The following is a 215,249-nucleotide window of genomic DNA, read 5'->3' on the forward strand; positions in this document are numbered from 1 at the left end:
CACCGGAGTCACGCCGTAGCGCTCGGTTTCCACGTGATCACGAAAGGTGTCGCCGCCCTCGCCCACCACATTCAGGCGATAAGCCAGGCGACCGTCTGCATCCAACGGGCCGGACGCGTCGAGGGTGGCGCGCTGCATGCCCTGGTCATCCAGTTGGCTGCCGAGGGTCACCGTCGGCTCGGCCAGCGGTTGCTTGGAGACCACGTTGAAGGTGCCGCCGGGATCGCCACGGCCGTAGAGCATGGTCGCCGGGCCGCGCAGCACCTCCAGGCGCTCGATGGTGTTGGCGTCGGGCATGTTCGGGTAGCCGCGATTGATCGGGAAACCATTGCGGTAGAACTCGCCGGTGGTAAAGCCGCGCACGGTGAAGGTGGTGAGCCCCTGCCCGCCGAAGTTGTTGGCACGGCCGACGCCGCCGGCGTAGTCCAGCGCGTCCTGCAAGCGGGTGGCGCCGATGTCCTCGACCACCGCCTTGGACACCACGCTGATGGACTGCGGGGTTTCGTGAATCGAGGTATCAGTGCGCGTCGCACTTGCCGAGCGGGTGGCATGGTAGCCCTGCACCGGACCCTGGGCGGTTTCGTAGTCGGCCGCGCCCGTAATGCTGGTGGTTTGCAGCTCGATCGCGGCTTTTTCAAGCGGTTCGACCTCGGCCCAGCTCAACGGGGAAAACGCCTGGAGCACACACACGGAAAGCAGGGTACGACGCATGAAGGATAAACCTAGTGAAAGAGCCAGATGGGACGGCATATCTGCCAATTATTATGCGTCGCATGATATGTCAAATCATTAACGTTTGGCATCTATTCTCATTAACGACTTATCGAGTAACCGCTTCGTATCAACGCACGGCAAAACCCGCGCAAAAAAAAGCCACTCTCACGAGTGGCTTCTGTCACGCCCTTACCGCCTCAGCGATAACGTTCCAACCAATGCGCATACGGTGCAGGCAAGGTCCACGACGACTTCTCGACGCCCAGTTCCTTGGCGGCAAAGTACGCCCAATGCGGATCCGCCAGATGCGCACGCCCCACCGAGACCAGGTCCAGATGTCCGGCCTGCAACGCACCTTCCGCCAGTTGCGGCGTGCCGAAACCCCAGGCCGATGTCACCGGAATGCCGGCTTCACGACGCACGCGCTCAGCGATCGGGCCCATGAACGCCGGACCCCATGGGATGTTGGTGTCTGGGATGGTGAAGCCGACGCTGACACTCAGCAGGTCCAGGCCACCGGCCTTGAAACGACGAGCCAGTTCGATGGATTCGGTGAGGGTCTGCTCGTCGCGACCGTCATATTCGATCACACCGAAACGCGCGGTGAGCGGCAGGTTTTCCGGCCACACTTCGCGCACGGCAGCCAGGGTTTCCAGGAGGAAACGGCTGCGGTTGTCGAAGCTGCCGCCATAGGCGTCGGTGCGTTGGTTGGAGTGTTCGGAGAAGAAGCTCTGGCCCAGGTAGCCGTGGGCAAAGTGCAGTTCGATCCACTCGAAACCGGCGTCACGCGCACGGCGCGCGGCGTCGACGAAGTCCTGGCGCACTCGGGCGATGTCGTCCAGGGTCATGGCGCGTGGCACTTGCGGCAGGTTGGCGCCGAAGGCGATGGCCGACGGTGCGATGGTCTCCCAGCGGCGCGCATCGGACGCGGCCATATGGTCGTCACCTTCCCACGGGCGGTTGGCGCTGGCCTTGCGGCCGGCGTGGCCAATCTGGATGCCCGGCACCGAACCGGCCGCCTTGATGGCCTGCACCATCGGCACGAAGGCCTCGGTATGAGCATCGCTCCAGAGCCCGGCACAGCCAGGCGTGATACGCCCTTCCGGCGAGACGGCGGTGGCTTCGACCACCACCAGGCCAGCCCCGCCACGAGCCATGCTGGCCAAGTGCACCAGGTGCCAATCGTTGACGATGCCGTCATCGGCCATGTACTGACACATCGGCGGAATGGCAATGCGATTGCGCAGGGTGACGTCTTTGAGTGTGAACGGTTCGAACAATGCGGACATGTTGACTCCAGCCAGTGGTTGGTTGATTCGATAGTTCGATGGTAATCGAACTATGGTATTCAACGATAGCCCCCTGTTATGATTCGTTTCATGCGAGCCTTCAAACACCCTCCCCTTCAAGACCTGACCCTCGAACGCGTGCTGTACGCCCTGAGCGATCCGGTGCGTCTGGAAATCGTGCGCTGCCTGGCCGGCGTGCCAGAAGCCACCTGCGGCGAGTTGGACGGCGGGCGGCCCAAGTCGAGTATGTCGCATCACTTTCGCGTGTTGCGCGATGCCGGGTTGGTGCAGACCCGCAGCGTGGGCACCACTCATCTGAATGCGTTGCGTGCGGAGGATCTGGAGGGCCGCTTTCCCGGTTTACTCCAGTGTGTCCTCGCCCAGCATTGAACCAGGATTCAGACTGGCACGGTCATCCTCGCCCGGCACAGCCTCCCGGCTCGGCGCTCTGCCAAATTTCATTGCGCCAATGCGCCCTTGCAATTGATCGACAAATCGCTGTGCCTCCTGGCGTGTATTGAACCGCATGCTCAGGTCACCCAGGCGTAGCAGGCAACCCTTGGGTGAGTCCACATCTTCCAACTCAATCTTCATACGCCCCCTCGCTTATTCAGTTGCCACAATCAAACGCGGCCACACAGGCTCACCCTCCAGATACACGCAGTCCTTGCCATTTCGCTTGGCTGCGTACAGGTTCCGGTCAGCAACCTTGAGCACCGCAGACATATCGGCGCCCGCCACAAAACGCGCCATGCCCGCGCTGCAGGTGTAGTGATGGGGCGGTGCAACGCTGCCCCGGATCCCCTGTAGCAGACGCAGCGCAAAATCGGTTGCGACGTGAAGATCATCTCCCACCACTAGGACGCCAAATTCTTCCCCACCTATGCGGCCGAAGCTGTGGCTGCCCGGGGTGGATTTAAGGCAATCGGCCATGGCACAGAGAATCCTGTCGCCCACGTCGTGGCCAAACTGATCATTTTTCAACTTGAAACTGTCGATATCCAACATTATGAAATAGCCGCTTTCTTCGGCAGCGATCAACTGGGTGAAGGCTTCCATAAAAGCACGTCGATTCAAGATCGACGTCAAGTAATCAGTCTGCGCCAATTGCCGAAACTCACTCTCGACTAACAGCACCGAACGCAAGTTCTTTAAATAAGAAAAATTCAAGACAAAGCCAATCGACAATGACGACGCGCAAAATATCAACAAATAAACGTCCAGCCCATCCACTAAGCTTGCTTGTATGGATGCCCACATCACTAACCAGACCAACGTCGCACTTAGCAAATAGTCTTGGACGCTGACAAATAGAATCGAACTACTGACGACCAATGTCACCGTCAATGGCAACGCCAACATCTGCAACTGCGCATTTGAGCGAATCACATAAGCAAATCCCGCTGATAATAGAACAAGGTAGACGACACCCAACGCACGCCACAGATAAAAATTCATCACCCCACGATGAAACCGATACACCACCCACAGACCGAGGGTGATTAATACACTGCAAAGACCAACCGACATGGCCGGATCAACCAGCAATGTCGCCAGCCAGGCAACGATACCGATAGATTGCGCCTGCCTCACTGAAGGTGACAATAACCTTTGCATCCTTGGTCTGAGCTTTAAAATGGCCGGCATCCTGACACTCCCTGTGCAAATGTTGCCTATCTTTCATCGGCCAGGCTCAGTTCCACACTGTGCAGGCCGGACGCAAAAGTAAATGCCATAAAGCGCCGTACAAGGCTGATAAACGGAGGCAGCACTTCCAGTTGGGTTTTGGAGTGAATTCTGAAATAGCCTCTGTCGGCGCCCTCCTGTACCAGGCGGATAACATGAGTCTTGGATACCGACAGCTGTTGAGCCAGTGCCAAGTAAGAAGATGACCTGAAGCTCGCACCATTGCCCTCCAGGCCGCAGGCATCGTTGTAAATCGCCAGCATCAGCATGTGGCCGGCGTCTCGCTTCACCAGCCAATAACACTCCGGCAGCAACCCATCGATGGCCAGCTTGTTATTCAGCAGCGTTGCGTAGCCCTTGAAGTAAAGCGCCAGGAAGGCCCGGTCATCCAGTTCGCGCAACTGGCGGAACACTTCATGGGCAGGGCACAGCACCGCCAAAGGGTCGGTGATAGAGGTCATCATCACACGCACCTCCCGGCAGGCTTGGTTCGATGGCTGGAAAGTCCTGAAGCGACTGTCTTCCGGGTGCGCGCTGACATTCATGAAACCCAGGGCCCGAAACAGCAGGAAGATGGACTCGAGGCTGTTTCTCGAACAGAACCCCTGAGCCAGGCAAAACGCCTTTACCGCCGACAGCAGAGGCACCGGCTCGGAGGCGTATTCGCTCAATAACGCGAAAGACACCATCAAACGGCTGTATTTAAGTGCACTTTTATAAAAAAACGGCCTTTTCGAATAGGTATCCAACAACACCGCGTAGTGTGCTCGAATACACCCTTCAAATGCCGAATCACGTTCAAACGACTGCGCAGACACAGTAATAGCCAACTTTAACGACTTGACGCACATGAGATAGAGCCCTGATCAACCGACTTCAATTCACTGATCTTGGTCGCAGCCTCTGTGCGACCAGGTCTCACAACAACTCACGTCGTAAACGCTGCCAGTGCTGGCGTTTTGCCCACGCGCAATGTATCGCGATTGACGAAGAGGACATCATCGCTACCAAAATTGTTCCATTTGGATGTGAAACTGTGACAGTTAAGTGTCCATTTTGACTTTGTGACATTTACTTACATCTATATTTGATCTTCCCAAAGATGGCCCAAGGGATTGTTCTTAAAACGCGCTAGGGTTTCGCCGAATTGAACGACAAGACAATTCAGAGTCAATGTGCATTGCCGTGACACATAACTAACTCCGCTGCTGAACGAGAACCCGTCATGCATCAATCCATCCGCCTGTTTGCCGACACTATCGAAGCCAAGATCGAGGAAATCATTGATAACGCCCGATTCCTGCAGCAGCACGGCCATGAGGTGATGGCCGGCAATGTCATCGAGCAAGCACAGGTCGTCCTGGAGGCACTCGAGGTACTGCGCCAGGAGATCACCGATGCTCACAGTGCTTAAACGTTTAAGGCACTCACCGAACCTTTCCCCCGAACCCACGTCCGAGCTTATGCACTGTTGCTTACCGCTCACCGCGAGGTCTTCGTTTGAAAGCTGCCATCCTCAAAAAGTACCGCCTGATCATCAAGACCATGGGCTACGTGGGCTGGGCGCTGTTCTGGCTGTTGCTGTGGGACGTCGCCGTCACCGTGGACTTCATGCTGTTTCTCACCGCCAAGATCAATTTGCCGCTGATGCCCCTGACCCTGCTGGGTTCGGCGCTGGTGGTGCTGATCAGCTTCCGTAACAGCAGCGCCTACAACCGGTGGTGGGAAGCCCGCACGCTGTGGGGCGCGATGGTCAATAACTCGCGCAGCTTTGCGCGCCAGGTGTTGACCCTGCTGGACGACCCCGACGGCGAAGTGAACCCGGTCAAGGCCACTTTGCTGCGCCGCCATGTGGCATACGTGAACTGCCTGGCCGCCCACCTTAAGGGCCATCCGTGCCCTGAAGAAGTCCGCGCGTTCATTCCCAGCGAAGAGTTCACGCGCAATGGCGCCACCAACAACTTCGCCAATGACATCCTCACCGGCTCGGCCGCACTGCTCGCCAAAGAATATAAAGCCGGTCATCTGGACAGCATCCGCCTGGCGCGACTGGAGTCGACCCTGGTGGACTTGTCCAACGCCCAGGGCGGCATGGAACGGATTGCCAATACCCCGCTGCCCTACCCCTACGTGTATTTCCCGCGCTTGTTTATCTCGTTGTTCTGCCTGATCGTACCGGTGGGCCTGGTGGAATCCCTGGGTTGGTTCACCCCACTGGCCTCGACGGTGGTGGGTTTCATGCTGCTGGCCATCGAGCGCATCGGCACCGACCTGCAAAGCCCGTTCAACTCCAGCGAACACCAGATCCAGATGGAAACCATCTGCGAAACCATCGAGAAAAATCTGCAGTCGATGCAGCGTGATGCGCTGGGTGGCGAGCGCATCGGTTAAACCCTCCTTTGGCCCTCAAGTGCGTGCTCCCGCAGTCGATACACAGGGAGTACGCATGGGCCACACCTCCCTCAAAACAACACATGCGACGCTCGACGCCACTGTTTTCTCCTTGCCAAAAATTATAAATACCCGCGGGTGAAGTCATGAATATCAAGCAAAAGCTGACCTGGGCGTTTGCCGCCATCGCGTGCGTCCCGGTTATTTTGGTCGCGGTACTGGTTGTGCTGAATCTGCGCGAGGGGGCCCAGGCCAATTTCCTCGACAGCAGCGGCCGTGAAATCCGCCAGATCGACAATGGCATGAAGCAGTTCTTCGACGGCATCAGCCAGAACGTCGACTATGTGGCCAAGGACCCGCGCGTTGTCGCGGCCAAGGACCTCAAGAGCTACGCCGGCGCCGACGCCGCACAAATCCCCCTCACCCCCACCAATAAAGAACTGCTGGAGATTTTCGACCAGTTCGCCAAGAGCCATCCGAGCACCGCCTACCTGTCCCTGGGCTTGAAAGACGGCGGCTACGCCAGTTGGCCCGACGACACCAAACTCAACAACTACGACCCGCGCGTACGCCCCTGGTATCAGGCGGCCATCGCCGCACCGGGCAAAACCGTGCGCACTGGCGCCTATTATTGGGCGCCGGACGATGTGACGCTGATCGGCACCGTGCACACCGTCGCCGATGCCAGCGGCAATATCCTTGGCGTGGTCGGCCTGGACGTGTCGCTCAAGCAGCTCACCGAACTGGTGCGCAACATCAAGCTCGGCGACAGCGGCTACTTGATGTTGGTGGAAGGCAACGGCAACGTGCTGGTGGACCCCAGCGATGCCAAGCACAACTTCAAGCCCCTGGCTGACCTGGGCCCGAACTACGCCGAACTGGCCAAGCGCGGCGACGGCGTGACCCAGATCGAGATCGATGGCGTGGCCTACATGGCCAACATGGTCAGTTCCAAAGACCTGGGCTGGCGTTTTATCGGCCTGATCAAGCGCGACGAAGTTATGGCCGGCGCCACCCGCCTGACTTGGCTGATCGCGGCCATCGCTGCGGTATTGGCGTTGGTGTTCGCGGTGGTCGGCGCCAGCTTTGCCAGCGTGATCGTGCGGCCGATTCGCGGCGTGGCCGACGGCCTGCAAGAGATCGCCGAAGGTGAAGGCGACCTGACCCGTCAGCTCAAGGTGCAAGGCAAGGACGAAACCGCCAGCCTGGCCGGCTGGTTCAACCAGTTCCTGGGCATGATAGCCCAGTTGGTGCAGCGTATCGGCAACGCCTCGTCGGACCTGCAGACCGCCGCCGCCGACACCAGCCAAGTCGCCAACAACATGAACCAGGCCGCCGGCCGCCAGCGCGAAGCCGTGGAACTGGTAAGCACGGCGTTCAACGAAATGGTCGCCACCGCCAACGAAGTCGCGCGCTCCTGCAGCGCCGCCGCCACCAGTGCCGACGAGGGCTACCGTGATGTGCACGACGGCCAGCACCATATCGGCGAGGCCACCGGCAGCGTGCTCAAGCTCAGCGAAGACCTGCAGAAGTCGACCCAGACCATGCAGTTGCTGGAGCAGGACAGCAAGAACATCAACACCATCCTCGACACCATCCGTTCGATTGCCGAACAGACCAACCTGCTGGCGCTGAACGCGGCCATCGAGGCTGCCCGTGCCGGGGATCAAGGCCGAGGTTTCGCGGTGGTCGCCGACGAGGTCCGCGCCCTCGCCCGTCGCACCGCCGACTCAACCGGCGAGATCGACAGCCTGCTCGGCAACCTCGCCCGCCGCACCCAAGAAGTGACGCAACAGATGCAAGGTAGCCTGCTGGTGTCCCACACCAGCGTGGAACGTATCCAACAGGCCCGCGACAGCTTCGACAAGATCCGCGGCTCGGTGGACTCGATCCGCGACCAGAACACCCAGATCGCCACCGCCGCCGAAGAGCAGCACCAAGTGGCCGAAGAGATCAACCGGCACATCGCGCAGATCCATGCCGACGCGCAGTTGGTCGAAGGCTTCGCCCACTCGGCGCAGACCGGGTCAGGTCGGTTGACGGATATTTCGGGTCAGCTCAAGGGGTTGGTGGGTCGGTTCAAGTTCTAACCCTTCCTCTGTAGGAGCCGGCTTGCCGGCTCCTACAGGTAATGGCTCAACCCACCTGAAGTTCCGTCGAACGCCCGGTGGCCTTGAAAAACACCAGCACGGCAATCCCCAGCGCAATCCAGCACGTGCCGCCGACCTTGGCATAGCTGTCGGAATTGACCAGCACGTAGCTGATGATCACAAAGCCGATCAGTGGCACCAGCCCGTGCACCAGCCGGCGACCGGCGCTGCGGTAGTGCCAGGCCACGGCCACATGGAGCAGCAAAAACGCGGTCAGCGCACCAAAGTTGCACATCGACGCCAGCAGGTTGATCTGCCCCACGAAGAACAGACCCAGCACCAGGCTCAAGCCCGCAACCAGCAATGTCGCGCGCTGCGGCACGCCGGTGACCGGGTGCACCTGGCTGAGAAACTGCGGTAGTTGGCGGTCCCGCGCCATGGCGAATAACAGGCGCGAGGTGGCGGCCTGGGCCACCAAAGAGTTGGCGATGGCTGCGCCGATGGCCACGGCCAGGGCGATCACCACTTGCAACCAGGGCCCGGCCACCAGGCGGCCGATTTCATAGAAAGCGTTGTTCGACGCATCGGCATCCGGGTACTGCACCAGATTGGGCTGCAGCAGCGCCGCCAGCCAGGTCTGCACCATGAACAACGCCGCCACCAGCGCCAATGCCCATAAGGTCGCACGCCCCACCGCGCGGCTACCGCCACGGGTTTCTTCCGACAAGGTTGAGATCGCATCGAAGCCCAGGAACGACAGTACCGCCACCGACAACGCGCTGAAGATCAGCGGCAGGGAAAACTCGTCCGGGTTGTACAGCGGCTTCATGGTCCAGCTGGCGCCATTCACGCCGTTGCTGATCGCGATACTCGCCAGCACCACGAACACCACCAGCACCACCAACTGCCCGTAGAGGAACAAGCGGTTGGCGCGGGCGGTGGTCTGGATACCGCGCAGGTTGACCAGGGTGTTGAGCACCACGAAAAACACGATCCACAGCGGCTGAGGCACGGCCGGGATCACGTTGGCCATGGCATTGGCGCCGATCACGTAGAGCAAGGTGGGCACCAGCAGGTAGTCGAGCAGGATCGCCCAGCCCGCCAGGAACCCCAACTGGCTGTTCAGCCCACGCCCGACGTAGGCATACACCGAACCCGCCACCGGGAACGCATGGGACATCTGCTGGTAACTGATGGCGGTGAACAGCATGGCGACAAAGCCGATCAGGTAGGTCAGCGGGACCATGCCGTGGCTGGCGTCGAACACCCCGCCAAAGATCGAGAACGGCGCCAGCGGCACCATGAACACCATGCCGTAGATCAGCAGGTCACCCAGGCTGAGCTGGCGCTTGAGTTGTTGGGTATATCCGAAACGCGCCAGCTGCGCGCTGTCACCGGGGGTGGAAGGATCGATCATGATGACGCTCCGCAAGGGTTGAACAGAAGCCTCACTCTAGGGCGGTACAGGCTGGCAGCTCTATCCTGAAAAATACTAGGTTTTGGCCTTGGCAGACTGTTTGCTTGAAAAACCGCGCAACCCCACGCCCGGAGGCGCCATGCACACCGACCTGATGCGATTCAGCGAGCAACTCGCCCACACCACGACGCTGGATGCGTGCCTGGCCGAGGTTCAGGCCGCCACTAACTCACTGGGTTTCAAGACGCTGATCTACGACTATGCCCCCGTTCCGGTCAGCCATGAAGGCGCGCTGATCACGCCGTCAGTGTTCAAGACGCTGAATGCCCCGACGGACATGCACGCCCTGTGGTGCGAGCGCGGCTATTACCAGATCGATCCGGTGCAGCAATGCGCGGCACGCCGCACCACGCCATTTGTCTGGTCATTTGGCACGGACACGCACTGGAACGGCGCCCTCACCGAGGCCCATCGCCCGGTGGCCCACTACATTCGCGACTATGGCCTGAGCACTGGCTTGACCGTGCCGCTGCACTTGCCCGATGGCGGTTTCGCCACGCTGACGGCGATTGTCGACGGCACGCCGGACGGCGCCGAGCAGCAAGCCCAGCACAACCTTGGCGAGATGCTGGTGCTGGCCCACGCCTTCCAGACCAGGGCCAGCGAGTTGCTGGCGCCGGCCGAGCGCTGCTGCACGCACATCCACCTCACCCGCCGCGAACGCGAGTGCCTGCAACATTCGGCCAAGGGGCTGACAGCCAAAGGCATTGCCGCCACCCTCAACCGCTCCCAGGCGACGGTCAACCTGCACCTGGTCGGCGCTGCACGCAAACTGGGCGCGCGCAACCGTGTGGAAGCGGTCGTGCGCGGCCTGCATTACCGGCTGGTGGAAGTCTGAGAACCTAGCATTTTTGCCAGTGCCGCTGACGGCACGCTTTGGCTAGCCTGTACCTCATTGATCCCCAAGGAGGTACACAGCATGCAGGTTCGCGAAGGTTATGCCGATTACCGTGGCCACCGGACATGGTTCCGAGTCACCGGCGATCTGGACTCGGGGCGCCTGCCCCTGATCGTCGCCCATGGCGGCCCCGGCTGCACCCACGACTACGTCGACAGTTTCAAGGATTTGGCCGCCACCGGCCGGGCGGTGGTCCACTACGACCAGATCGGCAATGGCCGCTCGACTCACCTGCCGGATGCCCCCAGCGAATACTGGGTGGTCGATCTGTTCCTCGCTGAACTGAACAACCTGATCGCCCACTTGGGCATCCGCGATTACGCCCTGCTCGGCCAATCCTGGGGCGGCATCCTCGGCGCCGAGCATGCGGTGCGCCAGCCGGCCGGCCTCAAGGCGCTGATCATCGCCAACTCGCCGGCGTCCATGGCGTTGTGGTCCGAGGCGGCGAATGAATTGCGCCAGGCGTTGCCCGCCGAGGTGCAGGCCACGTTGCTGCAGCATGAGAGAGCAGGCACTACCGACAGCGCCGAATACCGCGCAGCCTCGGACGTGTTCTACGCGCGCCATGTATGCCGCGTCCAACCGATGCCCGCCGAAGTCGCGCGCACCTTCGCCGCCATCGACGCCGACCCCACGGTGTATCACGCCATGAACGGCCCCACCGAATTCCATGTGATCGGCAGCATGCGTGACTGGACGATCATCGATCGCCTGTCACGCATCCAAGTGCCGACGCTGTTGATTTCCGGCCGCTACGATGAGGCCACGCCCGCGACGGTGCAGCCGTTCGCCGACGGTATTGCGGATGTGCAATGGCAGATTTTCGAGCAATCCAGCCACATGCCCCACGTGGAAGAACGTGACGCGTGCATGGCGTGTGTGGAGCGGTTTCTGGAACAGCGACTGAGCTAGCAGGCCGGGTCAAGCCGTGGGCCGTCGGTGCTTTCAACCGCGCCGGCGGCTGACCTGCCAACTCGCCAACTGATAAAGCCCGAGCAAACCGCCGGCCAGCAGCAGGGTCCATTGCACGCTCAGCGCCGCCGCCAACAGACCGGCGAGTAACCCGCCGATGGCTTCAAAGCCGAAACGCATGGCGATGTAGAACGCGATCACCCTACCCCGCAAGGCTTCGGGCGCGGCGCTTTGCAGCGTCATGTTGCTGCTGACATTGCTCACCGTGATACCAAAACCCAACCCGGCCAGCGCAACCAAGGTAAACCACAGCGGTGGGTTGGCCGCCACCGCACACAACGACACCGCACACACCACCGCGCCCATGGCGATGATGCGGCTCAACCGCGAGGTGCTACCCGCGAACGCAAGAAAGATCGTGGCCACAAAAGCCCCCGCGCCCGCAGCGCCCCAGAGCCAGCCCAGGGTCTGTGCATCGCCACTGAACGTGTGCTTGGCCAGGATCGGCAGCAGCACCGTGTAGCAGGAGGCAAGCAGGTTCACCATCACCACGCTGATCAGCAAGCGCCGGATGGACAATGTGCCCCACAAGTAGCGCAGGCCTTCGCGGAAGATCTCCCCGGTAGAGCCCTTGGCGCGCACTTGTGCGCGACTCTTCACCTGGCCCAGCCCGATCAGCAACATGCCGAAGGCGATGGCGGTGAGCAGAAAGCAACCGGCCTCGCCGCTCCAGTTGATCAGCAAGCCGGCCAGCGGCGGGCCGATAAAGCGCGCGGCGTTGATCAGCATCGCATTCAGTACGAGGGCATTGGGCAGGTCGTTGGGGTCATCGACGAAACTGGCGATCAAGGCTTGGCGCAGCGGCGTTTCCAGGGCATTGAGCAAGCCCAGCAGCAGCGCCATGACGATGATGACCTCGCGGCCCATCCACTGCTGCGAGGTGAGCACGGCGAGCGCCACCGATTGCACTGCCAGTATGGCCTGCACCGCCATCAGCAGGCGGCGCTTGTCGTGGCGGTCGGACCAGGCGCCCGCCAGCGGCCCGACCAACAGCTGCGGCAACAGCGTCAGAAACGCAATCGCGCCCAGCAGTACGGCCGAGCCGGTCAGGTGGTAGGCCAGCCACGACAGCGCGACCTGTTGCACCCATTTGCCCAGAGTGGAGAGGCCCTGGCCAACAAAGTAGATCTGGAAATTACGATGGCGCAACGCGCGGATGGGCGCGGGCCATCGGGGGGTAGACGCAGGATTCAAATAAACTCGCAGCCCTTTTGTGTCAGGGATTTAAGGACCCAGGAACGGTCGTTTTCGCCCAGTGCAATCTGTTCCAGCTGCTTCTGTTCGGCGGCATGTTTGGCATAGGCGCGATCATACACCTCGCCGACCTGCTCGAACGGCACGCAGAGCAGACCGTCCTCATCCCCGATCACCAGATCGCCCGGTTCGATCACCATGCCGGCCAGGGCAATCGGCACATTCACCTCGCCAGGGCCGTCCTTGTAAGGGCCGCGATGGGTAATACCGGCGGCGAACACCGGGAACTCCCCGGCGCCGATGCTGGCCGCGTCGCGAATCGCGCCATTGATCACAATGCCCGCCACGCCCTTCTTGATCGCGTAGGCCACCATCATCTCGCCAATCAGCGCGTTGCTCAGGTCACCGCCGGCATCCACCACGATCACGTCGCCAGGCTCGGCGATGTCCAGCGCGTGATGCAGCATCAGGTTGTCCCCCGGCCGTGCCTTCACGGTCAGCGCCGGCCCGACCAGTACGCCCGTGCGGTGCATCGGTTGCAGGCTGGCACCGCCGGCGGTCATGCGGTGCATGGAGTCGCTGATGTTGGCGACGGGCACCGTGCGGTAACGCTCGACCCACTCGGCAGCGACCTTGCGTTGCTGCTTGAGCACTCTGAATCCGATGGACATGGGGTATTCCTCTGATGATTTTTGTTTGTTTTGAAACGATGTTTCGAAATTAACATCACAAATTCAAATCAACAAGACTCAAACCCGAGTCATCCGCCAAATGACGAGCGGCAAAGCCCCGTATAAACAAACTAAACCTCTGATACAACAAGGCCAAACCACGAATACAGCTCGATCTTAAGTGACCACTGGAAAATTTATTTATTGCAACGCCGTTTCATTATGCTAATTTCCAGCCACCACCGCACACCGACAAAAACACCAAGGTGCACAGAAATGACCCGAACCCTCCTGCTGACCGGCCCGGAATTGACCGCCGACGCCATGGCCCATGCCGCCTCCCACGGCGTGCGCATCATCCCCACCACGCCCTACGCACCGGCCGATGAACTCATCGCGATCATTGCCCGCGAACAACCGGACGCGATCATCGTGCGCCAGGGCCAACTGACCCGCGAGATGATCAACGCCTCCGCCGCACTCAAAATCATCGCCAAGCACGGCGTGGGCTACGACACCATCGACATCGCCGCCGCCGCCGAGCGCCAGATCCCGGTGACCATCGCCCTGGGCGCCAACGCGCAATCGGTGGCCGAACACGCCTTGGCATTGATGTTCAGCGTGGCGCGCCAGACCGCCCTGCTCGACGCGCGGATGCGTGACGGGCACTGGGACAAAGCCACTTCGGTGGGCATCGAACTGTCCGGCAAGACCCTGGGCCTGGTGGGCCTGGGCGCCATCGGACGGATCCTGATGGAATTGGTGGCGCCACTGCGCATGACCATCAAAGTGTTTGACCCGTACCTGGCGGACCTGCCGAACGTGGAGCGCGTCGACACCATTGATGACCTGCTGGCGAGCTGCGATATCATCAGCCTGCATTGCCCGCTGACCGAGCAAAACCGCAACCTGTTTGGCGCCGCGCAGTTCAAGCGCATGCGCCCAGGCAGCATTCTGATCAACACGGCACGCGGTGAACTGATCGATACCGAAGCCTTGGTCCACGCCTTGAGCACCGGGCAGATTGCCGGCGCCGGGCTCGACACCTTCAACCCCGAACCGCCGCCTGCCGACTCGGCGCTGTGGGGCCTGCCGACCCTGGTGGCCACACCCCATGTGGGCGCCAACACCGCCGAAGCACGGGACCGCGTGGGCCTGCTGGCCCTGCAACACATCATCGATTTCTGGGACGGCATCGCGCCGCCACCGCGTGCGGTGGTCAACCGCCATCTCTACGCACACTGACATCGTCCGCCGATTACGCGCGGGCTCATCACGCTTCTCCAAAAAAAACAACACGGGAGAGAGTCATGCCTATCAGTTCTACCGACATCAGCGCCCTTGAGCGCTCAACCATGCGCAAGGTGGCCTGGCGACTGCTGCCATTCCTGATCCTGTGCTACCTGCTGGCGATCATCGACCGTGGCAACATCGGCATGGCCTCGCTGCAAATGAACCAGGACCTGGGGCTGACCCCGGCAATCTTCGGCTTTGCCAGCAGCCTGTTCTTTGTCTCTTACTTTCTTGTGGAAGTGCCGAGCAACCTGGCCCTGCAGCGCTTCGGCGCACGGGTGTGGATTGCGCGGATCATGATCACCTGGGGCCTGATTTCCGCCGGCACCGCGTTTGTCACCGGTGCCAACTCGCTGTATGTGATGCGTTTTCTGTTGGGTGCGGCCGAGGCCGGCTTCTTCCCGGGCGTACTGTTGTACCTCACCTACTGGCTGCCAGCGGCGTACCGTGGGCGCATGGTCGCTATCTTCATGGTGGCGATTCCCGGTGCCAACTTCATCGGCTCACCGCTGTCCGGCTTATTGTTGAGCCTGGACGGCTGGTTCGGCATGCGCGGTTGGCACTGGCTGTTCATCATCGAAGGCATTCCGGCGGTACTGCTGGGCATTGCCTGCCTGTTTGTGCTGACCGATCGCCCGGAGCAAGCCAAATGGCTGAGCCACGAGCAACGCCATTGGCTCACCAGTCGACTCGACGAAGAACGCAGCCGCAAGACCGCTATCGGGCATATCTCATTGTGGAAACTGCTGCGCCACAAACACATCTGGGTGCTGGCACTGATCTACTCCGGCGCCTCGGCGGCCGGCAGCACCATGAGCGTGTGGGCGCCGCAATTGCTCAAGACCTTTGGCTTGAACAACCTGGAAATCGGCCTGGTCAATGCGATCCCCTACGGGCTGGCATCGATCCTGATGATCATGTGGGGCCGCAGCTCGGATAAAACCGGCGAACGCCGCTGGCACACCGCGACCACCTTGTTGCTGATCACGGGCGGCCTGCTCTTGGCACTGGTCACCTCATCCCTGGTGGCGACGGTGATCATGCTGTCAATGGTGCTGATTGGTGCTTACTCCATGAAAGGACCGTTCTGGGCATTGGTCTCCACCTGGCTCTCCTCCTCCACCGCTGCTGCTGGCTTGGCGGCTGTGGGCGCGATGGCCAACCTGATTGGCGGCGGGATCATGGTCAATGTGTACGGCACGATTCATCATGCTACGGGCAGTTACGCGATTGCGCTGCTGCCATTGGCGGCGCTGTGTGCGGCAGGTGCGGTGATGGTGTTGTTGATGGGGCGCAAGCAGATGAAGGAAACCGTGGAGTTCAATAAAGCCGCCAACGCCAACTGAAATCCTAATGCCACAGGTACAGTGCTCAGCCTTAACGGATGGGCACTGGGGCTTGCCCACTCCCACCTTTAGCTCCGGTGGACAGTCAAGATTGCCCCCATCCGCCAATACCAGTATTTTGCAGCTTCCCCCCAACAAGGAGCACCCCATGGTAAAAACCCGCCCACGCCCCGCAGTCACCGGGGTGGCCTCGGCCGATCGGGTGCTCACCGTGCTCACTGCCTTCCGCATGGGGGATACTGCCCTGGAACTGGCCGAACTCGCCGCCCGCACCGGGCTGATCAAAAGCACCATCATGCGCTTGATGGTCTCGCTCGAAGACCACGGCCTGATCACCCGCCTGGCCGACGGTCGCTATCAGTTGGCCACCGAGATCATGCGCTTGAACACCGTGTATCAGGACGGCCTCGACCTTGAACGCCACATCACCCCACTGCTGCACCGCCTGACTCAAGAAACCGGCGAAACCGCGTCCTTCTATGTACGTCACGGCGCTTATCGGATGTGCCTGTACCGCGTGAACTCCCCCCATCACCTGCGCCTGCACCTGCAACCCGGTGACACCCGCCCCATGGACGGGGCCGCCGGGGCCGAGGCGTTGCGCACGCCCTATTCGCTGGCCGCGAAGATGATCAAGCCGATTTTCTCCCACGGCGCCACCGACCCCCACGCCTCGTCCATGGCCCTGCCGATCTTCGGCCCAGGAGAAAACCTGATCGGTGCGCTGGTACTGTCCGGCCCCGCCAGCCGCCTGACCGCCGAACAAGCGCAGACGCTGCACCCGCTGTTCCAGCAAGCCGCCGTCGAACTGACCCGTAGCCTGGGTGGCGACGCACTGGCCGACACCGACGCCCCGCAGAAAAAGCTGCGCGGCAAAAAAGCCGACTAAACTCATCACGGATGCGCAGAACAGTAGGGTGCGAGGTCATTCGCACCCTGAGCGACATTCCACCACATCCCATCATCGCAGCGCCTGTAATAGTCTATTGCAGGACTCTAATGTACTAACCAGTTACTTATCTTGCTAAAATCGCGTCTTTGCCCTCTCACATTCGAGTCCTGTCGACATGAAACGAGCATCGCGCGCCGCTGGCGCCTCTAGATTCTTACTGCTGGGCCTGGGCGTGATCATCGCCCTGCTCGGCCTCGCGCTGGCCATTGGCGGCGTCAAACTGGTCAGCCTGGGAGGTTCCTGGTACTTCCTGATCGGCGGCGCAGTCATGACGATTGCCGGCCTGTTGATCGCCGGCCGCAAGCCAGCCGGTGCCTGGTTGTTCGCCGCCTTTTTGATTGGCACGGCCATTTGGGCGGTGGCGGACGTGGGCCTGGTGTTCTGGCCGTTGTTCTCCCGCGTGTTCATGTTCGCGGCCATCGGCATGGTGGTGGCGCTGGTGTACCCGTTGCTGGTCAACCGGCCTGCACGCGGCGCCTATGCGGTGGCTGCCGTACTGGCGGCGGGCGTGGCGGTCGCGGCGGGCAACATGTTCGTCGCCCACCCGAGCGTGGCGCCGACCGGTGCCGGCCCTGGCATCACCCCGGTGACTGCGGCCGACGCACAGAAAGACTGGGCGCATTACGGCAACACCGAAGGCGGCAGCCGCTTCGCCGCGCTGGACCAGATCAACCGTGACACGGTCAATAAGCTCAAAGTGGCCTGGACCTATCACACCGGCGACGTCGCGATCAGCGACGGCAACGGTGCCGAAGACCAGCTGACGCCCCTGCAGATCGGCAACAAGGTCTTCATCTGCACACCCCACAACAACCTGATCGCCCTGGACGCCGACACCGGCAAAGAACTGTGGAAGAACGAGGTCAACGCCAAATCGGCGGTGTGGCAGCGTTGCCGTGGCATGGCGTATTTCGACGCCACCGCGCCGATTGCCCAGCCGACCCAGCCGAACAGTTCACCGATCATTGCCGCCAGTGTGCCGGCCGGCGCGCAGTGCCAGCGTCGCCTGCTGACCAACACCATCGATGCGCGCCTGATCGCCGTAGATGCCGACACCGGCAAATTCTGCGAAGACTTTGGCACCCACGGCCAGGTGGATTTGAAAGCCGGCCTGGGTAACGTGCCGGACAGCTACTACCAACTGTCTTCCGCACCCCTGATCGCCGGCACCACCGTAGTCGTCGGCGGCCGCGTGGCCGACAACGTGCAGACCGACATGCCAGGCGGCGTGATCCGTGGCTTCGACGTGATCAGTGGCCAGATGCGCTGGGCCTTCGACCCCGGCAACCCGGAAGACAAAACAGCCCCGGCCGACGGCAGCACTTACGTGCGCAGCACGCCGAACAGCTGGGCGCCGATGTCCTACGACCCGCTGATGAACACGGTCTTCCTGCCGATGGGCAGCTCGTCCACCGACATCTACGGCGTGGAACGCACCCAGCTCAACCACAAATACGGCGCTTCGGTGCTGGCGCTGGATGCCTCCACCGGCGCGGAAAAGTGGGTGTACCAGACCGTCCACAATGACCTGTGGGACTTCGACCTGCCGATGCAGCCAAGCCTGATCGACTTCACGCCACCGGGCGGCGACAAAGCCGTGCCTGCAGTCGTGATCGGCACCAAGGCCGGGCAGATCTACGTGCTCGACCGCGCCACCGGCAAGCCGCTGACCGACGTTAAAGAAGTCCCGGTCAAGGCCGCCAACATCCCCAACGAACCCTACTCCCCGACCCAGCCGAAATCCGTCGGCATGCCGCAGATCGGCGCGCAAACCCTGACCGAATCGGACATGTGGGGCGCCACTCCCTACGATCAGCTGCTGTGCCGTATCGACTTCAAGGGCATGCGCTACGACGGCCTGTACACCGCGCCGGGCACCGATAAATCCCTGAGTTTTCCAGGCTCCCTGGGCGGCATGAACTGGGGCAGTATTTCCACCGACCCGGTACACGGCTTTATCTTCGTCAATGACATGCGCCTGGGCCTGTGGATCCAGATGGTGCCGTCGCAGAACAAGGCCCAAGCCGCGTCCGGTGGCGAAGCGCTGAACACTGGCATGGGCGCCGTGCCGCTCAAGGGCACGCCGTATGCGGTGAACAAAAACCGCTTCCTGTCGGTGGCCGGCATTCCGTGCCAGGCGCCGCCGTTCGGCACCCTGACCGCGATCGACATGAAGACGCAAAAGGTCGCCTGGCAAGTGCCGGTCGGCACCGTGGAAGACACCGGCCCGCTGGGCATTCGCATGCACCTGCCGATCAAGATCGGCCTGCCAACCCTCGGCGGCACCCTGTCGACCCAGGGCGGCCTGATCTTTATCGCCGGCACCCAGGATTTCTACCTGCGCGCCTTCAACAGCGGCAACGGTGATGAAGTCTGGAAAGTCCGCCTGCCCGTGGGCAGCCAAGGTGGCCCGATGACTTACGTGTCGCCGAAAACCGGTAAGCAATACATCGTGATCACCGCCGGTGGCGCACGCCAGTCCACCGATCGTGGCGACTACGTGATCGCCTACGCCCTGCCATAACCCCCTGTTCGCGCGGCGCCTCCCCCGGCGCCGCGCCTTCTGCCTGGAAAAACCCGCATGACCCCCACTTCTCATATTCCCCTTGGGCGCCTGTTGCTGGGCCTCGCCCTGGGTGCCGCCCTGCCCGTGCAAGCCGATGACACCACCCTGACCGGCGACTGGGGCGGCCTGCGCCGTGAACTCGACGCGCAAGGCATCCGCTTTACCGGCGACTACAGCGGCGAAACCGCCTACAACGCCCACGGTGGCCAGCATCGCTCGGCGCGCTACTCGCAGAACCTCAAGCTGGGCGTGCAGTTCGACCTGGGTAAGCTCTACGGTTTCAATAATGGCGATCGCATCCAAGTCACTATTAACGACCGTCGCGGCAACAGCGCTTCCGAGGATTTGGTGGGCAACCGCCTGCCGATCCAGGAAAACTACGGTGGCCTCTACACGCGCCTGACCGAATTGAGCTACGAGCGCACGCTGTTCACGCAGGCCCTCAACGTCAAGTTCGGCTACATGGCCATGGGCAATGACCTCGGCGGCCTGGACAGCGGCATCCTGTGCAACTTCATGAACGCCGGTTTCTGCGGGCACCCGCTGAACATGTCCGGCGGCAGCGGCTGGACCAACTACCCCAATGCACGCCTGGGTGCGCGGGTGAAATACGACTTCGCACCCAACTGGCAACTGCGCGTCGCCGCGTTCAACGTTGACCCGGAAAGCAATGGTAACTCCAGCCGCGCCTGGAAACTGGGACCCAAACACACCACCGGCACCGTGGTGCCGATCGAGCTGGTGTACAAACACGCGGGCAACCTGCCGGGTGAATACAAGCTGGGCTATTACTACGACAGCTCCGACGTGAAACGCATCGGCAGCAGCAAGGAAGTCAGCGGTCGCGGCGGTCACTACCTGCTGATCGACCAGGCCGTTTGGGCTTCCGACTCCTCCGCCGGCCGCGTGCTGCACGCCTTCGGTCAATACTCTGCCGCCAGTGAAGCGGCTTCGCCATTCACCAAGTGGTATGGCGCGGGCGTGGTGCTGTACAAGCCGTTCGAAGGCCGACCGCGTGACACGCTGGCCTTGGGCTATGGTCGCGCCGTGCCCAACCCACGCAGCCGCGAGGCTCAGGAGCTGGCCGCGCTCAACGCAGGCAACGACTACCCCAACCTGAGCAATGCCGAACAGCTGATCGAACTCAGCTACGGCTACCAGGCCACGCCCTGGCTGACCCTGCGCCCGGATGTGCAATACATCATCGAGCCGGGTGCGTTTTCCGGTGACAACATCGACAACGCCCTGGTGCTGGGCCTGCAGGTCAAGGCGGTGTTCTGAAACGGCTCAGTCGTCTGACGGCAACGCCCTGTTCGCCTGTTCGAGCGCAGTGATGCGCTCGACTTTCTTGCCGGAGCGCTCCGCTTCGAATTCCGATTCCAGAAACACTTTGACGATGCTCTTGGCCAGCTCGGGCCCGATCACCCGCGCACCAATGGACAGGATCTGCGCATCGTTGCTCTTGCGCGCACGCTCGGCCGAATACGTGTCGTGGGCCTGTGCAGCCCGCACGCCTTTGATCTTATTGGCAGAGATCGCCATGCCAATGCCCGTGCCGCAAATCAACACGCCCAGGCGCTGCTCACCCGCCCCCACCGCCATGGCCACCGCCGCCGCGATATCGGGATACAGCACGGGGCTGGACGAATGACAGCCAAAATCCTCGACCCCATACCCCAGGCCTTCGATAAAGCGCTTGAGCAGCTCCTTAAGTTCGAAGCCCGCCTCGTCGCATCCGATGGCCACCGAAAACGTCGTTTGTGCACCCATTACTGTTTCTCCATCAGACCGATCATATGATCACTCACTGAAATTATGCACAATCATTAGCGGGCGATGAGTAGGTCGCTGTCAAGGCTTATTTAAAGACCCAAACACTAAATAACGCTAAAACCTCGGCGAGAGCCGTGGGCAAAGCATTGACAAAACCGACCCAAGCAGTTTAAACATATGATCACTATCCGATCATATGATCAGGCTGTTGGCTAAGCCTACCTAATAAGAAAATCAGCAAGAGGACACACCGATGGCCACGCCATTACTGCTCCAGGCTGAACAAGTTTCCAAGGCCTATGCCGGGGTCCCCGCCCTGCGCGACGGGCGTCTCTCCCTGCGGGCCGGCAGCGTGCACGCACTGTGCGGCGGCAATGGCGCCGGCAAATCGACCTTCCTCAGTATCCTCATGGGCATCACCCAACGCGACGCCGGCACCATCCTGCTCAACGGCCAACCGGTGCAGTTCGACCGCCCCAGTGCGGCACTCGCCGCAGGCGTGGCGATGATCACCCAGGAACTGGAACCCATCCCCTACATGACCGTGGCCGAGAACATCTGGCTGGGTCGCGAGCCGCGCCGCGCTGGCTGCATCGTCGACAGCAAGGAACTGAACCGGCGCACCCGCGAATTGCTGCACAGCCTGGAATTCGACGTCGACGCCACCAGCCCCATGCATCGCCTGAGCGTGGCGCAGATTCAGCTGGTGGAGATCGCCAAGGCGTTCAGCCATGACTGCCAGGTGATGATCATGGACGAGCCCACTTCGGCCATCGGCGAGCGCGAAGCCGAAACCCTGTTCAAGGCGATCCGCCGCCTGACGGCGCGGGGTGCCGGCATCATCTACGTGTCCCACCGCCTCAGCGAATTGGCGCAGATCGCCGACGACTACAGCATCTTTCGCGACGGCGCCTTTGTGGAGAGCGGGCGCATGGCGGATATCGACCGCGCCCACCTGGTGCGCGGCATCGTCGGCCAGGAGCTGCAACGCATCGACCACAAGGTCGGCCGCGAATGCGCCGCCACCACCTGCCTGGACGTCAGTGGCCTGAGCCGCGACGGCGAGTTCCAGGACATCAGCCTGCAACTGCGCCAGGGTGAAATCCTCGGCATCTACGGCCTGATGGGCTCGGGGCGCAGCGAATTCCTCAACTGCCTGTACGGCCTGACCCTGCCGGACGCCGGCAGCGCTACCCTGCAAGGCCAGCCGTTGCCGACCGGCACGCCGGCGGCGACGATTCGTGCCGGTATGTCCCTGGTCACCGAAGACCGCAAAGACAGCGGCCTGGTGCTCAGTGGCAGCATCCTCGCCAACATTGCGTTGTCGGCCTATAAGCAGCTGTCGAGTTGGTCGGTGATCAATGCGCGCAAGGAGAACGCCCTGGCCCAGAGCATGGTCAAGCGCTTGCAGATCAAGGTCTCGTCCCTGGACCTGCCGGTGGAGTCCATGAGCGGCGGCAACCAACAGAAAGTGGTGCTCGCCAAATGCCTGTCGACGCAGCCGATCTGCCTGCTCTGCGACGAACCCACACGCGGCATCGACGAAGGCGCCAAGCAGGAGATCTATCACCTGCTGGACGAATTCGTGCGCGCCGGTGGCGCGGCCATCGTGGTTTCGTCCGAAGCCCCGGAACTGCTGCACCTGAGTGATCGCATCGCCGTGTTCAAGGGCGGCCGGCTGGTGACCGTCAGCACCGACACCGCCCTTTCCCAGGAAGCCTTGTTGAGTCTCGCCTCATGAATAGCAAAGTCCTCGCCGCCCCCGTTACCGCCGCGCCGCGCAATCGCCTGCGCCTGTCCCTCGACCGTTTTGGCCTGCCGCTGGTGTTTATCCTGCTGTGCCTGGTAATGGCGTTTTCCAGCGAATACTTCATGACCTGGCGCAATTGGATGGACATCCTGCGCCAGACTTCCATCAACGGCATTCTCGCCGTGGGCATGACCTACGTGATCCTGACCAAGGGCATCGACCTGTCGGTGGGGTCGATCCTGGCGTTTGCCGGTTTGTGCAGCGCCTTGGTCGCCACCCAAGGCTACGGCCTGCTGGCGGCGGTGAGTGCCGGGATGTTTGCCGGGGCCATGCTGGGCGTGGTCAACGGGTTCATGGTTGCCAACCTGAGCATTCCGCCGTTTGTCGCCACCCTCGGCATGCTCAGCGTGGCGCGGGGCATGACTTTTATCCTCAACGATGGCAGCCCGGTCACCGACCTGCCGGACAGTTTCCTCGCCCTGGGCATCGGCAAGCTCGGCCCCATCGGCGTGCCGATCATTATCTTTGCGGTGGTCGCGCTGATCTTCTGGATGGTGCTGCGCTACACCACTTACGGGCGCTATGTGTACGCCGTGGGCGGCAATGAAAAAAGCGCGCGTACGTCCGGCATTGGCGTGCGCAAGGTGACGTTCTCGGTGTATGTGATTTCGGGCCTGCTGGCGGGACTCGCGGGCGTGGTGCTGGCGGCGCGGACCACCTCGGCCCTGCCCCAGGCCGGCGTGTCGTATGAGCTGGACGCGATTGCCGCCGTGGTAATCGGCGGCACCAGCCTGTCAGGTGGCACCGGCAGCATCGTCGGCACCTTGTTTGGCGCGCTGCTGATCGGTGTGATCAACAACGGCTTGAACCTGCTCGGGGTGTCGTCGTATTACCAACAAGTGGCCAAGGGGTTGATCATCGTACTTGCGGTGCTGATCGATGTCTGGCGCAAGAAAAAACGCTAAGTGGAGTGTGTGCAATGTCCAATTTCTGGAACCAGGCGTTCGACCTCACCGGCCGTTGCGCCGTGATCACCGGGGGCGCCGCCGGGATCGGCCTGGCCTGCGCGAGTTTGTTGGTGGAGCGCGGTGCCAGGGTGGCCTTGCTGGATCGTGACCCCGCGGTGGTCGAAGTGGCCGCCAGCCTCGGCACGGGGCATTTGGGTTTGGTGGCTGATTTGCGCCAGCTCGATTCGGTACAGGCTGCGATTGATGAGGCCCACACCGGCCTCGGGCGCATTGATTACCTGGTCAACAGCGCGGGTGTCGCACTGCTGGACAAGGCCCTGGACGTCAGCGAAAACGCCTGGGACACCACCCTGGACATCAACCTCAAGGCCAGCTTCTTCGTGGCCCAGGCCTGTGCCCGGCATATGATCGAACAAGGCAGCGGGCGCATCGTCAACCTGGCCTCCCAAGCGGCGGTGATTGGGCTTGATCGCCATGTGGCCTACTGCGCCAGCAAGGCGGCAGTGGTCGGCATGACCAAAGTGCTGGCCATGGAATGGGCAGCCCACGGCATCAACGTCAACGCCGTGTCGCCGACCATCGTCGAGACCGCCCTGGGCAAGAAGGCGTGGGCCGGCGAACTGGGTGAGAAGGCCAAATTGCAGATCCCGGTGGGGCGCTTCGCCCAGCCGGAAGAGATCGCCGGGCTGGTGCTTTACCTGGTCAGCGATGCGGCCAAGATGATCACCGGGGAAAACGTGGTGATCGACGGCGGCTACAGCATTCAGTAATCCGATTCCAGACAGATAAGAACAAGGAAACACCCTATGAATCGAGTCATCAACGATCCGGACCTGGTGGTCGAGGACATGCTCGCCGGCATCCTCCTGGCGCACCCGGAACTGGTGCAGTACGAAAGCAACCCACGGGTCATCGGTAAGCGTAAGACCTCACCGGCCGGCCAGGTGGGCATTGTCACGGGTGGCGGTTCGGGGCATGAGCCGGCGTTTCTGGGTTATGTGGGGCCAGGGCTGGTGGATGCGGTCGCCGTCGGCGAGATTTTCTCCTCGCCCACTGCCAAGAGCTTCTTCGATGCGTTCCGCGCCGCCGACCAGGGCGCGGGCGTGGCGTGCCTGTACGGCAACTATGCCGGCGACAACATGAACGTAAAGCTGGCGATGAAAATGGCCGCCAGCAAAGACATGAACATTCGCACCGTGGTCGCCAATGACGACGTGGCCTCTGCCCCACCTGCCGACATCGCCAAGCGTCGCGGCGTGGCCGGTGAGATTTTCATGTGGAAAATCGGCGGTGCCGCCGCCGCCCAGGGCTACGACCTCGACGGCGTGATCCGTGTGGCGCAGAAAGCCGTGGATCATTGCCGCTCCATCGGCGTGGGCCTGACGCCCTGCACCATCCCCGCAGTGGGCAAGCCGAACTTCCACATTGCCGATGGCCTGATGGAACTGGGCATCGGCCATCACGGCGAGCCCGGCATTGAAGTGGTGCCGGTGGAATACGCCGCCGCCATGGCCGAACGCATGCTCGCGCCGATCCTGGCTGACCGCGACTTCACCCAAGATGAGAGCGTGGTGGTGCTGGTCTCCGGCCTGGGCGCTACGCCGGTGATGGAACTGTATATTTTTTACGCCGAGGTCGAGCGCCAATTGCGCGCCAAGGGCCTGCGCATTCACCGTTGCTATGTAGGCAACTACTTCACGTCGCTGGAAATGATGGGCGTGACCCTGACCCTGCTCGGCCTCGACGCTGAACTGAGCAGCCTGATCGACCAACCCTGCCGCTCCATCGGCATGACCCAGTCGGAGTAGAGCATGAGCGAGCATTTCCCCAGCAACACCGGTAGCGCCATCGTCACCAACCTGGTGTCGATCATCGTCGCCAACCGCGAATACCTCAGCGAAGTGGACGGCGCCATCGGCGACGGCGACCACGGCATCAACATGGCCAAGGGGTTCTCACGTTGTGGCAAGACCCTCGAAGGCCGCGAGCTGTCTTTGGCCGAGGCACTGGACGAACTTACCCTGGCGCTGATGGAAGGCATCGGCGGCTCCATGGGCCCGCTCTACGGCAGCCTGTTCATCGGCATGGCCGACGAAGTGCGCGACCGCGACAGCATCGACGCGGCGACCTTCGCCAAGCTGCTGCGCGGTGGTCTCACGTCCTTGCAGGATATCAGCGACGCGGGTGTGGGCGACAAATGCCTGATGGACACGCTGATCCCGGCGGTCGAAGCCTTTGAACAGGCCCAGGCCAGCGGCGCGTCGTTCAGCGAGGCCTTGCGCCAGATGAAAAGCGCGGCCTCCCAGGGCCGTGATTCCACCCGCGACCTGGTGGCAAAAATCGGCCGCGCCAGCCGCCTTGGGGAACGTTCCCTCGGCGTACTGGATGCCGGCGCGGTGTCGTGCTGCCTGATCCTCACCGACCTCGCCGAATCGGTGGAGGCGCGGTTAGTTGCTTAGTTGGCAGCAGACTTCCTGTGGCGAGCGGGCTTGCCCCGCGTTGGGTGGCGAAGCCGCCCCAAAATTTGCCAATGAGTGCTAACTGGATAAATGCGGCGCCTGGATTGGGGCCGCTTCGCAGCCCAACGCGGGGCAAGCCCGCTCGCCACAGGAAGTGGGCTTGCCACTATAGCCCTGCCCACCACAAGGATGTGGTCGTCTTTAGCGACGCGTCGCATCATCCAGGGCAAGGATCGTGTAGGCGTTCGACACAGTCGTCGCCAGGGTGTTGATCACCCCGGAGCGCAACGCGCCGAGGGTGGCTGCCGCCTTGGTGTTCTCGCTGGCAATCGCCACCACATCGGGAATACGCACCAGCTCCTGCACCGTCAAGCCGATCACCCTGCCCTGCATGGCGTTGACCGCCGGCTGGCCGTGGATGTCGATGAAGTCGTAGCCCATCATGTCGCCCACCGTACCGGACACACGGGCCTGGGCGATTTCCTGGGGTGAAAACCAGCCCATGCGCACCATGTTGCTGTTCTCGCTCATGTCGCCGATGCCGATCAAGGCGATATCGGCGCGGCGCGCGCGGTCGAGGGTGGAGCGCACGGTGTCGTTGTTGATCAACACGCTGCGCAGTTCCGGATTGGCCACCAGGGCCGGGGCGTACAGGGTTTCGCTCTCGGCGCCAAAACGCAGGGCCAGGCGCCGGCAGATATGGTCGGGGTTCATGTATTCACCCGCCTTGAGCGAGCCGCCAATCGCACACACAAACGTGCAGTTGCGCGTCACCGGCAGGAACACATTCTCGGCCACCGCGCCGACGTTGCGGCCCATGCCGACGGCAATGATCATGCCGTCGCTGAGGGTCTTGTTCAGGTAGTTGGCGACCAGGCTGGCCACGGCCGAGCGCTGGGTGTCAGGGTCGCCATGGTCCACCGCGATCAACGCGCGGTCCAGCTGGAAACGCTCGACCAGCGCCTGCTCCAGCTCCGTGTTCAACGCCGGATGCTGCAACACCCGCACCTCTACCACCCCTTCATCCCGGGCGCGCTTGAGCAGCCGGCTGACCTTGACCCGCGACAGGTCGAAGCGCTTGGCGATGGCTTCCTGGGTGATGTTGTCGAGGTAATAAAGCATGGCCACTTCGGTCATCAGGTCGATGTCGCTGGCGGCACGCTGGGCACTGTCGGTCATGGGAGCTTCCATTTACGCCACAAAAAACCATTCTCCCTAGTCTGTACGGTGCAAGTCCAGCGGCGAATGGGCCAAGCCTGCAAAGTTTCTAATGGCTCTGCTGGTATTCCCGTGGCGTGCAGCCGAACTCGCGACGGAACACCGTGTGCAGGTACTGCGCGGACTTGAAGCCGCATTGCTGGGCGATATCGGCAATCGCCAGGTGATCGTCCTCCAGCCCCTTGGCGGCACTGGCGAGTTTGAAGCGCAGGATCTCGTCATGCACGCTGCACCCGCGCACCTTGCGAAAATGCGCCTCCAGGGACGAACGGGACACGCCAACATAGGCCGCCACCTGGGCAGTCTTGATGCCCTGGCAAGCGTATTGACGGATAAACAGCAGCGCCTGCATCACATAAGGATGACCCAAGGGTTGATGCAAGCTGGACGCCTGCACGTTGATCGCATCCGGCGGCACCAGCACCTGCGTACCCGCGCAGGGCTTGCCGTGCAACATCTGATGCAACAGCGCAGCGGCGGTGCGGCCCATGGTTTCGGTGCCCTGGATCACCGAACTCAATGGCACCCGCGTGAGGGTACGGGTCAGCGGGTCGTTGTCGATGCCGATCAGCGCGACTTCTTCCGGCACGGCGATGCCGGCAGTAAGACAGGCTTGCAGCAATTGCCGGGCGCGAGCGTCGGTGACGGCGATAATGCCGATGGGTTTGGGCAGGCTTTGCAACCAGGCAATCTGCTGCTCGACGGCGCTGTCCCACAGCGGGGCGCTGGTGCCGAGGCCGCGATAGATCTGCACGGGCAAGCCATCGCGTTGCAGTAAGCGCTTGAAGGCTTTTTCGCGCTCTTGGGCCCAGCGATTGGCCTGGGCTTCGGGCAGGCTGAAACAGGCAAACCGCGTCAGGCCGGCTTCGATCAAGTGTTCATAGGCCAGCTTGATCAAGGCGTAGTTGTCCGTGGCCACGTAGGGAATGCCTTTGGGATAGGCCCGCCCATCCTCGTAGGAACCGCCCACCGCCACCACCGGCACCTTGCTCCCGGCCAGCGCCTCGCCAATCAGCGGGTCGTCGAAGTCGGCAATGATGCCGTCGCCCTGCCAACGCTCGATGCCTTTGAGGCGGCACAGGAAGTCTTCTTCGAGGAACAAGTCCCAGGACGCGCGTGTGCTGCTCAGGTAATTGCCGATGCCGGCGATGATGCCGCGGTCGTAGATTTTGCTGCCGTTGAACAGCAAGGCAATGCGGTGCACGGGCGGTAGGGTTTTCATTGTTTTTATCCTGGGGCCGGTCGAAACAGACTAGCCCCTGCTACGCAAAATCGCACTCTCCCTTGATGATTTTCATAATCGGCAGGCCCAACGCCGTTGCTAGTATCGAGCCACCGCCCAGAACAATAAGGAAAACGCCATGCCGTACTTCCCCGGTGTCGAGAAGGTTCGCTTCGAAGGCCCCCACAGCGATGCTCCCCTCGCCTTTCGCCACTACGACGCCAACAAGCTCATCCTCGGCAAACCCATGCGCGAGCACCTGCGCATGGCCGCCTGTTATTGGCACACCTTCGTCTGGCCGGGGGCGGATATGTTTGGGGTGGGCACCTTCAAGCGGCCTTGGCAGCGCAGTGGCGACCCGATGGAACTGGCCATCGGCAAAGCGGATGCGGCCTTCGAGTTTTTCTCCAAGCTGGGCATCGACTACTACAGCTTTCACGACACGGACGTCGCCCCCGAAGGCAGCTCGCTCAAGGAGTACCGCCACCACTTCGCGCAGATGGTCGATCACCTGGAACGCCATCAGGAACAGACCGGAATCAAGCTGCTGTGGGGCACCGCCAACTGCTTCAGCAACCCACGCTTTGCCGCCGGCGCCGCCAGCAACCCGGACCCGGAGGTGTTTGCCTACGCTGCCGCCCAGGTGTTCAGCGCGATGAACGCCACCCTGCGGCTCAAGGGTTCCAACTATGTACTGTGGGGCGGCCGCGAAGGTTATGAGACCTTGCTCAACACCGACCTCAAGCGCGAGCGCGAACAGCTCGGGCGTTTCATGCGCATGGTGGTGGAGCACAAGCACAAGATCGGCTTCAAGGGCGACCTGCTGATCGAGCCCAAGCCCCAGGAACCAACCAAGCACCAATACGACTACGACAGCGCCACGGTGTTCGGTTTCCTGCATGAGTACGGCCTGGAACAGGAAATCAAGGTGAACATCGAGGCCAACCACGCGACCCTCGCCGGGCACAGCTTTCATCATGAGATTGCCACCGCCGTGTCCCTGGGGATCTTCGGCAGTATCGACGCCAACCGCGGCGACCCGCAGAACGGCTGGGACACCGACCAATTCCCTAACAGCGTCGAGGAAATGACGCTCGCCACTTATGAAATCCTCAAAGCTGGCGGGTTCAAGAATGGCGGCTATAACTTCGACTCCAAGGTGCGTCGCCAGAGCCTGGATGATGTGGACCTGTTCCACGGTCATGTGGCCGCCATGGATGTACTGGCCCTGGCACTGGAACGCGCGGCGGCGATGGTCGAGAACGACCGGCTGCAGCAATTCAAGGACCAGCGTTATGCCGGCTGGCAGCTGCCGTTGGGGCAGGCCGTGCTGGCGGGTGAGTTCAGCCTGGAATCACTGGCCGAGCACGCGTTTGTCCATGAGCTGAACCCGCAGGCGGTGAGTGGTCGGCAGGAGATGCTTGAGGGTGTTGTGAATCGCTTTATCTACCGGTGACCGTGTGGTCAGCGGACTGTTTTTCTGTGGCGAGCGGGCTTGCCCCGCGTTGGGCTGCGAAGCAGCCCCAAAACCAGGCACCTCAGAGTGTCAGGTAAAAACGCATCGCCTGCAGTGGGGCCGCTACGCGCCCCAGCGCGGGGCAAGCCCGCTCACCACAAACAAGCCTGCTCACCACATACAAACCCAAGCCGGGTTCACCACAAGTACAGTGTTTGTCTAGAGTCTTCCAACAACAATAAAAGGACGCACAACCATGAAACGTACACTCATTGCCACTGCCCTGGCCCTGCTCGCCCTGCCCGTCATGGCCGACTCAGCCCACCCGAAAATCGGCTTCTCCATCGACGACCTGCGCCTGGAACGCTGGTCCCGCGACCGCGACTACTTCGTTGCCGCCGCAGAAAAACTCGACGCCAAGGTCTTCGTGCAATCGGCCGATGCCAACGAGCAGAAGCAGATCTCGCAGATCGAAAACCTGATCTCCCGTGGCGTCGACGTGATCGTCATCGTGCCGTTCAATGCCACCGTATTGACCAACGCCGTCGCCGAAGCCAAGAAAGCCGGGATCAAGGTGGTGTCCTATGACCGGCTGATTCTGAACGCGGATATCGACGCCTACATCTCCTTCGATAACGAAAAAGTCGGTGAGATGCAGGCCAGCGGCGTGTTGCAAGCGGCGCCCAAGGGCAACTATTTCCTGCTCGGCGGCGCGCCCACCGACAACAATGCCAAGGTGCTTCGCGAAGGCCAGATGAAGGTGTTGCAACCGTCCATCGACAAAGGCGACATCAAGATCGTCGGTCAGCAGTGGGTCAAGGAATGGAACCCCACTGAAGCCCTGAGCATCGTCGAAAACGCCCTGACCCGGAACAACAACAAGATCGACGCCATCGTCGCCTCCAACGACGCCACTGCCGGCGGCGCGATCCAGGCCCTGGCCGCGCAGAAACTGGCGGGCAAGGTGCCGATTTCCGGGCAAGACGCCGACCTCGCCGCAATCAAACGTGTGATCGACGGCACGCAGACCATGACCGTGTACAAGCCGCTCAAGCTGATCGCCACCGAAGCCGCCAAGCTCTCGGTACAACTGGCGCGCAATGAGAAACCGACCTACAGCTCGCAATACGACAACGGCAGCAAAAAGGTCGACACCATCCTGCTCACCCCAACCCCATTGACCAAGGCCAACATCGACCTGTTGGAGAAGGACGGGTTCTATACCAAAGAGCAGATTGCCGGGCAGTGACCGCCATGGCCGACTACCTGCTGCAAATGAACGGCATCGTCAAACGCTTTGGCGGTGTCAACGCGCTGAACGGCATCGATATCCAGGTGCGGCCGGGGGAATGCGTGGGCCTGTGCGGCGAGAACGGCGCGGGCAAGTCCACCTTGATGAAGGTGCTGTCGGCGGTCTATCCGTACGGCACCTGGGAGGGCGAAATCCTCTGGGACGGGCAGCCACTCAAGGCCCATTCCATCAGCGAAACCGAGGCCGCCGGTATCGTGATCATCCACCAGGAACTGACCCTGGTGCCCGACCTGTCGGTGGCTGAAAACATCTTCATGGGCCACGAACTGACCTTGCCCGGCGGGCGCATGAACTACCCGGCCATGTTCCACCGCGCCGAAGCGCTGATGCGTGAACTCAAGGTGCCGGACATGAACGTGGCGCTGCCGGTATCGCAGTATGGCGGCGGCTACCAACAACTGGTGGAAATCGCCAAGGCCCTGAACAAGCAGGCACGGCTGTTGATTCTCGACGAGCCCTCCTCGGCCCTGACCCGCTCGGAAATCGAGGTGCTGCTGGACATCATCCGTGGCCTCAAGGCCAAGGGCGTGGCCTGCGTGTACATCTCCCACAAGCTCGATGAAGTGGCGGCAGTGTGCGACACCATCGCTGTGATCCGCGATGGCAAGCACATCGCGACCACCGCCATGGCCGACATGGACATTGCGAAGATCATCACCCAGATGGTCGGCCGCGAGATGAGCAACCTCTACCCCACCGAGCCCCATGCAGTGGGCGAGGTGATGTTCGAGGCGCGCAACGTCACCTGTTATGACGTCGACAACCCCAAGCGCAAGCGCGTGGACGATGTGTCGTTTGTGCTCAAGCGCGGGGAAATCCTCGGCATTGCCGGGCTGGTCGGCGCCGGGCGAACGGAACTGGTGTCGGCACTGTTTGGCGCCTACCCCGGTCGCTACAGCTGCGAAGTGTGGCTGGACGGCCAGGTGATCGACACGCGCACGCCGCTCAAGTCGATCCGCGCCGGGCTGTGCATGGTGCCCGAGGACCGCAAGCGCCAGGGCATCATCCCGGACCTCGGCGTGGGCCAGAACATCACCCTGGCGGTGCTCGACACCTATGCGCACCTGACCCGCATCGATGCCGAAGCCGAACTGGGCAGCATCGACCAGCAGATCGCGCGCATGCACCTCAAGACCGCCAGCCCGTTCCTGCCAATCACTAGCCTGTCCGGCGGCAACCAGCAAAAGGCAGTGCTGGCGAAAATGCTGATGGCCAAGCCCAAGGTGCTGATCCTCGACGAACCCACACGCGGCGTCGACGTGGGCGCCAAGTATGAGATCTACAAGCTGATGGGCGCGCTGGCGGCCGAAGGCGTGGCGATCATCATGGTCTCCTCGGAGCTGGCCGAAGTGCTCGGCGTGTCCGACCGCGTGCTGGTGATCGGCGACGGCCAGTTGCGCGGTGACTTTATCAACGAGGGGCTCACCCAGGAACAGGTGCTCGCCGCCGCGCTCAGCCAACACAACAATAATGATCGGAAGACCGCGTAGATGAATCAGGTCAAACACCTTTTCACCCGCTACAAAATGCTCGCCCTGGTCATCGCCGTGGCGGTGATCTGGGTGTTTTTCAGTTGGCAGACCGAGGGTGGGTTTCTCACGCCGCGCAACCTGTCCAACCTGCTGCGGCAGATGTCGATCACCGGGATCCTGGCGTGCGGCATGGTGCTGGTGATCATCAGCGGCGAGATCGACTTGTCGGTGGGGTCATTGCTCGGTTTGCTCGGCGGGTTGGCGGCGATCCTGGATGTGATTTATCACATACCATTGCTGGCCAACTTGAGTCTGGTGGCGCTGTGCGGGTTGATGATCGGGCTGGCCAACGGCTACATGACGGCCTATCTGCGCATCCCGTCATTCATTGTCGGCTTGGGTGGGATGCTGGCGTTTCGCGGGATTCTGCTGGGGATTACCGGCGGCACCACCATTGCGCCGGTGTCGCCATCGTTGGTGTATGTGGGCCAGGGGTATTTGCCGCATTCGGTGGGTATCGGGCTGGGCGTGCTGCTGTTTGCGCTGACGGTTTTTTTGACCTGGAAACAGCGGCGCAACCGCGCGTTGCATGGTTTGGCGGCGCATTCGTTGGTGCGTGATCTGGTGCGCGTGGCGGTCATCGGCGCCGTACTGGCCGGGTTCGTCACGACCCTCAACAGCTACGATGGAATTCCCGTCCCCGTCTTGCTGCTGCTGGTGTTATTGGGCGTGTTCAGCTACGTCACCAGCCAGACCGTATTTGGCCGTCGCGTGTACGCAGTGGGCAGCAATATGGAAGCCACGCGTCTGTCGGGCATCAATGTGCAGGCGGTGAAGTTGTGGATCTTCGGCATCATGGGCGTGATGTGTGCACTCGCCGGTTTGGTCAACACGGCTCGTCTGGCGGCCGGATCGCCGTCGGCGGGGAGCATGGGTGAGCTGGACGCCATCGCTGCGTGTTTTATTGGCGGCACATCAATGCGTGGTGGCTCGGGCACGGTGTATGGCGCGTTGCTCGGGGCGTTGGTGATCACCAGTCTGGACAATGGGATGTCGATGCTGGATGTGGACAGTTACTGGCAGATGATTGTGAAGGGCAGCATCCTGGTGCTGGCGGTGTGGGTGGATGTGAGTACGCGCACGGGCAGACGCTGACTGCCTCACTTGCCCAGCAACACCGCCCCGTCCCCGACCTGCCCCAACCGATCTCCCGGATTGCGTAGCGGGCAGTCATTCAGGGACAGGCACCCGCAGCCAATGCACCCGTCGAGTTGGTCGCGCAGTTGCGTGAGTCTGTTGATTCGCTCATTCAACATGTCTCGCCAACGCGTGGAAAGCCGCGTCCAGTCCTTGGCCGTCAGCGGTCGCCCCGACGGCAGTTCCTCCAGTGCAGCCTTGATGGTTGCCAATGGAATCCCCGCGCGCTGCGCCACCTTGATCACCGCAATGCGGCGCAGCACGTCACGGTGGTAGCGCCGCTGATTACCTGGGCTGCGTTGACCCTGAATCAAACCCTTGGCTTCGTAAAAATGCACAGTCGCCACGGTCACCCCGCTACGCCGCGCCAACTCGCCTACCCCGAGGGGGATGTGCACATCGATTTTCGGTTCCATCGGCGGCTTGACCTCATCTATACATGAGGTCTTATAAAGAGTGTCGGCCTGCCCTGGCAAGCCTTCATTCCTTTGACATGGAGTCTCCATGAACACAACGCAAACCTCTCCCTCCAACTGGGCCGCCTTGCTGTCCGGTGCAAATGGCGTACGGTCACTGGCCCTGGCAGGCGGCGTGGTGCTGCATGCGATCAACGTCTACATCGCCACCACGATTCTGCCGTCAGTGGTCAAGGATATCGGCGGCATCGACTACTACGCATGGAATACCACGCTGTTTGTCGCCGCCTCGATCCTCGGTTCAGCGTTGTCCGCGCGTTTGCTTGGCCGCCTGGGGCCGCGTGGTGCTTATCTGGTTGCCAGCCTGGTGTTCGCCGGCGGAGCCTTAGCGTGCGCGTTTGCGCCTTCCATGCCGGTGATGCTGGTCGGACGGCTGGTACAGGGCCTGGGCGGAGGGTTCCTGTTTGCGCTGTCCTACGCGATGATTCGTCTGGTATTCGACGAACCCTTGTGGCCACGCGCAATGGCGTTGGTCTCGGGGATGTGGGGCGTTGCGACGCTGGTCGGGCCAGCGGTGGGCGGCGTGTTTGCCGAACTGGGCATCTGGCGGGCGGCATTCTGGTCGTTGATTCCGGTGGCCGGGTTGTTCGCCGTGCTGGCCGCAACCGTACTGCCCAGGCGCAGCACAGAGAGCGTTGAACCCACACCGTTGCCGCTCACTCAGTTGTGGCTGCTGACGGCAGCGGTACTGGCGGTGTCGGCCGGAAGTGTCTCTTCCACCCTGCCCCTGAACCTGTTGGGGCTCGCAGCGGCAGCAATGTTCACGGCGCTGCTGATCTTCACAGAAAGCCGATCCCGCCATCGACTGCTGCCCGCTGGAGCCTTTCGACTCACCACCGCGCTTGGCGCGCTGTACGCCACGATGTCGTTGTTGGCGGTCGCTGTGACCAGTGGCGAAATCTTTGTACCGCTGTTTCTTCAAGTCCTGCACCACCAGTCACCGCTGGTGGCCGGTTATCTGGCAGCACTGATGGCGGCCGGCTGGACGCTGGGGTCAATCGCCAGCGCGGGAATGACAGGCGCGAATGTTCGTCGCGCGATCCTGGCCGGGCCGATCCTGGGTGTTGTCGGCATGCTGGCGCTGGCTCTTTTAATGCCTCGCGAAAGCAATGGCGGTGCGCAGACGCTTACGCCGATTTGCCTGGCCCTTACCCTGATCGGCCTGGGGGTGGGCCTGGCCTGGCCGCACTTGCTGACCCGGGTATTCCAGGTGGCCCCCGACGGTGAACAGGACCTGGCCTCTGCGTCGATTACCACGGTGCAACTGTTCGCCACCGCGTTTGGCGCAGCACTGGCGGGCATGGTAGCGAACATCGCGGGTCTGACTGAACCCGGCGGCATTGAAGGCACAGCAAGCGCTGCGGTGTGGTTGTTCGGGGTGTTTGCGCTGGCGCCGGTGATGGGTATTCTGATTGCCAGGCGGGTCGTTCAACCGATCGGTTAGCGGCCGCTGATTCTTGACAGCCGACTAAAAAATGTAACAGCTGCTACGGTCTTCATTCTCATAGCGCCACGACTGGATAATGCCTTCACCCGAGACGAGCACGGAGTATCGACAGTCGCGGATCCAGGTCACGAAGTAGCGCTGGCTGTCGCCCTCCTTCACAACCTGGTCATAGACCTTTTTCTTATTGACCGGGGACCAATAGGAATCGCCACAGCCGCGGCTGCAATCGTCATAGAGGTGGGCATCAAAGCGCGTGCCGACAAACGCATTCCTGACGCCCGTCCATGCCGAGTGAGACGGCGCACAGCCCGCCAGCAACGTGGCCAACAAGGCGATACCCATGATTGTTTTCAAAGCGTTCTCAACCGAGCATTTCCCTATTGATTGACTTGACTGTGTTCGCTCGCTGGGTGAGCGTGCCAAGTTCCTCTGAGTAGAGCAAGCGAAGTCAAGACGTGTGCCCGTTCCTGACGCCAATGTGGGAGCTGGCTTGCCTGCGATTTCGGTGTATCAGAACCCAAAAGGTTGACTGACACTCCGCTATCGCGGGCAAGCCCGCTCCCACAGTTGACCGCGTACTGGCTTGAGTTATTTGGAGACGGGCATGGCGAATTCGGCGCCTTGCTCGATGCTCTCCGACCAGCGCTGCATGATCGACTTCTGCTTGGTGTAGAAGCGCACGCCCTCGGTGCCATACGCGTGCATGTCGCCAAACAGGCTCTTCTTCCAGCCACCGAAGCCATGCCAGGCCATCGGCACCGGGATTGGCACGTTGATGCCGACCATGCCCACCTCAATCCGCCGCGCAAATTCACGGGCGATGTTGCCGTCACGGGTGAAGCAGCTGACGCCGTTGCCGAACTCGTGATCGTTGACCAACTTGATCGCCTCGGCAAAGTCATTCACACGCACGCAGGCCAGCACCGGACCGAAGATTTCTTCGCGGTAGATGCTCATTTCTTGGGTCACATGGTCGAACAGCGTCGCGCCCAGCCAGAAGCCATTTTCCAGGCCTGCTTCAGTAGGCACGTAGTCACGCCCATCCAGCAGCAATTGGGCACCGGCCTGTACGCCTTGCTCGATGTAGCCGCTGATACGCTCCAACGCTGCGCGAGACACAATCGGGCCCATCTCGGCTTTCAAATCACGGCCGTCGGTGATGCGCAGTTGCTTGGCGCGTTCAGTCAGGGCGGCGATGACTTTATCGCCCACATCGCCTACCAGCACGGCGACGGAAATCGCCATGCAGCGCTCGCCAGCACTGCCGTAGGCGGCGCCCATCAGGGCGTCGACGGTTTTTTCGATATCGGCGTCGGGCATCACCACCATGTGGTTTTTTGCGCCACCCAGGCCTTGCACGCGTTTACCGTTGCGGGCGCCGGTTTCGTAGATGTATTGGGCAATCGGCGTGGAGCCGACAAAGCTCACGGCCTTGACGTCCGGGTGTTCGATCAGCGCATCCACCGACTCCTTGTCGCCCTGCACCACGTTGAACACGCCTTTGGGCAGGCCGGCTTCACGCAGCAGTTCGGCCATGAACAGCGAGGCGCTTGGGTCGGTCGGGCTTGGCTTGAGGATGAAGGTGTTGCCCGCCGCGATGGCGATCGGGTACATCCACATCGGCACCATCACCGGGAAGTTGAACGGCGTGACACCGGCCACAACCCCCAATGGCTGGCGCATCGTCCAGTTGTCCATGCCACGGGAAACCTGGTCGGAATGCTCACCCTTGAGCAGGTTGGGAATGCCACAGGCGAACTCGAGAATGTCGATGCCCCGGTCGACTTCGCCCTGGGCGTCGGTGAAGACCTTGCCGTGCTCAGCGACAATGATGCGCGCCAGGTCGTCCTTGCGTTCACGCAGCAGGTGCAGGTATTCGAACAGCACGCGGGCGCGGCGGATCGGCGGGGTATCGGCCCAACCGGCAAACGCGGCTTGGGCGGCGGCAACGGCTTCGGACACGGTCTGGCGGCTGGCCAGGGCGACGCGGCCGGTCTTTTCGCCGGTGGCGGGGTTGAAGACGTCCTGATAGCGATCATCGCGGGACACGCGTTGGTCGTTGATGTAATGCTCGATTGTCGTTGTCATGGCAGTAGATCCCAGGTGGGTAGCGTTGGGGATCACGATAGGCTTTCGCTTTGTTCCAAACCAGAGCAGAATCCAGAACTTATTGTCCACATACGCGAACAATCTACTCATGGAAAAGGCTGAAATCGAAGGGCTTTGGACTCACATCCACTGGCTGTCAGTGCTGGAAGAACAAGGCACCTACACCGCCGCCGCCGCACGCCTGGGCGTGAGCAAGTCCGCCGTGAGCCAGCGTATTTCCGACCTGGAAAAGGCCACCGGCACGCGGCTGGTAACGCGCACCACGCGCAGTGTGCGGCTGACCGATGCGGGGCTGTCGTTGACCCGCGAAGTGCGCAGTGCTTATGAACAGATAGCCCGCAGCTTTTCGTCGGTGCGCGACTCGGTCGGGGAGATTCGCGGGCTGGTGCGGCTGACGGCACCTGTGGCGTTTGCCCGTCAGCAACTGGTGCCGCATCTGTCTGAGTTCTTGCAGCAGTACCCGCAGGTGCGTATCCAACTGGACGTATCGGACGCCCTGAGTTCACTGGCCGCCGAAGGCTACGACCTGGCCGTGCGCCACGGTTTCCAAGTGCCGGAAACCCATGTGGCCTGGAAGCTGTGTGACACCGGCTCGGTACTGGTCGCCACCCAGGATTACCTGCAACGCCACGGCGAGCCGAGCGAACCTGGCGACTTGTCCGCGCACAACTGCCTGTTCTACCCGCGCGGCACCGACCAGCCCGCCTGGACATTCGAGCGCGGCACAAAAAACGTCGAACGCCTCACCGTGCCCATTGCCGGCAGCTTCGCCACTAACAACAGCGAAGCCCTGCGCGATTCGGCGCTCAATCATCTGGGCATCGCTCTGCTTCCGGACTTCAGCGCCCACGCCGCGCTATCCAATGGCACGTTGGTGCAGGTGCTTAAGGGCTGGACGCTCAAAGGCGCGTTTGCCGATGAGATCTACCTGATCCGGCCGTATTCGCCGCATGTGCCGAAGGCGGTGAGTGCGTTGGTCAGTTATTTGAAGGGCAAACTGTCCGGTGGGTTTCGATACACGGCCCATTAATGGCCCGACCAAATTAGCACTAAGTGGATCTTTTTGAGGAACCAATTGGGCCGTAGCATTCTCTTGCGGCCACAACACTCCAGGCCGTGGCAGCGTCATCTCAAGGGCTCCCCTTAGGGAGTGTTGATCATCATGAACTGGAACATCGTCCCCTCCACCGCCTTTCAAACCACCGCTGCGGTGATGTCCGCCATTGCCTTGCTCGGCTGCCAACCGCCCACGCGGGCTGACTTCATCAAATACCCTTCGTTGCAGCAACGCTGGTCGATGATCTGCGATCCGCGCAGCAACATTGCCGAGGCAAACGTGGAAGGCTGCGAGAATTTCCATGCGTGGCAAACAGCAAGCCAAGGGCCGGTACTGGGTAATCTGATGAATCAGAACCTGGGCAAGTGAGACGCCAGCTTTTTTCTCGCGGGATATTGCTCAGCAGAACTAAAAGTCCATAATGGACAAATTAGTTTATATGCGGAGACACCGATGTCCAGCACACCTCATGTGATCCATCAGGCCCAAGCCCGCGAGCTGCTCGGTCAAATTGATGTACCGCTGATCCTGCGCAAACTGTTTCGTGACCTGGCGACCGGGCAAGCGGTGCAGCCGGCGCAGCAGTTGGTGGAGTTCCCGCAGGCGGCGGGTGACTTTATCAACTATCTGGGCGTGCTGGCCGAGGATGGGGTGTACGGGGTCAAGACTTCGCCCTACATCGTGCGTGAACAAGGCCCGCTGGTGACGGCCTGGACCTTGCTGATGTCGATGCAGACCGGCCAACCATTGCTGTTGTGCGATGCAGGTGAACTGACTACGGCGCGTACTGCGGCAACGACTGCACTGGCGGTGGATGCATTGGCGCCTTTGGCAGCGCGACGATTGGCGATCATCGGCAGTGGCAAGGTGGCCCAGGCGCACCTGCAGTATGTGAAAGGTTTCAGGGATTGGCAGAGCATCAACGTGTATTCGCCCAGCCTGGCCAATGCATCCGCCGAGGTCATCGCGCAGCTCAAGGACCTGGACCCACGTGTGGTCATCGCCAACAGTTGCGAGGCGGCAGTGGAAGGCGCCGACGTGATCCTACTGTGCACGTCGTCGGCCGGGCCGGTGCTCGACCCGACGCACTTGAGCAAACCGGCGCTGATCACCTCGATCAGCACCAACGCCCCGCGCGCCCATGAAGTGCCGCCACACAGCCTCAACACGATGCAGGTATTCTGCGACTATCGCCGCACCACCCCTGGCGCGGCCGGCGAAATGCTGATCGCCGCCGAACAACACGCTTGGGACCCACGCACCGTAGTCGGTGACCTACCCGAATTGCTCAGCGAACAGGTACAGCGCCCGACCTACGACCGCCACGTGTTCTTCCGCTCCATCGGCCTGGGCCTGGAAGACATCGCCCTGGCCAATGCCCTCTGGAGACAGTTATGAGCCACGCAGACTTCATCATCATCGGCGGCGGCATTGCCGGCGCGTCCACGGGTTTCTGGTTATCGCAGCACGGCAGGGTGTTGGTGCTGGAGCGCGAAAGCCACCCGGCCTATCACTCCACCGGGCGTTCAGCGGCGCTGTATACCGCCGCCTATGGCACCCCGCAGGTGCGGGCGCTGACCCTGGCCAGCCGTGAGTTTTTCGACCATCCGCCCAGCGGTTTCTGCGAACACCCACTGCTGACGCCACGTGGCGAACTGACGGTGGATTTCATCGGCGATGCGGCCGAGTTGAACGCTCAATACCTGAGCGCCAAGGCCACTGTGGCGCAGGTGCAATTGCTCAGCGCCGACCAAGCCTGTGGGAAGTTGCCGATCTTGCGCCGCGAAAAAGTCCACGGTGCGCTGTATGACCCCACCGCCAGCGACATCGACACCGACGCCCTGCATCAGGGCTACCTGCGTGGCATCCGTCGCAACGGCGGCGAAGTGCGCACCGACAGTCATGTGCTCGGCTTGAGCCGCGATGCTGACGGTATCTGGCACGTGCAAACCCAGGATTCAACCTGCACCGCGCCCGTCATCATCAACGCCGCCGGCGCCTGGGCCGACCACATCGGCGGGCTCGCCGGCGCCGCGTCCATCGGCTTGCAGCCCAAGCGGCGCTCGGCGTTCATCTTCGCCGGCCCCGAAAGCGTCGACAGCCACCACTGGCCAATGCTGGTGGCGCTGGACGAATCTTTCTACATGAAACCCGACGCCGGCATGTTCCTCGGCTCACCGGCCAACGCCGACCCGGTCGAGCCCCAGGATATCCAGCCCGAAGAACTGGACATCGCCATGGGCATCTACCAGATCGAAGAAGCCACCACCCTGACCATCCGCCGCCCGACCCGCACCTGGGCCGGCCTGCGCAGTTTTGTGCACGACGGTGATTTGCTCTCGGGGTTTGACCCGATGATACCGGGCCTGTTTTGGGTCGCGGCACAAGGCGGCTATGGCATCCAGACCTCACCGGCCATGGGCCAGGCCAGCGCAGCCCTGGTACGCGGTGCGCCGCTGCCGGAGGCACTGACGCGGTTCGGCCTCGACGCTGGTATGCTCTCCCCTGCCCGCCTGGAGCCCCATTGATGAACACCGCTGAACAAGACAAGGTCATGCAGAACTTCCGCGCGATGGCCGACGCCATCGCCACGCTGTTCTTCCCCCACGCCGAAGCGGTGCTGCACGACCTGCGCTCGCAAAAAGTCGATTACATCGCCAACAACCTGTCCAAGCGCAGCATCGGCGATGACTCGGCGCTGGAGGACATGCTCGACGCTGACGTCAGCGAAGTGAACATCGGCCCGTACGAAAAGCTCAACTGGGACGGCCAGAAAATCCGCAGCCTGAGCACCGTGCTGCACGACCACAAAGGTCGTCGCCTGGCGGTGCTGTGCATCAACCTGAATATTTCATTGTTCGAAAACGCCAAGGCGGCGCTGGACCTGTTCCTGTCTCCGAGCAAACTGATCCCGCAACCGGACTCGCTGTTTCGCGATGACTGGCAGGAGCGCATCAATACCTTCCTGCATGCGTGGATGCGCGAGCGCCAGTTGAGCCTGAACCTGCTGACCCGTGACCACAAGCGCGAGCTGGTGCTGGCGCTGCACGCCGAAGGGGCGTTCAAGGGCAAGAGCGCGTCGAACTATGTGGCCAATGTGCTGGGCATGGGGCGGGCGACGGTCTACAAGCATTTGAAAGAACTGAAGGGCTGAGCAACCCCATGTGGGACCTGGCTTGTGTGGGAGCTGGCTTGCCTGCGATGCAGGCACCTCGGTGTATCAGGCCGACCCCGTCGATGCCATCGCAGGCAAGCCAGCTCCCACAATTGATTTACAGTGCCTAGGCTTGCCTGCTCACCCGAATCAATCGCCGTAGATGTCGGACTTGAAGTACTGCTGCGAAATCTTCTGATACTCACCACTGGCACGAATGCCATCGATGGCCGCATTCAACTCGCCCACCAACGCCGTATTGCCCTTGCGCACCGCAATCCCGGCGCCCTCACCCACGTATTTCGGGTCCTTGAGTTCCGGGCCGACAAACGCGTAACCCTTGCCGCGCGGCATCTGCAAGAAGTCGTTCAGGGGAATGGTGTCGGCAAAGATCGCATCCAGGCGGCCGGCCGCCAGGTCCATGTAGATCTCTTCGTTATTGCTGTAGCGCTTGACGTTGATGCCCTTGGGCTCGAACACCTCGGTGGCATACCGGTCGGTGGTGGTGGCGCGCTGCACGCCGATGGTCTTGCCCTTGAGGCTGGCGTATTGGTCATCCACCACGGCGCCGTCCTTCATCACCAAACGCGATGAGGTGAAGTAGTACTTGTGGGTGAAATCCACCGACTTCTTGCGGTCTTCGTTGATGGTCATGGACGACAGGGCCATGTCGATTTTCTTCACCTTGAGTGAAGGAATCAGACCGTCGAACTCACCTTCTACCCACACACACTTGACCTTCATCTGCGCGCACAGCGCATTGCCGATGTCGTAGTCGAAACCGACGATCTTGCCTTCCTGCGTCTTGGACGCGAACGGTGGGTAAGCAGCCTCGATGCCAATGCGCAGGGTTTTCTCGGCAGCCATCACATGGCTGGAGGCAAGCAGGCCCAAGGTCAGGGCGGTGATGAGGGAGCGCTTCTTCATGGGGGTGTTCTCGCAAGTTGTTGTTGGTTTGGCAAGCCTGAAGAAAGAGATGAAGCTATTTTTTGTACTTATAATTCCATACTGGACTTTTACGTCTTGATCGTCAATCACGCTGCATGAAGGTGCAATACCCATGACTTTTTTGCACAACGCACTGGTGTTTTTGAGCGTTCTGCTCTGATTTCTGCGTGCCTATACTCGGTCCAGCCTCTCGATCCAACCTCTCGGTTCAGCCGAGGGAACGTCCCACAACAATAATTAAGGACAGCCACCATGACCCAGCCCTTCCTGGCCGCTCGGGATTTTCTGCTCGCTCACCGCACCGACTACGCCACCGCCGTACGGGATTTCCGCTGGCCGCAACTGGGCGAATTCAACTGGGCCCTGGACTATTTCGACGCGATGGCCGAGGGCAATGCGGCGGATGCGCTGTGGATCGTCGAGGAAGACGGCAGCGAGCAACGCTACAGCTTCCAGCAACTGGCGACGCGCTCCAACCAGGTGGCCAACCACCTGCGCGCCCTCGGCGTGCGCCGGGGTGATCGCGTGCTGCTGATGCTCGGCAATGACGTGGCGTTGTGGGACACCATGCTCGCCGCGTTCAAGCTCGGCGCCGTGGTTATCCCCGCCACAGCGTTGCTGAACCCCGATGACCTGTGCGACCGCATCGAGCGCGGGCAGGTTCGTCACCTGGTGGTGGGTGAAGCGCACGTGCACAAGTTCGCGGGGCTGGCGGACGGTTGCAGCCGCGTCTGCGTGGGGGCTGCGCCTGCCGGCTGGGTCGCGCACAACGCGGCCTTTGAACACCCCGAACAGTTCGAGGCCGAAGGCCGCACCCTGGCCACCGACCCGATGTTGCTGTACTTCACGTCCGGCACCACGTCCAAGCCGAAGATGGTGCTGCACAGCCACCAGAGCTATCCGGTGGGCCACCTGTCGACCATGTACTGGATCGGCCTGCAACCGGGCGACCTGCACCTGAATATCTCGTCACCGGGCTGGGCCAAACATGCCTGGAGTTGCCTGTTCGCCCCGTGGAACGCCGGCGCGTGCATCTTTATCCATAACGTCGCACGGTTCAGCGCGCCGGCCCTGCTCAGTGCCTTGGAACGCTACGGTGTGACCAGCCTGTGCGCGCCGCCCACGGTATGGCGCATGCTGATCCAGGAGGACCTCGCCAGCTACAAATCACGCTTGAGCCTGCGCGAACTGGTCGGCGCCGGCGAGCCGCTGAACCCGGAAATCATCGAACAGATCCAGCATGCCTGGGGCCTGCCGTTGCGTGATGGCTTCGGCCAATCGGAAACCACCGCGCTGGTCGGCAACACGCCCGGCCAGTTGCTCAAGCCCGGTTCCATGGGTCGCCCGTTGCCGGGTTATCAGGTTGCGCTGCTCGACCCGGACGGCATTCCCGGCAACGAAGGCGAAGTCGCCCTGCCCCTCGACGTGCGCCCGCTCGGCCTGATGCTCTGCTATGAAGACAGCCCGGAGAAAACCGCCGAGGTCATGCGTGACGGCTACTACCGCACCGGCGACACCGCGCAGATCGACGCCGACGGCTACATCACCTTCGTCGGTCGCGCCGACGATGTGTTCAAGGCCTCCGACTACCGTATCAGCCCGTTCGAACTGGAAAGCGCCTTGATCGAACACCCGGCGGTCATGGAAGTGGCCGTGGTGCCGAGTCCCGACCCGTTACGCTTGGCGGTGCCCAAGGCGTTTCTGATCCTGGCCCACGACGAACCGGGCAGCCATGAACTGGCCCGGCACATCCTCGCCTTCGCCCGCGAAAACCTCGCCCCTTACAAGCGAGTGCGACGTATCGAATTCGTCACCGAACTGCCCAAGACCATCTCCGGAAAAATCCGCCGCGTGGAACTGCGGCAGATGGAGGTAGTGCGGCGCCAAAGCGACACGCGGGGTGAACAGGAGTATTTCGAAGAGGACTTTGCCTGACCGGTCAGAAGTCCACCGTGGCCGACAGCTGCAAGGTGCGCGGATAGCCCGGCGAAAACGCGCCATACGACGCAACACCCGACCAGTACTCACGGTCAAACACGTTCTGCACGGTCGCGCGGAAGGTGGTTGGCCGGCCTTCGATCTTGGTCGCATAGCGCGCGCCGGCATCGATGCGCGTCCACGAATCGAGTTCCTGTGTATTGGCCTGGTTGACGTACTGGCTGTCGGTGTAGATCGCACCGCCGGTGAGGGTAAAGCCTTCCAGCCACGGTGTGTCCCACTCGGCCCAGAGGTTGGCCTGGATATCCGGCACGCCCACCGGTTTGTTGCCACGGTTGGCGGCGGTCGCGGACTGGGTCAGCTCACCGTCGAGGAAGGTCACGCCGCCCATCAAACGGGTGCCGGGCGCCACTTCGCCGAACATGCTCAGTTCGAGGCCACGGTTACGCTGTTCGGCCTGCACTGAATACACACCATTGGCGCCCAGTTCGCCGCTGGGCTTCTCGATCTGGAACAGCGCCACAGTGGTCATGAAGGTGCCGTGTTCGTACTTCACGCCCACTTCATGTTGCTTGGATTCATAGGGTGCAAACGTCTCGCCGGCATTGGCCGCGGTACCGGGGGCGATATCACCTTTGCTTAGGCCTTCAACGTAGTTGTAGTAGAGCGACACATCCTCCCAGGGCTTGACCACCACCCCCACCAACGGCGTGGTGGCGTTGTCTTTGTAGCGCGAGCTGACCACGCCGTTGGCACTGTAGTTGCGCGACTCGATGTCTTGGCGGCGCACGCCCAACGTCAGTTGGATACGGTCATCCAGAATCCCCAAGGTGTCGGTCAGCGCCACGCCGGACAGTTCCGATTCGGAGATGCGCAGCACCTTCGGCGTGTTGATCGATTGTTTGGGCGTGTCCACCGGGTGGTAGATATTGGAGCGGATCTCCGTGCCGTTGGTGATGCCCCGTGACAGTTCATCTTGGTAACGGGTCGCCATCAATGTGGTGGTATGGGTCACCGGCCCCGTGGCGAACAGCCCGCGCAAGCCCACGTCAGCGGTCGAGCGGTCGACGTTGAATTTGTAGTACCCCGGAATATTGCTGGTATCGCCGGCCTCGTTGAGGATGCGCGGCACCTGGTCGGACATGCGCTTCACATCCGACTTGCCGCCACCGGCATGGGCGAACACGGTCAGGTTGTCGTTGAGGTCGTATTCGCCGCCGAGCAAGGCCGATTGCTCCTTGGTGTCGGACCAGCCCCATTTCTGCGGCAGGCTGGTGCGGCCATTCGGCGCGGACGGCACTTCCACTCCTGGCGCAAGGGTGAAGGGCCGCGAGGCGCCCTCCCAGCTTTCCTTCTGGCTGATGTAGTCGAGGTTCAGGCGCAGGCGTTCGCCGCGATAATCCAGGGCAATGGCGCCGATGCCGACGTCGCGGTTCTGGTTGTCCACGGCGGTATCGCCGCCCTGCAGGCTGCCGTTGAAGCGCACGCCAAACTGGTTTTCGTCACCGAAACGCCGGCTGATATCCAGGTGACCGCCCACTTGTGTGTCCGAAGCGTAGCTGCCGGTGAAGCGCGTCAGATCCTGGTCCAGCGGGCGTTTGGGCACGATGTTGATCACCCCGCCGACGCCGCTGTTCGGTGAAATCCCGTACATCAACGCGCCCGGTCCCTTGAGTACTTCAACGCGCTCAGCGTACTCGGTAAACGCCCGGTAGTTGGGTGCCACGCCGTACACGCCATCGTAGGCCAGCTCGCCCAGGTTGCCCTCGCCGATGGCAAAGCCCCGGATGAAAAACGAGTCGACGATACCGCCAGTCTGGCCGGTTGAGCGCACCGAAGGATCCCGCTCCAACGCATCGGCCACGGTCACCGTTTGCAGGTCGGCCAGGGTCTTGGCGGTGTAGCTGGTGACGCTGAACGGCGTGTCCATCACGTCCTTGTTGCCCAGCATGCCCAAACGCGCGCCACGGGCGACCTGGCCACCGGCGAGCACCTCGGGCAAGTCGGTGGGGCCGTGGTAAACGGCGTTGACGTTCGTCGCGTCAAGGGTCAGGCTTTGCGCGCTGTCGTCGCTCGACGCCTGGGTGGCAGCCCAGGTGTTGGTACTGGCGGCGGCGAGCATCAGGGCAGTACGGACAGCGAGGGTTAACCGGCTGGCAACGGGCATGGCATCAGGGTCCTTTCATCGTGAGAAATGAGCATTACTCCTGATGCCAGCCGACGCGGGAAAAAGTATCAGCGTCCCGCGCGTTTTTTTACCGAGGCCGATTCATGCCAACCACCCGTGTGCTGATTTACCTGCTGTTCACGATCCAACTTGTGTCGATGGGTGCCATGGAAATGAGCGGCCCATTCTGGCCCTTGCACCTGCGCGGGCTGACCGATTCCGACACGCTGTTCAGCTTCGCCAGCATCGCGGTGTACGTGGGGCCGATGCTTGGCATTTTGCTGACCAGTGCGTTCTGGGGCCGTATCGGTGATCGCTACGGCCACAAATGGATGATGATCCGTGCGCTGGTCGGGCTGACCCTGACCCAATTGGGGCTGGCGCTGTTCAGCGACCTTTGGACGATTCTGGTCCTGCGCTTCCTGCAGGGTGCCTGCGCCGGGTATATCGCGCCGGCGCAGGCGTATGGGGTGAGCATCGAGGCCCCTTCGCGGCGCGCGCGTTTGTTTGCGCTACTGCAGATTGCCACCAATGTCGGCTCATTGCTGGGCGCAGTGGTGGGCGGCTTGATCCTCGACCATGCCACGTTCTTCTGGATCAACCTCAGCGCCGCCGCACTCTGCGCGGTGTGCACGCTGGTGGCGGCGGTGACCCTGCCGGATGTTGCGCCGGTCAAAAAAATCGCGTCTGCTGCCAAGAACGGTGTGTGGCAAGGGTCCGCACTGTTACCGCTGCTGAGCGTGATGGGCATTCTGCTGCTCGCGCGGATGCTGCCGCAGACCTCGTTCTCGCTGTATGTGAGCACCACCTTCAACGTGAGCAACGCGGTGGTCGGCCTGTGCTACGGCTTGTTGGCGCTGGGGTTTATCCTGTCGGCCACGGCCTGGTCGCGGCATTTCGAGGGGCGTACGCAAGTCGACACGCTGCGGCGCATCGGTTACGTGGTGCTCGGCTGTATCGTCCTCACCGGCCTGGCCGGCGTCACCCGCGAACCTGTGGTGTTTGTATGCACCTACTTCATCTGGGGCGTGCTGTTGGGCGCGACCACGCCGGTGCTGACCGCGCTGATCTCCAAGACCGCCGACAGCGCCCGTCAGGGCCATGTGCTGGGGATCGCCCAGGGCACCGCGCAGTTCGCCTCGATTGCCGGCATCTGCCTCGGCGGGTTGCTGAGCCAGGTGTATGGCCTGGCGTACACCTACCTGTTCGTGTGCCTGGCGTACGCGGTGGCCTGGGTTGCGATTCTCGCGTTGCGTTACCGCAGGGTTGTCCCTTAGCATTGGGAATACTTCTCAATTGCACGGATCCGCGCCATGAGCGAAATCCTTACCGCCGATAACCAGCAGCACCTGCGCGTGATCGAGGCCCTGTACAGCGGCCATCACGGTTGGCTGTACGCCACGCTCAAGCGCAAACTCGGCAACGCCATGGATGCGGCCGACCTGGCCCAGGACACCTTCACGCGCATCCTCGCGTCCCAGGTCACGGTGATTGACCAGCCGCGGGCGTACCTGAGCTGTGTGGCCAAGGGCATCCTGGTCAACTGGTATCAGCGCAAGGCGTTGGAACGCGCTTACCTGGAGGCGCTCGCCAGCGTGCCGCCCCATGAAGTGCCTTCGCCGGAAGCGCATTTCGTGGTGCTGGAGACCCTGCATGAGATCGACGCAATGCTCGACGCCCTGCCGCCACTGGTCAAGCGCGCCTTCCTGCTGTCGCAGCTCAACGGCCTCAAATACCAGGACATCGCCGAGCAACTGGGCGTGTCGCTGATCACCGTCAAACGCTACATGAAACAGGCTTTTGTGCAGTGCCTGATGCTGGTGGAATAAGTGCTCAGCCTGCGCAAGCAACCCCCGTTAGCCCCCGAAGTCCTCGAAGAAGCTGCCGACTGGCTGATGCGCTTGAGCGAGGGCGGCCTCAGCGACCACGAACGCGCCGAATGGGAGCGCTGGAAAGTCAGCAGCCCCGAGCGTGATCGCGCCTGGGCCCGAGCACAGTTGCTGCAAAGCAAGTTGGGCGGCCTGCCGCCAGCCCTGGCCATGTCGGCACTGGATCGGCCGAGCCACCCGGAACGCCGTGCAGCCTTGGGCAAGCTGGCCCTGCTGCTGGCGGTGATGCCGGTCGGCTGGGGCAGTTGGAAACTGGCGCAGACCCAACAGTGGACCGCCGACTACCGCACCCGCGTGGGCGAGCGGCGCGAATGGGTCCTGGCCGACGGCTCGCGCATCACCCTCAATACCGATTCCGCCATCGACGTGCTGTTCGACAGCCAGCAACGCCTCGTGCACCTGCGCGCAGGTGAAATACTGGTGCAGACCGCCCAGGATGCGTCCCGCCCGTTCCTGGTCAGTACCGGCCAGGGCCGCATGCAGGCCCTGGGCACGCGTTTTACCGTGCGCGAATGGAACGCGCGCACCCACCTGGCCGTGCTCGAAGGCGCCGTCAAAGTGATGCTGGCCGACAACCGCCAGGTCGCGCCGTTGGTGGTCAACGCCGGGCAACGCACGGACTTTTCCGCGCAGACCTTTGGCTCGCTCACCCCCACCGACCGCAATGTCGGCGCCTGGGCCCAAGGCATGCTGATGGCCGACAAGATGCGCCTGGCGGATTTCGTCGCCGAGCTGACCCGCTATCGCCGAGGCTTCGTGCGCTATGACCCGGCGATTGCCGACCTGCGCATTTCCGGCGCCTTCCCCATCAGCGATACCCAGCGCACCTTGAACATGCTGGTGCAGACCTACCCGGTGCTCGTCAGCGGCCACTTGAACGGCTATTGGGTCACGCTGTCGCCCGCCTGAGCGGGCGCGAAAAATAAAACACCGCTCGGGTGATACTTTTTCCGATCTCGACTGGCACACACAGGAACACCCCTTTTCCTCTCGTCCACAGGGCTCCCTTTGATGCTTGTGATTCGCAGCGCGTTGCTCAGCCTGGCCCTGGTCAGCGCCGCCATGGCCGCGCAGTTGGATGCGGTCGCGGTCCGTGCCTACCAGATCGCGCCAGGCCCGCTCGGCGCCACGCTGTCGAGCTTTGCCGTGGACGCGGGCATCGCCCTGTCGTTTGTCCCAGCCCTCACCGAAGGCCTGACCAGCCCAGGGCTGTCCGGGACTTACTCAACCCAGGAAGCCGTCACCCGCCTGTTGGCCGGCAGCGGCCTGGACATGGTGTTGCGCAGCGACGGCACCTACACGCTGGTGCAGCGCCAAGTCACCCTCTCGGACACCACGGTCAGTGGCGTCGAGCAACGCGCCGACAGCCTGCCACCGGTGTATTCGGGCGGCCAAGTGGCCGTCGGTGGGCGACTGGGCATGCTCGGTAATGCGGATGTGATGGACGCACCGTTCAGCGTCAGCACCTACACCGCCTCGTTGATCAAGGACCAGCAAGCCACCACCGTCGGAGACCTACTGGAGCGCGATTCCTCGGTGCGCTCCACCGGGCAGACCGGCGGCATTGTCGACTCGTTTTTCATCCGTGGGTTTCCGGTGGGCGAAGGCAACCTCGGCGAATTGGCGTTCGACGGCGTGTACGGCGTGGCCTCCAACTACCGGGTGTTCACCGAATACGCCGAACGTATCGAAGTGGTGAAAGGCCCCGGCGCGCTGCTCTACGGCATGTCGCCCAACAGCGCGGTGGGCGGAGTGATCAACGTGGTGCCCAAGCGCTCGCTGGAGGAAGACCTGACCCGCTACACCGCCAGCTATGCCCAGGATGCCCACGTCGGTAACCGGATCGATATCAGCCGGCGTTTTGGCGAAGAACGCCGCTTCGGTATGCGGCTCAACGGCGGCGTGCAACAAGGCGACACGGTGATCGACAAGCAATCCCGTGAAGTCGGCATCGGTGCGCTGTCCCTGGATTATCAAGGCGAGCGCCTGCGGACCAGCCTGGACCTGATTTCCCAGGAAGAAACCTTTGACGCGGCCTCCCGACCGTTCCTGATCGCCTCCGGCGTAAAGATTCCCGATGCCGCCAACGGCCGTACCAACGTCAGCCAGGACTGGGGCTGGTCGCGCACCCGGGACAAATCCGCCCTGCTCAGCGGCGAGTACGACCTCACTGACCACCTGACGGTGTTCGCCCATGCCGGTGGCGGCAAATCGGCAGTGGCGCGCCTGTCCGACCAGACCCCAAGCATTGTCAACACGGCCGGCGACACCTCGTCGATCCCCGGTTACTACCGCTTCGAAGTGCAGCGCTACACGGTGGATACCGGTGCGCGCCTGCGCTTCGACACCGGGCCGATCAGCCACAGCAGTACCCTGCAAGTCACCCGCTATCGCGATGAGCTGTCGCGGGGGATTATCTCCGGCGCGCCGGTGCTGTCGAATATCTACCACCCGGTCGAGCGCCCCAAACCCTCCATCGCCAAGCCGGACGCGCCGAAAGTCTCCGCCACCGAGTTATCCGGCGTGGCCATTGCCGACACCTTGTCGATACTCGACCAACGCGTGCAGGTCACCGTGGGCTTGCGCAAACAGAACATCCAGTCCCACAACTACAACGCCGCCGGCGCGGTGACCACGGCCTACGACGCCGGCAAGACCACGCCGCTGTTCGGCGCGGTGGTCAAGCCCTGGGAGCATGTGTCGTTTTATTACAACTACCTCGAAGGCCTGAGCAAAGGCGATGTGGCGCCGTCCAATGCGGCCAACGCTGGGGAGATCTTCGCGCCCTACGTTTCCAGGCAGCATGAAGTCGGGGTGAAGCTCGATTACGGCACCTTCATGTTGACGCTGGCGCTGTTCCAGATCCAGAAACCCACCGGCGAACTGACCCAGGGGCGCTTCTCGGTACAAGGCGAACAACGCAATCGCGGCCTGGAGCTGAGCCTGTTTGGCGAAGTCGCCCCAGGCACGCGCCTGCTCGGCGGCGTGACCCTGCTGGATGCACAGCTCACCAAAACCAGCATCGCCGCCAATCAGGGCAACACCCCGGTGGGCGTGCCCGACGTGCAAGCCAACCTCTGGGCCGAATGGGACACCCCGTGGGTCGAAGGGCTGACGTTGACCAGCGGCGCGATCTATACCGCCAGCCAGTACGTCAACCAGGCCAACACCCAACAGCTGGACGCCTGGACCCGCTTCGATGTCGGCGCGCGCTACAGCACGCGCATCGCCGAGCGGCCGACCACCTTCCGCGCCACCGTGCAGAACCTGTTCGACCGCGAATACTGGTCCGGCGTGGCCTCCTACGGCGCGTTTTCCCAGGGTTCGCCACGCACCCTCCTCCTGTCGGCCACGGTCGATTTCTGATACCTGCAAGGGCTCACATGATGCGTTCGATTGTTCGATGCGGCCACGTTTTGGCGGCACTGTTGTTCACCGGGTTGCTGGGCATGCCTGCGCTGGCGGCGCCCACCACCGTCACCGATCTGCTGGGGCGCCAGGTCAAGGTCAACCTGCCGGTGCAGCGGGTGATTCTGGGCGAAGGCCGCCAGCTGTACCTGGTGGCCGCGCTGGATACACAAAACCCCATCGAGCGCATCGTCGGCTGGCGCAAGGACCTGATCCAGTCCGACCCGGACACCTACAACGCCTACCTGCGTCAATTCCCCGAGATCGCCCACATCCCCACCTTCGGCGGTTTTGAAGACGGCACCTTCGACATCGAACAAGCGATTTCCCAGCGGCCCGACGTGATCATCCTCAATATCGAGGCGCAACACGCCACCGAGGACGCGCGCTACATCGAGAAGCTCGACGCCCTGGGTATTCCGGTGGTGTACGTGGACTTTCGCAACCAGCCCATGACTAACACCGAACCGACCATGCGCCTGTTCGGCCAGTTGTTCGGCAAGGAAGAGCGGGCCGAGGCGTTTATCGCGTTCCGCAACCAGCAGATCCGCCGCGTGACCGAGGTGATTGCCGCGCAGCAACCCAAGCGCCCCGCCGTGTTCATCGAGCGCATCGGCGGCTACACCGACGATTGCTGCCTGAGTTTCGGCGATGAGAACTTCGGGCTTTTTGTCGAGATGGCCGGGGGCAACAACGTCGCCAAAGGCATCATCCCCAGCACCTTTGGCCAACTGAATCCCGAGCAGGTGATCGTGGCCAATCCGGACCAGGTGGTCGTCACCAGCGCCAACTGGGAGGCTTTCGCGCCGGGTGGCCATTGGGTGGGCGTCGGCCCTGACGCAGACATGGCCCAAGCCCGGCACAAACTGGCGTGGTACACCCAGCGCCCGGCCTACGCCGGGATCAAGGCCCAGCAGACCCAGGCCTTCCACGCGATTTGGCATCAGTTCTACAACAGCCCGTATCAGTTCGTGGCGATCCAGCAATTGGCCAAATGGTTTCACCCGACGCTGTTTGCCGACCTCGACCCGCAAGCCGCATTTCGCGAGTTGCATGAACGGTTCCTGCCGGTGCCCTACGCGCCTGGCTACTTCGTGAGCCTCAAGCCATGAGCGCCTACCGTCAACGGGTGCTGCGCAAACGCCTGATCCTGGCCATCCTGACCCTGCTGTTACTGTGCAGTGTGTTGCTGGATCTGGCCCTCGGCCCGGCGCGCTACAGCCTCAGTGAAGTGCTCGGCGCCCTGCTGTCGCCGGACAGCGCGGCGCCCCAGGTGCGCGTGGTGATGTGGGACATCCGCCTGCCGGTCGCGCTGATGGCGGTGGCGGTCGGCGCGGCGTTGTCCCTGGCCGGGGCGCAGATGCAGACGATCCTTAACAACCCGCTGGCCAGCCCGTTCACCCTGGGGCTTTCCGCTGCCGCCAGCTTTGGCGCAGCCATGGGGCTGGCCTTCGGCGTGGCGCTGTTTCCGTTGGCGGCGCAGTACATGGTGCCGGTCAACGCGTTCATCATGGCGATGCTGTGCGCACTGCTGATCCACTTTTTGAGCCTGCGCCGTGGTGTCACCGCCGAAACCATCGTGCTGCTCGGCATTGCCTTGGTCTTCACCTTCAATGCGCTGTTGGCGCTGGTGCAGTTTTTCGCCACCGAGCAAGCCGTGGCGGCCGTGGTGTTCTGGACCATGGGCAGCCTGACCAAGGCCACCTGGCCCAAGCTTGGCGTGATCTGCCTGGTGATCCTGATCACCCTGCCGATCTTCGCCAAACGCGCCTGGGCCCTGACCGCCCTGCGCCTGGGCGACGACAAGGCCGCCAGTTTCGGCATCAACGTGCGCAGCCTGCGTTTCCAGACACTGATCATGGTCAGCCTGCTCGCCTCGTTCCCGGTGGCCTTTGTCGGCACCATCGGCTTTATCGGCTTGGTCGGCCCGCACATCGCCCGCATGCTGATTGGCGAAGACCAGCGCTTCTTCCTGCCCGCCTCGCTGCTCACCGGCGCGTTGATTCTGTCGGCCAGTTCGGTGGTCAGCAAAACCCTGATCCCCGGTGCGATTTTCCCGATTGGCGTGGTCACCTCACTGATCGGCGTGCCGTTCTTTATCTCCCTGATCCTGAGCGGGAAGAAAAACCCATGGTAAGCATTCAGTTGCAGGACCTCGGCGCCACCTACGGGCAACGCAGCATCATCCGCGGCGTGACCACCGCCCGTTTTGTCGGCGGCCAAGTGGTGGCGGTGGTCGGGCCCAACGCGGCCGGCAAATCCACCTTGTTCAAGCGTATGGCCGGGCTGATCGACGGACCGGGCCAGGTGATCCTGCAGGACTCGGCAAAAGGCCTCCAAGGCATCAGCTACATGCCCCAAGGCCTGAACGCCAGCGCCCGCTTGACGGTGTATGAATCCGTCTTGCTGGCACGCAAGCAGCTAGCACCCGGCTGGACGGTGCATGATGACGAGCTGAAGTTGGTCGATGAAATCCTCACCGCCCTCGGCATCACCGAGCTGTCCTTTCGCAACCTCGGTGAACTCAGCGGCGGCCAGCAACAACTGGTGTCCATCGCCCAGACCTTAGTGCGCGAACCCGACGTGTTGCTGATGGACGAACCCACCAGCGCCCTCGACATGCATCGCCAGGTGCAGGTGCTGAACTTCATGCAGGCCCTGGCACGCAAACGGGAGGTGATTGTGTTCATCGCCCTGCACGACCTGAACCAGGCGCTGCGTTTTGCCGACCAGGTGCTGGTGATCGCCGACGGCACCGCCCAGGGCAGCGGGCCGAGCCATGAGGTGATCAATGAGGCAATGCTGCGCGAGGTGTACAAGGTCGAGGCGCGGATCGAGCGGTGCAGTCGCGGGCAGCCGCATATTTTGATCGACGATATTGTGTAAGGCTTGAGTCCGTAGGGTGGCGTTTTGTCATGGTTTGTAAAGGGCCAGCAAGGCGCATCGCTTTTAATTGCAGGACGTTTCCTAGACAATCCCTGCCGCCTTGTGCCTGCTGGAATCGGTGGCTAGTCTGCGGTCCGTCACTGCCTATTCAGTGATCGGGTTTAGTCGCCCGGATTTCGAGCAAGCGTAGGGCCCCATGAAGCTTATGGTGGCTGTGCGCAGGGCGCCCTCGGGCGCGCCGGATGCTCCTGACCGGTCGACTAACCTGCGTACAGCCGCCACCCTTCGTTTAGTCGCGAAGCGTGCCGACTCCATGATCATCCAGGAGCTGCACAAATGAACAAAGTCCTACCCGATCCACCCATCGACCCCGCAAAAGACCGCGCCGCCTTCAACCGCGCCATCGACCATTACCTGCCCACCCAAGGTTTCCACTCGGTCAACGAAGACCTCAGCTTCGAAGACGCCCTGCTCTACACCGCCAGCTTGCTCGACAGCGCGTCGGCCACCGCACTCGATTGTGGTGAGCAATTGGCAAGCCCCGAACGGGCGAAGATCCTGGCGGTGTGGCATTTGCTGGAAATCGCCAAGACCACGGTGGACCGCTCTATCGAATGCCTGAAACACAACTAAAACAGATGGGAGCGGGCCAGCCCTAATGCCAGTCAGTTAAAGGCGAACACTGTACCTGTGGCGAGGGAGCTTGCTCCCGTTGGGTCGCGAAGCGGCCCCAAAAATGGGACTGCTGCGCAGTCCAACGGGAGCAAGCTCCGCCTGATGCAAAACCGCCGTATAGCCTTGTCTACAGCGCTTTCACCCGATCCTGTTGAATCCTTGCCCGATCCTCCGATTTGTCGACCACCGGGTATCTGCGCCCTTGCACTCTGGTCTAGAGTTCGACAATAAGCGGCCACTGCGTTCATCACTAAAAAGGCCGCACCTACCGTTGATCAGCAGGTGAGCCATGGAATTACGAATCAACCAAAAGGCCTATCAGGTCGATGCCGACGCGGACACGCCCTTGTTGTGGGTGATCCGCGATGACCTGGGCCTGACCGGCACCAAGTACGGCTGCGGCCTGGCCCAGTGCGGCGCCTGTTCGGTGCTGGTGGATGGCAATGTGGTGCGCTCCTGCGTCACGCCGGTGGCCGCCTTGGTCGGGCGTGAGATCACCACCATCGAGGCGATTGAGACCGATGAAGTGGGCAAGCGTGTGGTCGCGACCTGGGTCGAGCATCAGGTGGCGCAATGCGGGTATTGCCAGTCCGGGCAGGTGATGGCGGCCACTGCGCTGCTCAAGCACACCCCCGCGCCGAGCAAGGCGCAGATCGACGCGGCGATGATCAACCTGTGCCGCTGCGGCACCTATAACGCCATCCACGCGGCGGTCGACGCCCTGGCCAAGCAGGAGGGCGCTTGATGAGTATTCTCGACGAACTGCTTGATGCACCGGTCAACCTGTCGCGTCGCCGCTTTCTGGCGAGTACGGCGGTGGGCGCACTGGTGATTGGTTTTGGCCTGCCCCTGGGCTCGGGCCGAGTGCAAGCCGCCACCGCTGCTGAACGCGGCACCCAGGTGCCAGCGTTCCTGGAGATTCGCCCGGACGGCACGGTGCGCCTGCTCAGCCCGTTCATGGAAGGCGGACAAGGCACCCACACCGCCATGGCGCAGATCGTCGGCGAAGAACTGGATGCCGACCCCGCCACCTTTATCGTCGAAGCCGCCCCGCCTGGCGAAGCCTATGTGGTGATGGAAAACGGCCTGCGTATCACCGGCGGCAGCATGTCGGTGCGCATGAGCTACCCGACCATGCGCCGCCTTGGTGCCCTGGCCCGCGCGATGTTGCTGCAAGCTGGCGCTAAACAATTGGGCGTGCCGGTTGGCGAACTGACCACACAGCCCGGCCGCGTGGTGCACACGGCTTCCGGTCGTTCATTGGGGTATGGCGAGCTGGCCAGTAGCGCGCTCGACATGCCTGTGCCCGATCCATCCAGCATCACCCTGCGCGACCCGAGCCAATTCCGCTGGATCGGCAAGCCGGTCAAGCGCCTGGACGCCTATGACAAATCCACCGGCAAGGCGCTCTACAGCATCGACCTGAAAGTCGACAACATGCTTCACGCCGCCGTCCAGCACGCGCCACGCCTGGGCATGACCGTCGGCACCCTGCGCAACCAGGCCCAAGTCGAAGGCATGAAAGGCGTGCATTCGGTGCACGTGCTGCCCGGCGCGGTGGCGGTGGTGGCTGAGCGTTGGTGGCACGCCAAGCGTGCGGTAGAAGCCATCCAGGTCGACTGGCAGGAAGCCGCCGCCGACTCGGCACTGCGCGTCATGCCAGCGGACTTCTCCAGCGACAAGCACTTCGAGTTCCTCGCTGCCCAGCAAGGCCCGGCCCGTGACGACGAGAACGAAGGTGACGTCGCCGCCGCGTTGAAAGGTGGCAAGACCCAGCTCGAGGCGACGTATCACAACCAATACCTCAACCACGGCCAACTGGAGCCGCCGTCAGCCCTGGCGCGCTTCAACCCGGATGGCACGCTGGACATCTGGCTGCCCAACCAGGCGCCGGACATGTTCCGCGCCGACATCGCCAAGCGCACCGGCCTCGACCCTGCGCAAATCAATCTGCACTCGCCGTTACTCGGTGGTTTCTTCGGCCGGCACTTCCTGTATGACTCGGCCAACCCTTATCCGCAGGCCATTGCATTGGCCAAGGCGGTGGGCCGTCCGGTCAAGCTGATCTGGAGTCGCGAGGAAGAGTTCTTGCGCGATGTGCTGCGCCCCGTGGCGGTGGTCAAGTTCCGCGCCGCGCTGGATGACAAAGGTCTGCCGGTCGCCATCGAAGCCGTCAGTGCGACCGAAGGCCCGACCGAAGCCCTCGCCGGCAAACAGGGCGATAAAATCGACCCTACGGCGGTTGAAGGGTTGTCGGGCAAGTCCTACGCGATCCCCAACAAACGCATCGCGCAGATCTACGTCAAAGGCGCGCCGATGCTCGGTTACTGGCGTTCGGTGGGCAATTCGCTCAACGACTTTTTCTACGAGTCGTTCCTCGACGAACTGGCGGACAAGGGCGGGCAGGATCCCTATGAGCTGCGCCTGCACCTGCTGCGCGACAACCCACGGCTGACCACGTTGCTGCAAGCGGCGGGTGAACTGTCCGGTGGCTGGAAGCGCGGTCCCTTCACCGCCGAGGACGGCACTCGACGGGCTCGCGGCGTGGCCATGGCCTCGCCATTCGGTTCCCACACGGCGGCGATCGCTGAGGTGTCCATCGAGAACGGCAAGGTCAGGGTGCACGATATCTGGCAGGCCATCGACCCCGGCAGCATCGTCAACCCGGCGATTGTCGAGGCCCAGGTTAATGGCGCGGTGGCGTTGGGCTTGTCCCAGACCTTGCTGGAAGAAGCGGTGTACGTGGACGGCAAGCCACGGGCGCGCAACTACGACTTGTACCCGATCCTGGCGCCCGCGCAGATGGCACGGGTGCATGTACGGATAGTCGAGAGTGGCGAAAAGATGGGTGGTATCGGCGAGCCGCCGTTGCCCGCCGTGGCGCCGGCCGTGGCCAACGCGGTGGCGCAATTGACAGGCCAGCGCGTGCGCAGCCTGCCCTTGAGCCGACACACTTTTAGCTGACCTTCAGGAAACGCCCATGAACAACCGTCGATTCGCAAGAACCGCAGGCTGGCTGGCGCTGCCCTGCCTGGTCGCCGCAGGCCTGCTGGCCTGGTACGTCACCCGTGAACCGGCTACGCCGTTCGAACAGGAACAGGCGAAAGCCACCTTCGATCCCGCCCTGGTCAGCCGTGGCGAGTATGTCGCCCGCCTCAGCGATTGCGTGGCCTGCCACAGCCTGGCGGGCAAGGCGCCGTTTGCCGGTGGCCTGGAAATGGCCACGCCGTTGGGGGCGATCCACGCCACCAACATCACGCCAGACAAGCAAACCGGCATCGGCACTTACAGCCTGGCCGATTTCGACCGTGCAGTGCGCCATGGCGTAGCACCGGGCGGCCGCCGGCTGTACCCGGCCATGCCCTACCCGTCCTACGTGAAGCTCAGCGATGACGACATCAAAGCGCTGTACGCGTTTTTCATGCAGGGCATACAACCGGCCAACCAACCGAATATCCCCAGTGATATTCCGTGGCCGCTGAATATGCGCTGGCCCATCGCCTTGTGGAACGGCGTGTTCGCGCCCACGGCGACTTATGCAGCCAAGCCCAACCAGGACGCGCTGTGGAACCGTGGCGCCTATATCGTCCAAGGCCCCGGCCACTGCGGCAGTTGCCACACGCCGCGCGGCCTGGCCTTCAACGAAAAAGCCCTGGATGAATCTGGCGCGCCGTTCCTCGCCGGCGCCCTGCTCGACGGCTGGTACGCGCCGAGCCTGCGCCAGGACCCCAACACCGGGCTGGGCCGTTGGACGGAGCCACAGATCGTGCAGTTCCTCAAGACCGGGCGCAACGCCCATGCGGTGGTCTACGGTTCGATGACCGAGGCGTTCAACAACTCCACGCAGTTCATGCAGGACGACGACCTGGCGGCCATCGCCCGCTACCTCAAGTCATTGCCTGGCGATCCGCAGCGCGACGGCGCACCCTGGCAGTATCAGGCGGTGGCGGCGGTGCAAGACGCCCCCGGCGCCCACACCTACGCCACCCGCTGCGCCTCTTGCCATGGTCTCGACGGCAAGGGCCAGCCCGAGTGGATGCCGCCCCTGGCCGGCGCCACGTCAGCACTGGCGAAAGAAAGCGCATCGGCGATCAACATCACCCTCAACGGCTCACAACGCGTGGTCGCGGCCGGCGTGCCGGATGCCTACCGCATGCCGGCGTTTCGTGAGCAATTGTCCGACGCGGAAATCGCCGAGGTACTCAGCTACGTGCGCAGCACCTGGGGCAACAACGGTGGCGCGGTGGATGCCAAAGCGGTGGGCAAGCTGCGCGGGCACACTGACCCGGCGAGCAGCAGCCCGATCATCCTGCACATGCGCTGAGGTCAGGGCTTCAGGTTTTTCACGCTGGCAAACGTTGCCTCGCCCCGCGCCTGCTCCAACACGTTCATGGGCGCGGGCGTAGGCAACGCATGCATCACCGGCTTGAGCACGATGGAGCGCTCGCTGTCGGTGACGGAGCGCTCGTCGCTGGGCGGCACGCCGAAGTATTCGCGGTAGCACTTGGAAAAGTGCGGCGTGGACACAAAGCCGCAAAGCACGGCCAGCTCCACGATGGAAATGGGCGTCTGCTTGAGCAACTGCCGCGCCCGGATCAGCCGCAGCCTCAGGTAGTAGCGTGACGGCGAACAGTGCAGGTATTTCTGGAACATGCGCTCCAGCTGACGGCGGGACAACGCGACATACGCCGCCAGCTCATCCAGGTTGATCGGTTCCTCCAGGTTGGCCTCCATCAACGCGACGATTTCCTGCAGCTTGGGCTGCTGGGTGCCGAGCATGTGCTTAAGGGGCACACGCTGATGGTCCTGCTCGTTACGGATGCGCTCGTACACAAACATGTCGGAGATGGCCGCCGACAGCTCATGCCCGTGATCACGGCCGATCAGGTGCAGCATCATGTCCAGCGGCGCCGTACCACCCGAGCTGGTGAGACGATCGCGGTCGAGGGTAAACAGGCTGGAACTGACCGTCACCCGTGGAAACGCCTCCTGCATGGCCGCCAACCATTCCCAGTGCACGCTGCATTCATAGCCATCCAGCAAACCCGCCCGCGCCAACACAAAGCTACCGGTACAGATACCGCCCAATCGCTTGGCATAACGCGCCTGGCTGCGCAGCCACTTGACCAGCTCGCCGGTCACGGTGCCCTGGATGCCGATGCCGCCGCAGACAATCACAATATCGGCGGACGGCACGCTGAGTATCGAACCGTCCGGCGTGATGGGCACGCCGTCACTGGCCCACACGGGGTTACCGTCCGGGCTCGCGGTGTGCCATTTGTAGAGTTCCTGGCCCGACAGCTGGTTGGCCATGCGCAGGGGCTCAACGGCCGAGGCCAGTGACATCAAGGTGAACTGGTCCAGCAGCACGAACACGATGCTGCTTACGGGGCGGCCACTCATGGCGGTGAGGCTGCGGCCACGGTTTTTTGCGTGCGTTCGGGCTGCCGCGCGGTGAGCAAGCCGACCAGGGAAATCATCAGGGCCAGGCCGATGGTGGATGACACCTCAAAACGGTGTTCAGGCGTGACCAGCATCACCGTCAAAGCGGCACAGATGAATGCGATGACCAGCCAAGTCAGCCAGGGAAACAGCCACATCTGGAAGGTGAGCGTGACGTTGCGCTGTCGCAGGATCTTGCGCATGCGCAACTGCGACACCGCGATCACCAGGTACACCAGCAACGCGATGGCGCCCGAACTGGCCAGCAGGAACTGGAACAACCCGGCCGGCGCAAAGTAACTGAACAGGGTCACGCCTGCGCCCAGGATGGTGCTGGCAATCACCGCGGCCCTCGGCACGCTCGCCGCCGAGGTTTTCTTCATCAACGTGGGAGCATCCCCACGCTTGCCCAGGGAAAACAGCATGCGCGAGGCGATGTAGATGGAGGAATTCATGCAACTGGCCACGGCGATCAACACCACTACGTCAACCAGCAGCTTGGCGTTGGGAATATTCATCAGCTCCAGGGCGCGCTGATAAGAGCCGACCGAGGCCAGCAACGGGTCGTTCCACGGCACCACGGAAATCACCACGAAGATCGACAACAGGTAGAACACACCAATACGCCACATCACCGAACGTGTGGCGCGGGCGATGTTCTGCGCGGGGTTACTGGACTCCGCCGCCGCGATGGTGACCGCCTCAGTGCCGATAAAACTGAACATGATGGTAATAAAGGCGCCGACCACCGCCGACATCCCGTTGGGCGCGAAACCGCCGTGTTCCTCCATCAACCGGTTCAACCCGCTCACCTCGCGCTCGGGCACCCAGCCCATCAGCACCGCAAAGCCCAGGCCGATAAAACCGATGATCGCGATGACCTTGGCCATGGCGAACCAGAACTCGAACTCGCCGTACTTGGACACGCTGAACAGATTGGTGACCACCAACAAAAAGATCGACAACAAGGCAAACAGCCAAGCGTCGATCTGTGGGAACCATTGGTTGAGGATATGCCCGGCGGCCAACGCCTCGATGGGGATCACCAGCACCCAGAACCACCAGTACAACCAACCGATGGTAAACCCGGCCCAGCGGCCAATGGCCTGGTCGGCGTAGGTCGAAAAAGATCCGGTATCGGGGTTGGCCACCGCCATCTCCCCGAGCATGCGCATCACCAGCACCACCAGCGTGCCGGAGAACAGATAAGCCAGCAGCACCGCCGGCCCCGCCGCCGCAATCGCATGCCCGGAACCGACAAACAACCCCGCCCCGATAATGCCCGCAATGGAAAGCATGGTCACATGACGCGGCTTGAAGCCTTGCGCCAACTGGCCGTTGGAATCGTTGGAATTCAGGCTATTCATTGTTTTTGTTGTTCTCGGTGATCGACGTCAAGGTGTACTGACTGAAGAGTCAGGCGATCATCATTTCCTAATGATGGGTCACCTTACGCGGCCTCAGTTCATCAAAAATAGCCTGGGAGCGGCGGGGATTGGTCTGATATCGACATGCACGTAGGGTTTACCTGCATAGCCCCCACTTATGGACAGGCCCATTTCCCTGTGGCGAGGGAGCTTGCTCCCTCGCCACAGAGTTGAACTGATTGCCGGGCCCGCCCAAACTGCTCAAATCAAAAGCCAAACCCAATCAGTGAAGCGATTCCTGTGCCTACACGCTCGATAAACAATATTCGCCGGGCCACATCCGACGACGTGCACGCCCTGATCGAACTGGACACCTACGCAACGGCCCACACCCATCGCCGTGTGTTCATCCATGATGCCGTGGTTCGTCAAGAATGCCTGGTGGCCGTCGACACTGTTGGCCGTTGCGCCGGTTACCTCGTTCTGACCCATGACTTTTTCGAGTATGGTTTTGTGGCGCTGGTGGTCGTCTCACCCGCTCATCAGCGTCAGGGCATTGCGCAGCGGTTGCTGGCGGCGGCAGAGGCGGCGTGCAAGACGCCCAAGCTGTTTACGTCAACCAATGCGTCAAACACCGCCTCCCAGGCGCTGTTTGCAAAAGCCGGATTCGTGTCGAGCGGGCAGATCGACAACCTGGACGATCACGATCCTGAGCGGATCTATGTGAAATTCATCACTCCAACCGTGCGCTAACCTGCCCAGCCACGGCATGTACTCGGGGCAAACCCTTGTAGAAAATTTTCCCTCTCCATCATTCCTCCACAAAACCTCCCATGAATGCGCACGTTAGTTGCGCATCATCGGGTTCGATGTTGAGCGCTATGATCAATACCTGACAGCGTGGGCCATGGAGCGGCAACCACGACAAGGCTTATTCACCGAGCAGACTATGAACGATTACCCCGTCGCATCGACACCCCAGCCCAGCAGCATCCGGGAGAACCAGGCCTTGGTGCTGATCGCCGAAGACGAGCCCGAGATTGCGGATATCCTGATCGCCTATCTCAAGCGCAGCGGCTTTCGCACCGCCCACGCCCTTGATGGCCGGCGTGCGCTGGAACTGCACCAGAGCCTCAAGCCGGACCTGATGCTGCTGGATGTGCTGATGCCCCACGTCGATGGCTGGCAGGTGCTGGCCGAAGTGCGCCATCGCGGCAACACGCCGGTGATCATGCTGACCGCGCAGGACCAGGACATGGACAAGTTGATGGGCCTGCGTATCGGTGCCGACGACTATATCGTCAAGCCGTTCAACCCGGCCGAGGTGGTGGCGCGTACCCAGGCGGTGCTGCGGCGCTCCGTCAACTACACATCGGGTGTCAGCGCCAGTGTGCTGCGGGTGGATGGGTTTGAAATCGATATCGAAAGCCATCAGGTCACGGTGAATATCGAAGGCAACGCCCTGCCGCTGCTGCTGACCGTCACCGAATTCAAATTACTGGCCCAATTGGCTCGCGCGCCGAAACGTGTGTTCAGCCGCGCGGAACTGTTGGCGCTGTGCTCGCCGGAAAGCGACAGCCTGGAACGCACGGTCGACAGTCATATCAGCAAGTTGCGCCGCAAGATCGAGGACCTCGGGCTGCAAGGTGTGCCGGCAAGCATTCGCGGGGTGGGTTACCGCTTCGGGAGTGGCGCGTGAAACTATTCAACGGCTTGAGCCGCCAGATCATCCTGTCCATGTCGGTCGTGGTGCTGTGCGTGATCGCCCTGGCGGTAATCGGCTCCTATGTGTTCTACGCCCTGCTTTGGACCTACTGGCCGCTTCCGGACGAGCAGGTCGATGAGTGGATGCCCGCCAATGCCGAATGGGCGTGGATGGGCTTGACCACCTGCGTCAGCCTGGCGGTCGGTGCATTCGTGGCGACCAAGTTGTCGCGGCGCATCCTGATGCCATTGAATTCGGTGGCCGAGAACCTGCGCAAACTGGCGGACGGCGACCTCGATGTGCAGGCCGTGGCTGGCGATCAGTCCATCGGTGAGGCGGCTATTTTGGTGAATGACTTCAACAGCATGGCCCAACGCTTGAAACGCATGGCGCAGGAACAGGCGTTCTGGAACGCGGCGATCGCCCACGAGCTGCGCACGCCGCTGACCATCTTGCGCGGTCGCCTGCAAGGTTTGGCCGAGGGTGTGTTCGAGCCGGACACGGCGCAGTTCTACAGCCTGCTCGGGCAGGTCGAAGGGCTGGCGCGGATGATCGAGGACCTGCGCGTGGTCGGCCTGGGTGACAGCGGCTACCTTGAAATCAACGTGCAAGACGCCGACCTGGCCGCAGGGGTTGAGGAAGATGTGCGGCTGTTCGAACCGAGCCTGGCCACTGCTGGTTTTACCCTGCAACTGGACCTGCAACGCCGCATCCTGCGCTGCGACCCCGCACGCATCCGCCAGGCGTTGCTGGCCCTGCTGGACAACGTGCGTCGGCATGCGACACCCGGCAACGTCAACGTGCACCTGAGCACGCGTGATGGCGTGCACTACCTGAGGGTCCGCGACGATGGTCCCGGTATTGATGAGGACTTTGCGACGCACCTGTTCGAACCTTTCCAACGCGGCGAAAACTCTCGCTCACGCGCCCAGGGCGGCAGCGGTTTGGGCCTGGCGGTGGTGCGCGCAATTGCGATTGCCCATGGCGGCGCCGTGACCTGTCGAAAAATGGAAAACGGCGGAACGCTGTTCGAACTCAGCTGGAACCTTTGAGTAAGTCAGGCCCGCCATGCGCATCTTATCCAGGTTGTTCAGAACCACCCAGCGCTATCGTTATTTTGTCTTGTTGGACACCGCGCTTGTTTGCATTGCGTTCAAAAGCTGCGCCGCAATGCCTCAACACGGGCACTGGATAGAAGTTGAACACATCAACCTGTCGTGGCTGGGCAATCCCCTCCCCAGCCGTGCCCGGTTAACTGAGCGAGTGTGAACATGAGCCCTTCCCTATCACTCCTTGAAGAGTCGCTGCGACAGCACACGGCTCGCCTGAAACGCCTGCAACGGTTCTGGGTGCCGCTGCAACAGCGCGCACCGAAGTGGGTACTGGCGCTGTGGATTATCGGCGTCTTCGTGTCGCTGGCGACGCAATGCTGGTGCCATTGGTTCGTGACCGCGCCGCTGATCTGCGTGTTGATCGTCGCGGAAATCGTGATCGACGAGGCGCAGATGACACTTCAGTTGCGCACCGATGCCGTTCGCGATTCGTTGCGAGCGATTATGGCGACCGGGAAACCAATCCCGGATTGAACATCCCCTCAAAACGCGCCTTGTTCGCCGCGTAGTATGCCGCCACCGCCTTGTCTGCCGTGCTCTCCCGCGCCTGCATCATCAACGCTTCCAGGTCGGCCTGGGGGATGGAGAAATGCGCAAAGAAGTACGCCACTTCGGGATGCTCCTGGCTGAAGCCTTTGCGGGCCATGGCGTGGATCTGCTCGGCGCCGCCGAAAATCTGCTTGGGATCATCCAGGTAGCGCAGCGACCATTTGGAGAACATCCAGTGCGGGCTCCAGGCGTTGACCAACGACCACTTGTCGCGCTTGAGGTTGCGGTCCAGCTCGTTGAGCATGCCGCTTTCCGAAGACCCCACCAGTTTGTAGCCCGCCAGTTTGTAGTCCTCGATCGCCTTGACGGTTAGCTTGTACTGGCCGTTGCCGACTTCGGAGGTAAAGATCTTGCCATCGAACTTCTCGCGGATCCCGGGTTTGTTCAGGTCTTCCACGCTGGCGACTTCCGCGACCGGCACCGAGGTGGGCACAGCCATGCCGATTCGCCCTTCATACAGCACGCCGAGGTCTTCGAGGCGGTCTTTGTACTTGTCGTAGAACGCCTTGTGGGTGCTGGGCAGCCAGACCATCGGGATCAGGTCGATGTTGCCGTTGGCCAGCGCCTGGAACTGGATGCCGATGTCGGCCATCACCAACTTGACCGGTTGCTTGAGATGTTCCTGCAACGCCGTGCTGGCGAGCTTGACGGTGATTTCCGTGTCGGACCAATTCACCCAACCGATGCGCACCGGTGGTTTTTCCTCGGCGTGGGTCACCGCCGCACTGGCGCCCAGCGCAAGGCCGAGCAGGTAGGCACAGGCTTTTTTCCGATAGTGCACATGAGCATTCATCAGACGTCCTCCTAAGGGGTGAGGCCGATCTTAGCGATGACATCCGGGCACTGCAATAAAAAATGTACAGGCATGTCGACTATTGTTGACACCTATGTACATTTATCCTAATTTCAGATCGCCGAGCCTGATGATGCCCACTACGGAGCACAGAATAATGTCCAGCGATCCCCTGCTGCAGCCTTACAAAATCAAGCACCTGACCCTGCGCAACCGGATCATGACCACGGCCCACGAACCGGCCTACCCGGTGGACGGCATGCCGCAGGCGTTGTACCGCGCCTACCACGTCGAACGCGCCAAGGCCGGCGTGGCCTTGACCATGACCGCAGGCTCCGCCGCTGTATCGCGGGACAGCCCGCCAGTGTTCAACAACGTGCTGGCGTACAAAGATGAAGTGGTCGGCTGGTTGAAGGACCTGACCGATGAGTGCCACGAACACGGCGCGGCAGTGATGATCCAGCTGACGCACCTGGGCCGTCGTACACGCTGGGACAAGGCCGACTGGCTGCCGGTGGTCTCGCCATCGCACCGTCGCGAGGCGTCACACCGCTCCTTCCCGAAGAAGATGGAAGACTGGGACATCGAGCGGATCACCAAGGACTACGTCGACGCCGCCGAGCGCATGCAGGCCGCCGGATTGGATGGCCTGGAGCTGCAAGCCTACGGCCATTTGATGGACCAGTTCTGGTCACCGCTGACCAACGACCTGGATGGCCCTTACGGCGGTTCCCTGGAAAACCGCATGCGCTTTACCTTCGATGTCCTGCGCGGCATTCGCCAGCGCGTCGGTGAGGATTTTCTGCTGGGCGTGCGCTACACCGGCGACGAAGCGCTGCCGGGCGGGTTCAACGCCAGTGAGGGCCTGCAGGTTTCGCATATGCTCAAGGACAGCGGTCTGGTCGACTTCCTCAACGTAGTACGTGGGCATATCGATACCGACGCGGGGCTGTCCGACGTGATTCCGATCCAGGGCATGCGCAACTCGCCGCACCTGGATTTTGCCGGCGAGATCCGTGCGTCCACCGGCTTCCCCACCTTCCATGCGGCGAAAATCCCGGACGTCGCCACCGCGCGCTACGCCATCGCATCAGGCAAGGTGGACATGGTCGGCATGACCCGCGCCCATATGACCGACCCGCACATCGTGCGCAAGATCATCGAGCGGCGTGAGGAAGACATCCGCCCCTGCGTCGGCGCCAACTACTGCCTGGACCGCATCTACCAGGGCGGCGCCGCCTACTGCATCCACAACGCGGCGACCGGCCGTGAAACCAGCATGCCCCATGAAATTCCCAAGGCTGCGGTGAAGCGCAAAGTGCTGATCATCGGCACGGGCCCGGCCGGGCTGGAAGCGGCACGCGTCGCCGGTGAGCGCGGGCATGATGTGACAGTACTGGAAGCGGCAGACCGGCCCGGCGGGCAAATCCGCCTGACCGCCCTGAGTGAGCGGCGTCGCGAGATGATCGGCATCATCGACTGGCGCATGGCCCAGTGCGAACACCTGGGCGTGAAATTCCACTTCAACACCTGGGCCGAAAGCGAGACGGTGCTGGCCCATGAGCCGGACGTGGTGATCGTCGCCACCGGTGGCATGCCGCACACCGAAGTGCTGGCCGCGGGCAATGAACTGGTGGTGTCGACCTGGGACATCATTTCCGGCGACGTCAAACCGGGGCGTCATGTGTTGATCTTCGACGACGCTGGCGACCACGCCGCGCTGCAAGCCGCCGAGGTGATTGCGCAAAGTGGCGCCAGCGTCGAAATCGTCACCCCGGACCGCGCCTTCGCCCCGGAAGTCATGGCCATGAACCTGGTGCCCTACATGCGCAGCCTGCAGGACCTGGACGTGACTTTCACCGTGACCTATCGGGTTGAGACGGTGGAGAAACGCGACGGTCGGCTGGTCGCGCGTTTTGGCAGTGACTACGGCGCGGTGCACAAGCAGCGGGTGGTCGACCAGGTGGTGGTCAACCATGGCACGATTCCCCTGGATGACCTGTACTTCGAGTTGCGCGCGCACTCCAGCAATGGCGGCGCGGTCGAGCAGCAGGACTTGATCGCCGGGAACGCGCAGCACATCGTGACGAACCCCGAAGGTCGCTTCCAGCTGTTCCGGATCGGTGATGCAGTGGCCGCACGCAATACCCATGCGGCGATCTACGATGCGTTGCGGTTGGTCAAGGACCTTTAAAAACGCTCAAACACCCCCGGTGTGGTTTCGGCATAGCCAAACGCCCCATAGAAGCGGTCCAGTTCACGCCGCTTCAGGGCCTTGCCGGTAAACACGCTGACATACTGGGGAATACGCCGGAACCGCACCACCACGTCCTCGCTGGTGTTCATCGAGATATAGCCGATCTGCGTCAGGTAGATGGTCCGGGCACGCACATCGGCGGCCTCGTCATCGTAGCCAAAACGCCGGAACATGCCGGTCAAGGCGTTGATACGGGTGTCATCGGCCTGTGCGATTTCTGCCGCGACGTCCACCGACTGCATCGCCCAACTGCGCACGGCGAACTCGAATTGCGAGTCGAACAGCTCCGGGTTCAACCAGCATTCGAAGACGTTGAGAATGGCCTCGGAAATACTCTCGGCATAGCGCTCGCACTGGTGCACCAGGTTGCCGGTGTTCTTGTCGCGCCAACGGCTCAGCAAGGCGGAAAGCAGTTGCTCACGGTCCTCGAAAAACCAATAGAAGCTGGTGCGTGACAGGCCCAGCTGCTTGGCCAGGGGCATCACGCGCACGGCGTCGATACCGGATTCTTTGAGGGCCGCGTAGGCGGCGTCCAGCCACACATCGACCGAGCCGCGCCAGCCTGTGTCCTGGTTCTTGCCTCGCGGTTTTGCGGGTTGCGACATCCTTGGGTCACCTTTGCCGGGGAATTGCCGGTCACTCTACACGCCCCACCCGCGCAGTGCACAGGGAGTGTACAGCGACGTACATTTCCCGGCGGAGTCCGTGCGCCTTCAGTCTGGCAGCGCGGCACCTTTTGGCGCTGTGCCCTCCCCCTGCGCCGACAACACAATCGCCAGCACGATCAACGCCGCGCCTGCCAACATTCGGTAGGAGGGCGCTTCATGGAACAGCCACCAGGCGCAGGCAATCGCGTACACCGGCTCCAGGGAAATGATCATGCCTGCGCTGCGGGCGTTCAAACCCTTGAGGCTTTTGACGAACAGCGCCTGGGACACCGCCGTGCAGAGCACGCCGAGAATGGCGAGGTTGAACCAGTCGACAGGCTCCAGCGCCACCAGGTCGAACACTGCAACCGGCGCCATTAACAGCGCCACGGTAGCGTTCTGCCAGAACACCACTTGCACGCCATTTCGGCCATCGGTGGCGCGGCGGTTGGTCATGGCCAGCAAGGCGAACGACAGCCCCGAGGCAATCCCCCACAGCAGCCCGACCGTGCCTTGGTTGGCGATCTCGAACGAGGGTGTCACCAGTATCAGGCCGAGCGTGACCAATAGCAGCAACAGCGCTTCAGCCAGGCGCGGCCGGTCGCGGAACACCGCCATGTCGAGCAAGGTGATAAACGCCGGAAAGCTGGCAAAGCCCAAGGTGGCGATAGCGACTCCGCCGACCTTGATCGCAATAAAAAACGTGATCCAGTGCGCGCCCAGCATCAGCCCTGAGACGGCATAGATGCCGAGTTTCCTGAGGTTCAGGCCGCGCAGCAGCGCGCGGTCCTGCAGGTGTGCGAACACCCCCAGGGCCAGCAACGCAAAGGCTGCACGGCCAAAGGTGATCACACTGGCGCTGGCGTGGATCAGTGCGCCAAAAATACCGGTCAAGCCAAACAGAATTGCAGTGATATGGGCAGAAGTAAGGGCAGTACGATAGGCAGTCATGAAAAGGCTTCGAAAAAACGAGCTGGGCCGTGGACTTCTTATTGTTGACCCGGTGGAAAGGAAGGCGCCCCAATCGCCGCTTGCGTGGAGCTTTGTAGAGGGACGCCTGGTTTTTTAACCTTCGGACACGTCGATCCAGATGGTCTTGATCTCGGTGTACTGGTCGTGTGCCCAGATGGACTTGTCGCGCCCGCCGAAACCCGACTGCTTGTAGCCACCGAACGGGGTCGAGGCATCGCCTTCACCGAAGCAGTTGACGGTGACGATACCGGCACGGATCTCGCGGGAGAGCTTGATCGCATTGCGCAGGTTATCGGTGTACACCGACGCCGCCAGGCCGTAGATGGTGTCGTTGGCCAGTGCAATGGCTTCTTCCAGGGTGTTGAACGTCGTGACGGTCAGCACAGGGCCGAAGATTTCTTCCTTGAACAGCACACTGTCGGCACCTACGCCATCGACCACGGTCGGCTCCACGTAGATATCGCCTTGGGTCTTGCCGCCGTAGACCACGCGCAGGTTTTCGTTGCCAGCCTGCACCAGGTACGAGCTGACCTTGTCGAAATGCGCGCGGCTGACCATCGAGCCCAGGCGATTGTCCGGGTCGAGCGGGCTGCCCATCTTCCACGCTTGCAACTGCACGCCGATGCGCTTGAGCAGTTCGTCCTTGATATCGGCGTGAACGATAAGGCGCGAAGACGCCGAGCAGTTCTCGCCCATGTTCCAGAACGAACCATTGACGATATGCCCCGCCACCACATCCAGGTCGGCCACGTCGTTCATCACCACGGCCGGGTTTTTGCCGCCCAGTTCCAACACGATGCGCTTGAGGTTCGACTCTGCCGCGTACTGCAGGAACAGGCGCCCGGTGTCGGTGGAGCCGGTGAAGCTGACCATGGTGACGTCCATGTGGCGACCCAACGGTTCGCCCACTTCGCGACCGCCGCCGGACACGACGTTGAACACGCCCGCCGGAATCCCGGCCTGGGCGCCCAGCTCGGCCACGCGCAGCGCCGTCAACGTGGTTTCCTTGGCTGGCTTGACCACGATCGAGCAACCCGCCGCGAGGGACGGCGCGATTTTCCAGGCCAGCATCAGCAGCGGGAAGTTCCACGGCAGCACCAGGCCGACCACGCCGATGGCTTCGCGCACCACCAGGGTCAAGGCGTCCGCGCCGACCGGGGCGGTGTTGTCGTAGATCTTGTCGATCAGCTCGGCATGCCAGCGGATCATGTGGATGGTTTCCGGCACGTCGGTCAGCTGGCACTCACGCACCGGCTTGCCGCTGTCCAGGCTTTCCAGCACGGACAGTTCGTGGGAGTGCTGTTCCAGCAGGTCGGCAAAACGCAGCAGGACTTTCTTGCGCGTGCCGGGGCTGAGCTTGTGCCAACGGCCGTCGTCAAACGCTTGCTTGGCCGAAGCCACGGCGTAGTCCACGTCGTCGCTGTTGCACGCGGTGATTTCAGCCAGCACTTCGCCGGTTGCCGGGTTGGTGGTGGTGAACGTCTTGCCCGAACCCGAGGTGTGGGCAGCGCCGTTGATGAAGGACGTGGTGGGAAACTGGATGTCCTGGGCGATGGCCGCGTATTCGGCAGCGCTGAGCAGGTGAGTCATCATGCACCTCCGACGATTTGCGCAACGTCGCGCTTGAGGTTGGTGATCACCGTTTGCAGCGCCTGGTTTTCGCTCTCGGTCAACGGTTGCAGCGGTGCGCGCACGCTGCCGGTACGCAGGCCATTGAAGGCGCAACCGGCCTTGATCGCCTGGACGAATTTACCGCCTTCGAGGAAGTCCATCAGCGGCATGAAGGCGCTCATGATCTTGCGGCCCTTGTCGAAGTCTTTTTCGACCACGCAGGCTTCATACAGGGCGACGTGTTCACGCGGCACGAAGTTGGAACCGGCACACACCCAGCTGCGGGCGCCCCAGGCGAAGAACTCCAGGGCCTGGTCATCCCAGCCGCAGGACAACGCGATGTTCGGGTATTGAGTGGCCAGGCGGTGCACCTGGCCCATGTCGCCCGAGCTTTCCTTGATCGCCACGACGTTTTTCGAGGCGGACACGGCCTTGAAGTACTCATCGCCCATGCTCACGCTCATGCGGCCTGGGTAGTTGTAGAGCATGATCGGCAGGCCCGCAGCCTGGTCCACGGCCAGGGCGTGGATGGCGTTTTCCTGTTCGGTGGGCAATGCGTAAGGCGGTGAACCGACCAGGATCGCATCAGCCTTGATCGCACGGGCGGCCTTGGCGTACTCCACCGAATCTTCGGTGCGGATGGCGCCGGTGCCGACGATCAACGCGACGCGGTTGCCAATGACTTCCTTGGCGTGGGCAGCCAGGTCGATGCGCTCCTGAGAGGTGTGCGCGTAGTACTCGCCGGTGGAGCCGCCGATGATGATGCCGTGCACCTTGGATTCGATCAGGTATTCCAGCACGTCGGCGAATGCGGCGCTGTCGATCTGGCCGGTGGCGGTCAACGGGGTGATTGCCGGGGTGTAGATGCCTTCAAACTTCATGAGTGTTTCTCCAACAGTGAAAGTGATGTGGTTTGCGCTCAACTGCTCAACGCAGCGGCGTCCCGCAAGTTCAGCGAACGTGTTTCCGGGGCCATGGCCCAGGCGGCGGCCAGGCCGATGAACGTCACGCCAGCCGCGACGTACATGGTGTTGCCGATACCAATCGAGTGAAGCGACAGCGGTACGAGGTAGGTGCCGACGGCGGCGCCGATCCGTGACAGCGAGGTGCCGATGCCCACGGCGAAGGCGCGGATTTCGGTGGGAAACAGTTCGTTCGGGTAAACCAGTTGCAGCACCTGGGCGCCGCCGATGAACACGGCGTAGGCGCCGAACAGCAGCAGCACGAGAATTTCGTGGCTATTGGAAAACGCCGCCAGCAACAGCAAGGCAAGGCCTGACCACAGGAAGCTGTTGATCAGCATGCTGCGTCGACCGATGGTGTTGATCAGCCGCGTGGCCAGCACGCAACCCACCACGAACAGCAAGGTGATGAACATCGAACCGTAGGAGGCCCACTCGCCTTTCAGGTTGAGGGCTTGCAAGACTTTGGGGGCGAATGCGTAAACGGCGAACACGGGGATGATCGAACAGGACCAGAACACCGAGACAAAGAACAGGCGCTTGCCGTACCCCGAGCGCAGCAGGTCACGGAAGGTCATCTTGCGTTCGTCGGGTTGCTCCGGCAGGTCGCGCAATGAGTAGTGCGGCCCGTAGACGCGCTTGATGACCTGCTCGGCTTCGGCCTCGCGGCCCTTGCTCAGCAACCAGCGCGCCGATTCCGGCGTACCCAGGCGCAGCACAAACAGCACCAGCCCGATCACCGAGGCACTGGCCAATGCGTAGCGCCAAGCGTCGTCGGCACCGGTATTGAGGATCGCGTTGCCGACCACATAGGCGAATGCCGCCCCGGCGAACCAGAGGATGGTCAGGGCTGCCAGCCGAGGGCCGCGTTGCTTTTTCGGCAGGAACTCCACCAGCAAGGAAGTGGCAACGGGGTATTCAATGCCCACGGCCAGGCCGATGATAAAGCGCAGGGCAAACAATGCCCAGGCCGACTCCACCCAGAACTGCGCCAGGGAACACACAATAAATAACGACGGGCCAATGAAATAAACTTTCTTGCGCCCTAACTTATCGGTCAGCCAGCCGCCGATAAAGCCGCCAAAGAACACGCCGATCAAGGCAGAGGCGGCAATAAGGCCTTGCCAGAACTCGGTCAGTTCCAATGCACCGGTCACTTGCAGCATCGCAATGCCGATAATGCTTAATACATAGCCATCCACAAATGAACCACCGCCCGAACGGGCCGTGAGCAATCGGTGAAAGTTGTTAAGCGGTACATCCTCAACTGAGGCATTCGGACTTGTCATTATTATCTCCTACTTCGCTTCGTTCATTCGCCGGGGTACAACGCACACTTGAAATCCAGGCGAATGAAAGCCGTCTCAATCAGAAACCGCAGTCGCGTAAACGCCTGCTGTTTTCCAATCAATAGATTAAGTTCGGTATTGCGTAACGAGCGTGTTGCGGATCAGCTTTCCTGGCCGGCGCGGCTTTGCCCCCATAGCAAGTTCATGTTTACACCCGCTGATAACAGCGGCTCCGGTGGGTTTCTGCTCGGGCCCGGGGACGTCAACAGGAAGTCCACCAGGTGATTGCGCTTGCCCGCCAGCCATTCGGCCAACAAGGTGCCAGTAACCGTGCCGCGGGTGACGCCCAGGCCGTTGCAACACAGCGCGCCATAGACGTTTTTGGCCAACTCGCCGAAGTGCGCCATATGATTGCGCGACAGGCTGAGGGAGCCGCCCCAGGTGTAGTCGAACGTCACCTCGCGGTGCAGCGGGAAGCGCCGGTCGAATGACTCTTTGTGGCGCTTGACGAACCGCTGCAGGTACTTGGGGTTGCTGCGCCCGTCGGCGTTGAAGCTGAAGCTGTTGCGCACCAGCAGGCGGTTGTCGACGGTGCGGCGCAAGGTGGTGCCAAACGGGTCGGCGGGGATTACGCCCCAGAATGGATGGCCACCCAGGCGTGCCTGCTCGTCTTCGTCCAGCGGTCGGGTCAGGCTGGCGTAGGTGAAGATCGGCAGCATGCGGCTCTTGAGGAAACCAAAGCTCATGGCGAACGCGTTGTTGGTCAGCACCAGCTTGTCGGCGATGATGCGCCCGCCCTTGTGGATCAACACGGTCTTGTCGCCATACTCCACTTCGGTAATCGGGGTGTTTTCGTAGAGCGTCACGTTGGCCGGCAAGGTGTCCGCCAGCCCTTTCACCAGCGCCGCTGGCTGCACCAGTGCGGTGCCCGGTGTGAACAGGGCCTTGCGGTAGAAACCGGTGCCGATGTGGTTGGGCATATCGTCGGCTTCGATCACTTGATAGGCCTGGCCGAGTTTGTCGAGGCCACGGCGGTAGGCATTGAGCACGGCAATGCCACGGTCTTCGACGGCGGCCTGGTACTTGCCGCAATCGCGCCACTGGCAGTTGATGTTGTGCTGCTCCACCAGCGCACGCAGCATGGACTGCCCGGCGAGATTGAGCTCCATGCTGATCCGGGCAGTGGCGATGTCGCCGATGTAGTCTTCGGCACCGATGTCATGGGGCAAGTCGATGGCAAAACCGGCGTTGCGCCCGGAAGCGCCGTAGCCGACCTCCTGGGCTTCGATCAACACGATCTCGTCATCCGGAAAATTCAGCGCCAGTTGACGCGCCGCCGCAAGGCCGGTGAACCCCGCCCCGACCACGGCCCAGCGCGCCGAGCGGATACCACTGTGGCGCGGGCGTGCCACGCGCGGTGGGCTGAGGTGAAACCAGCCACAGGTTGAATCGTCTGCCGGGGTGTTTCTGATGAGTGCCATTTTCGCGACCTGGGTTCTTTTATAGTTGTTAGAGCTAACAGCTACCCGTCTGCATCGCGTCACACTGGCCCGGCATCAACCGATCAGAAGGTGAGCGCTACATCCAGGCCTTCGGGCGCCGCGTACTCGGACATCCGCCGACGGGACAGTTCGAGGTGGGCCCGCACGATTTCCCCGGCCGAGACCGGATCGTGGTGTTCGATTGCACGGATCATCTCGTCGTGCTGCTGGGCGGCCACTTCCAGGTCTTCCTGCATGTCGACGGTGGTCGGATGGCGATAGAAGATTTTGCCCAGGCGTGCGTGGTCGATCAGCAAGCGTTGCAAGCTCGGCATCAGGTAGGCGTTGTGGGCCATCTTGCCGATTTGCAGGTGGAACTCGTCGTTGTACAACACACGGTTCTCGACATCTTTTTCCTCGATAGCGATACGGAACAGCGCCTGGATTCGCTTCAACTCCACCACCTCGGCAGGCGTTGCGTGGGAGCAGGCCAGCTGCGTGGTGGCGATGTAAATCAGCGGTGCCGCCAGGAAAAAACTGCGCAGCGATTGGTAACTCATGGCCGACACCCGCGCGGCGCGGTTGGCTTCGAGGTCGATGTACCCTTCCGCCGCCATCTGCCGCATCAGTTCACGCACCGGTGGGCGCGACAAACCGAATTCATCACACAACGCCAGCTCGTCCACCACCGCACCGGGTGCCAGTTCCATGCTGAGGATGCGACGCCGCAGCGCTTCACCCAGTACCGCCTTGCGATCGATGCTTGGCTCGGCCGAAGCCGGTGTAGTGAGTTCTTTGGTAGCCATGTGAAACCTTCCTAGTAGTAAGTGCACACGGTCTACTACCTGTATTCGCACTATAAAACAACAAAATACTTTGTGTCTACAATTAAAATACACAGTGTTAAATTCAGTTGAAACCCTTTGCCAGCGGGGCTTTCCAGCTATTTGACCAGGCGGATTTCCTTGGACGGACGATGGCCGAAATAGGCGCTGTAGCACTTGCTGAAATGGCTGGGCGAGACAAAACCACAGGCGACCGACACCTCGACAATGGTCAGCGAGGTGTGCTGTAACAAGCGCCGTGCCTCGGTGATGCGCAGGTCCATGTAATAGCGTTGCGGCGAGGTGCCCAGTTGCTCCTTGAACAGCCGCTCGATCTGTCGCCGCGAGCGCCCGGCGTAAAGACACAGGTCGACCATTTGCAACGGTTCTTCGAGGTTGACGTCCATCAGGTTGATCACTTCGCGCAGCGGCCCACTGACCGAAACGTTCAACATCGGCTTGATCCGGCGAAAGCGCGACGCCTCAAACGCCAGGATGTCTTCAATACCATCGGTGAGGCTCTTGCCGTGCAAGCTGCGGATCCACTCCAGCGCCATATAGAACGTGCCGGTGGGGCTCGATGCCGTCAGACGGTTACGGTCCACCACGTAGGCTTCACTGGTGACATGACTGAGCCGCGCGATCTCGGCCAATGCAGGGCGATGCTCGGGGTGAATCGCGCATCGGTATCCCTCCAACAGCCCCGCCCGCCCCAGAAACCACGCACCGTTCCACACGCCCGCCAGCGTTACGCCCTGCTCCGCCGCCGTACTCAGCAGTACGGTCAATTCATCGTTGTAACGCAGCGGCGTGCGATAACCGCCGCAGATCACCAGCAAATCCAGATCGAGCACAGCCTCCAGCGTCAGGCGCGCGTCGGGACGGATCACCAGGCCCAGGTCACTCACCACCTCATCGCAGACCAGGCCGAAGGTGCGCGTGGCGAACAGATCCGCGCGCAACAGGTTGGCGGTGACGATAGTGTCCAGCGCCTGGGTAAACGCCGGCAGCGAAAAGTGCTCCAGCAGTACAAACCCCGCCCGCGCCTTGCGCACCTGCTGGCCGTGATGATCATTGAGGTAACGCAGGTTCTTGCCATGCATAGCACCACTGAATTGACGTCGCACTACCACGTCATACCCGCCGTGCCTGGCGTTGCAATGCGCCGCGTGACAAGCGGTCGAGCAACAGCGCCACCGCCACAATCGCCAGGCCGGCACGCAGGCCCAGGCCCATCTCCATTCGCGTCAAGCCACGGGTCACTTCGGCGCCAAGGCCACCGGCCCCGACCAACCCGGCCAGCACCACCATCGCCAGCGACAACAGGATGCATTGGTTCAGCCCCACCAGCAGCGTGGGCGCCGCCGTGGGCAATTCGATCTTGAGCAGGATGTGCCGTGGCGATGCGCCCATGGCCTGGCCCAGTTCCAGCAGGTCCTTGGGCAACTGCTTGAACGCCAAGGTGGTCAGTCGCAGCATCGGTGGAATGCCATACACGATGGTGGCAATGATGGCCGGCACGCGCCCCAGGCTGAACAGCATCACCGCCGGGATCAGGTACACCCACGGCGGGACGGTTTGCATGATGTTCAAGATCGGCAGCAACGCCGCGTCCACACGCTTGACCCGTGCGGCAAGAATGCCCAGGGGGAACGCAACGCTGACGGAAATCAGCACCGCCACCGAGACCAGCGCGATGGTCTGCATCGACGCCACCCACAGCCCGGCAAACAGGCAGAACGCCAACATCAAACCGGCAAACAGCGCCACGCGCCAGTTGGCGAAGATCCATGCCAGCACCACCACGATGGCAATCAACACGTAGGCATGGGGCGCAAGCAGCAGGCCCTCGATCACACCCAACGAGGCCTCGATCACCTTGCCGATCAGCACGAACAGACCGTGCAGGTGGGTGTTCAGCCAGTCGATGGCAGGGGCCAGAAACTCACCCGGTGAGATACGCAAATCAGCAAGGCTCATTGACTGGCTCCTCGGCGCGATTCAGCCGCGCTTTGTGCAAGACGGTCGAGAATCATCGTGAGGATGACGATGGCCAGCGCCGCATTGATCGACTTGGCGATGTCCAGGGTGCGCACCGCACCGTAGATGGACTCGCCCAACCCACCGGAGCCGACAATACCGGCAATCACCACCATGCCGAATGCCATCATCAGGCTCTGGTTGACTCCGGCCATGATGCTCGGCATCGCAAAGGGCAAGCGGATCTTGAAGAACATCTGCAAGCCGGTAACGCCGCTGGCATCACCCAGCTCGACGAACTCCTTGGGCGTCATGCGGATGCCCAGGGAGGTCAGGCGCAGCGCCGGCGGCACCGCGACGATAAACGTGGCCAGCAGCGCAGTCGCCGGGCCATAGCCGAGCAAGGCAATCGCCGGCAATAGATAGATATAGGGCGGCAGTGTCTGCACCAGGTCCAGGCACGGGTCGACCACACGATCGAACGCCGGCGTGAGCCCGGCCAGCACGCCCAACGGCACTGCCACCAGCAATGCCAACAGCGTGGCGGTGAGCACCAGCGCCAGGGTGCTGACGGTCTCGGGCCACAGCCCGATAACTTCACACAGCAGCAAGGCCAGCGCCGACAACACTGCAAAGCGCAGCCCCACCATGCGCCAGCCCAGCAGGCCGATGACGAGGACAATCACATAGAACGGCGGCGCAGCGATGCACCACTGCACGCCTTTGAATACAGCCGTCAGGGCCGTGTTGGCGGCGTCGAAGAAAAACTCGCCATTGTCCTGCAACCACATCAGGCCAGCGTCTACAGCGGCATCGAACGGTACCGAGAAATCCGGCGTACTCATATCGAAGCCTCCAACACTGGGGCCAAAGCCTGGGCCTCGTTAGGAATGCCCTGCACGCCGCGCAGTAGATCCCCAGGCGTGATGATGCCCACCACAACGCCCTGCTCGACCACCGCCAACGGCTCAAGATCGGCGCCCATGGTCAAGCCGATCAGTGCGTTGATATCGGTTTCTGGCGTGGTTTGAGTGAGCCGGGTGAAATCGCACAGGGGGAACGCCTGTGCATAACGCGCCACCGGCGTCATCACCGAATGGGCCTTGACCAGGTGCAAGCGCGAGATGCCCGCGACGAACTCAGCGACATAGTCATCGGCTGGGTTCAACACAATCTCTTCGGCCGTGCCGACTTGGATAATCACGCCGTCCTTCATGATGGCGATGCGGTCACCGATACGGATGGCCTCTTCCAGGTCGTGGGTGATAAACACCGCGGACTTGCCCAGCTCCTTGGTGAGCTGGCGGAACTCGTCCTGCAACTGGCGACGGATCAAGGGGTCGAGCGCACTGAACGGCTCATCCATCAGGATAATTTCCGGGTCGGCGGTCAGCGCCCGCGCCAGCCCGACACGCTGCTGCATGCCGCCAGACAGCTCGCTCGGGTAGCGCGAAGCCCAGTCACTCAGGCCGACCTTGGCCAACGCACGTTCCGCCACTTGATAACGCTCAGCCTTGCCAACGCCCTGCACTTCCAGGCCGAAAGCGGTGTTTTCCAGCACGGTACGGTTGGGCAACAACGCCACACTCTGAAACACCATGCCAATGTGTTTGGCCCGCACTTCGCGCAACTGTGCGGGAGATAAAGCGGACAAATCCTTGCCCTTGACCAGCACCTTCCCGGCGCTGGGGGTGATCAGTTTGTTGAGCAAGCGGATCAGGGTCGATTTGCCACTGCCGGACAAACCCATGATGCAAAAAATTTCACCGCGGCGAACCTGCAGGCTCACATCCGACACCCCCACCACGCAGCTGAAATCCTGCAGCACCTGGGTTTTGCCGAGCCCTTTGTGAACCACCGCTTGCATCGCCGCCTTGGCATTCTGACCGAAGATCTTCCAGACCGACTGGCAATCCACAAGCACTTCGTTAGTGTCTATTTTGAGCGTTGTCATGTTTGAGCCTATTGAACCAGTTCGACTGGTTTTTCTAATTGATCAGAACGCGTTATCTGTACCCGGCAGTGGCAAAAAAGAGTGAGGTTTATTGTTTGATATTGGCCCAGCGTTTCATCAAGTCGGCATGGTTGTCGGCCCAACCCGCAACGGCCTGATCCATGCTCTTGCCGTCCTTGACGGCGCCGTTGATGGCGGTGATGTCGGCAAGCGGCACGTAGACGCTGGCGATGACTTCGCGGGCGTGGCGGTATTCAGCGGTGAAGCCCTTATGACCGATCCAGTAATAGGCCTGCGGGGGGGCGAAAGAACCTTTGGGGTCCTTGAGGAACTTAAGGTCGAACTTCTGGGCCATCCACGACGGCTCCCAGATGGTGACCGCGACCCACTCCTTACGGTCCACGGCGGACTTCAAGGCGGCCGTCATCGCGGCAGTACTGCCTTCGAGCAACTGCAGTTTGAATCCGTAATCCTTGACCGCCTTATTGGCGTCGCTCATCAACCCTGAACCCGGCTCGATGCCGATGATCTTGCCGCCAAACTTGTCGGCGTTATCGTTGAGCTGTTCCAGCGAATCGATATCGACGTACTTGGGTACGGCGATCGCCTGGTAGAGGCCATAGGAAACCGGCGAGAGTTTTTCCAGGCGGTTCTTGTTTTTGTTCCAGTAGTCCTGGGTGGCGTAATCGGTCTGTGAGGCCAGGACTTGTACATCACCCTTGGTCAGGGCCGCATAGGCAATACCGATTTCAGAGAACTCAACCACTTTCACGGTATAGCCGGCGTTCTCCAATACCTTCTTGGTAATGCCGGTAATCGGCGTCAGGTCTTCCCAGGACATGGTGCCGACCGTGATGGTTTTTTCTTCGGCCTGCACCGGAAGCGCAACCACACCCACTAACGCAACCGCACAAACGGTTTTCCAAAAGTTCTTCATGGCGCGCCTCGATCTACGTTGTATTTATAGTTTCTGGCCCTGTTCAAAGGCCGGTGTGTTGGAACAACAAGGAAGGGTTCGGCAGCGCTGAGGGCGGCCTGTTGAAGCGAGACTCGCATGGGAAAAACGGAGGGTCAAGAGAATGTATTTTCTGTGTATACAAATATAATTCACACAAAACACAAACGAAATAATATTTTTTATATGTAATTCATAGAGTTAGACGAGAACGACAAAATACCGACAAGTCGGTTATAGGAAAGTATCAGGTCGCTTTTGGAATGCTATGAAGAGCGGAAAACGGACGGGGTCGTAGAGGTCTGGAGTGGGCGGCACTCCAGACAGATTCAAAAAAGCCGCGCGCCCTAGCCCAACTCACGCTTGAGTTGCTCGCGATCCAACGCCCCATCCCAGCGGGCAATGAACAACGTGGCCACACCGTTGCCGATCACGTTGATCAGCGCACCGCCTTCCGAGATAAATCGGTACACGCCGAGCACCAGCACCAACCCCGCCGCCGGGATCACATCGATGGAGCCGAGGGTGGCAGCCAGGGTGATGAATGCGCCGCCGGTCACGCTCGCCGCGCCTTTGGAGGTCAGCAGCAGGATCAACAGCAAGGTCACCTGGTGATACAGCGACACATCGATGTCCAGCGCCTGGGCAATGAAGATCGCCAGCACCGTCATGTTGATGCAGCTGCCGTCGAGGTTGAAACAATAACCGGATGGCACGACCAGCCCCACGGTGGATTTCTCACAGCCGAGCTTTTCCAGCTTGCCCATCAGGCGCGGCAAGGCGGATTCCGAGGACGAGGTGCCCAGCACCAACACCAGTTCTTCACGGATGTACTTGAGGAACTTCCACAGGCTGAAACCGGCCAATCGCGCGACCAGGTTCAATACCACGAACACAAACACCAACCCGGTAATGTAGTAGCACACCAACAGGTTCACGTAGGCCCCCAGCGATTGCACGCCGTATTTGCCTACGGTGAACGCCATGCCGCCAAAAGCCCCGAGCGGCGCCAGGTACATGACGATCTTCAGCATGCGGAAAAATGCCTTGGCCACCAGGTCGATGGTGTTCAGCAAGGGTTTGCCGGTATCGCCCAACAACTGCAGGCCAAACGCAAACAACACCGAGATGAACAGCACCTGGAGGATGTCGCCGTCGGTAAACGCGCCAAACACCGTACTGGGCACGATATGCGTGAGGAAGCCGACCACGCTCTGATCGTGGGCCGCCTTGGTGTAGCCGGCGATGGCCGACGCATCCAGGCTGGCCGGGTCGATATGCATGCCCGCGCCCGGTTTGAGCAGGTTGACACCGATCAGGCCGATCACCAGGGCGATGGTGGTCAGCACTTCAAAGTAGATCAGGGATTTGAAGCCGATGCGGCCGATGCGCTTGAGGTCCTGCATGCCAGCAATGCCGCTGACCACCGTGCAGAAGATGATCGGCGCGATCAGCATCTTGATCAGCTTGATGAAGGTGTCGCCCAAGGGCTTCATCTGTTCGCCCAAACTTGGGCTGAAATGGCCGAGGATCACCCCCAGCACAATGGCTGCGAGCACTTGCACATACAGGTGCTGGTAGAACGGTGCGCGCCGTGGCAGCGCTTGGATCGACGAGCTGATTATTTTTGTCATGGCTCTGCCTATAGGGTTTGTGAGGGGCTTCGCTGGGGTTTCAGGTCACCACGTTGATCGGTTTGTTGGCGGCGAATGCCTCGATGTTGGCCAGCAGCACCGCCTTGAGGCGCGCGACACTGCTTTGGCTGGCCCAGGCAACGTGGGGCGTGATCAGCAGATTGGGGTGTTCACAGTGCAGCAACGGGTGGTCCGCCTGCGGCGGCTCCACGTGCAGCACATCCAGCGCGGCGCCGCCCAATTGACCACTGGCGAGAGCGGCCAGGACGGCGTTTTCGTCCACCAATGCACCGCGAGCGGTATTGATCAGCAAGGCACCCGGTTTCATCCGCGCGATTTCGGCGGTGCCGATCAGGTAACGGGTCTGGGGCGTCAGCGGGCAATGCAGCGTCAGCGCATCCGCCTTGGCCAACACCTCGTCGAACGCCACGTAGCCCGCCCTCACCTGCGGCGCGCCACGGTGTTCGGCAAACAGCACGTTGATGTCCAAGGCCTTGGCCAGGCGCGCGACACGGCTGCCGATATCGCCGCGACCGACGATGCCCAGGGTCGAGCCTTGCAGGTCCTGGATCGGCGCGCCGTGCACGCAAAAATGCGAAGACTGTGGCCACAGGCGCGCCGAGGCCGCGCGGTACGCCAGCAAGTGACGGCGCAACGCAAACAGCGAACCGATCACCGACTCGGCCACGCTGACCGCGCTGTAGGCCGGCACGTTGCACACCGTCACGCCTTGATCACGGCAGGCGGCGAGATCCACGCAGTCGTAGCCGGTCGCCGCCACGCAGATCAGTTTCAGGCGCGGCAATTGCTCCAGGGTGATGCGGTCCAGGCGCACCTTGTTGGTGATTGCCACGTCGGCGTCGGCCAGGGCTTCGACTACGTGATCGGGGCGGGTGTGTTCACGCGCGGTCCAGTGGCTGGCTTGGACGGGACGCGCCAACGGAGAAGGCAGGCTCGCGCCGTCGAGAAACACGATATTCATGCGGGCACCTGCTCGGAAATTTCGATGAGGTTCAGGTCGGGGTCGCGCACATACACCGAGCGAATCGGGCCGGTTGCGCCGGTACGCAGTACGGGGCCTTCGATGATCGGCCAGGTTTCAGCCTTCAAATGCGCGATCACTGCTTCCAGGGGAATACTGGCGATAAAGCACAGGTCCAGCGCGCCAGGCACCGGCAGATGGGCCTTGGGTTCGAATTCATGCCCACGCTCATGCACATTGATTTTCTGGTTGCCAAAGCGGAAGGCGACGCGGCCGTTGCCAAAGGTCTCCAGGCGCATGCCCATGACGCGGGTGTAGAAGTCTTTGCAGGCGGTCAGGTCAATAGTCGTGAGGACCAGATGGTCGAGATGATCAATCATGATGGGCTACCTGTTGGGTCAGGGTGTGGACGTGTTCGGGAATGGGATGCAGGTCCAGGCGCTTGCCGGCCTTGAGGATCTGGCTGGGCGTGGCGTGGCCGATCAGGCCGGGTAAGCGGGCAGATGCGGCCAGTACGCGGTCCAGTTGCAGGCCAGTGTCATAGCCCATCAGGTCGAGCATGTGCACCAGGTCTTCCATGCACACGTTGCCGCTGGCGCCGGGGGCATAGGGGCAACCACCGAGGCCGCCCAGCGAAGCGTCGAAACGGTCGATCCCGGCCTGCAACGCCGCCAGGGTATTGGCCAGGGCCATGCCACGGGTGTTGTGAAAATGCAGGGTCAGTTGCAGCTCGGGAAAGCGCTCGCGCACTTGCCGTGACAAGGCTTCCACCTGTGTGGGATAGGCCATGCCGGTGGTGTCGCACAGCGTGACGCCGCGCACGCCCAACTCGGCAAAACGCCCGACCCATCCCAACACATCGTCCGCCGGCACATCGCCCTGCATCGGGCAGCCAAACACCGTGGACAACGACACATTGACGGCCACCGGCCCATGTCCAATCACCCCCACGACATCCCTCAACTGGGCAAATGATTGTTCACGGGTCATGCGCAGGTTGGAGCGGTTATGCGGCTCGCTCACCGACATCACCAGGTTGGCCTCGTCGATGCCACAACCCAGCGCCCGTTCGGCACCGCGCACGTTGGGCACCAGTACCGTGTACTCCACGCCCTTTTGACGATGGATCCCGGCCATCACGGCCTCCGCATCGCGCAACGCGGGAATGGCCTTGGGTGAGGTAAACGAGGTCACTTCGATCTTGGCGTAACCGCACTGGCTCAGTTCGTCGATCAAGGCGATTTTCTGTTCGGTGTCGATAAAGGTCTTTTCGTTCTGGAAGCCGTCACGGGTCGCGACTTCCTGCAGGTACAGGCGTTTCATAGAGCTACTCCTTGATTCAGATCAGGCCGCGAGCGCGCCAGGCTTCGCGGGTCGGCGCGTCGATACCGATGCCGTCGAGCACCGCATCGGTGTGTTGCCCAAGCGTGGGTGCGCGCGAGTGCACGTGGCCGGGGGTGGCCGTCAACTTGGGCACAATGCCGGGCAAGGTGACGGCGGTGCCGTCGTCCAACTGGCTGGCGAGCAGCATGTCGCGCGCCTGGTAATGGGGGTCGGCGGCGATGTCGACGGCGTCGTAGATCTTGCCGGAGGGGATGTTGGCCTCCTTCAGCGCGGCCAGCACCGCATCGAGGTTTCTGTCGGCCGTCCAGGTGGAAATCGCCGCATCGATGCGCGCCACATGGCGCACGCGGCCGTCGTTCTGCGCCAGTTCCGGGTCGTCGGCCAGGTCCAGGCGTTCGATCTTTTCCATCAGGCGCCGGTAGATGCTGTCGCCATTCCCCGCGATCAAGGCGTACTTTCCATCCTTGCAACGGTAGGCATTGGTCGGCGCGATGCCTGGCAGGCTGCTGCCGGCCGGTTCGCGCACGCTGCCGAACACCGAATACTCGGGAATCAGGCTTTCCATCATGTTGAAAACCGACTCGTACAAGGCCACATCCACCTGCTGGCCCGCACCGCGATTCTGCTCACGATGGCGCAAGGCAAGCAGCACACCGATCACGCCGTGCAGCGCGGAAAGCGAGTCGCCTATCGACACCCCTACCCGCACCGGCGTACGGCCCGGCTCGCCGGAGAGATGGCGCAGGCCGCCCATGGCTTCACCGATCACACCAAAGCCCGGTAAGTCGCGATAAGGTCCGGTCTGGCCATAGCCAGAGACTCGCAGCATCACCAGGCCAGGGTTGATCGATGACAGCTCATCCCAGCCAAGCCCCCATTTTTCCAGGGTTCCAGGTCGGAAATTCTCGATCAGGATGTCGGCGTCCTTGACCAGCCGCTTGACCACCTCACGCGCTTCGACCTGGCGCAGGTCGAGGGTGACAGATTGTTTGTTACGCGACTGTGCAGCCCACCACACTGACGTCCCGTCGTGCAGCAAGCGCCATTTACGCAGGGGGTCGCCGGTGACCGGTGGTTCGATCTTGATCACTTCGGCGCCGAACTCGGCGAGGATCTTGGCGGCGAAAGGCCCGGCAATCAGTTGGCCCATTTCGACCACCTTGATGCCTTCCAGGGGTAGGCTCATGACGTTGTCCGTTCTTGTTGGAGGTGATGGCCGGATAATCCCCCCAAAAACAGACCGTGAGAATGTCAAAGATTTCCACTACTCTTTCCTGACTGGAAACACGGAGGTGGAAATGATCAACCTGCTGCAACTGGACCTGGCCTCCCTGCGCCTGCTAGTGCTGGCCGCCAAAACAGAAAACCTCACCCAGGCCGCCAACAGCGCGCATATGACCGTTTCCGCCGCAAGCAAACGGCTGGCCGAACTCGAACGCGTCACCCACTGCACCCTGTTCACCCGCGTGCCCCGTGGCCTGCAACTGACTCCGGCCGGACGCGGACTGGCCGAGCATGCGCGCACCCTGCTCGACGTGGCCCAGCAAATGGCCCATGACGCCAACGACTACGCCAAGGGTGTGCGCGGCCATGTGCGGTTGTTTGCCAACACCTCGGCGGTGATCCAGTTCCTGCCGGCGGACCTGGCGAGTTTCCTGGCCGCCAACCCGCATGTGCGCATCGAGTTGGAAGAAGCCCTCAGCGATCGCACCATTCACGCCGTGGAAAACGGCGAGGCCGAGATCGGCATCTTTGCCGACAACGTGCCCGCTTCCGGTCTGCAAATGCGGCCCTATCGACGTGACCGGCTGGTGGTGCTGGTGCCGCAAACCCATGCGTTGGCACAGCGTTCAAGCGTGACGCTGGCCGACACGCTGGACTTCGATTATGTCGCCTTGAACCAAGGCAGCTCGCTGCTGCGCCGTATCAACGATGCCGCTGCCGGCACCGGCAAGCACCTCAAGGTGCGTATCCAGGTGAGCAGTTTTGATGGTATTTGCCGGATGATCGAAGCAGGCCTGGGGATCGGCATACTGCCGCTGGGGTCGGTGCATCCCGAGTTGCTGGCGTCCAAGCTGCGGGCGATACCGCTTGAGGGAGAATGGGCGTCGCGGACCTTGTATGTCGGCGTGGCGGATGCGACGCGCCTGTCGCCAGAGGCGGCTAACCTGTACAACTACTTGAGTGAGCTGGAGGTCGCACCTGCGTAGAAACCTTCACTCGTGGCGACAGCAGATCAATCGCGGCGAGGATAGGTTGCCATTCATGTAAGGGAAGGGACTTCAAGGCCTAACTTGTTAAATCGCAGGCAAAAAAAAGCCACTCGCTAGAGTGGCTTTTTCTTTGTGTTTGGAGCGGGAAACGAGACTCGAACTCGCGACCCCGACCTTGGCAAGGTCGTGCTCTACCAACTGAGCTATTCCCGCTTGGTGATGCGCATTCTATAGAAATCTCGTAACCGGTCAACCCTTTGATTCAAAAAAGTTTTATTTCTTTTCAACGGTCGTGCGCAGATGAGGCCAGGCAGCACGCAGGTACTGGAGCATGGACCACAGCGTCAGGCCAGCCGCAATCAGCAGCAAGGCGTAGCCCGTCAGGACCCAGAACGAGAAGTCCGACGGGTTGGCCAGCAGGATCACCAGCGCAAGCATTTGCGCTGCGGTTTTCCATTTGCCCATGTTGGACACGGCCACGTGAGCGCGGGCGCCGATTTCGGCCATCCATTCGCGCAGGGCCGAGACGACGATCTCGCGGCCGATGATCACGGCGGCCGGCAGGGTCAGCCACAGGTTGCCGTGTTCTTGCACCAACAGGACCAACGCGACAGCCACCATGAGCTTGTCGGCCACCGGGTCGAGGAACGCGCCGAAGGGCGTGCTCTGTTCCAGGCGGCGGGCCAGGTAGCCGTCGAGCCAGTCGGTGGCGGCCGCAAAGGCGAACACTGAACTGGAAGCTGCATAGCTCCATTCGTACGGCAAATAGAACAACAGAATGAAAATCGGAATAAGCAGGACGCGTAGAACGGTGATCAGATTAGGGATATTCATCGGCACAACTGGCTACGAGGTGGAAAGGCATTCTATTCGCTGTGCAGATTCGCATAAATCAGCTCAGCGAGCTTTTTACTGATACCGGGTGCTTTGGCTATTTCGTCAATGCTGGCACGGGATAGCTCTTGCAAGCCACCAAAATGTTTAAGCAAGTCGCGTCGCCGTGTCGGCCCGACCCCCGCCACCCCTTCCAGGGTTGAGGTTCGCCGGGTTTTGCCACGCCGGGCGCGGTGACCGGTAATGGCGAAACGGTGGGCTTCGTCACGGATCTGTTGGATCAGGTGCAGCGCAGGTGAGTCGCCCTTCAAGGTGAACTCATGGGCGGCGTCATTCAAGTACAACGTTTCGAAACCGGCCTTGCGTGTAGCGCCCTTGGCCACGCCGAGCAGGATGAGGTCGGGTACCGCCAGCTCGTTGAGCACATCGCGGGCCATGGACAGCTGACCCTTGCCGCCGTCCACCAACAGGATGTCTGGCAACTTGCCCTCGCCGTCCTTCAGCTTGCTGAAACGTCGCGTCAGAGCCTGGTGCATGGCGGCATAGTCATCGCCGGCGGTGACGCCTTCGATGTTATAGCGACGGTAATCGGCTTTTATCGGCCCTTCCGGCCCGAACACTACGCAAGATGCCACGGTGGCTTCGCCGCTGGAGTGGCTGATGTCATAGCACTCCAGGCGCTGCGGCGGTTCGTCCAGGTTGAGGACTTCCGCCAGGGCGTCAAAGCGCGCGGCGACGTGCTGTCGATTGGCCAAGCGGGCACCCAAGGCCTGCTCGGCGTTGGTCACGGCCAGTTGCTGCCAGCGTGCTCGGGTGCCGCGTACGCGATGGCTGATATCCAGCTCGCGGCCGCGCAGTTCGTGGATCGCCTCGATCAGCGTGGGGAAGTCTTCGTGCACCACGTTGACGATCAACTCCGACGGCAGATCGCGCTCGGGACTGCTCACGTAGTACTGACCCAGAAACGCCGCCATGACTTCGGCCACGTCCTCGTCAATACCGGTCTGCGGGAAAAAGTTCTTGCTGCCTAGCACCCGGCCGCCACGCACGCTGATCAGGTGCACACAGGCACCACCCGGATTGACGAACGCCGCGATCACATCGACGTCGCCAGTGCCGCCCTCCATGCTCTGCTGATCCTGCACGCGGCGCAGCAGCGAGATCTGGTCGCGTAGCTCGGCGGCGCGCTCGAAGTCCAGGGTACTGGCGGCCTGCTCCATGGCGCCGGAGAGTTCATCGGTCAAGGCATTGCTGCGTCCTTCGAGGAACATCACCGAATGGCGTACATCCTCGGCGTACTCCGCTGGTTCAACCAGACCCACACAGGGCGCCTTGCAACGCTTGATCTGGTATTGCAGGCACGGACGGGTGCGGTTTTTGTAAAAACTGTCCTCGCACTGGCGCACAAAAAAGGTCTTTTGCAGCAGGCTCAGGCTTTCACGGATCGCTCCAGCGCTGGGATAAGGGCCGAAATACTTGCCCTTCTGCTTCTTCGCACCACGGTGAATGCTCAGGCGCGGGAAGTTGCCGTCGGATAAATGCACGTAAGGGTAGGATTTATCGTCGCGCAGCAGGATGTTATAGGGCGGCCGCCACTCCTTGATCAGCGTCTGCTCAAGCAGCAGCGCTTCGGTTTCATTGGCGGTGATGGTGGTTTCAACCTGGGCGATACGCGCCACCAGCGCAGCGGTTTTCGGCGCGAGACCGGTCTTGCGAAAGTAGCTCGCCAGGCGGTTCTTCAGGTTCTTGGCTTTGCCGACGTAAAGCAGGCGCGCCTCGCTGTCGAACATGCGGTACACGCCGGGGCGGCCACTGCAGGTTGAGAGAAAGGCACTGGGATCAAACGGTGTGCTCATGTCAGGCGCTGGCGTCCACCATGCCGTGGCGCACCGCGAGCAGGGTCAATTCAACATCACTGCTGATGGCGAGCTTCTCGAAAATGCGATAGCGGTAGGTGTTGACGGTCTTGGGCGACAGGCAAAGCTTGTCGGAGATCGTCTGCACCTTTTGGCAGCCGACGATCATCAAGGCGATCTGGATTTCCCGCTCCGACAGCGCATCGAAGGGTGAGTCGCTGACGGGTTGGAAAGATTTGATCGCCAATTGCTGGGCAATCTGCGGGCTGATGTAACGCTGGCCGGCAAAGACCAGGCGAATGGCTTGCACCATTTCCGCCAGGCCTGCGCCCTTGGTCAGGTAGCCGGCCGCACCCGCCTGCAACAAGCGCGTCGGGAACGGGTCCTCTTCACATACGGTCACCACCACGACCTTGATGTCCGGATGGCTGCGCAATAATTTGGTCGTGGCGCCTAGACCGCCGATACCGGGCATCTTGACGTCCATCAACACCACATCGGGTTTCAACTCTCGAGCCTTGATCAGGGACTCTTCCCCGGACTCGGCCTGGCCGACTACTTGCAGGCCATCGATGTCAGCCAGCATTCGTGTAATGCCTGTACGAACGAGATCATGGTCATCGACTACTAGCACCCTAATCAAGCAGACACCTCGCGATATGGTCTTATAGGTTGCTGAACACCTTAGCAAAAAACCAAGGCGCAGACCTAGCTGCAAGCGTCATATATATAGTGTTTGAACGCACAGCAGCCGCCCACCGAGGGGTGGACGGCTCTATTTGCTGGGCAGCGGGTCAGGAATCCTGGGGCTGCGGCTTGATTTTTCCATTCAGCGAACTGGAATGTTCGGCCAAGGTCGACGTCAGGCGGCGGATCGCATCCTGGTCTTCCTTGAACATGGCGCGGTAATCGCCCAACACTTTCTCTTCGGTGTGGCTCAGGTTCTCCAATTGGATCGGTGTTGCCGTACCGGTCAACACGTACAACACATCCACACCTCTTTCAGCGACACGGGACAAATAGTCCGCTTTAGGCGCACGCCCTCCACTTTCGTATTTACCTTGGGCGTTGGCTTCAACGCCGCCGATTTCACCAAACACTTTTTGCGACAGGCCAAGTCGCTCTCTTTCTTGCCTCAAACGCGAACCGATTCCACTCATTTGGATGTATGATCCTAGTTGGCACACCCCAAGAGGTGACACATTCATCTCTTCGTTAAACGAACTTGAACGGTTTTGAACTATGCCCGGAATCCGTACTGCTGCACAAGCCAAAGCCTGGCTGGAACATCAAGGAAAGTCAGTCCAAGCGTTCGCCCGCGAACATGGCGTTGATCCGGCAACCACCTATCAAGTGCTCGCTGGGCGCAAAAAGGGACGGCGTGGAGAGGCCCATAAGGTGGCGGTCCTTCTGGGCATGAAAGAAGGGATCATCCTTGCTGAGGCAGATGGCCAAAATAACGATCAGGAAGTCGTCTCCTGAAGTCAGTATGCGCTTATTAGGATTGAGTGCATGGTTTAGCTTGATTGGCAGGCACGCTCCATGCGCCAGAAGCAGTCTTCCTCACCGACAATGCTCAACCCCATGCGCTGATAGAGCCGCCTGGCCGGGTTGGTCTTGAACACGGTCAAGCGCAACAGGCCCAGCGCCTGTGCCTTGAGTGCCATCTGTTCCAACACCCAACTGCCCGCGCCCAATCCACGATACGTTTCGAGCATATGCAGCTCTCGGATGTAGAGTGCGCGGCTGTCGCGGCTCAGGCTGATAAAGCCCATCACCGCATCATCGTCGCAGATCAGCCAGTTTTCACGGCCGGCCCAAGCGACATCGAAGCCATCGTTGGACCACATCAGGTCGTATTGCTGGTAGTAGCGGCTCATAGCCTCGATGGTCAGTGTTCGGGCGAACGGCAGGTCCAGGTCCGTGGCTGCGCGTAAGTGAAACGCCATGTGTCCGTGTCCATTCCAATGAGAGTCTCCACAGCATATCGGCATGCACCTCATAGTCGTAAGTACCCCACGACAATAGAAATTTCTGATTGAAACCACCTGTACGCGTCGAGTAAGCTCTGCCCATCATTTGGAGACATACCATGTTGCAACTCACCCACACTCAGGTCTGCCCTGCTACCAGCGCCCCGCGCTTGGTATCGGCTACCCGTGTGAACGGTTCGAGCGCACTGGTCAGCTTTTATTTTGGGTATTGGTTTAGCCACTGGCGCGCCTGATACCTTAAATCGGCGCCCACTACTCAAGGGGTCGCCTACCAGAGAAATCTAACCCCCGGTCGGCTCCCCGACCGGGGGTTTTGTTTTTTCAGCCTCTAAAACTTTTTGAAGAACACTTAAAGGACACACGACATGAACTACGCCACCTATTACCGCTACGACACCTCCACCGCATGGCGATTTAGCCAGCTCCGCTCGGGACAGCCTGCCGCCTCCGATCGGTCACCTCTTGGTGGCAAGCCAACACACGTAGCCAATACGGCCAATTGTCGAACACCCCAGTAGGGCAGAGCGCGCGGGAACAGCCCGCCGCTTGCCCAGGAAGCCTTGAATATGAACTCTGCCACCGCCGCTCTGCCGATCTCTGCACTGACCAGCGCCAACGAAGCCCTGACCCAGCGCCTGCCCAGCTCCCTCGAGCTCAAGCACCAACTGCCCCTGAGCCCGTTCCTCAACGAACAAGTCCACGCCCATCGCCAAGCCGTGCGCGCCATCCTCAATGGCGAAGATTCGCGTTTGCTGGTGATTGTCGGCCCGTGCTCGATCCACGATCCGAAATCGGCCATGGAATACGCGCGCAACCTGAAGAAACTCGCACTTGAAGTCAGCGACCAGATGCTGCTGGTGATCCGCGCCTACGTCGAAAAACCGCGCACCACCATCGGTTGGAAAGGCCTGGCCTACGATCCCCATCTGGATGGCAGTGATGACATGGCCGCCGGCCTCACCCTGTCCCGCGAACTGATGCGCGAAATGCTGCGCCTGGGCCTGCCAGTCGCCACTGAGCTGCTGCAACCTATGGCAGCCGGCTACTTCGATGACCTGCTCAGTTGGGTCGCGATTGGCGCGCGCACCACCGAATCGCAAATCCACCGCGAAATGGCCAGCGGCCTGGGCATGCCTGTGGGCTTCAAGAACGGCACCGACGGCGGCGTCGCGATTGCCTGTGACGCGATGCGCTCGGCGTCCCATCCGCACCGTCACTTCGGCGTCGACAGCCAGGGCCACCCGGCGATCATCCAGACCCCAGGCAACCCCGACACGCACCTGGTACTGCGCGGCGGTCACCGTGGGCCGAACTACGATGCGCAAAGCGTGGCGCAGGTGAAGCACGATCTGGCCAAGTCCAAGGTAGCGGCGCGGATCATGGTCGATTGCAGCCACGCCAACAGCGGCAAAGACCCGCTGCGCCAACCGGCGGTGTTCAACGAGGTGCTGGAACAGCGGTTGCAGGGCGACACCTCGCTGATCGGCATGATGCTTGAAAGCCATCTGTTCGAAGGCTGCCAGCCGTTGAGCGCGTCGATGAAGTACGGTGTGTCCGTCACCGACGGTTGTCTGGGCTGGAATGGCACTGAACAGCTGCTGCGCAGTGCGGCCAAGCGTTTGCGCCAACAACCCAAAACCAACTGACTGGTCGAGATCGAAATGTGGGAGCTGGCTTGCCTGCGATGGCGGCGTGTCAGGCTACAAATCTGTAGCTGATGTACCGTTATCGCAGGCAAGCCAGCTCCCACATTTGATCAGTGTTAGGCTCAAGACAGGGGATACAGCGCCTCATCAAACTGCTCAAGCTTCGGAAACACCAAGGGCTGCTCGTCCGCCAGCCCTTGCAGCCGCTGCTCATACCCCACCAGGAAATCCCGCCGTGCCTCGTCGCTGATGTACGGCACATGCCACGCCACAAACGGTGGCAGCACGTCATACCCCACATACGCCAACGTGCCGCGCAGAATTGGCCGCAACATGTCCTCCAACGGCCCATGAATCGCGCCCTCACCGAACATATGCTCGCGCCCGCCCAGGGTCACCGTGACCATCGCGCGCTTGCCTGCCAGGCCGCCCTGATCGTAAAAGCGCTTGCCGCCGTAACACACACCCGACACCAGCACCCGGTCGATCCAGCCTTTGAGGATGGCCGGCGCCGAGAACCAGAAAATCGGAAAGTTGAGGATCAGCAAATCAGCCCACAACAGCTTGTCCAACTCCTCCTGTATATCTGCGGCGATCGACTGCTTCTTCACCCCCAGGCGCTGCTCCAAGGCATACACCAGGTAATCGGGATTCTCCCGCGTCGAAAAGTCCGCTGCCGACGCCACCGGGTTCCACTGCATGGCGTACAAATCACTGGTCTTTACCTCATGCCCCTGGCCTTCCAGTGTGGTCACCGCCTGATCGCGCAAAGCCGCAGTGAATGACTGTGGCTCAGGGTGCGCGTGAACAATCAGAACTTTCATACAAACTCCTCAAACGGTATGCGCCGCCCGTTGGGCCAGCAAGTGATCGAGCCAATCCGGGTCCATCTCGGGCTCCGATGAAAACAGCAGGCCGGTGTAGTCCTGGTACGGCGGGGTGAAAATCGCGCTGCGGCTGCCCTGGTCCACCACCCTGCCCCGCTGCATCACCACCACCTCATCGGCAATGGCACGCACGGTGGCGACGTCATGAGTGATAAACAGATAGGCCACGCCCAGTTGCTGCTGGAGGCGGTTGAGCAACTTCAGCACGCCCTCGGCCACCAGTTGATCGAGGGCGGAAGTGACTTCGTCGCAGATGATCAGTTGCGGGTCGGCCGCCAAGGCGCGGGCGATGCAGATGCGCTGCTTCTGGCCGCCGGACAATTCCCTCGGTTGGCGCTCCATGAACACCGCCGGGTCCAACTCGATCATCTCCAGCAACTCGGCAACGCGAGCGCGCATCGCCTTGCCCTTGAGCCCCAGGTAAAACGTCAGCGGCCGGCCGATGATGTCGACGATGCGCTGGCGCGGGTTCAGCGCCGTGTCGGGGATCTGGTAAATCATCTGGATCCGCCGCAATTGCTCCTTGCTTCGCTGACGAAAGTCGACCGGCAATGCCTCGCCGTCATACAGCACCTGCCCCGCCGTGGCCGGCAACAACCCAGTAATCAGACGCGCCGTGGAGCTCTTGCCGCTGCCCGACTCGCCGATCACCGCCAGGGTCTGGCCGCGATAGAGCTTCATCGACACGTCGTGCAGCACCGGCTGATGCCCATAACTGGCGCTCACTTGCTGCACCTCCAACAACGGCACTTGCTGGTCCGGACAGGCCTTGGGCTCGGTGCGAAAACTGCGCACCGCCCATAGGGATTTGGTGTAGTCCTGCTGCGGCTGGCTGAGCATGCTGCGGGTGTCCGCCTCCTCCACCAGCTTGCCGTGACGCAACACCATGATGCGATCGGCCATCTGCGCCACCACCGCCAGGTCGTGGCTGATGTAGAGCGCGGCGCTGCCGTAGGTTTTCACCGCATCGCGGATCGCCGCCAGCACTTCGATCTGGGTGGTGACGTCGAGGGCCGTGGTGGGCTCGTCGAAGATGATCAGGTCCGGGTGGCAGGCCATGGCCATTGCAGTCATGACCCGCTGCAACTGCCCACCGGAGACTTGATGGGGATACCGTTGGCCGATGGTTTGCGGGTTGGGCAGGCGCAACACACGGTACAGTTCCACCGCTTCACGCTCGGCCTGGGCGCGATCAATGCCACCGTTGATCACCGCGGTCTCCACATGCTGGTCGATCAAGCGATGCGCCGGGTTGAACGACGCCGCCGCGCTCTGCGCCACATAGGCAATGCGCAGGCCGCGCAATTTGCGCAGCGCCTCGGGCCTGGCCTGCAATAACTGGATACCGTCAAAACACACCGAACCACCGGTGATGCGGCAACCGTCCCGCGCATACCCCATCGCCGCCAGCCCCAGGGTGGATTTACCCGCCCCCGACTCGCCAATCAAACCCAGCACCTCGCAGCGTTTCAGGGTCAGGTCAATGCCCTTGATCAGCGGGTGCCAGGCGTCTTCGTAATGCCCTTCGATCTGCAGGTTGCGGATTTCCAGCAATGGCTTGTCCATCCTCAACACTCCTTCAGGCCGCTGGATTTGTGCAGCATCCAGTCGACGACAAAATTCACGCTGACGGTAATCAACGCCACCGCCAGGGCCGGCAGCAACGGGCTGATGTCGCCGAAGGTGATCAACACCGCGTTGTCACGCACCATGCTGCCCCAGTCCGCAGTGGGCGGCTGAATGCCCAGGCCGAGGAACGACAACGCGCTGATGAACAGGAACACAAAGCAGAAGCGCAGGCCGAATTCGGCAATCAGCGGCGCGGCGGCGTTGGGCAACACTTCGCGGGTGACCAGCCACCACAGGCCTTCGCCACGCAGACGGGCGGCTTCGACAAAATCCTGCACCACCACGGTCATTGCCACGGCACGGGACAAGCGAAACACCCGCGTCGAATCCAGCAAGGCAATCACCAACACCAGCGACGTGGCGTTGGTGCCCACTACGCTGAGAATCAGCAACGCGAAGATCAGCTGCGGGATCGCCATCAGCACATCCACCACCCGCGACAAGCCCTGGTCGATCCAGCCGCCCTTGATCGCCGCCACCAAGCCGCTCAAGCCCCCCAGCAAAAACGCCAGCGTAGTGGTCAGGAAGGCGATCCCCAACGTGTTGCGCGCGCCGTAGACCAAACGACTGAACATATCGCGCCCCAGGTTATCGGTGCCCAGCAGGAACTGGCCGCTCCAGGGCGCAAAGCCCTCGCCCACCACCTGGGTCTCGCCATAGGGCGCCAGCAACGGCGCAAACACAGCCACCGCGATGTACAACAGAATGATCAGCAGGCCGAACTTGGCGCTCAACGGCGCACGGGCCACTTGGCTCAACAGGTTCATGGACTACCCCTTGGGATGCATCAGGCGTGGGTTGCTGGCGATGGACAACACGTCCGCCCCGGTATTGAGCAGGATGTAAGTGGCGGCAAAGATCAGACTGCACGCCTGCACCACCGGGATGTCGCGCTTGGACACCGAGTCCACCAGCAACTGGCCGAGGCCCGGATAGACAAACACCACTTCGACCACCACCACCCCCACCACCAGATACGCCAGGTTCAGCGCGATCACGTTGACGATCGGCGCCAGCGCGTTGGGCAGCGCATGCCGCCAGATAATCCGCGACTGGCGGATGCCCTTCAGGCGAGCCATTTCGATATAGGGGCTGGCAAGCAGGTTGATCAGGGACGCGCGGGTCATGCGCATCATCTGCGCGATCACCACCAGGCTCAGGGTTGCCACCGGCAGCACCGAACGTTCCAGAATCGTGCCAAACGTGGCATCCGGCGCCAGGTTCGACAGGCTGGGGAACCAGCCGAGTTTCACCGAGAACACCAGGATCAGCAGGTAGGCAACGAAGAACTCCGGAAACGACACCGCGCTCAACGCCGAGGTATTGAGCAGGCGATCGAACCAGCTGTTGCGGTACAGCGCCGCCAGCATGCCCAGCACCAGCGCCGTGGGCACCGAGACCAATGCCGCCAATGCAGCCAGGCTCAGGGTGTTGCCCAATCGCGCACCGATCAAATCGGCAATCGGTCGCTGATTGGCCAGCGACGCGCCCAGGTCACCGTGCAGCAGGCGCAGCAGCCATTGGGCAAAGCGCGTGAACGGCGGCAAATCCAGGCCCAGCTGCGCCCGAAATGCCGCCACGGTTTCCGGCGTGGCGGACTGCCCGAGCATGGCCTGGGCAATATCCCCCGGCAGCATGCCCACGGCGAGAAAGATGATCACCGACACGGCGAACAACGACAGCACACCAAGTGCCAGGCGTTGCAGGACCAGCTTCAACAGGCTATTCATGGTGCCACTCCTCAGGCCTGCCACCACCGCTCGATCAACCGCAGCCCATCCAACTCACCATAGGGCGCGGTCAGCGGCCCGTGGCTGACCTTGTTCGAACGCGCCGCCACCGAGCTGGCAAACAGCGGCACAATCGCCCCGCCGTCATCCCGGCACAGCGCCTGCATTTCGTTGTACATCTCCTGGCGTAACGGCGCGTTCATCTCGCCACGGGCGGCGTTGAGCAGTTGGTTGAAACGCGGGTTGTCCCAATGGGTTTCATTCCACGCCGCGCCTTTGGCGTAGCCGATGCTGAACATGCGGTCGGCGGTCAAGCTGCTGTACCAGAACGAAGTGGTGAACGGCTGCTTCATCCACACATTGGAGAAGAACCCGTCGGCCGGTTCACGCACCACATCGATGTCGATACCCGCTTGGCGTGCCTGCTCCTTGAACAATACCGAGGCGTCCACCGCACCGGTGTAGGCTGCGTCGGAGGCTTGCAGGCGCACCTTGAGCGACTCCACACCGGCCTTGCGCAGGTAGAAACGCGACTTGTCCGGGTCGTAGGTGCGCTGCTCGAGGGCCGCATTGATAAAGCGACTGCCGGGCTGGATCGGGTGGTCGTTGCCCACCAGGCCGTAGCCATGCAGCACGGAGGCCAACAACGTTTCGCGGTTGATCGCATGCTTCATGGCCATGCGGATGTCGTTGTTCTTGAATTCGTTGCTGTCGCACAGCATCGGGAAGGTGTAGTGCTGCGCGCCCTTGGTTTCTTCGATCACCAGGCCGGGGTTGCGCTTGAGCAGCGCCACGGTTTTCAGGTCGACCTTGTTGATCACATCCACCTGCCCGGTGACCAGCGCATTGACCCGCGCGGCGCCGTCGGCGATGGCAAGTAATTCGGCGCTGGCGAAGTGCGCGCGACCGGGTTTCCAATAGTCTGGGTTGCGTTCCAGGTCCATGCGCACGCCGGGTTCGAAGCTTTTAAGACGGTAGCCGCTGGTGCCCACACCGGCTTGCCAGTCCGCCACGCCGTCCTTGGCGGGCATGATCACCAAGTGATAATCAGCGACGACATAAGCAAAGTCGGCGTTACCCGAATGCAACTCGAACACCACCGCATCGCTGCCCTGGGCGCTCACACTGGCGACATCACCCAGCACGGTCTTGGCGGCGGAGGTGGACTTGGCGTCCAAGTGATGATTGATCGAGACCACCACGTCGTCCGCGGTCAAGTTTTTGCCGTTGTGGAAGGTCACGCCAGGCCGCAAGTGAAAGGTCCACACCCGCGCATCGGGTGTGGATTCAAAGCGCTCGGCCAATTCGGGAATCGCGCTGCCGTCCACCGCGATTTCCGTAAGGGTGTTGTACACCGCCGAGAAACCGACAAAGGTGAAGGTATCGACCCAGGAACCCGGATCGCGGGAATCGGTGGTGCTGCCACCGGCCAGGCCCAGGCGCAATACACCGCCCGGCTTGGGCGTGGCGTCTGCGGCAAAGGCCTGCAACGGCAGGCCCATGGAAAACGCCGCGGCCACCGCGCCAGCCACGGCGCTGTGTTTGAGGAAGTCGCGGCGGTGCATCGCTTGAGTCATTTTGTTGTTGTTTTCGCTCATGGTCTTGTCTCTCTAAAGGTCAACAGGCACAGGCATGTTTCAACTCGATCAAGGTCACGCCATTGCGTTTGAACGCGTTGCGCAGGTCCGTCTGCAATTCATCCAGGGTGCGGGGCTGATTCACGGTGCAGCCGAACGCCTGGGCGAACAGCGCGAAATCCGGGTTGCGCGGCAGCACGCCGATAGGCTCGATATCGAGGCTCAACATGTCGTCGCGGATCTGGCCAAGCGCGTCGTTGTTCCACAACAGCACCACCAACGGGCTGTCCAGTTCCTCCACGGCAGTCGCCAGTTCCTGGGCGGTGTAGAGGAAACCACCGTCGCCCACCAGCACCAAACCCGGCCGCTGTGGCGCGCCGAACTTGGCGCCGATACCCGCGGGCAGGCCGTAGCCCAAGGTGCCGTAGCCGGTGGGATGCAACCAGCTGCGCGGCGCACGGCTGCGGTAGGCGTAATTGCCGGTGTAGGCCAGTTGGGTCATGTCGCTGCTGATGAACGCATTGGCCGGCAATTCGGCTTCGATACGGTCGAGAATGGCTTGGTGGATGGACTGCAAGGGGCCGTGCCCCAACTCGACTGCCTGCCACAACGCCCTCACTGTCGAGACGGCGGCTTCAGCGTCGCGCGTTGTGGTCGGCAGACGTTCGAGCAAGGCCAGTACGGTCTGCTGTGCATCGCCTTTCAGTGCCACGGCACAGGGGTAGAAATCATTGAATTTGCGCGCGTCGATATCCACCCGCAACAGCTCACCGTTGAGGGGCAAACGCTCACGCCAATAGTCGGTGTCGGCCATTTCCGTGCCGATTGCCAGCACCACATCCGCCTCGCTGATCAGTTGCCAGCCGGGTTCGACGCACAGGGTGGAACCGGCATTCAGCGGGTCATTGATGGGCAATAGACCCTTGCCGGCCACGCTGGTGAAGAACGGCGCCGCCAACTGGGTGCTCAAGCGCTGCAAAGCCTCGCCCGCCGCCAAGGCACCACCACCGGCAATGATCATGGGTCGCTTGGCTGTCGCGAGCTTGGCGGCGGCCTGATCCAAGGCTTCGGCCGACGGTAAGCCGCGCCCAGGGCGGCGCACCACTTCGTTGCTCCAGTCCCGCTGGATCGGCGCCGCCAACACATCCAGCGGCACCGAGATATGCACCGGACGGGGTCGTTCGCTGTCGAACACCGCGTAGGCGCGGGCGACCAGTTCAGGCAAATCCTCAGCACTCAGTGCCACCGCCGAAAACGCGGTGATCGGCGCCGTGATCGCGCGTTGGTCCTGGGTCTCATGCAGGATGCCCCAGCCCTTGCCGAGGCTGGCGGTGCTGTTGACGCTGGAAATCACCAGCATCGGAATCGAATCAGCGTACGCCTGGCCAATCGCGGTGGCGGCATTGGTCACGCCGGGACCGGTGATCACAAAGCATACCCCCGGCTTGCCACTGACCCGCGCGTAGCCGTCAGCCATAAAGCCGGCACCTTGCTCATGCCGCGTGAGTACATGACGAATGCCGCTGCCGGGCAGGCCGCGATACAGCTCCAGGGTGTGCACACCGGGAATGCCGAAGACCGTGTCGACGCCATAATTGGCCAGCAACCGCACCAGGGCCTGGCCGCCGGTCAGGGTGTTATCGCGCATGTTCATCTCCTAGACGGATCAACGCATCGACCGCCGTGGCGCCCTGGGCATTGACCAACAATGGGTTCACATCCAGCTCCAGCAATTGCCCGGCATTGGCGCAGGCGTAGTCGGCCACGGCCCGGATGGCCGTCACCAGCGCCTCCAGATCCGCCACTTCACGCCCGCGAAAACCCTGCAATAACGCGGCACTGCGCAGGCTGAGCAAGGCGTTGCGGATGGCACTGTCGGTGGTCGGCAACAACAGGCTGCGGCTATCCTTGAGCAGCTCCACCAGAATGCCGCCGGCACCGATGACCAGGGCCAGGCCAAAGTCGTTTTCGCGCTTGATGCCCACGATCAACTCGGCCAATGGCGGCGTCGCCATCGACTCCAACAGCAATTGATCGAAAACGACATGCGGCGCATAAGCCGAAAGATGCTCGCGCATCTGCTCAAGTGCGGCGGTCAGGGCCATGCCGTTCTGCAGGTTCAGCACCACGGCACCGGCCTCGGTCTTGTGCGGCAACTGCGCGCTGACCGCCTTGAGCACCAACGGATAGCCGACCAGTTCTGCATCACTGACCGCCCTTCCCGGCGTACTCAGCACGCCGGCGGGTGTGGTCAGGCCGAACGCACGCAAGGCTTGCTTGGAAGCCCACTCGTCCAAGGCCCCGCCACTGTCATCCAGGGGTTTTGGGCACAAGGGTTCGAGGATCGACTCGCCTCGCTCCAGCAACACGCGCCGGTTGCTCTGGTAGTCAGCAATCCGCCCCCAAGCCGCCAGTGCATCCTCTACGCCTTGCAGCGCGGCGATCCCCTGAGCATGCAGACGCTCACGGGCATGGGCCGGCAACAGTTCGGGAAACGCCGAGGTGACAAATCCGGTCTTGCCATGCCGGCCGAGCGCCGCACAAAACAGCTCCAGCAACAGGTCGCACTCCTTGCGCTCGCCGGTGAACTCGGCCGGGTAATCCAGCACCAGCATGGCGGCATCGGCGTCGGTTCGTAGTGCGGTGTCGAGCATCGTGTTCAGGGCATCACGGTCGCCCCAGATGGCGGTGGTGAAATCCAGCGGGTTGACCAGGTTGGCGTAGCTGGGCAGCACCTGGGCCAGTTCACTGCGTTGCTTTTCGTCCAGTTTCGGCAAGGCCAGATGATTGCGTTCGGCATAATCGGCAATCAGCCCCGCATCGCCACCCGAACAGGCCAGTGCAATCAGGCGGTTGCCCGCTGGAAGATTGCCGCAGGCGGCCGCCTTGAGGGTTTCGACAAAACTCACCGGCCCGCTTACACGGATCACGCCCAGGCGCGCAAACAGGCTGTCGTACAGCGCGTCGGAGCCGGACAACGAACTGGTGTGACTCAAGGCCAGTTCGGCGCCGATCTGCGACACGCCGGTTTTCAGCGCAATGATCGGAATACCTTTCTCCAGCGCCTTGTGCGCTGCTCGGGCAAAACCGGGCACATTCTTCAAGCCTTCCAGGTGCAGGCCGATGGCGGTGACGCGCGGCTCGTCGAGCAATACGTCCATCAATTCAGCAACGCCCAGTTGTGCCTGGTTACCCACCGAAGCCATGTAGGCCACCGGCAGCGAACGGTCGCTCATCGACAGGTTGTAGGCGAAGTTGCCACTCTGGGTGAGCACCGCCACGCCCTTCTCCACCGACTTGCCGCCGTGGGCCACGGGCCATAGGGCCGCGCTGTGCAGGTAATCCAGCAGGCCATAGCAATTGGGGCCGAGCAAGGCCATATCACCCGCAGCCTTTAAGAGCTGCTGCTGCATGGCGGCGCCGCTGGCGCCGGTTTCGGCAAAACCCGAGGCGTAGCAAATGGCGCCACCCGTTCCGATAGCGGCCAGTTCAGCCACGCAGGTCAGCGTCAACTCTCGGTTGGTGGCGATAAATACCGCGTCCGGCCCACAGGGTAAATCGGCCACGCGGCGCACGCAGGGGATGCCATCGAGGCTGTCATGTTGCGGGTTGACCAGCCACATCGGCCCGGTAAAACCGCCGTCGGCACAGCGCTTGAGCGCACGCGCCATGCTGCGTCCACCCACGAATGCCAGGTGCCGGGGTGCCAGCAGACGCTTGAGGTTGTCGCGAATAGCCTGGGACATACGCTCTCCTCGCCGCTTAGCGCAACAGTGGCCGCAACAGTTCACGGGCGATGATATGGCGCTGGATTTCCGACGTGCCCTCCCAGATCCGCTCGATTCGCGCGTTGCGCCAGATCCGCTCGACCGGCCCCTCATCCATCAAGCCCATGCCGCCGAAAATCTGCACCGCCTCGTCAGCGACCTTGCCCAGGGTTTCGCTGGCAAACAGCTTGGCCATGCCGGCCTCGCCATCGGTCATGCTGCCTTGGTCCATTTTCCAGGCGGTGTGCAGGGTCAGCAGTTCAGCCGCGCGAATCTGCGTGGCCATGTCGGCCAGCTTGAAACTCACGCCTTGGTAGGTGCCGATCGGCTGGCCGAACTGTTTGCGGTCCGCCGCCCATTGCAACGACACATCCAGCGCGCGCTGAGCCTGGCCGACGCAGTTGGCGGCCACCATCACACGGCCAGCGGTGAGCCAGGAGTTGGCCACTTCCCAGCCTTTGCCCACTTCGCCCAGTACCTTGGACGCCGGGACGCGGCAGTCGTCGAAGAACATTTCGTAGGTGTGGTAACCCCGGTTGCTCACGCACTTGGGTCCACGGCGGATGGTCATGCCAGGCGTCCCCCGATCCACCAGGAACGAAGTCACCGCGTTGCGCTGTCGGCCGTTGTGTTCGTAGGTATCCGTGACCGCAAACACGATGGCGAAATCGGCGTGCCCGGCGTGGCTGATGAAGTGCTTGCTGCCGTTGATCACGAAGTCATCGCCACTGCGCACGGCGCGGGTCTTGATGGCATTGGCGTCGGAACCGGCGCCGGGTTCGGTCAAGGCAAAACAGTCGATTTTCTTGCCTTGCACACAGGGCAACAGGTAGTCGCCAATCTGTGAGCCCGTGCACGCCATCAGGATCTTGGAGGGCCGCGCGACAAACACATGCAACGCCCAGGAAACTTTGGACAACTCACGCTCGATCAGCGCCTGGGACAGGTAGTCCAGGCCACCACCACCCACCTCTTCCGGCATGTTGAAGGCGTAGAAACCGGCAGCAATCGCCTTGTCGCGAATCTGCGCAGCCAGCTCCGGCGAGACCTCATCGGCACGGTCTACCGCCTCTTCATGGGGCAACAATTCCTTGGCAACAAAACTGCGTACCGCGTCCACCAACATGTCTTGTTCTTGGCTGAGTTGGAAATTCATGGCGCTACCTGTTCGGGGTGTTGTTGTTATTGGCCGGAGAAATTCGGGAGGCGTTTTTCCAGGGAGGCACGCAAGGCTTCGGCGCCATCGGCACTGCGTCCGCACAACAGGCCAGCGGCCAGTTCGGCCTGCAGTTGCTCGGGCAGGCTGCGCTCGGCGCCGTCACGGATGAGGGTCTTGGTCTGGGCGAAGGCGAAGGTCGGGCCGTTGGCCAGGCGCGTGGCGAGTTCGGCGGTGTGGGCGTGCAGTTGATCATCCGCGACCACTTCACCGACCAGGCCGGCAGCCAGGGCGCGGTCGGCGCTCCATAGCTCGTCAAGGAACAGCAGGCGCTTGGCTTGCTCGCTGCCGATCAGGCGCGGCAAGTGCCAACTGGCGCCGGCGTCGGGCGAATAGGCCATGCTGGTGTAGCCGGCCTTGAAGCGTGCCGATTGGGCGGCGACGCGCAGGTCGCAGCACAGCGTCAGGTCCATGCCCGCACCGACGGCGGTGCCGTTGATGGCGGCAATCGTCGGTTTGTCGAGGCTGTGCAGGCGGGTCATCAAGGCGTGGGCGGTTTCGGTCCAGCCGTAGGTTTCGAGGGCGCCACGGGCTTCGGCGTCGGCCCACTCGGCCAGGTCGGCACCGGCGCAGAAGCTGCGACCGTTGCCGGTCAACACCACCACACGCACCGCAGGGTCGGTGCTGAAGGCACCAAGCAAGGCGTGCAGGTGCTTGAGGGTGGGAATGTCCAAGGCGTTGCGCTGCGGGCCACGGTTAAGGGTGATCCAGGCAACGCCAGCTTGCACTTGAGTGAGCACGGGCGAATCGGTAGTCATGGCTTCCTCGAATTATTTTAGTTGGCTTGAGGGGTGCGACATGAGGCGATACTAAACAAGTGTTCAGTAAGAAGGCAATCAGCAAACCGCAAATATTTTCAGAAGGGGAAATGGCCGACCTGAACCTTGCGTTCAGGCGGCTGCGCAAGGCTCAGGGCTTGAGCTGATAACGCTGGCGACCACCGGCCTGCAGGCCATCGACCCAGGCTTCGCAGATCTGGATACCCTGCTCCGGTGTGAACGTGCCGGGGTTGAGCCCCGACTCCAGCCACAACCCGTCGAGCAGCGCGCTCAGGCCAATGGCGGCCAGATCGGCGTCGAAGTGCTTCCAGCCCTCCTCCCTGGCCATGTCGGTCAGGGCCGAACGCATGATGGTGCGGTACTCGCCATAGGAGTGTTCGTGAGCCAGGTTGATCGCCGGCGCGGTCTTGACCGCGCCCCAGAACACCAGCCAGGCATCCAGCAGGTGCGGGTCGAGCAATTCGGCGGAAAACGAGCCACGGAACAACGCCGACAAGCGCTCCCGCGGGTTCGGCGGCGCCTTGGCCATGGTTTCGCGCAGCAGGCTCATGACCTGGTCGGTGATGGTGCGGTAGGCCTCCGCCACCAGCTCATCCTTGCCCGAATAGTGATGGCTGATCAGCCCCACCGACACCCCGGCCTCGGCGCTGATCTTGCGGATCGACGCACCCTGGAAACCATCACGCTTGAGACACGTGAGTGTGGCTTGGACCAGATTGGCCTTGCGCACTTCCGGGTCCATCCGGGAAAAACGGGATTCCTGGGTCATGCGGCAAATTCCTACGATTGAGTCGGCAGCACGACTCTACCTCAGTCGCGATAGCCCGGCGACACCCGATCCAGCATCCGCAGTAACGCCGCCCAGGCCAGTTGCAGGGCGTCCAGGTCGACCAACTCACCCTCTTCCAGCGGTCGCCCAGGGTTGTTGAATTGCTGCTCGGTGTAGGTGCAGACCTCGGCGGACGGTAGCATCAGCTGGCCGCACGCCTGGGCGGCGATCTGGATATCGCAGGCCTTTTCCAGGTAATACATGCGCAGGAACGCCTGGCTGACGGTCTCGCCCACCGTCAGCAAACCATGGTTGCGCAGCATCAGCACCGGCTTGTCGCCCAGGTCCCGCACCAGCCGCTGCTGCTCATCCATGTCCAGGGCCACGCCTTCGTAATCGTGGTAGGCGACCTTGCCGTAGAACTCCATGGAAATCTGGTTTACCGGCAATAACCCGCACTCCAAGGCCGCCACCGCACAGCCGGCACGGGTGTGGGTATGCAGCACGCACTGGGCGTCTTCGCGGGCGCCATGAATCGCGCTGTGAATCACGAAGCCCGCCGGGTTGACCGCATAAGCCGAGGGCTCCACGGCGTGACCGTCCAGGCCGATCTTCACCAGGCTCGATGCAGTGATTTCGTCGAACATCAGCCCGTAGGGATTGATCAGGAAGTGATGCTCGGGCCCCGGGATGCGCACCGAAATATGCGTGAAAATCAGATCGCTCATGCGGTAATGCGCAATCAATCGGTAGCAGGCGGCGAGCTGTTCACGCAGCTGCTGTTCGGTGGAGTGAGTCATTTTTATTCTCCAGGCACGGGGTTGATGAAGGCGACGCTAATCCAGTCGCCAGTAAAAAAACAAGTTGATTTTTTACTGGCGCTCGCCTCCTATAGAAAAATAACAATAACAGCGCCTGGAGTATCTGCACCATGTCGCACCGGACCTTTCCCCATCTGTTCGAACCGCTGGAACTGCGTGGCAAACGCCTGAAAAACCGCATCATGTCCAGCGGGCATGACACCTCTATGCCCACCGATAACCGGGTCAATGCGCAGTTGATCGCCTATCACCGCGCACGTGCCGAGGGCGGCGTGGGGCTGATCGTGCTACAGGTGGCCGGGGTGCATGACAGTGCGCGGTATACCTCCCATGTGCTGATGGCGACCGACGACAGCTGCATTGACGGCTACCGCGAACTGGCCGAGACCTGCCATGCCCACGGCACTATGGTGTTGTCGCAGATCTTCCATCCGGGACGCGAAATCATGGAGTCTGCCGATGGTCTGCTCGCCGTGGCGTATTCGGCGTCGGGCGTGCCCAATGAACGCTTTCGCGTGATGCCACGGGCGCTGGACCAGGCGATGATCAACGAGATCGTCGCGGGTTATGCATCGGCAGCGAGGCGCTTGCATGAGGCCGGGATCGATGGGGTTGAGGTGGTCGCCAGCCATGGGTATCTGCCAGCGCAGTTTCTCAATCCTCGAGTAAACCGGCGTACCGATGATTACAACGGTTCTCTTGAGCATCGACTGAAGTTCTTGAGGGAAATCATCGAAGCCGTCAGGGCCGCCACCGACGAACAGTTCATCATCGGGCTGCGCATTTCTGCAGATGAGCGCGATGCCGAAGGGCTCACTGAAAACGAGTCCCTGGAAGCCGTTCAACACCTGCAAACCCAGCTGGATTACGTGCACATCGTCGCAGGTACATCAGCGTCACTCGGCGGCGCGATCCATATCGTGCCACCCATGGCGATTGCCGCTGCGTACCTCGCCAACGAGGCGGCGACGTTCAAGGCCAGTCTGTCGATTCCGCTGTTCGTCACCGGGCGTATCAACCAGCCCCAGGAAGCCGAGCTGATATTGGCGCGGGGCCAGGCCGATGTCTGCGGCATGACGCGTGCGTTGATCTGCGATCCACTGATGCCGGCCAAGACCCATGAAGGCCGTGCCGAAGATGTACGGGCGTGCATCGCCTGCAATCAAGCCTGCATCGGTCACTTTCACAAGGGGCTGCCGATCTCCTGTATCCAGCGTCCCGAGACCGGCCGCGAGCTGGTGTTTGGTGAGTTGCAACAGGCAGTGAAGCCCAAACGCATCATGGTGGTGGGCGGTGGCCCGGCAGGCATGAAAGCAGCGACAGTCGCCGCGCAACGCGGGCATGCGGTAACGCTGTACGAAGCCAGCGGTCAACTCGGCGGGCAAGTGTTGCTGGCCCAACTGCTGCCACGGCGCAGCGAATTCGGCGGGGCCAGTACCAACCTGCAACGTGAAATGGAACTGGCGGGCGTACGGGTGGTGCGCCATACCTGGGTCGATCGTGCGCTGGTGGAACAGGAACAGCCCGATCACGTGATTATCGCCACCGGTGCCGAGCCTTATTGGCCGGCCTTCGAACACGGCGGCGAACTGCAAGTGGTGGACGCGTGGCAGGTGCTGCGCGAGCAGGTCACGTTGGGCCGCTCAGTGGTGGTCGTCGACTGGCGTTGCGACTGGATCGGACCCGGCATTGCCGAGCGCCTGGTGCGCGCCGGCCATCAGGTGCAATTGGCGGTCAATGGCACGCACTGTGGAGAAAACCTGCCGCTGTATGTCCGTGATCAAATGGCCGGAGAACTGCACCGGCTGGGCATCCCGATCATCCCTTACGCCCGCCTATACGGCTGCGATGACACCACGGTCTACCTGCAACACACCGCCAGCGGCGAGCCAATGCTGCTGGAGAATATCGACACCCTGGTGTTGTGCCAGGGCCACCAGCCGGTGGACACTCTGGGCGCGGAGTTGCAAGGCTTGGTGCCCTTTGATCGCATCGGCGACTGCCTGGCCCCGCGCACCGCCGAAGAGGCGATCTACGAAGGACTCAAGGTAGCGTGGAACCTGTGATAGACAATCCCCAGCAACTGTTTCTCGGCACGCGCATTCGTGGGCTGCGCAAGGCCCGTGGCCTGACCCTCACGGCCCTGGCGCAGGCCAGCGAATTGACCGCCGGCTACCTCAGCCAGTTGGAGCGTAACTTGGCGTATCCATCGATTCCGGCACTGTTCAATATTGCCCGAAGCCTGGGCGTGACTATCCAGTGGTTCTTCGCCAGCGAAACCGTGCCCGCTGCCGAGGACGAAGGCTACGTGGTGCGCAAAGGCAACCGTCAGAGCATTCACTACGAAGACGGCATCGTCGACCAATTGCTGACGCCGTTGCCCAACCACCAACTGGAAATGCTGCAATCAAGCTTCCCGCCCGGCACCTATAGCCAGCAGAGCTACAGCCATGAAGGCGAAGAAGCGGGATACGTACTGAGCGGCCAGTTCGAGTTGTGGGTAGGAGAGCGACACTTTCTGCTGGAAGCCGGTGACAGTTTCAGCTTCGCCAGCCATGAGCCCCATCGCTACGGCAACCCTGGCAAGGTGGAAACCCTTGTGATTTGGGTGATTACACCGCCGACGTTTTAGGCCACCCCTACAAATGGAGACGTTTCCTACGGGAACTGGCGACAGTGGCAACGCGGCCATCAATGGTGAGGGGCCCTTTCGCTTGCTATAAAAATGGCTACTTCTCTTCGAGGGTATCGCCATGTCGTTATTACATTTGCTGTTTGGGAAGCCGACTCATGATGAATGGGAGCGTGCGAAAGAGGTCAAGTCCCGCAAAACCTGGAAAGTCGTGTACGGAGGCATCGGCCTGGATGCCTGCGAAGTGCTGGAGTCGCCGGGTTACAAGGACGCCATAGACCAGATACGTAAAATGGAGGCTGATCATTCATGGGTTTGCTGATCATCGTCCCATTACTGGTCAGCGGATACATGGTCTGCATCAGGCACCCCTTTTTCTACGTACGCCTGCACCGTTTCCAAGGACAACTGCTCTATTTGCAGGTGGCCAGGATGGGAATGGCTTGCCTGATCGTTTCGACCCTCCTGAGTGCGGCCATTCTGGCAATGTCAAAACAAGCGCTCCCGATCCTGGGTCATGTGGTTGCAACAGACTACAGCAACTACTTGGGCACGCTATTGGTACAGCTTGATATTGCCAGCGAAAAAAACGGCACGCTGTGGGTTTTCCTGATGCAGGTTGGCCTGACGGCACTGGTAATTCCCTTCTTCTGGTCAGCGTTCTATGTGGGCGCGAAGAAGAAAATATTGCAACTGGAAACAGACGTCCAGCTCCACACGCTGCTGGCGCTGGGTGTCCTTGAGGGCACGCCTTTCAGAATCTTGCTGAGAGAGTCCATCGTGCAGTGCAGGCCGTGCATGTTCAGCTTGAACGATCGCAAGGTCTATGTCGGAATCGTACTGTTCGCAGGCACACCGACCGAGTCCGAAGATGTCGATCATGCCTTCACGCTGATCCCCATACTCAGCGGTTACCGAGACAAGGACACACTGGAGGTCACGCTGAATACTCACTACTCAACTGCAGCCAACCCGCCCCCCATCACACTGATCCAGGAAAATGTCGTCTCCGCCACACAGTTCGACTTCACTCTCTGGAACGCGATCCATACCCGCAAAACCCGCAAGACGCGGCAGGGCCAGTTGCATCAACACCGCCCCGCGCGCCCGGTGCACGCTGAAAGCCTCTGCGCTTGAGGCTCCAACGTCAGTCAAACTTCCAGTTCAACCCAACACGCAGCATCTGCCCATCGTTCTTGAACTTGGAATCATACCCAGTCCCTGCTCCACCGCTGCCCGGAATCACAGCGACATTCAGCTTGTCTTCACCCAGGTCGTAGTACAGGTATTCGGTCTTGAGCGACAGGTTCTTGGTGATGGCCTGTTCGATACCAGCTCCCACCGTGTACCCCATTTTGAAATGGCTCTGGTCGCCGCTGAACTGGGTATTGCCTGTGGGGCCGAACATGTCGACGCTCTGGCTGGTTTCGCCATAGGCCAGACCGGCCGTACCGTAGACCAAGGTGTGGTCGAACGCATAACCGAAGCGACCGCGCAGGGTGCCGAGGTATTTGATCTTCGATTCGAATCTGTTGTTCAGCGCCAAGCGGGTGTTGAGCTGAGCCGTGCCGATGTTTCGGCTGTCCTGCAGATCGGTATGGGAGATATCCGCTTCGATACCGGCCACCCACTGGCCGAACTGGTAGTTGTAGCCGAACTGTATGCCACCCAGCAGGCCGTTGCGGTCCAGGTTCACACGGCCAGGGCGTGCACCGCCGTTGATGTTGGCAATGTTGGGTGCGGCCTGGCCCTTGGTATCGACATCGCCATCGCCACCAAAGCCGTAGCCGGCACTCAAGCCGCCGTAGAAGCCGGTCCAGTCGGTAGGGCCTTCGGACGAATAGGCATCCGCCGCCTGTGCGCCGGTTGAAGCAACAACAGTCAGTGCCGTAGCGGCAAGTAAACGCGTGATCATATGCAAAGCTCCTAGGTTTTTTAGGGGTGTAACAGCCACAGCGTTGCCGCACGCCGAGGGCAATCGGCGCGAGACATGAATTCAATTCGAGAGGTATTACTGAGCCTAAGGGCCCGGAATGAAGCTATTGGCCGAGAAAGCGGTAATCGGCGCTGTAGGGTTCCAGGTGCAATTCACCAACCTGGGCACAACTGCCGCTGAATACGCCGCCCAAGGTATGCAGACGTTCCACCGCAACCACCTTTGCCAGCCCGCCGTCGCCCTGATGGCTCACCACTTCAAGGCGCAGCAGCGAAATATCCTGGGCACTCGACCCAGGTGCCTGGGCAATGACCTTGCCGACCACTGCGCTGCGATCATCCAGTTGCCAGGTGGGCCCGGCAAAGTGTCGGCCAACGGTCTTGCCATTGATCATCAGCGTGGCAAGCGGCTCACGAAATTGCCAGGCAAGTTGACCCTTGTTATCGCGGGCACAGGTGTAGATCTGCACGCCAGCAGCCCGCACGGCCATCAACACTTGCTTGGCCGCGCCATTGGCCGGTTCCGGCAAGTCCTGTGCCTGTGCCCGCTGCGCGTCGACCGCACAGATCACCAGCACAATCAGGCCGATCACTTGCACGACCAGCAGCGCCAGGCGATTACGGCGGGTGATGGCATCAGGATCGGTGTCACTCATTTTTCGCCTGCCAGAAGAAGGGTCAAGAAACGTCTGCTCAATCATGTTGAAGTCCGTCGGTAGCGGCTGGTTATCAGCGTCTGCAGGATGAACAACCGACCCGAACGGTTTATTCCCGACTATTTTCCAAGCCGGGCAAAAACCTCGCCTACCAGACTTCGATCTCCAACTCCGCGAGCTGACTGGCCGGTGTCGGCACGGCCTTGCCGCTGTGCATCACACCCTGGCGTGGCGGCTCGCGCTTGAGGTTTGGCACCGGTATCCGCCCGCCTCCGCGTACCGTTTGAGCACCGACCATCGCGAACTGGCCATTGGCGAAGTTCAGCCCCACGCCATTCTGGCGCTGGAAGTAGATCCACCAGCGCTCCTCCTCAAATTTCATGAACGCGAACCCGCGTGGATACGCAGCTTCGCCATAGTCGTCAAAGGTCATCGCGGTGGCCAAACCCAGGCCATGCCCATCGGCACGACTGAGGTATTCCTTGCTCAAGTAGTCGCTGCCACCCTGTACGTGAAACACCCGATACGTGAGTTCATCAAGCTGGTCGATCAAGATCGAACAACCACTGAAGTCCGGCGTGAACACATAGCCAGTCGCGCCTGGATTGACCGGAATATCGCAGTAATCACCCTGGGGAACCCAATGCCCCATCAGCGGCCGTTCGACCTTGCCGAAATCACCCGGTTTATCCAGGGTGGCCAGTCGGTACCCACCGGCTTTATGACTATTGACGTCAAACACGTTGATCCCCTTCACAAGGCTTGGAGGAATGCGTTTGGCGGTCATGAAGTTCTGTTGCAGGAAGGTCTTGGTGGACGACAACGCGGTCATGCACGTGTTGGTCATAGGTGCTCCGGATAGAAGGAAGATGCAGACGTCTCGCCAGTCCCTGCAAACGCCGTTCGAATCACGGGAAATCATCAGAAGAACACCCTCCCCGGACGCTTTATTCCATGATTTCGTTTAATCGGAATTCGTCTTTTCCATGCAGATAATTGTCTTCTTCCTACGCCCTATCAGCCGGTAGCCTGCGGCCCTGCGATGCCTTGCGCACGCACGAACACCGGCTGTTGCGACAGCATCGGTGCCTGACCCCCAGTGCTCGATAGATGGCGCCCACGTGAAAAAACTCTCGATAGTCCTCTTGCTCGCAGGCTTGCTCCAGTTGCCGCATGCCCTGGCGGCGCCAGCCACTATTGGCGTGATCGCCTATGCGGAAAAACCGCTGAAGCTGATACGCGCTACCAGCCTCTACACCGTGGGCGTCGGTACCCGGCTGCAAGGGGGCGATATCCTGCAGACCGGTGCGGCTGGCGTGCAGATCGAAGGCATTGCGTCGACGACCCTGGCATTGGGTCCCGACACCCGCATCCTGATCGCCACCAGCCGCACCGCCGCCCAAATCAATCTGCTCAATGGCTGGCTGAAGCTGCAACCAATGGCGGGCAACACCCACGCCAACCTGGCGGTGACCACCGGCGCACTGGCGTTCACCGCCACCCAAAGTTCGAGCGTGATTCACGTGAGCCCACGCCAGACCGAGATATTCATCGAGGACGGCAGCCAAGTGGTCAATGAACTCGACACCCACGGCAAAGGCGAGCACAGCGTCACCCTGGGCCATGAAGACTTTGCACAGCGCAGCACCGGCAGCGCTCTCAAGATCGTGCCGCGTCCCGAGCAGGCATTTATCGACGCCCTGCCCCGCCAATTCCTCGACCCGCTGGTGCCCCTGGGCAAGAAAATCCCTGCCGCATCCGAGCCGAAAAAGGAACGTGACGTCACCTACGACGACATTGCCCCCTGGGTTGTCAGCCCGCTCAACCTCAGCCAGCAGATGCTCGCCAGCCGCTTTGCGCCGCGCCTAAACGACCCGACGTTCCGCCAGGCGGTGAAGGTCAACCGTGGCGGGGTGCTGGAGTGGGAACTGGAGCTGTTGCGCCTGGAACGTCGCAAGAATGCGCACTGATCCCCACCACGTCGGTTACCGAAGGTCTTTATGAAACTGTCACTTGCGGTCAAATTCAACGTGGTGTTCCTGGCGGTGTTTATCGTCGGTTTTATCGCCACCAGCCTCTCAACCCACTACATGCTGCAACAGAGTGCGCGCCGGGAAACCCTGGAAACCGCACGCATGCTGATGCGCTCGGCGTCTGCCGCCAGCACCTACACGGCCGAGCAGATTGTGCCGCTGCTGGAGAACCGCCTGAAGTTCCAGTTCCTGCCGCAATCGGTGCCAGACTTCGCCGCCATTTCGCACCTGCAGGAACTGCTCAAGTCTTACCCGGACTATGCCTACAAAGAAGCCACGCTCAACCCCACCAACCCACGCGACCTGGCCAACGACTGGGAAAAAACCCTGATCAGCACCCTGCGCAGCCAGCCGCAGACCGACGAAATGGTGGGTGAGCGCGCCGATGACAAAGGCACGTCGCTCTACATCGCGCGACCGATCCAGATCAAGGACGCTGCCTGCCTGGCCTGTCACAGCACGCCAGATGCGGCGCCAAAAACCATGGTCGACATCTACGGAGCGGTAAACGGCTTCGGCTGGAAACTCAACGACACCATCGGCGCGCAACTGGTCTCGGTGCCGCTGGACTTGCCGATGCAACGCGCCACGAGCCTGCTGCACAGCTATATGCTGTCGATGTTGGGGATCTTCGCCGTATTGTTCGTGGCCTTGAACGTGGCGGTGCACCTGTTTGTCACCCGGCGCCTGCGGCAGATGTCGGTGCTGGCCGACCGTGTCAGCCTGGGGGAAACCGATGTGCCGCCGATGGACGTCAGCGGCAGCGACGAGTTGGCACGCCTGGGGCAGTCCTTCGGCCGCATGCGTACCAGCTTGGTCAGCGCCATGAAGATGCTTGAGGAATAGGGCCGCGATCATGCTTGAACAACTCGGCAAATACCGCATCGACAGCGTGCTCGGCAAAGGCGCCATGGGCACGGTGTACAAGGCGTTCGACCCGAACATCGCCCGCACCGTGGCGCTCAAGACCATCCGCAAGGAGCTGTTCGGCGACAGCCAGCACGCCGAGCTGGTCAGCCGCTTCAAGAATGAAGCCCAGGCCGCTGGCCGGCTGATGCATCCCAATATCGTCGCGGTCTACGACTACGGCGAGGACGAGGGCTCGGCGTACATCGCCATGGAGTTCGTCGAAGGCACAGCGCTCAATACCCTGCTCGCCGCCCAGACACCCCGTGACCTCAGTCACAGCCTCGGCTGGATGCGCCAGTTGCTGTTGGCCCTGGAGTACGCGCACTCCAAGGGCGTGGTGCACCGCGATATCAAGCCGGCGAACCTGCTGATCACCGCCGACAACCACGTCAAAGTCACCGACTTCGGCGTCGCACGCCTGGACTCCTCCACGCTCACCCAGACCGGCTCGATGATCGGCACCCCCAGCTACATGTCGCCGGAACAGTTCTGCGGCGAGTTAATCGACGGTCGCTCCGACGTGTTTTCCGCCGGGATCGTGCTGTACCAACTGCTCACTGGCGAGCGACCGTTTTCCGGCTCGGCCACCATGGTCATGCAGCAGATTCTCAACCAGACGCCGGTGGCACCGTCGAGCTTGAACCTGGCCCTCGACCCGGCGTTGGACAGTGTGATCGTCCGCGCCCTGGCCAAGCGCCCGGCCGACCGCTATCCCTCGGCGCACGCCTTTCTGGATGACCTTGAAGCGCTGCTCGGTACCACCACTGGCAGTTGGACCAGCGCCGATATCGACGATGATCGCACCGTGCTGATGCTTCCCAACCAACCCTTGAGCAACGGCGTGACACCGTTAGCGACCGAAGCAGTGGAAACCCTCACGCCGTGGAAGTTGGCCGTGATGCCTGAGCTGGAGTCGCTGCTGTCCCACCAGATCGGCCCGCTTGCACGCTTCCTGGTGCGCAAGAGCCTCAATGGCGCCGATGACTTCGAGGGTATCTGCGCCGCATTGTTGCCGCATATCCCGTCGGAGCGCGGCCGTGAGCAGTTCACCAGCGCCAGCCAGTCGCTGTTCCAACGCCTCAACCCGCCGACTGCCGCGCCCGAGGTCGTGACTGAACCCACCGCGATTGTTCCGACTAGCGAGGTGATCCATACGTCAGTCGACCCCGACTTCGCACACATGGCCGAACGCCGGCTGGCGGTGCTGATTGGTCCCATCGCCCGCATCGTGGCCAGTCGCGCCTTGCGTGCAACCTCACTGCGCCAACCCTTTTTGCAACGGTTGGCCGAGTCTATCGAGAGCGAGGCCCAGCGCCTGGCGTTCCTCAACAGCTTTGAGCCCCTGCCATGACCGACTCCCCCCTCAGCGCCTGCGGGCCCCATCGCTTGGCTTGCGCGGTCGCCTATGGGGCCAGCGATGTCGGCACGGTGCGCCAGAGCAACGAAGACAATTTTCTGGTGGAGCCCAGCCTCGGGCTGTTTGCCGTGGCCGACGGCATGGGCGGCCATGAAGCCGGCGCCCTGGCCAGTGCCGAAGCCCTGATCAGTTTGCGCCAGGCGCTCAACGCCCACCGTGTCGACCCACTGAACGACGGCAGCGACCCGGACGCCACCTGGTCGGACCCGGACATGCAAGCCGCCAGTCGCCTGCACAACGCCATCGATCAGGTGAACCAGTGCGTTTACCAGCAAAACGTGGCACGCCAGATGAGCGAAGGCAGCGGCATGGGCACCACACTCACAGGAGCATGGCGCCCGCATGTCGATGGGCCACTGTTGCTGTTCCACGTAGGCGACAGTCGTTTGTACCGCTACCGCGACGGAGAACTGAGCCTGCTGACCCGCGACCAGACCTGGTATCAGCAAGCCCTTGAGGCCGGCAAAGTCGACCGGTTACCGGCACGCAACCTGCTGTTGCAAGCCATCGGTCCGGGGCCGCGGGTAGAACCGCAAGTACGCGTGCAACCCGTGAAGCGCAACGACCTGCTGATGCTCTGCAGCGATGGCCTGCACGGTTGCGTTCCGCACCAGGAAATGGCTCAGGTACTCGCCGCTGCCAGCCGCGACACGCTGGAGACTGCCTGCCAACGGCTGATCCACCTCACCCGCGAATATGCCGGACGCGACAATGTCACTGTGCTGCTCGCCTGGTTCGACGGCTGAATCGTCTATGGCAGCTTGAACGCCTCATCCACCGGCACGCGATAGCCGGTGGCCAGGCGGTTGGTTTCGTTGGCCATGCCGACCACCGCCTGCAACTCGCCAAACATCTCGTCAGTCATCCCCGCCTTGCGCGCTGCCGCCGTGTGGGACGCGATGCAATACGCGCAATTATTGGTCACGCTGACAGCCACATAGAGCAGCTCCTTGGTCAGTGGATCCAATGCCCCCGGCGCCATGATTTCTTTGAGGCTTTCCCAGGTCCGGCGCAGGGTCGGCGGGTGGGCGGCCAGGCACTTCCAGAAGTTGTTGACCTGATCGACCTGGCGCGTGTGCATGATGTCGTCATAGACCGCGCGCACTTCGGGGCTGGCATCGGCGTATTCGGTGAGGTGTTGAGTCATGGGATGTCCAAGGCGGATGGCGAGTGTTCTGGAATACCGCGCCGCCCCCATTGCTGGCAAGTGAAGCCGGTGAATCCTGAATGATGGAGTTGACGAACGGTCATGCGAATGTTCAGATGCCGGCCTGTTTCAGGTGCCTCCTGCCGCCGTGCTTGGGGTGAAACGGGAAACCGGTACGCTCTTTTGAGCCAGTCCGGTGCTGCCCCCGCAACGGTATTCGCGTGACCCCTTCGACACACCACTGTGGCCTGCGTGCCATGGGAAGGTGAAGGGATCCATACGCGAGAGCCCGGAGACCGGCCTGGAATTTCTGTTAGGCAAACTCCTGCGGTGGGCGGGCATGGGCCGGTATCGGCGTGTGCGCGATGCCTTCTCCTGCGTGCTTCTGCGAAGATACTTTCGAGAAGACTATGATTCGACGTTCCCTGATCCCTTTGTTCGGCTCGCTGTTCAGCCCCCTGTTGCTGGCCGACGACAACACCCTGGTGCTCAACCAGCAGATCGTCTCCGCTCCTTCCGTGGAATCCACCACTGTCGCCGCCATGGCCCAGTACGGCAGCAAAGTGGAGATCGTCACCCGCGAACAGATCGAACGCGCCGGCCCCGCCGCCGACGTGACGCGGGTGATGCAGATGTTTATCCCCGGCCTGTATGTGGCGCCGAAAAACGGCCCGTTCGACTACGGCACCTATTCCCTGCTGGGCGGGCGCAACGATGACACATTGATCCTGCTCGACGGCGTGCGCGTGAACAACCGCCTGTATGGCGGCCTCTATCTCGACACGCTGCCAGCCAACGCCATCGAGCGCATCGAAGTGCTCAAGGGCGGCCAGAGCCTGTTGTTCGGCACCCAGGCGGTGTCGGGGGTCATCAACATCGTCACGCGCAGCCCGCAGACCCGCGAGGCGTCCGGTGAGGTGAACGTGGGGGTCGATACCTTCGGCGGCACCACCGGCGATGCGCGGGTGGAGAAGATCTTCACCAACGGCTGGGGCGACCTCGGCCTGCTGGCGTATGTCAGCCGCAACGCCTCCGAGGGCTACCAGCCGTTTCGCAACAGCGACTACAGCGGCCGCGTCAGCGACAAAAAGCGCTCGTACGAAGTGACCACCTTCGGCACCAAGGCCATCCAGTCGTTTGGTGATGACTCGCGCCTGGAACTGTTCTACCAATATGCCGATGCCAACCTTGATTTCGCACGGCCGGTGAATAACTACAAGACCACCAACGACCGTGTGCAACAGATCGCCACGGCGACTTTCGAACAGGCGATCAACGAGCGCCTGAGTTATTTCATCAAGGGCCATATCAACGACTGGGACACGCGTTATACGCGGATCGACAACACCGCCGACGGGGGTCGTAACGTACGTAACAACAACGACTACTGGGGCTTCACTGACTGGGGCGTACAAGCCGAGGGCAAGGCCGAGTTGCCAGGCGGCCATGTGCTGGTGGTGGGCAGCGACAACCAGTGGTTCAAGGGCCAGGACGCTGTACTGGTGATCGACGACAACAAGGCCCAGGCCCACGCGCTGTATACGCAACTGCGACCGCAGATCGACGCGCTGCCCAACTGGCACCCCAGCGTGGGCGTGCGGCATGAAGCCATGAGCGGCGGCGACAGTGCCACCGTCGGCATGCTCACCTCGCTCTATGATCTCAACGACCACTGGGCCCTGCGTGGCCAATACGGTACGGCCTACAAACTGCCCAACGCCGAACAGCTGTTCGTCAACGAGCCGGGCGACGAGATCGGTAACCGCAATCTCAAGCCGGAGAAAAGCCGCAACGCCGAACTGGGGATCGACTACAAGGGACTGCTGGGCGAGCGCGATTTCAGCGCCAGCGTCACGCTGTTCAAACGCAAGATCACTGACTTGATCACGCTCGACGATGTGCAATGGGTCAACGGCCAGGGCCAGCTCCAGATGCGTGGCTTCGAGGCCGACGCCAAGCTCGCGCTCAACGACCAGTGGAGCCTGCAAGCCGACATGACGCGCAACCTCACCGAGTCCCGCACCGGCGTCACCCTCAACGACATTCCGAGCTTCTTTGCCCGCTCACGGATCGGTTTCGAATCGGAAAACCGCTTATGGGGCGCAGGTACTGCGATCCGCTACATTCGCGACATCACCAGCTCGAAAAACGTCGAATACGGCCACTACTCCGTGGTGGACGCCGATGCCTATCGCTACCTCGACGCCGCCCACCAACACCGCCTGAGCCTGCTGGTGGAAAACCTGTTCGACCGCGACTACGTCACCAGCCGCGCCAGCAACGTCGACAACCTCGGCCGCCCGTTCACATCCGAGGTGCGTTACACGTATCGTTTCTGATGACTGGGATCACCAAAATCGACGGGGTGGACTTCCATCCCGACTGGTCCCGCATACCGGACCACGCCCGTCATGTATTCCGGTGCACCGGCCCGCGCTGTACGCAGCGCGGCGCCTTGCAACTGTGGAAAACCCTGCGCCGCCGACTGCTGGAACATGAGCACATCGAAGTGCCCGGTGGCGTGCTGCTGACGCGCACCCATTGCCAGTTCCCGTGCAACCTCGGACCGGTGCTCACGGTGTATCCCGAGCGTTGCTGGTATGGCGTGCACAACAAGGTCGAAGTGCTGCGCCTGGTGGATGTGCACCTGGTGGGCGGCGATGTGGTGCAAGACCTGCTGATCAAGGACGCCCCATGAAACAGCCATGGCTATGGCTGGCCGCCCTGCTCTGCTGCAAGCCGGCGCTGGCAGACAGTTATCGCAACTGCGCACAGGACTGGAGCGTGCCGCCTTCACCACCGTCGCGCATCGTGGCACTCAACCAGCACGCCGCCGATTTGCTGCTGGCGCTGGATGCCGGGCCTTCGCTGGTAGGTGTCGCGTATCTGGACGACAACGGCATTACGCACCGACATGGCGAGTACTTTGACGTGCCGGTCATCGCGGCGAAATACCCGTCCAGTGAAGTGCTGTATGCACAGCGCCCAGACCTGGTAGTCGGCGGTTTCGCCAGTGCCTTTGGCGATGGCGTGACCTCACGTACGGGACTGGCGAACAACGGGGTGGCGTCGTACCTGCTGGAAGCCGCCTGTGCGGGTCACTCGCTGGATTACTTTGGGCATATTCGTCAGGACTTGTTTACCCTCGGCGCCCTGCTGCACAAAACCCGGCGCGCTCAAATGCTGAGCGACGCGTTGGATGCTGACCTGGCGCGCGCTCATGGGCTGATGGGTGATGCCCGTCCGCTGTCGGTGTTTTACCTGGACAGTGAAGTGGGCGGGCTCGATAGCGAAGGCCAACGGGGGTTTGTCACCACCTTGCTGATGGCCTCCGGTGCACGCAATGTACTGGCCGATATCCCGTTGTCACGGGTGACTGTCAGCAATGAAACCCTGTTGGCCAAGGACCCGGACGTGATCCTGTTGGCTGATGCGCTGTGGTCACCGGCCAGCCGCAAGCGGCAGTTGCTGACCACCGACCCGGTACTCTCCCAGCTGCGCGCCGTGCGCGAGAACCGCATGATCGACATCCCCTTTACCCATGTGGTGCCCAACATGGGCAGCGGCCAGGTGGTTCTGTCATTGGCACAGCGGTTCAAGGCGCTGGCGATTCGTGACCAGCGGTAAAGAGTCCTTTTCGGATTCGGCGGTTTTTCCGAAGGAACGACGGGTGGATACTCGACTCCATTGTTCACCCCCCTTTCAGGAGTTACTGATGTCTACCCCAACACAAAATGTCCCGGCCTTCGGCCTTGGCACCTTCCGCCTGCAAGGCCAGGTGGTGATCGATTCGGTCAGTACCGGCCTGGAACTCGGCTACCGCGTCATCGACACCGCGCAGATCTACGAGAACGAAGCCGATGTCGGCCAGGCGATTGCCGACAGTGGCATCCCGCGTGATGAGCTGTTCATCACCAGCAAGATCTGGATCGCCAACTTCGCCGAAGGCCAGCTGATTCCAAGCCTGAAAGAAAGCCTGCGCAAACTGAAGACCGACTACCTGGACTTGACCCTGATTCACTGGCCCTCGCCGGAAGACCAGGTGCCTGTCGCCGAATTCATGGGCCAGTTGCTGGAAGCCAAGCGCCTGGGCCTGACCCGCCAGATCGGCATTTCCAACTTCACCATCGACCTGATGAAGCAGGCGATTGCCGCCGTTGGGGCCGAAAACATCGCCACCAACCAGGTCGAACTGCACCCCTACTTGCAAAACCGCCAGGTCGTGGACTTCGCCACCGCCAACGGTATCCAGATCACGTCCTACATGACCCTGGCCTATGGCGAAGTGCTCAAGGACCCGGTGATCCAGCAAATCGCCGAACGCCATCAGGCGACCCCGGCGCAAGTGACACTGGCCTGGGCCATGCAATCGGGTTACGCGGTCATTCCCTCCTCGACCAAACGCGCCAACCTGGAAAGCAACCTCCAGGCCCTGCAACTGACCTTGAGCGCTGCCGACATGGCACAGATTGCCGAACTGGAACGCGGCCATCGCCTGACCAGCCCCAAAGGTATCGCGCCGAAGTGGGACTAAACCCCGGCCACGGGCGCACGGGATAACTCGCGCAACCACGGCAACACCCGCAGGCCAGCAGTGGCTGCGGGTGGGTCGATGATGTCCATGAAGTGTTCGAGGTTGACGTTGTCAGGCACGCCGGGTAGCCGCACCAGCACTGCCGGCGTTGCGTCGGCGCGGGTACTCAGGTCCAGGTGATCGTAGACCAGCACGTGGTGCACCTGGGGTTGAGGCCCGCAAGCGTGGGCCGTCAGCCCCGCATTGATGATCAGCACATCAAAAGGCCGGGCGGGGATGGCGGTGAGCAACTGGACCTCTTCAAAGGTTTCCACCGGTACGATCCGGAAATATCCCAATCGATTGAGCATCTTCTCGATGTACAGGCGTTGCAGGTGTTGTTCATCGGCAATCAGGATGGTCAGTGCTTTGTTTGGCATGGCGAACCCCTGGGCAGGCAGCGCTCGTCAGTGAGCGGTGCCCATTTTCCAGACATACCCCGAAGACAAAATCAGGTTTGTTCCTGTTCCATGTAGGAATTCTCCCAAATCAACCGAATGGCCATCCACTTCAGTCACGCCTGCTTGATGCGGGCGCTCAAGCTGTGATGCAAGCTATCAATGGCGCGGCCAATGGCTTCAACCGACGCCGCCAGCGCCTCACGATCCCTGCTTTCACACACGCCCTCCAGCTTTTCACAACACGCGATCAGCGCCGGCGCCTTGACCATACGCGCCCCCCCTTTGACGCGATGGGCCAAGTCATGCAATTTGCCAAAATCCGCGTGTTCTTGCAGCGCCGATAGCCGCAAGCGGTCCTCTGCGAGGCTACCGAGCAATGGCGCCAGCAACTCATTGAGCCCGGCAGTATCATCGCCTGTCAGTGCGACCAGCGTACTCAAGTCACACACCGGCACGGCCTCCTCCACCACCGGTGCCGCGGTGCGCGATGCCAACGCTGCGCGCAGATCATCAAGGCCGGTCGGTTTGAAGAGGCAGCCGTCCATACCCGCTTGCCGGCAGCGCTCGGTCTCCTCCGGTTGCGCGTTGGCGGTAAACCCCAGAAGCAGACACGGCACCAGGCCACGCTGACGCTCGTGGGCCCGGATATCACGCGCCAATGTGTAGCCATCCATGACGGGCATGTTGCTGTCGGTGATGACGCCATCAAACTGCCCGGCCTGCCATAATGCAAAGCCCTCAGCGCCGTCCTCGGCCGTGACGATGTGATGCCCCAGGAAGCTCAGTTGTCGCGTCAACAGCAAGCGATTGGCCGGGTAATCATCGACCACCAGGAGGTTCAATGCAGGTGTCGCAGGCGCAGGTTGAACAGGTAAGGACACCGCCGTTGCGGTGGTCAGCGCCAGCGCCAACGTCACGTCCACTCGCGTCCCCTTGCCCTGCACACTGCTCAGGTGCAATTGGCCGCCCATCATCTCGCACAGGTTGCGGCTGATCACCAACCCAAGGCCGGAGCCGCTGCGCGCCGACTGGTCGTTGTTGCTGCCTTGGATAAACGGGTTGAACAAGCGCTGCTGATCCTCGGCGCTGATGCCAATCCCGGTATCTTCCACAAATAACCGGAGGTTCAAGTGGTCACCGGCCAATGCCGGTGCGCTCTGAGCGCCCAGACGTACCTGCCCGGTGGTGGTGAATTTGATGGCATTGCCCAGCAGGTTGGACACTACTTGCTTGAAACGCAGAGGGTCGATCATCACCGTCCGGTCGATCAGCGGATCAAACTCGACGAGCAGCTGCAACCCCTTGTCCCGCGCGAGCCCCTCGAAAACCCGTGCCACAGAGGCCAACAACTCATGGAGGTTGGCCTGCTCCAGGCTCAAGGACAGGTGACCGGTTTCAATCCGCGCAATGTCCAGGATATCGCCGATCAGCTCCAGCATGCTCCGGGATGCCATCGACGCCACCTCTAGCGCGTCCTGATCGACACGGCCCTGCTCGGCGTTTTTCTGGGCCAACTCGATCATGCCGATCACCGCATTCATGGGTGTGCGGATCTCATGGCTCATGGTCGCCAGGAACGTAGTCTTGGCCCGGTTGGCGGCGTCGGCTTCCTCCTTGGCTTCCTGCAACTGGCCCAGCAGGCGCTGGCGCTCGCTGACATCCACCCAACCGGCAATCATGCCCACAACGCTGCCGTTGCTGTCACGGTATGGCAGCATCCACTGGTAAATGGTCAGCACACCACCTCCCGGCACCTTGAGCACGCGATCCTGGATCTGCGGCTCACCCCGCTCCATCAGGCTCAAGTAATCGGCATGGAACGACTGGGCCTGCGGCGGGTTGCCCGTGTCGGTTTGCACTACAGTCTTGCCGATCACGTCCTCCAACTTAAAGCCAAACACATCAAGGTATGCGTTGTTGCAAGCCATTAACCGACCTTGGCGATCGCGCACATAGATCGGATGAGGGGTGCCGTCGATCAGCACACTCATGAACCGCATCTGGTCGCTCAAGGCACGTTCTGCCTGAGCACGCTTGCGTATCAGGTTGCGCAGGTAGAGCCCCCAACCCAGGGTCACCAGCAGCAACAACGCCGCCAGGCCAAACCCCTGGATGATCACAGTGCGATGGCTGCTCCAGTAGCTGTCTTCGATGATGATTTCACTGCGCCACCGGTTAGTGAGTTCGTCCATTTCTTCGGGGGTGATACTCAACAGAGCCTTCTCGAGGATCGAATACAGCTCCAGTTGGCTGCGGTTGACACCGAAGGCAATGCGCGCCGGTTCCGTGCCGATCGTGCTGGTGATACGCAGGCGGTCTCGAAAATTGCGCGCAATCATGTAGCGCGCGCTGATCAATGAAACGACGGTCGCATCCACACTGCCTTTGGCGACCAACTCCATGGCCTCTTCAGGGTTTTCGACGTCAACGAACTCGATACCTGGGTAGTCTCGGGCAATTTGCGCGGCCAGACTGTTGCCGCCAATGAATGCCAGGCGCTTTCCGGGCATGTCTTCCAGGGTGAGCAACCGCTCATCGTTGGCCCGTGCCACCAGCACATAAGGATTGGACAGGTAAGGCCGGGTAAAGCGGACCTTTTCGGCACGCTCGACGCTGGGTGTGATGACTGCAATCATGTCCACTTGCCCGCCGCTGACCTCTTCAATTTGCCGAGGCAACGAATTGCCATGCACCACCTCGAACTTCAAGCCTGTGCGCAAGCTGATCCGCGACAGCACTTCATCGCTCAACCCCACGAACTGCCCTTTCTCATCTAGAAATGACAACGGCATGAACTTGTCGAGCACCGCGACCTTTACCCGCGAATGCTTCTCCAGCCAACGCTGCTCACTGTCGCTCAAGCGCAGTCGGTCTGCCTCCAGGAAACCGCTGTCTCCAGCACTCCAGCGGCGCAGGATGCTCATTTGCTGGCTGGCGGGGATCACGGCCAGCGCCGCATTGATGATATTCAGCAGACGGATGTTATCCCCGGTGAACGCGAACCCGAACGGGTTGACCTCCAGCCCGGAAAAATCGGCCATGCGCACATTATTGAGATGATTTTTGTTGATCAGATAACGGGTACTGATGACGTCCCCCAGGAACACATCCGCCTGGCCAAACGACACGGAGCCGATGGCTTGGGGGGTAGAGCCATACAACAGCAACTGCGCCTTGGGGTAATAGGCTTGCACCGCGTCGGGCTGCATGTAGTGGTAGAGCATCGCCACGCGTTTGCCAGCCAGGTCGGCGCCCAGTAAATGACTATCCCCCGTGCGGGTTACCAGCACCGGTTGATCATTGGCGTAGGAACGCGACAGTATCAGGTCTTTGTCGGCGGCTTCGTAACCATTGGCCGAGCCCACTAAATCGACCTTGCCCAGCTTGAGGGCCTCGATCACCTCATCGCGGGTGTCGTAACGTCGAACCTCGATAGGGATGCTCAAGATGAGGCTGATCAGCCACGCGTAGTCAGCAGTGATCCCTTCAAAATCATTGTTGTTGCTCAGGTCGAAAGGCGCGTAGTCCGGCGCCGACACCCCCATCACCAACGTGCGTCGCTGGCGTAGCCAGCGCCAGTCGCTTTCATCAAGCTCCAGGCCTGGGTTTTCAAGGGTGGCGTGGCCGAGGAGTCTTAGGGAGTGTGGCTCGTCCAGGGCCATCGCTGCTGAGGGCAACAACCCGATCAGCAGGATGGCCGTGAATCTCAACAGCCGGGAGGTGGTCATTTCAGATCAGATGATTGCGCTGGGCGAACTTGGACAGGTGCACCACCGAAGACATACGCAGCTTTTCCTTGAGTCGCGTCTTGTAGGTACTGATGGTTTTGTGGCTCAACAGCATATCCTCGGCGATTTCCTTGTTGCCCAGGCCCAGGGCCAGTTTTTGCAGCACCGTCAATTCGCGGTCTGACAGCGCGTCGACCAGCTCTTGCTCGGTAGTCTGTATATCGTCACGGCGCACTGAACTGGTGGCCACGCTGGGGAAGCAGCTGTAGCCGGAGCGGATCGCCCGGATCGCCTTTTGCAACTCGTCCAGCTCACCCGTCTTGGCCACAAAGCCCATGGCCCCGGCGCGCATGCAGCGGGTGGAGAAGAACACGGCCAGGTAGGAGGTCAGCACCAGAATCTTGCAAGGCAGTTCCAGCGCCTTGATCCGGCTGATCACCTCCAGCCCGCCGAGTTTGGGCATGGCCAAGTCGAGGATGATGAGGTCCGGGCGCTGCTCACGCGCACACTGCATGGCGTCGGCGCCGTTGCCCGCTTCATAGATTTCGTCAAAGCCTTCTTGCTTCAACAGGTACTTCACGGTGGCACGGATAAAAGGGTGATCATCCACAATTAAAGCTTTGCTCATAAGACTCCCCGAGGGATCAGTACGCTTACATATCACACGGGACCTAACTACCTGTGAAAAGTAACAGTTCCGACAAACGGTGCTGATTACTCCGCATGACACTTCAGGCAGTACAGACCCCTCCTTTTGATAAAGCACGGTCAAAACGTTGAGCTGCGCCCTGGTTCCTGAGGCGCAAGGGCGCAACCTTAACAACGGTGTGGCTTATCAAATGAAGGGTTAATCTCGATTGTTTGTAGGACTTTTCCTGGTAACAGCATAGTCTGCTTCGCGCGGGACAGCGCCTTACAGCCGGGGACTACTCGGTGGTACTTGGACTCCAGAACGCTTGCACCACCAGGGTCGACATCGAGATTCGCGCCACCAGTGCGTCCAGCTCGTCGCCGTCCACGGACGTCACAGCCAGGGTGGCTTCGATCTCCACTTCTTCCGTGCCGAAGGGGCGCACGTCCACATCGCTGGCCGGATAGTTGCAACGTGCCAGCTCCGCTTCCAGCAAGGCCAGTACGGCTTTCTGCTGGGTACGCCGGGCGATCACATAGAGGATGTTGGTGACTTCTGCCGACACCACGTCCAACGGCTGGCGGTTGATGTTGTTGACGATCGGTCGCAGCAAGGTGTTGGCCGCCAGCACAAACAGCGTGCCCAACAACGCCTCAAGCACCAGGTCGGCACCCGCGCAAGCGCCCACCGCCGCCGACGCCCAGAGGGTGGCCGCCGTGTTGAGCCCCCGCACGTTACCCTCTTCACGCATGATCACACCGGCACCGAGAAAACCGATGCCCGAAACCACATAGGCCACCACCCGCACCGCGCCTTCCGCGCCGCCGAGCCGGCTGGCCATGTCGACGAAAATCGCCGCACCCACCGCCACCAGCACGTTGGTACGCAGACCCGCCGTGCGCTGGCGGTACTGACGCTCGAAACCGATCAAACCACCGAGAATAAAGGACGCAGTGAGGCTGACCAGGGTGTCGACCAGGGATTCAAGGTTGATGTTGTTGATTGCTTGCATAGGAAATCTTCCCTGTTCATTGCCAGCCAAACTTACGGATGTAGTAGCCCTTCACCGCCTGGGTCAGTGCCATGTACGCCAGCAGGATCACCGGCAGGAACACGAAGTACAGCGACGGCAGCGCCTGCAACTTGAAGTAGTGCGCCAGTGGTCCCATCGGCAGGAAAATCCCCACGGCCATGATCACGCCGGTCATCACCATCAACGGCATCGCCGCACGGCTTTGCAGGAACGGGATTTTCGGGGTGCGGATCATGTGCACGATCAGCGTCTGGGTCAGCAGCCCGACCACGAACCAGCCGGACTGGAACAAGGTCTGGTGGTCAGGCGTATTGGCATCGAAGACATACCACATGAGTGCGAACGTGGTGATGTCAAAGATCGAACTGATTGGCCCGAAAAACAGCATGAAACGGCCGACATCTCCCGGTTGCCAGCGTTGCGGTTTGCTCAGCATCTCGTCGTCGACGTTATCGAACGGAATCGCAATCTGCGAAATGTCATACAGCAGGTTCTGCACCAGCAAATGCATCGGCAGCATCGGCAGGAACGGAATGAACGCACTGGCCACCAGCACCGAGAACACGTTGCCGAAGTTGGAACTGGCGGTCATCTTGATGTACTTGAGCATGTTGGCGAAGGTGCGCCGGCCTTCCAGCACGCCCTCCTCCAGGATCATCAGGCTCTTTTCCAGCAGGATGATGTCGGCGGCTTCCTTGGCGATATCCACCGCGCTGTCCACCGAAATGCCGATATCAGCTGTTCGCAGTGCTGGCGCGTCGTTGATGCCATCGCCCATGAAGCCGACCACATGCCCGTTGGCCTTGAGCAAACGCACGATACGTTCCTTGTGGGACGGGGTGAGCTTGGCGAACACATTGGTGGTTTCCACGGCCTTGGCCAGCTCCGCGTCGGTCATGTCCTCGATGTCGTTGCCCATCAGCAGGCCCTGTTGCTCCAGGCCCACCTCGCGGCAGATTTTGGCGGTGACCAGTTCGTTGTCGCCGGTCAGCACTTTCACTGCCACGCCATGGGCTTTGAGGGCCTTGAGCGCAGGTGCAGTACTTTCCTTGGGTGGGTCGAGGAACGCGACGTAACCGATCAGCGTGAGGTTGTTCTCATCCGCCAGGCTGTAGGTATCGCGCCCCGGCGCCATCGGCTGCGCGGCCACGGCGACCACGCGCAGGCCTTCTTCGTTGAACGCAGCGGTGACCTGGCGGATACGCGCCAGCAGGTCGTCGGTCAGCGCTTCGTTGACGTCGCCATGGCGCACGTTGTTGCACACCGACAGAATCTCTTCCACAGCCCCCTTGCAGATCAACAGGTGCGGCTGGCCCTGCTCGGCGACGACGACGGACATGCGGCGGCGGTTGAAGTCGAACGGAATTTCATCGACCTTCTGGAACGCCGTGCCGACTTTCAGCTCGCGGTGCACTTCCACATGTTCCAGCACCGCCACATCCAGCAGGTTTTTCAGGCCGGTCTGGTAGTAGCTGTTGAGGTAGGCCATTTCCAGTACGTCATCGGACTCTGCGCCCCACACGTCCACATGGCGCGCCAGGAAGATTTTGTCCTGGGTCAGGGTGCCGGTCTTATCGGTGCACAGCACGTCCATGGCGCCGAAGTTCTGGATCGCGTCCAGGCGCTTGACGATGACTTTCTTGCGCGACAGAAACACCGCGCCCTTGGCCAGAGTGGACGTGACGATCATTGGCAGCATTTCCGGGGTCAGGCCCACGGCAATCGACAGCGCGAACAACAGTGCTTCGGTCCAGTCGCCCTTGGTGAAACCGTTGATGAACAGCACCAGCGGCGCCATCACGAACATGAAGCGGATCAGCAACCAGCTGACCTTGTTGACGCCATGCTGGAACGAGGTAGTGGCACGGTCAGTCGCGGTGACGCGCTGAGCCAGGGCGCCGAAATAGGTGCTGTTGCCGGTGGTCAGGATCACCGCCGTCGCCGCGCCGGACACCACGTTGGTACCCATGAACAGGATGTTCTCCAGGTCCAGCGGGTTGCGGGTCTGGGCGTCCTGCTGCTGGGCAAATTTCTCCACCGGCATCGATTCACCGGTCATCGCCGCCTGGCTGACGAACAGGTCCTTGGCGCTGAGTACGCGGCAATCGGCGGGGATCATGTCCCCAGCGGACAGCACGATCAGGTCGCCCGGCACCAACTGTTTGATCGGCAGTTCGATGCGCTTGGCTTCATCGCGGCGCAGTACCGTGGCGGTGTTGCTCACCATGGCTTTCAGCGCATCGGCGGCCTTGTTGGACTTGGCCTCCTGCCAGAAACGCAACAGCGTCGACAGCACCACCATGGAGAAAATCACCGTGGCGGCCTTCATGTCCTCGGTCAGCCAGGAGATCACCGCCAGCAACGTCAGCAACAGGTTGAACGGGTTTTTGTAGCAGTGCCACAGGTGCACCCACCACGGCAGCGGCTGCTCATGCTCGACTTCGTTGAGCCCGTATTGCACGCGCAGAGCGTCGGCTTCCTGAGTGGTCAAACCCTCGGAATGGCTGCCCAGGGTGCCGAGCAATTGCACCGCACTGCTGTTGGCCGAGACCACCAGGGTTTGCGCCAGGGTCGGCGGCACTTCGCGGCTGACGCTGGCGTCGGTCACGGTTTCGAGCATCGCCAGGCGACGGAAATGCCGGGCGATGTGCCGGGTCCGCAGGAAGCCGGCAAAGAACTCTTTCAACAGAGTCAGGTTCATGGTGTTACTCCTGCGCGAGGAAAAAACCGTCGTGCAGGTACCGCCGTCTGCACCGCGCCTGTTTTATAGGCACAGCCAGCTAGGCCCGCCTGTCGAAAAAGACAGGCGCGTCCGTAGCATCCCGAGGTGAGCCGGGTGCTGGTCAGCGTCGATGAGAGGGATTCGGGCAGGCGCCAGGACTGGCCACTGCCGGGATGCCGCTTCTCGCTTTTAGTGGCGAGACAACGGCATCGTAAAAATGCGCGTTACCTTGCCAAGCCTGTGCCGGTTACCGAAACCGGCCGACTACTGTCACTCGAACAAGTACCCACTGAGGGTCTCCGCTATTGATGAAAACGCGCGAAGCTTACGCCCCGTTGATCAGAGAGTAAACCGTAGGAAAGTTTCCGTATGGGGAATAAGAGGATTCTTCAGGATGGGTTCAGGAAACCATTTTCCTGGATACGCTGAAGATCAAATGTGGGAGCTGGCTTGCCTGCGATGGCGGCTTTTCAGCTAGAGACTCTGTGCCTGACACTGCGCCATCGCAGGCAAGCCAGCTCCCACAAGGGTTAGCGTATATCCGTTGCTATACCGTGCCCGGGCGATCTCTCGCCACCAGCCTCAAGTAATCCTCAACCTGCCCACCCGCCAGCGCCTTGACCTGAATCGAGACCCTGTTCACTTGACGCCCCATGGTAATCCCCTCGCGCGTGCGCACCGGCACATAACTCAGCTTAGGCCAGAAGCGTTCGGCTTTGGCATTGCCGATGACCACCGTCAGCCTCAGCCATTGTGCGCCGTTGCCCGCAGCCCAAGCCTCAAGATCCGCGTGTAACTGCCGCGCCAGCCCGGTGCCATGCCAGCGTGCATCCACCAGCAACAGCCCAATGTGCCAAACACCAACAGCCAGCAAGTCCGCCGCAATGTTCACCACCGACACCAGTTGGTTTTCCAGATCGCGGTAACCCAGCCAATACATCCGGCTGCACGCCCACCCTGCGGGTAACAGCCCCTGCAATTCCTCATGCGCTTCGGTCGCTGTGGCCGGTTCACCGTTGACCGCGATGAAGTAATCCGGCGCCCGCTCAAAAAACCGCTGCAACTCGGCTTCATCGCGATCACCCAGCTCAACGACCTGAATGCCCGCGACGGAACACGCCGGCAACTCGTGTGAATCAACTTCCATGTTCACCGCCCTCAATCGTCCCGCGTCAGCACTTCCAGCAACTCAATCTCAAAACGCAGATTGCTGTTGGGCTTGATATGCGCCCCCATCGACCGCTCGCCATAGGCCAGATGCGCCGGCACGAACAGCGTGCGCACACCGCCCACCTGCATGCCCATCAACCCCTGGTCCCAGCCCTTGATCACCCGCCCGGTTCCGATCACACACTGGAACGGCTTGCCGCGCTCCCAGGAGGAATCGAACACCGTGCCATCTTCCAGGGTGCCGGTGTATTGGGTGGTGATCAGCGCGCCTTTGACCACGGCTTTGCCGGTGCCGGGGCGGATGTCGGTGATTTGGAGTTCTTCGGGGCTCATAGGGCGCTCGTTGACGGTACAAAGGGTGGGGTTTTCCCAGAATTGGGTAGGTTTGGCAAGTGTAGGAAGAGTCGCTGCGATGACATTTCGCTTTAAGTCGCAGGACGTTTCCGAGAGAATCCCAACCGCTTGCGCCGCTCAAATCACGTGGCTAGTCTTCGTCGGTCACTGCCAATTCAGTGACTCGGGGTTTGGTAGACCACGAGTGATTAGGCGCTAAGCGCCCCCTTCTGCAAGGCGCTTTTTTTCGGCCCTGCGTTATGGTGGCCGTGCGCAGGGCACCCTCGGGTGCACCGGGTCCTAATCACCGGTCTACCAATCTGCGTACGGTCACCACCCTAAAAGTCGTTTGGTAGCGATGGTGGTGATATTCCAACTTAGATTAGGAGTTGAACCCATGGACAAACCTGTCCCCGCGCCACCCGCTTCAGAACTGCAATTCTTCACCACCACCCCAGACCTCAGCTTCGAAGACGCCCTGGCCCACGCCAGCAGCGTGTTGCGTTGTGCCGCCGTTGCGGCGCAAACGGCCGGGGATCAACTGGAAGGGACTTCACGCACGCTGGTGCTGTCGGTCATGCACCTGGTGGACATGGCCAGTGTGATGGTGGATCGGTCGCTGGAGTGTATGCAGCCGAGCTAACCCCTGTGGCGAGCGGGCTTGTTGTGGCAAGCCCGCTCGCCACACAAGCATACTCACCACAAGGGTTAAATCACTGCATCACAACCACCGCCAAAACCGACTCCAAAACCCCCGCCCCAAATCATCCTTGCACCGCGCATACTGCGCCGCATACAGCTGTGAACGCGCCTGCACCTTGCTCGCCACCGGCGGCAGCCAGGCCTTGGCGGCGTAGGTGCGTTGGCGGTAGCCGCCCCAGCCTTCGTGGTAGTTCAGGTACTGGCCATACGCGTCGTATTTGTAGACGCCGTTGACGGTGTAGGTCTTGTCCATGTACCAGCCGACAAAGTCGATGGAGTCGTCGAAGTCCTGGCGGCTGGCGCCGCTGCGGCCGGTGCTCTTGCGGTAGTCGTTCCACACTTCGTCCTTGGCCTGGGCGTAACCGGCGGCGGTGGAGACGCGGCCCCAGGGGATGATCCACAGCAGGTATTTGCGCGGGGCCAGGGCGTCCTGGTGGAAGCCGGACTCCTGATACATGATGGCGAACGGCACCTGAATCGGCACCCCCCAGCGTTGTTGCGTGACTTTGGCGGCGTCGTACCAGTCGTCCTTTTCGCGGAAGATGCCGCAGAGGTCATTGGGCGTGCGTGGCGGCGAGGTGCCGCACGCCGCCAACAGGGAAGTGAGTAGTAACAGTCCGACGGCTTTGCCTGCGCTCAAGGGGCACCTTTGCGAGATACGCGTAAAAAGACCGGCATTTTACGCGCTCATTGAGGTGAGTGCCGATCTGTCATCCCGTCGTTTTGATAACGGCGGTGACTTCCAATTCCAGCATGCCGCCGCTGGGCAACCCCGCCACGCCCACCGCCGACCGCGCATGCCGGCCCTGCTCACCGAACACATCAATCAACACCTGGGAAGCGCCGTCGACCACTTTGGAAAAACTCTGGAAACCCTCGCCGCCATACACAAACCCTCGCACAAACAGAATGCGCTCGACGTTCTCCAACCCTACCGCCTGATCCAGCACGCTCAAGGCGCGCATCGCACAGGTTTGACCAGCTTGTGTCACCCGCGCGGGCGAGGTCTGGTCCGTCACCGGTCCGCTGATCACGCCATCGCCCAGTCGGCAAACTTGTCCACTCACATAGGCCACACCCGCATGGATCGTCACCGGCACATAGTCACCCTTGGGGCCTGGCGCCTCGGGCAGTTGCAAGCCCAAGGCGGCGATACGTTCGCGAATACTCATGCGGGCTCCTCGACAAATTCCACATGCCCACCCAACCAGCACCCCTGCACCTGCCCTGCCGCATCATGACGAAAGCGCAGCGAAATCTGCGAAGGCCGCCCCATCGCGCGGCCTTGGCGGATGTATACCGGACGATCGTCATCGGTCACCAAGCCGTTTTCCAACAGACCAAAGGACAACGCTGCCGCCGCGATACCGGTGGCGGCGTCTTCCGGGTAACCCGACGACTTGGGGAACTGCCGCGCATCAAACTGGCGGCCTTCAAGGTCCGACGGCGCGTAGGGATACAACCCGGTAGAGCCGATGCGCTCACACAGTTGCTCCATGCGACGGAAGTCCGGTTTGAGGCTGTCCAGCACCGCCACGCTTTTGAGCGCAACCAGTGTTTTGACGCGGCTGGTGCGGGCGTTCTGAATCGGCAACGGCGCCAGTTCATTGGACGTGATGCCCAACACCGACAGAATTTCGGCCTCCACCTGCGGGTCGCTCAAGGTCTCAACCTGCCCCTTAGGTTGGCTGATTTCCACTTGGATCTGTGGAGTGCCCGCATTGGCGATCTGAGCATCAACCCGCCCGCTCAACGTCCACAACGCCAGGCGCTCCTTGTGCAGCATGCCCAATTGATCCAGCAGCCAAATGGCGCCGACGGTGGCATGGCCGCACATTTCCATCTCATGGTTGGGCACCCAGAAACGCAGGGCAAAATCGAAATCGCTGCCGGCCGGTGCGGCAAACACAAAGCCGCATTCATGCCCGTAATCCCGGGCGACTTGCTGCATATCGACATCACTCATGCCGTCGGCCAGCGCCACAGTGGGCGCCGGATTGCCGCCACGCGCAGTGGCGGGAAATACATTGACCAGATGAACCTCGGGCGTCATTTCGCCTCTCCCTTGAGGGTGGAAACAGTCGGCGCCACGGCGTCGACGATGGTGTTGGTGTAGACCTGCTGCGGGTCGAGTGTCACCGGATCATTCTCGACGGCGTTCATGAAGCTGATGTTCTTCTCGACACCGTCTTTTTCGATCCGTGGCGTGGCCGGGTAGGACGGCAACGAAGCCGTCCAGGCGGCATCAAAAATCGCTGCATCGGTGTGGGCGAAGTACGGGCGCACCGACTCGCGGGCCTTGTCCGGTTTGCTGGCGATCAGGTGTTCGGCTTTCCAGATTGCGCGCACCAGTTTCTCGGCGGTTGCCTTGTTGCTGCTCAACCAGTCCTCGCGGGCGATCATCGCGGTGAACAGGAAGCCGTCCAAGGGTTTGTATTCGCCTTTGGCCAGGTCCATCAGCACAAACCCGCCCTGCTGCGCCGCCGTGGTGACGGTGGGCGGCGACAGCGAGAAGCCGTTGATGCTGCCCTGGGAAAACGCCGCCAGCATGTTCGGCGCGCCGCCGATGGGCATGATGGTGAAGTCCTTGTCCGGGTTCAGGCCGGCGTCCTTGGCCAGGTAGCGCACCAGCATGTCAGTGGTGCTGCCGGGGCCAGTCACGCCGATCTTCAAGCCTTTGAGGGCCTGGGCACGCGCCGAGATGGGCGACGCGGCCGACACCCCAGCCTTGCGCGCCGACTCGCCATCGATCACCACGGTGCTGCCGAATTGGGTCTGCACGGCGGCAAACGCCTGCACGTTCTGGCCCTTGGACCGCGCGCGCACTGCCACTGCAGGCAGGCCGACGTAGGCATCGGCATCGCGGCCGAGCACGGCCGTCAACGCTGCCGAGCCGCCTTTTTGAAATACGATCACTTCCACATTCAGGCCTTCTTCGGCGAAGTAGCCCTGCTTCTGTGCGACGTAGATCGGCACATACAGAAAGCCTTCGCTGGGGAATGCCAGGGTGACCTTGGTGAGGTCCTGAGCCTGGGCGGCGGGCAGGAAGGCAACGCACAACAGACCGGCAATCACAAGACGCTTAAGCATGATCAAGCTCCAAACCAGAGGGGGTTAAACCGCGACTTCACGTTCCGCTTCATTGGCTTTCCACGGCATCAGCTTGCTTTCAGCCAGCTTCACCGCCGTGTTCAGGATCAGCGCCAGGGCAATGATCCCCACCAGCGCGGCAAACACGCCGGCGGTGTCGAACTGCGAGGCCGCATCCGACAGCAGATAGCCCAGGCCACGGTTGGCCGCGATGATCTCGCCCACCAGCGCGCCGATCAGCGCATAGGGCACCGACAACCGCAGGCCGGTGAACACCCAGGTGAAGGCCGAGGGGATCACCACCATGGTCAGCAGGTCACGTTCCTTGGCGCCCATCAGGCGCAGGATGGTCAGTTGCTCGCGGGACACATTGCGCACGCCGCTGTAGGTGTTGAGGAACACCAGGAAGAACACCACTGCGGCGGTGAGGATGACTTTCATCGGCAGACCGATACCGAACCAGAGGATGAACAGCGGCGCCAGCGCCACTTTCGGCAGGCTGTAGAACGCGGTCAAAAACGGATCGAGGATGTCAGCCAGCAACTTGGCGCGGCCCAATACAAGGCCTGCGATCAAGCCCGCGAGGGAACCGAAGAAAAAGCCCAGCACCGCCTCCAGGGTGGTGATGCCGGCATGGTAGAAAAACACCCCATTGAGCAGGATTTTCCACAGACTCTGGGCCACGGCCGAAGGGCGGCTGATGAAGAATTCCACGCCAAACCAGCGCGACACGCCTTCCCACAACAGCATGAGGAACACCAGGAACAGCAAGCGATAAACCTGGATCATACGACCTCCAGCGAGTGAGCCAATGAAGAAGGGTCAGCGGCGCCGGCAACGTCGGGCGCCAGGCGTTTCCACAGTTCGGCGCAGAGTTCCACGTAGCGTGGATCGGAGCGCAGTTGCACCAGGTTGCGTTCACCGGTCAGGGGGATATCGAGCACATGGTCGATGGTGCCGGGGCGACCGGCGAACACCACGCAGCGGTCGGCCAGGGCGATGGCTTCATCGACATCATGGGTGACGAACAGCACGGTCTTGTTGAGTTTGCGGCACAGGCGCAGCAATTCGGTCTGCAAGGTCAGGCGCATCTGCGCGTCGAGGGCGCCGAAGGGTTCGTCCATCAACAAAGTTTCCGGGTCGCTGGCCATCAAGCGCGCCATGGCCGCGCGTTTGCGCATGCCGCCGGAAAGCTGGTTGGGGTAGCTCTCGCCGAAACCGGTGAGGCCCACCAGCGCCATCAGCTCCTCAACCCGCGCCTCGATCTCGGCCTTGGGCACGCGGCGAATCTGCAGCGGCACCGCGATGTTGCCCGCCACCGTGCGCCAAGGCAGCAGGTGATCGGCCTGGGTCATGTAGCCGACCCGGGTGTTGACGCCTTTGACCTCAGCACCGTCGTAATGCACCACGCCCTCGGTAGGGCCGAACAGCCCGGCTGTCATGTTGAGCAAGGTGGACTTGCCACAGCCCGAAGGGCCGACCAGGGTGATGATTTCGCCGCGCTGGACCTCCAGCGACACATTGCGTACGGCCACAAACTGACGGCCCTCGACTTTGAAGCTTTTTTGCACGCCTGAAAAACGGATAAAGGGTTTTGCGCTCACCGCCCCTCCTCGTCCGGTACGCCGGACTTGTTTGTTGTTGGTGAGCAGAGGATGAACGGATGACAGATTTGTGGCGCACGGGATCGGGCCGGATCATGCGCGGGATTGGGACAAGGGGAATAGGAGGTCTGAGGTTAACCGCGCCGCCACTCATCCGGCGACACGCCCAGCACCCGCCGAAACACATGGGCCAGGTGCGACGGCGATTCATAACCGACGTTATTGGCAATCTCCAGCACCGACAGGCGTGTGTGCCTCAGCAGGGTCTGCGCCCGCTCCAGGCGCAGCCGTTGCACGTAAGCCAGCACCGTCTCGCCGGTGTGCAGCGCAAACAGCCGGGTCAGGTGCCGACGCGACATATGGAACACCGCCGCAATCTCATCCAGCCCCGGCGCGTGCTCAAGGTTGCCTTCCACATAAGCCTTCACGTCGCGCACCAGCATCGCGCCGTGGCGCTCGGTAGACGAGCGCTGCAGGCTCGGCTGGCTGAGGGAAACCGCCAGGCATTCGAGCAGCAGCAAGTGATCGGCCTGGGCCAGTTGGCGACGGCGATCGACATAGGGGTCGGGTTGACTGAAGGCCTTTTTCGCCAGCAGCAAATGGTGCAGCGGCGCCGAGGTTTGCCAGATGCCCAGGGTGGGCACGCGCAGCAAGCGGTTGGCATCGCCGGACAGGTCACGCAGGGCGTAGCGCATATAGTCGGGGTCGACATAGAACGCCAGGTGGCCCTGGCTGGCCGTGAGTGACGATGAGGAATGGCTGCACTGCGGCGGCACCAGCACGAACTGGCGTTCGATCACCGAAGTGGTGCGCCCGCTGTCTTCGTCCTTGAAACGCAGCAAGCCGTGCTCGGGCACCATCAGCATGAACTCGTCATGGGCATGGGCCCCGGTTTCATAGGCGCCATTGGAATTGAAGACGCTGTAGATATCACGCATCGCCAGGCACTGCCGGTGGGTGTTGGAGTGCTGACACTAGCATGTTTGGTGCCAGCGAAAAGCAGCGTCCTTGCTGCAAACCTCGTTAAGCCAACGGCACTCGACGCGTGGTCAGGGCCATGCGCCCCACCAGGAAGCTCAACGCTGCGCCCAGCAGCAACATCGCCAAGGTGCCCCACGCCGCGCGGGAGAGCTGTTTGGCGGCCACTTCGCCGGCTACACGGGCTTTCTGCTCGGCCTGCTGCTTCAGCTCATCGACCTTTTGCATGGCTTGTTGATAAGCCTGGGCGTAGTTGTCGACGATCTGCGTGGCTTCTTCTTTGCTCTTGCCCGTACGCGCAGCAACAATGTTGACCAGCGCGTCTTTATCCGCAGCATTCAACGCAGGTTCACCGGACGCCTTGACGCGTTCGAACCACTGCTTCAACTGATCGCCCGCCTGGGCCGGATTTGTCGCCGCATCGGTGGCGGTCTGTTTGCCATCGGCGGCGGCCTGATCGGTTTTCTGTTCGACATTGGCCGGGTCCAGCTCAGGCTTGCCGCTTTGCTTGAGCAAGGTGTCGAGCTCGCCTTGCAGGCTGTTCCAATCCAGCTGGATGCCCTGCTCGTTCAGTTGCTGCTTGACGCTGTCGCCAATCCCCGGCGCTGCCGCCGCGATGCCGCTACCGGCAGCCGACAGGCCCTTACCCACCACATTGCCGGCCGTGCCGACCACACTGGCTGCCAGCCCGGCCAGCAACCAGGTGGTGAGCAAGGTGGTCAGCGTCCAAGTGAGTACGCCGTGCAGGCCACCGCGATCCGGCGCGGTCCGTCCCGCCACAAAGGCCCCCACGCCGATTGCCACCAACGTCGAGACAAACAGCCAGATCCCGGCGCCCGTACCGAAACCGCTGAGCGGGTTGCCGGCTTGCATCGGGTCGACAGCGCTGGCACCGATGGCCGTTCCCAGCACACTCAGCACCAGGTAGGTCACCAGGGCAATTGCACTACCGGCCAGCACGGAACTCCAGGACACGCGAAACAGCGAACGGTTGGTTTCATAGACAGTGGTCATGTTCGATCCTTTGACAGTGATTGACTGTTTCAGTCTGGCGAGACGGCTGCTTGCCGTCCCCGCTCAAATGCACCAGGCCATCTGGTGCATTCGCACCCCGTATCGCGGATTGCCTCTGCACTATCCTGAAGTGCGGGTGTCGTACTTCCCATGCGCCCAAAACCCCGGAGAACCTATGACCCAGGACGTTCTAGCCAAAGAAACCAACCGTCGCCAACTGCAGCAGATCATCTCCGGGCTGTCCGACGGTGTGATTCTGGCCGAGATCGATCAAACCATTCTCTGGGCCAACGAGGCGGCACTCACCATGCATGGAGTGGGCGACGTGATGGGGCTAGGCGCCGATGGCCAGCAATATGCCAAGCGTTTCGCCTTGCGCTACCGCAACAACCACCCCGTGCAGCCGGACAACTACCCCCTGGCCCGAGCCGCCGCGGGCGATGAGTTCAGCGACGTGGTGGTAGAAGTCACGCCCACCGCCGATGAAGAGAAAACCTGGGTCCACCGCCTGCGCAGCCTGGTGATCACCGACTCCCGTGGTGAACCGGAGTTGCTGGTGCTGATCCTCAGCGACGCCACCGAATGGGCCAGCGCCGAACAACGCTTCGAAAAAACCTTCAACGCCAACCCGGCGCCGGCGGTGATCTGTCGCCTGAGTGACTTGCGCTACATCAAGGTCAATCAGGGTTTCCTGGAGATGACCGGCTACAACCGCGACCAGGTCATCGGTAAATCCGTCTATGAGCTGGACGTGCTGGAGCAGGCCGAGCGCAAGGACCTGGCCATCCAGCGCCTGGGCGAAGGCGCGACCATCCCGCAAATGCAGGCCGAGCTGCGACTTCCCGAAGGCGGCAGCAAACTGGTGATCGTTGCCGGCCAGCCGTTGGACATGAACGAAGAGGACTGCATGCTGTTTTCGTTCATGGACCTGGAGCCCCGGCGCAAGGCAGAAATCGCCCTGCGCCAGAGTGAGGAGCGCTTCGCCAAATCCTTCCGTCTCACGCCCGTGCCGACCCTGGTGTGCAGCGCCGGCAACCGCCAGGTGGTGGACATCAACGAAGCCTTCATGAGCATTACCGGCTATATCAGTGAAGAACTGATCGGCAAGTCCATCGAAGACATCGACTTTATCGACAGCCCCCAGGCGGGCGCGCAGTTGTTTGCCACCCTGGAAAAAGCCGGCAACCTCGACGGCCAGGACCTCAAGGTGCGCAAGAAAGGCAACGAAGTGATCGACTGTGTGGTGTCCGCCGACACCGTGATCATTGAGGACGTGCCGTGTTACCTGCTGGTGATGATGAACATCACCGAACGCAAACGCTCCGAGCTGGAGTTGGTGGCGGCCATCGAGGAAGTGATGCAGGACGCCTCCTGGTTCAGCCAGACACTGATCGAAAAACTTGCCAACGCCAAGAGCGTCAACAGCCCCAACCAGCCGAACATCGCGTTTACCGACCTCACGGCCCGTGAACGCGATGTCCTGGGTTTGATCTGTGAAGGCCTGGCCGACAAAGAGATCGCCTCGCGCCTGAAACTGGCGCCCAATACCGTGCGTAACCATGTGGCTACGGTGTACTCGAAATTGGGGGTGCACAGCCGCAGTGCAGCGATCGTTTGGGCCCGTGAACGCGGGCTGTTCGCCGGGGAATTGCGCCTTAAAAAATAGGCTTAAAAAGTGCAAATGCACTAGTGCCTCTAGTGCGAATTCGCCTTATTGCAGCGCAAAGCACGCCATAACCTTTAAGCATCGAACTTATGCCTGAAGGAACCCGCATGTTTACCCTCTCTCAACTGCGAAATTGCATCGAAGAAGGCCTGTCGCCGCTGACGTGCGAGTTCACCCTGTGCCGGGACGCATCCCTGACACTCAAGGTCTACGACGCCGAAACCGGTCGAGTGGATCTGGTAGTGACCGGGATCAGCACCAACCGGCTGCAGACCCCGCAAGAAGTGGAAAAGATGGTGGAAGAACTGCGTTACGAACTGCAGAGCAACACCATGGGCAAGCTCACGCTGGATGACTTGCCTTCAACGACGCCCCAATGAAATAAAACACCCCGCCGCCCACGATGAACGCCCCCAGCATGTAGAACATGTAGTGGGCCGGCAGGCTGGCCAATACCAGCCCACACAACACCGGCCCCAACGCGGCGCCCAGGTTGGACAGGTTCTGTGCCCCGTAATACATGCCGCGCAGATGGTCCGGGGCGATCCGGTCGATGAACATGTACTCGGCCGGAAACACGATGATCTCCCCCACCGTGAACACCGCCATCGCCAGCACCCACCACAACACGCTGGTGGACAGCGCGAACCCGATGACTCCGAGCATGAACATGCCCAGCCCCGCGATCAGCCACTGGCCCAGGTAGCGGTGCGAAATGCGCCGCCCAATCACATACTGCAAGGCAATCACCAGCACCGCGTTGGTGGTCAGTACGGCGCTGACCACGGTGTAGGTGTATTCGGCGGTCGTGGTGGTCACCAGGTACTGCGACAGCCACGCGGTGAACTGGCCGAACACCACGGCACTGAGCACGCCGCCGAGGGTAAAGCACACCAGGCGATGATCGCTTAAAAGCACTCGGCCGACGGCCAGGAATGGCACCGGTTTTTGCGTGGCATCCACGGTGGCCAGGGTACGGTCACCCCAGCGCCAATACAGCAGGAAAAACCCCACCCCCAACAGCGCCGACAGAATAAACGGCAGGCTGATATCCCATTTGGCAATTATCGCCCCGAAAAAAGGCCCGACGGCATACCCGATATTGGTCAGGGTGTACTTGATGGAAAACACTTCGCTGCGTGCATCTTCGGGCAACAGGCTGGCAAAGCCAGCTTTGACGGCGATATCGATCACCGCATAAGCCAGGTTGATCAGGATCAGGCAGCTGTAGAACGCCCAGATGTTCTGCGCCAGCACCGTGCCGATAAAACCCAGCACAAACAGCACGCTTAAGGCCAGCAATAGCCGGTAGCTGTTGATGCGGTCTACGAGGAAACCGCCGTACACACTGAGCAACGAACCGACGATCAGCGAACTGCCGATCACCAGGCCGACCTGAGTGATATCAAGGGCAAAGTGGCGGGTGAGGTAAATCACCAGGTACGGAAACGTGATGGCTTTGGCCAGCGTGAGCAGCAACGTGGCGGACAGCAACAGGTTAACGGTGCGAGGGTAGTTTCTTATTGTGGCAAGCATCCTGCTCTCTTTCCTTGAAGGTAACGCGACCTTTTCAGCCGGCTACCTTAACTCAGGAACAGGGCAGGAATACAAGGTCATTTCTTGACGGGAGTGATCTCAAGAATGGTGCCGTTGGTTGTCTTGAGCAGCACAAACCTATCGCCCACCCGCGCCCACTGGCTGTCTTCTTCAGGCTGCTTGAGGCCGCGTTTCTTCCAGTCACTGACGGCCGACTCCTTGCGCATCAAGATATCGGGCGCGCGATCGCCTTCTTTCAAGTCACGGGTGTTGATGTTCGAAGGTTGCACGGTTTCCTGAGGGGTATCACCGGCTTGCACGATGAAGCTGGCGGTGGACAGGCTGGTAGCGACCAGCAGCGAGGCGATCAGGGATTTTGACTTCATGGGTGCTCCTTCAATGAATGATGCTTACCCAAGTTCGGACCGCTGCCGCGCATGATCATTCAATCCACCTGTGGCTAGGGAGTTTGCTCCCTTGCCACAGGTGAATTGGCCTTCATAACCAGGCGGCGTCCCAGAGTGGGTAGTCGCCTATGCGCGCCACCAAACCCGCTCGCAAGGGGTTACCGATGATGTAGCGTGCGATGGGAATAAGGTCTTCCTCGGCACGTGCTGCACGGTCATGGTATCCACTCTGCCAAAAAGCGCCCTGTGTGCCACAGGCTCGATTGATCGCCAGCGTACTCCTCGATTTCACCCTCTGTATAACCTGGGGCAACGATGCATCCCGTAACTCAAACAGCCAATGGAAATGGTCCGGCATGATGACCCATGCGAGGGATTCAACCCAGCCGAGGTCATGGGCCTGTTTGAGCTCTGCCACCAGTAACCGCCCCAGATAAAAGTCGGTAAATACTGGCCGGCGTTGGTAAACCACTGCGGTCACCAAATAGGCACGGCCTGTTTCTGAATAGCGACCACGACGCAACAGATGAGAGTTGGGCTTCTGAAGCAACTCACTGCTCCTGTGAATGGATAAGAGATCAATTCAAGCTAGCAGTCACCGCCCATCTTTCTGCTCAGTTCAATTTCCTCATATTTCACCCCCCATTGTGGCGAGGGAGCTTGCTCCCGCTGGGCTGCGCAGCAGCCCCAAAAAACTTCACCGTGAACGCCCTGAACTAACGCGGCGATTGAATTGGGGCCGCTTCGCGGCCCAGCGGGAGCAAGCTCCCTCGCCACAGGGGATTCAGCAATGGCAGATAACTCGTTGCCTCGGTGAAATAAATCCTGTAATTTTTCATGAAATTTATCGAAATAAATTTCATGACACCCCAAGAAGAACTTGCCACCCTCGCCGCGCTGATTCACGACCTGCGCAAGCACAAGAAGCTCACCCTGGCCCAGCTCGCGCAAAGGATCGAGCGTTCCGTGGGCTTCCTGTCCCAGGTCGAGCGCGGCCTGTCGCGCCCGACCGTGGCGGACTTGACCGCTATCAGCCACGCCCTCGACGTGCCCACCACGTATTTCTACAGCCAGCCCAAACCCAAGGCCGTGGACTGGATCACCCGCCCTAACGAGCGGCGCACGGTGTATTACGCCAATGGCATCACCGACATCCTCGTCTCACCGAGCATGAACGGCGCCTTTTCGATGCTCGACAGCCTGTTGGCACCGGGTGCCAACAGCGGTGAACAAACCATGAGTGACCGTGCAGAACAGGCCGGTTTTGTGCTGGAAGGCGAGTTGACCTTGTGGGTTGAAGGTGAAGCCGACTCGGTCACCCTCGGCCCTGGCGACAGCTTTCACCTGGCCAGCTTCGCCCATTGCCGCTACGCCAACCTGACCGACCTGCCCGCCCGCGTGTTGTGGGTTTACAACTAGGAGCTGCACCCGTGAAAAGCCAAGCCTGCACGTTACTGGCCGAAGTACGGACCTTTCGCCAGAACCATCCCGACGTGCGTTATGTCGACTTGATCGCCCTGGACATTCCGGGGCACTTCTACGGCAAGCGCTACCCCATCGAGATGCTGGAAAAAGTCGCCGCCGGCAGCCCGCTGAAGCTGCCGCAGAACGCCGTGCTGCTGGGGGTTCAGGGCGGGCTATTCAAGATTGGCGACTATTGCTTCAACGACGGCGACCCGGATGCCAACCGCCGCCTGGTGCCTGGTACGCTCAAGCCAGTGAGCTGGGAGTCGCAACCCCTGGGCCAGATGCTGATCACCTCGGACGGCACCGAAGCGCCCATCGAATTCGAACCCCGCGAAGTGCTGGCCAAGGTGCTGGAGCGCCTGCACCACAAGGGCATCCACCCGGTGGTGGCTTTTGAATTGGAGTTCTACCTGTTCGACAAAAAGCTCGACAACGGCCTGCCGCAATTCGCCCGCGACCCAATGAGCGATGACGCCGACGACCAGCCCAACCTGCATATCGAACGGCTGTCACGCTTCAGCGAAGTGCTGGATGACATGGCGCAAACCGCCAAGGACCAAGGCATCGATATCACCGTGATCACTGCCGAGATAGGCCCTGGCCAGTTCGAGATCAACTTCGGCCACCTCGACGACGGCCTGCGCGCCGCCGACTGGGCCGCCCTGTTCTGCCGCAGCACCCGTGGCGTGGCGCTCAAGCATGGCTATCGCGCCAGCTTCATGGCCAAGCCGTACCTGCAATACCCCGGCAGTGGCATGCATGTGCATGTCAGCCTGTATGACGGCGCGGGCAATAACCTGCTGGCAGCGCACCAACAGCAACCGTTGCGCCACGCCGTGGCCGGTTGCCTGGAGTTGCTGCCCCACTGCATGCCGATCTTCTCGCCGAACCACAACGCCTTCCGCCGCCTGGGCGGTACGGTCAACGCCGCCACCCGCGCCAGCTGGGGCTTTGAAGACCGTGACGCGTGCGTGCGCATTCCCGAATCCGACCCACGCAACCTGCGCATCGAGCACCGGCTGGCCAGTGCCGATGCCAACCCGTACCTGGTGCTGGCGGCGATCCTCGTCGGCCTGGAACACGGCTTGGAAGCCAAACGCGAACCCATCGCCCCGCTGAACGAAGACCGCAGCAGCGGAACCGACTTCCCGCTGGACATGCTCGACGCCGTGCGTGCCATGCAGCATCAAGCGGTATTGCGCGATAAGCTGGGCGCCGAATTTGTCGACGTGTACTGCGAAAACAAACGCCAGGACCACCTGGCCTTCCAACAAGAGATCAATGCGCGGGAATACCGCTGGTTTCTCTAACCGCCACTTTCTCTAACCGCCACCGGAATCACCGATGACCGACCAAAGCGCCCCGGCCCTCAAGGAAATCTTCAACGTCGAACGCTTGCAACACATCGCCGATGAAATGACAGCGGTGTACCCGGCGTTCGACGCCAAGGGCTTCCTCAAGCATGCCAAGGCCGGGTTGGCCGAGTTGTCGGTGATGCAGCGCATGGCACGGGTCAGCGAAAGCCTGCACGCGGTGATCCCGCTGGATTATCCGCAGACCCTCAAGTTGCTCCATGCCCTGGCGCCGCGCCTGAACAGCGCGTTTGTCAGCCTGTTCCTGCCGCACTTCGTGGCGAGTTACGGGCTGGATGATTTCAAGCGCTCCATGGCCGCGCTCAAGTACTTCACCACCTTTGGCTCCGCCGAATTCGCCATCCGCCACTTTTTGCTGCACGACTTCCAGCGCACATTGGCGGTGATGCAAACCTGGTCACTGGATGACAACGAACACGTGCGCCGCCTGGCCAGCGAAGGTTCGCGTCCGCGCCTGCCTTGGTCATTCCGCCTGGCACAGGTGCAGGCCAACCCCGAGCTGTGCGCGTCGATCCTCGACAACCTCAAGGCCGACAGCAGCCTCTATGTGCGCAAGTCAGTGGCCAACCACCTCAATGACATCACCAAGGACCACCCGGACTGGGTGCTCAACCTGATCGAGGGCTGGAACCTGGATAACCCGCACACTGCGTGGATCGCCCGCCATGCCTTGCGCAGCCTGATCAAGCAAGGCAACACCCGTGCGCTGACGATCATGGGCGCCGGCGCCAAGGCCGAGGTGAAGATCCACCATCTGAAGGTCACACCGGCGGTGATCAACCTGGGCGAACGCATCAACCTGTCCTTCAGCCTGGAGTCCACCTCTGCCGCGCCACAGAAACTGGTGGTGGACTACGCCATCGACTACGTGAAAAGCGCCGGCCACAGTGCCGCGAAAGTGTTCAAGCTCAAGGCGTTTACCCTCGGCGCGGGTGAGCATCACAGCATTCGGCGTGAGCAACATATCCGCGAGTTGACCACGCGTAAGCATTACCCCGGCAAGCATGTCGTGCATGTGCTGATCAACGGCGAGAAGCTCGCCAGCGCCGACTTCGAACTGCGAAACGACTGGCACAACTCAAATTAAAGGCTCTAAACCGGGCCTTTCAGCTCTATAAATTGTCGAACAATCCTGGCTTTCTCAGTTGCGAGCCATTATCATCAAGCGCCTTCTCGCTACCCGTCGGGTAGCTGTTTCAATGTGTCACCCGAGGCGCCCATGTACCGTTTTTCGTTTCACCGCCCCCTGATCGCCATCAGCCTGGGGCTTGCTGCTCCTGGCGTGTTTGCCGCGCTGCAACCCCTGGCCGAAGCACCGCTGGCCAGCGACACCGAGCTGCACTGCCACTTCAACCGCGACGCCAGTACCGACTGCACCACCACCTACCGCTATACGATTCTCAAGCCGAGCGGCCGCGAAATGCTTTCGCGCATCGACTTCGATTATTCCGAAGGCGACACCTTTGAAGTGATCAGTGCACAGTCCACCCAGCCCGGCGCCAAGCCGGTGGCGCTGGACGCGACGCAGATCGACACCCGCACCGCGCCCAACCCGGACCAGGGCTTCAGCCGCAACAAACAGACCTCGCTGGCCTTCCCCAACCTGCGCGTCGGTACGCAGATTCGCTACACCGTACGCGAACACCACGCCGCCAAGCCCTTGATGACCCAGTTTCACTACGTGCTCAAGTTCGGCGCCAGCCCGGCGCGGCGCGACCGATTCAAGGCGCGGTTTACCGCAGAGCGACCGATACAGTGGCGCAGCGAACTGTTCGAGGGTTTCAGCGTAACGCCGTCGCAAAATGGCAAGACCCTGGACGTGGTGCAAAAGGCTCCGACCTACCTCAATTACATCAACGAAGCCTCTAACGCCGCGTTGCTGCGCATCCCGCGTATCGAGGTAGGCAGTGCTCTGGAGCGCCAGGCGTACTTCGGGGCGTTCGCGCAGCGCTACAACCAGATCCTCGGGGCCAACCTGCCGTCGCAAAGTGCTGCTGCCGTGATCGCCGTGCGCGGTTTGGCGCCGGCTGAACAGGTCGCCGCGTTGATGCAGCACATCAACGATCACTACCGCTACTTGGGTGATTGGCGGGCGACAGAGCGCGGCTATGTGCCCTTCAACCTCGCTGAAATCGAACAGCACGGTTATGGCGACTGCAAGGACCTGGCAATCCTGCTGACCGCCTTGCTCAAGGCCAGTGGCATCAAGGCCGAAACAGCGTGGGTCAGCCGTGGCGATGTGGTGGAGTCACTGTTGATCCCAGGCACCCAGGCGCCGAACCATGCCATCGTGCGCGCCGAAGTGGACAGCCAGGTGTGGTGGCTGGACCCGACCAACCCGGTGTTCGCCCCCGGCCAGGTCATGCCCGATATCCAGGACCGCTGGGTGCTGGTCAACGACGCCCAGGGACAGGTGCGCGAGGAACATATCCCGCTTGAAAGCCCCGAAACCACCCTGCGCCTGGACAAACAGGTGCACTACGACAAACAAGGCGATGGAGCGACCCAGGCCACGATCACCTTCAGTCGTCTGCCGCTGATGCAACTGAGCGTCGCCGACCGCCAGCAAGGCAGCACCGCCACCGACCAGGACATCTGCGCCAACTTCGGCAACGAGATCAGCGACTGCCAGATCACCCGCCCGGCCACCGGCTTTGTGGTGCATGACGGCTATACAGTCACGGCCAAAATGAATGATCAACGTGCGCTGGAAAAGCTGGCGACTGACTACGTATATAGCGATGAATCGCTCAAGGGTCGTTGGGATGGTTTTATCAACTACCGCCGCCAAGGGCAGCAGGCCGAGCTAGATCTGGGCAACCCGCAAACCCATGACTACCGCATCACCCTGAGCGGCGGGCGGATGGAAAAAGCCATCCCGGGTTGCCAGGTGCGTTCACCGTGGTATGACTTGGATCTGCAGGGTTCGCAAGAGAATGGCGGGCTGCGTTATCACTATCGCCTGAGCCAGAAGGTGCGTTGGTTGAGCCGTGATGAGATTGTCAGCAAGGCGTTCGGAAAAATGATCGAGGATGCACGGGCTTGCGCGGAGCAGGTGCATCAGGTGGTAAAACTCTAACCCCTCTGTTGGGCAGGCCTGGCATCAGGCCTCGCCCAGCAACAACCCCTGCTCCCGCGCGCACAACTCCACCACGTAATCCCACAACACCCGCAGCCGTACCGATTTGTGCAACTCCCGGCGCGAGCTGATCCAGTAGCTGCGCTGGATCCCTTCCCCCGGCAGCAATGGCACCAAGTCCGGATCGCCCGACGCCATAAAGCACGGCAACACCGCAATCCCCAACCCGGAGCGCGCCGCCTGGTGCTGGGCGATCACGCTGGTGCTGTGGAACACCACCTTGGGGTTGCGGCAGAAGCTGCTGAGGAATTTGAGTTCCTGGCTGAACAGCAAGTCGTCTACATAATCGATCCACGCGTGCGCGGCGAGGTCTTCGCGTTTTTCGATCGGTGGGTTGCGCTCCAGGTAGGCACGGCTGGCGTAGAGGGCCAGGCGGTAGTCGGTGAGTTTGCGCGTGACCAGTTGATCGACGCTGGGGCGTTCGAGGTGGATGCTGATCTCCGCTTCGCGGTTGAGAATGCTGACAAAGCGCGGCACCGCCACCAGTTCCACTTCCAGTCCGGGGTAGCGATCAAATAGCCCACCCATGCGACTGGCCAGGAACATCACGCCCAAGCCCTCGGCCACGCCGAGGCGGATCTTGCCCAGGGGCGCGGCGGAGTGGGTCAGTTCGTCTTCAGCCAGCAGCGCGACGTTTTCCATGGCTTCGGCGTGCTTGAGCAAGGCCTCGCCGGCGGGCGTCAACTCGTAGCCCTGCGCGTGCTGCACGAACAGAGCAGTGCCGAGGCTTTTCTCGATCGCCTCGATGTGCCGCGCAACGGTGGCGTGGGTGGTTTTCAGGCGTTGCGCGGCAGTGAGCAGGCGGCCGCTGCGCTGCAGCTCCAGAAAGTACCGCAGGTCGTTCCAGTCGAACATGACGCCTCCATTGCATGAAACTCGACCACGCTGTTTAAAAACGCACAGCAGCTGGGTAAAAACTAACATTTTTAAGACGAAAACTAACAACTAGGATGGAGCCAATAAGAAAAACAAGCGAGGCCTCAGATGCCCATTGCAACTGCTGAATACGATTACATCGTCGTAGGCGCCGGCCCCGCGGGCTGCCTGCTGGCCAATCGACTGTCCGCCAACCCCGCTCACCGCGTGCTGCTGCTTGAAGCTGGCGGCCGCGACAACTACCCCTGGATCCACATTCCCGTCGGCTACCTGTTCTGCATCGGCAACCCACGCACCGACTGGTGTTTCAAGACCGAAGCCCAGGAAGGCCTGCAAGGCCGTGCGTTGAGTTACCCTCGGGGCAAGGTGCTGGGCGGCTGCTCGTCCATCAACGGCATGATCTACATGCGCGGCCAGGCCCAGGATTACGACGGCTGGGCGGCAGAAGGCAACGCAGGCTGGGCCTGGAAAGACGTGCTGCCCCTGTTCAAGCAAAGCGAAAACCATTTTGCCGGCGGCTCGGAGTTCCACAGCGACGGTGGCGAATGGCGCGTCGAACAGCAGCGCCTGCACTGGCCGATCCTCGATGCCTTCCGTGATGCGGCGGCGCAGAGCGGCATTGCCACCCTCAACGACTTCAACACGGGCGACAATGAAGGCTGCGGCTACTTCCAGGTCAACCAGAAGGCCGGCGTGCGCTGGAATGCGGCCAAGGCGTTCCTCAAGCCGGTCCGCCAGCGCCCCAACCTCACGGTGCTGACCGAGGTGGAGGTCGACCGCGTACTGCTGGAAAACGGCCGCGCCTCCCAGGTGATCGGGCGCCAGCAAGGCCAGCAGATGAGCTGGAAGGCACGCAAGGAAATCGTGCTGTGCGCCGGCTCCGTAGGTTCACCGGGCATTTTGCAGCGTTCGGGAATCGGTCCGTCCAGCGTGCTCAAACCCTTGGGCATCGACGTCCTGCATGAACTGCCGGGCGTTGGTGGCAACCTGCAGGACCACCTGCAACTGCGGCTGATCTACAAACTGGAAAACGCGCGCACCCTCAACCAGATCGCCGGCACGCTATGGGGCAAGATGGGCATGGGCCTGCGCTACCTGTATGACCGCAGCGGCCCATTGTCGATGGCGCCCAGCCAGCTCGGCGCATTTGCCCGCTCGGGTCCGGAACAGACCTCGGCCAACCTCGAATACCATGTGCAGCCACTGTCACTTGAGCGCTTTGGCGAACCGCTGCACGCCTTCCCGGCGTTTACCGCATCGGTCTGCGACTTGCGCCCGCAAAGCCGGGGGCGAATCGACATTCGCTCGGCCAACCCGGCGGATGCACCGTTGATCCGCCCCAATTACCTGAGCCACCCGGAAGACTTGCGGGTGGCCGCCGACGCGATCCGCCTGACACGCCGCATTGTTGCCGCACCCGCCCTCAGCCAGTTCAAACCGGTGGAATATCTGCCGGGGGATTCGCTGCAAACCGAGGACGAATTGCACGAAGCCGCCGCGCGCATCGGTACGACCATCTTCCATCCGGTCGGCACCTGCCGCATGGGCAGCGATAAAGATGCGGTGGTGGATGCGCAACTGCGGGTGCATGGCGTGCCGGGCTTGCGCATTGCCGATGCGTCGGTCATGCCGCGCATCACGTCCGGAAATACCTGTTCACCGACGCTGATGATCGCGGAAAAGGCCGCGCAGCTGATCCTTTCGCCGAATACAAGGAGTCTCGCCCCGGAGAAAGAACTGGTTCATGCAATCTGAATAGCGGCGCCAGACCTGGCGCCGACAGTGGAACAACAATAAATAATCACTGTGAGGGCTACCCGATGTCAGAACATGCTCAACCCCTGGGCTCGGCGGTCAACGCCGCCGTTACCCGCAACGACTCAAAGAAGGTCATCTTCGCCTCGTCCCTGGGGACGGTGTTCGAGTGGTATGACTTTTTCCTCTATGGCGCCCTCGCGGCGGTGATCAGCAAGCAGTTCTTTGCCGGGGTCAACGACACCACGGCGTTCATCTTTGCCTTGATGGCCTTTGCGGCCGGCTTTGTGGTGCGGCCGTTCGGCGCGCTGGTGTTTGGCCGCCTGGGCGACATGATCGGACGCAAATACACCTTCCTCGTCACCATCATCTTGATGGGCGTGGCGACCTTCTGTGTCGGGCTGTTGCCGACTTACGCGAGCATCGGCATTGCGGCGCCGATCATCCTGATCGTGCTGCGCATGCTGCAAGGCTTGGCGCTGGGCGGTGAATACGGCGGCGCAGCAACCTACGTGGCGGAACATGCGCCCGCCGGCAAACGCGGCTTCCACACCAGCTGGATTCAATCCACCGCAACCCTCGGCCTGCTGCTGTCACTGCTGGTGGTGTTGGCCTGCCGTTACTTCACCGGTGACCAGTTCGAAGTGTGGGGCTGGCGTATTCCGTTCCTGTTCTCCATTGTGCTGCTGGGTATTTCCACGTGGATTCGCATGAGCCTGCATGAGTCGCCAGCGTTCCTGAAAATGAAAGAGGAAGGCAAGTCCAGCAAGTCGCCGATCCGCGATTCGTTCGGCAAATGGGAAAACCTCAAAATTGTGCTGATCGCGCTGTTCAGCATCAACGGCGGCCAGGCGGTGACCTTCTACGCCGCGCAGTTCTATGTGCTGTTCTTCCTCACCCAGTTCCTGAGGATGGACCCGGCCCTGGCCAACATGCTGTTGATCATCAGCGTGGTAATCGGCGCGCCGTTCTTTATCTTCTTTGGCTGGCTGTCGGACAAGGTGGGCCGCAAGCCGGTGCTGATGCTCGGCCTGCTGCTGGCCACCGCGCTGTACTTCCCGATCTTCAAGAGCCTGGCGCACTACACCAACCCGGCGATGGACCAGGCCAGCAACCAGGCCCCGATCACCGTGCTGGCCGACCCGGCCACCTGCACCTTCCAGTTCGACCCGGTGGGCAAGGCCAAATTCGACAGCCCGTGCGACAAGGTCAAGACCTTCCTGGTCAAGCAGGGCCTGCCCTACAGCAGCGCCGCCGCACCGGCCGGCAGCCCGGTGCAGGTAAGCGTGGGCGACGTGCGAATCGACGGGTTTGACGAAAAAGCCCTGCGCGGCGCCGTGACCCTGGCCGGTTATCCGTCTTCGGCGGATGTGGCCCAAGTCAACAAGACCATGGTGGTGGTGCTGATCGTGGCGCTGATCCTGATCGCCGCCATGTGCTACGGCCCGCTCGCCGCGTTGATGGTGGAGTTGTTCCCGACCCGCATCCGCTATACCTCGATGTCCCTGCCCTACCATATCGGCAACGGCTGGTTTGGCGGGTTCCTGCCGACCGTGTCGTTCGCCCTGGTGGTGTACACCGGCGATATCTTCTACGGCCTGTGGTACCCGGTGGTGGTGACCGGGGTGAGCCTGATCGTGGGGCTGTTCTGTCTCAAAGAAACGCGGCATGTGGATATTGATAACAACTGACTGAAGGCGCCCCCTTCCCTTACCGGACGGGGGCGCACACAAATTGCTGTATATCCATCCAGATAATGGTTGATCAAATCCCTTCTTTTGCCCATCCTGCTCTCCATTCGACGGTGTAACGAACGGGCTGAGCATGCGGCTGTACCTCTGTGAAAAACCTTCCCAGGCCAAGGATATTGCGGCCGTACTCGGTGCCAGTCGCCGGGGCGATGGCTGCTGGCTGGGCAATGGCGTCACGGTCACCTGGTGCATCGGCCACCTGCTGGAAACCGCCCCGCCCGACGCCTACGACGAGAAGTACAAGCGCTGGGTGCTGGCCGACCTGCCCATCGTCCCGGAAAAATGGAAGATGCGCGTCAAGCCCAAGACCGCCAGCCAGTTCAAGGCGGTCAAGCGTTTGCTGGGGGAAGCCCAGGAACTGGTGATCGCCACCGACGCCGACCGCGAAGGCGAGATGATCGCGCGTGAGCTGGTGGAGCATTGCCGCTATCGCGGGCCGATCCAACGGCTGTGGCTGTCGGCGCTGGACGACGCCTCCATCCGCAAGGCCCTGGCCGCCCTCAAGCCAGGCGCCGAGACCTTCAGCCTGTATCACTCGGCCTTGGGCCGTTCCCGCGCCGACTGGCTGATCGGCATGAACATGAGTCGCCTGTTTACCTTGCTGGGGCGCCAATCCGGTTATCAGGGCGTATTGCCTGTGGGTCGGGTGCAAACGCCGACGTTGCGCCTGGTGGTGGACCGCGACCGCAGCATTGCCGAATTTGTGCCGGTGGCGTACTGGGCCATCGATGTCGACCTGCGCCACAACGCCATGACCTTCACCGCCCAATGGCGTGCGGCCGAGGATGCCTGTGATGACCAGGGCCGCTGCCTCAACCCGCAACTGGCGCGAGACGCCGCCGACGCCATGCGCAACGCCGCCACCGCGCGGCTGGTCAAGCTGCGTACCGAACGCATGCGCGAAGTGGCGCCCCTGCCCTTCGACCTCGGCACCCTGCAGGAAATCTGCTCCAAGAAGCTCGGCCTCGGCGCCCAGGAAACCCTGGATATTGCCCAGTCGCTGTATGAAACCCACAAGGCCATCACCTACCCGCGCAGTGATTGCGGCTACCTACCGTTGAGCCAGCACAGCGACGCGCCGAAGATTCTCGCTGCGTTGGGGCGTGCTGATACGGCGGTGAATGAACTGATGCCGTATATCGACCCGCAGCGTCGCTCGCGGGCGTGGAATGACGCCAAGGTCAGCGCCCACCACGGCATCATCCCGACCGGCGCCGGCAAAGATGTAGGGCAACTCACCGGCAAGCACCGTGCGGTGTACACCCTGATTCGTGCGCGCTACCTGGCGCAGTTCCTGCCCAACCACGAATACGATCGCACCCAGGCGGACTTCGAGTGCGCAGGCCAAGCGTTGCGCGCAGTGGGCAAAGTGGTCATCGAACCGGGCTGGAAACGTGCACTGCCCGAAGCCCTCGCGCCAGCCAAAGGTCGCGAAGCGCCAGCCCCACAAGCGTTGCCGGCATTGGTGCAGGGCCAGGATTATGCCGTGGCCAAGGTCAACCTCAAGGACCTGTGGACCCAACCGCCCAAGCCCTTTACCGAAGGCGACCTGATCAAGGCAATGAAAAACGTCGCCAAGCTGGTGGAAGACCCGCTGCTCAAGCAAAAGCTCAAGGACACCACTGGCATCGGCACCGAAGCCACCCGTGCCGGCATCATCCAGGGCCTGCTGGACCGTGGCTACCTGGTGAAGAACGGCAAGGCGCTGTCGGCCACCCCGGCAGCGTTCAGCCTGATCGACGCCGTGCCCCGCGCCATCGCGGACCCTGGCACCACGGCCATCTGGGAGCAGGCGCTGGACATGGTGCAAAGCGGCGAAATGAGCCTGGAAGAATTCGTCGCCAAACAAGCGGCCTGGATGAGCAAGCAGGTGGCGCGTTGCAATGGCCTGCGCATGACCATCAGCGGCCCGGCCAGTCCGGCAGGACGCGGCGCCGCGCCATGGAAAAAGAAGCGCAAGAGCGCGCCACGCAAAACCACAGCCGCCCCCAAGCGGGCGAAAAAGCCGACAAATGCCGGGTAAAACCCGAAAAAATCCGGCGAATGACGTTTTTCGACGGGTTTAGCGCCGCTTTGGACCTTGCCGTGGCGCGGGCCGTCTAGGATTCTGTAAGGGGAGCCTGACTAACTAACAAAAACCGGAGTGGCCGCCATGAAAACCGTTGCACAAGTGCTCAAAGCCAAGGACCAGAAAAACCAGGAAGTCCATGTCATCAAACACGACCACACCGTGTTTGAAGCACTGGTCCGGATGTCGGAGAAAAACGTCGGGGCCTTGCCGGTCGTCCAGGATGGCGTGGTGGTAGGCATCATCAGCGAACGTGACTACGCCCGCAAAATCATGCTCAAGGGGCTTTCGTCGGTCACTACAAAGGTGCATGAGGTAATGAGCTCTCCAGTGATCACCGTCGACACCCATAAAAAGGTCGATGAGTGCATGAACATCATGACCGACAGTCACCTGCGCCACCTGCCGGTGGTGGAAGACGGCAAACTGCTGGGCCTGCTCTCTATCGGTGACTTGGTGAAAGAAGCCATTGCCGACCAGGCTGACCTGATCAAACAGCTGGAGCAGTACATCCGCGGCGAATAGGGGAACCCATGCTCGACACGCTGGAACATCAAGAGGACCACCTCGACACCCTGCACCGGGCAATGGCCGAACGGCGCTTTCTGGTGTTGACCGGTGCCGGGATCAGCACGTCGTCGGGCATTCCCGATTACCGCGACAGCGAAGGCGTGCGTCGGGGTAAGGCGCCAATGATGTACCAGGAATTCCTCGCCACCCCGCAGGCGCGCCGCCGTTACTGGGCGCGAGCGATGCTGGGGTGGCCGAGGGTCCGCATTGCACAACCGAACAAGGCGCACCTGGCGTTGGCGATGCTGCAACAACGCGAGCGCATCAGCGGGTTGATCACCCAGAACGTCGACACCCTTCACGATCAAGCCGGCAGCCACGACGTCATTGAACTGCACGGCAGCCTGCATCGAGTGCTGTGCCTGGATTGCCAGTTGCGCAGCCAGCGTGACGCGATCCAGCGGCAGATGGAAATCGACAACCCCTATCTGTCGCAAGTCCACGCGGTGCAGGCGCCCGATGGCGACACCCTGCTTGATCCCGCCTTTGAAGAACACTTCCAGGTCCCGCGTTGCCCCCACTGCAATGGCGAGCGATTGAAACCGGATGTCGTGTTTTTTGGCGAGAACGTAGCGCCGGCAACAGCGGCCAGGGCGATGGCTGCGGTAGAGCATGCCGAGGGGTTGCTGGTGGTGGGCTCGTCGCTGATGGCCTACTCAGCGTTTCGCCTGTGCAAGGCCATGGTCGAACAGGGCAAACCCGTCATTGCAATCAACTTGGGCAAGACCCGAGGGGATGAGCTGTTACAGGTGAAGATCGAAGCCGAGTGTGAGCGATTGTTGCCCTTGCTGACAGAGCGATTGGCCTGATATCTGCCTGACCTGCACCTCCAGAAAATGACGCCCAAGTCACGTTTTCCCGCATTCTCCCGTCCCCACGGCGATTTATGTAGTGATCAAAAATAATCACTACATAGCCGTTGACGTAACCTTTTTGTCCTTGCATTATCGAGACGTCTCCCGGATCGGGAGCGTTGGCAACAAGCGTTTTGAACAAGCTCGTCTGACCGCCGAGCTGTTTTTTCCGGATGTGCACTGCCCACAAGGCGGATTGATGAAGCTGACCGGCCCGAAGGGCTCGGTACAAGGCGCTCAAATGCGGCTTGTCTTCGTTATGAAAGCATTGCGTAGCAGTTCATCAGCAAGACTACATGCATCAGGTTCAAGACCCTGCCCGTATTCGGCAGACAGTCGCTGACGCCCGGTTTTCGCAACCGGAGACAACTAAAGATGTTTTAACGAACCAACTGATAGATCGCCAACTGGTCAAGGGGCTTACACATGAATCTGAACAACCAACCAACTATCGATGAATTGGCTGAGATGTTCGCAGCGCAGAAAGACACACTCGACGACCATATCCTGTGGATTGGCAAATCGGGCGAAGTGCAACTTGACTGCCTGGAGCCCAATACCGAAGAGGCTGAGTTCGACCGCAATCACCGTGAGCTGGCGGCACGCCTGAGGGTTTACCGTCGGGGCCAGGGTTATGTCGGCAAGAAAGCCGCCGCCGATCGCAACTTTATCGAGCAGGTATTCCACACACTTAATACCGAATGGCAGAACCTCAAAGGCCAATCGCACGTTAAAGTGATTGATAGATACTGCTGATAACACCGCCTTCAACATTTAAGCCCGCTTGTTCATTCAAGCGGGCTTTTTAATGCCTGAGTTACAACAATGCCGGAAACCGCCCCTTTGTCGCTTCATCGCGGAAAATATCAAACAACACCTGCGCCGCTGCCGAGAGTTCATGCCCTGGCTTGGTCAGCACACCAATCGGCCGTTCGATCACCGGATCGCTCAAGGTGATGCAGTGCGCGCCCGCCTCTTCCATCTGCCTTGCGCACAACGCCGGTACCGCGCTGACGCCCAAGCCACTCGCCACCATCTTGCCCACCGTCGCCAACTGATGGCTTTCCAGGGCTACCGGCAGCTTCATCTGTAGCGCGCCCAAGTGCTCTTCCAACATCACGCGAACCGTAGACGGCCGTTGCAAGGTGATGAACGGTTGTTCCAGCAAGGTTTTCCAATCGATCTCGGCACAGCTTGCCAACGGCGAATCGCCCGGTACCACGGCGATGAAGCGGTCGAGGTACAACGGCGTAAACGCCAGTGATGAACCTTCAGCAGGCTCAAACGCCACGCCCAGCTCCACCTGCCGGTCGCGTACCATCTCCAGCACCTGTTCATTGATCAAGTCATGCACGGTCACATTCACCTGCGGGTAACGCGCGCGGAATATCTTCAGGATCGGTGGCAGCAGGTTGCCCGCAAAAGACGGCATCGCCGCCACAGTGACTCGCCCGCGTTGCAGTGTGAATCGCTGGCGCAGTTCGTCTTCGGCGTTGTCCCAGTCGGCAATCAGCCGGCGCGCCAGGGGCAGCAAGGACTCGCCTTCGGGCGTCAGGGCAACGTTGCGGGTATTGCGGCTGAACAGGCGCCCGCCCAGGCCTTCTTCCAGACCCTTGATGGTCAGGCTCAGCGCCGATTGGGAGAGGTGCAGGCGCTCGCAGGCAGCGGCAAAACTCAGGCTCTGGGCCACGGCGAGAAACGCGCGCATCTGTTTAACGGTCATGACGCTACTCCAAACGGTCGGGCGACTATGCTGTTTTTTAAATCAATCAACCTTAAAAAACAACTTAACAAATCAATCAACCGGAGCAACACTCGGTTCATTGGCTGGCCCACTAACAATAAAAGAGGTGCATATGGCAGGTTTCGATAAACGCGTGGCGTCCTACGAGGAAGCACTGGCAGGCCTGGAAGACGGCATGACCGTACTCTCCGGCGGTTTTGGCCTGTGCGGTATTCCGGAAAACCTCATCGCCGAGATCAAGCGCAAAGGCACCCGCGATCTGACCGTGGTTTCCAACAACTGTGGTGTCGACGGTTTCGGCCTGGGCGTGTTGCTGGAAGAAAAACAGATCAGCAAGGTGATCGCTTCCTACGTCGGTGAAAACGCCCTGTTCGAGAAGCAATTGCTCAGCGGCGAAATCGAAGTGGTGCTGACGCCCCAAGGCACCCTGGCCGAAAAAATGCGCGCTGGCGGTGCAGGTATCCCGGCCTTCTTCACCGCGACCGGCGTCGGCACCCCGGTGGCCGAAGGCAAGGAAACCCGCGAGTTCAACGGTCGTCCGTACCTGATGGAGGAATCCATCACCGGCGACTTCGCCATCGTCAAAGGCTGGAAAGCCGACCATTTCGGCAACGTCATCTATCGCCACACCGCCCAGAACTTCAACCCGTTGGCCGCCACCGCCGGCAAGATCACCGTGGTCGAAGTCGAAGAAATCGTCGAACCGGGCGAGCTGGACCCGGCGCAGATCCACACCCCTGGCATCTACGTCGACCGGATCATCTGCGGCACGTTCGAGAAGCGCATCGAACAGCGCACCGTACGCAAATAATCCGCCCCCAGCCCGAACAATAAGGACACCTGAAATGGCTCTTACCCGCGAACAAATGGCTCAACGCGTCGCCCGCGAAATGCAGGACGGCTTCTACGTCAACCTCGGCATCGGCATTCCGACCCTGGTGGCCAACTACATCCCCGAAGGCATGGAAGTGATGCTGCAATCGGAAAACGGCCTGCTGGGCATGGGACCGTTTCCTACAGAAGAAACCATTGATGCCGACATGATCAACGCCGGTAAACAAACCGTTACCGCACGTATCGGCGCCTCGATCTTTTCCTCCGCCGAGTCCTTCGCGATGATCCGGGGCGGCCACGTCGACCTTACTGTACTCGGCGCTTTCGAAGTGGACGTAAATGGCAACATCGCTTCGTGGATGATCCCCGGCAAGCTGGTCAAAGGCATGGGCGGCGCCATGGACCTGGTGGCCGGTGCAGAAAACATCATCGTGATCATGACCCACGCGTCCAAGGATGGTGAATCCAAGTTGCTCAGCCAGTGCAGCCTGCCGCTGACCGGTGCCAACTGCATCAAGCGTGTATTGACCGACCTGGCCTACCTGGAAATCGAAAATGGCGCTTTTGTCCTCAAGGAACGCGCACCTGGCGTCAGCGTTGAAGAGATTGTGAGCAAGACCGCCGGTAAACTGATCGTCCCGGACCACGTTCCAGAAATGCACTTCCAGTGAGGACAGATCTCATGCAAGACGTCGTGATTGTTGCTGCCACCCGCACCGCCGTGGGCAGCTTCCAGGGTTCGCTGGCGAACATTCCAGCCCCGGAACTGGGCGCTGCCGTGATCCGCCGCCTGTTGGAACAGACCGGCCTGGACCCGGCCCAAGTGGATGAAGTGATCCTCGGCCAGGTGCTCACCGCAGGCTCAGGCCAGAACCCGGCGCGTCAGGCTTCGATCCTTGCCGGCCTGCCCCACGCCGTGCCGAGCCTGACCCTCAACAAAGTCTGCGGCTCCGGCCTCAAGGCCCTGCACCTTGGCGCCCAGGCCATCCGTTGCGGTGACGCCGAGGTGATTATCGCCGGCGGCATGGAGAACATGAGCCTGGCTCCGTACGTACTGCCCGCTGCGCGCACCGGTTTGCGCATGGGCCACGCCAAGATGATCGACAGCATGATCACCGACGGTTTGTGGGATGCGTTCAACGACTACCACATGGGCATCACCGCCGAGAACCTGGTGGACAAGTACGGCATCAGCCGTGAAGCCCAGGACGCGTTCGCTGCGGCGTCCCAGCAAAAAGCCGCCGCCGCTATCGAAGCGGGCCGCTTTGTCGACGAGATCACCCCGATCCTGATTCCCCAACGCAAAGGCGACCCGGTGGCCTTCGCCGTGGATGAACAGCCTCGCGCCGGCACCACTGCCGAGTCCCTGGCCAAACTGAAACCGGCGTTCAAGAAAGACGGCAGCGTCACCGCCGGCAACGCCTCCAGCCTCAACGACGGCGCCGCTGCGGTACTGCTGATGAGCGCAGACAAAGCCAAGGCCCTCGGCCTGCCGGTGCTGGCACGTATCGCCAGTTACGCCAACGCAGGCGTCGACCCAGCCATCATGGGCATTGGCCCGGTCTCGGCCACCCGTCGCTGCCTGGACAAAGCCGGCTGGAGCCTGGGCGACCTGGACCTGATCGAAGCCAACGAAGCCTTCGCCGCGCAATCTCTGGCGGTGGGCAAAGAACTGGAGTGGGATGCAGAGAAGGTCAACGTCAACGGTGGCGCCATTGCCATCGGCCACCCGATCGGCGCCTCAGGCTGCCGCGTGCTGGTGACCCTGCTGCATGAAATGATCAAGCGTGATGCCAAGAAAGGCCTGGCAACGCTGTGCATCGGTGGCGGCCAGGGCGTCGCGCTGGCACTCGAACGCAGCTGATTGAAGTGAGCGGGCTTGTCCCGCGCCGGACTGCGCAGTAGCCCTGCATTAAAGAGCAACACCGAAAAGGCCTGGTTCCACGAAAACCAGGCCTTTTCTTTATGGCTATCACTGAGGTTGCGGCACCGCAAACACCGCATTCGCCCGCGCCACCACCTTCTCCCCCACCTGCAAGCTCACCGTGGCAAACGCCATCTGCCGCCCTCGCTTGTGATGCTCCAAGCGCACCACAATCCACTCCCCCACCTGCACCGCCCCCAGATAATCCAAGGTCATGCTCGCCGTAATCAACGGCAGCGGCGGCTCACTGGAAAACGCCATCGCATACCCCATGCCGATATCCGCCAGGGTCGCCAACACCCCGCCATGCACGGTGCCGCGTCCATTGGCGTGGCGATTGTTGGCGCGCAGGCCGATCTCCAGTTGCAGGCCCTCCCCTCGGCAATACGCCGGGCCGAGCAGATCCAGCAGCGGGCTGCTGCGGGGCAGCGAAACAAAACCTTCAGGCACGGCGTGAGCAATCATGGCGGCTTCTTCCCTGGAGTGAAGATTGAGATGTACGCCTAGCCGCAAGCGGCAGCCATGACCATCCACCGCGCAAATCCCCCGCGATGCTTTGCGTTAATCCACCAGACCCGCTTTAACCTGGTGGACGGGACTGCCGATGGCCTGTGGCGCGCAGCCCATGTGCTGCCGTTTCTAGTGCTGTGGTTGTGGCGAGTCTGCTCACCACAACAATCCCGTTCACCATAAAGCTGATCAGCGCTTCATGCACCGCTGATAACGTTCATCCACTCGTTTGGCGAACCAGGCGGTAGTGAGGTTGCGGGTGATCTTGGGGCTCTTGAGCACGATACCCGGCAGGATCGCCCGTGGCATCGGCTTGCCCGCCGCCTTGTCGGCCAGGGCAAACACGCGTTTGTAGAGCGTGGTGTCCTCGAAATCCAGTTGCTCGCCCTGCTCCAGTTGGCTGCGGATGCTGGGGTTGCGCATGTCCAGCTTCGCGCCCAATGAACGCACCGCCAGCTCGGTAGTGCCCGGCAGCAGTGAACCGTAACGAATCAAATCCCCATCCAGCGCCAGTTCGGTGCCCGAGGCACGGCTGACGGCAGCCTGGAACGCGGCATTGCGGCTGGCGTACCAGCCGGCATTGAAGTCGGCAAAGCGGTACAACGGCTGGTCATAATTCACCGGGTAACCGAGCAAATGCGCGATGCCGAAATACATGCCGCCCCGGCGGGTGAAGACCTCGCGACGAATGGTGCCGTCCACTGTGTAGGGATAACCGCGCGCCTGCTTCTGCGCAAAGTCGATACTGACCTGCATCGGCCCTGCGGTATGCACCGGGTTGAAACCACCAAATAGCGTGTTGCCCAGGGGCACCATGCTGATGAAGTCATCGAAGATCCCGCTCAGGTCCTTTTCCGTGCGCGCGGCACTCAGGCGGTCGGCGTAGGTCTTGCCCGTGGGCGAGCTCAATTGCAGCGCGCTGCGTACGACGAACGCCGGCACGTGGACTTTTCCGGCACGCCGCAGGATTTCATCCTGGGCGATCTTGCCCATATTCGGCACGGGTGGGTCGACCTGGTAAGTGGACTCCTGCTCGGTGACCGCCAGCACCGCGCAGATGTTTTCCGTGCTGGGGTAGATTTTCTGGGTATCGAAGGCGGTGTAGATGTCCTGGGCCCACCCCTTGCGGTCAGACACCTGGGCGGGTAGCAACCGCACGATCTGCGCCTTCACCTCGGCTTCGCTGCGCTCCGGCTGTTGCGGGTTGCGTGTGGTGGAGCAACCGGCCAGCACCAGCAAAGTGGCAAGGCAGAGGATCAGGCGACTTGAATACATGGGACATCCTTGAGCGACGATCAACTATCGACGCCCAAGGATAGCGGCAGTTCCGCAGCAGAGTGTGTCAGATCCCGGCCAACGCCAGGTCCATCGCAAAGTAGGTGAAGATCAAGTCCGCACCCGCGCGCTTGATCGATCCCAACGTCTCGCGCACTACACGATCCTCATCAATCGCACCCGCCTGGGCGCCGAACTTGATCATCGCGTACTCGCCGCTCACCTGATACGCCGCCACCGGCAGGCGTGAGGCTTCGCGGATGTCGCGGATGATGTCGAGGTAGGCACCGGCGGGCTTGACCATCAGCGCGTCCGCGCCTTCCTGCTCGTCCAGCAACGATTCACGCACCGCTTCTCGGCGGTTCATCGGGTTCATCTGGTAGCTTTTGCGGTCGCCCTTGAGCGCACTGCCGCCGGCTTCGCGGAACGGGCCATAGAGGGCCGAGGCGAATTTGGTCGAATAAGCCATGATCGGGATATGGGTGAAACCCGCGTCATCCAGGGCCCGACGGATCGCCTGGACCTGGCCGTCCATCGCCGCCGACGGTGCAATCACGTCAGCACCGGCACGGGCGGCAGCCACGGCTTGCTTGCCAAGGTTGACCAAGGTCGCGTCGTTGTCGACATGCGCACCGTGCATCACGCCGCAATGACCATGATCGGTGTACTCGCAGAAGCAGGTGTCGGACATCACGATCATCTCCGGCACGGCGTCCTTGATGATCGAGGACATGCGCGAGACCAGGCCACGTTCCTTCCAGGTGTCGCTGCCGCTGGCGTCCAGGTGATGGGACACGCCGAAGGTCATCACCGACTTGATGCCGGCGCGGGCATAGCGCTCGATCTCGCCGGCCAGTTTCTTCTCAGGGATGCGTAGCACGCCAGGCATGCTGGTGATGGGCACGAAGTCGTCGATTTCTTCTTCGACGAAGATCGGCAGCACCAGATCGTTCAGGGTGAATTCGCTTTCCTGGAACAAACCACGCAGCTCCGGGGAGCGGCGCAGGCGGCGTGGGCGGGCTTGGGGGAACTGGCTGGTCATGGCTTTCCTATCAGAAGGCAGAAATCTTTGGGGCGAAAGCTTATGCCCCTTGGCCCCGGCAGCACAAACGCCGAGGGGCCAACAGTGTATTGCGCCGCCCGTAACAATTCATTGATCTAGAGCTGCAATCGCCCTTCGATACACACCGCCACAGCGCCGCCCACCCAGATTTCATCGCCCTGGCGCTCGACGCGTATCCGCCCCGCTCGTCCGATGGCCGTGCCCTGGCTGACCACATAGCGCTCAGGCGCCAGGCCTTCGGCCAGCAGCCATTGGGCGACACCCGCGTTCAGGCTGCCGGTGGCCGGGTCTTCCTGGGCGCCGTCACCCGCGATGAAGGCACGGACTTCAAACTGTGCGTCCACATCGTCCCGCGTGGGATCACAGGGAGCGATGACACCCACCGCCAAACCCAGCAGTTGCGAATAGTCCGGTTGAAGCTCCAGCACTTGATCTCGGTCCGACAGCATCACCGCCAGCCAGCCCGCGCCATTGTCGACCCACTGGCTGCGCACAATGGCTTGCGGCGCCAAGCCCAGCGCCAGGCGCACGCGCTCGATCAACGAGGCCTCCACCGGCCCTGAACGCAACAACGGCGGCGCGATAAATGCCAGCTCATCGCCCTGGCGACGGATCCGTACCAGGCCGATTTCGCACTCCTGGATGATCTCTTCGCCTTTCGGGATCCCGCCGGCCTGCAGCCACGCGTGGCAACTGCCCAGCGTCGGGTGTCCGGCGAACGGCAGCTCCTTCAAGGTGGTGAAGATTCGCACGCGGTAGTCCGCTTTCGGATCACGCGGCGTCAGCAAGAACGTGGTTTCGCTGAGGTTGGTCCAGTTGGCGAAGTCCGCCATTTGCTGGTCCGTCAGGCTGTCGGCACCGAACACCACCGCCAGCGGGCTGCCCTTGAGCGCCACGCGGCTGAAAACGTCCAGCTGTTTGAAATCAAAAGTCGGCATGCTTCAACTCGGAATACTGAGGCCACGGATCACTGCCGGCCGTGCGACGAAACCGTCCAGCGCGCGCAGCACATTGGGGAAGTCGGCTATGCCCACCAGGTCGCCGGATTCGTAGAAACCGATCAGGTTGCGGATCCACGGAAAGGTCGCGATGTCGGCAATGCTGTACTCGTCGCCCATGATCCAGGTGCGACCCAGCAGGCGTTTCTCCAGCACGTCGAGCAAGCGTCGGGATTCGGCGGCGTAACGGTCACGGGGACGTTTGTCTTCGTAGGCCTTGCCGGCGAATTTGTTGAAGAACCCCAACTGGCCAAACATCGGGCCGATACCGCCCATCTGGAACATCAGCCACTGGATTGTTTCATAACGGGTGGCCGGGTCTTCGGAGAGCAACTGGCTGGTTTTTTCCGCCAGGTAGATCAGGATCGCGCCGGACTCGAACAGGGCCAACGGTTGGCCGCTGGGGCCATTGGGGTCGATGATCGCGGGGATCTTGTTGTTGGGGTTCAGGGACAGGAACTCAGGCGATAGCTGGTCCTGGGTCTCAAAGCTGACTTTGTGGGCTTCATAGGGCAGGCCCAGCTCTTCGAGCATGATTGAGACTTTTACCCCGTTGGGCGTCGGCAGCGAGTAGAGTTGCAGGCGCTCGGGATGCTGGGCGGGCCATTTGCTGTTGATCGGAAACGCGGCGAGTGGGTTCATCGCAAGTACCTGGGCAGAAAGCAACCATGATAGTCATCTGCCGAGCGTCCTGCATGGGTCATCAATACGCAACAACCGCTGGCTATTATCCCGCATGGGCGAACCAATAGGCCCGCGGGCACTCTTAAGTGCGCTCAAACGGTGAACGGAGGCAACGCGCTATATCGACAGGGAACACCGCAGGACGCCGGATGCGTCACTGGGGCCGGGCTTGTCCGCCTTAATCCGCTGCACTGAAGACTCGACACTAATGACCATCAAGCCTCTGTGCCTTGCGCTGCGCCTGAAACGATATTCATACATCATGTTGCCGCTGTTGTTGGTAGGCGGTGCTATCGGCCTGACCCTCGAGTCGCGCATCAGCAGCGCCGAGCCGGTAGATGGCGTGCAAACCCTGATATTCCTGCGCCACGGTGAAAAACCCGCCGGCGGCCTGGGCCAGCTCAATTGCCAGGGCCTCAACCGTGCAATGAACCTGGCCACCCTGCTGCCGGAAAAATTCGGCAAGGCTGACTTCGTCTTCGCCGCCAACCCGACACGAAATGTGGAAGAAGGCGAGCTGGACAATTCCTACAGCTACATTCGCCCACTGATGACCATCAGCCCCAGCGCGATCAAGCTGGGCCTGCCGGTGAACATCAAGTTTTCCGCCAATGACACCAGCGACCTTGCTGACGAGTTGGTGGAAGACAAGTACCACAACGCCACCATCTACACCGCCTGGTCCCACGGTTACTTGCCGGAGCTGATCAACAAGGTGGCAAGCGAAGCGTCGGGCGAAAAGCACACCATCACCGACGACTGGTCCGGCAGCGACTACGACACGTTGTATGTGCTGACGCTGACCTGGCACAACGGCAAGGCTTCGCTGCTGAGCCGCAACTACAAGCAAGGCTTGAACGACGGCGACCAAAGCTGCCCCGAACCGACACAGGTGAGTGCCGATAGCTGACAGCGTATGATGCGCCGCTCTCGACTCATCTGCGGATCATCACCATGCCCAACCTCATCCCTTCCCAGCCAGGCCGTGGCTGGGCGTTCTGGTGGAAGCCTGCGCTGTTCCTGCTGGTCGCCTGCGTCGGGCTCTACTACGTAAAGTGGTCGCCCTACTACCTCAAGGCCTTTGTCGCCGCGGATAGCCACAGCATCGGCGGGTCGATCCTCAACGACCAGCAAAGCGCGCCCCTGGCCGCCGCCCTGGCCTACGCCCAGGTGTATTTCCTGGCGATCTGGAAAGCCGCCGTGCTGGCGGTGATCCTCGGCTCGCTCCTGCAAGTGCTGGTTCCACGGGATTGGCTGCTGCGTTTGTTCGGACGTGCCGGGCTCGGCTCGACGTTACGCGGCGGGCTATTCGCCTTGCCGGGCATGATGTGCAGCTGCTGCGCGGCACCGGTCGCGGCGGGCATGCGCCGCCAGCGGGTATCGGTGGGCGCGGCGCTGGCGTTCTGGATCGCCAACCCGGTGCTCAACCCGGCGACCCTGGTGTTCATGGGATTTGTGCTGGGCTGGGGCTTCACCGCGCTCCGGCTGGTGGCGGGCATTGTGCTGGTCGTCGGAGTGTCGCTGGTGGCGCAACGTATTGCCGGTCCGGAGCAGGTGCCGGAAGCAGCGCTGGATGCGGTGGCCGAAGCCAGCGTCGTGGAGTCGCAACCGTTCTTGAGTCGCTGGCTGCGCACCTTGTGGCAGCTGTTCTGGAGCACGATTCCGATCTACATCCTGGCAGTATTGATACTGGGCGCGGCGCGGGTCTGGCTGTTTCCCCATGTGGACGGCGCCATGACCAACAGCCTGGTGTGGCTGGTGCCGCTGGCGATTGTCGGCACGTTGTTCGTGATTCCCACCGCCGCAGAGATCCCTATCGTACAAACCATGATGGCCCTGGGCATGGGCACCGGCCCGGCCGTGGCCTTGCTGATGACCCTGCCCAGCGTGAGCCTGCCGTCGCTGCTGATGCTGCGCAAGGATTTCGATACGCGGGTACTGGTGACGGTGGCCGGGCTGACGATGCTGGTCGGGGTGGCCTGCGGCTTGATCGGCGCCGCTATCCTTTAGCCTGGGCGCGCTCGCGCAGATACGCCACCACGGCGCCCTGCTCGCCCGCAAACTCGATACGTGCGCCTTTGCTTTCACGTTGGAAGGCGTACATCGGGTCGTAATACTCCCGCAAAAGCCCTTCGATCCAGGCCCGGTGCAGGTCTACGGCACCGCTGCGGGCCTGTTCCGCCAGGGCGTCCTGCAGAATCGCCTGCAACCGCTGATAACGCTCACCCCCCAGGCGCTTGTGGATATTGGTCAGGCTCTGAGTCAGGCGCTCGGCGAACAACGTCTGGCCGCGCTCGCCAAACACCTCGACGAACTCCGCACACAAGTCCACGACGTAATCGCGCAGGATCCGCTCGACCCGGCCTTCCACGCGGTCTTCCAACCACACCATCGGGAAGGTCTGCATACCCTTGTGCAACGGCAGTGGCAACGCGCAACTGCCGATCATGCGGCTTTCATCCTCGACCACGAACTGCCCGATACCGGCCGCGCGTTTCTTCAGCACGTCCACCGCCAGGCGGTTTTCAAAATCGATAGTGGACGGCTGCGCCGTGGCGCGCTTGCCGAAGCTGGAACCACGATGGTTGGCGTGGCCTTCCAGGTCCAGGGCATTGCGCAATTGACCGAGCACCTCGGTCTTGCCGGTGCCGGTCATGCCGCCCAGTAACACAAAATCACACTGGACCGCAGCCTGCTCAACGGTCTCCAGCAAGAAGGTGCGCATGGCCTTGTAGCCGCCGCCCACACGCGGGTACTCGATACCCGCCTCGGTCTTCAGCCATTGCTGCACGATCTGCGAACGCAGCCCGCCACGGAAACAGTAGAGGTAGCCATCGGGGTTGGCCTGGGCGAAACGTGCCCAGTGTTCGATGCGCTCGGCCTTGATTGCGCCGGACACCAGTTCATGCCCGAGCACAATGGCCGCCTGCTGGCCTTGCTGTTTGTAGCAGGTGCCAACGCGCTGGCGTTCGTCATCGGTCATCAGCGGCAGATTGACCACGCCTGGAAAGGCGCCCTTGACGAACTCGACAGGCGCACGGGTATCCATCATCGGCCGGTCGTTGAGAAAGATGTCGCGGTAGTCGGTGATATCAGTCGCCATCAAATCACCTCAACCGCGTGGGTCTGTCGCTCGACCAGTTCGCCGATAGGTTTCAGGACCAGGCCCAGTTCAGCCGCCACCGTGTGGAATTCGGCGTCGCCGTCGGGCGTGACGGCGATCAACAGGCCGCCGCTGGTCTGCGGGTCGCACAGCACACGCTTGTGCAATTCCTGAAGACGTCCGAGCTTGCTTGAATAGCTGTCGAAGTTGCGCAAGGTGCCACCGGGCATGCAGCCCTGATCCAGGTAGTCTTCGATCCCGGCCAAGCGTGGGACATTGCTGTACTCGATGCGCGCCGTCAGGCCGCTGCCATCGGCCATTTCCACCAAGTGGCCCAACAGCCCGAAACCGGTGACATCGGTCATCGCCGTCACCCCCGTCAACTTGCCAAAACGGCTGCCGGGCTTGTTCAGGGTGCACATCCAGTCCCGGGCCAGGCCGATATCCGCTTCGCGCAATTTGCCCTTCTTCTCGGCGGTGGTGAGGATGCCGATGCCCAGCGGCTTGGTCAGGTATAGCCGGCAACCGGCGGTGGCCGTGTCATTACGCTTCATATGGCGTTTTTGCACGAGGCCGGTCACTGCCAGCCCGAAGATCGGCTCCGGGGCGTCGATCGAGTGGCCGCCCGCCAGGGGAATACCGGCTTCGTCACACACGGAACGGCCACCACGGATCACTTCGCGGGCAATCTCCGGCGCCAGCACATTCACCGGCCACCCCAGAATGGCGATGGCCATCAACGGATCGCCACCCATGGCGTAAATGTCGCTGATGGCGTTGGTGGCGGCAATCCGGCCGAAATCGAAGGGGTCATCGACAATCGGCATGAAAAAGTCGGTGGTGGAGACCACGCCGCGCTCATCGTCAATGGCGTACACCGCCGCATCATCACGTGAAGCGTTGCCCACCCACAGCTTTGGGTCGAGGTGCTGTGCGCCGCTGCCGGCAAGGATCACCTCCAATACCTGGGGCGATATCTTGCAGCCACACCCCGCGCCATGACTGTACTGGGTAAGACGAATCGGCTCGTTCATGTAGGACCTCACGCTATCAAGTGCGCGAATTCTAACAGACAGCAAAAGGCCGGCTGGACGCTTGTGAGTACAGCCGGCCTTTTGGTTTCAGCCGTTATTGCCGTGCAGCAAGCAAACGCTTGTGACGGTTACGGCGGGCAATGTTCAAACATTCGATCGCCGCCGAGAACGCCATGGCTGCGTACACGTAGCCTTTAGGCACATGAGCGCCGAAGCCTTCGGCGATCAACGTCATACCGATCATGATCAGGAAGCCCAGGGCCAACATCACCACGGTCGGGTTGTCGTTGATGAACTTGGCCAACGGCTCGGCCGCCACCAGCATCACGATCACCGAAGTCACGACGGCGATGATCATGATCGGCAAGTGCTCGGTCATGCCCACGGCGGTGATGATGCTGTCGATGGAGAACACCAGGTCGAGCAACAGGATCTGGCCAATGGCCGCGGCAAAACCGATGGCCACGACGTTGCCAGCGCTGGTTTCCTTCTCTTCCGGCTCCGGGTCCATGCTGTGATGGATCTCGGTGGTTGCCTTCCACACCAGGAACAGGCCACCGGCGATCAGGATCATGTCCTTCCACGAGAACGCCTGGCCAAACACTTCGAACACCGGCGCGGTCAACTGCACGATGAACGCGATGGTGCTCAACAGGCCCAGACGCAACACCAACGCCATGCTGATACCGATGCGTCGTGCCTTGGCCCGATGCTGCTCCGGCAGCTTGTTGGTGAGGATCGAGATGAAGATCAGGTTATCGATACCCAGCACGATCTCCATGACGATCAAGGTCGCCAGGGCAACCCAGGCGGTGGGGCTGGCGGCCAGTTGTAAAAGGTAATCCATAGGTCAGTCCTGACGTTCTTCGTGAATAAAAAGTGCGGGGAAATTAGGCTTCTTTGCTAGAAGATTCGCTTTCTTTGTCTTCCTGATCATCCTCTTTCTGCGGGTTGATCAGGCCGTTGGTCGCTTCACTCAATGCCTGCTCGGCGGCCTTGTGGGTGTCATCGATGGCTTGCTTGGCCGATTCAGTGGCTTTGCCCAGCACCTGCTGCGCGCTTTTCTCGACCTGATCGCAGCCGCTGATCACTACCAATGAAAGCGCAAGCAACGATGCCACGCCCAGGGAATTGAGTTTCATGATGTCTTCCTCGTTAGAACCATTGGGTCCAAATAGTGGCCCCGCGATAGCGAGGCATTCTATGCAGCTGAACAGTTCAGGAAAATTCGTATTTTTCTCGCGTATACTTCGGTTTTCACGAAGTGATGGTCGTCATGCTCAATTATCGACAACTGCACTACTTCTGGGTGGTGGCCAAGACCGGCAGCATCGTGCGTGCGTGTGAGCAGCTTAACCTCACGCCCCAGACCATCAGCGGGCAGATCAGCCTGTTGGAGCAAACCTTTGGTATCGCGCTGTTTCAGCGCGTCGGCCGCCAATTGGAGTTGACTGAAGCCGGGCGCCAGGCCCTGCCCTACGCCGAGCAGATGTTCCAGACCGGCAATGAATTGGAGGCCATGCTGCGCGCGCAGCCCGATGAACAGCAGATTCTGTTCCGCGTCGGCGTGGCGGATGTGGTGCCCAAGTCCATCGTTTACCGGCTGATCGCGCCGACCATGGAATTGAGCGAACCGATCCGCATCACCTGCCGCGAAGACAAACTCGAACGCCTGCTGGCCGACCTGGCCATCCAGCGCCTGGACCTGGTGATTTCCGACAGCCCCATGCCTACGCACCTGGACATCAAGGGCTACAGCCAGAAGTTGGGGGAATGTGGCATCAGCTTTTTCGCCACCCAGGCGTTGGCTGACGCCTACGGCGGGGATTTCCCACAATGCCTGCACGGCGCACCGCTGTTGATTCCAGGCGCGGAAACCGTGGTGCGCAGCCGTTTGCAGCGCTGGTTTGCCGAACAGCAGATCCAGCCGAAGATCATCGGTGAGTTCGACGACAGCGCCTTGATGCAGGCCTTCGGCCAATCCGGCAGCGGGATTTTTATCGCCCCCAGCGTGATTGCCGATGAGGTGGTGCGCCAGTACGGCGTGGCGCTGATTGGCCAGACCGTGGCGGTGACCGAGTCGTTCTACGCGATCTCGGTGGAGCGCAAGGTCAAGCACCCCGGCATCGTGGCGATTACCGAAGGTGCCAGGCGCGAGTTGTTTACCACCCTGCCCTGACGGCTCAGGCCTGGGAGGCGACCGGTTGCTTGGCGGTCATCAGCCACAAGGCCAGCAGGATCGACACCAGGATAAACCCCGAAGCGGCAAAACCCAGGCTGCCCAGGCCAAGGGTGTCGATCACATGGCCGCCCACCAGGGCGCCCAGGCCAATCCCCAGGTTGGCCCCGGCAATGTTCAGCGACGCGGCAAATGCCGGCGCGTGGGGCGCAGCTTTCATCAAGCGCACATGGCTGACCAGAAACATCGCTGCCTGGGTCACGCCCCACACGGCCATCGCCGCCGCCAGGCCAATGGTCGAATGGATCGCCGGCACCAGCGCCACCATGCCCGCGATCATAAAGCCGCAAAACACCATCGACGCAATCAACGGGTGGCGATCGACCGCACGCCCGCCCAACGAATTGCCAATCAGCCCGACCGCACCGAAGCCCATCAGGCACCAGCCCACCAACGTACCGTCGAAACCGGCCAGGCGCTCGAGAATATCCGCCAAATAGGTGTACGCCGTGAACATGCCGCTGAACACCAGGATCGACAGCAGGATATGGCCCTGCATCAATGGGTTGCGCAGGATCTTGAATTGCGAGCGCAGCGTCACTTCAGCGTTCTTCGGCTGGGTCACCGGCAGGTAGATAAACAGCAGCAAGGCCTTGGCCAAGGCCACTACCGCGAGGATGGCAAACGCGCTGCGCCAGCCGAACATATCGGAAATCAGCGTGCCCACCGGAATGCCGAAGACCGTGGCACACACGATCCCGAAGCCGATCTTCTCGATGGCACGCCCGGCGAATTCGGGGCCGACGATGTCCACCGCCGTTTCGCTGGCCAAGGCCCAGAACACCGGCAGGCCCAGCGCCGGGATCAACCGCGCAACGGCCATCACCCAGATATTCGGTGCCAGCGCCGCCACGGTATTGGCCACGCCGAACATGATCAGGATGCTGATAAACAGCCGCTTGCGTGGGAAACGCGCGCAGTAGGCCGTCAGAAACGGCCCAAAGGCCGCCACGGTAAACGCGAACAAGGTCACCAGCAGCCCGGCCTGGGACACACTCACATGCAGGTCCCGAGCGATGGACGGCAGCAAGCCGACGATGACGAATTCCGTGGTCAGCACGGTAAAACCGGCGGCCGACAGCAGCAGGATGGGAAACAACATGAAAACTCCAGAAACGACGACATCAACGACAACCCAAAGGGCGCGCTGAAGGATAGGAAAGATGAGAGGACGGAATGTTAACAGGATTTTGCAAAGACTGGGGCGGGCGGGTGACGCAATGCCGCACCGCCGAGGACATTTCCTACAGCGTGCTAGACTTCGCGATCCGCGTCCTACAGCCCTTTCTGCCTGTGCCGCCGTGCCTCCAAAAACCAGAGACAAGTGTTTATGACTGCTGCCCCTTCCCTCCTGCAACGACTGGCCCGCGTCAGCCTGGTCACGCAAATCGTCATCGGCCTGATCGCCGGCATCCTGCTCGCCTTGCTGTTGCCCGAGGCGGCCAAGGCCACCGGGTTTATCGGCAAGGTGTTCGTCGCCGCGCTCAAGGCCGTGGCGCCGATTTTGGTGTTTGTGCTGGTGATGGCGTCGATCGCCAACCATAAGCACGGCCAGGAAACCCACATCAAGCCGATCCTGTTCCTCTACCTGCTGGGCACCTTTGCCGCCGCCGTGATCGCGGTGATTGCGAGCATGTGGTTCCCCTCCTCGCTGGTGCTGGCAACTCACGACGCAACGGTGACCGCGCCCGGCGGCATTGGTGAAGTGCTGCAAAGCCTGCTGTTGAGCGTGGTGGACAACCCGGTCAGCGCACTGATGAATGCCAACTTCATCGGCATCCTGGCCTGGGCCATCGGCATGGGCGTAGCCATTCGCCATGCCGGCGAGACCACGCGCACCGTGCTCGACGACCTGTCCAACGGCGTCACCCTGATCGTGCGTGTGGTGATTCGCTTTGCGCCGCTGGGCATTTTCGGCCTGGTAGCCTCGACCCTGGCCACATCCGGCTTTGGCGCCCTGCTCGGCTACGCCCACCTGCTGGTGGTGCTGATCGGCTGCATGCTGTTCGTAGCGCTAGTGGTCAACCCGGCCATCGTGTTCTGGAAACTGCGCCGCAATCCTTACCCGTTGGTGCTGATGTGCCTGCGCGAAAGTGGGATCACCGCGTTCTTCACCCGCAGTTCGGCGGCGAACATCCCGGTCAACCTGGCCTTGAGCAAACGCCTGGGCCTGCATGAAGACACTTACTCGGTGTCGATCCCGCTCGGTGCCACCATCAACATGGCCGGCGCCGCGATCACCATCACCGTGTTGACCCTGGCCGCCGTACACACCTTGGGTATCGCCGTCGACCTGCCCACCGCCGTGCTGCTCAGCGTGGTCGCGGCCGTCTGCGCCTGCGGTGCTTCCGGCGTGGCGGGCGGTTCGCTGCTATTGATCCCATTGGCGTGCAGCCTGTTTGGCATTCCCAGCGAGATCGCCATGCAAGTCGTCGCCGTGGGTTTCATCATTGGCGTGCTGCAGGATTCGGCGGAAACCGCGCTGAATTCGTCCACCGATGTGCTGTTCACCGCCGCCGCCTGCCTGGGCAAGGAAGAACAGCCGGCTTAAACCGCCCGCCACAAAAAAGCCCGGGGTCGTTCTTCAGTGAACGATCCCGGGCTTTTTTGTGGCTGGAGGCTTAGAAAGCGCCCATGTAATCACGCTTGCCCACTTCCACGCCGTTGTGGCGCAGCAGCGCGTAGGCAGTGGTGACGTGGAAGAAGAACTGCGGCAGGCCGTAGGTCAGCAGGTAGGACTGGCCGCTGAAGCGCTTCTCTTTCGGCGTGCCTGGGCGAGTGACGATCTCGATGCCTTCCTTGCCGTCGACCTGCTCGGGCTTGATGGTGTCAACAAAGGCCAATACCTTGGCGATCAGTGCTTGCAGGTCGGCGAAGGTGACTTCGGTATCTTCATATTTCGGCACTTCGATCTCGGCCAGGCGTGCGGAAACGCCCTTGGCGAAGTCGACAGCGATCTGCACCTGGCGCACCAGTTGGAACATGTCCGGGAACAGGCGTGCTTGCAGCAAGGCGTTCGGCTCGATGTTCTTGGCGGTGGCGTGGGCTTCGGCCTTGGCCAGCACACCGCTCAGGGCGGTGAGCATTTGCTTGAAGACGGGGATGGAGGCGGCGTACAGGGAAATAGTCATGGCAGTCTCTGGGTAATGTCACGGTTTGAACCAGCGGCGATTATAGCCATGCCCGCCGCTTGTCTTTTATTTTTTCCGGCTTACGCTAGGCACTTCACTGCATAGGGAAAGCGCGATGACCGCCGAGCACGACACCGAGACCCCTGAGCCGCGCCTGAACAGCACGGAAATCCGCATCCTGGGCTGCCTGATCGAGAAACAGGCGACCAACCCGGAAACCTATCCCCTGACCCTCAATGCTCTGGTCCTGGCCTGCAACCAGAAGACCAGCCGCGAGCCGGTGATGAACCTCAGCCAGGGCCAGGTCGGTCAGAGCCTGCGTGCGTTGGAAGGCCAAGGCTTCACCCGCCTGGTGATGGGCAGCCGCGCCGACCGTTGGGAACATCGCGTGGACAAGGCGCTGGAGCTGGTGCCGGCCCAGGTGATCCTCACCGGGCTGTTGTTCCTGCGTGGGCCGCAGACGGTCAATGAGCTGCTGACCCGCAGCGGACGCATGCATGACTTCGAAGATGCCGAGCAGGTGGTGCATCAACTGGAGCGCTTGATTGCCCGCGGGCTGGCGTTGCTGGTGCCGCGCCAGGCCGGGCAGCGCGAAGACCGCTACACCCATGCGCTGGGCGATCCGGCAGACATCGAGACGATCCTCGCGGCGCGAGGCAATCCTGTGGAACGCGGGGCTGGCGTTTCGGCGGACCGGATCGAAGAACTGGAAGCGCGCATTGCAGCGCTCGAAGAGCGCCTGGCCCAGTTGGAACAGGGCTGAAGGTGCTGCGCAGCAAGCGCCCTCGCCACCGTTTCAGTGCAAAGCGTTAACTAGCATTCCAACCGCCACCAGTACACACAGGCTGGCAAACCCCACTTGCAAGATACGGGCGGGAATCACCGAGCACAGGCGTCGGCCGGCGAGCATGCCGACGATGCTTGCGCCGATAAACACCCAACCCACCGACTCAATGCGCACACCGGCATGGAATGCACCGGCCACGCCGACCAGCGAGAGCAGGCTGATCACCATCAAGGACGTGGCGACAATGCCGCGCATCTGCACATCGGTGAGTTGTTTGAACGCCGGCACGATCAGAAAGCCACCGCCAACCCCCAGCAAGCCGGACACTGCACCGGTCACAGCGCCGAGGGCGGCCAGGGTCGCGCTGCATTTGGCGGTCCAGGCGAAGCGTCCGGTCTGCTGATCGAGCATGCAGTTCTTCTGGCCCCAGGACGCCGTGCCATGGTCACTCGGCCCGGCCTCGCGTTTTTCACGCTGCAACATGCGCCAAGCCACCAGCACCATTAACGCGCTGAACAAGCCCATCAACAGCGCTTCCGGCAGTTGGTGGGCGAGAAACACCCCCACTGGCGAAAAAAGCGCGCCGAGCAAAGCGATCAGCAGCGCAGCGCGGTAACGCACCAGGCCATGACGCAAACCGTCGATCGCTCCCACGGCTGCTGCCGCACCGACGGCGAGCAACGACACCGGCGCGGCCTGGGTCATGCTCAGCCCCAACCCCAGCACCAGCGCCGGCACCCCGAGGATGCCGCCGCCCGCGCCGGTCAAGCCCATGACCAGGCCCATCAATAATCCCAACACACTGGCCAGCAGCATTCAGTCCACCTTGCTCAGGCGGGTCAGCCACTCGCGGCCCTTGAGCATGCCGTTCCAGTAGAACCACGGCAGCAAGGTGGCCTTGAGAAACCACATCGAGCGACGCGCCTGGGTCGGGTCCAGCGCAAAGGTCGGCAGCAGCTTGCCGCCGTAGCCGAACTCGGCCAGCACCACCTTGCCCTTCTCCACCGTCAGCGGGCATGAACCGTAGCCATCGTACTTGAGCGGCAGCGGCGCCTGTTTGCGCAGGGCCAGCAGGTTTTCGGCGACCACCACGATCTGCTTGCGCACCGCCGCGGCGGTCTTGGCGTTGGTGGTGCCGCACACATCACCCAGGCCGAAGATGTGCGGGTAACGCAGGTGTTGCAGGCTGTGGGGGTTCACTTCGCACCAGCCGGCGGCGTCGGCAAGCGGACTTTGGCGGATGAAGTCCGGGGAGACTTGCGGTGGGACAACGTGCAGCAGGTCGAAGGATTTTTCTTCAACACGCGCAGTACCTTCGGCGTCCTTCACTTCGAACCAGGCCTTACGCGCTGGGCCATCGACTTTCACCAGGTTGGCGTTGAACGCCAGGCGGGCGTTGTACTTCTCCACGTATTTCATCAACGGCGGCACGAAGGTCGCCACGCCGAACAGCGCGGCACCGGCCAGGTTGAATTCGACGTCGATGTTTTTCAGTACGCCTTGCTTGAGCCAGTGATCGCAGGACAAATACAGGGCCTTTTGCGGCGCGCCCGCGCATTTGATCGGCATGGCCGGCTGGGTAAAGATCGCCTTGCCGCCCTTGAGTTGCTGCACCAACTGCCAGGTGTAGGCCGCGTGCTGGTAGCTGTAGTTGGACGTGACGCCATGCTTGCCGAGGGTGTCTTGCAGGCCTTCGACCTTCTCCCACGCCAGGCGCAGGCCAGGGCAGACAATCAGGTTTTGCCAACTGACACGCTGGCCGCTGTCAAGGATCAGGGTCTGCTCGTCAGGCAGAACTTCGGTGACGGCGGCTTGCACCCAGGTAACGCCGTTGGGCAATACATCAGCCAGCGGACGACGGGTCTTTTTCAGGTCATAGGCGCCGCCGCCCACCAAGGTCCAGGCGGGCTGGTAGCAGTGGTGGTCGCTCGGTTCGATCAGGATGATGTTCAGGTGCGGGTCGCGCTTGAGCAGGCTGGCCAGCAGGCCAATGCCCGCCGAGCCGCCGCCGATGACTACGATGTCGCCACTGATGGTTGGGCCCCAGTGTTGGTCGGTCATGGTCTATCGCCTTTGTCATACATGCACACAAGGGTCGCTGCCGGATGGCGTCACGCCCAGCTTTTTATGACCGCGCCGCAGTACAGCCCGGACAGGGTCTTCATTACTTGAATCACTTCGTGACTGGCCAGCCCGTAGAAGATGTATTTACCTTCCCGACGGGTGGCGACCAACCCTTCGTCGCGCAAAATGCCCAACTGTTGTGACAGCGTGGGCTGGCGCACGCCGGTCAGGGCTTCCAGCTCGCCGACATTGCGCTCGCCTTGGGTCAGCTGGCACAGGATCAACAAACGGTCCTCATTGGCCAGGGCCTTGAGCAAGGAACAGGCCTTGGACGCCGATGCGCGCAACTGGGCGACTTCGCCCTCACTCAGAGTAGATTCCATTTGCCTCGGGTCCTTTTTGTCACTTAAGCTCAAAACATTATGTGAAAACGTAAACTGATTGTAACTACTTTTTTCTTCATCCGGGACAACCGCCATGCCAGCGCTGATCCAAGCCTTTCTGGACGAGGCATCGTCGACCTACACCTACGTCGTTTATGAAGCCGATGGCGGCCCCTGCGCCATCGTCGATTCAGTGCTCAACTACGACCCGGCCTCGGGGCGCACCGACACGCGGCAGGCCGACAAGGTCATCGCCTTCGTGCGCGAGCACAGCTTGCAGGTGCAATGGTTGCTGGAAACCCACGCCCACGCTGATCACTTGTCCGCCGCGCCTTACCTGCGCCGCACTTTGGGCGGCAAGATCGCCATCGGGCAGTCCATCAGCAAAGTACAGGGCGTGTTCAAGAACCTGTTCAACCTGGAGCCGGAATTTCGCGTGGATGGCTCGCAGTTCGATCATCTGTTTGCGCCGGATGAGGTGTTTCACATCGGCACGATCAAGGCCCAGGCCCTGCATGTACCTGGGCATACCCCGGCGGACATGGCCTACCTGATCGACGACCGGTTGATCCTGGTGGGCGACACGCTGTTTATGCCGGATGTCGGCACGGCACGCTGTGATTTCCCCGGCGGCGATGCGCGGCAGTTGTATGCGTCGATGCGCAAGTTGCTGGCCTTTGCGTTGGAAACCGAACTGTACGTCTGCCACGACTACCCGCCCGAAGGCCGTGAGGCAAAATGCCGGACCACGGTAGCCGAGCAGCGCGCCGGGAATATCCATGTGCATGACGGCGTGGATGAAGCCACGTTTGTCGAGATGCGCACCACGCGCGACGCCGGGTTGGGGATGCCGACGCTGTTGCTGCCGGCGATCCAGGTGAATGTGCGGGCGGGGAATATGCCGCCGGCGGAGGACAACGGGGTGGTCTATCTCAAGATCCCACTCAACCGACTGTGAAATGCCGAACTCTGTGGGAGCTGGCTTGCCTGCGATAGCGGCGGGTCAGTTGGCACATTTGCTACTGATACACCGCCATCGCAGGCAAGCCAGCTCCCACATTTGAATGGGGTTGATTCAGATGGATATCAGGTGCCCAGGTTGATGCCGTTGGCCGGTAGCGGCAATGCGGTTTTATAGCGCACTTGCTTGAGGGCGAAGCTGGAGCGGATATTGGCCACCCCCGGCACCTTGGTCAAAAAGTCCATCATGAAGCGCTCCAGCGACTGGATCGTCGGCACCAGCACCCGGATCAGGTAGTCCGGGTCGCCGGCCATCAGGTAACACTCCATCACCTCGGGCCGGTCGGAGATCGCGCCTTCGAACTGCTGCAATGCCAGTTCATTCTGCTTTTCCAGGCTCACGTGGATGAACACGTTGACGTGCAGCCCCAGCAGATCAGCGTCGAGCAGCGTGACCTGGTCACGGATCAAGCCCAGTTCCTCCATAGCCTTCACCCGGTTGAAACACGGCGTGGGCGACAGGTTCACCGAGCGGGCCAGGTCGGCGTTGGTGATGCGGGCGTTCTCCTGCAGGGCGTTGAGAATGCCGATATCGGTACGGTCCAGTTTGCGCATGAGACAAAATCACCTGTTTATTATGTTTATGCAGTTTTTTTATCCGCAAATGATCCTGAGCGCAATGAAACACAGATAAATATTCTTCTACGCCCCGCCTATGATTGTTGTAGGACAAGATTTCTCCTATCCGGAGGCTGACTGTCAGCTAGCGCGCCCACTACAAGAAATTCACAAGATAGAGCGTAGAAAGCCATGACCCAGCAGTATGAACCACTGCGTCTGCACGTCCCTGAACCCTCGGGCCGCCCAGGCTGCAAGACCGACTTCACCTACCTGCGCCTGACTGACGCAGGTCTGGTGCGCAAACCCGCCATCGACGTAGAACCCGCCGACACCGCCGACCTGGCCAAGGGCCTGATCCGCGTGCTCGACGACCAGGGCCAGGCCCTCGGCCCGTGGGCCGAAGGCGTCCCGGTCGAGATCCTGCGCAAAGGCATGCGCGCCATGCTCAAGACGCGCATTTTCGACAACCGCATGGTGGTCGCCCAACGTCAGAAAAAAATGTCGTTCTACATGCAAAGCCTTGGTGAAGAAGCCATCGGCAGCGCCCAGGCCCTGGCCTTGAACATCGACGACATGTGCTTCCCCACCTACCGCCAGCAAAGCATCCTGATGGCCCGCGAAGTGCCGCTGGTGGACCTGATCTGCCAACTGCTGTCCAACGAGCGTGATCCGCTCAAGGGCCGCCAGTTGCCGATCATGTACTCGGTGAAAGACGCCGGTTTCTTCACCATTTCCGGCAACCTCGCCACCCAATTCGTACAGGGCGTGGGCTGGGGCATGGCCTCCGCGATCAAGGGCGATACCAAGATTGCCTCGGCCTGGATCGGCGACGGCGCCACCGCCGAATCCGACTTCCACACCGCCCTCACTTTCGCCCACGTGTACCGTGCGCCCGTGATCCTCAACGTGGTCAACAACCAGTGGGCCATCTCCACCTTCCAGGCCATCGCCGGCGGTGAAGCCACCACCTTCGCCGGACGCGGCGTCGGTTGCGGCATCGCCTCCCTGCGCGTGGACGGCAACGACTTTATCGCGGTGTACGCCGCCTCCGCCTGGGCCGCCGAGCGTGCGCGCCGCAACCTGGGCCCGACGTTGATCGAATGGGTCACTTACCGCGCCGGCCCGCATTCCACTTCGGATGATCCGTCGAAATACCGTCCCGCCGACGACTGGAGCCACTTCCCCCTGGGCGACCCGATTGCCCGCCTCAAGCAGCACCTGATCAAGATTGGCCAGTGGTCCGAAGAGGAACACGCGGCGGTCAGCGCAGAACTGGAAGCCGAAGTGGTCAAGGCCCAGAAAGAAGCCGAACAGTACGGCACCCTGGCCGGTGGCCAGATTCCAAGCGCCGCGACCATGTTCGAAGACGTCTACAAAGAGATGCCGGAGCATTTGAAGCGCCAGCGTCAAGAGTTGGGGGTCTGACATGAACGATCACAACAACAGCATTGAAGTGGAAACCGCCATGACCACCACCACCATGACCATGATCCAGGCCCTGCGCTCGGCCATGGATGTGATGCTCGAACGTGACGACAACGTGGTGGTGTTCGGCCAGGACGTCGGTTATTTCGGCGGCGTGTTCCGTTGCACCGAAGGCTTGCAGACCAAGTACGGCAGCTCGCGCGTGTTCGACGCGCCGATCTCCGAGAGCGGCATTATCGGCGTGGCCGTGGGCATGGGCGCCTATGGCCTGCGTCCGGTGGCCGAGATCCAGTTTGCCGACTACGTCTACCCCGCCACCGACCAGATCATCTCGGAAGCGGCGCGCCTGCGTTATCGCTCGGCCGGCCAGTTCACCGCGCCACTGACCATGCGCATGCCGTGCGGCGGCGGCATCTACGGCGGGCAGACCCACAGCCAGAGCATCGAAGCGGTGTTCACCCAGGTCTGCGGCCTGCGCACGGTCATGCCGTCGAACCCCTATGACGCGAAAGGGCTGCTGATCGCCTCCATCGAAAACGATGACCCGGTGATTTTCCTGGAGCCCAAGCGCCTGTACAACGGCCCATTCGATGGCCATCACGACCGCCCGGTAACCCCGTGGTCGAAACACCCGCAAGCCCAAGTACCGGACGGTTATTACACCGTGCCGCTGGACGTGGCCGCCATCGTGCGCCCGGGTTCGGCCGTGACGGTGCTGACCTACGGCACCACCGTGTATGTGTCGCAAGTTGCCGCTGAAGAAACCGGCATTGACGCCGAGGTCATCGACCTGCGCAGCCTGTGGCCGCTGGACCTGGAAACCATCGTCAAATCCGTGAAGAAGACTGGCCGTTGCGTGGTGGTGCATGAAGCCACCCGCACCTGCGGTTTTGGTGCCGAGTTGGTGTCGCTGGTACAGGAACATTGCTTCCACCACCTGGAAGCGCCGATCGAACGCGTCACCGGTTGGGACACCCCCTACCCGCACGCGCAAGAGTGGGCGTATTTCCCAGGGCCGTCCCGGGTGGGCGCGGCGTTGAAACGGGTCATGGAGGTCTGAATGGGCACGCACGTAATCAAGATGCCGGACATTGGCGAAGGCATCGCGGAAGTTGAACTGTCGGTGTGGCATGTAAAGGTCGGCGACATGGTCGTGGAAGACCAGGTGCTGGCAGATGTGATGACCGACAAGGCGATGGTGGATATACCTTCGCCGGTGCACGGCAAGGTGATTTCCCTCGGCGGTGAGCCGGGCGAAGTCATGGCCGTGGGCAGTATTCTGATCAGCATCGAAGTGGAAGGCGCCGGCAACGCCAAGGAAGCGCCCGCCGTGAAGGAAGCGCCGAAGGCCGCGCCTGTGGTTGAGGCCAAGCCTGCGCCGGTGGCGGTTGAAAGCAAACCGGCACCGGTTATCGCAGCCCAGTCGCCTGTGGCACGTGAAGCCGACGAACGCCCATTGGCCTCCCCTGCTGTGCGTAAACACGCATTGGACGCCGGGATTCAACTACGCCTGGTGCAGGGCTCTGGCCCGGCGGGCCGGATTCTGCACGAAGATCTGGAGGCTTACTTGCTCCAGGGTCCGGCGAAAAATTCTACAGCCGCCAACCCCTACGCCGAACGCCACACCGAAGAACAGATCCCGGTGATCGGCATGCGCCGCAAGATCGCCCAGCGCATGCAGGACGCCACCCGGCGCGCCGCGCATTTCAGCTATGTGGAAGAGATCGACGTCACCGCCCTCGACGAGCTGCGCGTGCACCTCAACGAGAAACACGGCGCCACGCGCGGCAAGCTGACGCTGCTGCCGTTCATCGTGCGCGCCATGGTCGTGGCACTGCGTGACTTCCCGCAGATCAACGCGCGCTACGACGACGAAGCCCAGGTCATCACCCGCCTCGGCGCGGTGCATGTGGGCGTCGCCACCCAGAGCGACGTTGGCCTGATGGTGCCGGTGGTGCGTCACGCTGAAGCCCGCAGCCTGTGGGGCAACGCTGAAGAAATCGCGCGTTTGGCCACGGCTGCACGCAATGGCAAGGCCAGCCGCGACGAGCTGTCGGGCTCGACGATCACCCTGACCAGCCTGGGTGCCTTGGGTGGCATCGTCAGCACGCCGGTGCTGAACCTGCCGGAAGTGGCCATCGTTGGCGTCAACCGCATCGTTGAACGGCCGATGGTGATCAAGGGCCAGATCGTGGTGCGCAAGATGATGAACCTCTCCAGTTCCTTCGATCACCGCGTGGTCGATGGCATGGACGCGGCGCAATTCATCCAGGCCATTCGCGGCCTGCTCGAACAACCCGCCAGCCTGTTCCTGGAGTAAGGCATGACGCAGACATTGAATACCACGCTGCTGATCATCGGCGGCGGCCCTGGCGGTTATGTGGCGGCGATCCGTGCCGGCCAGTTGGGCATCCCGACCCTTCTGGTGGAAGGCCAGGCGCTCGGCGGCACCTGCCTGAATATCGGCTGCATCCCGTCCAAGGCGTTGATCCATGTGGCCGAGCAGTTCCAGCAAACCATCCACCACAGCCAGGGTTCGCAACTGGGCATTGAAGTGGATGTGCCGACCCTGGATATCCGCAAAAGCGTGGAATGGAAAGATGGCATCGTGGATCGCCTGACCACGGGCGTCGCCGCCTTGCTGAAGAAGCACAAGGTGCAGGTGATCCACGGTTGGGCCAAGGTGGTGGACGGCAAGACCGTTGACGTCGGCGACCAGCGCATCCGGTGCGAGCACTTGCTGCTGGCCACCGGTTCGAAAAGCGTCAACCTGCCGATGCTGCCGATTGGCGGGCCGATCATCTCCTCCACCGAAGCCCTTGCACCGAAAAGCGTGCCCAAGCGCCTGATCGTGGTAGGCGGCGGTTATATCGGTCTGGAACTGGGCATCGCCTACCGCAAGCTCGGCGCCGAGGTCAGTGTGGTCGAGGCACAGGATCGTATCCTACCCGCCTACGACGCCGAGCTGACGCAGCCGGTGAACGAATCCCTCAAGCAACTGGGCGTGAAGCTGTACCTCAAGCACAGCGTCACCGGTTTTGCCGATGGTAGCCTGCAAGTGCGCGACCCGAATGGCGACACCCTGTCGTTGGCAACCGACCAGGTGCTGGTCGCCGTCGGTCGCAAACCCAACACCCAGGGTTGGAACCTTGAAGCGCTGAACCTGGAGATGAACGGCGCGGCGATCAAGATCGACAGCCGCTGCCAGACCAGCATGCGCAACGTGTACGCCATCGGCGACCTGAGCGGCGAGCCGATGCTCGCGCACCGCGCCATGGCCCAGGGCGAAATGGTCGCCGAACTGATCAGCGGCAAGTCCCGCGAATTCAACCCGGCCGCGATCCCGGCGGTGTGCTTCACCGACCCGGAACTGGTGGTGGTCGGCAAAACCCCGGACGAAGCCAAGGCCGCCGGATTGGACTGCATCGTCTCAAGCTTCCCGTTCGCGGCCAATGGCCGGGCGATGACCCTGGAGTCGAAAACCGGCTTCGTACGGGTGGTGGCGCGACGTGACAATCACCTGATCGTCGGCTGGCAGGCCGTGGGGGTGGGTGTCTCGGAACTGTCCACCGCCTTTGGCCTGAGCCTGGAAATGGGGTCGCGCCTGGAAGACGTGGCGGGCACCATCCACGCCCACCCGACCCTTGGTGAAGCGGTGCAGGAAGCCGCGCTGCGGGCGCTGGGGCATGCGTTGCACCTTTGAAGGGGGTGCTAAGGCACCGGCTAATGAAGTATTGTTGCGCCCATCCAGAAAAAAACCGACTTGACCAACGATAGAGGGTGTCATGGGTAACGAAAGCATCAATTGGGACAAGCTGGGTTTTGACTACATCAAGACCGACAAGCGGTTTCTCCAGGTCTGGAAAAACGGCGAATGGCAAGAAGGCACCCTGACCGACGACAACGTGCTGCACATCAGCGAGGGCTCCACCGCCCTGCACTACGGCCAGCAATGCTTTGAAGGCCTCAAGGCCTACCGCTGCAAGGACGGTTCGATCAACCTGTTCCGCCCGGACCAGAACGCCGCCCGCATGCAACGCAGCTGCGCGCGCCTGCTGATGCCGCATGTGCCGACCGACGTGTTCATCGACGCCTGCAAACAAGTGGTCAAGGCCAACGAACATTTCATCCCGCCGTACGGCAGCGGCGGCGCGCTGTACCTGCGCCCGTTCGTGATCGGCACCGGTGACAACATCGGCGTGCGTACCGCGCCGGAGTTCATCTTCTCCGTGTTCTGCATTCCGGTCGGCGCCTACTTCAAAGGCGGCCTGGTGCCGCACAACTTCCAGATATCCACCTTCGACCGCGCCGCGCCACAAGGCACCGGTGCCGCCAAGGTCGGTGGCAACTACGCCGCCAGCCTGATGCCAGGTTCCGAAGCGAAGAAAGCCGGTTTTGCCGACGCGATCTACCTGGACCCGATGACCCACTCGAAAATCGAAGAAGTCGGCTCGGCCAACTTCTTCGGGATCACCCACGACAACCAGTTCATCACGCCGAAGTCGCCTTCGGTGCTGCCAGGCATCACCCGCCTGTCGCTGATCGAACTGGCCAAGACCCGCCTGGGTCTGGACGTGGTCGAGGGCGAAGTGTTCATCGACAAACTGGACCAGTTCAAGGAAGCCGGCGCCTGCGGTACGGCTGCGGTGATCTCGCCGATCGGCGGCATCCAGTACAACGGCAAGCTGCACGTGTTCCACAGCGAGACCGAAGTCGGCCCGATCACCCAGAAGCTCTACAAAGAGCTGACCGGTGTGCAGACCGGTGACGTTGAAGCGCCGCAAGGCTGGATCGTCAAGGTCTAAGCAACCCGGAAAAACCCGCCAGATGGCGGGTTTTTTATTGTTCCGGGATATTCACCGTGATCTTCTTGCCCATGCTGATCCTCGGTTCCACCCCATACCCCAACGCCTCGTAGAACCCCACCACCGCATCATTGCCGCCAGTGATCTGCAGGTTGATCTTCATGCAACCCAAGGCGGTCAATGCCTGTTCCGCATGACGCACCAGTGAAGATCCCAAGCCATGGCGCCGATAGTCAGCGTGCACCGCCACCGAATACAGCCAGCCACGGTGGCCGTCGTAGCCGGCCAGAATCGTTCCGATCACCGTCTTTTTATCCGTGGCCACGAAGAACAACCCATCGTTGACGGCCAACTTCTTATCGATCGCCAGGGTGGGTACGTTATGGGCAGTGTCATAACCAAAGGCCTGCTGCCATAACGCAACCACTTGCGCCCGATGCTGGCGGTCGCGATACGGTCCGATGGGATGCCGGGACAGCAGCGCCTTTTCCATCACCAGCGTACGTTCATTGCCGTGGTAGACATCACGCACAGTATTAAACCCCAGCTTGGTGTAGAACGGCTCGGCCGTCAGTGATGACGGCACGCTCAATACCGTCACCCCCGCCTCACGGGCGCGCAACTCGATCTCGATCATCAGCAGCCGGCCAATGCCTTGCCCTTGCAGCGCCGGATTGACGAACACCGAGCGCACCACGTTGGCGTCGAGGGCGGCGGTGGCGACGATCACTTGATCTTGAATGGCCACGAGCACCAGGCGGCGCTTGAGCAAGATCAACACCGCATCCGGCGTGAAATTACTCGCCACCCGCGCAATCACATCCGCCGGGTAATCCCGCGCATTGCTGCTGTGCAAGGCCGCCAGGATGACCTGGCTGATCCCTTCGGCATCGGCTGCCTGGGCGAGACGAACGGCGGTAGACATGATTCCTCCTGGCTGACGGCGCGATAACAAACACCACAATAACAATGTGGGAGCTGGCTTGCCTGCGATGACGGTAAATCAGTGTCCTATTTGTTGACTGACCCACCGCCATCGCAGGCAAGCCAGCTCCCACAGTTTGATCGCATTCCAACCTCTACAGCTGATTCGGCTGTGCCATTACCCTTTTCAGCTTTCCCGGCTGAGCCGCCCTAAGGTTTCAGCCGGGATTCATCCGCCATACCGCACAAAATAGCCCCACAGCTCAACCCCATGGATTCGTGCACCCATGCAAACCACCAATACCGTCTTGATGATTCGCCCGGCGCGCTTTGCCTTCAACCCGGACACCGCGATCAACAACCGCTTCCAACGCCAGCCCCTCGACCCGCTCAGCGCACAGCAGAAAGCGCTGGAAGAATTCGACGGCTATGTCGATACCCTGCGCCAGCACGGCGTCGAAGTCCTGGTGGTGCAAGACACGCCGGCGCCTCACACGCCCGATTCGATCTTCCCCAATAACTGGTGGAGCAGCCACGCCGACGGCAGCCTGGTGCTGTACCCGATGGAAGGCCAGAACCGACGACTGGAGCGCAACAAAGGCGTGCTGCAAGTGCTGGAACAGCGATTTACAGTCAAGGACACCATCGACCTCAGCCACCTCGAACAACAGAACATCTTCCTCGAAGGCACCGGCAGCATGGTGCTCGACCGCCAGCATCGCATCAGCTACGCCTGCCATTCTGGGCGCACCCACCACGACGCCCTGCGCCAGTTCGCCGAACGCCTCGACTACCAACTCTGCGTGTTCCATGCCGTCGACCGCCATCACGCACCGATCTACCACAGCAACGTGATGATGAGCGTCGGTCGCGACCTTTCGGTGGTGTGCCTGCAAGCCCTGCCGGACGCCAGCGAACGCCAGGCCCTGGAACGCTCCCTGCGCGACACCGGCAAAGACATCCTCGCCCTCGACTTCGACCAGTTGGAGGCCTTCGCCGGCAACATGCTCGAAGTGCATGACCGCGACGGCCAGCCGCTGCTGGTGATGTCAGCCAGCGCCTGGGGCGCCCTGCAACCCGCGCAGCGCGTGCATGTGGAACGCCATACGCGGCCGGTGGTGGTGAACATCGACAACATCGAACGCATCGGCGGCGGCAGTGCCCGCTGCATGCTGGCGGAAGTGCACCTGCCCGCCCGCGCCACCGTCCAATAACTCAAGGAGTCTTGCCATGACCCGCTATATCGACGTCAACGACCTCTGCTACCTGGTCTCGCAAAAAGGCCTGCAAACCTGCATCACCGAAATGGCCGAGTACATCCGTGCCGACTACCTGCGCTGGCAGGATTTCGAAAAATGCGCGCGCCTGGCCAACCACTCGCCGGACGGCGTAATCGAGTTGATGCCGGTGTCCGACGCGTCGCTGTACGCGTTCAAATACGTCAACGGCCACCCGAAAAACACCCTGGCCGGCATGCTCACCGTGATGGCCTTCGGCGCCCTGGGCGATGTGGACACCGGCCTGCCGGTGCTGCTGGCAGAAATGACCTTGACCACCGCGATTCGCACCGCCGCCACCTCGGCGCTGGTCGCCCGCTACCTGGCCCGCGACAACAGCCGCAGCATGGCGCTGATCGGCAACGGCTCCCAGAGCGAGTTCCAGGCCCTGGCCTTCCACGCCATGCTCGGCATCAATGAGATCCGCCTGTTCGATATCGACGCCAAGGCCACCGCCAAGCTGGCGGCCAACCTCAAGGCGTTCCCGGCGATCAAGGTGATCCTGGCCGGCAGCGTCGCCGAAGCGGTGAAAGGCGCGGACATCGTCACCACCGTCACGGCCGACAAGGCCTACGCCACCATCCTGACAGACGAGATGATCGAACCCGGCATGCACCTCAACGCCGTCGGCGGCGACTGCCCCGGCAAGACCGAGCTGGACCGACGTATCGTCGAGCGCGCGCGGGTGATCGTGGAGTACGAGCCGCAAAGCCGCATCGAAGGTGAAATCCAGCACATGCCGGAAGACTCGCCCGTCACCGAACTGTGGCAAGTGATCAACGGCCAACAGCCCGGCCGCGAAAATGCGCGCCAGGTGACCCTGTTCGACTCGGTAGGTTTTGCCATCGAAGACTACTCGGCCCTTCGCTACGTGCTGGACGTGGCCAAGGCCCTGGAGGTAGGCAGCGATCTTGAGTTGGTGCCGGACCTGGCCGACCCGAAAGACCTGTTCGCCCGCCTGGCCCAGCAGCCTCGGCTACAGCAGAAAAAGCGCGCCTGAGAACGCTCTGGCCTGCCGCTTTGCGCCGAGGGCGGGCCAGATTCACCCTAGTGAAAAGCCGATTCAGCGGGTGCCTCAGCCGATTCCGCTGCATTGTCGGTTTTAACAGCGCAATTTGCGCTTTATGTGAGGGGTAAACGACACAAAAAACGCACCACCTTGGAGCATTCTCTCCCCCCAATAAGAACGATTTGTTTCAACTCGATTACTGCCCTGACATCAATTACAAAATATAGGGACTCCACATGACTCCACTGCGATCACTCTTCGCCGCGTTGCTGTTGCCACTCTGCGCCACCGCCGCCCACGCCCAGGACTGGAAAGAAATCCGCTTCGGCGTATTCCCCGAATATCCCCCCTTCGAGTCCGTCGCCGCCGACGGCAGCCTGCAAGGCTTCGATATCGAGCTGGGCAACGCCATCTGCGCCAAGCTGGAAGTGAAATGCACCTGGGTGCACAACGAATTCGACGGCATGATCCCGGCCCTGCGCGCGCGCAAGTTCGACGCGATCATGTCCTCCATGGCCGTGACCCCGGCCCGCGAAAAGATCATCGACTTCAGTGACCGCCTGTTCCTCAGCCCGACCTCGGTGATTACGCGCAAAAGCGCCGACTTCGGCGACACCCCGGAGTCGCTGAAGGGCAAGCAAGTCGGCGTGTTGCAGGGCTCGCTGCAAGAGGCCTATGCCCGTGCGCACTTGGCCAAGCTCGGCGCGCAGATCAAGGCGTATCAGTCCCAGGACCAGAACTACGCCGACCTGCAGAACGGCCGCCTCGACGCGACCCTGACCGACAAGCTCGAAGCCCAGCTCAACTTCCTGTCCAAACCCGAAGGCGCCGACTTCAAGACCGGCCCGGCCTTCAAGGACCCGACCTTGCCCCTGGACATCGCCATGGGCTTGCGCAAGAACGATCAGGAACTGCGGGCGCTGATCAACAAGGGCATCGCTGCTGTGCAGGCGGATGGGACCTATGCCGAGATCCAGAAGAAATACTTCGGCGATCAGGACATCTACCACGAATAGCAGCCTCGTCCTTGTGTGGGAGCTGGCTTGCCTGCGATCGCGGTGGGTCAGCTTGCACAGCTGTGACTGATGTTCCGCTATCGCAGGCAAGCCAGCTCCCACAATCAACCTGTGCGCTCCTTCGAGATCTACCCCATGAACGAATTCCTCAACCTGCAAGGCTACGGCCCCATGCTGGCCCAAGGCGCCTGGATGACCCTCAAGCTGTCATTCCTCGCCTTGGCCCTGAGCCTCGCCCTGGGCCTGATCGCCGCCGGCGCCAAGCTCTCCCGCGCCAAATGGCTGCGCGTGCCGGCCACGCTCTACACCACCTTGATCCGCAGCGTGCCGGACCTGGTGCTGATCCTGCTGATCTTCTACAGCCTGCAACTGTGGCTCAACGACCTGAGCGAAATGTTCGGCTGGGACTACTTTGAAATCGACCCGTTCACCGCCGGAGTGGTCACCCTTGGGTTTATCTACGGCGCGTATTTCACCGAGAACTTCCGGGGCGCGATCCTCAGCGTGCCGGCCGGCCAACTGGAAGCGGCGACCGCCTACGGCCTGAGCCGCTGGCAGCGCTTTCACCTGGTGCTGTTCCCGCAACTGATGCGTTTTGCCCTGCCGGGCCTGGGCAATAACTGGCTGGTGCTGCTCAAGTCCACGGCGCTGGTGTCGATCATCGGCCTGTCGGACCTGGTCAAGGCCGCACAAAATGCCGGCAAAACCACCAACGAGCCGTTGTACTTCCTGATCCTCGCCGGCCTGATGTACCTGGTGATCACCACCCTCTCCAACCGCATCTTCAAGCGCCTCGAACGGCGCTACAACCTCGGCATCAAGGGGATGGCGCGATGATCGAACTGTTCCAGCAATACGGCCTGGCCTACCTGTTCAGCGATGGCGCGGGGTTGTCCGGCGTCGCCATGACGTTGTGGTTGTTCATCATCTCGGTGGTGTTGGGTTTTTGCCTGTCGATCCCGTTGGCGCTTGCGCGGGTTTCCGAGCACGTCTGGCTGCGCTGGCCGGTGGAGGTCTACACCTACCTGTTTCGCGGCACGCCGCTGTATATCCAGCTGCTGATTTGCTACACCGGGCTGTACAGCCTGGAAGTGGTGCAGGACAACGCCCTGCTCAACCAGTTTTTCCGCAACGCGCTGAACTGCACGCTGCTGGCGTTTGTGCTCAACACCTGCGCCTACACCGTGGAAATCTTCGCCGGGGCGATTCGCAATATTCCCCATGGCGAAATCGAAGCGGCCCGCGCCTATGGCCTGCATGGCTGGCGCTTGAACCTGTTCGTGGTGGTGCCCGCCGCGCTGCGCCGCGCATTGCCGGCCTACAGCAACGAAATGATCCTGATGCTGCACGCCACCTCCCTGGCGTTTACCGCCACCGTGGCCGACATCCTCAAGGTGGCCCGCGACGCCAATGCCGAAACCTTCCTGACGTTCCAGGCCTTCGGCATCGCGGCCCTGCTCTACATGCTGCTGTCCTTTGCACTGGTGGGCCTGTTCCGACTGGCCGAACGTCGCTGGATGCGTTTTCTTGTTCCTACCCGAGGCTAACCCATGAATCAGTCCGCGCAGGCCCTGGCCGCTTATCCCGTTGACGAACCCGTTGCCAAACCCGCCACTGCCGCCATCAAGCTGCAAGTCGAAGGCATCCACAAACGCTACGGCGAACACGAAGTGCTCAAGGGGGTGTCCCTGAATGCGCGCCAGGGCGATGTGATCAGCCTGATCGGCGCCAGCGGCTCGGGCAAAAGCACGATGCTGCGCTGCATCAATTTCCTCGAACAACCGGACGCCGGGGTGATCACCCTGGACGGCATCAGTATCGAAATGCGCCAGGGCCGTGCCGGCACCCGTGCGCCGCATCAAGCGCAGTTGCAGAACCTGCGCACGCGCCTGGCCATGGTGTTCCAGCACTTCAATCTGTGGAGCCACATGACCGTGCTGGAAAACATCACCATGGCTCCGCGCCGGGTGCTGGGCGTGAGCGCCGCCGAGGCGGAGAAACGCGCGCGCCTGTACTTGGACAAGGTCGGCCTGCCGGGCCGCGTGGCGGATCAGTACCCGGCGTTTCTCTCCGGCGGCCAGCAACAGCGCGTGGCGATTGCGCGGGCCTTGGCGATGGAGCCGGAGATTATCCTGTTCGATGAACCAACTTCCGCACTCGACCCAGAACTTGTAGGAGAAGTCCTCAAAGTCATACAGACGTTGGCCGAGGAAGGTCGTACCATGCTGATGGTCACCCACGAAATGGGCTTTGCCCGCCAGGTGTCCAGCCAAGTGCTGTTCTTGCACCAGGGCCGGGTTGAGGAACACGGCGACGCCAGGATCCTCGACCACCCCAACAGCCAACGCTTGCAGCAATTTCTTTCCAACCGTTTGAAGTGAAACCCATGGATACCAAGGCCAACGGCCCCCATTCCTCCCCCGCGCTGGACCGCATCGATGAAGCCATCATCGAAGTGCTGCGCCACCAAGGGCGTATCACCTACGAAAAGCTCTCGTCGCTGGTGCACCTCACGCCCAGGCCCTGCCTGGAACGGGTGCGCAAGCTGGAGCGGCGCGGGGTGATCCGTGGGTATGGGGCGATCATCGATGTGCAGATGGTCTCGCCAGGCCTTTCGTTGCTGGTGCTGGTGGCCTTGTCCAACCAGAGCGGGCGCTCGGCGCAAAAAGCCTTCGAAGCCTGCGTCAAGGCTTGCCCGCAGGTGTTCGAATGCCAGTTGATCAGCGGCCCGTTTGACTACAGCCTGCGCATGCGCTGCCGGGACATGGAGCATTACCGGGTGCTGACGGAAACCTGGTTGAACAATGATGAGTTGCACATCGATAAGTTGGTGGCGCATCCGGAGTTGGCGGTGGTGAAAAACACCGCCACCGAACTGGCCTAGCAAGCGCCACTCAGGCCGCCAGCTTACCGCTGGCGATGGCCGCAGAAGCCGCGACCATCGCCTTTAGCAGCACCGCACACCCCGCCGCCAGGTCATCCGGGGCGGCGTTTTCAATTTCGTTGTGGCTGATGCCGCCCTCGCACGGCACAAAAATCATGCCCGCCGGGCCCAGTTCGGCCACGAAGATCGCGTCATGCCCTGCCCCACTGACGATGTCCATGTTCGACAAGCCCAGGCTATTGGCGGCCTCCCGCACTGCGTCCACACAACCCTTGTCGAAATACAGCGGCGGGAAATCGGCCGTGGGTTCCATCTCGAAGCTCAAGCCATGCTTGGCACAGGTGTCTTCAATCACCTTGCGCACCTGGGCAATCATCGAGTCCAGGCGCGCCGGCTCCAGATGACGGAAGTCCAGGGTCATGCGCACTTCACCGGGAATCACATTGCGCGAGCCGGGGTAAGCCTGCAGGCAACCGACGGTGCCGCAGGCATGGGGTTGATGCCCAAGCGCCGCCGCATTCACCGCCGCCACCACCGCCGCGGCGCCCACCAGGGCATCCTTGCGCAGGTGCATCGGCGTCGGCCCCGCATGGGCCTCGACGCCGCGCAGTTTCAGGTCGAACCACTTCTGTCCGAGGGCGCCCAGCACCACGCCGATGGTTTTTTTCTCGTCTTCAAGAATCGGCCCCTGTTCGATGTGCGCCTCGAAATAAGCACCCACCTTATGCCCGCTGACCGGCCGCGCGCCCGCGTAGCCAATCGCGTTCAGCGCATCGCCCACGCTGACGCCGTCCGCATCGACCTTGGCCAACGTATCGGCCAGGGTGAATTTCTCGGCGAACACGCCCGAGCCCATCATGCACGGCGGAAAACGCGAGCCCTCTTCGTTGGTCCACACCACCACTTCCAACGGCGCCTCGGTTTCTACGTTCAGGTCGTTGAGGGTGCGCAGTACTTCCACACCCGCCAGTACGCCGAAGCAACCGTCGAACTTGCCGCCGGTGGGCTGGGTGTCGATGTGGCTGCCGGTCATCACCGGTGGCAGGTTCGGATTACGCCCCGGACGACGGGCGAAGATGTTGCCGATGCCATCCACGGTCACCGTGCAGCCGGCCTCTTCGCACCACTGCACGAACAGGTCGCGGGCCTTGCGATCCAGGTCGGTGAGGGCCAGGCGACACACACCGCCCTTGGGCGTGGCGCCGAGCTTGGCCAGGTCCATCAGCGACTGCCACAGGCGGTCGCGGTTGATTTGCAGGACGTCGAGGGCAGCGTTCATGAGTGATCTCCTCAGGCTGGTTTTTTCTTATGGATTGACGGCAACCGGGCTGGTCCCGCGCTTGGCATTCAGGCCGTAGTACAACAGGCCGCCCAACGCCGAACCGGTAAACCAGCCGTAGCTGTAGAACCAGCTGAACGCATCGCTGCCCAGGGACAGCAAGGTCAGCACCACCGGCACACCGAACGCGATGAAACCGCTCCAGTTCCATGCCGGGTACACGTCGTCGCGGTACAGGCCGGCCAGGTCGAGTTGTTGTTTGCGGGTGATGAAGTAGTCCACCACCATGATTCCGGCAATGGGCCCCAGCAGGCTTGAATAGCCCAGCAACCAGTTGGAATACACGGTTTCCAGGCTCACGTCGGACACGATCAGGCCGAGCTTTTTCAGCAACTCATGACCCATCAGCGCCAGCCCCACCAGGCCGGTCAGGATCACTGCCGTGGTGCGGTTGATCAGCTTGGGCGCGATGTTCTGGAAGTCATTGGTAGGCGACACAATGTTCGCAGCCGTGTTGGTGGACAAGGTGGCGATGATGATCAGCGCCATCGCAATGGCCACCCACACCGGGCTCTGGATATGCCCGATCAGGGTCACCGGGTCGGACACGCTGACCCCCACCAGTTTCACCGACGCGGCGGTCATGATCACGCCGAGGGCGGCGAACAGGAACATGGTCAGCGGCAGGCCGAAGATCTGCCCGAGGATCTGGTCCTTCTGGCTGTTGGCGTAACGGCTGAAGTCCGGGATATTCAGCGACAAGGTGGCCCAGAAACCCACCATCGCGGTGAGACCGGCCATGAAGTAACCGGTGAGGCTCGCGCCTTCCGGGCGTTTCGGCGGGATCGCCATCAACTCACTGATGGATACATTGGGCATCGCCCACACCAGCAGGCCAATGCCCACCGCCACCAGCAACGGCGCCGACAGCGTCTCCAGCCGCTTGATCGACTCGGCGCCACGCAGCACCACCCATAGGTTCAGGCACCAGAAAATCATGAAACCGATCACTTCACCGGTGCCGCCAAGGGACTTCCAACCCTCGAAGATCGAGCCGAGAAACAGGTGAATCGCCAGCCCGCCGAACATTGTCTGGATACCAAACCAGCCACAGGCCACCAGCGCGCGGATCAGGCATGGCACGTTGGAACCGAGGATGCCGAACGACGAGCGCAGCAGCACCGGAAACGGTATGCCGTACTTGGTGCCGGGGAAGGCGTTGAGGGTCAGCGGGATCAACACCACGATGTTGGCCAGCAGGATCGCCATCAGCGCCTCGCCCACCGACAAACCGAAATACGCGGTGAGCACCCCGCCCAAGGTGTAGGTGGGTACGCAGATCGACATGCCGACCCACAGCGCGGTGATGTGCCACTTGTTCCAGGTGCGTTCGTGCACCTTGGTCGGTGCCATGTCGTGGTTGTAGCGCGGGCTGTCGAGGACGTCGGGGCCGGCGTCGAGTTCGTACAGGCCGTTGCGCTCAATGACTTGCGATCTGTTCTGTTGCATGGCCGCTCCACGGTTTTTTCGAATTATTTTTGCTCACCTGCACGGTGTGTGCCGGTGGCCGGAGTACCTCGTAAACAACATGACATCACGGGCCCGGCCAGCCGCCACTGCACTCAATATCCATGCCGACAGACGCTACCAAACCCTCACCGCTTATATAACTTACTGATGTTTATCAGCTTTCCGATTGAGCCTTCGGTACTTGCCACGTTACTCAGGCTAGATAACGTGGAAGTTGCCCGAACTGTCAGGACTCAATCTGGTGCAACACAATTATTTTTATTTCCCCGCCCCGTCAAGAGGCAAGTCTCAAGCGTCTGATTTGCAATAAGAAATGTTGCTCAATTTAAGAACCTGTCAAGTGCGTCAAAATGGTGATAGCACGCTACATTTTGGTGATTTTCTATTTTTATTCATATAAATCATATAGTTAATCAAGATATAAGCTTATGAAAAATCTTCTTGCCCAATCTAAAAACTCGGGCTAGTTTCTATTCCTGTCACCGATGACAGGAATTAACTGACCCTCGGTAAGCAGCATTACAACACTTAGAACTGGCACAAGCCGGTCAAGCCTGTGAGGAACTCGACATGTCGCTGTTGATCCGTGGCGCCACCGTTATTACCCATGATGAAAGTTACCGCGCCGATGTGTTATGCGCAGGCGGTCTAATCCGGGCTATTGGTACGAATCTGGATATTCCCGCCGGCACTGAAATACTCGATGGCAGCGGCCAATACCTGATGCCCGGCGGCATCGACCCCCATACCCATATGCAACTGCCCTTCATGGGCACGGTGGCCAGTGAAGACTTTTTCAGTGGCACGGCGGCAGGCCTGGCGGGAGGCACCACGTCGATCATCGACTTTGTGATTCCCAACCCGCAGCAATCCCTGTTGGAAGCGTTTCACCAGTGGCGTGGCTGGGCGGAAAAATCCGCCTCGGACTACGGCTTCCACGTGGCGATCACCTGGTGGAGCGAACAGGTGCGCGAGGAAATGGCCGAGTTGGTCAGCCACCACGGCATCAACAGCTTCAAGCACTTCATGGCCTACAAGAACGCGATCATGGCGGCGGACGACACCCTCGTCGCCAGTTTCGAACGCTGCCTGGAACTGGGCGCGGTGCCCACCGTGCACGCGGAAAACGGCGAACTGGTGTACCACCTGCAACGCAAGCTGATGGCCCAAGGCATTACCGGGCCCGAGGCGCATCCGCTGTCGCGTCCTTCGCAAGTCGAAGGCGAAGCGGCCAGCCGCGCCATTCGCATCGCCGAGACCATCGGCACGCCGCTCTACCTGGTGCATGTGTCCACCCAGGAAGCGCTGGATGAAATCACCTACGCACGCAGCAAAGGTCAGCCGGTCTACGGCGAAGTGCTGGCCGGCCACCTGTTGCTGGACGACAGCGTCTACCAGCACCCGGACTGGCAAACCGCCGCCGGTTACGTGATGAGCCCGCCATTCCGTCCGCGCGGGCATCAGGAAGCGCTGTGGCATGGCCTGCAATCCGGCAACCTGCACACCACCGCCACCGATCACTGCTGCTTCTGCGCCGAGCAGAAAGCCGCCGGCCGTGACGACTTCAGCAAGATCCCCAACGGCACCGCCGGCATCGAAGACCGCATGGCGCTGCTGTGGGATGAAGGGGTCAACACCGGTCGTTTGTCGATGCAGGAGTTTGTCGCGCTGACCTCCACCAACACCGCGAAGATCTTCAACCTCTACCCGCGCAAAGGCGCGATCCGCGTGGGCGCCGATGCCGACCTGGTGCTGTGGGACCCCGAGGGTACGCGGACCATTTCCGCCAAGACTCACCATCAGAAAGTCGATTTCAACATCTTCGAAGGCAAGACCGTGCGCGGCGTGCCGAGCCACACCATCAGCCAGGGCAAGCTGGTCTGGGCCGATGGCGACCTGCGTGCCGAGCGCGGTGCCGGGCGGTATGTGGAACGGCCGACGTATCCGCCGGTGTTTGAGCAGTTGAGCAAGCGGGCTGCGCATTCCAAGCCAGTGGCTGTGAAACGCTGAAGCCGCCGAAGAGGCCAGTACCGGCAACACAAAAACCAATGCCCATCAGAGGCAGTACCTCAATAACCGTGAGGCCAACACCGTGATCCAGACCCTGACCCACCTCCCCCATCCCACTGAGGATGGACCGACGCTCGCCAGCCATTTCACCGACCTGGCGCCACCGCTCAACGCTCGGCAGGCCCAACTGGAAGCCTCGCGCTGCCTGTATTGCTACGACGCGCCGTGCGTAAACGCATGCCCCAGCGAGATCGACATCCCGTCGTTCATCCGCAACATCCACACCGAAAACGTGCAAGGCGCCGCGCAGAAAATCCTCTCGGCCAACATCCTCGGCGGCAGTTGCGCCCGGGTCTGCCCCACCGAAATTCTGTGCCAGCAGGCGTGCGTGCGTAACAACGCCGAAGAATGCGCTCCGGTGCTGATCGGCCTGTTGCAACGTTATGCCGTCGACAATGCGCACTTCAGCGAACACCCCTTCCACCGCGCCGCCGCTACCGGCAAGCGCATCGCCGTGGTCGGCGCCGGGCCTGCTGGACTCGCGTGCGCCCACCGCAGCGCCTTGCACGGCCATGACGTGGTGATCTTCGAAGCCCGTGAAAAAGGCGGTGGCCTGAATGAATACGGGATCGCCAAGTACAAGCTGGTGGATGACTTCGCGCAGAAGGAGTTGGATTTCCTCCTGCAGATTGGTGGCATCGAGATTCGCCACGGCCAGCGTCTGGGAGACAACCTCACGCTGAGTGAACTGCACCAGCAATTCGACTCAGTGTTCCTCGGCCTCGGCCTGGCCGCCAGCAAACAACTCGGCCTGCCCTTTGAGGACGCCCCCGGCCTGCTTGCCGCCACCGATTACATCCGCGAACTGCGCCAGGCCGACGACCTGACCCAACTGCCCCTGGCCGATCGCTGCATCGTGCTCGGCGCCGGCAACACCGCCATCGACATGGCCGTGCAGATGGCCCGTCTCGGTGCGCGCGATGTGAACCTCGTTTACCGGCGTGGCTTGGCGGACATGGGCGCCACTCATCACGAACAGGATATCGCCAAGGCCAACCAGGTGCGCCTGCTGACCTGGGCCCAGCCGGAAGCAGTGCTGCTGGACGATCAGGGCCATGTGCGTGGCATGCGCTTCTTGCGCACGCGCATGGAAAACGGCCGTTTGCACCCGACCGGCGAAACCTTCGAACTGGCGGCCGATGCGATCTTCAAAGCCATCGGCCAGGGCTTCGATAACGCGGCACTGCACGATCCGCTGGCCCAGCAACTGCAGCGCGTCGGTGAACGGATCTTCGTCGATGAACAGCTGCGCACCAGCATTCCCGGTGTGTACGCGGGTGGCGATTGCGTCAGCCTCGGCCAGGACCTCACCGTGCAGGCGGTGCAACACGGCAAGCTGGCCGCCGAGGCCATCCATGCCCAACTCATGCTGAATGTGGAGGCTGCGTAATGGCCGATCTCTCGATTGTATTTGCCGGTATCAAAGCCCCCAACCCGTTCTGGCTGGCCTCCGCCCCGCCCACCGACAAGGCCTACAACGTGGTGCGCGCCTTCGAAGCCGGCTGGGGCGGCGTGGTGTGGAAAACCCTGGGCGAGGATCCGGCGGCGGTCAACGTGTCGTCACGCTACTCGGCGCATTACGGCGCCAACCGTGAAGTGCTGGGCATCAACAATATCGAGCTGATCACCGACCGCTCGCTGGAGATCAACCTGCGGGAAATCACCCAGGTGAAAAAGGACTGGCCCGACCGCGCACTGATCGTGTCGCTGATGGTGCCGTGCGTCGAGGAGTCCTGGAAAAACATCCTGCCGCGGGTGGAAGCCACCGGCTGCGACGGTATCGAACTGAACTTCGGTTGCCCCCACGGCATGCCCGAACGCGGTATGGGTGCGGCGGTGGGCCAGGTGCCGGAATACGTGGAACAGGTGACGCGCTGGTGCAAGACGTATTGCTCGCTGCCGGTGATCGTCAAGCTCACGCCGAATATCACCGACATCCGCGTGGCGGCGCGGGCGGCCTATCGCGGCGGCGCGGACGCGGTGTCGCTGATCAACACCATCAACTCCATCACCAGCGTCGACCTGGAACGCATGGTCGCGTTGCCGGTGGTGGGCACGCAAAGCACCCACGGCGGTTATTGCGGCTCGGCGGTCAAGCCGATTGCGCTGAACATGGTCGCCGAAATCGCCCGCGACCCGCAGACCCAGGGCCTGCCGATCTGCGGCATTGGTGGCATCGGCAACTGGCGTGACGCGGCGGAGTTTGTCGCCCTGGGCTGCGGCGCTGTGCAGGTGTGCACGGCGGCGATGCTGCATGGGTTTCGGATTGTGGAGGAGATGAAGGACGGGCTGTCGCGATGGATGGACAGCCAAGGCTACAACAGCCTGCAGGACTTTTCCGGACGTGCGGTGGGCAACACGACAGACTGGAAGTACCTGGACATCAACTATCAGGTGATTGCGAAGATAGATCAGGCAGCCTGCATTGGTTGCGGGCGTTGCCATATTGCCTGTGAGGACACGTCGCACCAGGCCATCGCCAGTTTGAAACAGGCGGATGGCACACATAAATACGAGGTGATCGATGACGAGTGCGTGGGCTGCAACCTGTGCCAGATCACCTGTCCGGTGGCGGACTGTATCGAGATGGTGCCGATGGATACCGGCAAGCCGTTCTTGAATTGGACGCAGGATCCGAGAAATCCCTACCGGGAGGCGGTGTAGTCCTTTAGATCGCTATCGCAGGCAAGCCAGCTCCCACATTCGACTGCATTCCTTCAGACAAAATGCGGTGAACTGTGGGAGCTGGCTTGCCTGCGATGAGGCCATCTGCGTCACCCTAAGGCTCAAGGCTCCAACCCAATCCCCCGCAAAATCACGCTCGTCACCGTCTGAATCGCCTTCTCGAACTGCATGTCCGACAACGGCTGGTGCTCATTCAGGATCTTCACCTGATGATCAAAGTCGGCATAGTGCTGGGTCGAGGCCCAGATCATGTACAGCAGGCTCGACGGCTCCACCGCCAGGATGCGTTTGTCTTCCACCCACTGGCGAATTTTCGCTTCCTTCATCTTGGCCCAGTCGTACAGGCTTTCATCCAATGCCTCACCGAGGGTCGGCGCGCCATGGATGATTTCATTGGCCCAGACTTTCGATCCGTAGGGCCGGGTGCGCGAGCGTTGCATCTTGGCGCGGATGTAACTGCTGAGCACCACCCGTGGGTCATCGAAGGTCTCGAAACTCAAGGCGTCCTGCTTCCACACTTCCAGCAGGTCGAACAGCACGGCGCTGTACAGCTCGCTCTTGGTGGTGAAGTAGTAATGCAGGTTGGAGCGCGGCAGTTGCACTTCTTCGGCGATATCCGCCATGGCGGTACTGCCATAGCCTTTCTCGGCGAAGATTTTCTCCGCCGCCAGCAGGATTTTTTCGACGTTGACCCGACGAATTCCGATCTTGTGATTGCCCATAAGGGCTCCCTGACAACAACTTGGCTTAAAGACTACCATCGGCTCTAGATCGCGGCGACAGGCCATAATGAAACTTCTGACGCGAACCTTTCCCCTGGAAATGGGATTGGTTAGGATCGCGGTCCCCATGAAGGATCATTGCAATGACTATTCGACCTCGCGTGGCCACCGACGACCCCGTGCTGGGCGCACTCTGGGAGCGCTCGGTGCGGGCCACCCATGATTTCCTCCCCGAGGATGACATTCAACGTCTGCTACCCCTGGTGCGCGATGCCTACCTGCCAATGCCCGCACTGGAGGTGTGGGTGTATGAAGACCCACAGGGCACCGCCGGTTTCATCGGCACCGGCGGGCACAACGTGGAAATGCTGTTTATCGAGCCCGACCGCCGTGGCCAGGGCATCGGACGCCGGTTGCTGGACCACGCCCGCGCCCGTCACGACACCCTCACGGTGGACGTGAACGAACAAAACCCTCAGGCCGTGGGTTTCTACCTGCATTATGGTTTTATCCAGGTCGCGCGCTCGCCGCTGGATGGCGAAGGCAAGCCCTTTCCCTTGCTGCACATGGCTCTACCGACTCCCTGACCCTGAAGGTATTGAACGATGTTGATCAAGAAAAGCCTCACCACCATCGCCCTGCTCGCCTCCCTGCTGGGCGCCTCCGCCGCATTGGCCCATGCGCACCTCAAGAGCGCTGAACCGGCGGCCGACAGCAGCGTCGCCGCGCCCAAGGACCTGCGCTTGACCTTCAGCGAAGGCGTCGAGGCCACCTTCACCAAGGTGTCCTTGAGCAAGGACGGCACCGAAGTGGCGATCAAGGGCCTGGAAACACCGGATGCCGACAAGAAAGTCCTGGTCGTCACCCCGGCCGCCCCCTTGGCGGCCGGCAACTACAAAGTGGTGTGGAACGCGGTCTCGGTCGACACTCATAAGAGCAACGGTGAATACAGCTTCAAGGTCGGCCAATAACCCATGGCAACGCTGCTGGTGCTGTGCCGCTTCCTGCATTTCATCGTCGTGCTGCTGATGTTCGGGGCCTGTGCATTCAGGCCCTGGCTGCTCGGCGCGCAAGCGCAACCGGCGCTGGACCGGCAACTTGAGCGCATCACCCGTGGGTTGGCCTGGCTGGGATTGTTCTCTGGCGTGGCCTGGCTGCTGTTGATTACCGCCAGCATGGCGGGCAGTTGGGACGCGGCGCTGCAACCGGCCACCGTGCAGTTGGTGCTGGGCAAGACCTTCTTTGGCCAGGTGTGGGTGTGGCATCTGTTGCTGAACCTCTTGCTGGTCATCGTGCTGGCCAAACCCTGGCGGGCATTACGCTTGCCGGTCATCGTGCTGCTGCTGGCAACCTTGGCGCCGGTCGGGCATGGCGCCATGCTCGATGGGCTCAGCGGCCAATTGCTGATCCTCAATCAAGTGGTGCACCTGGTGTGCGTCGGTGCCTGGCTCGGCGGCTTGCTGTTGCTGTTGTTGATCCTCAGGCAATCGCCAGCCCTGGCGCTGGAGCCGATCCTGCGGCGGTTCAGCGGCGTGGGGTATGGGCTAGTCGCCGGTTTGCTGGTGACCGGCTTGATCAACGTGCGCGTACTGACCGGGCAATTCTGGCCCACGCCTTTGTTCAACGGATTCGCGCTGATTCTGTTGATCAAGGTATTTCTGGTGCTGGGCATGCTGGCGTTGGCGCTGCTGAACCGCCTGCGCATCGAGCGCTGCGAACAACGCCTGGGCAGTTTGAGATCCAGTGTGATGCTGGAGTGGCTGCTGGGTGTTGCAGCGGTGGCCGCCGTTTCCCTTCTTGGCACCTTGCCTCCCATGGTGATGGCGGGCTGAGTAACTTCCCGCTTGCGCCCCGAGCAGGTCATCATACAACTTCTGCTTGACAGCGCTTTAAAACCTCGCAAATATCCCACTCAATGTTGTACGACAACGTATAACAAATAATAAAAACAACAAAAGAAAGGGAGCTTCACTGTGAGTTCACTCGCCCGCAATTCCTCCGTTCGCCTGGGTTTTATCGGTCTCGGCAGCCTGGCCTTTACCCTGCCCCTCGCCGCCTCGGCCGAAGGCTTCATCGACGATGCCAAGGCCACGCTCAACCTGCGCAACGCCTACTTCAACCGCAACTTCACCAACCCGACCAATCCCCAGGCCAAGGCCGAAGAGTGGACGCAGAACTTCATTCTTGACGCCAAGTCCGGCTACACCACCGGCACGGTGGGCTTCGGCATCGATGTACTGGGTCTGTATTCGCAAAAGTTGGATGGCGGTAAAGGCACCGGCGGTACGCAGTTGCTGCCGATCCACAGCGACGGCCGCCCGGCGGACAACTTCGGACGTCTGGGCGTGGCGCTGAAAACCAAGTTGTCCAAGACTGAATTGAAGGTCGGTGAATGGATGCCGGTGCTGCCGATCCTGCGCTCCGACGACGGTCGCTCGCTGCCCCAGACGTTCCGTGGCGGCCAGGTCACGTCCAATGAAATCGCCGGCCTGACGCTCTACGGCGGGCAGTTTCGCGGTAACAGCCCGCGTAATGACGCGAGCATGGAAGACATGTTCATGAACGGCAAAGCCGCCTTCACCTCCGACCGCTTCAACTTCGGCGGCGGCGAATACAGCTTCAACGACAAACGTACCCAAGTCGGCGTGTGGTACGCCGAACTCACCGACATCTACCAGCAGCAATATTTCAACCTGACCCACAGCCAGCCCGTGGGCGACTGGACCCTGGGCGCCAACTTCGGCTTTTTTACCGGTAAGGAAGACGGCAGCGCCCTGGCCGGCGACCTCGACAACAAGACCGCCTTCGCCCTGCTCTCGGCCAAATACAACGGCAACACCTTCTATGTGGGTTTGCAGAAACTCACCGGCGACAGCGTGTGGATGCGCGTCAACGGCACCAGCGGCGGCACCCTGGCCAACGACAGCTACAACGCCAGCTACGATAACGCCAAGGAAAAGTCCTGGCAGGTGCGCCATGACTTCAACTTCGTGGTGCTCGGCATTCCAGGGCTGACCATGATGAACCGCTATATCAGCGGCAGTAACGTGCACACCGGGGCGATCACCGATGGCAAGGAATGGGGCCGCGAGTCGGAGCTGGCTTACACGGTGCAGAGCGGTGCGCTGAAGGACCTGAACGTGCGCTGGCGCAACTCGACCATGCGTCGGGATTTCAGCAATAACGAGTTTGATGAAAATCGCCTGTTCATCAGTTACCCGATTTCACTGTTGTAGGCTTCGCGCCGAACCCAGACTGGGAGCCATCACAAATCCCCTGTGGGAGCGGGCTTGCTCGCGAATGCGGTATATCAGACATGAATGAGTCGACTGACACACTGTATTCGCGAGCAAGCCCGCTCCCACATTCTGGCCATCACCTGACCGGAAGAACGTTGACAACCTGGGGAAACCCTAACGATACTTCGACATAGTCATACGACAACCTACAACAACAATGGAACCCTCATGACCACCACCACAACCACGCCCGTTCCATTCAATCGCCTGCTGCTCACCGGCGCGGCTGGCGGCCTGGGTAAAGTCTTGCGCGAGCGCCTGCGCCCTTATGCCCAGGTACTGCGGCTGTCGGATATCGCCAATATGGCCCCGGCCGCCGACCCGTGCGAAGAAGTGCAACCCTGCGACCTCGCCGACAAACAGGCCGTGCACCACTTGGTAGAAGGTGTCGACGCGATCCTGCACTTCGGCGGCGTCTCGGTGGAGCGCTCGTTCGAAGAAGTGCTCGGCGCAAACATCAGCGGCATTTTCCATATCTATGAAGCCGCGCGCCGCCACGGTGTGAAGCGCGTGATTTTCGCCAGTTCCAACCACGTGATCGGCTTCTACAAGCAAGGTGAAACCCTCGACGCCCACTCCCCTCGCCGCCCGGACAGCTACTACGGACTGTCCAAATCCTACGGCGAAGACATGGCCAGTTTCTACTTTGATCGCTACGGCATCGAGACCGTCAGCATCCGCATCGGCTCGTCGTTCCCGGAACCACAGAACCGCCGCATGATGCACACCTGGCTGAGCTTCGACGACCTGACTCAGTTGCTCGAGCGCGCGCTGTACACCCCCAACGTCGGCCACACCGTGGTCTATGGCATGTCGGATAACCTCGACACCTGGTGGGACAACCGCTACGCCGCCCACCTGGGCTTTGCGCCCAAAGACAGCTCCGAAGTGTTCCGCGCCCAGGTCGAAACCCAGCCACCGGTGGCCGCCGATGACCCGGCCAAGGTCTACCAGGGTGGCGCGTTCTGCGCTGCCGGCCCTTTCGGGGACTGACCATGACCGCTGAATTGATCGTCGATGCCCGCAATGCCGTCGGCGAATGCCCGGTGTGGGTGCCCGAGGAAAACGCTTTGTACTGGGTGGATATCCCCAAGGGTGGCCTGCAACGCTGGAGCGCCGCCAGCGGCCACGTGGCGGCCTGGACCGCTCCGCAGATGCTTGCCTGCATCGCCCGCACCGAGGCGGGCAACTGGGTCGCTGGTATGGAAACCGGGTTCTTCCAGCTCACCCCGCACAACGACGGCAGCCTGGACACCACGCCGCTGGCGGCTGTTGAGCACCCCCGCCAGGACATGCGCTTGAACGACGGCCGCTGTGATCGCCAGGGCCGTTTCTGGGCCGGCAGCATGGTGCTGGACATGGGCTTGAACGCGGCAGAAGGCACTCTGTATCGCTACGCATCCGGTGCGCCGCCCCATGCTCAGCTGGACGGTTTCATCACCTTGAACGGCCTGGCGTTCAGCCCCGATGGCCGCACGATGTATGCCTCCGATTCCCATCCGCTGGTGCAGCAGATCTGGGCCTTCGACTACGACATCGACACCGGCACGCCGTCCAAACGTCGCGTGTTCGTGGACATGCACAAACACCTCGGCCGCCCCGACGGCGCCGCCGTGGATGCCGATGGCTGTTACTGGATCTGCGCCAACGACGCCGGGTTGATCCATCGCTTCACCCCGGACGGTCGCCTCGACCGCTCCCTCACCGTACCGGTGAAAAAACCCACCATGTGCGCCTTTGGCGGCAGTCGCCTGGACACCCTGTTCGTCACCTCGATTCGCGATGACCAGAGTCAACAGTCACTGTCCGGCGGCGTGTTCGCCCTCAACCCCGGCGTTGTCGGATTGCCGGAGCCCACCTTTACCCTCTAGCTGCATCGCTGTGCCTTGAATACAACAATAACAAGACAGGAATGAAACCCCATGGACTTCAAACGCACCTTGCTCGCCGCTGCATTTTTCACCCTCAGCAGCGCTGCCCACGCGCTGGAAATCAAATTCGCCGACATCCACCCCGCCGGCTACCCCACCGTTGTGGCCGAAGAGAACATGGGCAAGGCCCTGACCAAAGAAAGCAACGGCGAGCTGACCTTCAAGTACTTCCCCGGCGGTGTCCTCGGCTCCGAGAAAGAAGTGGTCGAACAGGCGCAAGTCGGTGCTATCCAGATGACCCGCGTCAGCCTGGGGATCGTCGGCCCGGTGGTGCCGGACGTGAACGTGTTCAACCTGCCGTTCGTGTTCCGCGACCAGGCGCACATGCGCAAGGTCATCGACGGCGAGATCGGCGACGAGATCCTCGCCAAGATCACCAATTCCGAATTCGGCCTGGTCGCCCTGGCCTGGATGGATGGCGGTACGCGCAACCTCTACACCAAGAAGCCGGTGCGCAAGATCGAAGACCTCAAGGGCATGAAAATCCGCGTACAAGGCAACCCCTTGTTCATCGAAGCCTTCAATGAAATGGGGGCCAACGGCATCGCCATGGACACCGGCGAGATCTTCAGTGCCCTGCAGACCGGCGTCATCGACGGCGCGGAAAACAACCCGCCGACCCTGTTGGAACACAACCATTTCCAGAACGCCAAGTACTACACCCTCACCGAACACCTGATTTTGCCCGAGCCCATCGTGATGTCGAAAATCACCTGGAACAAACTCACCCCCGCGCAACAGGACATGGTGAAAAAAGCCGCCAAGGCCGCCCAGGCTGACGAGCGCGTGTTATGGGACGCCAAGTCTGCCAGCAGTGAAACCAAGCTCAAGGCCGCCGGTGTCGAGTTCATCACTGTCGACAAAAAACCCTTCTATGACGCCACCGCGCCGGTTCGCGCCAAGTACGGTGCGGCCTACGCCGACATCATCCAGCGTATCGACGCCGTTCAGTAACGCCCTCCTTCTCTAGCAAGGCCCGGCGCGGTCGGCATCGACGCGCCCGGTTACGGTGAACGCCATGAAGAATTTACTGCTGCGCATCAACGACCGTATCTACATGACCTGCATCTGGGTCGCCGGACTCTCGGTACTGGGGGTCGCGCTGATCATCCCCTGGGGCATCTTCGCCCGCTATGTCCTCGGCACCGGTTCGAGTTGGCCGGAGCCCACCGCCATTCTGCTGATGCTGGTGTTCACCTTTATCGGCGCGGCCGCCAGTTACCGCGCTGGTGCGCACATGTCGGTGGCCATGGTCACCGACCGCCTGCCGCCCACCCAACGCCGCGTCGTCGGTATCGTTTCCCAGCTGTTGATGGCAACCATCTGCCTGTTCATGACGATCTGGGGCACCAAGCTGTGCCTGTCCACCTGGAACCAGTTCATGAGTGCCATTCCCACCCTGCGCGTGGGCATCACTTATATGCCGATCCCGATTGGCGGGCTGCTGACCCTGGTTTTTGTGCTGGAGAAACTCTTGCTCGGTGACCAGAGCAACCGTCGGGTCGTGCGCTTCGACCTGGTTGAAGAAAGCGAAGGGGCTGCCTGATATGGACGCATTGATTCTGTTGGGCAGCTTTATCGCCTTGATCCTGATCGGCATGCCTGTGGCGTACGCCCTGGGGTTGTCGGCACTGATCGGCGCGTGGTGGATCGACATCCCGTTCCAGGCCCTGATGATCCAGGTGGCCGGCGGGGTGAACAAGTTTTCGCTGATGGCGATTCCGTTCTTTGTATTGGCCGGCGCGATCATGGCCGAGGGCGGCATGTCACGGCGGCTGGTGGCGTTTGCCGGGGTGCTGGTGGGTTTCGTGCGCGGCGGCCTGTCGTTGGTGAATATCATGGCCTCGACGTTTTTTGGCGCCATCTCCGGTTCGTCGGTGGCGGACACGGCCTCGGTCGGCTCGGTGCTCATCCCGGAAATGGAACGCCGTGGCTACCCGCGTGAGTTCGCCACGGCGGTGACAGTCAGCGGTTCGGTGCAGGCTCTGCTGACTCCGCCCAGCCATAACTCGGTGCTCTACTCCCTGGCGGCCGGTGGTACGGTGTCGATTGCCTCGTTGTTCATGGCCGGCGTGGTGCCGGGCTTGCTGATGAGCGCGTGCCTGATGGTGCTGTGCCTGATCTTCGCGAAAAAGCGCAATTACCCCAAGGGTGAAGTCATCCCACTCAAGCAGGCGCTGAAAATCTGCGCCGATGCGCTCTGGGGCCTGATGGCCATGGTGATCATCCTAGGCGGCATCCTCTCAGGGATTTTCACCGCCACCGAATCCGCCGCGATTGCCGTACTGTGGGCGTTCTTCGTGACCATGTTCATCTACCGCGACTACAAATGGAGCGAGCTGCCCAAGCTGATGCATCGCACGGTGCGCACCATTTCCATCGTAATGATCCTGATCGCCTTCGCCGCCAGCTTCGGCTACATCATGACCCTGATGCAGATCCCGGCGAAGATCACCACGATGTTCCTGACCCTGTCGGACAACCGCTACGTGATCCTGATGTGCATCAACGCCATGCTGCTGTTGCTCGGCACGGTGATGGACATGGCGCCACTGATCTTGATCCTCACGCCGATCCTGCTGCCGGTGGTACTGGGTATCGGCGTCGACCCGGTGCACTTCGGCATGATCATGCTGGTCAATCTCGGTATCGGCCTGATCACGCCACCCGTGGGTGCGGTGCTGTTCGTGGGGGCGGCGGTGGGCAAGGTCAGCATCGAGAAAACCGTAAAGGCGCTGCTGCCGTTCTATGGCGTGCTGTTCCTGGTACTGATGGCCGTGACCTACATTCCGGCGCTGTCGTTGTGGCTGCCAAGCGTGGTGCTCTGATGCTGATTGAACTGCAAGACAACCTGACCCAACTCACCCTAGCGCCGGCCACGGGAGGCAGCATTGTCAACTGGACGGTGCGCGCCACCGGCCAGCCGTTATTGCGGCCCAGCGATGCCCATGCGATCAGCACCGGGCTGCCAGGCAAGCTGGGCTGCTATCCCTTGGCGCCCTGGTCCAACCGGATTGCCGAAGGGGGTTTCGACAACCCCGACGGTTGGCTGGCGCTGGCGCCCAATAGCTTGACCGACCCGCTGCCGATTCACGGCTCTGCCTGGCAACAGGCGTGGCAGGTAGTCAGCCAAGCGACGGATGAAGTGGTCCTGGAAATGGCGTGCGACACACCGTTCGCCTATCGCGCCGAGCAGCGGTTTCGCCTGGAAAACGGTGAGCTGAGCATCACGTTGCGGGTGACCCACCTGGCGGACAGACCCGCGTGGCACGGGCTGGGATTGCATCCCTATCTGCCGCGCACAGCGGGTACCCGGTTGCAGGCCAAGGCTTCGCAGGTGTGGATGAGCGGCGCCTCCAAGCTGCCAACGCAGCTGGCGCCGGTGCCCACCGCTTGGGATTTCCAGCCGTTGAAAAGCCTGCCGGAAGGCCTGGTGGACAACGGTTTTTGCGACTGGGACGGCCATTGCCTGATCGAGCAGCCAGAGCTGGGCTACACGCTGGAATGCCAGGCCACGGGGAGTGATTACTTCCTGCTGTACTGCCCGCCGGGGCTGGAGTTCTTTTGCATCGAGCCGGTGAGTCATCCGGTGAATGCCCATCACCTGCCAGGGCGGCCTGGGCTGAAGCTGTTGGAGCAAGGCCAGTCAGTAGAGCTGGCCTTTACCCTCAACTATCAGCCCCTCTCAAGGCGGGCTGTTCTTTAATCGCCCCGCCGTATCAATACTGACCACCACCGACAACCCAGGCCGCAACCGCTCGCTCTCGGCCTGGTCCGGGTCCACCATGATCCGCACCGGCACGCGCTGGGCGATCTTGACGAAGTTGCCGGTGGCATTGTCCGCCTGCAACAGGCTGAATTCCGAGCCGGTGGCCGGGGAAATATGCTGCACCGTGCCATGGAATTTGCGGTGGTTCAGCGCGTCCACCGTGAAGGTCACCGGCTGGCCGACCTGCACGTTGTCCATCTGGGTTTCCTTCATGTTGGCGATCACCCACAACTGCGGCGGGACCAGCGCCATCAACTGCGCGCCGGAGTTGACGTAGGCCCCGAGCCGCACGCCGATCTGCCCGAGCTGACCATCGCGGGGCGCGGTGATGCGGGTGTTGGACAGGTCGATACGCGCCAACTCCACCGCCGCCTCGGCACTGGCCACGGCCGCTTCCAGAGAGCCACGGTTGACGATCACCGTCTGCAGGTCTTGGCGGGCGATTTCCAGGCTGGCCTGGGCTTGCGCGACGGCGGCGAGGGTCTGCGCGTTGGCGGCGCGGGTCACGTCCAGCTCGCGCTTGGACACCGAGCCGTCGCTGATCAACTCCTCATTGCGGCGCAGATCGGCGGTGCTCTTGCGTGCCTGCGCCTGGCTGTCCACCAAGGCGGCCTGGCGCAGCTTGATGGTGGCTTCGGCACTGTTGCGCTGTTGCACCACATTCGCCAACGACGCCTTCTGCACCGCCAGTTGCGCCAATGCCTGGTCCAGGCGCTGCTTGTAGATGCGGTCGTCGAGGCGCACCAGCAGGTCGCCGGCCTTCACGTGCTGGAAGTCCTGCACCGGCACTTCGAACACATAGCCGCTGAGCTGCGGCCCAATGATCGTCACCTGCCCGCGCACCAGCGCATTCTCGGTGGTTTCCACCGCGCTGCTGAACGGCGGCAATTGCCAGGCATACAGCACAATCAGCACGCCGACGATAGCAATCGCGGCAAAGCCCAGGGACGAGATGATCCGCACCCGCAACGGGCGCAGCTCGGTGGGCACCGCGCCGGGAGGCGTGCTGCCTTCCGGGGTGGACGCGATGGCGGTAGTGGTGGTGGTTGAAGGTTCGGTCATGAAGGTGCGCCGCTGGGTTGAACGGGAGTGGCTGCTGCTCGGGTGGTGCTCATCAGCCACAGACTGCGGATAAAGATCCAGATCATGGTGAGTATCGCGATGATCGCGATCAGCATGAAGACATCGTTGTAGGCCATCACGTTCGCCTCACGGGTCGCCGCGGTAGCCAGGCTGCGAATGCCCATCAGGTTGCGCAGCTCGGGGTCGGCGACAATGCCGCCGTAGGCCGAGCCGCCACTCTGCACCCGTGCGGCCACACGCGGGTCGAGCAAGGTCAAGTGTTCGACGATCATGCTGGAGTGATACTTCTCGCGCACGATCTGGAACGTGCCCAGCAGCGCTGCGCCAATCAGGCCGCCGAGGTTCTGGCAGATGCCGAACATCACCGAAAAACTCACCAGGTTGCGCGGGTTGGCCAGCACGTTCTTGGTGCCCAACACCATGGTCGGGCCGAGGAAGAACGTGCCGCCGAAGCCTAGCAGGAACTGGCTGATATACAGGTTCTGCGGGCGGGTGAGGTTACTGGAAAAACTGTCCATCACCGAGCCGGTGGCCATCAGCGCCAGGGAAATCACCAGCGGCATCAACAGGTGCGCCGGGTTGATGGTCAACGCACTGACCACCAGCCCGGCAATCGCCCCGGCGAGCATCACCACGTACAGGGTGTGCATCTGCTGGTAGCTCATGTTCAACATCTGCATGAACCCCACCGCGCCGGTGGACTGCTCGGACAGCACCATGCGGATCAGGATCACCGCCAGCGCCAGGCGGATCATCACGCCACTGCCCAGCCAGCGAGTCATCAACATCGGGTTGGCGCGGTTATGCTCGATGGCCAGGCCGGCCATGATCAGCACCAGGGAACAGGCCGAGGCGATGCCGATCCAGGGCGCTTCCAGCCACCAGTCGATGCGGCCCAGGGACAACACCGCGCAGAGCAAGGCGACGCCGGTGGCGAGGATGGCGAAGGTGAGGAAATCGAGTTTTTCAAAAGTCTTGAAGCGGTCGCCGGGGGGCAGTTTGAGCAGGAACACGCAACCCAGGCAGATCAACGCCATGCCCAGCTCGAACAGGTACAGGCCGCGCCACTCGGCGATTTGCAGCAAATCTTCGGAAAACAGGCGCGCCAAGGGTAACGCGAGTTGCGCGGTGCCCAAGCCCAGCACCAGCGCCTTCAAGCGCCACTTGGCCGGGAACGCCTGGATCATGTAGTACAAGCCCAACGAACTCAGCGCCGCGCCGACCATGCCATGGGCAGCGCGCACGGCGATGGCTGAGCTGAGGTCGTTGACGAACAAGTGGCCGAAGGTGACCAGTGCGTACAGCACCAGGAACACTTCGGTGAAGGCGCGCAGGCCGAACTGCTGCCGGAACTTCACCAGCAGCAGGTTCATGCACACGTTGGTCATGACATAGGCGGCGGGCAGCCAGGCCATTTCGGCGGTGGTCGCGCCGAGGGCGCCTTGCAGGTATTGCAGGTTGGCGATGACCAGCGCATTACCCAGGCCCCCGGTGATTGCCACCAGCACGCCGACCATTGCGAACAGCCAACGCTTGTGCGTGGGGTGCAGCGGGGTGGACGGTGAACCTGGGAGGCTTGGGCGCTCGTGGGGTTCCCAGGTGTGGGGGGTGTATTTGTTCATTCGGTGACCTAGATGGACCAGCCCGGGGGAGCTGGTAAAGCTTACTCAGAGAGTAGTAAACCTGAGGGGAGTTCATCTTGTCATGTGGGGGGTGGGGTTTGTGGTGTACATATCCGTTGCTGCGGTAACGGCTGATATTGGTTCCGCCCTTACGGCGGGTCACTTTCGAAAAGCGCAAAAGTAAGCAAAACGCTCTTGCCCCAACACTCGGCACCTCGCTTAGGCTCGGTGTGCCCTCACTCCGGCTTGAATCCGTGGGCCGCCGCGATGGGCCATCCTTGGCCCAGCGCGGCTAAC

Annotated in this window: 201 protein-coding genes, 1 tRNA gene, 2 pseudogenes and 1 riboswitch (1 of these 205 running past the window's edge); of the genes and pseudogenes, 106 read left to right on the plus strand and 98 right to left on the minus strand. The window is 61.5% G+C overall.

Features of this window, described 5'->3' with window-relative positions; translation table 11 throughout:
• Positions 1–711, minus strand: the 5' end (the start) of a protein-coding gene (locus ACP7BX_RS22945; protein ID WP_426127709.1) for a TonB-dependent siderophore receptor. The gene continues 1,416 nt to the left of window position 1, outside the view; 711 of the gene's 2,127 nt are visible here — the first part of the coding sequence; it begins with the start codon at positions 709–711; the stop codon falls past the left edge of the window.
• A 200-nt stretch (positions 712–911) separates the two neighbouring features.
• On the minus strand, positions 912–2,003 hold the full coding sequence (locus ACP7BX_RS22950; protein WP_426127707.1) for an NADH:flavin oxidoreductase/NADH oxidase: 1,092 nt from the start codon (positions 2,001–2,003) through the stop codon (positions 912–914).
• A gap of 90 nt (positions 2,004–2,093) precedes the next feature.
• On the opposite strand from ACP7BX_RS22950, the gene ACP7BX_RS22955 reads away from it, so the two are divergent.
• Positions 2,094–2,393 (plus strand): ArsR/SmtB family transcription factor, encoded by a 300-nt coding sequence (locus tag ACP7BX_RS22955; protein ID WP_178953796.1) that lies wholly within the window; start codon positions 2,094–2,096, stop codon positions 2,391–2,393.
• Here the strand turns inward: ACP7BX_RS22955 and ACP7BX_RS22960 are convergent.
• Genes ACP7BX_RS22960 through ACP7BX_RS22970 form a run of 3 tightly spaced genes read right to left on the minus strand, consistent with a single transcriptional unit; the run spans position 2,364 to position 4,540 of the window.
• The gene (locus ACP7BX_RS22960) at positions 2,364–2,597 is read right to left on the minus strand and encodes a hypothetical protein (RefSeq protein WP_178953798.1); all 234 of its coding nucleotides are present in this window, start codon (positions 2,595–2,597) and stop codon (positions 2,364–2,366) included. The genes ACP7BX_RS22955 and ACP7BX_RS22960 overlap by 30 nt on opposite strands.
• A gap of 12 nt (positions 2,598–2,609) precedes the next feature.
• On the minus strand, positions 2,610–3,650 hold the full coding sequence (locus tag ACP7BX_RS22965; protein ID WP_178953800.1) for a GGDEF domain-containing protein: 1,041 nt from the start codon (positions 3,648–3,650) through the stop codon (positions 2,610–2,612).
• 26 nt (positions 3,651–3,676) lie between these two features.
• The gene (locus ACP7BX_RS22970) at positions 3,677–4,540 is read right to left on the minus strand and encodes a hypothetical protein (RefSeq protein ID WP_178953802.1); all 864 of its coding nucleotides are present in this window, start codon (positions 4,538–4,540) and stop codon (positions 3,677–3,679) included.
• Positions 4,541–4,914: 374 nt separating this feature from the next.
• On the opposite strand from ACP7BX_RS22970, the gene ACP7BX_RS22975 reads away from it, so the two are divergent.
• From ACP7BX_RS22975 to ACP7BX_RS22990, 4 genes and pseudogenes are all read left to right on the plus strand, one after another.
• Complete coding sequence (locus tag ACP7BX_RS22975; RefSeq protein WP_178953804.1) at positions 4,915–5,103, plus strand: hypothetical protein; 189 nt, start codon at positions 4,915–4,917, stop codon at positions 5,101–5,103.
• A gap of 86 nt (positions 5,104–5,189) precedes the next feature.
• Positions 5,190–6,080: a bestrophin family protein gene (locus ACP7BX_RS22980; RefSeq protein WP_426127703.1), complete on the plus strand. Its 891-nt coding sequence runs from the start codon at positions 5,190–5,192 to the stop codon at positions 6,078–6,080.
• A 146-nt stretch (positions 6,081–6,226) separates the two neighbouring features.
• A pseudogene (locus tag ACP7BX_RS22985) lies at positions 6,227–7,309 on the plus strand (cache domain-containing protein); the annotation flags it as partial.
• 324 nt (positions 7,310–7,633) lie between these two features.
• Positions 7,634–8,170, plus strand: a pseudogene (locus tag ACP7BX_RS22990) (methyl-accepting chemotaxis protein); the annotation flags it as partial.
• Between the two features lie 46 nt (positions 8,171–8,216).
• Here the strand turns inward: ACP7BX_RS22990 and ACP7BX_RS22995 are convergent.
• Positions 8,217–9,587 carry an APC family permease gene (locus ACP7BX_RS22995; RefSeq protein ID WP_426127701.1) on the minus strand — a complete coding sequence of 457 codons (1,371 nt, stop codon included), beginning with the start codon at positions 9,585–9,587 and terminating at the stop codon, positions 8,217–8,219.
• Between the two features lie 139 nt (positions 9,588–9,726).
• Between ACP7BX_RS22995 and ACP7BX_RS23000 the strand changes: the two genes are divergently transcribed.
• Complete coding sequence (locus tag ACP7BX_RS23000; protein ID WP_426127699.1) at positions 9,727–10,485, plus strand: helix-turn-helix transcriptional regulator; 759 nt, start codon at positions 9,727–9,729, stop codon at positions 10,483–10,485.
• An 81-nt stretch (positions 10,486–10,566) separates the two neighbouring features.
• Positions 10,567–11,457 carry a proline iminopeptidase-family hydrolase gene (locus tag ACP7BX_RS23005; protein WP_426127697.1) on the plus strand — a complete coding sequence of 297 codons (891 nt, stop codon included), beginning with the start codon at positions 10,567–10,569 and terminating at the stop codon, positions 11,455–11,457.
• 33 nt (positions 11,458–11,490) lie between these two features.
• On the opposite strand, the gene ACP7BX_RS23010 is transcribed toward ACP7BX_RS23005, so the two are convergent.
• Positions 11,491–12,711 (minus strand): MFS transporter, encoded by a 1,221-nt coding sequence (locus ACP7BX_RS23010; RefSeq protein WP_426160662.1) that lies wholly within the window; start codon positions 12,709–12,711, stop codon positions 11,491–11,493.
• On the minus strand, positions 12,708–13,382 hold the full coding sequence (locus ACP7BX_RS23015) for an RraA family protein (protein WP_177114722.1): 675 nt from the start codon (positions 13,380–13,382) through the stop codon (positions 12,708–12,710). Before ACP7BX_RS23015 ends, ACP7BX_RS23010 begins: the two co-directional genes overlap by 4 nt.
• A gap of 276 nt (positions 13,383–13,658) precedes the next feature.
• Here ACP7BX_RS23015 and ACP7BX_RS23020 point away from each other — a divergent pair, with 276 nt between their 5' ends.
• The 5 genes from ACP7BX_RS23020 to ACP7BX_RS23040 all read left to right on the plus strand — a co-directional run bounded on the left by ACP7BX_RS23020 (position 13,659) and on the right by ACP7BX_RS23040 (position 20,820).
• Positions 13,659–14,627, plus strand: coding sequence for a hydroxyacid dehydrogenase (locus ACP7BX_RS23020; protein WP_426127695.1), 969 nt, complete (start codon positions 13,659–13,661; stop codon positions 14,625–14,627).
• Between the two features lie 65 nt (positions 14,628–14,692).
• Positions 14,693–16,021: an MFS transporter gene (locus ACP7BX_RS23025; RefSeq protein ID WP_038846498.1), complete on the plus strand. Its 1,329-nt coding sequence runs from the start codon at positions 14,693–14,695 to the stop codon at positions 16,019–16,021.
• A 148-nt stretch (positions 16,022–16,169) separates the two neighbouring features.
• Positions 16,170–16,910: an IclR family transcriptional regulator gene (locus tag ACP7BX_RS23030; protein WP_177074334.1), complete on the plus strand. Its 741-nt coding sequence runs from the start codon at positions 16,170–16,172 to the stop codon at positions 16,908–16,910.
• 178 nt (positions 16,911–17,088) lie between these two features.
• The gene (locus tag ACP7BX_RS23035; RefSeq protein WP_426127692.1) at positions 17,089–19,497 is read left to right on the plus strand and encodes a glucose/quinate/shikimate family membrane-bound PQQ-dependent dehydrogenase; all 2,409 of its coding nucleotides are present in this window, start codon (positions 17,089–17,091) and stop codon (positions 19,495–19,497) included.
• A gap of 57 nt (positions 19,498–19,554) precedes the next feature.
• Positions 19,555–20,820: a carbohydrate porin gene (locus ACP7BX_RS23040; protein WP_426127690.1), complete on the plus strand. Its 1,266-nt coding sequence runs from the start codon at positions 19,555–19,557 to the stop codon at positions 20,818–20,820.
• Positions 20,821–20,826: 6 nt separating this feature from the next.
• Here ACP7BX_RS23040 and rpiB read toward each other — a convergent pair whose 3' ends face one another.
• Positions 20,827–21,309, minus strand: a complete 483-nt coding sequence (gene rpiB, locus ACP7BX_RS23045) for a ribose 5-phosphate isomerase B (RefSeq protein WP_038844192.1) — start codon at positions 21,307–21,309, stop codon at positions 20,827–20,829.
• A 256-nt stretch (positions 21,310–21,565) separates the two neighbouring features.
• Between rpiB and ACP7BX_RS23050 the strand changes: the two genes are divergently transcribed.
• Genes ACP7BX_RS23050 through dhaL form a run of 5 tightly spaced genes read left to right on the plus strand, consistent with a single transcriptional unit; the run spans position 21,566 to position 26,489 of the window.
• Positions 21,566–23,053 carry a sugar ABC transporter ATP-binding protein gene (locus tag ACP7BX_RS23050; protein WP_177074331.1) on the plus strand — a complete coding sequence of 496 codons (1,488 nt, stop codon included), beginning with the start codon at positions 21,566–21,568 and terminating at the stop codon, positions 23,051–23,053.
• Positions 23,050–24,027 (plus strand): ABC transporter permease, encoded by a 978-nt coding sequence (locus ACP7BX_RS23055; RefSeq protein WP_071494913.1) that lies wholly within the window; start codon positions 23,050–23,052, stop codon positions 24,025–24,027. The genes ACP7BX_RS23050 and ACP7BX_RS23055 overlap by 4 nt, the downstream gene beginning before the upstream one ends.
• Before the next feature lie 14 nt (positions 24,028–24,041).
• On the plus strand, positions 24,042–24,800 hold the full coding sequence (locus ACP7BX_RS23060) for an SDR family oxidoreductase (RefSeq protein ID WP_426127687.1): 759 nt from the start codon (positions 24,042–24,044) through the stop codon (positions 24,798–24,800).
• A 36-nt stretch (positions 24,801–24,836) separates the two neighbouring features.
• A complete protein-coding gene (locus ACP7BX_RS23065; RefSeq protein ID WP_426127685.1) occupies positions 24,837–25,838 on the plus strand; it encodes a dihydroxyacetone kinase subunit DhaK in 1,002 nt (333 codons plus the stop codon).
• Positions 25,839–25,841: 3 nt separating this feature from the next.
• Positions 25,842–26,489, plus strand: coding sequence for a dihydroxyacetone kinase subunit DhaL (dhaL, locus tag ACP7BX_RS23070; protein WP_177074329.1), 648 nt, complete (start codon positions 25,842–25,844; stop codon positions 26,487–26,489).
• A 201-nt stretch (positions 26,490–26,690) separates the two neighbouring features.
• On the opposite strand, the gene ACP7BX_RS23075 is transcribed toward dhaL, so the two are convergent.
• Entirely contained in the window at positions 26,691–27,668 is a 978-nt protein-coding gene (locus ACP7BX_RS23075) for a sugar-binding transcriptional regulator (RefSeq protein ID WP_033903113.1), read from the minus strand.
• Positions 27,669–27,756: 88 nt separating this feature from the next.
• Positions 27,757–28,929 carry a XylR family transcriptional regulator gene (locus ACP7BX_RS23080; protein ID WP_177114803.1) on the minus strand — a complete coding sequence of 391 codons (1,173 nt, stop codon included), beginning with the start codon at positions 28,927–28,929 and terminating at the stop codon, positions 27,757–27,759.
• Positions 28,930–29,068: 139 nt separating this feature from the next.
• On the opposite strand from ACP7BX_RS23080, the gene xylA reads away from it, so the two are divergent.
• The 4 genes from xylA to ACP7BX_RS23100 all read left to right on the plus strand — a co-directional run bounded on the left by xylA (position 29,069) and on the right by ACP7BX_RS23100 (position 34,324).
• Positions 29,069–30,385, plus strand: a complete 1,317-nt coding sequence (gene xylA / locus ACP7BX_RS23085) for a xylose isomerase (protein ID WP_426127682.1) — start codon at positions 29,069–29,071, stop codon at positions 30,383–30,385.
• Positions 30,386–30,641: 256 nt separating this feature from the next.
• Complete coding sequence (xylF, locus tag ACP7BX_RS23090; RefSeq protein WP_269133646.1) at positions 30,642–31,634, plus strand: D-xylose ABC transporter substrate-binding protein; 993 nt, start codon at positions 30,642–30,644, stop codon at positions 31,632–31,634.
• A gap of 5 nt (positions 31,635–31,639) precedes the next feature.
• A complete protein-coding gene (gene xylG / locus ACP7BX_RS23095) occupies positions 31,640–33,187 on the plus strand; it encodes a D-xylose ABC transporter ATP-binding protein (RefSeq protein ID WP_314527817.1) in 1,548 nt (515 codons plus the stop codon).
• A complete protein-coding gene (locus ACP7BX_RS23100; protein ID WP_426127679.1) occupies positions 33,188–34,324 on the plus strand; it encodes a sugar ABC transporter permease in 1,137 nt (378 codons plus the stop codon).
• Positions 34,325–34,329: 5 nt separating this feature from the next.
• Here the strand turns inward: ACP7BX_RS23100 and soxR are convergent, their stop codons facing one another.
• A complete protein-coding gene (soxR, locus tag ACP7BX_RS23105) occupies positions 34,330–34,782 on the minus strand; it encodes a redox-sensitive transcriptional activator SoxR (protein ID WP_426127678.1) in 453 nt (150 codons plus the stop codon).
• Between the two features lie 88 nt (positions 34,783–34,870).
• On the opposite strand from soxR, the gene ACP7BX_RS23110 reads away from it, so the two are divergent.
• Positions 34,871–36,286: an MFS transporter gene (locus tag ACP7BX_RS23110; RefSeq protein ID WP_426127676.1), complete on the plus strand. Its 1,416-nt coding sequence runs from the start codon at positions 34,871–34,873 to the stop codon at positions 36,284–36,286.
• A gap of 24 nt (positions 36,287–36,310) precedes the next feature.
• On the opposite strand, the gene ACP7BX_RS23115 is transcribed toward ACP7BX_RS23110, so the two are convergent.
• Both ACP7BX_RS23115 and ACP7BX_RS23120 read right to left on the minus strand, forming a co-directional pair.
• Positions 36,311–36,631, minus strand: coding sequence for a hypothetical protein (locus tag ACP7BX_RS23115; RefSeq protein WP_051422265.1), 321 nt, complete (start codon positions 36,629–36,631; stop codon positions 36,311–36,313).
• A 246-nt stretch (positions 36,632–36,877) separates the two neighbouring features.
• Entirely contained in the window at positions 36,878–38,377 is a 1,500-nt protein-coding gene (locus ACP7BX_RS23120) for a CoA-acylating methylmalonate-semialdehyde dehydrogenase (RefSeq protein WP_038844213.1), read from the minus strand.
• Between the two features lie 109 nt (positions 38,378–38,486).
• Between ACP7BX_RS23120 and ACP7BX_RS23125 the strand changes: the two genes are divergently transcribed.
• From ACP7BX_RS23125 to ACP7BX_RS23145, 5 genes are all read left to right on the plus strand, one after another.
• Positions 38,487–39,428, plus strand: a complete 942-nt coding sequence (locus ACP7BX_RS23125) for a LysR family transcriptional regulator (protein ID WP_426127673.1) — start codon at positions 38,487–38,489, stop codon at positions 39,426–39,428.
• A 132-nt stretch (positions 39,429–39,560) separates the two neighbouring features.
• Positions 39,561–39,824: a hypothetical protein gene (locus ACP7BX_RS23130; protein ID WP_218174485.1), complete on the plus strand. Its 264-nt coding sequence runs from the start codon at positions 39,561–39,563 to the stop codon at positions 39,822–39,824.
• Positions 39,825–39,908: 84 nt separating this feature from the next.
• Positions 39,909–40,853 (plus strand): ornithine cyclodeaminase family protein, encoded by a 945-nt coding sequence (locus ACP7BX_RS23135; protein WP_314527799.1) that lies wholly within the window; start codon positions 39,909–39,911, stop codon positions 40,851–40,853.
• Positions 40,850–41,983, plus strand: coding sequence for an NAD(P)/FAD-dependent oxidoreductase (locus ACP7BX_RS23140; RefSeq protein WP_426127670.1), 1,134 nt, complete (start codon positions 40,850–40,852; stop codon positions 41,981–41,983). Before ACP7BX_RS23135 ends, ACP7BX_RS23140 begins: the two co-directional genes overlap by 4 nt.
• Positions 41,983–42,609 (plus strand): helix-turn-helix transcriptional regulator, encoded by a 627-nt coding sequence (locus ACP7BX_RS23145; protein WP_016978348.1) that lies wholly within the window; start codon positions 41,983–41,985, stop codon positions 42,607–42,609. Before ACP7BX_RS23140 ends, ACP7BX_RS23145 begins: the two co-directional genes overlap by 1 nt.
• 150 nt (positions 42,610–42,759) lie before the next feature.
• Here ACP7BX_RS23145 and ACP7BX_RS23150 read toward each other — a convergent pair whose 3' ends face one another.
• On the minus strand, positions 42,760–43,536 hold the full coding sequence (locus ACP7BX_RS23150; RefSeq protein ID WP_033903099.1) for an ABC transporter substrate-binding protein: 777 nt from the start codon (positions 43,534–43,536) through the stop codon (positions 42,760–42,762).
• Between the two features lie 273 nt (positions 43,537–43,809).
• Between ACP7BX_RS23150 and ACP7BX_RS23155 the strand changes: the two genes are divergently transcribed.
• Positions 43,810–45,492, plus strand: coding sequence for an AMP-binding protein (locus tag ACP7BX_RS23155; protein WP_426127667.1), 1,683 nt, complete (start codon positions 43,810–43,812; stop codon positions 45,490–45,492).
• A gap of 4 nt (positions 45,493–45,496) precedes the next feature.
• Here the strand turns inward: ACP7BX_RS23155 and ACP7BX_RS23160 are convergent, their stop codons facing one another.
• On the minus strand, positions 45,497–47,662 hold the full coding sequence (locus ACP7BX_RS23160; RefSeq protein ID WP_426127665.1) for a TonB-dependent receptor: 2,166 nt from the start codon (positions 47,660–47,662) through the stop codon (positions 45,497–45,499).
• A 104-nt stretch (positions 47,663–47,766) separates the two neighbouring features.
• Between ACP7BX_RS23160 and ACP7BX_RS23165 the strand changes: the two genes are divergently transcribed.
• The 11 genes from ACP7BX_RS23165 (at position 47,767) to ACP7BX_RS23215 (ending at position 60,844) form a co-directional block, all read left to right on the plus strand.
• Positions 47,767–48,939 (plus strand): MFS transporter, encoded by a 1,173-nt coding sequence (locus ACP7BX_RS23165; RefSeq protein WP_426127663.1) that lies wholly within the window; start codon positions 47,767–47,769, stop codon positions 48,937–48,939.
• 36 nt (positions 48,940–48,975) lie between these two features.
• Complete coding sequence (locus ACP7BX_RS23170) at positions 48,976–49,491, plus strand: sigma-70 family RNA polymerase sigma factor (RefSeq protein WP_016978354.1); 516 nt, start codon at positions 48,976–48,978, stop codon at positions 49,489–49,491.
• Positions 49,492–50,460: a FecR domain-containing protein gene (locus tag ACP7BX_RS23175; protein ID WP_314527779.1), complete on the plus strand. Its 969-nt coding sequence runs from the start codon at positions 49,492–49,494 to the stop codon at positions 50,458–50,460.
• A gap of 102 nt (positions 50,461–50,562) precedes the next feature.
• A complete protein-coding gene (locus ACP7BX_RS23180; RefSeq protein ID WP_426127661.1) occupies positions 50,563–52,917 on the plus strand; it encodes a TonB-dependent siderophore receptor in 2,355 nt (784 codons plus the stop codon).
• 20 nt (positions 52,918–52,937) lie between these two features.
• The gene (locus tag ACP7BX_RS23185) at positions 52,938–54,071 is read left to right on the plus strand and encodes an ABC transporter substrate-binding protein (protein WP_426127955.1); all 1,134 of its coding nucleotides are present in this window, start codon (positions 52,938–52,940) and stop codon (positions 54,069–54,071) included.
• Positions 54,068–55,096 (plus strand): FecCD family ABC transporter permease, encoded by a 1,029-nt coding sequence (locus ACP7BX_RS23190; protein ID WP_426127659.1) that lies wholly within the window; start codon positions 54,068–54,070, stop codon positions 55,094–55,096. The genes ACP7BX_RS23185 and ACP7BX_RS23190 overlap by 4 nt, the downstream gene beginning before the upstream one ends.
• Positions 55,090–55,845 (plus strand): ABC transporter ATP-binding protein, encoded by a 756-nt coding sequence (locus ACP7BX_RS23195; RefSeq protein ID WP_177095410.1) that lies wholly within the window; start codon positions 55,090–55,092, stop codon positions 55,843–55,845. The genes ACP7BX_RS23190 and ACP7BX_RS23195 overlap by 7 nt, the downstream gene beginning before the upstream one ends.
• Positions 55,846–56,181: 336 nt before the next feature.
• On the plus strand, positions 56,182–56,478 hold the full coding sequence (locus ACP7BX_RS23200; protein WP_016978361.1) for a DUF6124 family protein: 297 nt from the start codon (positions 56,182–56,184) through the stop codon (positions 56,476–56,478).
• Between the two features lie 331 nt (positions 56,479–56,809).
• Positions 56,810–57,265: a (2Fe-2S)-binding protein gene (locus tag ACP7BX_RS23205; protein ID WP_033903091.1), complete on the plus strand. Its 456-nt coding sequence runs from the start codon at positions 56,810–56,812 to the stop codon at positions 57,263–57,265.
• Positions 57,265–59,484 carry a molybdopterin cofactor-binding domain-containing protein gene (locus tag ACP7BX_RS23210; protein ID WP_426127656.1) on the plus strand — a complete coding sequence of 740 codons (2,220 nt, stop codon included), beginning with the start codon at positions 57,265–57,267 and terminating at the stop codon, positions 59,482–59,484. The genes ACP7BX_RS23205 and ACP7BX_RS23210 overlap by 1 nt, the downstream gene beginning before the upstream one ends.
• Positions 59,485–59,500: 16 nt before the next feature.
• Positions 59,501–60,844: a c-type cytochrome gene (locus ACP7BX_RS23215; protein ID WP_426127654.1), complete on the plus strand. Its 1,344-nt coding sequence runs from the start codon at positions 59,501–59,503 to the stop codon at positions 60,842–60,844.
• Between the two features lie 2 nt (positions 60,845–60,846).
• Here ACP7BX_RS23215 and ACP7BX_RS23220 read toward each other — a convergent pair whose 3' ends face one another.
• A complete protein-coding gene (locus ACP7BX_RS23220; RefSeq protein ID WP_033903088.1) occupies positions 60,847–61,923 on the minus strand; it encodes a GlxA family transcriptional regulator in 1,077 nt (358 codons plus the stop codon).
• Positions 61,920–63,329, minus strand: a complete 1,410-nt coding sequence (gabP, locus tag ACP7BX_RS23225) for a GABA permease (RefSeq protein WP_426127651.1) — start codon at positions 63,327–63,329, stop codon at positions 61,920–61,922. The genes ACP7BX_RS23220 and gabP overlap by 4 nt, the downstream gene beginning before the upstream one ends.
• 300 nt (positions 63,330–63,629) lie before the next feature.
• Here gabP and ACP7BX_RS23230 point away from each other — a divergent pair, with 300 nt between their 5' ends.
• The 4 genes from ACP7BX_RS23230 (at position 63,630) to ACP7BX_RS23245 (ending at position 66,620) form a co-directional block, all read left to right on the plus strand.
• On the plus strand, positions 63,630–64,082 hold the full coding sequence (locus ACP7BX_RS23230; protein WP_426127649.1) for a GNAT family N-acetyltransferase: 453 nt from the start codon (positions 63,630–63,632) through the stop codon (positions 64,080–64,082).
• Between the two features lie 196 nt (positions 64,083–64,278).
• Positions 64,279–65,028 carry a response regulator gene (locus tag ACP7BX_RS23235; RefSeq protein WP_269133615.1) on the plus strand — a complete coding sequence of 250 codons (750 nt, stop codon included), beginning with the start codon at positions 64,279–64,281 and terminating at the stop codon, positions 65,026–65,028.
• The gene (locus tag ACP7BX_RS23240) at positions 65,025–66,086 is read left to right on the plus strand and encodes an ATP-binding protein (RefSeq protein WP_426127647.1); all 1,062 of its coding nucleotides are present in this window, start codon (positions 65,025–65,027) and stop codon (positions 66,084–66,086) included. The genes ACP7BX_RS23235 and ACP7BX_RS23240 overlap by 4 nt, the downstream gene beginning before the upstream one ends.
• 219 nt (positions 66,087–66,305) lie before the next feature.
• Positions 66,306–66,620: a hypothetical protein gene (locus ACP7BX_RS23245; RefSeq protein ID WP_033903078.1), complete on the plus strand. Its 315-nt coding sequence runs from the start codon at positions 66,306–66,308 to the stop codon at positions 66,618–66,620.
• Here the strand turns inward: ACP7BX_RS23245 and ACP7BX_RS23250 are convergent.
• Positions 66,589–67,488: a glycine betaine ABC transporter substrate-binding protein gene (locus ACP7BX_RS23250; protein ID WP_426127645.1), complete on the minus strand. Its 900-nt coding sequence runs from the start codon at positions 67,486–67,488 to the stop codon at positions 66,589–66,591. The genes ACP7BX_RS23245 and ACP7BX_RS23250 overlap by 32 nt on opposite strands.
• A 157-nt stretch (positions 67,489–67,645) precedes the next feature.
• Between ACP7BX_RS23250 and ACP7BX_RS23255 the strand changes: the two genes are divergently transcribed.
• Positions 67,646–69,682: an FAD-dependent oxidoreductase gene (locus tag ACP7BX_RS23255; protein WP_426127643.1), complete on the plus strand. Its 2,037-nt coding sequence runs from the start codon at positions 67,646–67,648 to the stop codon at positions 69,680–69,682.
• On the opposite strand, the gene ACP7BX_RS23260 is transcribed toward ACP7BX_RS23255, so the two are convergent.
• The 17 genes from ACP7BX_RS23260 to ACP7BX_RS23340 form a co-directional block, all read right to left on the minus strand.
• The gene (locus tag ACP7BX_RS23260) at positions 69,679–70,350 is read right to left on the minus strand and encodes a TetR/AcrR family transcriptional regulator (protein ID WP_426127641.1); all 672 of its coding nucleotides are present in this window, start codon (positions 70,348–70,350) and stop codon (positions 69,679–69,681) included. The genes ACP7BX_RS23255 and ACP7BX_RS23260 overlap by 4 nt on opposite strands.
• A gap of 108 nt (positions 70,351–70,458) precedes the next feature.
• Positions 70,459–71,343, minus strand: a complete 885-nt coding sequence (locus ACP7BX_RS23265) for a DMT family transporter (protein WP_426127639.1) — start codon at positions 71,341–71,343, stop codon at positions 70,459–70,461.
• Positions 71,344–71,457: 114 nt separating this feature from the next.
• Positions 71,458–72,954, minus strand: a complete 1,497-nt coding sequence (locus ACP7BX_RS23270) for an aldehyde dehydrogenase (RefSeq protein ID WP_177052809.1) — start codon at positions 72,952–72,954, stop codon at positions 71,458–71,460.
• Positions 72,954–73,856 (minus strand): dihydrodipicolinate synthase family protein, encoded by a 903-nt coding sequence (locus tag ACP7BX_RS23275; RefSeq protein WP_016979684.1) that lies wholly within the window; start codon positions 73,854–73,856, stop codon positions 72,954–72,956. Before ACP7BX_RS23275 ends, ACP7BX_RS23270 begins: the two co-directional genes overlap by 1 nt.
• Before the next feature lie 38 nt (positions 73,857–73,894).
• Positions 73,895–75,226, minus strand: a complete 1,332-nt coding sequence (locus tag ACP7BX_RS23280) for an MFS transporter (RefSeq protein WP_016979685.1) — start codon at positions 75,224–75,226, stop codon at positions 73,895–73,897.
• 161 nt (positions 75,227–75,387) lie between these two features.
• Entirely contained in the window at positions 75,388–76,707 is a 1,320-nt protein-coding gene (locus ACP7BX_RS23285; RefSeq protein ID WP_038851410.1) for an NAD(P)/FAD-dependent oxidoreductase, read from the minus strand.
• Between the two features lie 83 nt (positions 76,708–76,790).
• Complete coding sequence (locus ACP7BX_RS23290; protein WP_177114933.1) at positions 76,791–77,513, minus strand: GntR family transcriptional regulator; 723 nt, start codon at positions 77,511–77,513, stop codon at positions 76,791–76,793.
• A gap of 137 nt (positions 77,514–77,650) precedes the next feature.
• Entirely contained in the window at positions 77,651–78,664 is a 1,014-nt protein-coding gene (locus tag ACP7BX_RS23295; protein WP_177114931.1) for a GlxA family transcriptional regulator, read from the minus strand.
• Position 78,665: 1 nt separating this feature from the next.
• A complete protein-coding gene (locus ACP7BX_RS23300) occupies positions 78,666–79,511 on the minus strand; it encodes an ABC transporter permease (protein WP_016979689.1) in 846 nt (281 codons plus the stop codon).
• Positions 79,508–80,356, minus strand: coding sequence for an ABC transporter permease (locus ACP7BX_RS23305; RefSeq protein WP_426127634.1), 849 nt, complete (start codon positions 80,354–80,356; stop codon positions 79,508–79,510). Before ACP7BX_RS23305 ends, ACP7BX_RS23300 begins: the two co-directional genes overlap by 4 nt.
• Positions 80,353–81,465 carry a quaternary amine ABC transporter ATP-binding protein gene (locus tag ACP7BX_RS23310; RefSeq protein ID WP_177061295.1) on the minus strand — a complete coding sequence of 371 codons (1,113 nt, stop codon included), beginning with the start codon at positions 81,463–81,465 and terminating at the stop codon, positions 80,353–80,355. The genes ACP7BX_RS23305 and ACP7BX_RS23310 overlap by 4 nt, the downstream gene beginning before the upstream one ends.
• 88 nt (positions 81,466–81,553) lie before the next feature.
• Positions 81,554–82,402 carry a glycine betaine ABC transporter substrate-binding protein gene (locus ACP7BX_RS23315; RefSeq protein WP_426127632.1) on the minus strand — a complete coding sequence of 283 codons (849 nt, stop codon included), beginning with the start codon at positions 82,400–82,402 and terminating at the stop codon, positions 81,554–81,556.
• A 365-nt stretch (positions 82,403–82,767) separates the two neighbouring features.
• Positions 82,768–84,054: a C4-dicarboxylate transporter DctA gene (gene dctA / locus ACP7BX_RS23320; RefSeq protein WP_177003202.1), complete on the minus strand. Its 1,287-nt coding sequence runs from the start codon at positions 84,052–84,054 to the stop codon at positions 82,768–82,770.
• 40 nt (positions 84,055–84,094) lie between these two features.
• A complete protein-coding gene (locus ACP7BX_RS23325; RefSeq protein WP_426127629.1) occupies positions 84,095–85,036 on the minus strand; it encodes a D-2-hydroxyacid dehydrogenase in 942 nt (313 codons plus the stop codon).
• Positions 85,033–85,416, minus strand: a complete 384-nt coding sequence (locus ACP7BX_RS23330; protein ID WP_033903069.1) for a VOC family protein — start codon at positions 85,414–85,416, stop codon at positions 85,033–85,035. Before ACP7BX_RS23330 ends, ACP7BX_RS23325 begins: the two co-directional genes overlap by 4 nt.
• Positions 85,409–86,359, minus strand: a complete 951-nt coding sequence (locus tag ACP7BX_RS23335; RefSeq protein ID WP_426127627.1) for a hydroxymethylglutaryl-CoA lyase — start codon at positions 86,357–86,359, stop codon at positions 85,409–85,411. The genes ACP7BX_RS23330 and ACP7BX_RS23335 overlap by 8 nt, the downstream gene beginning before the upstream one ends.
• 16 nt (positions 86,360–86,375) lie before the next feature.
• Positions 86,376–87,566, minus strand: coding sequence for a CaiB/BaiF CoA transferase family protein (locus tag ACP7BX_RS23340; RefSeq protein WP_426127625.1), 1,191 nt, complete (start codon positions 87,564–87,566; stop codon positions 86,376–86,378).
• Positions 87,567–87,678: 112 nt separating this feature from the next.
• Between ACP7BX_RS23340 and ACP7BX_RS23345 the strand changes: the two genes are divergently transcribed.
• Positions 87,679–88,590, plus strand: coding sequence for a LysR substrate-binding domain-containing protein (locus ACP7BX_RS23345; RefSeq protein ID WP_426127623.1), 912 nt, complete (start codon positions 87,679–87,681; stop codon positions 88,588–88,590).
• 140 nt (positions 88,591–88,730) lie between these two features.
• On the opposite strand, the gene ACP7BX_RS23350 is transcribed toward ACP7BX_RS23345, so the two are convergent.
• The 5 genes from ACP7BX_RS23350 to ACP7BX_RS23370 form a co-directional block, all read right to left on the minus strand.
• Positions 88,731–88,806 (minus strand) — tRNA-Gly (locus tag ACP7BX_RS23350).
• Between the two features lie 60 nt (positions 88,807–88,866).
• Entirely contained in the window at positions 88,867–89,427 is a 561-nt protein-coding gene (gene pgsA / locus ACP7BX_RS23355; protein WP_003232771.1) for a CDP-diacylglycerol--glycerol-3-phosphate 3-phosphatidyltransferase, read from the minus strand.
• Between the two features lie 32 nt (positions 89,428–89,459).
• The gene (gene uvrC, locus ACP7BX_RS23360) at positions 89,460–91,283 is read right to left on the minus strand and encodes an excinuclease ABC subunit UvrC (RefSeq protein ID WP_269133556.1); all 1,824 of its coding nucleotides are present in this window, start codon (positions 91,281–91,283) and stop codon (positions 89,460–89,462) included.
• A 1-nt stretch (position 91,284) separates the two neighbouring features.
• The gene (gacA, locus tag ACP7BX_RS23365; RefSeq protein ID WP_032886613.1) at positions 91,285–91,926 is read right to left on the minus strand and encodes a response regulator transcription factor GacA; all 642 of its coding nucleotides are present in this window, start codon (positions 91,924–91,926) and stop codon (positions 91,285–91,287) included.
• 151 nt (positions 91,927–92,077) lie between these two features.
• Positions 92,078–92,443 (minus strand): helix-turn-helix domain-containing protein, encoded by a 366-nt coding sequence (locus ACP7BX_RS23370; protein WP_177111455.1) that lies wholly within the window; start codon positions 92,441–92,443, stop codon positions 92,078–92,080.
• An 82-nt stretch (positions 92,444–92,525) separates the two neighbouring features.
• On the opposite strand from ACP7BX_RS23370, the gene ACP7BX_RS23375 reads away from it, so the two are divergent.
• Complete coding sequence (locus tag ACP7BX_RS23375; RefSeq protein ID WP_038851376.1) at positions 92,526–92,765, plus strand: DNA-binding protein; 240 nt, start codon at positions 92,526–92,528, stop codon at positions 92,763–92,765.
• 35 nt (positions 92,766–92,800) lie between these two features.
• Here the strand turns inward: ACP7BX_RS23375 and ACP7BX_RS23380 are convergent, their stop codons facing one another.
• Entirely contained in the window at positions 92,801–93,232 is a 432-nt protein-coding gene (locus ACP7BX_RS23380) for a GNAT family N-acetyltransferase (RefSeq protein ID WP_426127620.1), read from the minus strand.
• A gap of 611 nt (positions 93,233–93,843) precedes the next feature.
• Here ACP7BX_RS23380 and ACP7BX_RS23385 point away from each other — a divergent pair.
• Entirely contained in the window at positions 93,844–94,923 is a 1,080-nt protein-coding gene (locus tag ACP7BX_RS23385; RefSeq protein WP_426127618.1) for a 3-deoxy-7-phosphoheptulonate synthase, read from the plus strand.
• A gap of 122 nt (positions 94,924–95,045) precedes the next feature.
• Here the strand turns inward: ACP7BX_RS23385 and ACP7BX_RS23390 are convergent, their stop codons facing one another.
• The 11 genes from ACP7BX_RS23390 to ACP7BX_RS23440 form a co-directional block, all read right to left on the minus strand.
• On the minus strand, positions 95,046–95,747 hold the full coding sequence (locus tag ACP7BX_RS23390) for an NAD(P)H-dependent oxidoreductase (protein WP_426127616.1): 702 nt from the start codon (positions 95,745–95,747) through the stop codon (positions 95,046–95,048).
• 9 nt (positions 95,748–95,756) lie between these two features.
• The gene (locus tag ACP7BX_RS23395; protein WP_426127614.1) at positions 95,757–97,376 is read right to left on the minus strand and encodes an ABC transporter ATP-binding protein; all 1,620 of its coding nucleotides are present in this window, start codon (positions 97,374–97,376) and stop codon (positions 95,757–95,759) included.
• A gap of 2 nt (positions 97,377–97,378) precedes the next feature.
• Complete coding sequence (locus ACP7BX_RS23400) at positions 97,379–98,206, minus strand: ABC transporter permease (RefSeq protein WP_028619646.1); 828 nt, start codon at positions 98,204–98,206, stop codon at positions 97,379–97,381.
• A 3-nt stretch (positions 98,207–98,209) separates the two neighbouring features.
• The gene (locus ACP7BX_RS23405; protein WP_095017575.1) at positions 98,210–99,169 is read right to left on the minus strand and encodes an ABC transporter permease; all 960 of its coding nucleotides are present in this window, start codon (positions 99,167–99,169) and stop codon (positions 98,210–98,212) included.
• An 11-nt stretch (positions 99,170–99,180) separates the two neighbouring features.
• Positions 99,181–100,767 (minus strand): ABC transporter substrate-binding protein, encoded by a 1,587-nt coding sequence (locus tag ACP7BX_RS23410; RefSeq protein WP_177111460.1) that lies wholly within the window; start codon positions 100,765–100,767, stop codon positions 99,181–99,183.
• Positions 100,768–100,786: 19 nt separating this feature from the next.
• On the minus strand, positions 100,787–102,394 hold the full coding sequence (locus ACP7BX_RS23415) for a 5-guanidino-2-oxopentanoate decarboxylase (protein ID WP_426127611.1): 1,608 nt from the start codon (positions 102,392–102,394) through the stop codon (positions 100,787–100,789).
• Complete coding sequence (locus tag ACP7BX_RS23420) at positions 102,384–104,492, minus strand: acetate--CoA ligase family protein (RefSeq protein WP_426127609.1); 2,109 nt, start codon at positions 104,490–104,492, stop codon at positions 102,384–102,386. Before ACP7BX_RS23420 ends, ACP7BX_RS23415 begins: the two co-directional genes overlap by 11 nt.
• 16 nt (positions 104,493–104,508) lie before the next feature.
• Positions 104,509–105,669: an acyl-CoA dehydrogenase family protein gene (locus ACP7BX_RS23425; RefSeq protein WP_426127607.1), complete on the minus strand. Its 1,161-nt coding sequence runs from the start codon at positions 105,667–105,669 to the stop codon at positions 104,509–104,511.
• Between the two features lie 26 nt (positions 105,670–105,695).
• Positions 105,696–106,487 (minus strand): enoyl-CoA hydratase/isomerase family protein, encoded by a 792-nt coding sequence (locus tag ACP7BX_RS23430; RefSeq protein WP_426127605.1) that lies wholly within the window; start codon positions 106,485–106,487, stop codon positions 105,696–105,698.
• Positions 106,488–106,638: 151 nt separating this feature from the next.
• Complete coding sequence (locus ACP7BX_RS23435; RefSeq protein ID WP_038851358.1) at positions 106,639–107,277, minus strand: TetR family transcriptional regulator C-terminal domain-containing protein; 639 nt, start codon at positions 107,275–107,277, stop codon at positions 106,639–106,641.
• Between the two features lie 41 nt (positions 107,278–107,318).
• The gene (locus tag ACP7BX_RS23440; protein ID WP_426127603.1) at positions 107,319–108,077 is read right to left on the minus strand and encodes a class II aldolase/adducin family protein; all 759 of its coding nucleotides are present in this window, start codon (positions 108,075–108,077) and stop codon (positions 107,319–107,321) included.
• A gap of 131 nt (positions 108,078–108,208) precedes the next feature.
• On the opposite strand from ACP7BX_RS23440, the gene ACP7BX_RS23445 reads away from it, so the two are divergent.
• The 4 genes from ACP7BX_RS23445 (at position 108,209) to ACP7BX_RS23460 (ending at position 111,867) form a co-directional block, all read left to right on the plus strand.
• Positions 108,209–110,164 carry an FAD-dependent oxidoreductase gene (locus ACP7BX_RS23445; RefSeq protein ID WP_426127601.1) on the plus strand — a complete coding sequence of 652 codons (1,956 nt, stop codon included), beginning with the start codon at positions 108,209–108,211 and terminating at the stop codon, positions 110,162–110,164.
• Positions 110,152–110,730, plus strand: a complete 579-nt coding sequence (locus ACP7BX_RS23450) for a cupin domain-containing protein (RefSeq protein WP_426127599.1) — start codon at positions 110,152–110,154, stop codon at positions 110,728–110,730. Before ACP7BX_RS23445 ends, ACP7BX_RS23450 begins: the two co-directional genes overlap by 13 nt.
• 121 nt (positions 110,731–110,851) lie before the next feature.
• Entirely contained in the window at positions 110,852–111,052 is a 201-nt protein-coding gene (locus ACP7BX_RS23455) for a hypothetical protein (protein ID WP_314527663.1), read from the plus strand.
• Positions 111,040–111,867: a hypothetical protein gene (locus ACP7BX_RS23460; RefSeq protein ID WP_426127597.1), complete on the plus strand. Its 828-nt coding sequence runs from the start codon at positions 111,040–111,042 to the stop codon at positions 111,865–111,867. The genes ACP7BX_RS23455 and ACP7BX_RS23460 overlap by 13 nt, the downstream gene beginning before the upstream one ends.
• 10 nt (positions 111,868–111,877) lie before the next feature.
• Here ACP7BX_RS23460 and ACP7BX_RS23465 read toward each other — a convergent pair whose 3' ends face one another.
• The 3 genes from ACP7BX_RS23465 to ACP7BX_RS23475 all read right to left on the minus strand — a co-directional run bounded on the left by ACP7BX_RS23465 (position 111,878) and on the right by ACP7BX_RS23475 (position 114,168).
• Positions 111,878–112,645, minus strand: a complete 768-nt coding sequence (locus tag ACP7BX_RS23465; RefSeq protein WP_426127595.1) for an outer membrane protein — start codon at positions 112,643–112,645, stop codon at positions 111,878–111,880.
• A gap of 124 nt (positions 112,646–112,769) precedes the next feature.
• On the minus strand, positions 112,770–113,321 hold the full coding sequence (locus tag ACP7BX_RS23470) for a DUF3455 domain-containing protein (protein ID WP_314527658.1): 552 nt from the start codon (positions 113,319–113,321) through the stop codon (positions 112,770–112,772).
• 148 nt (positions 113,322–113,469) lie between these two features.
• A complete protein-coding gene (locus tag ACP7BX_RS23475; RefSeq protein ID WP_426127593.1) occupies positions 113,470–114,168 on the minus strand; it encodes a hypothetical protein in 699 nt (232 codons plus the stop codon).
• A gap of 274 nt (positions 114,169–114,442) precedes the next feature.
• Here ACP7BX_RS23475 and ACP7BX_RS23480 point away from each other — a divergent pair, with 274 nt between their 5' ends.
• The 4 genes from ACP7BX_RS23480 to ACP7BX_RS23495 are packed head-to-tail and all read left to right on the plus strand — an operon-like array spanning position 114,443 to position 118,426.
• Positions 114,443–115,291: a hypothetical protein gene (locus tag ACP7BX_RS23480; RefSeq protein ID WP_426127591.1), complete on the plus strand. Its 849-nt coding sequence runs from the start codon at positions 114,443–114,445 to the stop codon at positions 115,289–115,291.
• A 30-nt stretch (positions 115,292–115,321) separates the two neighbouring features.
• On the plus strand, positions 115,322–116,200 hold the full coding sequence (locus tag ACP7BX_RS23485; RefSeq protein ID WP_177111473.1) for a c-type heme family protein: 879 nt from the start codon (positions 115,322–115,324) through the stop codon (positions 116,198–116,200).
• A gap of 10 nt (positions 116,201–116,210) precedes the next feature.
• Complete coding sequence (locus ACP7BX_RS23490) at positions 116,211–117,614, plus strand: serine/threonine-protein kinase (RefSeq protein ID WP_426127589.1); 1,404 nt, start codon at positions 116,211–116,213, stop codon at positions 117,612–117,614.
• Complete coding sequence (locus ACP7BX_RS23495; RefSeq protein WP_426127587.1) at positions 117,611–118,426, plus strand: PP2C family protein-serine/threonine phosphatase; 816 nt, start codon at positions 117,611–117,613, stop codon at positions 118,424–118,426. The genes ACP7BX_RS23490 and ACP7BX_RS23495 overlap by 4 nt, the downstream gene beginning before the upstream one ends.
• Before the next feature lie 5 nt (positions 118,427–118,431).
• Here ACP7BX_RS23495 and ACP7BX_RS23500 read toward each other — a convergent pair whose 3' ends face one another.
• A complete protein-coding gene (locus ACP7BX_RS23500; protein ID WP_178952824.1) occupies positions 118,432–118,827 on the minus strand; it encodes a carboxymuconolactone decarboxylase family protein in 396 nt (131 codons plus the stop codon).
• Between the two features lie 114 nt (positions 118,828–118,941).
• Positions 118,942–119,146, plus strand: a riboswitch (cobalamin riboswitch).
• 91 nt (positions 119,147–119,237) lie between these two features.
• Here ACP7BX_RS23500 and ACP7BX_RS23505 point away from each other — a divergent pair.
• The 4 genes from ACP7BX_RS23505 to dkgB all read left to right on the plus strand — a co-directional run bounded on the left by ACP7BX_RS23505 (position 119,238) and on the right by dkgB (position 123,361).
• Positions 119,238–121,166 carry a TonB-dependent receptor plug domain-containing protein gene (locus ACP7BX_RS23505; RefSeq protein WP_426127585.1) on the plus strand — a complete coding sequence of 643 codons (1,929 nt, stop codon included), beginning with the start codon at positions 119,238–119,240 and terminating at the stop codon, positions 121,164–121,166.
• A complete protein-coding gene (locus tag ACP7BX_RS23510; protein ID WP_426127583.1) occupies positions 121,166–121,525 on the plus strand; it encodes a (2Fe-2S) ferredoxin domain-containing protein in 360 nt (119 codons plus the stop codon). Before ACP7BX_RS23505 ends, ACP7BX_RS23510 begins: the two co-directional genes overlap by 1 nt.
• Positions 121,522–122,454, plus strand: coding sequence for an ABC transporter substrate-binding protein (locus ACP7BX_RS23515; RefSeq protein ID WP_426127581.1), 933 nt, complete (start codon positions 121,522–121,524; stop codon positions 122,452–122,454). Before ACP7BX_RS23510 ends, ACP7BX_RS23515 begins: the two co-directional genes overlap by 4 nt.
• Before the next feature lie 88 nt (positions 122,455–122,542).
• Complete coding sequence (dkgB, locus tag ACP7BX_RS23520; RefSeq protein ID WP_426127579.1) at positions 122,543–123,361, plus strand: 2,5-didehydrogluconate reductase DkgB; 819 nt, start codon at positions 122,543–122,545, stop codon at positions 123,359–123,361.
• Here the strand turns inward: dkgB and ACP7BX_RS23525 are convergent.
• The 7 genes from ACP7BX_RS23525 to ACP7BX_RS23555 form a co-directional block, all read right to left on the minus strand.
• On the minus strand, positions 123,358–123,780 hold the full coding sequence (locus ACP7BX_RS23525; RefSeq protein ID WP_426127577.1) for a chemotaxis protein CheY: 423 nt from the start codon (positions 123,778–123,780) through the stop codon (positions 123,358–123,360). The two genes, dkgB and ACP7BX_RS23525, sit on opposite strands and share 4 nt — an antisense overlap.
• Positions 123,781–123,914: 134 nt before the next feature.
• Positions 123,915–127,529, minus strand: coding sequence for a transporter substrate-binding domain-containing protein (locus ACP7BX_RS23530; RefSeq protein ID WP_426127575.1), 3,615 nt, complete (start codon positions 127,527–127,529; stop codon positions 123,915–123,917).
• Between the two features lies 1 nt (position 127,530).
• Positions 127,531–128,157 carry a response regulator transcription factor gene (locus ACP7BX_RS23535; protein WP_033902088.1) on the minus strand — a complete coding sequence of 209 codons (627 nt, stop codon included), beginning with the start codon at positions 128,155–128,157 and terminating at the stop codon, positions 127,531–127,533.
• A gap of 298 nt (positions 128,158–128,455) precedes the next feature.
• Positions 128,456–129,172: an MgtC/SapB family protein gene (locus ACP7BX_RS23540; protein ID WP_426127573.1), complete on the minus strand. Its 717-nt coding sequence runs from the start codon at positions 129,170–129,172 to the stop codon at positions 128,456–128,458.
• Positions 129,173–129,188: 16 nt separating this feature from the next.
• Positions 129,189–131,894 carry a magnesium-translocating P-type ATPase gene (gene mgtA / locus ACP7BX_RS23545; protein WP_426127571.1) on the minus strand — a complete coding sequence of 902 codons (2,706 nt, stop codon included), beginning with the start codon at positions 131,892–131,894 and terminating at the stop codon, positions 129,189–129,191.
• Positions 131,895–132,462: 568 nt separating this feature from the next.
• The gene (locus ACP7BX_RS23550) at positions 132,463–133,062 is read right to left on the minus strand and encodes a GNAT family N-acetyltransferase (protein ID WP_426127569.1); all 600 of its coding nucleotides are present in this window, start codon (positions 133,060–133,062) and stop codon (positions 132,463–132,465) included.
• An 11-nt stretch (positions 133,063–133,073) separates the two neighbouring features.
• Positions 133,074–133,418, minus strand: a complete 345-nt coding sequence (locus tag ACP7BX_RS23555) for an FKBP-type peptidyl-prolyl cis-trans isomerase (RefSeq protein WP_092249737.1) — start codon at positions 133,416–133,418, stop codon at positions 133,074–133,076.
• Between the two features lie 397 nt (positions 133,419–133,815).
• Between ACP7BX_RS23555 and ACP7BX_RS23560 the strand changes: the two genes are divergently transcribed.
• Entirely contained in the window at positions 133,816–134,061 is a 246-nt protein-coding gene (locus tag ACP7BX_RS23560) for a DUF6124 family protein (RefSeq protein ID WP_016976709.1), read from the plus strand.
• 78 nt (positions 134,062–134,139) lie between these two features.
• On the opposite strand, the gene ACP7BX_RS23565 is transcribed toward ACP7BX_RS23560, so the two are convergent.
• From ACP7BX_RS23565 to ACP7BX_RS23600, 8 genes are all read right to left on the minus strand, one after another.
• Positions 134,140–134,760 (minus strand): transglycosylase SLT domain-containing protein, encoded by a 621-nt coding sequence (locus ACP7BX_RS23565; protein ID WP_426127566.1) that lies wholly within the window; start codon positions 134,758–134,760, stop codon positions 134,140–134,142.
• A gap of 70 nt (positions 134,761–134,830) precedes the next feature.
• Entirely contained in the window at positions 134,831–135,292 is a 462-nt protein-coding gene (locus ACP7BX_RS23570; RefSeq protein WP_426127564.1) for a RidA family protein, read from the minus strand.
• On the minus strand, positions 135,289–136,173 hold the full coding sequence (locus ACP7BX_RS23575) for a PhzF family phenazine biosynthesis protein (protein ID WP_426127562.1): 885 nt from the start codon (positions 136,171–136,173) through the stop codon (positions 135,289–135,291). The genes ACP7BX_RS23570 and ACP7BX_RS23575 overlap by 4 nt, the downstream gene beginning before the upstream one ends.
• Positions 136,170–137,210 (minus strand): ABC transporter substrate-binding protein, encoded by a 1,041-nt coding sequence (locus ACP7BX_RS23580; protein ID WP_426127560.1) that lies wholly within the window; start codon positions 137,208–137,210, stop codon positions 136,170–136,172. Before ACP7BX_RS23580 ends, ACP7BX_RS23575 begins: the two co-directional genes overlap by 4 nt.
• Before the next feature lie 24 nt (positions 137,211–137,234).
• A complete protein-coding gene (locus tag ACP7BX_RS23585) occupies positions 137,235–137,999 on the minus strand; it encodes an ABC transporter permease (RefSeq protein WP_016976714.1) in 765 nt (254 codons plus the stop codon).
• Positions 137,996–138,814, minus strand: a complete 819-nt coding sequence (locus ACP7BX_RS23590) for an ABC transporter ATP-binding protein (RefSeq protein WP_016976715.1) — start codon at positions 138,812–138,814, stop codon at positions 137,996–137,998. The genes ACP7BX_RS23585 and ACP7BX_RS23590 overlap by 4 nt, the downstream gene beginning before the upstream one ends.
• Before the next feature lie 134 nt (positions 138,815–138,948).
• Positions 138,949–139,752: an AraC family transcriptional regulator gene (locus ACP7BX_RS23595; protein WP_314527582.1), complete on the minus strand. Its 804-nt coding sequence runs from the start codon at positions 139,750–139,752 to the stop codon at positions 138,949–138,951.
• A gap of 85 nt (positions 139,753–139,837) precedes the next feature.
• On the minus strand, positions 139,838–140,806 hold the full coding sequence (locus ACP7BX_RS23600) for a hypothetical protein (RefSeq protein ID WP_426127557.1): 969 nt from the start codon (positions 140,804–140,806) through the stop codon (positions 139,838–139,840).
• 175 nt (positions 140,807–140,981) lie between these two features.
• Here ACP7BX_RS23600 and ACP7BX_RS23605 point away from each other — a divergent pair, with 175 nt between their 5' ends.
• Complete coding sequence (locus tag ACP7BX_RS23605; RefSeq protein ID WP_426127555.1) at positions 140,982–142,472, plus strand: PAS domain S-box protein; 1,491 nt, start codon at positions 140,982–140,984, stop codon at positions 142,470–142,472.
• Between the two features lie 107 nt (positions 142,473–142,579).
• On the plus strand, positions 142,580–142,852 hold the full coding sequence (locus tag ACP7BX_RS23610) for a DUF1652 domain-containing protein (protein ID WP_071489650.1): 273 nt from the start codon (positions 142,580–142,582) through the stop codon (positions 142,850–142,852).
• On the opposite strand, the gene ACP7BX_RS23615 is transcribed toward ACP7BX_RS23610, so the two are convergent.
• The 3 genes from ACP7BX_RS23615 to ACP7BX_RS23625 all read right to left on the minus strand — a co-directional run bounded on the left by ACP7BX_RS23615 (position 142,815) and on the right by ACP7BX_RS23625 (position 144,965).
• Entirely contained in the window at positions 142,815–144,008 is a 1,194-nt protein-coding gene (locus ACP7BX_RS23615) for an MFS transporter (protein WP_314527570.1), read from the minus strand. The two genes, ACP7BX_RS23610 and ACP7BX_RS23615, sit on opposite strands and share 38 nt — an antisense overlap.
• Positions 144,009–144,085: 77 nt before the next feature.
• On the minus strand, positions 144,086–144,394 hold the full coding sequence (locus tag ACP7BX_RS23620) for an RcnB family protein (RefSeq protein WP_033902066.1): 309 nt from the start codon (positions 144,392–144,394) through the stop codon (positions 144,086–144,088).
• Positions 144,395–144,506: 112 nt separating this feature from the next.
• Positions 144,507–144,965 carry an REP-associated tyrosine transposase gene (locus tag ACP7BX_RS23625; protein WP_177114634.1) on the minus strand — a complete coding sequence of 153 codons (459 nt, stop codon included), beginning with the start codon at positions 144,963–144,965 and terminating at the stop codon, positions 144,507–144,509.
• A gap of 311 nt (positions 144,966–145,276) precedes the next feature.
• On the opposite strand from ACP7BX_RS23625, the gene ACP7BX_RS23630 reads away from it, so the two are divergent.
• The 4 genes from ACP7BX_RS23630 to ACP7BX_RS23645 all read left to right on the plus strand — a co-directional run bounded on the left by ACP7BX_RS23630 (position 145,277) and on the right by ACP7BX_RS23645 (position 150,334).
• Positions 145,277–145,834 carry a helix-turn-helix domain-containing protein gene (locus ACP7BX_RS23630; protein WP_177114632.1) on the plus strand — a complete coding sequence of 186 codons (558 nt, stop codon included), beginning with the start codon at positions 145,277–145,279 and terminating at the stop codon, positions 145,832–145,834.
• Positions 145,835–145,845: 11 nt separating this feature from the next.
• Positions 145,846–147,192: a glutamine synthetase family protein gene (locus ACP7BX_RS23635; RefSeq protein ID WP_426127551.1), complete on the plus strand. Its 1,347-nt coding sequence runs from the start codon at positions 145,846–145,848 to the stop codon at positions 147,190–147,192.
• Positions 147,193–147,226: 34 nt separating this feature from the next.
• Positions 147,227–148,342: a DNA alkylation repair protein gene (locus tag ACP7BX_RS23640; RefSeq protein WP_426127549.1), complete on the plus strand. Its 1,116-nt coding sequence runs from the start codon at positions 147,227–147,229 to the stop codon at positions 148,340–148,342.
• 132 nt (positions 148,343–148,474) lie between these two features.
• Positions 148,475–150,334 carry a DUF3857 domain-containing transglutaminase family protein gene (locus ACP7BX_RS23645; RefSeq protein ID WP_426127547.1) on the plus strand — a complete coding sequence of 620 codons (1,860 nt, stop codon included), beginning with the start codon at positions 148,475–148,477 and terminating at the stop codon, positions 150,332–150,334.
• 24 nt (positions 150,335–150,358) lie between these two features.
• On the opposite strand, the gene ACP7BX_RS23650 is transcribed toward ACP7BX_RS23645, so the two are convergent.
• Entirely contained in the window at positions 150,359–151,249 is an 891-nt protein-coding gene (locus tag ACP7BX_RS23650; RefSeq protein WP_314527553.1) for a LysR family transcriptional regulator, read from the minus strand.
• Positions 151,250–151,378: 129 nt separating this feature from the next.
• Between ACP7BX_RS23650 and ACP7BX_RS23655 the strand changes: the two genes are divergently transcribed.
• From ACP7BX_RS23655 to ACP7BX_RS23680, 6 genes are all read left to right on the plus strand, one after another.
• Positions 151,379–153,025 carry a GMC family oxidoreductase gene (locus tag ACP7BX_RS23655; protein ID WP_426127545.1) on the plus strand — a complete coding sequence of 549 codons (1,647 nt, stop codon included), beginning with the start codon at positions 151,379–151,381 and terminating at the stop codon, positions 153,023–153,025.
• 65 nt (positions 153,026–153,090) lie between these two features.
• Complete coding sequence (locus ACP7BX_RS23660; protein ID WP_426127543.1) at positions 153,091–154,716, plus strand: MFS transporter; 1,626 nt, start codon at positions 153,091–153,093, stop codon at positions 154,714–154,716.
• 133 nt (positions 154,717–154,849) lie between these two features.
• Complete coding sequence (locus tag ACP7BX_RS23665) at positions 154,850–156,799, plus strand: DNA topoisomerase III (protein WP_426127541.1); 1,950 nt, start codon at positions 154,850–154,852, stop codon at positions 156,797–156,799.
• 129 nt (positions 156,800–156,928) lie between these two features.
• Positions 156,929–157,369, plus strand: coding sequence for a CBS domain-containing protein (locus ACP7BX_RS23670; protein WP_016977364.1), 441 nt, complete (start codon positions 156,929–156,931; stop codon positions 157,367–157,369).
• 8 nt (positions 157,370–157,377) lie between these two features.
• A complete protein-coding gene (locus tag ACP7BX_RS23675) occupies positions 157,378–158,223 on the plus strand; it encodes an NAD-dependent protein deacetylase (protein WP_426127538.1) in 846 nt (281 codons plus the stop codon).
• Between the two features lie 471 nt (positions 158,224–158,694).
• On the plus strand, positions 158,695–159,024 hold the full coding sequence (locus ACP7BX_RS23680) for a hypothetical protein (RefSeq protein WP_033902055.1): 330 nt from the start codon (positions 158,695–158,697) through the stop codon (positions 159,022–159,024).
• A gap of 61 nt (positions 159,025–159,085) precedes the next feature.
• Here ACP7BX_RS23680 and ACP7BX_RS23685 read toward each other — a convergent pair whose 3' ends face one another.
• On the minus strand, positions 159,086–159,991 hold the full coding sequence (locus ACP7BX_RS23685; RefSeq protein ID WP_426127536.1) for a LysR family transcriptional regulator: 906 nt from the start codon (positions 159,989–159,991) through the stop codon (positions 159,086–159,088).
• A gap of 133 nt (positions 159,992–160,124) precedes the next feature.
• Between ACP7BX_RS23685 and ACP7BX_RS23690 the strand changes: the two genes are divergently transcribed.
• From ACP7BX_RS23690 to ACP7BX_RS23700, 3 genes are read left to right on the plus strand one after another with little or no spacing between them, the layout of a single operon-like run.
• A complete protein-coding gene (locus tag ACP7BX_RS23690; protein WP_010211319.1) occupies positions 160,125–160,823 on the plus strand; it encodes a CoA transferase subunit A in 699 nt (232 codons plus the stop codon).
• Positions 160,824–160,857: 34 nt separating this feature from the next.
• Entirely contained in the window at positions 160,858–161,517 is a 660-nt protein-coding gene (locus ACP7BX_RS23695) for a CoA transferase subunit B (protein ID WP_038851304.1), read from the plus strand.
• Positions 161,518–161,528: 11 nt separating this feature from the next.
• Positions 161,529–162,710 (plus strand): acetyl-CoA C-acetyltransferase, encoded by a 1,182-nt coding sequence (locus ACP7BX_RS23700; protein WP_177114614.1) that lies wholly within the window; start codon positions 161,529–161,531, stop codon positions 162,708–162,710.
• A gap of 108 nt (positions 162,711–162,818) precedes the next feature.
• Here ACP7BX_RS23700 and ACP7BX_RS23705 read toward each other — a convergent pair whose 3' ends face one another.
• From ACP7BX_RS23705 to ACP7BX_RS23725, 5 genes are all read right to left on the minus strand, one after another.
• Positions 162,819–163,235: a PaaI family thioesterase gene (locus ACP7BX_RS23705; protein ID WP_426127533.1), complete on the minus strand. Its 417-nt coding sequence runs from the start codon at positions 163,233–163,235 to the stop codon at positions 162,819–162,821.
• Between the two features lie 234 nt (positions 163,236–163,469).
• The gene (locus ACP7BX_RS23710; RefSeq protein WP_426127531.1) at positions 163,470–164,555 is read right to left on the minus strand and encodes a DUF1615 domain-containing protein; all 1,086 of its coding nucleotides are present in this window, start codon (positions 164,553–164,555) and stop codon (positions 163,470–163,472) included.
• A 67-nt stretch (positions 164,556–164,622) separates the two neighbouring features.
• The gene (gene hemB / locus ACP7BX_RS23715) at positions 164,623–165,597 is read right to left on the minus strand and encodes a porphobilinogen synthase (protein ID WP_016977356.1); all 975 of its coding nucleotides are present in this window, start codon (positions 165,595–165,597) and stop codon (positions 164,623–164,625) included.
• Between the two features lie 116 nt (positions 165,598–165,713).
• Positions 165,714–166,556, minus strand: coding sequence for a PhzF family phenazine biosynthesis protein (locus tag ACP7BX_RS23720; RefSeq protein ID WP_426127529.1), 843 nt, complete (start codon positions 166,554–166,556; stop codon positions 165,714–165,716).
• A gap of 3 nt (positions 166,557–166,559) precedes the next feature.
• The gene (locus ACP7BX_RS23725; protein ID WP_033902041.1) at positions 166,560–167,258 is read right to left on the minus strand and encodes a glutathione S-transferase N-terminal domain-containing protein; all 699 of its coding nucleotides are present in this window, start codon (positions 167,256–167,258) and stop codon (positions 166,560–166,562) included.
• 250 nt (positions 167,259–167,508) lie between these two features.
• Here ACP7BX_RS23725 and ACP7BX_RS23730 point away from each other — a divergent pair, with 250 nt between their 5' ends.
• On the plus strand, positions 167,509–168,210 hold the full coding sequence (locus ACP7BX_RS23730) for a hypothetical protein (protein WP_061436099.1): 702 nt from the start codon (positions 167,509–167,511) through the stop codon (positions 168,208–168,210).
• Between the two features lie 44 nt (positions 168,211–168,254).
• The gene (locus tag ACP7BX_RS23735; RefSeq protein WP_426127526.1) at positions 168,255–169,310 is read left to right on the plus strand and encodes a permease; all 1,056 of its coding nucleotides are present in this window, start codon (positions 168,255–168,257) and stop codon (positions 169,308–169,310) included.
• Here ACP7BX_RS23735 and mnmH read toward each other — a convergent pair.
• From mnmH to ACP7BX_RS23755, 4 genes are all read right to left on the minus strand, one after another.
• Positions 169,300–170,403, minus strand: coding sequence for a tRNA 2-selenouridine(34) synthase MnmH (gene mnmH / locus ACP7BX_RS23740; protein ID WP_314527516.1), 1,104 nt, complete (start codon positions 170,401–170,403; stop codon positions 169,300–169,302). The genes ACP7BX_RS23735 and mnmH overlap by 11 nt on opposite strands.
• Positions 170,403–171,437 (minus strand): selenide, water dikinase SelD, encoded by a 1,035-nt coding sequence (selD, locus tag ACP7BX_RS23745; protein ID WP_426127524.1) that lies wholly within the window; start codon positions 171,435–171,437, stop codon positions 170,403–170,405. Before selD ends, mnmH begins: the two co-directional genes overlap by 1 nt.
• A 94-nt stretch (positions 171,438–171,531) precedes the next feature.
• A complete protein-coding gene (locus ACP7BX_RS23750) occupies positions 171,532–172,284 on the minus strand; it encodes a TerC family protein (protein WP_010211333.1) in 753 nt (250 codons plus the stop codon).
• 43 nt (positions 172,285–172,327) lie between these two features.
• Positions 172,328–172,579 (minus strand): hypothetical protein, encoded by a 252-nt coding sequence (locus ACP7BX_RS23755; RefSeq protein ID WP_426127522.1) that lies wholly within the window; start codon positions 172,577–172,579, stop codon positions 172,328–172,330.
• A gap of 134 nt (positions 172,580–172,713) precedes the next feature.
• Between ACP7BX_RS23755 and nhaR the strand changes: the two genes are divergently transcribed.
• On the plus strand, positions 172,714–173,616 hold the full coding sequence (gene nhaR, locus ACP7BX_RS23760; RefSeq protein ID WP_020372645.1) for a transcriptional activator NhaR: 903 nt from the start codon (positions 172,714–172,716) through the stop codon (positions 173,614–173,616).
• A gap of 4 nt (positions 173,617–173,620) precedes the next feature.
• Here the strand turns inward: nhaR and ACP7BX_RS23765 are convergent, their stop codons facing one another.
• Positions 173,621–174,778, minus strand: coding sequence for an MFS transporter (locus ACP7BX_RS23765; RefSeq protein WP_426127519.1), 1,158 nt, complete (start codon positions 174,776–174,778; stop codon positions 173,621–173,623).
• A 228-nt stretch (positions 174,779–175,006) separates the two neighbouring features.
• On the opposite strand from ACP7BX_RS23765, the gene sstT reads away from it, so the two are divergent.
• A complete protein-coding gene (sstT, locus tag ACP7BX_RS23770) occupies positions 175,007–176,227 on the plus strand; it encodes a serine/threonine transporter SstT (RefSeq protein WP_426127517.1) in 1,221 nt (406 codons plus the stop codon).
• A gap of 70 nt (positions 176,228–176,297) precedes the next feature.
• On the opposite strand, the gene ACP7BX_RS23775 is transcribed toward sstT, so the two are convergent.
• Entirely contained in the window at positions 176,298–176,807 is a 510-nt protein-coding gene (locus tag ACP7BX_RS23775; protein ID WP_033902033.1) for a DUF1993 domain-containing protein, read from the minus strand.
• A 115-nt stretch (positions 176,808–176,922) separates the two neighbouring features.
• On the opposite strand from ACP7BX_RS23775, the gene ACP7BX_RS23780 reads away from it, so the two are divergent.
• Positions 176,923–177,570, plus strand: a complete 648-nt coding sequence (locus ACP7BX_RS23780) for a YceH family protein (protein WP_177114598.1) — start codon at positions 176,923–176,925, stop codon at positions 177,568–177,570.
• Positions 177,571–177,603: 33 nt separating this feature from the next.
• Here the strand turns inward: ACP7BX_RS23780 and ACP7BX_RS23785 are convergent, their stop codons facing one another.
• Genes ACP7BX_RS23785 through ACP7BX_RS23795 form a run of 3 tightly spaced genes read right to left on the minus strand, consistent with a single transcriptional unit; the run spans position 177,604 to position 180,041 of the window.
• A complete protein-coding gene (locus ACP7BX_RS23785) occupies positions 177,604–178,410 on the minus strand; it encodes a sulfite exporter TauE/SafE family protein (protein ID WP_426127514.1) in 807 nt (268 codons plus the stop codon).
• Positions 178,411–179,655, minus strand: coding sequence for an FAD/NAD(P)-binding oxidoreductase (locus ACP7BX_RS23790; RefSeq protein WP_426127512.1), 1,245 nt, complete (start codon positions 179,653–179,655; stop codon positions 178,411–178,413).
• Between the two features lie 50 nt (positions 179,656–179,705).
• Complete coding sequence (locus tag ACP7BX_RS23795) at positions 179,706–180,041, minus strand: ArsR/SmtB family transcription factor (RefSeq protein WP_005789341.1); 336 nt, start codon at positions 180,039–180,041, stop codon at positions 179,706–179,708.
• A gap of 94 nt (positions 180,042–180,135) precedes the next feature.
• Here ACP7BX_RS23795 and ACP7BX_RS23800 point away from each other — a divergent pair, with 94 nt between their 5' ends.
• On the plus strand, positions 180,136–180,999 hold the full coding sequence (locus ACP7BX_RS23800; protein ID WP_426127510.1) for an MBL fold metallo-hydrolase: 864 nt from the start codon (positions 180,136–180,138) through the stop codon (positions 180,997–180,999).
• 128 nt (positions 181,000–181,127) lie between these two features.
• Here the strand turns inward: ACP7BX_RS23800 and bkdR are convergent, their stop codons facing one another.
• Positions 181,128–181,616 (minus strand): Bkd operon transcriptional regulator BkdR, encoded by a 489-nt coding sequence (gene bkdR, locus ACP7BX_RS23805; protein ID WP_078743488.1) that lies wholly within the window; start codon positions 181,614–181,616, stop codon positions 181,128–181,130.
• 195 nt (positions 181,617–181,811) lie between these two features.
• On the opposite strand from bkdR, the gene ACP7BX_RS23810 reads away from it, so the two are divergent.
• From ACP7BX_RS23810 to ACP7BX_RS23830, 5 genes are all read left to right on the plus strand, one after another.
• Complete coding sequence (locus ACP7BX_RS23810; protein WP_033902028.1) at positions 181,812–183,047, plus strand: 3-methyl-2-oxobutanoate dehydrogenase (2-methylpropanoyl-transferring) subunit alpha; 1,236 nt, start codon at positions 181,812–181,814, stop codon at positions 183,045–183,047.
• Position 183,048: 1 nt separating this feature from the next.
• Positions 183,049–184,107: an alpha-ketoacid dehydrogenase subunit beta gene (locus tag ACP7BX_RS23815; protein ID WP_016978112.1), complete on the plus strand. Its 1,059-nt coding sequence runs from the start codon at positions 183,049–183,051 to the stop codon at positions 184,105–184,107.
• A complete protein-coding gene (locus ACP7BX_RS23820; RefSeq protein WP_177075218.1) occupies positions 184,108–185,367 on the plus strand; it encodes a dihydrolipoamide acetyltransferase family protein in 1,260 nt (419 codons plus the stop codon).
• Between the two features lie 3 nt (positions 185,368–185,370).
• Positions 185,371–186,750, plus strand: a complete 1,380-nt coding sequence (gene lpdA, locus ACP7BX_RS23825; RefSeq protein WP_426127507.1) for a dihydrolipoyl dehydrogenase — start codon at positions 185,371–185,373, stop codon at positions 186,748–186,750.
• Positions 186,751–186,832: 82 nt separating this feature from the next.
• A complete protein-coding gene (locus ACP7BX_RS23830) occupies positions 186,833–187,852 on the plus strand; it encodes a branched-chain amino acid aminotransferase (RefSeq protein ID WP_033902025.1) in 1,020 nt (339 codons plus the stop codon).
• 34 nt (positions 187,853–187,886) lie between these two features.
• Here the strand turns inward: ACP7BX_RS23830 and ACP7BX_RS23835 are convergent, their stop codons facing one another.
• Positions 187,887–188,777, minus strand: coding sequence for a GNAT family acetyltransferase (locus tag ACP7BX_RS23835; protein ID WP_426127505.1), 891 nt, complete (start codon positions 188,775–188,777; stop codon positions 187,887–187,889).
• A gap of 286 nt (positions 188,778–189,063) precedes the next feature.
• Between ACP7BX_RS23835 and ctlX the strand changes: the two genes are divergently transcribed.
• From ctlX to ACP7BX_RS23870, 7 genes are all read left to right on the plus strand, one after another.
• The gene (ctlX, locus tag ACP7BX_RS23840; protein WP_426127503.1) at positions 189,064–189,990 is read left to right on the plus strand and encodes a citrulline utilization hydrolase CtlX; all 927 of its coding nucleotides are present in this window, start codon (positions 189,064–189,066) and stop codon (positions 189,988–189,990) included.
• 16 nt (positions 189,991–190,006) lie between these two features.
• A complete protein-coding gene (locus ACP7BX_RS23845; protein WP_426127501.1) occupies positions 190,007–191,053 on the plus strand; it encodes an ornithine cyclodeaminase in 1,047 nt (348 codons plus the stop codon).
• 245 nt (positions 191,054–191,298) lie between these two features.
• Positions 191,299–192,078, plus strand: coding sequence for an ABC transporter substrate-binding protein (locus ACP7BX_RS23850; RefSeq protein WP_016979448.1), 780 nt, complete (start codon positions 191,299–191,301; stop codon positions 192,076–192,078).
• A 135-nt stretch (positions 192,079–192,213) separates the two neighbouring features.
• A complete protein-coding gene (locus ACP7BX_RS23855) occupies positions 192,214–192,915 on the plus strand; it encodes an ABC transporter permease (protein WP_426127498.1) in 702 nt (233 codons plus the stop codon).
• A complete protein-coding gene (locus ACP7BX_RS23860) occupies positions 192,912–193,625 on the plus strand; it encodes an ABC transporter permease (protein WP_426127496.1) in 714 nt (237 codons plus the stop codon). Before ACP7BX_RS23855 ends, ACP7BX_RS23860 begins: the two co-directional genes overlap by 4 nt.
• A 3-nt stretch (positions 193,626–193,628) precedes the next feature.
• Complete coding sequence (locus tag ACP7BX_RS23865; protein WP_426127494.1) at positions 193,629–194,459, plus strand: ABC transporter ATP-binding protein; 831 nt, start codon at positions 193,629–193,631, stop codon at positions 194,457–194,459.
• Between the two features lie 5 nt (positions 194,460–194,464).
• Positions 194,465–194,962, plus strand: a complete 498-nt coding sequence (locus ACP7BX_RS23870) for an Lrp/AsnC family transcriptional regulator (RefSeq protein ID WP_016974875.1) — start codon at positions 194,465–194,467, stop codon at positions 194,960–194,962.
• 10 nt (positions 194,963–194,972) lie between these two features.
• Here the strand turns inward: ACP7BX_RS23870 and ACP7BX_RS23875 are convergent, their stop codons facing one another.
• Entirely contained in the window at positions 194,973–196,241 is a 1,269-nt protein-coding gene (locus ACP7BX_RS23875; RefSeq protein WP_033902019.1) for a Zn-dependent hydrolase, read from the minus strand.
• Between the two features lie 27 nt (positions 196,242–196,268).
• Positions 196,269–197,750 carry an NCS1 family nucleobase:cation symporter-1 gene (locus ACP7BX_RS23880; protein WP_177075224.1) on the minus strand — a complete coding sequence of 494 codons (1,482 nt, stop codon included), beginning with the start codon at positions 197,748–197,750 and terminating at the stop codon, positions 196,269–196,271.
• 591 nt (positions 197,751–198,341) lie between these two features.
• Here ACP7BX_RS23880 and hydA point away from each other — a divergent pair.
• The 3 genes from hydA (at position 198,342) to preA (ending at position 202,505) form a co-directional block, all read left to right on the plus strand.
• Positions 198,342–199,781, plus strand: a complete 1,440-nt coding sequence (gene hydA / locus ACP7BX_RS23885) for a dihydropyrimidinase (RefSeq protein ID WP_033902017.1) — start codon at positions 198,342–198,344, stop codon at positions 199,779–199,781.
• An 82-nt stretch (positions 199,782–199,863) separates the two neighbouring features.
• Positions 199,864–201,231 (plus strand): NAD(P)-dependent oxidoreductase, encoded by a 1,368-nt coding sequence (locus ACP7BX_RS23890; RefSeq protein ID WP_426127491.1) that lies wholly within the window; start codon positions 199,864–199,866, stop codon positions 201,229–201,231.
• Positions 201,231–202,505, plus strand: a complete 1,275-nt coding sequence (gene preA, locus ACP7BX_RS23895; RefSeq protein ID WP_426127489.1) for an NAD-dependent dihydropyrimidine dehydrogenase subunit PreA — start codon at positions 201,231–201,233, stop codon at positions 202,503–202,505. Before ACP7BX_RS23890 ends, preA begins: the two co-directional genes overlap by 1 nt.
• A 122-nt stretch (positions 202,506–202,627) precedes the next feature.
• Here preA and ACP7BX_RS23900 read toward each other — a convergent pair whose 3' ends face one another.
• Positions 202,628–203,248: a TetR/AcrR family transcriptional regulator gene (locus ACP7BX_RS23900; protein ID WP_314527444.1), complete on the minus strand. Its 621-nt coding sequence runs from the start codon at positions 203,246–203,248 to the stop codon at positions 202,628–202,630.
• A gap of 143 nt (positions 203,249–203,391) precedes the next feature.
• Between ACP7BX_RS23900 and ACP7BX_RS23905 the strand changes: the two genes are divergently transcribed.
• From ACP7BX_RS23905 to ACP7BX_RS23950, 10 genes are all read left to right on the plus strand, one after another.
• Entirely contained in the window at positions 203,392–203,835 is a 444-nt protein-coding gene (locus ACP7BX_RS23905) for a GNAT family N-acetyltransferase (protein ID WP_426127487.1), read from the plus strand.
• Positions 203,836–203,853: 18 nt separating this feature from the next.
• Entirely contained in the window at positions 203,854–204,219 is a 366-nt protein-coding gene (gene copC / locus ACP7BX_RS23910) for a copper homeostasis periplasmic binding protein CopC (RefSeq protein ID WP_314527439.1), read from the plus strand.
• 3 nt (positions 204,220–204,222) lie between these two features.
• Complete coding sequence (gene copD / locus ACP7BX_RS23915; RefSeq protein WP_426127485.1) at positions 204,223–205,080, plus strand: copper homeostasis membrane protein CopD; 858 nt, start codon at positions 204,223–204,225, stop codon at positions 205,078–205,080.
• Between the two features lie 141 nt (positions 205,081–205,221).
• Complete coding sequence (locus ACP7BX_RS23920) at positions 205,222–206,484, plus strand: OprD family porin (protein ID WP_426127483.1); 1,263 nt, start codon at positions 205,222–205,224, stop codon at positions 206,482–206,484.
• A 231-nt stretch (positions 206,485–206,715) separates the two neighbouring features.
• Positions 206,716–207,540, plus strand: a complete 825-nt coding sequence (locus ACP7BX_RS23925) for an NAD-dependent epimerase/dehydratase family protein (RefSeq protein WP_269133482.1) — start codon at positions 206,716–206,718, stop codon at positions 207,538–207,540.
• 2 nt (positions 207,541–207,542) lie between these two features.
• A complete protein-coding gene (locus tag ACP7BX_RS23930; RefSeq protein ID WP_426127480.1) occupies positions 207,543–208,418 on the plus strand; it encodes an SMP-30/gluconolactonase/LRE family protein in 876 nt (291 codons plus the stop codon).
• Between the two features lie 51 nt (positions 208,419–208,469).
• Positions 208,470–209,432, plus strand: a complete 963-nt coding sequence (locus ACP7BX_RS23935; protein WP_038847219.1) for a TRAP transporter substrate-binding protein — start codon at positions 208,470–208,472, stop codon at positions 209,430–209,432.
• Positions 209,433–209,496: 64 nt separating this feature from the next.
• The gene (locus tag ACP7BX_RS23940; RefSeq protein ID WP_426127478.1) at positions 209,497–210,024 is read left to right on the plus strand and encodes a TRAP transporter small permease; all 528 of its coding nucleotides are present in this window, start codon (positions 209,497–209,499) and stop codon (positions 210,022–210,024) included.
• 1 nt (position 210,025) lies between these two features.
• Complete coding sequence (locus ACP7BX_RS23945; RefSeq protein ID WP_033902005.1) at positions 210,026–211,306, plus strand: TRAP transporter large permease; 1,281 nt, start codon at positions 210,026–210,028, stop codon at positions 211,304–211,306.
• 2 nt (positions 211,307–211,308) lie between these two features.
• On the plus strand, positions 211,309–212,184 hold the full coding sequence (locus ACP7BX_RS23950; RefSeq protein WP_426127953.1) for an aldose 1-epimerase: 876 nt from the start codon (positions 211,309–211,311) through the stop codon (positions 212,182–212,184).
• On the opposite strand, the gene ACP7BX_RS23955 is transcribed toward ACP7BX_RS23950, so the two are convergent.
• The gene (locus ACP7BX_RS23955; RefSeq protein WP_016979501.1) at positions 212,164–213,309 is read right to left on the minus strand and encodes an HlyD family secretion protein; all 1,146 of its coding nucleotides are present in this window, start codon (positions 213,307–213,309) and stop codon (positions 212,164–212,166) included. The two genes, ACP7BX_RS23950 and ACP7BX_RS23955, sit on opposite strands and share 21 nt — an antisense overlap.
• Positions 213,306–214,952: an MFS transporter gene (locus ACP7BX_RS23960; RefSeq protein WP_033902003.1), complete on the minus strand. Its 1,647-nt coding sequence runs from the start codon at positions 214,950–214,952 to the stop codon at positions 213,306–213,308. The genes ACP7BX_RS23955 and ACP7BX_RS23960 overlap by 4 nt, the downstream gene beginning before the upstream one ends.
• Positions 214,953–215,249 lie beyond the last annotated feature (297 nt).

Origin of the sequence: Pseudomonas sp. DWP3-1-3b3, from assembly GCF_049896305.1 — a bacterium.
In the GTDB taxonomy this organism is placed as follows: Bacteria; Pseudomonadota; Gammaproteobacteria; order Pseudomonadales; family Pseudomonadaceae; genus Aquipseudomonas; species Aquipseudomonas azotoformans_A.

Bases quoted from the DNA above. Each gene is read 5' to 3' on its own strand.
- ACP7BX_RS22950 (WP_426127707.1), bottom strand. From the start codon at position 2,003: ATGTCCGCATTGTTCGAACCGTTCACACTCAAAGACGTCACCCTGCGC.
- ACP7BX_RS22955 (WP_178953796.1), top strand. From the start codon at position 2,094: ATGCGAGCCTTCAAACACCCTCCCCTTCAAGACCTGACCCTCGAACGC.
- ACP7BX_RS22960 (WP_178953798.1), bottom strand. From the start codon at position 2,597: ATGAAGATTGAGTTGGAAGATGTGGACTCACCCAAGGGTTGCCTGCTA.
- ACP7BX_RS22965 (WP_178953800.1), bottom strand. From the start codon at position 3,650: ATGCCGGCCATTTTAAAGCTCAGACCAAGGATGCAAAGGTTATTGTCA.
- ACP7BX_RS22970 (WP_178953802.1), bottom strand. From the start codon at position 4,540: ATGTGCGTCAAGTCGTTAAAGTTGGCTATTACTGTGTCTGCGCAGTCG.
- ACP7BX_RS22975 (WP_178953804.1), top strand. From the start codon at position 4,915: ATGCATCAATCCATCCGCCTGTTTGCCGACACTATCGAAGCCAAGATC.
- ACP7BX_RS22995 (WP_426127701.1), bottom strand. From the start codon at position 9,587: ATGATCGATCCTTCCACCCCCGGTGACAGCGCGCAGCTGGCGCGTTTC.
- ACP7BX_RS23000 (WP_426127699.1), top strand. From the start codon at position 9,727: ATGCACACCGACCTGATGCGATTCAGCGAGCAACTCGCCCACACCACG.
- ACP7BX_RS23005 (WP_426127697.1), top strand. From the start codon at position 10,567: ATGCAGGTTCGCGAAGGTTATGCCGATTACCGTGGCCACCGGACATGG.
- ACP7BX_RS23015 (WP_177114722.1), bottom strand. From the start codon at position 13,382: ATGTCCATCGGATTCAGAGTGCTCAAGCAGCAACGCAAGGTCGCTGCC.
- ACP7BX_RS23020 (WP_426127695.1), top strand. From the start codon at position 13,659: ATGACCCGAACCCTCCTGCTGACCGGCCCGGAATTGACCGCCGACGCC.
- ACP7BX_RS23025 (WP_038846498.1), top strand. From the start codon at position 14,693: ATGCCTATCAGTTCTACCGACATCAGCGCCCTTGAGCGCTCAACCATG.
- ACP7BX_RS23030 (WP_177074334.1), top strand. From the start codon at position 16,170: ATGGTAAAAACCCGCCCACGCCCCGCAGTCACCGGGGTGGCCTCGGCC.
- ACP7BX_RS23035 (WP_426127692.1), top strand. From the start codon at position 17,089: ATGAAACGAGCATCGCGCGCCGCTGGCGCCTCTAGATTCTTACTGCTG.
- ACP7BX_RS23040 (WP_426127690.1), top strand. From the start codon at position 19,555: ATGACCCCCACTTCTCATATTCCCCTTGGGCGCCTGTTGCTGGGCCTC.
- rpiB (WP_038844192.1), bottom strand. From the start codon at position 21,309: ATGGGTGCACAAACGACGTTTTCGGTGGCCATCGGATGCGACGAGGCG.
- ACP7BX_RS23050 (WP_177074331.1), top strand. From the start codon at position 21,566: ATGGCCACGCCATTACTGCTCCAGGCTGAACAAGTTTCCAAGGCCTAT.
- ACP7BX_RS23055 (WP_071494913.1), top strand. From the start codon at position 23,050: ATGAATAGCAAAGTCCTCGCCGCCCCCGTTACCGCCGCGCCGCGCAAT.
- ACP7BX_RS23060 (WP_426127687.1), top strand. From the start codon at position 24,042: ATGTCCAATTTCTGGAACCAGGCGTTCGACCTCACCGGCCGTTGCGCC.
- ACP7BX_RS23065 (WP_426127685.1), top strand. From the start codon at position 24,837: ATGAATCGAGTCATCAACGATCCGGACCTGGTGGTCGAGGACATGCTC.
- dhaL (WP_177074329.1), top strand. From the start codon at position 25,842: ATGAGCGAGCATTTCCCCAGCAACACCGGTAGCGCCATCGTCACCAAC.
- ACP7BX_RS23075 (WP_033903113.1), bottom strand. From the start codon at position 27,668: ATGACCGACAGTGCCCAGCGTGCCGCCAGCGACATCGACCTGATGACC.
- ACP7BX_RS23080 (WP_177114803.1), bottom strand. From the start codon at position 28,929: ATGAAAACCCTACCGCCCGTGCACCGCATTGCCTTGCTGTTCAACGGC.
- xylA (WP_426127682.1), top strand. From the start codon at position 29,069: ATGCCGTACTTCCCCGGTGTCGAGAAGGTTCGCTTCGAAGGCCCCCAC.
- xylF (WP_269133646.1), top strand. From the start codon at position 30,642: ATGAAACGTACACTCATTGCCACTGCCCTGGCCCTGCTCGCCCTGCCC.
- xylG (WP_314527817.1), top strand. From the start codon at position 31,640: ATGGCCGACTACCTGCTGCAAATGAACGGCATCGTCAAACGCTTTGGC.
- ACP7BX_RS23100 (WP_426127679.1), top strand. From the start codon at position 33,188: ATGAATCAGGTCAAACACCTTTTCACCCGCTACAAAATGCTCGCCCTG.
- soxR (WP_426127678.1), bottom strand. From the start codon at position 34,782: ATGGAACCGAAAATCGATGTGCACATCCCCCTCGGGGTAGGCGAGTTG.
- ACP7BX_RS23110 (WP_426127676.1), top strand. From the start codon at position 34,871: ATGAACACAACGCAAACCTCTCCCTCCAACTGGGCCGCCTTGCTGTCC.
- ACP7BX_RS23115 (WP_051422265.1), bottom strand. From the start codon at position 36,631: ATGGGTATCGCCTTGTTGGCCACGTTGCTGGCGGGCTGTGCGCCGTCT.
- ACP7BX_RS23120 (WP_038844213.1), bottom strand. From the start codon at position 38,377: ATGACAACGACAATCGAGCATTACATCAACGACCAACGCGTGTCCCGC.
- ACP7BX_RS23125 (WP_426127673.1), top strand. From the start codon at position 38,487: ATGGAAAAGGCTGAAATCGAAGGGCTTTGGACTCACATCCACTGGCTG.
- ACP7BX_RS23130 (WP_218174485.1), top strand. From the start codon at position 39,561: ATGAACTGGAACATCGTCCCCTCCACCGCCTTTCAAACCACCGCTGCG.
- ACP7BX_RS23135 (WP_314527799.1), top strand. From the start codon at position 39,909: ATGTCCAGCACACCTCATGTGATCCATCAGGCCCAAGCCCGCGAGCTG.
- ACP7BX_RS23140 (WP_426127670.1), top strand. From the start codon at position 40,850: ATGAGCCACGCAGACTTCATCATCATCGGCGGCGGCATTGCCGGCGCG.
- ACP7BX_RS23145 (WP_016978348.1), top strand. From the start codon at position 41,983: ATGAACACCGCTGAACAAGACAAGGTCATGCAGAACTTCCGCGCGATG.
- ACP7BX_RS23150 (WP_033903099.1), bottom strand. From the start codon at position 43,536: ATGAAGAAGCGCTCCCTCATCACCGCCCTGACCTTGGGCCTGCTTGCC.
- ACP7BX_RS23155 (WP_426127667.1), top strand. From the start codon at position 43,810: ATGACCCAGCCCTTCCTGGCCGCTCGGGATTTTCTGCTCGCTCACCGC.
- ACP7BX_RS23160 (WP_426127665.1), bottom strand. From the start codon at position 47,662: ATGCCCGTTGCCAGCCGGTTAACCCTCGCTGTCCGTACTGCCCTGATG.
- ACP7BX_RS23165 (WP_426127663.1), top strand. From the start codon at position 47,767: ATGCCAACCACCCGTGTGCTGATTTACCTGCTGTTCACGATCCAACTT.
- ACP7BX_RS23170 (WP_016978354.1), top strand. From the start codon at position 48,976: ATGAGCGAAATCCTTACCGCCGATAACCAGCAGCACCTGCGCGTGATC.
- ACP7BX_RS23180 (WP_426127661.1), top strand. From the start codon at position 50,563: ATGCTTGTGATTCGCAGCGCGTTGCTCAGCCTGGCCCTGGTCAGCGCC.
- ACP7BX_RS23185 (WP_426127955.1), top strand. From the start codon at position 52,938: ATGCGTTCGATTGTTCGATGCGGCCACGTTTTGGCGGCACTGTTGTTC.
- ACP7BX_RS23190 (WP_426127659.1), top strand. From the start codon at position 54,068: ATGAGCGCCTACCGTCAACGGGTGCTGCGCAAACGCCTGATCCTGGCC.
- ACP7BX_RS23195 (WP_177095410.1), top strand. From the start codon at position 55,090: ATGGTAAGCATTCAGTTGCAGGACCTCGGCGCCACCTACGGGCAACGC.
- ACP7BX_RS23200 (WP_016978361.1), top strand. From the start codon at position 56,182: ATGAACAAAGTCCTACCCGATCCACCCATCGACCCCGCAAAAGACCGC.
- ACP7BX_RS23205 (WP_033903091.1), top strand. From the start codon at position 56,810: ATGGAATTACGAATCAACCAAAAGGCCTATCAGGTCGATGCCGACGCG.
- ACP7BX_RS23210 (WP_426127656.1), top strand. From the start codon at position 57,265: ATGAGTATTCTCGACGAACTGCTTGATGCACCGGTCAACCTGTCGCGT.
- ACP7BX_RS23215 (WP_426127654.1), top strand. From the start codon at position 59,501: ATGAACAACCGTCGATTCGCAAGAACCGCAGGCTGGCTGGCGCTGCCC.
- ACP7BX_RS23220 (WP_033903088.1), bottom strand. From the start codon at position 61,923: ATGAGTGGCCGCCCCGTAAGCAGCATCGTGTTCGTGCTGCTGGACCAG.
- gabP (WP_426127651.1), bottom strand. From the start codon at position 63,329: ATGAATAGCCTGAATTCCAACGATTCCAACGGCCAGTTGGCGCAAGGC.
- ACP7BX_RS23235 (WP_269133615.1), top strand. From the start codon at position 64,279: ATGAACGATTACCCCGTCGCATCGACACCCCAGCCCAGCAGCATCCGG.
- ACP7BX_RS23245 (WP_033903078.1), top strand. From the start codon at position 66,306: ATGAGCCCTTCCCTATCACTCCTTGAAGAGTCGCTGCGACAGCACACG.
- ACP7BX_RS23250 (WP_426127645.1), bottom strand. From the start codon at position 67,488: ATGAATGCTCATGTGCACTATCGGAAAAAAGCCTGTGCCTACCTGCTC.
- ACP7BX_RS23255 (WP_426127643.1), top strand. From the start codon at position 67,646: ATGTCCAGCGATCCCCTGCTGCAGCCTTACAAAATCAAGCACCTGACC.
- ACP7BX_RS23260 (WP_426127641.1), bottom strand. From the start codon at position 70,350: ATGTCGCAACCCGCAAAACCGCGAGGCAAGAACCAGGACACAGGCTGG.
- ACP7BX_RS23265 (WP_426127639.1), bottom strand. From the start codon at position 71,343: ATGACTGCCTATCGTACTGCCCTTACTTCTGCCCATATCACTGCAATT.
- ACP7BX_RS23270 (WP_177052809.1), bottom strand. From the start codon at position 72,954: ATGACTCACCTGCTCAGCGCTGCCGAATACGCGGCCATCGCCCAGGAC.
- ACP7BX_RS23275 (WP_016979684.1), bottom strand. From the start codon at position 73,856: ATGAAGTTTGAAGGCATCTACACCCCGGCAATCACCCCGTTGACCGCC.
- ACP7BX_RS23280 (WP_016979685.1), bottom strand. From the start codon at position 75,226: ATGACAAGTCCGAATGCCTCAGTTGAGGATGTACCGCTTAACAACTTT.
- ACP7BX_RS23285 (WP_038851410.1), bottom strand. From the start codon at position 76,707: ATGGCACTCATCAGAAACACCCCGGCAGACGATTCAACCTGTGGCTGG.
- ACP7BX_RS23290 (WP_177114933.1), bottom strand. From the start codon at position 77,513: ATGGCTACCAAAGAACTCACTACACCGGCTTCGGCCGAGCCAAGCATC.
- ACP7BX_RS23300 (WP_016979689.1), bottom strand. From the start codon at position 79,511: ATGAGCCTTGCTGATTTGCGTATCTCACCGGGTGAGTTTCTGGCCCCT.
- ACP7BX_RS23305 (WP_426127634.1), bottom strand. From the start codon at position 80,356: ATGAGTACGCCGGATTTCTCGGTACCGTTCGATGCCGCTGTAGACGCT.
- ACP7BX_RS23310 (WP_177061295.1), bottom strand. From the start codon at position 81,465: ATGACAACGCTCAAAATAGACACTAACGAAGTGCTTGTGGATTGCCAG.
- ACP7BX_RS23315 (WP_426127632.1), bottom strand. From the start codon at position 82,402: ATGAAGAACTTTTGGAAAACCGTTTGTGCGGTTGCGTTAGTGGGTGTG.
- dctA (WP_177003202.1), bottom strand. From the start codon at position 84,054: ATGACAAAAATAATCAGCTCGTCGATCCAAGCGCTGCCACGGCGCGCA.
- ACP7BX_RS23325 (WP_426127629.1), bottom strand. From the start codon at position 85,036: ATGAATATCGTGTTTCTCGACGGCGCGAGCCTGCCTTCTCCGTTGGCG.
- ACP7BX_RS23330 (WP_033903069.1), bottom strand. From the start codon at position 85,416: ATGATTGATCATCTCGACCATCTGGTCCTCACGACTATTGACCTGACC.
- ACP7BX_RS23335 (WP_426127627.1), bottom strand. From the start codon at position 86,359: ATGAAACGCCTGTACCTGCAGGAAGTCGCGACCCGTGACGGCTTCCAG.
- ACP7BX_RS23340 (WP_426127625.1), bottom strand. From the start codon at position 87,566: ATGAGCCTACCCCTGGAAGGCATCAAGGTGGTCGAAATGGGCCAACTG.
- ACP7BX_RS23345 (WP_426127623.1), top strand. From the start codon at position 87,679: ATGATCAACCTGCTGCAACTGGACCTGGCCTCCCTGCGCCTGCTAGTG.
- pgsA (WP_003232771.1), bottom strand. From the start codon at position 89,427: ATGAATATCCCTAATCTGATCACCGTTCTACGCGTCCTGCTTATTCCG.
- uvrC (WP_269133556.1), bottom strand. From the start codon at position 91,283: ATGAGCACACCGTTTGATCCCAGTGCCTTTCTCTCAACCTGCAGTGGC.
- ACP7BX_RS23370 (WP_177111455.1), bottom strand. From the start codon at position 92,443: ATGAGTGGAATCGGTTCGCGTTTGAGGCAAGAAAGAGAGCGACTTGGC.
- ACP7BX_RS23375 (WP_038851376.1), top strand. From the start codon at position 92,526: ATGCCCGGAATCCGTACTGCTGCACAAGCCAAAGCCTGGCTGGAACAT.
- ACP7BX_RS23380 (WP_426127620.1), bottom strand. From the start codon at position 93,232: ATGGCGTTTCACTTACGCGCAGCCACGGACCTGGACCTGCCGTTCGCC.
- ACP7BX_RS23385 (WP_426127618.1), top strand. From the start codon at position 93,844: ATGAACTCTGCCACCGCCGCTCTGCCGATCTCTGCACTGACCAGCGCC.
- ACP7BX_RS23390 (WP_426127616.1), bottom strand. From the start codon at position 95,747: ATGAAAGTTCTGATTGTTCACGCGCACCCTGAGCCACAGTCATTCACT.
- ACP7BX_RS23395 (WP_426127614.1), bottom strand. From the start codon at position 97,376: ATGGACAAGCCATTGCTGGAAATCCGCAACCTGCAGATCGAAGGGCAT.
- ACP7BX_RS23400 (WP_028619646.1), bottom strand. From the start codon at position 98,206: ATGAACCTGTTGAGCCAAGTGGCCCGTGCGCCGTTGAGCGCCAAGTTC.
- ACP7BX_RS23405 (WP_095017575.1), bottom strand. From the start codon at position 99,169: ATGAATAGCCTGTTGAAGCTGGTCCTGCAACGCCTGGCACTTGGTGTG.
- ACP7BX_RS23410 (WP_177111460.1), bottom strand. From the start codon at position 100,767: ATGAGCGAAAACAACAACAAAATGACTCAAGCGATGCACCGCCGCGAC.
- ACP7BX_RS23415 (WP_426127611.1), bottom strand. From the start codon at position 102,394: ATGCGCGATAACACCCTGACCGGCGGCCAGGCCCTGGTGCGGTTGCTG.
- ACP7BX_RS23420 (WP_426127609.1), bottom strand. From the start codon at position 104,492: ATGTCCCAGGCTATTCGCGACAACCTCAAGCGTCTGCTGGCACCCCGG.
- ACP7BX_RS23425 (WP_426127607.1), bottom strand. From the start codon at position 105,669: ATGAATTTCCAACTCAGCCAAGAACAAGACATGTTGGTGGACGCGGTA.
- ACP7BX_RS23430 (WP_426127605.1), bottom strand. From the start codon at position 106,487: ATGACTACCGATTCGCCCGTGCTCACTCAAGTGCAAGCTGGCGTTGCC.
- ACP7BX_RS23435 (WP_038851358.1), bottom strand. From the start codon at position 107,277: ATGACCCAGGAATCCCGTTTTTCCCGGATGGACCCGGAAGTGCGCAAG.
- ACP7BX_RS23440 (WP_426127603.1), bottom strand. From the start codon at position 108,077: ATGACTCACTCCACCGAACAGCAGCTGCGTGAACAGCTCGCCGCCTGC.
- ACP7BX_RS23445 (WP_426127601.1), top strand. From the start codon at position 108,209: ATGTCGCACCGGACCTTTCCCCATCTGTTCGAACCGCTGGAACTGCGT.
- ACP7BX_RS23455 (WP_314527663.1), top strand. From the start codon at position 110,852: ATGTCGTTATTACATTTGCTGTTTGGGAAGCCGACTCATGATGAATGG.
- ACP7BX_RS23460 (WP_426127597.1), top strand. From the start codon at position 111,040: ATGGGTTTGCTGATCATCGTCCCATTACTGGTCAGCGGATACATGGTC.
- ACP7BX_RS23465 (WP_426127595.1), bottom strand. From the start codon at position 112,645: ATGATCACGCGTTTACTTGCCGCTACGGCACTGACTGTTGTTGCTTCA.
- ACP7BX_RS23470 (WP_314527658.1), bottom strand. From the start codon at position 113,321: ATGAGTGACACCGATCCTGATGCCATCACCCGCCGTAATCGCCTGGCG.
- ACP7BX_RS23475 (WP_426127593.1), bottom strand. From the start codon at position 114,168: ATGACCAACACGTGCATGACCGCGTTGTCGTCCACCAAGACCTTCCTG.
- ACP7BX_RS23485 (WP_177111473.1), top strand. From the start codon at position 115,322: ATGAAACTGTCACTTGCGGTCAAATTCAACGTGGTGTTCCTGGCGGTG.
- ACP7BX_RS23490 (WP_426127589.1), top strand. From the start codon at position 116,211: ATGCTTGAACAACTCGGCAAATACCGCATCGACAGCGTGCTCGGCAAA.
- ACP7BX_RS23495 (WP_426127587.1), top strand. From the start codon at position 117,611: ATGACCGACTCCCCCCTCAGCGCCTGCGGGCCCCATCGCTTGGCTTGC.
- ACP7BX_RS23500 (WP_178952824.1), bottom strand. From the start codon at position 118,827: ATGACTCAACACCTCACCGAATACGCCGATGCCAGCCCCGAAGTGCGC.
- ACP7BX_RS23505 (WP_426127585.1), top strand. From the start codon at position 119,238: ATGATTCGACGTTCCCTGATCCCTTTGTTCGGCTCGCTGTTCAGCCCC.
- ACP7BX_RS23510 (WP_426127583.1), top strand. From the start codon at position 121,166: ATGACTGGGATCACCAAAATCGACGGGGTGGACTTCCATCCCGACTGG.
- ACP7BX_RS23515 (WP_426127581.1), top strand. From the start codon at position 121,522: ATGAAACAGCCATGGCTATGGCTGGCCGCCCTGCTCTGCTGCAAGCCG.
- dkgB (WP_426127579.1), top strand. From the start codon at position 122,543: ATGTCTACCCCAACACAAAATGTCCCGGCCTTCGGCCTTGGCACCTTC.
- ACP7BX_RS23525 (WP_426127577.1), bottom strand. From the start codon at position 123,780: ATGCCAAACAAAGCACTGACCATCCTGATTGCCGATGAACAACACCTG.
- ACP7BX_RS23530 (WP_426127575.1), bottom strand. From the start codon at position 127,529: ATGACCACCTCCCGGCTGTTGAGATTCACGGCCATCCTGCTGATCGGG.
- ACP7BX_RS23535 (WP_033902088.1), bottom strand. From the start codon at position 128,157: ATGAGCAAAGCTTTAATTGTGGATGATCACCCTTTTATCCGTGCCACC.
- ACP7BX_RS23540 (WP_426127573.1), bottom strand. From the start codon at position 129,172: ATGCAAGCAATCAACAACATCAACCTTGAATCCCTGGTCGACACCCTG.
- mgtA (WP_426127571.1), bottom strand. From the start codon at position 131,894: ATGAACCTGACTCTGTTGAAAGAGTTCTTTGCCGGCTTCCTGCGGACC.
- ACP7BX_RS23550 (WP_426127569.1), bottom strand. From the start codon at position 133,062: ATGGAAGTTGATTCACACGAGTTGCCGGCGTGTTCCGTCGCGGGCATT.
- ACP7BX_RS23555 (WP_092249737.1), bottom strand. From the start codon at position 133,418: ATGAGCCCCGAAGAACTCCAAATCACCGACATCCGCCCCGGCACCGGC.
- ACP7BX_RS23560 (WP_016976709.1), top strand. From the start codon at position 133,816: ATGGACAAACCTGTCCCCGCGCCACCCGCTTCAGAACTGCAATTCTTC.
- ACP7BX_RS23570 (WP_426127564.1), bottom strand. From the start codon at position 135,292: ATGAGTATTCGCGAACGTATCGCCGCCTTGGGCTTGCAACTGCCCGAG.
- ACP7BX_RS23575 (WP_426127562.1), bottom strand. From the start codon at position 136,173: ATGACGCCCGAGGTTCATCTGGTCAATGTATTTCCCGCCACTGCGCGT.
- ACP7BX_RS23580 (WP_426127560.1), bottom strand. From the start codon at position 137,210: ATGCTTAAGCGTCTTGTGATTGCCGGTCTGTTGTGCGTTGCCTTCCTG.
- ACP7BX_RS23585 (WP_016976714.1), bottom strand. From the start codon at position 137,999: ATGATCCAGGTTTATCGCTTGCTGTTCCTGGTGTTCCTCATGCTGTTG.
- ACP7BX_RS23595 (WP_314527582.1), bottom strand. From the start codon at position 139,752: ATGCGTGATATCTACAGCGTCTTCAATTCCAATGGCGCCTATGAAACC.
- ACP7BX_RS23600 (WP_426127557.1), bottom strand. From the start codon at position 140,806: ATGACCACTGTCTATGAAACCAACCGTTCGCTGTTTCGCGTGTCCTGG.
- ACP7BX_RS23605 (WP_426127555.1), top strand. From the start codon at position 140,982: ATGACCCAGGACGTTCTAGCCAAAGAAACCAACCGTCGCCAACTGCAG.
- ACP7BX_RS23610 (WP_071489650.1), top strand. From the start codon at position 142,580: ATGTTTACCCTCTCTCAACTGCGAAATTGCATCGAAGAAGGCCTGTCG.
- ACP7BX_RS23615 (WP_314527570.1), bottom strand. From the start codon at position 144,008: ATGCTTGCCACAATAAGAAACTACCCTCGCACCGTTAACCTGTTGCTG.
- ACP7BX_RS23620 (WP_033902066.1), bottom strand. From the start codon at position 144,394: ATGAAGTCAAAATCCCTGATCGCCTCGCTGCTGGTCGCTACCAGCCTG.
- ACP7BX_RS23630 (WP_177114632.1), top strand. From the start codon at position 145,277: ATGACACCCCAAGAAGAACTTGCCACCCTCGCCGCGCTGATTCACGAC.
- ACP7BX_RS23640 (WP_426127549.1), top strand. From the start codon at position 147,227: ATGACCGACCAAAGCGCCCCGGCCCTCAAGGAAATCTTCAACGTCGAA.
- ACP7BX_RS23645 (WP_426127547.1), top strand. From the start codon at position 148,475: ATGTACCGTTTTTCGTTTCACCGCCCCCTGATCGCCATCAGCCTGGGG.
- ACP7BX_RS23650 (WP_314527553.1), bottom strand. From the start codon at position 151,249: ATGTTCGACTGGAACGACCTGCGGTACTTTCTGGAGCTGCAGCGCAGC.
- ACP7BX_RS23655 (WP_426127545.1), top strand. From the start codon at position 151,379: ATGCCCATTGCAACTGCTGAATACGATTACATCGTCGTAGGCGCCGGC.
- ACP7BX_RS23660 (WP_426127543.1), top strand. From the start codon at position 153,091: ATGTCAGAACATGCTCAACCCCTGGGCTCGGCGGTCAACGCCGCCGTT.
- ACP7BX_RS23665 (WP_426127541.1), top strand. From the start codon at position 154,850: ATGCGGCTGTACCTCTGTGAAAAACCTTCCCAGGCCAAGGATATTGCG.
- ACP7BX_RS23670 (WP_016977364.1), top strand. From the start codon at position 156,929: ATGAAAACCGTTGCACAAGTGCTCAAAGCCAAGGACCAGAAAAACCAG.
- ACP7BX_RS23675 (WP_426127538.1), top strand. From the start codon at position 157,378: ATGCTCGACACGCTGGAACATCAAGAGGACCACCTCGACACCCTGCAC.
- ACP7BX_RS23680 (WP_033902055.1), top strand. From the start codon at position 158,695: ATGAATCTGAACAACCAACCAACTATCGATGAATTGGCTGAGATGTTC.
- ACP7BX_RS23685 (WP_426127536.1), bottom strand. From the start codon at position 159,991: ATGACCGTTAAACAGATGCGCGCGTTTCTCGCCGTGGCCCAGAGCCTG.
- ACP7BX_RS23690 (WP_010211319.1), top strand. From the start codon at position 160,125: ATGGCAGGTTTCGATAAACGCGTGGCGTCCTACGAGGAAGCACTGGCA.
- ACP7BX_RS23695 (WP_038851304.1), top strand. From the start codon at position 160,858: ATGGCTCTTACCCGCGAACAAATGGCTCAACGCGTCGCCCGCGAAATG.
- ACP7BX_RS23700 (WP_177114614.1), top strand. From the start codon at position 161,529: ATGCAAGACGTCGTGATTGTTGCTGCCACCCGCACCGCCGTGGGCAGC.
- ACP7BX_RS23705 (WP_426127533.1), bottom strand. From the start codon at position 163,235: ATGATTGCTCACGCCGTGCCTGAAGGTTTTGTTTCGCTGCCCCGCAGC.
- ACP7BX_RS23710 (WP_426127531.1), bottom strand. From the start codon at position 164,555: ATGTATTCAAGTCGCCTGATCCTCTGCCTTGCCACTTTGCTGGTGCTG.
- hemB (WP_016977356.1), bottom strand. From the start codon at position 165,597: ATGACCAGCCAGTTCCCCCAAGCCCGCCCACGCCGCCTGCGCCGCTCC.
- ACP7BX_RS23720 (WP_426127529.1), bottom strand. From the start codon at position 166,556: ATGCCGACTTTTGATTTCAAACAGCTGGACGTTTTCAGCCGCGTGGCG.
- ACP7BX_RS23725 (WP_033902041.1), bottom strand. From the start codon at position 167,258: ATGAACCCACTCGCCGCGTTTCCGATCAACAGCAAATGGCCCGCCCAG.
- ACP7BX_RS23730 (WP_061436099.1), top strand. From the start codon at position 167,509: ATGACCATCAAGCCTCTGTGCCTTGCGCTGCGCCTGAAACGATATTCA.
- ACP7BX_RS23735 (WP_426127526.1), top strand. From the start codon at position 168,255: ATGCCCAACCTCATCCCTTCCCAGCCAGGCCGTGGCTGGGCGTTCTGG.
- mnmH (WP_314527516.1), bottom strand. From the start codon at position 170,403: ATGGCGACTGATATCACCGACTACCGCGACATCTTTCTCAACGACCGG.
- selD (WP_426127524.1), bottom strand. From the start codon at position 171,437: ATGAACGAGCCGATTCGTCTTACCCAGTACAGTCATGGCGCGGGGTGT.
- ACP7BX_RS23750 (WP_010211333.1), bottom strand. From the start codon at position 172,284: ATGGATTACCTTTTACAACTGGCCGCCAGCCCCACCGCCTGGGTTGCC.
- ACP7BX_RS23755 (WP_426127522.1), bottom strand. From the start codon at position 172,579: ATGAAACTCAATTCCCTGGGCGTGGCATCGTTGCTTGCGCTTTCATTG.
- nhaR (WP_020372645.1), top strand. From the start codon at position 172,714: ATGCTCAATTATCGACAACTGCACTACTTCTGGGTGGTGGCCAAGACC.
- ACP7BX_RS23765 (WP_426127519.1), bottom strand. From the start codon at position 174,778: ATGTTGTTTCCCATCCTGCTGCTGTCGGCCGCCGGTTTTACCGTGCTG.
- sstT (WP_426127517.1), top strand. From the start codon at position 175,007: ATGACTGCTGCCCCTTCCCTCCTGCAACGACTGGCCCGCGTCAGCCTG.
- ACP7BX_RS23775 (WP_033902033.1), bottom strand. From the start codon at position 176,807: ATGACTATTTCCCTGTACGCCGCCTCCATCCCCGTCTTCAAGCAAATG.
- ACP7BX_RS23780 (WP_177114598.1), top strand. From the start codon at position 176,923: ATGACCGCCGAGCACGACACCGAGACCCCTGAGCCGCGCCTGAACAGC.
- ACP7BX_RS23785 (WP_426127514.1), bottom strand. From the start codon at position 178,410: ATGCTGCTGGCCAGTGTGTTGGGATTATTGATGGGCCTGGTCATGGGC.
- ACP7BX_RS23790 (WP_426127512.1), bottom strand. From the start codon at position 179,655: ATGACCGACCAACACTGGGGCCCAACCATCAGTGGCGACATCGTAGTC.
- ACP7BX_RS23795 (WP_005789341.1), bottom strand. From the start codon at position 180,041: ATGGAATCTACTCTGAGTGAGGGCGAAGTCGCCCAGTTGCGCGCATCG.
- ACP7BX_RS23800 (WP_426127510.1), top strand. From the start codon at position 180,136: ATGCCAGCGCTGATCCAAGCCTTTCTGGACGAGGCATCGTCGACCTAC.
- bkdR (WP_078743488.1), bottom strand. From the start codon at position 181,616: ATGCGCAAACTGGACCGTACCGATATCGGCATTCTCAACGCCCTGCAG.
- ACP7BX_RS23810 (WP_033902028.1), top strand. From the start codon at position 181,812: ATGACCCAGCAGTATGAACCACTGCGTCTGCACGTCCCTGAACCCTCG.
- ACP7BX_RS23815 (WP_016978112.1), top strand. From the start codon at position 183,049: ATGAACGATCACAACAACAGCATTGAAGTGGAAACCGCCATGACCACC.
- ACP7BX_RS23820 (WP_177075218.1), top strand. From the start codon at position 184,108: ATGGGCACGCACGTAATCAAGATGCCGGACATTGGCGAAGGCATCGCG.
- lpdA (WP_426127507.1), top strand. From the start codon at position 185,371: ATGACGCAGACATTGAATACCACGCTGCTGATCATCGGCGGCGGCCCT.
- ACP7BX_RS23830 (WP_033902025.1), top strand. From the start codon at position 186,833: ATGGGTAACGAAAGCATCAATTGGGACAAGCTGGGTTTTGACTACATC.
- ACP7BX_RS23835 (WP_426127505.1), bottom strand. From the start codon at position 188,777: ATGTCTACCGCCGTTCGTCTCGCCCAGGCAGCCGATGCCGAAGGGATC.
- ctlX (WP_426127503.1), top strand. From the start codon at position 189,064: ATGCAAACCACCAATACCGTCTTGATGATTCGCCCGGCGCGCTTTGCC.
- ACP7BX_RS23845 (WP_426127501.1), top strand. From the start codon at position 190,007: ATGACCCGCTATATCGACGTCAACGACCTCTGCTACCTGGTCTCGCAA.
- ACP7BX_RS23850 (WP_016979448.1), top strand. From the start codon at position 191,299: ATGACTCCACTGCGATCACTCTTCGCCGCGTTGCTGTTGCCACTCTGC.
- ACP7BX_RS23855 (WP_426127498.1), top strand. From the start codon at position 192,214: ATGAACGAATTCCTCAACCTGCAAGGCTACGGCCCCATGCTGGCCCAA.
- ACP7BX_RS23860 (WP_426127496.1), top strand. From the start codon at position 192,912: ATGATCGAACTGTTCCAGCAATACGGCCTGGCCTACCTGTTCAGCGAT.
- ACP7BX_RS23865 (WP_426127494.1), top strand. From the start codon at position 193,629: ATGAATCAGTCCGCGCAGGCCCTGGCCGCTTATCCCGTTGACGAACCC.
- ACP7BX_RS23870 (WP_016974875.1), top strand. From the start codon at position 194,465: ATGGATACCAAGGCCAACGGCCCCCATTCCTCCCCCGCGCTGGACCGC.
- ACP7BX_RS23875 (WP_033902019.1), bottom strand. From the start codon at position 196,241: ATGAACGCTGCCCTCGACGTCCTGCAAATCAACCGCGACCGCCTGTGG.
- ACP7BX_RS23880 (WP_177075224.1), bottom strand. From the start codon at position 197,750: ATGCAACAGAACAGATCGCAAGTCATTGAGCGCAACGGCCTGTACGAA.
- hydA (WP_033902017.1), top strand. From the start codon at position 198,342: ATGTCGCTGTTGATCCGTGGCGCCACCGTTATTACCCATGATGAAAGT.
- preA (WP_426127489.1), top strand. From the start codon at position 201,231: ATGGCCGATCTCTCGATTGTATTTGCCGGTATCAAAGCCCCCAACCCG.
- ACP7BX_RS23900 (WP_314527444.1), bottom strand. From the start codon at position 203,248: ATGGGCAATCACAAGATCGGAATTCGTCGGGTCAACGTCGAAAAAATC.
- ACP7BX_RS23905 (WP_426127487.1), top strand. From the start codon at position 203,392: ATGACTATTCGACCTCGCGTGGCCACCGACGACCCCGTGCTGGGCGCA.
- copC (WP_314527439.1), top strand. From the start codon at position 203,854: ATGTTGATCAAGAAAAGCCTCACCACCATCGCCCTGCTCGCCTCCCTG.
- copD (WP_426127485.1), top strand. From the start codon at position 204,223: ATGGCAACGCTGCTGGTGCTGTGCCGCTTCCTGCATTTCATCGTCGTG.
- ACP7BX_RS23925 (WP_269133482.1), top strand. From the start codon at position 206,716: ATGACCACCACCACAACCACGCCCGTTCCATTCAATCGCCTGCTGCTC.
- ACP7BX_RS23930 (WP_426127480.1), top strand. From the start codon at position 207,543: ATGACCGCTGAATTGATCGTCGATGCCCGCAATGCCGTCGGCGAATGC.
- ACP7BX_RS23935 (WP_038847219.1), top strand. From the start codon at position 208,470: ATGGACTTCAAACGCACCTTGCTCGCCGCTGCATTTTTCACCCTCAGC.
- ACP7BX_RS23940 (WP_426127478.1), top strand. From the start codon at position 209,497: ATGAAGAATTTACTGCTGCGCATCAACGACCGTATCTACATGACCTGC.
- ACP7BX_RS23945 (WP_033902005.1), top strand. From the start codon at position 210,026: ATGGACGCATTGATTCTGTTGGGCAGCTTTATCGCCTTGATCCTGATC.
- ACP7BX_RS23955 (WP_016979501.1), bottom strand. From the start codon at position 213,309: ATGACCGAACCTTCAACCACCACCACTACCGCCATCGCGTCCACCCCG.
- ACP7BX_RS23960 (WP_033902003.1), bottom strand. From the start codon at position 214,952: ATGAACAAATACACCCCCCACACCTGGGAACCCCACGAGCGCCCAAGC.